Here is a 223,426-nt window from a genome sequence, read left to right as displayed (position 1 = left end):
GCAGTTTTTCCATCGGCCCGCGCGCGTCCTGGCCGGCAGCGGTGATGCTCACATGCCGGGGGCTGCGGTCGAGCAGGGCGACGCCGAGCCAGTCTTCCAGTTGTTGCACCTGCACGGTGAGTGCCGAAGGCGAAAGATGCAGCTCATGGGCGGCCTTGATAAAGCTGCCGGTGCGGGCCACCGCAAGGAACGCCTGAATGTGCTGGATCGAATTTTTCATTGTTGTTGTTCTCGAGCGTTTTGTTTTTACGAACATGACTGGCTGAACATTCCAATTTACAAAGAGTAACGCGCTTCCAATACTCCAGGGAAAACAATAACCGGCCACCAAGGCCGCTCTGGAGTAACCCATGCTCGCAACCCTGGGTGTCATTACCATCCTGTGCCTGCTCGCTGCCGTCATGAGCAAACGCCTTTCGCCACTGGTGGCTCTGATCGCCTTGCCGATCATCGCCGCGCTGCTCGGTGGATTCGGCCTGCAAACCAGCGCCTTCATCATTACCGGCATCAAGAACGTCGCCCCCGTGGTGGGCATGTTCGTGTTCGCGATCCTGTTTTTCGGGATCATGACCGATGCCGGTATGCTCGATCCCATCATTGATCGCATCCTGCGCACGGTAGGGACACGTCCTACACGGATTGTCGTTGGGACTGCGACCCTCGCCCTGTTGGTGCACCTGGACGGTTCCGGTGCCGTGACCTTTCTGGTGACGGTGCCGGCGATGCTGCCGTTATATACGCGGCTGGGCATCGACAAACGCATCCTCGCCTGTGTCTGCGCGATGGCCGCCGGGGTCAATTTCCTGCCGTGGACCGGCCCGGTGTTGCGCTCTTCGGCGGCCTTGCACGTGCCGGTGGCGGACCTGTTCCAGCCACTGATTCCGGTGCAGATCGTCGGCCTGATCTTCGTCTTCGCCTGCGCCTGGTGGCTCGGCCGGCGAGAAGAAAAACGCCTCGGCCTGGGCGCCGGCTCCAGCGTGGACGTCGTGCCGCAACGGGTGCTCAGCGACGACGACATCAAGCTGCGCCGCCCCCGCCTGTTCTGGGTCAACCTGATCCTGACCGTGCTGGTCATGGTGGTGATGATCGCCGGCTGGGTCGACCCGGTGGTGATGTTCATGCTCGGCACCGTGGTAGCGCTGTGCATCAACTACCCGAACGTGGACGCCCAACGCGCACGCATCGATGCCCATGCGAAAACCGCCCTGACTATGGCCAGTATCCTGCTCGCCGCCGGGGTGTTCACCGGCATCATGCAAGGCACCGGCATGCTCAAGGCCATCGCTGAAGTGGCGGTGGCGCAGATTCCGGCGGGCCACGGCAAGTTGATTCCGGCGGTGGTGGGCTTTTTGTCCATGCCGCTGAGCATGCTGTTCGACCCCGATTCCTATTATTTCGGCGTGATGCCGGTGATCGCCGAAGTCGGCAAGGCCCTGGGCGTCGACCCGCTGCAAGTGGCCCAGGCGTCGTTACTGGGCGTGCACACCACCGGTTTCCCGGTCAGCCCGCTGACCCCGGCGACCTTCCTGTTGGTGGGCCTGTGCAAGATCGAATTGGCCGATCACCAGCGCTTCACCATCCCTTTTCTGTTTGTCGCGTCGGTGTTGATGACCCTGACGGCGTTGCTCTTGGGAGTGATTTGAAATGAAAACCTTGCGCATCGGTTCCGGCGCCGGCTACTCCGGCGACCGCATCGAACCTGCCGTGGAACTGGCCGAGCTGGGCGACCTGGATTACCTGGTGTTCGAGTGCCTGGCCGAACGCACCATCGCTTTGGCGCAACAGGCGCGAATCAGTGACCCGCAGGGGGGGTATGACCCGCTGCTCAGCGAGCGCATGCGCCGGGTGTTGCCCTTTGTCGGCCAGCATGAGGGGCGCCGTCGCCTGCGGGTGATCACCAATATGGGCGCGGCCAACCCGGTGTCGGCGGCGCTCGAAGTGCGGCGGATTGCCCATGAGCTGGGCCTGGGCCTCAAGGTGGTGGCGGTGGTCGGCGATGACGTGCTGGACGTCTTGCGCCCCGAGCAGGTACTGGATAACGGCCGAACCCTGGGTTCACTGGGCGCGCGACTGATTTCCGCGAATGTCTACCTGGGCGTCGACGGCATTCTTGATGCCTTGCGCGCCGACGCCGATGTGGTGATCACCGGGCGGGTGGCCGACCCGTCGCTGTTCCTCGCCCCGCAGGTGTTTGAATTCGGCTGGGCGATGGGCGACTGGCAGCGCCTGGGGCGCGGCACGTTGGTCGGGCATCTGCTGGAGTGTGCCGGGCAGGTCAGCGGCGGCTATTTTGCCGATCCCGGTTTCAAGGATGTGGATGACCTCGCACGCCTGGGTTTCCCGTTGGCTGAAATCGATGCTGAGGGTGAGGCCGTGATCACCAAGGTTGCAGGCTCCGGTGGGCGGGTCAGTCGCGCCACCTGCACCGAGCAATTGATCTACGAAGTGCATGATCCTGCGGCGTATCTCACCCCGGACGTGACCGCCGATTTTTCCCAGGTGGGGTTTGACGAGGAGGGCGTTGATCGGGTGCGTGCCCACGGTGCTGCTGGCCGCGCACGGCCCGAGCAGTTGAAGGTGAGCGTCGGTTACCTGGATGGCTGGATTGGCGAAGGGCAGATGTCCTACGGCGGCCCCGGCGCGGTAGCACGGGCGCAGTTGGCGCGGGATGTCGTACTCAAACGTTTGCAACTGATGGGTGTGAAGATGCAGGACGTACGCGCCGAACTGATCGGCATGGACTCGCTGCACGGTCCGCGCAGCAGCGTAGAGCCCTGGGAAGTGCGCCTGCGCGTGGCGGCCCGCTGTGAAGACCGCAGTGAAGCGGTGCGGGTCGGCAATGAAGTGGAAACCCTCTACACCAACGGCCCGTCCGGCGGCGGCGGTGCCAGCAAGAGCGTACGGCAGGTGGTGGCGGTGGCGTCATTGCTGCTGCCCCGTGACGCGGTCAACCCGAGGATCGAAGCATGAAACTGCACACGCTGGCCCATTCCCGTACCGGCGATAAGGGCGACACCTCGAACATTTCGATCATTGCTTACCGAGCCGAGGATTATCTGCTGTTGTGTGAACAGCTTACCGCCGAGCGCGTGGCCGACTTTTTTGCCGGCCTGCTGGAGCCTTACGCTGCCCCGGTGCGGCGCTATGAACTGCCGAATGTGCAGGCGCTGAACTTCGTACTGCCGGGGATATTGCGCGGCGGCGTAACCCGCTCGCTGGCACTGGATGCCCATGGCAAGTGCCTCGGCTCGGCGTTGCTGGAGCTGGACCTGGATTTGCCAACACCGAACTGAATGTGGGGGGGCAAACTCCCTCCCACATTGGATCTCAGCAGGTCTGTCAGACCGCAGCGAAACGCTTGTCCAGGTAATCGATGATCACCTTGGAGTCATACATCCAGGTGGTCTGGCCATTCTCTTCGATACGCAGGCACGGCACTTTGATCTTGCCGCCTTGCTCCAGCAGGGTCTGGCGGTCCTGCTCGTTGTTCTTCGCATCCTTCAGCGCCACCGGCACATTCAGGCGGTGCAGGGTGCGGCGGGTCTTCACGCAGAACGGGCAGGCGTGGAATTGATACAGGGTCAGGTCCTTGGCCGCTGCGTTCACCTGTGCCTGTTGTTCGGCAGGGCGCTGCTTTTTACGCGGACGGGTAAGTAAGTCGCCGGCGATGATGACGTGGCCGAGGCCCACTCGAAGTGCTTTGACGAACATGGCTGAAACCTCTTGCCCATGAAGAAGGGGCCGCAGCTTACCTTAATTCTGCAGGCGAAAAAAAACCGGCGATGAACGCCGGTCTTTTCCTACGCAGCCTGTTACTTGATCAGGCTGAGGAATTCACTGCGGGTGGCCGCGTTTTCGCGGAACTCACCCAGCATCACCGACGTGATCATCGACGAATTCTGTTTCTCCACACCGCGCATCATCATGCACATGTGCTTGGCTTCGATCACCACGGCCACGCCCAAGGCGCCGGTCACTTGCATCACCGCGTCGGCGATCTGGCGGCTGAGGTTTTCCTGGATCTGCAGGCGGCGCGCATACATGTCGACAATCCGCGCGACCTTCGACAGGCCCAGCACCTTGCCGCTCGGGATATACGCCACATGCGCCTTGCCGATAAACGGCAGCAGGTGGTGTTCGCACAGCGAGTACAGCTCGATGTCCTTGACCAGCACCATTTCGCTGTTGTCGGAGCTGAACAAGGCACCGTTGGTGACTTCTTCGAGTGTCTGTTCATAGCCGCGGCAAAGGTACTGCATCGCCTTGGCGGCACGCTTGGGCGTGTCGAGCAGGCCCTCGCGGGAGACGTCCTCGCCGAGTTGGCCGAGGATCGCGGTGTAGTTTTGTTCCAATGTCACAGGACTGTTTCCGTATGGGTTTCAGAACGGTACGGTGTATGCCTGTACCAATGTGAAGCGCTGCCCGGCGCGCAACAGCGGCGGGTGATGTGGCGCACATAGTAGCGTAGGTGCGCCGACAGTTGTATTCCCGGACGATACCGATGTTAGAGTCGGCCTCCGTCGAGGAGGACGTGATGACCCCGCTGGAGCGAAGTATTTCTGAGCGCGCCCTGATCTTTGCCAAAGCAAATCGGACCCGCATTGCCCGTGAACTTGCCTGCCTGACTAAGTACCCAGGTGAAAATTATCCGGTTTCAGTGTTTATGGCGGGCTCGCCTGGCGCCGGCAAGACAGAAGTGTCCAAATCATTTATTCGCTTGATGGAGGAGGGGGGATCCAGTGCATTGCGAATCGACCCCGATGACTTCAGGGAATACTTTCCTGACTACACAGGCGCAAACTCCAGTCTTTTTCAACGTGGCGTAACTGCCATGGTGGAGAGGACTGTCGACCTCGTTTATCAGCAGCGCCAGTCTTTCCTGTTGGACGGAACGCTGGCCAACTTTGCCGTGGCTCGGAAAAATATCCAGCGCGCCCTTGATAAGGAAAACCGGTCTGCACAGGTTATCTACGTCTACCAGAAGCCTGAGCTGGCGTGAGTTTCTGGGGCGTCTTCAAGTCGATGTGCTCATCAAGGACACTGATGGCGGGGAGTCATACATCGGCATCGACCTGTCGGCTGAGGAAATTGACGAACTCGTTATACAGCCCTACCATCCTGATCAACTTGAGCAAATTTTGACCGGAGTAGCCTTATGAAAGGCGAAATTACGGAAGTTGTAGAAAAATATTCATCCACCACCATGTCAGACTTTTTTCGAAGTGGTTCGGTAGAAGAAAAACGTGCTGTTTACAGAAGCGCAGCCGATACTGCGATCACCATGCAAAAGGCAGTGATCTCGCTGGCGAAAGAGAAAAAAGCGAAAGAGCTTTTCGACAACTGACGTTACTGGCAATACCACAATAGCCCAGCTCAATTGCTGGGCTTTTTATTACTTACTCGTCGCGCCCTTCCATCATCGTGCGCTTGAGCATCACATACACCGCACCCGCGCCCCCATGACGGGCCTGGCACGAGGTAAAGCCGAGCACCTGGGCATGCTGGCGCAGCCAGGTGTTGACGTGGCTCTTGATCATCGGCCGCTTGCCGTCCAAGCGCACCGCCTTGCCATGGGTGACGCGCACGCAGCGAATTTCGAACTTGGTGGCTTCGGCGAGGAAGGCCCACAGGGTTTCCCGGGCTTTTTCCACGTTCATGCCGTGCAGGTCGAGGCTGCCTTCGAACGGGATCTGACCGGCCTTGAGCTTGCGCATCTGGCTTTCCTGTACGCCGTCGCGGGCCCACATCAGCTCGTCTTCGGGGCCGACGTCGATCACGAACTGGTCTGACAGGCCATCCACGGTGGTGGCATCGGTGCGCACGGTAGCAGCCTTGCGCAGCTTGGCGATCTGTGCGCGGTCGGCCTTGGGTTTGCCGGTGTCGGCGCGGTCGTGCTTGATCGGCTTGACGCCGCGCAGCTCGTTTTTGAACAGGGAAAAATCGTCGTCTTGCATGTCAGCCTCCGCGAAGGGCGGGCAGTTTACCTAAATCGCGGCGGCCGGGGCGCAGGAAACGCTATCCAAGCGCCATCAGTCGTGCTTTTTCATCAGGTGCGAGGCGATGTTCAGTGACAACGGCTGGCGCATCTTCCGACGGCTGCGGCGCCACAGCCACACGCCCAGCCACAGCACCAGCAGCCCGATCCCCAACAGAATCGCCGAGCCGCCAGGGCTGGCATTCAGTTCGCCAAGGGCCGGCGAGTGGCCAAACAAACCGGCGCCACCAGCGCCGGTCAACAGCAAACCTACTACCGCCAGCAGCGCGGCAATGCCGGCCACCAGGCGCAGACGCCAGTTGCTCGGGCCCTTGGGGCGCAAGCGACGAGCGTCAAAACCATCGGATATCTTCATTCCGACCTTTCCTCCAGGGTATCGGCCCTTCGACCGGAAGATACACAGGTTGTTCCTGTACCCGAGGTAAATGCGCCAAATGAGAGGGCTTTGCGGATGAGCGGGACCTTCAACAGGCCGCACCGCTCACCCGAAGGGCGATCAGATCAGGTCTTTAGTCAGTGCGAGAGTGGCAAAATTGTCAGCCATGATGGCCATCTCGGTCTGCTGCACATGCTCGGCGCTCAGGATGCCACCTTTGTAAGGCAGGTCGCGGGTGGCGCAGGCGTCTTCCACCAGGGTGCAGCGAAAGCCCAGGTTCTTCGCGGCACGCACGGTGGTGCTGACGCTGGAGTGGCTCATGAAGCCGCAGACGATCAGGTCCAGGGAACCGAGGTCCTGCAGGTGTTTTTCCAGGCCGGTGCCGTGGAAGGCGCTGGGCAGCAGCTTGCCGATGATGGTTTCGTCACCTTGAGGTTCGAGGCCGGGGATGAACTCACCGCGCTCGCCCTGGGGGTCAAACAGGCCGCCCACGGTACCCAGGTGGCGCACGTGCACGATCGGGCGCCCGGCGTTGCGCGCGGCGGCGACCAGTTGCTTGATATTGCCGACCGCCGCGTCCATGCCGGAGAGGGCGAGCGGGCCACTGAGGTATTCCTTTTGAGCGTCGATGATCACGAGGGTCGCATGGCCAAGGTTGGCAGCTGCGTAACCACGACCGCTGAGTTGAAACATCGTCTTTGGAACGGACATTCTGGGGCTCCTGTGAGGGGGGCTTTTGCGTCATTGTCCACTGGCTGAGCGGTTCTGTGAATCGCTACTATCGTAAGGTACGCCGTTGCTGGCGTGCAGCCATGTCAAGTGGCGGCGATGTTTAACCGAATGATGGCGATTTGGATGAAATCCGACGTATGGCAACAGCTTTTCGTACATCGTCGGTACAGGCGAAGGCTGTTAGAATCGCCAGTCGTTTTTTCCAGGAGTCTGCCCCCCGTGATCACATCTCGCCTGCGCACCTTGCGCGACCACATCCGTTGGGCCGTCAGCCGTTTCCATGGGGAAGACCTGTTTTTTGGCCATGGCACCGACAATGCCTGGGACGAAGCCCGGCAGTTGGTGCTCGGCGCTTTGCACCTGCCATGGGAAATTGCCGACAGCTACCTCGATTGCAACCTGGAAGAAGAGGAAATCTCTCACGTACAGCGTTTGTTGCATCGCCGTATTCATGAGCGGGTGCCCACGGCCTACCTGTTGAAAGAGGCGTGGTTCTGTGGCATGTCGTTTATCGTTGACGAGCGCGTGCTGATCCCGCGTTCACCCATCGGCGAGTTGATCGAAAACCGCTTCGAGCCTTGGTTGGCCCAACCGCCGGCGCGCATCCTCGACCTGTGCACCGGCTCCGGTTGCATCGGCATTGCCTGCGCCTACGAGTTCCAGGACGCCGAAGTGGTACTCGGCGACCTGTCCTTCGAAGCCCTGGAGGTGGCCAACCAGAATATCGAGCGCCATGGTGTCGACGAGCGCGTGTACACCGTGCAGGGCGACGGTTTCGACGGCCTGCCGGGCCAGCGCTTTGACCTGATCGTGTCGAACCCGCCGTATGTGGATGCCGAAGACTTTGCCGACATGCCGGACGAATACCAGCACGAGCCGGAGCTGGGCCTGGCCTGCGGCGACGATGGCCTGAACCTGGTGCGACGCATGCTGGCCGAGGCGGCGGACCACCTGACCGAGAAGGGTTTGCTGATTGTCGAGGTGGGCAACAGCCAAGTGCATGTTGACGCGCTGTACCCGGAAGTGGACTTCGCCTGGCTGGATTTCCAGCGGGGTGGGCATGGGGTGTTCATGCTCACGGCCGAACAGTGCCGGGAACACCAGGCAATCTTCGCCGCTCGGGTTTAACCAACCTTAGGGTAGAAAATGTGGGAGGGGGCAAGCCCTAATGCCAGTCAGTTAAGCGTACATCGCCTCCTGTAGGAGCGAGCTTGCTCGCGAAAAACGTCAACGATAACGCGTGCTTCCTGAATGAGCGCGGCGCCTGTGAGTTTTTCGCGAGCAAGCTCGCTCCTACAAAAAGCCTTAACTGACTGGCATTAGGGGCAAGCCCCTCCCGCATTTCGATGGCTTTCCAGCCGGCTAGCGGTGCGTGGCAATCCAGATCAACAGCCCCGCCTGAAACACGGTGAACGCCACCAGGCAGGTGATGGTAAAGCGCAACCCGCTGTCCTCACGCTTGAACTTGGTGACCTTTTCTTCTTCCTTGCGCAGTTTCACTTCCTGCTCCAACAGGTTGTGCTCGGCCTGTTGCAGCATCTGCGCGGCTTCAAGGATCTCCACGAACTGCACCTTCTCGGTGTTCCAACTGTCCAGTACATCGCTGACCTTGCCCGGCTGCACGTTGCCTTTGAGGTGCTGCACATCGGCGTAGGCCACATCGAAACCCTGGACGCGCAGGAAGTGATCGCGGCGCAGGCGTGTGGCTTCGTTGAGTGCGTCCTTGTTGGCCAGGTCCACGCCGTCGACGCGGTAGCTTGACCATTTTTTCTTCGCCCACGCGGCGCCCTGGGCCACCAGGAAGCGACCGATGCCGCGGTTGGCCGGTTCGATTTCCAGGCTGTTGCCCGGGCCGAAGTGCACGCGGTGTTTATCGTGATCCACCCAGATATCCAGATGGTTCTGCTCGCGGCGCACCCGCTGCCCCGGTAATTGGATCACCATGCGCAACAGGCTGTGGTGTTTGTCATGGCGCTCGGCATAGCCGAACTGTACGAACCGCAGCGGCCGCAGGCCGGTGGCGCGGTCGGTGGCCAGCGGTGCCAGGCGCAGCATCTTGAAATGCTCGGCCTGAACATCCGCCCACGGCAGGGGCGCCGCCGTGTCGATAGCCTCGGTTTTTTCAGCCGGGGTGTCGGCGGTCGGTTCCGGTGTTGCTTCAGTGGTTGTCATGCGGTGCGATCCTGTCCAAGCCCTGCCAGTCGACAGTCTTTTTGCTGTCGACTCTGGGCTTATCGGCCGCTTTTTGCAGGACTGGAGGCAAATTGTCGCTTAACGGGGTTGAAGTCCGTCGATAAAGCCTGCCAAGCGGGTGCCCAGCTCAGCGGCGAGCGGCAATTGCGGGTCGTTGTAGGAGGCCAATTGTTGCTTTACGTCGTTGGGCACGATGCGCATCACGTGGTTCATGCCTTCGATCACCGCCAGTTCGGCATCGGGCTTGGCCCTTTTGAGTTGCTCGGCGTCGCCCACACCGACCTGAATATCGTTGGTGCCCTGGATGATCAATGCCGGCATGCGCAGTTTTGCAAACGCCGCTGAAGGGTCGGCGCGAAACAGGCTGATCAGATACGGCTGCACGCTGGGTCGGAAAATGCCCTCCAGCGGGCCAGGCACATCGGCGTCCACCTGACCGGCCTTGAGGTGATCGAGGATTTCATTGCTGCGCAGCAGCAGGGCAGGGGGCAGGTGATCGGCCAGTTGCTGGCGGATCACCTGGTCGACCGGACGGGCGCTGCCGGACAGGGAAATCACCCCGGCCGGGTCGAGTTGCGGTGCGGCCAGTGCAGCCACCAGCGCGCCTTCGCTGTGACCCAGCACAATCAGCGGGCCCATGCGTGTGTCGGCCTTGAGCAATTTGCCCCAGGCCACCGCGTCGGCCACGTAGGCCTCCAGGGTCAGGTTGCGTTCGTCGGGCGTGGCGGCGAGGCTGGCGGCCACACCGCGCTTGTCGTAGCGCACGCTGGCGATGTTGTGCCGGGCCAGCACCCAGGCCAGGCGCTTGAGGCTGTCATTGCGAGCGCCGTCGGCGCTGTTGCCGTTGCGGTCGGTGGGGCCGGAGCCGGCGATGATCAACACCACCGGCACCGGTTTATCGGACTGCGGCAGCAGCAGCGAGCCAAACAGTTCGCCGCTGCCGGTGTCCAGGCTGATCGGGCGTTGCAGTACGACAGGGGAGGCGGCGTCGGCCACGGCGGTAAACAGGGTCAGGGTAAACAGAAGAACTCGCAGCATCATCGCGCCATCATGAGGAAGGTGCCGGTTGGACCAAGGTCTACCGGTAAGGTTTCGAGGATGAACTAGTCGGTTAGCCTGCGTATACTGGCCGCCTTAAGTTATTACGGTTGACTTGATTCAACTGATTTCACGGAGCGCCCTGCATGTCCGGCAATACCTTCGGCAAGCTGTTCACTGTCACCACCGCGGGCGAAAGCCATGGCCCGGCGTTGGTCGCCATTGTCGACGGCTGCCCGCCCGGCCTCGAGCTGTCCCTGGAAGACCTGCAGCGTGACCTCGACCGCCGCAAGCCCGGCACCAGCCGCCACACCACCCAGCGCCAGGAGCCCGATGAAGTCGAGATCCTTTCCGGGGTGTTCGAAGGCCGTACCACCGGGTGCGCCATCGGCCTGCTGATTCGCAACACCGACCAGAAGTCCAAGGACTACTCGGCGATCAAGGATCTGTTCCGCCCGGCCCATGCCGACTACACCTACCACCATAAATACGGCGAACGCGACTACCGTGGCGGCGGCCGCAGCTCGGCGCGCGAAACGGCCATGCGCGTGGCAGCCGGGGCCATCGCCAAGAAATACCTGGCGACCCAGGGCATCGTCATCCGTGGCTACATGAGCCAGTTGGGCCCGATTGAAATCCCGTTCAAGACCTGGGACAGCGTTGAAGACAACGCCTTTTTCTGCCCTGACCCGGACAAAGTGCCGGAGCTGGAAGCCTACATGGACCAGCTGCGCCGCGACCAGGATTCGGTCGGCGCCAAGATCACCGTGGTCGCCGAAGGCGTCAAGCCGGGCCTGGGCGAGCCGATTTTCGATCGCCTCGACGCCGAACTGGCCCATGCGCTGATGAGCATCAATGCGGTGAAAGGCGTGGAAATCGGCGCCGGGTTCGCCTGCGTGTCCCAGCGTGGCACCGAGCACCGCGATGAACTGACGCCGGAAGGTTTCCTCAGCAACAACGCGGGCGGCATCCTCGGCGGTATTTCCTCCGGCCAGCCGATTGTTGCGCACCTGGCACTCAAGGCCACCTCGAGCATCACCACCCCGGGCCGTTCGATCGATGTACACGGCAACCCGGTGGACGTGATCACCAAGGGCCGTCACGACCCGTGCGTGGGCATCCGGGCCACGCCGATTGCCGAAGCGATGATGGCCATCGTGTTGATGGACCATCTGTTGCGCAATCGCGGGCAAAATGCCGATGTGCGCGTGAGTACCCCGGTGCTGGGCCAGCTGTGACGGCGCGGCGGTGACAGCCCTCCCGTACTGGCGCCTCTCCAGCTTCTACCTGTTCTACTTCGCCCTGCTCGGGGCGACGGCGCCGTTCCTGGCGCTGTACTTCGACCACCTGGGGTTCTCCAGCGCGCGCATCGGCGAGCTGGTGGCCATCCCCATGCTGATGCGCTGCGTGGCGCCCAACCTGTGGGGCTGGCTGGGCGACTACAGCGGCCGACGCCTGGCTATCGTGCGCTTCGGCGCGGTGTGCACCCTGCTGAGTTTTTCCCTGATCTTCGTCAGTCACACCTACGCCTGGCTGGCCCTGGTGATGGCCCTGCATGCGTTCTTCTGGCACGCGGTGCTGCCGCAGTTTGAAGTGATCACCCTGGCCCACCTGCAAAAACAGACCGCGCGCTATAGCCAGGTGCGCCTGTGGGGCTCCATCGGTTTTATCCTCACCGTGGTGATCATGGGCCGCCTGTTCGACTGGCTGAGCCTGGATATCTACCCGGTGGTGGTCGTGGTGATCATGGCCGGCATCATCGGTGCCAGCCTGTGGGTGCCGAATGCGCAGCCCGCCAGCCACGGCAATCGCCTGGCCGCTGATGGTTTCCTCAAACAGCTGCGCAGCCCCGGCGTACTGGCGTTTTACGCCTGCGTGGCGCTGATGCAAATGAGCCATGGCCCGTATTACACCTTCCTGACCCTGCACCTGGAACACCTTGGCTACAGCCGTGGCATGATCGGCATGCTGTGGGCCCTGGGGGTGGTGGCGGAAGTGCTGATGTTCCTGGGCATGAGCCGCATCCTCACGCGTTTTTCGGTACGCCGGGTGCTGCTGGCCAGTTTCCTCCTGGCGGCCCTGCGCTGGCTGCTGCTGGGCTCGTTTGCCGAACTGCTGTGGGTACTGTTGCTGGCGCAGGTGATGCACGCTGCCACGTTCGGCAGTTTTCACGCGGCGGCGATTGCCTTTGTGCAGCGCAGTTTTGGCGATAAGCAACAAGGCCAGGGCCAGGCGCTGTACGCCGCCCTGGCCGGCACCGGCGGTGCGCTGGGTGCGCTGTATTCCGGCTACAGCTGGAACCTGCTGGGGCCGACCTTCACCTTTAGTATTGCCAGCGTCGCCGCCCTGGCCGCGGCCGCTATCATCGGTTTTCGATTGCAAGAGCAGAACCAAGGAACCCTTCAATGAGTTATGTCGCCGTCTACCCCGTCGCTTCACCGGATACCCCGAACAAGGTCCTGACCCATGTCGACGACATCGCCGCTACCCTGGCCGAGCACGGTGTGCGGTTCGAGCGCTGGCAGCCTGCCCTGATCGAGAGGGGCGCCAGCGACGCTGAGATGATTGCCGCCTATCAGCCGCAGATCGATGCCCTCGGCTACGGTGCGGTGGCGGTGCTCAGTGTCACCAGCGACCACCCGCAAAAAGCCGAATGGCGTGCCCGGTTCCTGGATGAACGCCGCTACAGCGAAGACGAAGTGCGTTTTTTCATCGCCGGCCAGGGCTTGTTCAACCTGCATGTTGGCGACTACGTGTATGCCGTGCGTTGTGAGAAAAACGACCTGCTGGTGATCCCGGCTGGCATGGCGCACTGGTTTGATATGGGCGAGAACCCCCACTTGGTCATGCTGCACTTGTTCAACACCGCGCAGGGGTGTGTACCGACGTTCACCGGCGACGATGTTGCCAGCCATTTCCCAGGTTTGGACGATTGAACTCAGGTAATTGGAATCTTCAACCCCGGCGAGTTGGAAGTTGTTGTGGGAATAAGCTTAGTTACGCGTAGGGTTTGGCTGTTTATCCAGGGCAATGCGCACTGAAACCATTCGTTATGTAACTCTCTGCGTCGCCAGTGTTTGTGCCACCTGTCAATAGGAGGAATCCGAATGGTGGTAGGGCATCAGCCAATAAAAGGAGAGATGTAATGAATGGCCCAGAGGAGTCGTGTCCGCCGCCGTGTGTCGTAACCAATGCTGTCAGGAGACGCCTGAGCCTGTCCGGTAAGCCCCTGACTCCAGCGGAATTGGAGATCTTACGCTGGGCCTCGGAGGGCAAGACTGTCTGGGAAATCAGCCAGATTCGTGCCACGTCCGAAGCCACCGTCAAATTCCACCTGCGCAATATCTACGGCAAGCTGGAAGTCACTAACCGCGTGCAGGCGATGAATGAGGCGGCTCGCCAAGGCCTGTGCTGACACACATCAATAAAAAGGCCGCGACGCTCAATAGCGTCGCGGCCTTTTCATGACTGCGGTATTTACGCCGAGTGGTAGGTCGGCAGGGCAAAGCGGTTCTGGCTTTGCAGCATGGAAATTTGCGGCAATTCACTGGCTTGTTCGGCCAAGTCGCGACGAATCGCGCTGATCACCCAGGTCAATTGATCGGCGGTGTGCAACTGCTGGTAAGAGATCGAACGCTTGACCTGCTTGCCGTCACTGTTGCGCAGGGTCAACAGGATGCCGCCGTCGGGACGTGGCTGGGTGGTGACATCGTAGTTGGAGAATACTGAAGCGAATTTATCTTGGATCAGGCTCATGTCTATCAGCTCCGTTGGCTCAAGTTGGCAAGCATGGAGTGATAGGTGCAGTGATTGTGCCAGCTCATGATTTATAAAAATATCGTTATAAATCAACAGATTGAAAATGTCTTGGATTTTCGATTTCGTGCAATTTGCATGAATGGCCATCATGCATCCTGCATTTTGCGCTACTCGATAGGGTGGGATGGGCGCGTCGATACTCGTAAAGACTGTTTCTGCGCAGCTAAATTCCTTTTTTGAGGGCATGCCGGTTGGGATACAAAACTTTTCAAATCCCGCGTGTACAGCCGAAGAACGGCTGACGTATTTTCCTGCAATGCATTCGGCCTTCCGCTTACGGAGGTATCGGTGCTTTTGGATCAGACGAAGAATAAGAAAAAGGACGTTCCTCCATGAGTCACCCGCACAACGACATGATCACCTGGGGCAAGCTGCTGAGTAAGGTGCCGGCCATCGTCCGTGCCTTGCCGCGCGTAGTGCGTGGCATGCGTGCCGCCAATGTCACCGACCCCGCGCAGCCTTGCGGGCTGGGCTGGCACTTTGAGCAAGCCACCCTGCGCAACCCCGACGGCAACGCGTTGCTGTACGGCGACCGTGTGCTCAGCTACACCGACGCCAACCAGCGTGCCAACTGTATTGCCCATCACCTGCAAGCCCAGGGCATCGGCAAGGGTGACGTGGTGGCGCTGTTTATCGAAAACCGCCCCGAATTACTCTTGAACGTGCTGGCCGTGGCCAAGCTGGGTGGCATCTGCGCGATGCTCAATACCGCGCAAACCCAGGCGACGCTGGTGCACAGCCTGACCCTGGTGAGCCCGGCAGCCATTATTGTCGGCGCGGAACTGGTGGCCCCCTATGACGTGGTGCGCGATCAGGTGGCCATCGCGGCTGATCGAACCTGGTTCGTCGCCGATCAACCGTCCAGCCTGGTACCGCAGGGTTATATCGACCTGGTGGCTGCGAGCGCCGAGTGCCCGGTGGACAACCCTGCCAGCACTGCGCAGATCTTCTTTAACGACCCTTGCTTCTATATCTACACCTCCGGCACCACCGGCCTGCCGAAGGCCGGCATCATGAAACATGGCCGCTGGACCAAAACTGCCGTCAGCTTCGGCAGCATCGCGCTGGACATGGGCCCTGACGACGTCCTGTATTGCACTTTGCCGCTGTACCACGCCACCGGCCTTTGCGTGTGTTGGGGCTCGGCGATTGTCGGGGCATCGGGCTTCGCCATTCGCCGCAAGTTCAGCGCCAGCCAGTTCTGGGACGATGCGCGCCGATTCAAGGCGACCACCCTCGGCTACGTCGGTGAGTTGTGTCGTTACCTGCTCGACCAGCCACCCGGTGAAAACGACCTTGATAACCGCGTGACCAAGATGGTTGGCAATGGCTTGCGCCCCGGCGTGTGGGCGCAGTTCAAGGCACGCTATGGCGTGGAGCATATCTGCGAGCTGTACGCGGCCAGTGACGGCAATATCGGTTTTACCAACGTGCTGAATTTCGACAACACCATCGGTTTCTGTCTCCAGCACTGGGCGCTGGTGGACTACGCCCATGACAACGGCGAGCCGCTGCGTGGCAGCGACGGTTTTATGCGTAAAGTCCCCACGGGCGGGCAGGGCCTGTTACTGGCCAGGATCGATGAAAAATCGCCCTTCGACGGCTACACCGACCCGGAAAAGAATCGCCGGGTGGTACTCACCGACGTGTTTGAAAAAGGTGATCGCTACTTCAATACCGGCGATTTGTTGCGCAGCATCGGCTTTGGCCATGCGCAATTTGTGGATCGCCTGGGGGATACCTATCGCTGGAAAGGTGAAAACGTGTCCACCACCGAGGTCGAGAACGTCCTGCTGCAACACCCGCAGATCGCCGAAGTGGTGGCTTATGGCGTCGAGATCGAAAACACCAATGGCCGTGCGGGCATGGTCGCCATCACCCCGAGTGAGTCCCTGGCCTCGCTGGACATGCGCGAGTTGCTGCAATTCGCCCACGGCCAGTTGCCGCACTATGCAGTGCCGCTCTTCCTGCGGATCAAGGTCAAGATGGAAACCACCGGTACCTTTAAGTACCAGAAGGTCAAGCTCAAGGAAGAGGCCTTTGATCCGGACAAGGCCGGCAATGACCCGGTGTATGCCTGGTTGCCGGGGTCGGACTGCTATGTGCCGGTCACCGGGCAACTGTTGGCACAGATCCAGGGTGGTCAGTTCCGCTATTGATTCTGTCTATGGCCGCTTTTGGTAAAAAGGGCATGACAGTGGGGAACTCCCTCGCGACACTGGCGGCCTATAAAGCACCAGACAAGGAGCCCCCACATGTCAGACCACGCCAAACAAATGACTGAAGACGAAGCCGCCGAATTTGCCGAGCAGGTCTTCGACGTCGCCCGCAAAGGCGACGCCGCCATGCTCGCCGCGCTCCTGGCCAAAGGCTTGCCGGCCAACTTTCGCAATCACAATGGCGATACCTTGCTGATGCTGTCTGCCTACCACGGCCATGCCGAAGCGGTAAAAGTGCTGCTGGAGTTCAAGGCCGACCCGCTGATCGCCAATGACAAGAACCAGCTGCCCATCGCCGGCGCGGCGTTCAAGGGCCACTTGCCGGTGGTCAAGGCGCTGATTGAAGGGGGCACGCCGATCGAGGCCGCCTCGTCCGACGGTCGTACTGCGTTGATGATGGCCGCCATGTTCAACCGCGTCGACATGGTCGACTACCTGCTCAGCCAAGGCGCCAACCCCAAGGCCACCGATGCCCAGGGCGCGACTGCGCTGGCGGCGGCGCAGACCATGGGGGCGAAGGACACGGCGGCGCAGCTGGAGAAACTGGTGTAGGCTGTGCGCCCTCAAAAACCAGCCCGCTACAGGATCACCCCATGAAAACCGCCCTCGTCGAACTTATCAGCAAAATCAGCGCCGGGGTCATGGGCGAGGATGAGGTGGCGCGCATCGCCGAAGAGGCCGCCCAGGCCTACGCCGACCCGGCGGCCTTCCTGGCCGCCAACCCGGATATCAACTACGACGACAGCTTTCCGATCCCGCTGGGGGAGTGGGTGGTGGTCGGCAGCCTGCCGGATACCGTGCTGTTCCAGGCCGATACCTATGGCGACCTGTTTGCGCAGATCGTCGCGTCGTTCGGCCCGGGTGTGGCGTTCAACCTCAAACCCAAGCAACTGGCCAAGACTGACGGCCTCACCGCCCTGAACCGTATCCAGATCCAGATGAGCGCCCTGAGCCCGGAAGACGGCGGTTATGTGCTGCTCAACTTCAGCCAGTTGCTGGACGACGAGATCCAGGCGGTGCTGGTGTTCGGCAATGACCTGCCGCGCGTGCTGGCGTTGTGCGCCGAAGTCGGCATCCAGGCCGAGCCGTCCCTGGAAGCGCTGAAGGTTGCCGTGCACGTCTGAAATAAAACGGAACCCCGGCCAGGGCTGGCTATCCTACAAGGGCATGCCCTCACTTAGGAGCGACACCATGGGTTCCACTTTCAACGGTCTGATCGGGCTGATCATCCTGGCGCTGGATATCTGGGCGATCATCAATGTGTTCAAAAGCGGCGCAAGCACCGGGGCCAAGGTGTTGTGGATCCTGTTGATCCTGCTGCTGCCGGTACTGGGCCTGATCATCTGGGCTATCGCCGGGCCGCGCGGCAACGTGCGGATCTGACCCCGCACCCTCCTTGTAGCAGCTGCCGAGCCTTGGCGAGGCTGCGTCAGCGGTGTATCAGACACACCGCACACGCAGCCTCGCCAAGGCTCGGCAGCTGCTACGGTACTTGCTCGTTTCTTCGCTGCATTTTGTGTATCGAAATATTCGCTGCACACAATTTTCACATCTTATCCAAGACAATCCGCCGGCTCTATCTTTCCCTGCCAAGGCCCTGCCTCAGGTGCTTTTAAAGGCGGCGCAGCGGTGCTCGTTCAGTAATTAATAGCCTTGATGCCGTTGATCGGGCACCATTCGCGCCACTGCACTACTTCGTCACTAAACTTCCAATGGGTCCTGAAACGACATGGCAAACCCGGACGCCCTGAGTCAGCAGCGAGCTTCTAATCGCCTGCTGCAACCGACCGTCAAATCCCATCTGGCGTACACGCTGCTCTGCGCACTGGTCATGATGGTGATGCTCTCCCTGCTGCGCCTGGCGCTGCTGGTCTACAACCGCGAGATGATCCTCGACACGCCGGCCTCGACCTTCCTTGAAGCGTTCGCCAACGGCCTGCGTTTTGACATCCGCCTGGTGGTCTACCTGCTGATCCCGCTGCTGCTGGCACTGTTCAGCGTACGGGCCATGGCCGCGCGTGGGTTCTTCCGCTTCTGGCTGACCCTTGCGTCCAGCATCGCCCTGTTCCTGGGCTTGATGGAGATGGACTTCTACCGCGAGTTCCACCAGCGCCTCAACGGCCTGGTCTTCCAGTATGTGAAGGAAGACCCGAAAACCGTGATGAGCATGCTCTGGTACGGTTTCCCGGTGGTGCGCTACCTGCTGGCCTGGGCCGTGGGCACGCTGATCCTGAGCATCGCGTTCAAAGGTGCCGACCGCGCCACGCGCCCACGTGGTCCGTTCAGTGGTGGCAGCATCGGCACGCGCCAGGTGGCGCCGTGGTACAGCCGCATCGCGGTGTTCGTGGTATGCCTGCTGATCGCCGTGGTTGCCGCCCGTGGCACCCTGCGCCAGGGCCCGCCGCTGCGTTGGGGTGATGTGTACACCACCGATTCGAACTTCGCCAACCAGTTGGGCCTCAATGGCACCTTGTCGCTGATCGCGGCGGCCAAGGCCCGGTTCGGTGAAGACCGCTCCAATGTCTGGAAGGCGACCCTGGACCAGCCGCTGGCCACCCAGACCGTGCGTGACATGCTGGTGCTGCCACAGGAAAAACTGGTCGATACCGACATCGCCGCCGTGCGCCGCGACTACACGCCGCCGGCCGAGAAGACCCTGCCGATCAAGAACGTGGTCGTGATCCTGATGGAAAGCTTCGCCGGTCACTCGGTAGGCGCCTTGGGGCGTCCCGGCAATATCACGCCGTACTTCGACAAACTCTCCAAGGAAGGCCTGCTGTTCGACCGTTTCTTCTCCAACGGCACCCATACCCACCAGGGTATGTTCGCCACCATGGCCTGCTTCCCGAACCTGCCAGGCTTTGAATACCTGATGCAGACCCCGGAAGGCAGCCACAAGCTGTCGGGCCTGCCGCAGTTGCTCAGCGCCCGTGATTTCAACGACGTGTATGTCTATAACGGCGACTTCGCCTGGGACAACCAGTCGGGCTTCTTCAGCAACCAGGGCATGACCAACTTCATCGGCCGCAACGACTTCGTCGACCCGGTGTTCTCCGACCCGACGTGGGGCGTGTCCGACCAGGACATGTTCAACCGTGGCCTGGAAGAGTTGAAGGCCCGTGAAGGCGGCAAGCCGTTCTACGCACTCCTGCAAACCCTGTCCAACCACACGCCGTACGCATTGCCGACGCCGTTGCCGGTGGAGAAAGTCACTGACCGTGGCAGTCTCAACGAGCATTTGACGGCCATGCGTTACTCCGACTGGGCCCTGGGCCAGTTCTTTGAAAAGGCCCGCAAGGAGCCGTACTTCAAGGAAACCCTGTTCGTGATCGTGGGCGACCATGGCTTCGGCAACGAACAGCAGATCACCGAGATGGACCTGGGTCGCTTCAACGTACCGATGCTGATGATTGCACCGGGCGTGCAGGAGAAGTTCGGCGAGCGTGACCACACCGTGGGCACCCAGATCGACATCGTGCCGACCATCATGGGCCGCCTGGGTGGCGACACCCTGCACCAATGCTGGGGCCGCGACCTGCTGAACCTGCCGGAAGGCGACAAGGGCTTTGGCGTGATCAAGCCATCGGGCAGCGACCAGACCGTGGCCTTGGTCACCGCAGACCGCATTCTGGTACTGCCCAAGGAAATGCCACCGAAGCTGTGGCAATACGAACTGGGCGCCAACCCGAGCGGTAAGGTGATTGCCGAATCGCCGGACGAGGCTGCACTCAAGCAGAAACTCGAAGCGTTCCTGCAAACCGCGACCAAGAGTTTGCTGGATAACACCGCAGGTGTTGTAAACGGTAAGCCGGACTAATTAACCGGCAATAAAAAAGAGGCCTTTTTCAAGGCCTCTTTTTTTTGCTTCGTTATTATCGCGGGGCGGTTATATCCGGCCCAGCAACAACAGGACCAGCAGCACCACCAGCACTACACCGAGGATACCCGACGGGCCATAACCCCAATTGCGCGAGTGCGGGAATACCGGCAGGCCGCCGACCAGCAGGAGGATCAAGATAATGATCAGAATGAGGCTCATGGTTTTTTCCTTATTGTCTTTCTGCAAAGACCGGTTGTTTAACGATAGGCCTGCAGAGTTAATTACAGACGCCTTAACTACTCCGACTCTGGTGCTTCGCAGAAAATTCCATGTTTTTTTAAAGCATTTCGATCAGTCGCTTATTTCTTTTAATTCGCGCTCATCCAGCACTTATTAGTTGAAAAACATTGAACTTAGGCGGACGGCAGGCATCCGACCCGGCCCACGGTTTGCCTGGGGCATTCATCACTCTGATGGTGCGTGGGTGCAGGAAAAACCTTCGCTACACTGCCGATCACTTCTTCTGTGAACCACAAGGCTACTTCCTATGCAAAATCGCATGATGATCACTGGCGCCGGGTCCGGCCTGGGTCGTGAAATCGCTCTGCGCTGGGCCCGTGAGGGTTGGCAGTTGGCCTTGTCGGACGTCAGCGAGCCAGGCTTGCAGGACACCCTGAAGGGAGTGCGTGAAGCCGGTGGCGATGGCTTTATCCAGCGCTGCGACGTGCGCGACTACAGCCAGCTCACGGCGTTTGCCCAGGCCTGCGAAGTGAAGCTGGGCGGCATCGATGTGATCGTCAACAACGCCGGCGTAGCCTCGGGCGGCTTCTTTGCCGAGCTATCGCTGGAGGACTGGGACTGGCAGATCGCAATCAACCTGATGGGCGTGGTCAAGGGCTGCAAGGCGTTCCTGCCGCTGCTGGAAAAGAGCAAGGGCCGCATCATCAACATCGCCTCGATGGCGGCCCTGATGCAGGGGCCGGCCATGAGCAACTACAACGTGGCCAAGGCCGGTGTGGTGGCGCTGTCGGAGAGTTTGCTGGTGGAACTCAAGCAGCAGGAAGTCGGCGTGCATGTGGTGTGCCCGTCGTTCTTCCAGACCAACCTGTTGGACTCGTTCCGTGGGCCCACACCGGCGATGAAGGCGCAGGTAGGCAAGCTGTTGGAGAGTTCGCCGATCTCGGCGGCGGACATTGCCGACTACATCTACCAGCGTGTGGCGCAGGGCGAATTCATGATCCTGCCCCATGAGCAGGGGCGGATGGCCTGGGCCCTGAAGCAGAAGAACCCGCAGTTGCTCTATGACGAAATGACCACCATGGCCGACAGGATGCGCGCCAAGGCACAGGCTGTTAAGGGCTGATCAGGCAGTAGTCTGTCAGGCAATTTACCTGCATAGGTAGGTATTGCCTGATTTTGCCGCGAGGCATTGCTGCGCCCACACCCAGCGCGCATGGTCGGGGTCCTGTCATTCAATAAGGACAACCGCCATGCTGGTCTTAAGCCGCGCCGTAGGCGAAATCATCGCCATCGGTGATGACATCACCGTGCGCATTCTCGAGCTGAACGGTAATCAGGTGAAATTTGGTGTTGTTGCGCCCGTCGGGGTGCATGTCCATCGCGCCGAGGTGTACCAAAAGATCCTCAAGCGTCAAACCCCGCAATCCCAGCCCGCCACCAACCCCTGAGTCAGTCGAACAGATGCTTGGGCACATCGTGCTTGAGCATCAACTGGCACTGCTCGCTGTCCGGGTCGAACACAATCAGCGCCTGGCCCTTGGTCAGCGCCTGGCGCACCCGCAGCACGCGGGTTTCCAGGGGCGTGTCGTCACCATTGTCGGTGCCGTCGCGGGTCACGAAGTCTTCGATAAGGCGGGTCAGGGTGTCGACTTCAAGTGCGTCGTAGGGAATCAGCATACAAGCCTCAGATGATGGATCCCGGCGATCCTACTGCGCCGGGACCGCAGTTGCCAGCGTCAGGACTTCTGGCCGACCAGGCTGTCCACCGATGGCACACGCGTGTCGCTCTCCATCTGCGTTTCGTGCTCGATCTGATGGCTGAACCGATCCAGTGAGCCCTGGGCCGGTTGTGCGTCACTGGCGAACACCGGCGGGCTGAGGATATACGCGCCCAACAGCCGGCTCAGTGCTGCCAGGCTGTCGATATGGGTGCGCTCATAACCATGGGTCGCATCGCAACCGAACGCCAGCAGCGCCGTGCGGATGTCGTGGCCGGCCGTCACCGCCGAGTGGGCATCGCTGAAGTAATAGCGGAACAGGTCGCGGCGCACGGGCAAGTCGTTATCCGAAGCCAGGCGCAGCAGGTGGCGGGAGAGGTGATAGTCATACGGCCCGCCGGAATCCTGCATGGCCACACTGACCGCGTGCTCGCTGGAGTGCTGGCCGGGAGCGACCGGGGCGATATCGATACCGACAAATTCACTCACATCCCAGGGCAGGGCCGCCGCAGCGCCGCTGCCGGTTTCCTCGGTGATGGTGAACAGCGGGTGGCAGTCGATCAGCAACGGTTCGCCGCTGTCGACGATGGCCTTGAGCGCAGCCAACAGCGCGGCGACGCCGGCTTTGTCGTCCAGGTGGCGGGCACTGATATGCCCGCTCTCGGTGAACTCGGGCAACGGGTCGAACGCCACATAGTCACCGATGCCGATCCCCAGGGAATCGCAATCGGCGCGGGTGGCGCAATAGGCGTCCAGGCGCAATTCCACGTGGTCCCAGCTCACCGGCATTTCATCCACGGCGGTGTTGAACGCGTGCCCGGAGGCCATCAACGGCAACACGCTGCCACGGATCACCCCGTTGTCGGTAAACAGACTGACGCGGCTGCCTTCGGCAAAGCGGCTTGACCAGCAGCCAACCGGGGCGAGGGTCAGGCGGCCATTGTCCTTGATCGCACGCACGGCGGCGCCAATGGTGTCCAGGTGCGCCGACACCGCGCGGTCGGGGCTGTTTTTCTGGCCCTTGAGGGTGGCGCGAATGGTCCCGCGCCGGGTCATTTCAAACGGGATGCCCAGCTCTTCCAGGCGCTCGGCGACGTAGCGCACGATGGTGTCGGTAAACCCGGTGGGGCTGGGAATGGCGAGCATTTCCAGCAGGACTTTTTGCAGGTAGTTGAGATCCGGTTCGGGGATGGTTCGGGTCATAAAGGTTTCCTTTAGTTGCAAGCTTTGAGCTGCAAGCTTCAAGTTAAAAGCGGTATCTGAGGCTTGCCGGCATTGCTCTAGGCTTGAGGCTTGCAGCTTGTAACTTGAGGCTATCCACTGTGGGGGAATAGCAGGTCCACAAACTTCTCCGCCGTCGGCTGCGGTTCATGGTTGGCCAGGCCGGCCCGTTCGTTGGCTTCGATAAACACGTACTCGGGCTGATCGGCAGCGGCCACCATCAGGTCCAGGCCGACCATGGGGATATCCAGGGCGCGTGCGGCGCGCACGGCGGCGTCCACCAGCGTGGGGTGGAGGATCGCCGTGACGTCTTCCAGGCAACCGCCGGTGTGCAGGTTGGCGGTACGGCGCACGGCCAGGGTCTGGCCCCGGGGCAGGATGCTGCTGTAGTCGTAGCCGGCGGCGTGCAGGGTGCGTTCGGTTTCTGCATCCACGGGGATTTTGCTTTCGCCGTCGGTGGCCGCCTGACGGCGTCGGCTCTGGGCTTCGATCAGCGCGCCGATGGAATGCTGGCCGTCACCGGTCACTTCGGCGGGGCGGCGGATCGCGGCGGCGACCACCTCGAAACCGATCACCAGGATGCGCAGGTCCAGGCCTTCGTGAAAGCTTTCGAGCAATACGCGGCTGTCGAACTGCCGCGCCGCTTCGATCGCCTGCTGCACCTCTTCGATGCTCTGCAGATCCACCGCCACGCCCTGGCCTTGCTCGCCATCGAGCGGCTTGACCACGACGCGCTGGTGTTCGTCGAGGAACTCCAGATTGTCATCGGCGCTGCCCGCCAGTTGTTGCGCAGGCAGTTTCAAGCCCGCCGCTTTCAACACCTTGTGGGTGAGGCTCTTGTCCTGGCACAGGGTCATGCTGATCGCGCTGGTCAGGTCGCTCAGCGACTCGCGGCAGCGCACGCGGCGGCCACCATGGCTGAGGGTGAACAAACCGGCATCGGCGTCATCCACCTGCACATCGATGCCGCGTCGATGGGCCTCTTCGACAATGATCCGCGCATACGGGTTGAACCCCGCCTGCGGGCCGGGGCCGAGGAACAGCGGTTGGTTGATACCGTTCTTGCGCTTGATCGCAAAGGTGGTCAGCGCACGGAAGCCGAGCTTGGCGTAGAGGTTCTTGGCCTGGCGATTATCGTGCAGCACAGACAGGTCGAGATAGCTCAGGCCACGGCTCATAAAGTGCTCCACCAAGTGGCGTACCAACACTTCGCCCACGCCGGGGCGTGTGCACAGCGGGTCGACCGCCAGGCACCACAGGCTGCAACCGTTTTCCGGGTCGTGGAAGGCTTTCTGGTGATTGAGGCCCATCACGCTGCCGATCACCGCGCCACTGTCTTCGTCCTCGGCCAGCCAGTACACCGGGCCGCCTTCATGGCGCGGTGTCAGGCGTTCGGCGTCGACCGGCAGCATGCCGCGGCCTTGATACAACTGGTTGACCGCCAGCCAATCGGCCTCGCTCTGCACCCGGCGAATGCGGAAACCGCGAAACACGCGGGTGGACGGGCGATAGTCGCTGAACCACAGGCGCAGGGTGTCGGATGGGTCGAGGAACAACTGCTGCGGATCAATCCCGAGGATCTGCTGGGGCGCGGCCACATACAGCGCGATATCGCGCTCGCCGGGCTGTTCGTTGAGCAGCTCCTGGGCCAGGCTGGCCGGGTCCGGGAAGGTATGGCCGATCAATAGCCGGCCCCAGCCGCAATGCACCGCAATCGGCTCGGCGGCCAGCGGGCTACCATCTTCGGCCAGGCGCGCTTGCAGGCGCTCGTAGGTGGGCGCCTGGCCCTTTAACAAGCGTTGGCTGTAAGCCGCTGCATGGGGTTTCATCAATCAGATTCCTTGTTCGCTGAGCCACAGGTTCAACGCGGCCAGTTGCCACAGCTTCGAGCCGCGCAACGGGGTCAATTGACCTTGCGGGTCGGTGAGCAGGCGGTCGAGCATGGCCGGGTTGAACAGGCCGCGATCCTGGCTTGGGTCCAGCAGCAGTTCGCGCACCCAATTCAGGGTGTCGCCCTGCAAATGCTTAAGGCCCGGCACCGGGAAGTAGCCTTTCTTGCGGTCGATGACTTCGCTCGGAATCACCCGGCGCGCGGCCTCTTTCAACACTTGCTTGCCACCGTCGGGCAATTTGAATTTACCCGGTACACGGGCCGACAGTTCCACCAGGCGGTAGTCGAGGAACGGCGTGCGCGCTTCCAGGCCCCAGGCCATGGTCATGTTGTCGACGCGTTTGACCGGGTCATCCACCAGCATCACCGTGCTGTCCAGGCGCAGGGCCTTGTCCACGGCGGCGTCCGCGCCGGGCATCGCAAAATGCTCGCGCACGAAGTCGCCGGCGGCGTCGTTGGCGGTCAGCCATTTCGGTGCGACGGTGGCGGCGTAGTCATCGTAGCTGCGGTCGAAGAACGCCTCGCGGTAGGCGGCATACGGGTCGCTGGCGCCATCCACCTGCGGGTACCAGTGGTAACCGGCGAACAGCTCATCGGCGCCCTGGCCGCTCTGCACCACCTTGCAATGCTTGGCCACTTCCCGCGACAGCAGGTAGAAGGCGATGCAGTCATGGCTGACCATCGGCTCGCTCATGGCGCGGAACGCCGCCGGCAGTTGTTCGATGATCTCGCTTTCGGCAATGCGCAGTTGGTGGTGACGGGTGCCGTAGTGCTTGGCGATCAGGTCCGAATACTGGAACTCGTCGCCGCGCTCGCCGCCGGCGTCTTCAAAGCCGATGGAGAAAGTCGACAGGTCCTGCACGCCGACTTCACGCAGCAGGCTGACGAGCATGCTCGAGTCGACGCCGCCGGAAAGCAGAACACCGACATCCACGGCCGCCCGTTGACGAATGGCCACGGCTTCGCGGGTGCTGTCCAACACGCGGTCGGTCCAGTCTTCCAGGCTCAGGTTTTTTTCATCTTCATGGGGGCCGTAGGGCAGCGTCCACCAGGTTTTCTGCTCGGTGTTGCCTTCGGCATCGATGCGCATCCAGGAGGCCGGCGGCAGTTTTTCAATGCCCGCCAGCAGCGTGCGCGGAGCGGGCACGACGGCATGGAAATTCAAGTAGTGATTGAGCGCCACCGGATCGAGGATCGGGTTGATATCACCGCCCTTGAGCAGCGCCGGCAGGGCCGAGGCAAAGCGCAGGCGCTGACCGGTGCGCGACAGGTACAACGGCTTCACGCCGAGACGGTCACGTGCGATGAACAGGCGCTGGGCATCGCGCTCCCAGACGGCAAAGGCAAACATGCCGTTGAGCTTGGGCAGCAGTGCTTCGCCCCAGGCGTGGTAACCCTTGAGCAGCACTTCGGTGTCGCCGCCGGAATAGAAGGCGTAACCCAGGGCTTCAAGCTCCTGGCGCAATTCCGGGAAGTTGTAGATCGCGCCGTTGAATGCCAGGGACAGGCCCAGTTGGGCGTCGACCATCGGTTGGGCGGAGCCGTCCGACAGGTCCATGATTTTCAGGCGTCGATGGCCCAGGGCAATCGGCCCTTGGGCATGGAAGCCCCACGCGTCAGGGCCGCGGGGTGCCAAGTGATGGGTAATTCGCTCCACCGCTGCGAGGTCCGCAGGTTGGTGATCGAAACGTAACTCGCCAGCTAATCCGCACATAGGTTCCTTACCGGTTTTTCCGTTGGGGAGGGATAGAAATGCACGCGCCGAAACGGCGGGTACCTAGGGACTGACCCGAGGCTATACGCGGAGTTTTAGATCAATAAGTTATATGGCAAACCGCCGCCCCCCATTCGGAACACCCCTGCAGCCTGTGCGGCGTGGGTGAAAGGGGCGGTAATTAAGTCGAGGCGAGATGCAAAAAATCGACGCTTGCGCGGGCTGAACCTGCAGCTATTTGAACCCTTTTGCGCGGTCGCAGCGCTTATCGTCTGGCGTCATTGTTCAACGCGATAAAGGAACATTGCGAATGACGCAAACCACTGATTTGACCCAGGCGCTCGAGCCGGTGCCCCACGACCAATTGATGGCGGCGCTGCTGAATATCACCGGCGACCTGGATAAAGCGCAGGTCTTGCATGACACGCTGCCGGCCTGGTTGGTCAAGGCTGACTCCCACATATTGCAGGCCATCGAGCAGGCGTATGCCGACAGCGAGCGCCCCCGTGAAACCCTGCACCGGGTGCTGAACCGTCTGCAACCGCTGGATAAATTCTGTGCCGAACGGCTCAAGGCTTTCCTGGACGGCAAGGGGCCTGGGGGCCTCGACATCGAAAACGACACCCTGGAAATCCCCCGGCGCTCGTTCAGCGGTGTCAGCCAGGACCTGGGCGGCCAGGTGGTCGAGACCGTTACCCTGGAGAAGCACAGCCTGCTGCAAGCGGCCATGCAGAATTTCTCCCAGGCGGCTGCCGAGCCTGGCGGCTCGCCGACCACTGCCGTGGTGCGCATCGGCCCCAGGCGCCGAATTGCGCAAACCCTCAGCGCCCAGGCCTTTATCGGCTACTGCCGCGAGCTGAACCTGGGAGAGGCCTATCAGACCCATGTGCGCGAAGTATTCAACCTGGTGGCGCCCGACCAGGACTTCAATCCTTCGGTGACGCAGGTCGGCCAATCCCGTTGCGTGGACATGCAGATCGACCTGCATCTGGCCCATGCCAAGGGCGATATCGATGCACCGACCCGCGCGTTGCTGCTGGGCCTGGTCAAGGCGGATATGCCCGCCGGTGACATCCGGCAATTGTGGTTCAACCAGCAGCCGCTGACCTGGCAAGGCCTGAACATCGACGGCGCCTGCCTGTGGGGGGTATTGGTGTTTTCCAGTGCATCGGCCGAAGGGTTCTCCAGCGGCCCGATCGTGGTGTATATGCCCAACGAGCCCGTGCGGCCGTGGTACCGCTATGAATCACTGGAGCATTTCAAGCTCTACCTCACCCTCAAGCTTCACGTCAGTACCTATCGTGATTTCTTCAAGGGTTACCTGGACGAGTCCGAGCGTTTCGGTTTTTTCGAGCGTTTTGACCAGGAGGCCATCGTCGTGCGGGTGGCGCCGCTCCCGGTCACAGACAAGTTGTCGACATTCTTTTTCAATGCCTGCGTTGGCAAGATCCAGCTGGATGCGCAGGTATTGGCGGTTCCCAATGCCCAGGCCGATGACGACGCGCGTCGCAAGCGTATCCAGGATTACCTGGATGTCGGCTTGACGGTGCTCAACGTCGCCGGGTTCGTGGTACCGGTGGTGGGCCAACTGATGACCGGTGTGGCCATTGGGCAATTGCTTGGCGAGATGTTCGAGGGGGTGGATGACTGGCTGCACCATGACAAGCTCGGCGCCCTCAGGCACCTGACGAACATCGCGGAAAACCTCGCTGCCATGGCGTTGTTCGCCGCGGGTACAAAAGTCGTGGGCCGGCTGTGGCGAACCACACCGTCGGCGGCGGGGTTCTACGACAGCCTCGAAGCCGTGCGGCTGCCCGACACGTCCACGCGCTTGTGGCGCAGTCGTACCGAGCCGTATCGTCACACCGTCTCGCTCGAAGGCACAGTGGCCAGCCCGCGTGGGGTCTATCAGCTCAATGGCCAGTCCTACGTGAATGTCGACGGGGCGCTGTATTCGATTGTCTTTGACGCCCGCACCGGGCGCTGGCGAGCCCGGCATCCGCAGCGGGATTCGGCCTATCGGCCACCCTTGACCCACAACTACCAGGGCGGCTGGCAGTTCTCGTTCGAGCAGGCGGATGAATGGCGCAGCCCTGACTATATCCTGAGGCGGCTGGACCCCAGTCTCAGCGCCTTACCGGCCGGACACCTGCAGGAGATCGCCGCTATCACCGGCTCGACCTTACCGCGCTTGCAGCAACTGGCCAGGCAGAACCTGCCGCTGCCGGAGCGGCTGCGCGACTGTGCGCTGCGGTTCAAGCTGAACCAGGGGGTTCGCGACCTGATCTGGCAAATGGAGCATCAAGCACCGCTCGATGCGGCCACCACCCGTGTGCAGATGCTGGCCCTGCCACTGATGGACGGGTGGCCCCGTGGGCGTTTTTTCGAACTGCTCGACGACGAGGGCTACCTGCTTGAGCGCCATCCAGACACCGCGCCGTTCGATTACGAGGACTTGAGCATCCACCTCACCACGCAACAACTGCGGAACGGACAGATCCTGCCTACCCTGCTGGCCGCACTCGATTCCGAAGAAACCGCGCAATTGCTCGGCGGCACCTTCCACGCCGATGAAGCGCAAGCGGTACTGGCGCGGCGTCTCACCGCCTCGCTCAAGACCACGCATCAGGCGGTCTATGAGCGGCTGCGCATGGATGCCGATTTCATCGATCAGACCGATCACGGCCAGCTCAAGCAGCGCTTGCCGCAATTGCCGATCCGGGTGGCCTGGGAGGTCATGACCCAGGCCTCCACGGCCGAGCGCTGGCACTTGCGCCATACCGGGCGTGTGCCGCTGCGGGTCAGCCAGTGGGCCCGGGAAGCCCTGGAAGCGTTGGAGGAAGACGACGCGCTGGCCGGCCTGTATTTGCCGGAGCTGGCCACCGATGTGACACGGCGCGTGGCCACCGGCTTGCTGCAACGGGTTCCAGGCTGGCCCGAGGATCTGTTCTTGCAGGTGCGCCGCGAAAGCGTACAGGGCGCTGTCCTGGGACAGGTGGGCGACCCAGGCGCTGATATCAGTCGTTTCGTGGTGCAGTCGGCCAAGGGCTTTCGCGCCTACGATGGGCAAGGTAAGGCCTTGGGCGCGCTGGCCGGCGGGCCGGAAGGTTTCTACGAGGCGTTGCTCAACAGTTTGTCTGCCGCCCAACTCGACGCGCTGCGCCTGACCGCGAGCGGCAGGGCCAGCCAGTTGCGGCATGCATTGATTGGCAAGGCCCAGGATGAACGCAATCGCATCGGCCGTTACTTATGGCCCGAGCGCGCGGTACCCGAGGAGCCGGCCCTGTCGTGTGTGCAAGGCTCGCCGCCTGCGCTGCCTCCACAGCCTGCGGGCCTGATGCGCAAAGCTCGCAAACTCTTCCCGTTATTCGATGACCGGCGCCTGTCGACCTTCCTGCAGGACTTGGGCACCGATCACCTGTCCCGGGCCAAAGCCGTGCGCACCCTTGAGCAGCACTATGAGGCACTGCAGCGGGCGCTGAGGCTGTGGGCCAAGGGCAAACCGGCGCAGCCACACTCGGACGTCGCGCTGCAAGACTACCGCCTGGCTCGACACCAGGCCGCACGGGCCATCGAGCGCAGTTGGCAATATGCGTCGCTGGCGCCGGATGAACACCATCGGCAAGTGCCGAGCCTGTCCCTGGACGGCATGGCCATCGGGGCGTTGCCGACCTTGCCGGCGCACGTGCAGTTCGAGCATGTCCGGCAATTGTCGTTGAAACGCATGGGGCTGAACGATGACGTCGCGTATTTCCTCAAGCACTTCAAGGGGCTGCGCAGCCTGGAGTTGAACGGTAATCGGCTGACGCGGCTGCCGGAAGTGCTCCAGCACATGCGGTGGCTCAGGCAGCTGTACATGGCCGATAACCACCTGCAACTGACCGAGTACACCCGCACCAAACTTGCGGACCTGAAGAGCCTGGTCGTGCTCGACCTGAGCAACAATCCCCTGGTGGACCCGCCGGTCGTCAACAAGATGTTCGAGTTGCGCAACCTGATGCTGCGCAACTGCCGGCTGACCAGTCTGCCCACCGGCTTTACCCGCGTTCCGTACCTGGAGCAACTCGACCTGCGGGACAATGACATCGCCAGTTTGCCGGCATGGTTGTTCAATGCGCCGCGCGAGCACACCGAAGTCATCAATGTGCGGCATAACCCTTTGGACGCCAGCACTCGTCAGGCCTTGAACCGTTACCCGGACACCATCGGCGTGGGCATGGGCTTCGTGGAGGATGACATTGCGCGACTCAACGAGCAGACCGCACGTGAGCTGTGGCTGGGCGATGAGCGCGCGACGCACTTCGCCGAAAAGGCCGAGACCTGGCTGGGGCTCAAGGATGAACCCGGCTCCGACGGCCTGTTCAAATTATTGGCCGGCCTGGGCGGAGCCGCCGACACCAGCCACGTGCGCGAGGACATGAACCGCCGCATCTGGCGCGTGCTGGATGCCGCCGCAGGCGATACCCGACTGCGTGCCGAGGTCTTCGAGCGCGCGGCCACGCCGTTGAACTGTGATGACGCCGCTGCCGTGAGCTTCAGTAGCCTGGAGGTGCTGGTTGAAATCCACGAGGCCCCGCAGCGGGTGGAGGGCGGCAGGGTCACGGCCAAGCCGCTGCTCAGGTTGGCCAGGGGCTTGTTTCGCCTCGACCGCCTGGAGTCCATGGCCAGCCGGCACAGCGCCGAGCATCCGACGCTCGATCCGCTGGAGGTCAGCCTGGCTTATCGCACCGGGCTGGTGGAGCGCTTTCATTTGCCCGGGCAGCCCCGGCATATGCGCTTCGCCAGCCTGGCTGGGGTAACCGAGCATATGCTGGAGGTTGCCGAAGCGCAGTTGAAGGAGGCCGAGCTTTCCCCGCAACTGCTGAACTATATGGTGAAGCTGCCATTCTGGAGCAGTTACCTGAGGCGCACCCATGGCGGTTCGTTCGACACCCTGACCCAGCCCTTTGGCGAGCGCATGGAAGCGGTGTGGGCGCAAAGGGAAAGCTTGGGTGACGCTGACTATCACACCCAGATGGGCGCGATCCAGCGCGCGCGGGAAAGCGCCGAGCTCGTCGAGCTCAAACGCCTGACCCAGGAGGCGTTGAGGTTCGATGCGCTGGGCACCTGCGAATTGTCCCCGGCGGGTTGAAGCGCCGCCTACGGGGTCGTTTTTGCAACGTTGCTGCGAATCAACCCGCGCACCGCAAAGCGATTCGGGTGACAGGCCTCGGCCACGCTGCGGGGCAGGGGCAGCGGTTCGTTGTCCAGCCATGCCGCCAGCAACTCGCCGGACAGCGGCGCGGTGATCAGGCCCCGGGAGCCGTGGCCGCTGTTGATGTACAGGCCGTCCAGCCACGGGCAAGTGGCCTGTGGCGTGTGGCGGGCATCTTTGCGCAGCACGTCGTAGGCCTGGGCGAATGCCAGGCTGTCGGCCAGCGGCCCGACAATCGGCAAGTAGTCCGGGCTGGTGCAGCGGAAGGCGGCGCGGCCCTCCAGGGTCTCTGCGGCAAGGTCGGCGGCGTGCAGGCGCTGGGCCAGGTCCGGGGAAATCTCTTGCAGCAGCTCAAGGTTACCGGCGTGCTCGGCGGCGGTAGGGGTGAGGTCATCGTTGTTGAAATCAAAGCTGGCCCCCAGGGTGTGTTCGCCCAGGCGAGCCGGCGCCACGTAGCCCTCGGCACACACCACCGTGGCCAGGGCCTGGCTGGCGGCGGTCTGGGGCAGGCGGGTGATCTGCCCGCGAATCCGCTTGAGGGGCAACTCGGCGCCGGCGGCAAATCGTTTGACCTCAGCGGCCCCGGCCAGCACCACCACGGGGGCGCTGGCCAGCAGCCGATCACCGTCCCAGGCCTGCCAGTGGCCGTCGACTTTGCGCAGGTCCAGCACCTCATGATGGGCCAGCACCTCGATACCTGGCTGGCGCGCCTGCCATTGGCACAGCGCGGGGGGATGCACCCAGCCGCCTTCGGGGAAAAACAGCCCGCCCTGTTCCAGGCCCACCCCGGCGCGAGCCTGGGCTTGAGCCTTATCCAGCAGATGCAGCAGCTGCGGGGCGAATGCCTGGGCCAGTTGCGCCTGGCGTTCGGCCTCCTTGGCATTGAAGGCCAGTTGCAGCACGCCGCAGCCGTCCCAATCCACCCCGCGTTGCAGGTGCTCCAGCAGGCGCCGGGTGTACCCGAACCCGCTGACGATCATCTGCGACAACGCCGTGCCGTGTGCCGACAGCTTGAGATAAAGCACCCCTTGCGGATTGCCGGAGGCCTCCTGGGCGAGGCCGCCATGGCGCTCCAACAGGCTGACCTGCCAGCCCCGCGCCGCCAGGCTGGCCGCGCTGGCGCAGCCGGCCAGGCCGCCGCCGATCACCAGGGCGTGGCGCTCGCCAGTGGGCATGGTCGGGCGGGCGAACCAGGGTTTGGCGGCGGCCGGTGCCGGCGTGTCGGTCGGCCAGCCGAGAAACTCCCCGCGCAGGATTTCCCACTTGTGGCCGATGCCCGGCGTACGCTTCATCTTGAAACCGGCGGCGTTGATCAGCCGGCGCACCCAGCCGGTGCTGGTGAAGGTGCTGATGGTCGAGCCCGGGGCCGCCAGGCGTGCCAGCTCGGCAAACAGTTCGGCGCTCCACATCTCGGGGTTTTTCGCCGGGGCGAAGCCGTCGAGAAACCACGCGTCGATCTGTGCATCCAGTTGCGGCAACTGTTCCAGGGCATCGCCGATCAGCAGCGTGAGGGTGACGCGGCCGTTGTCCAGCACCAGGCGCTGTAAGCCTTGGTGGATGGCGATGTAGTGCGCCAGCAGTTGCTCGGCGAACGGCGCCAGCTCGGGCCAGAGGGCGAGGGCGCGTTGCAGGTCGGCGTGGCTCAGGGGGTACTTTTCCACGCTGACAAAATGCAGGCGCGCACCGGCCACGGCGTGTTGCTCGAACAACTGCCAGGTACAGAGGAAATTCAGGCCGGTGCCGAAGCCGGTTTCGCCAATCACCAGACGCCCGCCCGCCGGCAGGGCGGCGAAGCGCTCCTGCAAGCGGTTCTGTTGCAGGAACACATAGCGGGTTTCGTCCAGGCCCGATTGGTCGGAGAAATACACGTCGTCGAACACCCGCGAGTGCGGGCGACCTTGATCATCCCAGTCGAGCTGGGCGTGGGTTACGGGGTTCATGGGCGGCTCGGTAAAGGCAAGGCGGCCATTCTAGCCGATCAACAGGCTTTGAATTGACCCACGGCAAGCCCCGGTGGAATTTCCTCCCGCGCGTTGTTGCCCAATCCGCTAGTCTTGCTCACTTCTGGAACGGAGCCGCCCATGTTCGAATCTGCCGAAATCGGTCACGCCATCGACAAAGACACCTTTGAGGCCGAAGTGCCCGCCCTGCGCGAGGCTTTGCTGGAGGTGCAGTACGAGTTGCAACAGCAAAAGCGCTTCCCGGTGATCATCCTGATCAACGGCATCGAAGGCGCCGGTAAAGGTGAGACGGTCAAACTGCTGAATGAATGGATGGACCCGCGCCTGATCGAGGTGCGCACCTTCGACCAGCAGACCGACGAAGAACTGGCCCGCCCCCCGGCCTGGCGCTACTGGCGCCAACTGCCTGCCAAAGGCCGCATGGGCATTTTTTTCGGCAACTGGTACAGCCAGATGCTGCAAGGCCGGGTGCACGGCGAGATCAAGGATGCGCGGCTCGACCAGGCCATCGCCGGCGCCGAGCGCCTGGAGAAGATGCTCTGCGATGAAGGCGCGCTGATCTTCAAGTTCTGGTTTCACCTGTCCAAGAAGCAAATGAAGGCACGGCTCAAGGCCCTGGCCGACGACCCGTTGCACAGTTGGCGCATCAGCCCGCTGGACTGGCAGCAATCCGAGACCTACGACAAGTTCGTGCATTTCGGCGAGCGCATCCTGCGCCGTACCAGCCGCGATTACGCGCCCTGGCATGTGATTGAAGGCGTCGACGCCAACTACCGCAGCCTCACCGTGGGCAAGATCCTGCTCGAAGGCCTGCAGAATGCCCTGAAGCTGCCCAAGGGCAAGGCCAGCGGGATGAACCCGGCGCCGTTGCCCTCGGCCATCGACCAGATGAGCCTGCTCAACAGCCTCGACATGACCCTGAGCCTGGACAAGGACGATTACGAAGAACAGCTGATTACCGAGCAGGCGCGCTTCTCCGGCCTGATGCGCGACAAACGCATGCGCAAGCACGCGCTGGTGACGGTCTTCGAAGGTAACGACGCGGCGGGCAAGGGCGGGGCGATCCGTCGGGTGGCGGCCGCGCTCGACCCGCGCCAGTACCACATCGTGCCGATTGCCGCGCCCACCGAGGATGAACGGGCCCAGCCGTACCTGTGGCGGTTCTGGCAGAAGATCCCGGCGCGGGGCAAATTCACCGTGTTCGACCGCTCGTGGTACGGCCGCGTGCTGGTGGAACGTATCGAGGGCTTCTGCACCACGGCCGACTGGATGCGCGCCTATGGCGAGATCAATGACTTCGAGGAGCAACTGCGCGACGCCGGTGTGATCGTGGTCAAGTTCTGGCTGGCCATCGACAAGCAGACCCAACTGGAACGCTTCCAGGCCCGTGAGGAAATCCCTTTCAAGCGCTTCAAGATCACCGAAGACGACTGGCGCAACCGCGACAAATGGGACGACTACCGCGCCGCCGTGGGCGATATGGTCGACCGCACCAGCACCGAGGTTTCGCCGTGGACGCTGGTGGAGGCCAACGACAAGCGCTGGGCGCGGGTCAAGGTGTTGCGCACCATCAACCTTGCCCTGGAGGAAGCGTTCGCCAAGTCCGACAAGCACGACAAGAAGAAAAAGAAATAACCACTGGCCTGGTGTTGTTCAGGATGCAGCCCTCTGTGGTGAGCGGGCGTGTTGTGGTGAGCGGGCCGGTTGTGGTGAGCAGGCTTGTTTTGGTGAATGGGCCTGTTGTGGTGAGTGGGCTTGTTGTGGTGAGCGGGCTTGCCCCGCGCTGGGCTGCGAAGCGGCCCCAAAACCAGCCAATAAGGTCTGCCTGAAATAACGCGGCGCCTTGGTCAGGGCCGCTTCGCAGCCCAGCGCGGGGCAAGCCCGCTCACCACAACAAGCCCGCTCACCAACAAGCCCGTTTGCCACTACAAGCCTGCTTGCCACGATAAGCCTGCTCACCACAACCGGCCCGCTTGCCACAACTAGCCGGCCAGCCACAGGTTTATGTCCGTCACCATGCTTTTGTATACGCCGGATGAATGATCGTCGCGGTGGGGCAGGCCTGGATCTATCCTCGATCCATCTCCCCACAACGACAAGATCGAGGTAGCCCATGCGTGAAGTAGTGATCGTCGACAGCGTGCGAACCGGCCTGGCCAAATCCTTTCGCGGCAAGTTCAACCAGACCCGCCCGGATGACATGGCGGCCCATTGCGTCAACGCACTGCTGACCCGCAACGGCATCGACCCGGCCAGCGTCGAGGATTGCATCGTCGGCGCGGGTTCCAACGAAGGCGCCCAGGGCTACAACATCGGGCGCAACGTGGCCGTGCTGTCGCAATTGGGCACAGGTACGGCGGGCATGACCCTCAACCGGTTCTGCTCGTCGGGCTTGCAGGCGATTGCGATTGCGGCCAACCAGATCGCGTCGGGTTGCAGCGACATCATCGTTGCCGGTGGTGTCGAGTCCATCAGCCTGACCATGAAAAGCGTCAATACCAATAACCTGATCAACCCGCTGCTCAAGGAGCAGGTGCCGGGCATTTACTTCCCCATGGGCCAGACCGCGGAAATCGTCGCCCGCCGCTATGACGTCAGCCGCGAAGAACAGGACCTCTACGCCCTGCAAAGCCAGCAGCGCACCGCCCAGGCCCAGGCAGAGGGCTTGTTTGATGATGAAATCGTGCCGATGGCGGTCAAGTACAAGGTCGAGGACAAGAACACTGGCGCTGTGCAGATCCTTGACGGCGTGGTTGACCGCGATGACTGCAACCGCCCGGACACCACGTTGGCCAGCCTCTCTGGGTTGAAGCCCGTATTTGCCGAAGACGGCTCGGTGACGGCGGGTAACTCCTCGCAGCTCTCCGACGGTGCCTCGATGACCCTGGTGATGAGCCTGGAGAAAGCCCTGGCACTGGGGCTCAAGCCCAAGGCGTTTTTCCGCGGTTTCACCGTGGCCGGTTGCGAGCCGGATGAGATGGGTATCGGCCCGGTGTTCTCGGTGCCCAAGCTGCTCAAGGCGCGGGGCTTGCAGGTGGCGGACATCGACCTGTGGGAACTCAACGAGGCCTTTGCGTCGCAGTGCCTGTATGCGCGCAATCGCCTGGGCATCGATAACGCCAGGTACAACGTCAACGGCGGCTCGATTTCCATCGGCCACCCGTTCGGCATGACCGGCTCGCGGCAGGTGGGGCACCTGGTGCGTGAGCTGCAACGGCGCAATGTGCGTTATGGCATCGTCACCATGTGCGTGGGTGGCGGCATGGGCGCCACGGGGCTGTTCGAAGCCGTGCGCTGATAAGTGTGGGAGGGGCAGTGCGACGATTCGACTTGCCCCTCCCACATTTTAACTGCGGCGTATCCCAATTCGCTCACTTCCCCCTAGAATGCCCGCTCCACTTCCTCTGGCTTCTGGGGCACTCATGCACATCTCTTCCGGCCGCTGGGTCTACGGTTTTCTCCTGACCCTGCTGACCGCGCTGCTCTGGGGCATCCTGCCGATCAAGCTCAAGCAAGTGTTGCAGGTGATGGACCCGATCACGGTCACCTGGTTTCGCCTGGTGGTGGCCGGCAGTTGCCTGTTCGTGTACCTCGCCGCGACCAGGCGCCTGCCCAGTCGTAAAGTACTCGGCCCCAGGGGCGGCTGGCTGGTGGCGATGGCGGTGTGCGGCCTGGTGGGCAACTACGTGTTGTACCTGGTGGGCCTGAAATTGCTCAGCCCCGGCACTGCGCAACTGGTGGTGCAGATGGGCCCGATCTTCCTGATGATCGCCAGCGTGTTTGTGTTCAAGGAACGTTTCAGCGTCGGGCAGTGCGTGGGCCTGGTGGTGCTGATCGTCGGCTTCGGTCTGTTCTTCAACCAACGCCTGGGAGAGTTGCTGACGTCCCTTGGCGCCTACACCGCCGGCGTGCTGACGATCCTGCTCGCGACTTCGGTCTGGGTGTTCTATGCCCTGGGCCAGAAGCAGTTGCTGAGCGTGTGGAATTCGCTGCAAGTGATGATGGTGATCTACCTGTCGTGCGCCGTGCTGCTGACGCCGTGGGCGCATCCGCTGGAGGCCCTGCAACTGAGCCCGCTGCAAGGCTGGCTGTTGCTGGCGTGCTGCATGAACACCCTGGTGGCCTACGGTGCATTTGCCGAAGCCCTGGCTCACTGGGAAGCCTCACGGGTGAGTGCGACCTTGGCCCTGACGCCGTTGGTGACCTTTGTCGCGGTGGCGTTGGCGGCGTGGCTGTGGCCGGACTATGTGCAGGCCGAAGAGATCAATGCCCTGGGCTATTTCGGCGCGCTGGTGGTGGTGCTGGGGTCGGCGGCGGTGGCGCTGGCGCCGTCGTTGCTCGCCGGGCTCAAGGCCCGGCGGCTACGCATGGCGTCCTAGGCACCCAGCATGTTTTCCGGGCGTACCCACTGGTCGAACTCTGCGTCGGTGAGGTAGCCCAGGTCCAACGCCGCTTCCCGAAGGGTCAAGCCTTCGGCGTAGGCCTTCTTGGCGATCTCTGCCGACTTGTCATAGCCGATGTGCGGGTTGAGCGCCGTGACCAGCATCAGCCCGCGCTCCAGGTGCTCGGCCATTTTCCCGGCGTCGGGTTCGAGGCCGGCGATGCAGTGCTCCTGGAAGTTATTGCAGCCATCGGCCAGCAGGCGGATCGATTCCAGCAGGTTGTGGATGATCACCGGCTTGTACACGTTCAACTGCAAATGCCCCTGGCTCGCTGCGATGCCGATGGTCACGTCATTGCCCAGCACCTGGCAGGCCAGCATCGACAGTGCCTCGCACTGGGTCGGGTTGACCTTGCCGGGCATGATCGAGCTGCCAGGCTCGTTGGCCGGCAGTTTCACCTCCGCAAGGCCGGCACGCGGGCCGGAGCCCAGCAGGCGCAGGTCGTTGGCGATTTTCATCAGGGCCACGGCCAGGGTTTTCAGGGCGCCGTGCAGGGTCACGATCGGTTCATGGCCGGCCAATGCGGCGAATTTGTTCGGCGCGGTGACGAAGGGCAGGCCCGACAAAGCCGCCAATTCCGAGGCGATCGCCTCGCTGAAGCCATGGGGCGCATTCAGCCCGGTGCCCACCGCCGTGCCACCTTGGGCCAGCTCGCATACCTGGGGCAGGGCGCTGCGGATCGCCCGTTCGGCGTAGTCGAGCTGGGCGATAAACGCCGAGAGTTCCTGGCCGAAGGTGATCGGCGTGGCATCCATCATGTGGGTGCGGCCCGTCTTTACCAGCTTTGCATGCCGCGCCGACAGTTCCGCGAGGCCGCCGGACAGTGTATTGATCGCCGGCAACAATTGCTGGTGCACCGCTTGCACCGCCGCAATGCTCATGGCGGTAGGGAAGCAGTCGTTGGAGCTTTGGGAGCGGTTCACATGATCGTTGGGGTGCACCGGGCTCTTGCCGCCACGGGGCTTGCCCGACAGCTCGTTGGCGCGGCCGGCGATGACCTCGTTGGCGTTCATGTTGCTCTGGGTGCCGCTGCCGGTTTGCCAGACGACCAGGGGGAACTGGTCATCATGTTGGCCATCGAGCACTTCGTCGGCGGCCTGTTCGATCAGGCGGGCAATGTCGGCGGGCAGGTCACCGTTGCGGTCGTTGACCCGGGCGGCGGCCTTCTTGATCAGGGCCAGTGCGTGCAGTACCGCGAGGGGCATGCGCTGCTCGCCGATGGCGAAATTCACCAGCGAGCGTTGGGTCTGGGCGCCCCAGTAAGCGTCTTCCGGGACTTCCACGTCTCCCAGGCTGTCGGTTTCGATACGGCTCATCGGGCACTCTCCTTCAGGTTCGTTTGCGCAGTTTAGGCCCTGATCGGCCTGGGGGGTTCCCTAAAAGACTTTTCATCGGATTCATTCACTGCAATCCGCGCCCGGTCAGGCCCGGGGTTGAGCCGCAGCGTTTTTTAGGCGCAGAATGGGCGCCCTTGGGGTCTTACCTCGCCTGCTAGAAAAGGAAACTCGATGACTCGTCTTCGTGCCATCTGTACCGCGGTTGCTCTGGTTTGCGCCAGCGGCCAGGTTTTTGCCGATACCGCCAGCCACAACGCCAGTGCCGAAGCCTTCCTTACCCTGGCCCATGCCGACAAGCTGGGTACCCCGGTGTACATGCAAGTGCAGCAAATGTTCGCCCAGCGTTTCGAACAGACCAAGGCGCCTGCCGCCAAGCAGTCCGTACTGGACAGCTACCAGGCCAAGGCCAACGCCGCCCTGGACCAGGCCATCGGCTGGCCGAAGCTGAAGCCGGACATGGTCAAGCTCTACACCACCAACTTCAGCGAATCCGAGCTCAAGGACCTGGTTGCCTTCTACCAGTCGCCACTGGGCAAGAAAGTCCTGGAAAAAATGCCGCAACTGACCCAGCAATCGGCCCAGATGACCCAGGCCAAGCTGGAAAGCGCCGTGCCGGTGGTGAACAAGCTGTTGGAAGACATGACCAACGAGCTCACGCCAAAAGCCGCCGCACCGGCCAAGAAGAAGTAAGCAGGAATGACCATGCAACAGCGTATCGAAACGGCGCTCGCCGCCCTGGCCCCGGAGCACTTGAGCGTGCTGGATGAAAGCCATATGCACAGCCGTGGGTTGCAGACCCACTTCAAGGCCGTGCTGGTCAGCCAGCAGTTCGAGGGGCTTAACCGCGTCAAGCGCCACCAGAAGGTCTACGCCACCCTGGGTGACCTGATGAGCGAATTTCATGCGCTGGCGCTGCATACCTACACGCCCGAAGAATGGGCGAAAATCGACGCAGCCCCGGCCTCGCCGACCTGCGCCGGCGGGCATAGCTGATACGCGGGTGTCTCTGACACCCTGCATTTGCTAGAATCCGCAGCGCGCCGCTCAGCCGGCGCGTTTTTTTTGCATCCGGTTCACCCCTTACGAGGGTAGCCACCTGGAGAGAACACCCATGACTCAACCGATTGTCGTGGCGGCACTGTATAAGTTCGTCACCCTCGAAGATTACGTCGCCCTGCGCGAGCCACTGCTGCAGGCGATGGTCGACAACGGCATCAAAGGCACCTTGCTGATCGCCGAAGAAGGCATCAACGGCACCGTTTCCGGCAGCCGCGAAGGCATTGATGGCCTGATGGCCTGGCTGAAGAACGACCCACGCATGGACGACATCGACCACAAAGAGTCGTACTGCGATGAGCAGCCGTTCTACCGCACCAAGGTCAAGCTCAAGAAAGAGATCGTGACCCTGGGCGTCGAAGGCGTCGACCCGAACAAGAAAGTCGGCACCTATGTCGACCCGCAGGACTGGAACGCGCTGATCAGCGACCCCGAAGTGCTGTTGATCGACACCCGCAACGACTACGAAGTGTCGATCGGCACCTTCGAAGGCGCAATCGACCCGAAAACCACCAGTTTTCGTGAATTTCCCGACTATATCAAAGCCAACTTCGACCCGGCCAAGCACAAGAAGGTCGCCATGTTCTGCACCGGCGGCATTCGTTGCGAGAAGGCGTCGAGCTACATGCTCAGCGAAGGTTTCGATGAGGTCTACCACCTCAAGGGTGGCATCCTGAAGTACCTCGAAGAGGTGCCGCAGGCAGAAACCAAATGGCAGGGCGACTGCTTTGTGTTCGACAATCGTGTCACTGTGCGCCACGACCTGAGCGAAGGCGACTACGATCAATGTCATGCCTGCCGCACACCGGTGAGCGCCTCCGACCGCGCATCCGAACACTATGTGGCTGGCATCAGTTGCCCCCATTGCTGGGATAAGCTGCCGGAGAAAACCCGTCGCAGCGCGATCGACCGGCAAAAGCAGATTGAGCTGGCCAAGGCCCGCAATATGCCGCACCCGATTGGCTTCAACTACAAGCAAACCCCTTCCGAGGCCTGACCCATGCCCGCGCGCCTGCTCTATGTGATGGACCCAATGTGTTCCTGGTGCTGGGGCTTTGCCCCGGTGGCGCAGGCGCTGATCGAGCAGGCCCAGGCGGCCGGCGTGGACGTGCACCTGGTGGTGGGCGGCTTGCGTACCGGCAGCGGCGCGGCACTGGAACCGACCACGCGGCGCTACATCCTCGAGCACTGGCAGGCGGTCACCGACGCCACCGGCCAGCCGTTCAAGCGCGATGGCGCGTTGCCCGACGGCTTTGTCTACGACACCGAGCCTGCGTGTCGCGCCATTGTTACCGCGCGTAGCCTGGCACCGGATTGCGCATGGACGTTGTTAGGGCTGATCCAGCGCGCGTTTTATGTCGAGGGCCGTGACGTGACCCTCGCCAGTGTGCTGGTGGAGCTGGCTGAAGAGGCGGGCATCCCGCGCATCGAGTTTGCCGGCGCATTCGACCGTGCCGAGCAGCATGCCGCGACGGCCGCTGACTTCACCTGGGTCCAGGACCTGGGGATCGCCGGGTTTCCGACCTTGCTTGCCGAGCGTAATGGCCAGTTGGCGTTGCTGACTAACGGCTACCAGCCGCTGTCCGAGCTGTCACCGTTGTTGGGGCGATGGCTGGAGCGAGCAACCTGTGCATGACCAGTCACCACGCACCGACCGACTGACCTGGGCGGAAATTCGCCGCCTGGCCCTGCGGCACAAGAAGTCCCTGTGGATCGCCAATGGCGTCGCCGTGCTGGCGACCCTGTGCAGTGTGCCGATTCCCCTGCTGTTGCCGTTGCTGGTGGATGAAGTGCTGTTGGGACACGGCGATGCCGCGCTCAAGGTCATGAACCACGCATTGCCCCTGGGGTGGCAGAAGGCGGCCGGCTATATCGGCCTGATGCTGCTGGTGACGCTGTTTCTGCGTTGTGGCGCGCTGCTGTTCAACGTGGTGCAGGCGCGGTTGTTTGCGCGCTTGGCCAAGGACATCGTGTACCGCATCCGCGTGCGCCTGATCGAGCGGCTCAAGCGCATCTCCCTGGGCGAATACGAAAGCCTGGGCAGCGGGACCGTCACCACCCACCTGGTCACCGACCTGGATACGCTGGACAAGTTTGTCGGTGAAACCCTCAGCCGTTTCCTGGTGGCCATGCTGACCCTGGTGGGTACCTCGGCGATCCTGGTGTGGATGCATTGGCAACTGGCGCTGCTGATCCTGCTGTTCAATCCGTTGGTGATCTACGCCACGGTGCAGTTGGGCAAGCGCGTCAAGCACCTGAAGAAGCTGGAAAACGACAGCACCTCGCGCTTTACCCAGGCCCTGACCGAAACCCTGGATGCCATCCAGGAAGTGCGCGCCGGCAACCGCCAGGGCTTTTTCCTCGGGCGCCTCGGCCAGCGGGCCCAGGAAGTGCGTGACTACGCCATTCACTCGCAATGGAAAACCGACGCTTCGAGCCGCGCCAGTGGGTTGCTGTTCCAGTTCGGTATCGACATCTTCCGTGCGGCGGCGATGCTCACCGTGCTGTTTTCCGACCTGTCCATCGGCCAGATGCTCGCGGTGTTCAGCTACCTGTGGTTCATGATCGGCCCGGTGGAGCAACTGCTTAACCTGCAATACGCCTACTACGCGGCAGGCGGGGCGCTGACGCGGATCAACGAACTGCTGGCGCGTGCCGATGAGCCGCAATATGCCGGCGGTGCTGATCCGTTCACCGGGCGCGACACCGTGGGCATCGAAGTGCGCGGCCTGGACTTCGGCTACGGCGAAGAACTGGTACTCGACCAGTTGAACCTGACCATCGCGCCCGGTGAGAAGGTGGCAATCGTCGGCGCCAGCGGCGGTGGCAAAAGCACCCTGGTGCAATTGTTGCTCGGGCTCTACACGCCCCAGGCGGGCAGTATCCGTTTTGGTGGTGCCACCCAGCAGGAGATTGGTCTGGAGACCCTTCGCGAGCACGTTGCGGTGGTGCTGCAACACCCGGCGCTGTTCAACGACACCGTGCGCGCCAACTTGACCATGGGCCGGGAGCGCAGCGACCAGGCCTGTTGGCAGGCACTGGAAATCGCCCAGTTGGATGCTACCGTCAAGGCACTGCCCTTGGGCCTGGACAGTGTGGTGGGGCGTTCCGGGGTGCGTTTTTCCGGTGGGCAGCGCCAGCGCCTGGCGATTGCGCGCATGGTCCTGGCCGAACCCAAGGTGGTGATACTCGACGAAGCAACCTCCGCCCTGGACGCCGCCACCGAGTACAACCTGCACCAGGCGCTGGCACGGTTCCTCAGCGGGCGTACTACACTGATCATCGCCCACCGTCTGTCGGCTGTTAAGCAAGCGGATCGAGTCTTGGTGTTCGACGGCGGTCACATTGCCGAGGATGGTGACCATCAGCAGCTGATTGCCGATGGCGGGCTGTACGCCAAACTGTATGGACACTTGCAACAGGTACGTTGATTTAGCCTAGGCTGAGCTATCGAAAGCGGGTTTTCGCGTGCGTATCCAGCAGTGCATGTGCAAGGGACTTCATGAAGCAAAAGCGGACTTTAGGAACGCCCCGGTTGTTGGGCATTGTCTGGCCATTTATCGCCGTGGTGCTGTTCCAGGCATTATTGGGCTGCGTCAGTCTCTACGTGCTTTCGGCCGTGCGTGGTTACGTGGCCGGCGAGAGCCTGTGGTCCAAGGGCCAGAAGGACGCCATCTATTACCTGACGCTCTACGCCGATAATCGCGACGCCGGCACGTACCTCAAGTACCAGCAGGCCATTGCCGTGCCCCAGGGCGGGCACGAACTGCGCATTGCCCTTGACCGTCCCGTGCCCGACCTTGCCGCAGCCCGCCTGGGTATCCTCAAAGGGGGCAACCATCCGGATGATGTCTCCAGCCTGATCTGGCTGTACCTCAACTTTCGCCATTTCAGCTACCTGGAAAAAGCCATCCAACTGTGGACCGTAGGCGATGGTTACCTGCTTCAACTGGATGACCTGGCCCGCGAGATGCACCAGGCGATCATTCACGACCAGATCGGCGCCAACGATGTGCGCCAGTGGAAGGCGCATATCATCGCCATCAACGAAGGCGTGACACCCGCCGCCAAGGCCTTCAGCGATGCTCTCGGCGAAGGTTCGCGCATGATTCTGCGGTTGCTGGTCATCACGAACCTGGCGACGGCCCTGGGCCTGATCGTATTGGCACTGTTGCGCACCCATAAGCTGCTGGCCCAGCGCCATGCCTTCGCCGATGCCTTGCAGGAAGAAAAGGAGCGGGCGCAGATCACCCTGGAGTCGATTGGCGACGGGGTGATCACCACCGACGTCGACGGTGCCATTACCTATATGAACCCGGCGGCCGAGGCGCTGACTCACTGGCACTCGGCGCAGGCCCAGGGCCAGCCCCTGGCAGCGTTGTTCAAGTTGCTGGAAGACCACGCACAGCCGGACGGCTTCACCTTGATCGAACACATCGTCAAGGGCCAGCTCAGCGGCGGCAGCGAGCATTCGAAGACGATCCAGCGCCTGGATGGCAGCACGGTCTCGGTCACCCTGGTGGGCGCGCCGATCCGCAGCGCCGGCAAGGTCTCGGGCGCGGTGCTGGTGCTGCATGACATGACCCAGGAGCGCCAGTACATCGCCAATCTGTCATGGCAGGCGACCCACGATGCGCTGACCGGCCTGGCCAACCGCCGCGAATTCGAGTATCGCCTGGAGCAGGTGCTGCACCCGGCAGGGCAGGCGCAGGCCGGGCGGCATGCGTTGATGTTCCTGGACCTGGACCAGTTCAAGCTGGTCAACGACACCTGCGGCCATGCGGCGGGCGACGAACTGTTGCGGCACATCTGCGCGCTGTTGCAGTCGGACCTGCGCGAAGGTGACACCCTGGCGCGCCTGGGCGGCGATGAATTCGGCATCCTGCTGGAGAACTGCCCGGTGGCGGTGGCGGAAAAAATCGCCGAAAGCCTGCGTCATACCGTGCAGAGTCTGCATTTCGTATGGAAGGGGCGGCCGTTCATGACCACCGTGAGTATCGGCCTGGTACACATTGCCAGCACCCCGACCACCCTGGAAGCCTCGCTGCGGGCCGCCGACATGGCGTGCTACATGGCTAAGGAAAAAGGCCGCAACCGCGTGCAGGTGTACCACGCCGACGACTCCGAACTGTCCCTGCGCTTTGGCGAAATGGCCTGGGTGCAGCGCCTGCACATGGCGCTTGAGGAGAACCGCTTTTGCCTGTACTCCCAGGAAATTTCCCCCCTCGGGCATACCGACGGCGGCAATGGGCATATCGAAATACTGCTGCGCCTGCACGATGAGGCGGGGCGTGTAATCCTGCCGGACAGCTTTATCCCGGCCGCCGAGCGCTATGGTTTGATGACGTCCCTGGACCGTTGGGTGGTGGAGAATGTATTTGAGATTATTGCCCGTTGCATTAACGAGCGTCCGGGCCGTCCCATGGCCCTGTGTGCGATCAATCTGTCAGGTATAACGATTGGCGATGATGACTTTCTCGGATTCCTACGAGAGAAATTTCATACTTACGCTATTCCGCCCAGCATGATCTGTTTTGAAATTACCGAAACCAGCGCCATCGCAAACTTGGGCAGTGCCATCCGCTTTATTAATGAACTCAAGGCCTTAGGTTGCCATTTTTCGCTGGATGACTTTTGCGCCGGAATGTCCTCATTCGCTTATCTCAAACATTTACCTGTAGACTTCCTGAAGATCGATGGAAGTTTCGTAAAGGATATGCTGGACGACCCGATTAACCGCGCGATGGTTGAAGTGATCAATCACATCGGCCATGTCATGGGTAAGCGCACAATTGCCGAGTTTGTTGAAACACCGCAAATCGAACAGGCCCTGCTCGATATTGGTGTGGATTACGCTCAGGGCTACCTGATTGAACGACCGCAATTGTTTACCTTCGATAGCTTGCAGTGTCGACCCGTGCGGCCGCAGCCTCTGTTATTCAGGGCGCCCGGCACATTCCGCTGAAACATTTGCCGGTCTGTAAATCACACTTAAAAAGGAGCCTTAATAGTGATCGACACATTCAGCAGAACCGGCCCGCTTATGGAAGCCTCAAGCTACCCCGCCTGGGCTCAGCAATTGATCCAGGACTGCAGCGAGAGCAAGCGCCGGGTTGTCGAACACGAACTGTACCAACGCATGCGTGACAACACGCTCAGCGCCAAGACCATGCGTCACTACCTGATCGGTGGCTGGCCCGTGGTGGAACAGTTTGCCTTGTACATGGCACAGAACCTCACCAAGACCAAGTTTGCCCGCCATCCGGGGGAAGACATGGCGCGCCGTTGGTTGATGCGCAATATCCGTGTGGAGCTGAACCACGCGGACTATTGGGTGCATTGGGCGCGTGCCCATGGCGTCAGCCTCGAAGAACTGCAGGCCCAGGACGTGCCGCCGGAGTTGCATGCGCTGAGCCACTGGTGCTGGCACACCAGCTCGGCCGATTCGTTGATCGTGGCCATTGCCGCGACCAACTATGCGATTGAGGGGGCGACGGGGGAATGGTCGGCGGTGGTGTGCTCCACCGGCGTGTATGCGGCAGCCTTTCCCGAGGAAGAGCGCAAGCGTGCGATGAAGTGGTTGAAGATGCACGCCCAGTACGACGACGCCCATCCTTGGGAAGCCCTGGAAATCATCTGCACACTGGCCGGGATGAACCCGACCAGGGAACTGCAGGCAGAGCTGTGCCAGGCCGTGTGCAAGAGCTACGACTATATGTACCTGTTCCTGGAAAGTTGCATGCGCCTGGAGAAAGAAAAACCGGCGAGCGCTGCTGTGCGCGAGCGCCCTTTGCGCGTCGCCAGCGAAGCGTGATGTAACGGGGATGGCGGGGTTTTACCCCGCCATTGCCAGGCGATTGCGGCCTTCGCGCTTGGCCACGTACAAGGCGCTGTCGGCGCGACGCAACAGGCTCTCGGCCGACTCGGCGGCCAGCAAGGTCGAACAACCGAGGCTCACCGTCAATTCGATCCGTCTTCCTTCCGCCCAATAATCCTGGGCCTGTGCCGCCTGGCGCAGGCGTTCACCGACCATGGCCGCCGCATCCCGGCCGGTGTTGGACAGCAGGATCAGAAACTCTTCCCCGCCAAACCGAAACACCATGTCCACGTTACGCAACTGGCTCTTGATCGCTCCGGCGACGGCGCGCAATACGTTATCGCCGGCCGCATGGCCGTGGGTGTCGTTGATGGTCTTGAAGTGGTCGATGTCCAGCATCAGCAGGGACAGCGGGTTCAGGTGCCGGCGCGCCATGTCGATTTCCCGTTGCAGGGTCTGGTCCATGGCAATGCGGTTGCCCGTTTCGGTCAACGGGTCGCGCAGGGCGCTGCGGGTGGCGACGCGGTAGAGCAGGGCGTTGCGCATCGGGTAGAGCAGGGTCGACAGCAGTGATTCGAGCTGGCCGAGTTCCTCTTCCAGCAGGCGCTGGTTGCGGCGAAAGACCAGCTCGCCGAGGTGCTCGCCTTCGTGGCTGAGGCTGTAGCTCACCGAGTGGTGGCCACGGTGGCCGAACTCCAGGCGCAGGTCACTGGTTTCGTGGCGATATTGCAGGGCATCCAGGGGGACCAGGCGCTGGATCTCACGGAAAAACACCGCGAGGATACGCTGCGGTTCCAGGCTGGTCTGCAATTGCATCCCCAGTTGCTGGCGAAGTTGTGCGACGGTCGTCGGGCGGTGAGGTACGAGTGATGGCTGACCAAAGCCCAGGCGTTGCAATTTTGCACTGTCGAAGTCAATTGCGTTGGTCTGGGTGGGGGTTTTCATAAGCAAACGGCCTCTAAGCACTTAGCTGTCTTACAGGCTGGATGAGAGTGGCAAATGCCAGGCGTCTTACTGTTCCTTCAGTTCCGTAAAACATTGGAAACAGTTTAGACCGCTTTACTGGGGGTTTATAACCCCTGGGCACTGCCGCACGTCTTGTCATCGCTTGACCTGCTTGGAAGGTGTTAGAGCGAGATTCGTGCCATTTCGTTTAAATAAATAAAAAACCTTACAAATCAAAGACCGTTTTTACAGTAAAAAAACGGCCGTTCAGCACTGACGTCAGTTATTTGGCTGATTGCACCAGCGTGTTGTGGTCAATCTGGTCGATGGACGTGACACCGGTCAACGTCATGGCCACGCGCATTTCCTTGGCGAAGATGTCCAGCAGGTTCTCTACCCCGTGTTGCCCGTCGGCGGCCAGTGCATAGGCGGTGGCGCGTCCGAGCAGGCACGCCTTGGCGCCGAGGGCGAGCATGCGCACCACGTCCAGCCCGGAACGGATGCCGGAGTCCACCAGCACCGTCAGGTCATCGCCCACGACATCGGCAATTGGTGGCAGAGCCTTGGCGGTGGACAGCACACCGTCCAGCTGACGGCCGCCATGGTTGGAAACCACGATGCCATCGGCGCCGAAACTCACTGCGTCCCTGGCGTCCTCAGGATCGAGGATGCCCTTGATAATCATCGGGCCTTTCCAGAAGTCGCGGATCCACTCCAGGTCTTTCCAACTGATGGAGGGGTCGAAGTTATTGGCCAGCCAGCCGATGTAATCTTCCAGGTGAGTGGGTTTGCCGAGGTACCTGGAGATATTGCCCAGGTCGTGGGGGCGGCCCATGAGCCCTACGTCGAACGCCCATTGCGGCTTGGTGACGGCTTGCAACATGCGCCGCTGCGCCGCGAACGGCCCGGACATGCCCGAGTGGGCATCGCGGTAGCGCGCACCGGGCGTGGGCATGTCCACGGTGAACACCAGGGTGGTGACCCCCGCCGCCTGGGCCCGCTCCAGGGCATTGCGCATAAAGCCCCGGTCCTTGAGCACATACAGCTGGAACCAGATTGACTGCGGGCTCTGCGACGCCACTTCTTCAATCGAACACACCGACACTGTCGACAGGCAGAAGGGGGTGCCCTTGTTCGCCGCCGCCTTTGCCGCCTGTACTTCGCCGCGCCGCGCATACATGCCGGTCAAGCCGACAGGGCTGAGGATGACCGGCATGTCCAGGGCCTGGCCGAACAGCGTGGTTTTGAGGCTGAGGTTATCGACATTGCGCAGCACGCGTTGGCGCAGGCTGATCTCGGCCAGGTCCGAACTGTTCGCGCGCATCGTGTGCTCGGCGTAGGCACCGCCGTCGATGTAGTCGAACAGGAAGCGCGGCAGCTTGCGTTTGGCCGCTGCGCGGTAGTCGGAGGCGGACGAGATGATCATTAAGCGTGTCTCCACAAGGCTGGGCGGGTCAGGATAGGCAAATATCTGTCATGATAAAAACAACTTTTATCGCTAGATACCAGTCGCTAAAGGAATACCCATGAACTTGAGAACGTTGCGCACGTTCGTCGAAGTGGTGCGCCAGGGCGGATTCTCCCAGGCCGCCGACGTGGTGGCCTTGACCCAATCCACGGTGAGCAAGGCAGTCAAGACCCTGGAGGAAGAACTCGGCATGCCGCTGCTCGATCGCCTGGGTCACCGCAACGAACTCACCGCTGCGGGTGAGATCGCCTACCGCCGCGCCCTGGTACTGCTCGCCGAACACCATGACCTGGTCGCCGAGATCAACGACCTGCGCGGCCTCAAGCGCGGCGTGTTGCGCATCGGCCTGCCACCGGTGGGGTGCGGGGTGTTGTTTGCGACGATGTTTGCCACCTATCGCAGTCGTTATCCGGACATCGACATCGAACTCACCGAATACGGTAGCAAGAGATTGCGCGAGTGCCTGGAAGCGGGGGAGGTCGACCTCGCTGCGTTGCTGCTGCCGGTGGATGCAGGTTTCGATTATCAGCCCGTGCGCAACGAACCGCTGATGGCCGTACTGCCCAAGGGCCACCCCCTGGCCCAGCGTCAACGCATCGACTTCGCCGACCTGGCGGACTCGCCGTTCATCCTGTTCGAAGCCGGCTTCGCCCTGAACGCCAAGATCCTCGCCGCCTGCGAGCGCAAAGGCGTGATACCCCGCGTGGCGGCGCGCAGCGGGCAGATCGACTTCATCGTCGACCTGGTCGCCGCCGGCCTCGGCGTCGCCTTCCTGCCCCGCATGCTGGCGCACAAGCATCAACACGCAGGCATCGCCCTGATCCCTCTCGACGAACCCCACACCGACTGGCACATCGCCCTGGCCTGGCGCGCCAGCGCCCACCTGCCACCCGCCGTGCGCGCCTGGCTGGACCTGGCCAAGGAGCAGCAGCTTTCAACCGGTCATCCGGATTAATCGTCCAGGCCGTCAGGGAAAGCTTGACTTCTCCTTTTCAATCAGTAACATACGGCGCATTCCGCGATAGCTCAGTTGGTAGAGCAAATGACTGTTAATCATTGGGTCCCTGGTTCGAGTCCAGGTCGTGGAGCCAGATAGGGAAAAGCCTGCAGCGATGCAGGCTTTTTTTTGCCTTGGATTTTCCGGGGTGATCAAAGCGCACAGCGTGACCTGCATGAAAGCATCTCAAATCCTACGATTCCGAGGTCAATATCATGAAAGTCACTGCGGTCGTTTCAACCAAAGGCGGGCCGGGTAAAACTGCGGTTGGCGTCAATCTGGGCGCGTTCTGCGCCGATGCAGGGATCCGTACCCTGCTCATCGATCTGGATAATCAGCCGTCGCTGTCGTCGTTCTATGCGCTATCGCACGAGGCGCGCGGTGGAACCTATCAACTGATCGCGAACAACGAGGCCCGGGCCGACCAGGTCATTTCGCACACCTGCATTCCTAATCTCTCACTGATCCATTCCAATGATTCGTTCAATCAGCTGGGAAATTTGTTGCTCCATGCTGCTGACGGGCGCCTTCGTCTCAAGAATCTGTTGCCGGCTTTCGAGCAGGACTTTGATCTGATTCTTATCGATACCCAAGGCGCTCGCTCCATCGTGCTGGAGATGGCTGAGAAGGAGAAGGCTGAGAAGGAGAAGGCCGAGAAGGAGAAAGCTGAGAAAGGGAATGAGATCGACATTGCTCCTATGGCCCAACGGGTTATGGATGTTCGAGCTAAGTTACCGTCCGATTTGCGGCGCAGCGGTAACGTAGCAGTTGCGGAAATAGATATTCCTGGAGTACCTAATCAGATGGCTGCACACAGTCAGATCTCGGTCGCTGACTCTGGCAAAGGGCTTATTGGCTCTGGCAGTGGGAATTTTGTGGCTGACTCGGTGCCTAACAAGGCAGGTGATATGGTTCGTCGAGACATTGATACAGAATACAAAATTCTAGACAATATAGCTGATCAGTTAGGGAGAAACACCTCAGCCAAAGGAACCGTAAATATCCTGACAGAGAAAGCGGCCTGTGCAAGCTGTCTAAATGTAGCCGAGCAGTTCAGGGCGAAGTATCCTAATATCACTGTGAATATTTTCGATAATCAGGGCGTCATGTTGCGTCCACCAAGGAAGACTCCGTGATGGAAGAAAGAGTGACTTACGCTGAAATCAGGGCTTGGTTTTTGGGCAGTTACTACAGCTACTGCAGAGTAAAGCTTAGGCATCGAAGCGCTTGGGTCGAAGGTGAAAGCGAAGTAGGCTTTGCCTATAGTGAACTTGAAAATTCCTTCGACCTGCCAGTTGAGAAGTTGATGCTTGAAGTTTTAGCCCTTGTTCTTTCTGCGGGTCGATCTTCCGAGAGTGTCAGGAAATATCATATGGATGCTGCCTTAAAGCTGATCGAGCAGATTGACCTTGCCTCTATGCTGAAAGAGCTGACTCCGGAAGAGGCAGCAGACCTTGTTGAGGATCTTCGATTATTAGGGATTTGTTAGGCTTTGTACGAACAGTAATTGCTGCATATTGCGCTTACAGGGGCGGTGCTTAGGCGATCTCAGCGATTACACTAAAGGACAATATTAATTTTCCAGAAACAGAGCCGGCCCCTAAGCAACCCCTACGAATCTATTGCCTCCATGCTGATTCTTTTTAAATCGCCATAGGTCAGCAAAGAAGGGGGAGATTTTTAAGTGGCTCCATTCACGCCAGCAGTTTTAGAGGCGATCGAAAAATTTGAGTGTTACGCAGAAGCTTTGTCTGGCCTCGTGTAGCCGACAGTAATTGTCTACTACGTGCTGACGCACGGGCAGTCGAGCAAATACTGATCGATTACCATGGCCTTGGTAAAGATGGCGACACGTTAATTAATATGATCAACTCTATATCGTCTGTCAAAAACCCGACTAAGTATGAGCAGGGTTTGATTCGCGGCGCCGAGCTGCTGAAAAAAGCTGGATATGAAGGATTTTAAATGGCTAAGAAGATACAACTGGGCGACATTTTGCAGGTGTTAACCTCGCAGGGTGTCGCATATGCGCAAGTTACTCATAAGCATCCGGACTTTGGTTTTTTAATTCGTGTTTTTCCCAGATTTCATAATTAACACCCAATAGATTTTTCGGTTGTTGTTGATGGTGAACCACAATTTTCCGCATTCTTAGTTGTTCAAAGTGCGGTAAATCAAGGGTTTCTATCCGTTGTGGCAAATGTTCCAGTTCCCGAAAGGTTACAAATGTTTCCTACGTTCCGCTCCAGGAATGGCGGGCCGGGAGGCTCTATTTGGCTTTGGAATGGAAGCGAAGCACTTCGGCTGGAGAGAAAGATTAGCTCGGAAGAGCTGAAGGATTCCACAAGAGGAATTATCAGCGCGCCATTGCTTGTTGAGCGTATTGAAAAGAATTACAGAGCCGAGACCCATGAAATTTGGTGAGTTGTAGAAGTTTCACTTGATCTGACACTTTCTACACCGGCCTTGCGCCGGTGTTTTTGCACCCTATTTGCATTAGGGTTATTGAGGTTAAGTTAGGGAGTGCGGACATAAGTATTCGTCAGTCCGAGATTTCCCCTCAAATAAAAAATGGGAATTCAATTTCTAGGGGAAAAGTGGCTGAAAGCTTTGGCCTGAAGTCGGGTGTGCCGTTAAAGGAGCAAGGGTATCCTAACGGAATTTCCATTGAGATTATGAATTTTTCCTGGTGCCAAATAATGAAAGAAAAAGATATTGTTTCCATCTTGAAGGAGCAGGGCTGGGTTTGTAATAAGGATGAAGTTGGTGATTATTTTTGCCTCGCCGATGTCGGAGAGGTTCAACTTCAGGTTATCCCATCTGTAGGTAAGCGCTCGGACCATTTTCGAGTTTCGCTTATGCCCTCCATTTCGTCTAGAGAATTTTCTGAGGCTGTTTCTTTTATACTTGGTGATGACAGTAGCAATGCTCTAATTATAGTTAGTAATGGAGCTCCGGAGAAATTTTCGAGTTTTTCTAGTGATGACATTATTAGGTTGTCTGATAAGGCTATCTCTTGGGCTCGCTCTCAAAATATTGACGAGGGGTTGAGGGTTTATAGAGCGCTGCCAACAGATGTTAAAGGTGCAATGCCAATCCGACATTTGGCTGCACTAGCAATGGCTGGTGATACTGGGCGTTTAGATGAGTATAAGAAGAGTTTTGAGATGGGTGATAGGATGGGATTTGTGCCTTACGTTACTTCCGAGATGATTGATCGAGCACTTATGGTCGCTCAGAAAAGTAAATAACCATCCGATTAAAAACGAGCTACCGAGCCGTGGAGCAATCGGGGTGAGAAATCGGGGGCAGACCACGTTTTTATAAAGCCCAGCAGAGTTACTCATTTAAAAATGAGAGTGTTGGTCTGGCCCCTATTTTCTCCTATTTGCTCATCCAAATCCTCACCATCATGTGCGAGATGTGGACAGGAATCAGAACGTTAAGGGCACGAGACCTGGCGTGCATCCTTATTATTAAGGAAGAAAATATGCGAGCACTTGAAAAAAGTTTTGAAGGCGTTGAAAACGCTTTTCATTATTTCTGATTTTGATTTTTATAATCTAAATCTTGTGTTGGGGCTCAGCGTGCAGCGTGAAAATGGCGGGCAAATAATTGATGCTTATAAAGTTGACCTTGAGATGCTTTATGAGTCTGAACAGTCGGCGTTTGAAGTTGTTTTAGGGTTTACGGGGGTTCACTGCTAAAAAATTCCTGAAGTGTGTGGGAGCTTTTACTTGAGCGAAATTGAAATGGATGATGTCTCGGCTGATCAACTTAAGGGTGTTAAATATAGTCTGAAAGACTATGGTGGTACGGGGTTTGAGGTGCTTGCTCAAGGTCTATCAGTTATAAAATGCAAGCCTCTTCAGTGACATTGGTCAATGGCGGTTGCACGAAGATTTTGTGCGTGGAATATATGGTTTTGGGTTTTGGGTTAGTGCTAGCGCTAGCGCAATAAATAATCCTGTCCGCTAGTCAACTAGAGTGGAGGTGTGGTGTTTTTAGTGAGTGGTGGGGTCAGGCAACGTTTTTACTATTTGGCTATCTCGTAGTTAAGTGTGTGCTGGTTCGCTGCCTACTGTGGTCAAAGTTAAAGAAAATAGTCATGGGTTTTTGAGTTGTAGCCGGTTTTAGTGGAGTCAAGATGAGGTTGGTGAGTCTTAAAGCCGACCTTATATCCATTGATGTAAGGAGTAAGATGAGTATTCAGTTTTTTTGGAAGAATCAACTGGGGTAGCAATACCTTGGTGTAGCACGGATGCGTTGGGGCCTGATGATGTAGATATTCTTGCTTGCCTATTGATCGACGATGGAGGGGGACCTTTTGTCGAAACTATTCTTTGGCTAGACGAGGGCCTGAATAGATTGATAGCAGTGAGGCGAGAGGATGAGGTCTCCACTGAATGGGCCCGCGATGCCTGGGCAACCCATATTTCGAAAAGTGGAGTTAAAATTTATTCACTTTATGATGAGGACTTCTCAATAACTATAAGTTTGGATGACTTCGAACGAGCTTTACGCGGTTGGAAGGACTTTCTTCTGTCATTGTAGGTAGGGAAGGCTGCTGGATAGGGCGTCAGCAAACGATGTCAGCTCACGATTCCATTCTTTGGTGGTTTAGTAATTTTAAATATAGTCTGTCCTTTAGTACTGTAGCTACGAATTGCCACAACTTTGGAGTAACGCCATCTGGCAGTCGAACCGCTCAGACACGCATTGGAGACGGCCCGTTAGCTGACTGCTGCCGCCTCCTTTTCCTACAAGTCATTGCTTTGCCACGCTTTGACAACCCAATCCAACACGACTAACTTTCGTGGCGTGCTGAGCTCATACAGCGCACGCTATGCAGTAACCCTATATATCCACCACGTTCTTCCGTGGCACCGTTGCGACTAACAGCTAGCAAATGACTGTTAATCATTGGGTCCCTGGTTCGAGTCCAGGTCGTGAGCCAGATAAGGAAAGCCTGCAGCGATGCAGGCTTTTTTTGCCTTGGATTTTTCCGGGGTGATCAAAGCGCACAGCGTGACCCGCATGAATGCACCTCAAATCCTACGATTCCGAGGTCAATATCATGAAAGTCACTGCGGTCGTTTCAACCAAAGGCGGGCCGGGTAAAACTGCGGTTGGCGTCAATCTGGGCGCGTTCTGCGCCGATGCAGGGATCCGTACCCTGCTCATCGATCTGGATAATCAGCCGTCGCTGTCGTCGTTCTATGCGCTATCGCACGAGGCGCCCGGTGGAACCTATCAACTGATCGCGAACAACGAGACCCGGGCCGACCAGGTCATTTCGCACACCTGCATTCCTAATCTCTCACTGATCCATTCCAATGATCCGTTCAATCAGCTGACGCCACCGCTTACATCCGGTGATGCTCCAGCAAGAAGTCTACGAACAGTCGCACCCGCGCCGGCATTGCCGAGCCGCCTACGAACACCGCATGAATCGGTTCCCGGTCGCCGGGGTTCCAGGCTTCCAGCAGCGGTATCAGGTCACCGCGCTGCAGATCCTCGCTCACGCTGAACTCGCCGATACGCGCAATGCCCGCACCTACTCGCGCAAGTTGTGCCAGCGCTTCACCACTGCTGCATTCGATGTTGCCGCAGACCTTCAGGGAGAACTCTCTTGCGTCGCGGATGAACGGCCAGTTGGGTTCGGCACGCCGGAAGTTGAAGCGCAGGCAGTTATGCCGTAGCAGGTCTTCCGGTTCGCGAGGGATGCCGTGGCGTTGCAGATACTCGGGCGATGCCACCACTACCTGGCCGGTGTCGCCGATCCTGCGCGCGGTCAGCGGGCTGTCGGGCAGATGGCCAAAACGTACCGCCACATCGGCCTGGCCGCCGAGAATATCGACCACTTCGTCGCCGAGGGTGAGGTCGACACAAGATGTTCGGATGGCGGGCGCTGAATGCCGCCACCAAGGGAACGATGGCCAGCCGCCCGTGGCCAAGGGCGGCACTGACCCGCAATCGGCCCCTGGGTACGCCCTGGTCGGCGATGGCTTCTTCCACCTCGGCCATATCGGCCAGGATACGCCGGGCGCCGCGCAGGAAAGCCTCGCCCTCGGCAGTGAAGCTGATCGCTCGGGTGGTGCGCAACAGCAGTCGGGTGCCAAGGCGCTGTTCGGTACGCGCGATGATCCGACTGACCGCCGAGGGTGTGAGCCCTAATGCACGCGCGGCAGCCGATAGGCTGCCTTCCTGCGCCACGGTGGCGAACACGAGCATGTCACCGGATCTGCCGTTGAAGTCCATTTGTGCCCCTTACGCATAGGTGATTGCCAAAAATGCTATCTACCGCCTTAAAACGCTGGATCGTAGCATTGGCGGCATAGATAAGGAGCCTTCCATGCGTATCAATCCACCACTTGTCGCACTTGCCATAGGTGCCTTTGGCATCGGTGTTACCGAGTTCGCCCCCATGGGCATGTTGCCGGGCATCGCTGCGGATCTCGGCGTTTCTATTCCCGCTGCGGGACTGTTGGTCAGTGCTTACGCCTTGGGTGTACTGCTCGGCGCGCCGCTGATGACCCTGACTACCGGCAGGATCCCCCGGCGCTATCTGCTGATCGGACTCATGGCGATTTTCACCCTGGGTAATCTGATGTCAGCCCTGGCGACCGATTACTACAGCCTCATGATCGCCAGGGTGGTGACCTCACTGAACCACGGTGCGTTCTTTGGCGTTGGCTCTATCGTTGCTGCCAGCGTGGTCGCCCCTGAGAAACGTGCCGGAGCGGTCGCGGCAATGTTTATGGGCCTCACCCTGGCGACCATTGGCGGTGTGCCGCTGGCCGCCTGGTTTGGCGAAATGTTCGGTTGGCGCACTGCATTCTGGGGCATTACCAGCCTCGGCGTGGTCGCCATGGCCGCGTTATGGTTCGCCCTGCCCAACCTGAAGGCGCCGCCAGGCGTCGGTGTAATGGCCGAAATTCGCGTACTGGGCCGTGGCCCGGTGCTGGGCGCGTTGGCCCTCACGGTAGTCGGCTCGGGCGCAATGTTTACCGTCTTCACCTACATCGCGCCGATCCTTAGCAGCGAGACCCACGCGTCCACCGCCTACATAACCGCCATGCTGGTTCTGTTCGGTGTGGGCCTGACACTGGGCAACATGTGGGGCGGCAAGGCCGCCGACCGCTCGATAGATCGCACACTGATCGTTTCGCTGAGCGTGCTGATTCTCGTGTTGCTGGCGTTTACGGTACTGATGCGTTGGCCGCTGCCGGCGGCCGTTGCCATCCTGATATGGGGTATCGCCAGTTTCGCCTTGGTGCCGCCGCTACAGATGCGCGTCATGGAAGCTGCCAAGGACGCGCCCAATCTGGCCTCGGCGGTGAACATCGGTGCGTTTAACTTCGGCAATGCGATTGGTGCGGCACTGGGCGGTGCGGTGATCAATGCAGGGCTAGGTTATCCGGCGATTTCCCTGGCTGGAGCGGCAGTGGCGGGGCTAGGGCTGCTGATGGTGCTGGGATTTGCCTGGCGTTCCAGAAAGATTGCAACTGCATTGGTGTGAGCTTGATGGGAGAGCCAGTCACTCAGTTGCTCCGTGACTTCCATTGTGATTTTGGCATGACCAAATTGGATGGCTGAATCGCCGAGTAACACACGCTTTGCTTGCCCGCGGGAGTACTTGGAGTGGAGCCCAATATAGCGTTTGAACAAGGAATCTAAGGTCAGCGCTTACACCCTCTATCTTCCTCCCATGACGCCTCATTAATGAACGTAGCCTGGCAGGCTGGAGATGTCTACGGTGCCGGGGCGATTCAGAATGCTTGAATGAATCCCCCTCACAGCGACGTGAGGGCCGGCTTCATAGAGGTGCTGAGCCGCGTTTACATTCGAGGCTTTCACCTAAGCCACGGATCATCTCCATCAATGCCTTCACCCGCAGCGGCAAGTTTCCGGCCGGGTATACCGCGTGCATCTGTGGGCTCTCACCGCTGCTGGAGGTGAGCTTGTACTCAGGACACACCCGGAGCAGGCGCCCAGTTTCCACTTCGGGTTCCGCCATCCAATCCGCCAGGCGGGCGATCCCGACGCCCGCCAGGGCTGCCTGGAATACTGCCAGGCCAGAGCTGAAACGAAATTTTGGATGAACCCGAAAGCTGATGGCCTGCTCCTCGCTGCGAAAATTCCACTCCTTGAGAATCCGCGGCGCCGTATGCAGGATCAGCGAATGCGACTCCAGTGTCTCGATGGAGTCGGGCATGCCGTTGCGCTCCAGGTAGCCGGGGCTGGCATACAGGTAACGTGAGTAACTCCAGAGCGCAAAGCCGATCAGGTCGCTGGATTGTGGAAACGCACCGCGAATCGAGAAGTCCAGCTTGCTCTTGGCCGGGTCGATGATCTCATCAGTGAAAATCACATCGATGTTAACGTCTGGATAACGCTCGCAGTATTGCGCGATCAACCGGGGCAATACCCCGTGTCCGAGCACCTCGGGGGCGGAAAAACGGATCCAGCCGGAGGCCAGGCCGCTGAGACCGGCCAGGTCTTCATCCACCTCACGTTGCAGATCGAGCATTTTGTACGCGTGGGGCAATAAGCATTCGCCCGCTTCGGTCAAGCTCACGGCATTGGACGAGCGATTGAACAACTTGAGCCCCACACTTTCCTCCAGGGCTTGAACGGCACGGGTCAGTGCGCTGGGGGAGCGCCCCAGCGTCCGTGCCGCGGCGACGAAGCTGCGCTTGCGAGCCACGGTCGCGAAGGCTTCAAGTTCCCCCAACATATTCAATGCCACTTTCCACCTCATTGCATTTTTCACAACGCGGCATTGCAACACAAAAAAGGCCCTTCCGTTAACCTTCCCGTTCAACCCACAAGGATGGTGCAAACAGGAGCGCAAGGACGTGTCGAAGCTGGATGAAGTAATCGGGAAAGCCGCAGCGTGTATTGATGAAGTCATTCATGAAAGGCTGGAAAAAAAATCAGTGACTTCGACCCGACGGGAGATACCGCAAATTCATCTGTCGCTGGAAGAACAACGCACACTTCAGGCCGGGCTGGCATCGCTGGACGTGACCGATAGCGCCTCGGGTATCCGCCGCATGCCGGTCCTGGGGCGGTTGCTGGAAAGTGTCCTGGGCACCGAGAAAATCCAGCAGCTGCGCAATTTTCCACAAGCCCGTGACGTGGCGATGATCGTCAGGGGGCTGCCGCTGGACCCGCAACTGCCTGCCACGCCCTATGACCTGGAGCCGGGTATCGAGAACCTGTCGATTCTGGCCGGGGCTATTTTGTCCGTGCTGCACACTCTGCAAACCCGTCCGTTGGCGTACGAGGGCGAAAGCACCGACACCGTGTTCCGTCACGTATCGCCCAAGCGCAAGCGAGAGACCGAAAAGAGCTCCTATGGCTCGCGCGCGGATCTGGACATGCATGTCGACAACCCTCACCTGCCTTTGACCTGCGAACCCGTCTCGCAGTTGTCGGCCTGTCCGGAGTACCTGTCCCTGACCGGCCTGCGCTGCGAGCTCGAGGTGCCGACGCGCATCGTCGCCATTGACGAGGTGCTGGCCATTCTGCCGGCCTACGTCGAAGAAGAACTGTCACGACCGAACTTCACCGTTCGCCGACCGGCCTCCTTCGGCAAGCAGGGGAATGTGCTGGAAAACGTCCCCTTGCTCTACAGAAGCGCAACCGATGGCTTGTATTGCCGCTATAACAAAGCGAGTGTCGAAGCGACCTGCGCCCCTGCGCAGTTTGCCCTCCAGCTGTTTGCCGCCGCCGCCAATCATCCCGATGTCGTGCACCACATCATGCTGCAACCAGGGGACATGCTGATCTTCAAGAACCAGCAAACCCTGCATGCCCGGGATGGTTTTACCCCCCGCTACGACGGCCGTGATCGCTGGATGTTGCGTGTCTTCGGGGTCAATGATCCGGCACGCGTGGTGCCGCTGGACCCTCATCAACCCTACATAGTCAGAGCCTGATTTCATGGTCGATATTGTCATCCTTTGCGTGTTCGCCTTCGCCGCCGGCCTGATCGATGCGGCGGTGGGCGGCGGCGGACTGATCCAGATTCCCGCGCTATTCAACGTGCTACCCACCGCTCAACCGGCGGCGCTGCTGGGTACCAATAAGGTCGCGGCCGCCTGCGGTACCGCATTCGCGGCCCGGTCCTTCGTGCGCAAGGTGGTGATCGACTGGGGACTTGTGATCCCCGCCGCCTGCGCGGCCTTTGTCATGGCCTTCTTCGGAGCCGCCACGGTGTCGTTCGTACCCCAGTCGATGATCCGGCCGGCGGTGCTGGTGTTGATTGTGCTGATGGCGATCTACACCTTCTGGAAAAAAGATTTCGGCGCCCTGCACAAACCCATGCGCATCGGTACCAAGGAAAAACTGCTGGCGATCGTCATCGGCGGCGCCATCGGTTTCTACGATGGTCTGTTCGGTCCCGGCACTGGCAGCTTCCTGATCTTCCTGTTTATCCGCTGCTTCGCCTTCGACTTTCTCCATGCCTCGGCATCGGCCAAGCTAGTGAACATCGCGACCAACGTAGCGGCACTGATATTCTTCATTCCGACGGGTAACGTGCTCTACCTGATCGCAATCCCCATGGCGGCATTCAACATCCTGGGCGCGCTCACCGGCACCTGGCTGGCGGTTCATAAAGGCGTGCCCTTTGTCCGGGCTCTATTCCTGGTGTTACTGGTGATTCTGATCAGCAAGCTGTCCTACGACCTGTTCCTGTAAACCAGAGGAAAACTCCATGCATCCCATGTTTGATCGCCTCGTGGCATTACTCGATGCCCGCTCAGCCTCTTACCGGGTGTTGATGCACGATGCCGAGGGCCAGTCGGCGCGCGTCGCCGAAATCCGTGGCACCGAGCCCGGCCAAGGCGCGAAGGCCATGCTTTGCGCCCTCAAGGGCCAGGCCGGCCCCTATGCGCTGGTGATACTGCCGGGCGACCAGAAGCTGGACATGAAGAAAGTCGGAGCGGCCCTGGGCGGGAAAAAAGCCGAGCTGGTGAAGGCCGAAACCGCCATGGAACTGACCGGGTGCCGGATCGGCGCCATCCCTCCTTTTGTTTTCGATGAGCGGATTCAATTGATCGTCGATCCGGCCTTGACCACAGGCTACGCCGAAATAGCCTTCAACGCGGGGCGGCTGGATGCGTCGATGGTGCTCGATACGCAGGACTATCTGGCGATCGCCATGCCTCGATTGCTGGATATCAGCCAGGCCTGAGCAGGCGTTTTCACAGACGCTGCAAAAAAACGGATAGCCGCCTTGGCCTGTTATGCACTGTAACTGGCCGTTCTTCAGGCTCGAACGACGGGTCGGTCACGTCATTTCCAGAGCACCCTCATCAGGCATGAACCGGTGCGCTCATTCCCTGGCGTAGATTTGCGGGAATTCCTCGGGACCAGGCCGTCCTTTAGTCCATCCACCGTGCAGGTATTGCAGTCTGTGTCTATGCTGCAGTATGGGCGTCGAGACCCGCTACGAACCTGTCTCGACGCCGCACTCTCGCTGTCCGCAGTCCGGATTTTCACCATTACAGCATCAAAACAGCACAGCGGAATGTGCGTGAGCATGAGCTTGAACGCCTGAGCGATTCAGCCACTTATCGAATAGGGAAATAGGCTTGATGTGTCGGTAAAAAAAATTCTTTGCGTGGTCGGAACGCGTCCCGAAGCGATCAAAATGACCCCGGTCATTCTGGCCTTGAAGCAGCAGGGCTGGGTCGATGTGCGTGTGGTCGCCACGGCACAGCATCGCGACATGCTGGATCAGGTCCTGGCGTTTTTCGGCATCGAGCCCGATATCGACTTGGACGTCATGCGACCCAATCAAACCTTGGCCACCCTGACCGGGCAGTTATTGCTCAAGCTGGATGTTGTCCTGCTCGAAGAACGGCCCGATGCGGTTCTGGTGCAAGGCGATACCACCACGGTGATGGCCTGTGCCCTGGCCTGTTTTTATCGGCGTATACCGGTGGGGCATATTGAGGCCGGCCTGCGCACGTGGGATCTGCAGCATCCGTTCCCCGAGGAAGCCAACCGGGTCATTGCCGGTAAATTAGCGCACTGGCACTTCGCGGCAACGCAAGGCACTCGGCAAAACCTGCTGAAAGAAGGCGTAGCCAGTGGGGACATTTTCGTCACGGGCAACACGGTGATCGATGCCCTGCTCATGACCGCGGCCAGTGAGGTGGAGATCGGCCTTGATCTTGATCCGAGCAAGCGCCTGGTGCTGGTGACGGCCCATCGCAGGGAGCATTTTGGCGCGCCGTTTCTCGACATCTGCCGAGCGCTGCGCACCCTTGCCGAGAACAACCCTGGGGTTCAGTTTCTCTACCCTGTGCACCCGAACCCGAATATCCAGGACGTCGCCCAGGCGTGCCTGGCAGGTATACCGAACTTCAGGCTGTGCGCGCCGCTGGGTTACGCGGCGTTCATCGCCGCCATGAAAGCGGCGTATTTCATCCTGACCGACTCGGGAGGCGTCCAGGAAGAGGCGCCGGCGCTGGGTAAGCCGGTGCTGGTCATGCGGGATGAAACCGAGCGCCCGGAAGCGGTGGAGCAGGGCAGCGTCAAGCTGGTGGGGGCCAACTATGAACGTATCATCGAGCAGGCGCAGCGCCTGCTTGACGATGAATCGGCCTACCGTGGCATGGTACGAGGTGTTTCGCCCTACGGCGATGGGCAGGCTGCCGGGCGTATCGTGAAGGTCCTGCGCGAGCACTTTTCTTGAAGCGCCTGGTATTTCTCTCGCCGTTGCCCTGGCACAGCTTCGCCCAGCGGCCGCACAAGTTTGTCAATTGGGTGCACAGCCGCACAGGGGCGTCGGTGCTCTGGGTCGATCCTTATCCCACGCGGCTGCCCAGATGGAGCGATCTCAAGGCGGCTGCGCCCTGCGCGCAAACGAGTCCATCCAGCGGTACGCCGCCATGGCTCACGTTGATCAAGCCTGGCGGTCTACCGATAGAACCTCTACCGGGCTCGGGCTGGGTGAACCGCTTTTGCTGGCGGCATGCATTGAGCAGGATCGATCAATTCACCCACGCCTCCCCAGCCTTGCTCGTGGTCGGCAAGCCCTCGGTCCTGGCACATCTGTTGTTGCAGCGGCTTCGTCACTGCGCGTCCTTGTATGACGCGATGGACGATTTCCCGGCGTTTTATACCGGCCTCTCGCGATCGGCCCTGGCGCGCCGTGAGCGGCTGATCGCCCAGCGCGTGGACGTCATCTGGACGTCGAGTTCCGTGCTCGACGCGCAGTGGCGGCGTTATCGCAACGAGGTGTGCCTGGTGCTGAACGGCCTGGACTTGGCGGCGATCTCTGCCGTAAAGCGGGCGTCGACGTCATCGAGTCGAAAGGTTTTTGGCTACGTGGGCACCCTGGCCACCTGGTTTGACTGGGCCTGGGTGGCGGCTTTGGCCGAAGCCAGGCCCAACGATGAAATTCGTTTGATGGGGCCGATCTTCGGCGCCGTGCCCGCGCACTTGCCTAGCAACGTAGTGGTGTTGCCTGCCGATAATCATGGCGCGGCGTTGGCCGCCATGGCCGAGTTCGACGTGGGCTTGATTCCTTTCAAAAAGACCCTGCTCACCGCGTCGGTCGATCCGATCAAGTACTACGAATACCGCGGCCTGGCATTGCCGGTGATCTCGACTGACTTCGGCGAGATGCATGGCCGTTCAGGGCTGCCGGGTGTTTTCATCAGTCACTCGCACAGCGATATTGCCGGGCTGGCCGAGGCCGCCTTGCAGTGTGAGCGCAATGCGGATCAAGCCCGTGCATTTGCACTGCAACACTCATGGGAAGCGCGTTTTGATGCCGCCACGCTTCATCCATGACTGCGACGTGATCGTCGTCAACTACAACGTCGGCACGCTGCTCGGCGAATGCGTGGCGTCGGCCTTCAGGGAAGGCGCGCGGCGGGTGATTGTGGTGGACAACGCCTCGAGTGACGGCAGCCTGGCGTACCTGGATGGGTGCCTGGCCGATACGCGCCTGAGCATCATCCGGAATCAGCGGAATATGGGCTTTGCCTCGGCCTGTAATACCGGTGTGAGGGTGTCGAGTGCCGGCGCATTGTTGTTCCTGAACCCGGATTGTGTCCTGCTGCCGGGCTCATTGCAGGGCATGATGGAAGCGCTGCACGCGGATGCCGCCACGGGCATGGTGGGGGGCTTTCTATGCAACCCCGATGGGTCCGAACAGCCGGGCGGGCGTCGGGTGTTTCCGACCCCCAGGAGAGCATTCGTCCGGGCTTTTGGCTTATCGCGCCTGGATGGAGTGTTTCCCACGCTGTGCGCCGACTTCCTGTTGCATCGTGAGCCGCTGCCCACCGAGCCCGCCGCGGTGGAAGCCATTTCCGGTGCCTGCATGCTGGTCAAGCGTGAAGCGTTGAAGTCTGTGGGCCTCTGGGACGAAGGCTATTTTCTGCATTGCGAGGATCTGGACTGGTGCATGCGCTTCAAGCTGAAACAGTGGCGCGTCGTGTTTGTGCCACAGGCGCGCGTCATGCACTGGCGGGGCGCCTGTAGCCGGAATCGACCGTTTTTTGTCGAGTGGCACAAACACCGAGGGATGGTGCGGTTCTACGCAAAGTTCTTCAGGGTCAACTACCCCAAGGGGTTGTGGTGGTGGGTGGTCCTGGGGGTGTGGCTGCGCTTCGGTTTGGTCTGCATCTACCATGGATTCAATTGGTTGCTGGGACGATCCCGGGGTGGGCATGCCTGAGGTCACGGTCGGTGTGCTGGGGGCCAGTAGCCTGGTAGGCCGCTGCCTGCTTGCGTTGCTTGTGCGCGAACAGTTCAAGGTCGTCGCTTTTTCCCGCCAGCCCCGGCACGGCAGCGACAGTGACACGGTCAGTTGGCAACGGCTTTCTGAGACGGGTGTAAGCGCGTATGCCGCGCCGATTCCCTACTGGATCTGCGTGGCACCGATTTGGACGCTGCCGCAGCATTTTGCGCTGCTGCAGGCCTGCGGAGCGCGCAAAGTCGTGGCCTTGTCTTCCACCAGTCGCTTTAGCAAAAGCCACTCCGTCGACTCCGCAGAGCGGCGCCTCGCCAACCTGTTGGGCGATGCCGAGGCGCGTGTTGAGCAGTGGGCGCAGGACCACGGGGTGCACTGGGGCATCCTGCGTCCGACCTTGATCTACGGCCAGGGCCGCGACAAAAACATCACCGAGATCGCAAGCTTTATTCGGCGCTTCGGCTTTTTCCCGCTGTTGGGGGGCGCGATGGGGCTGCGTCAACCCGTGCATGCCGAGGATGTGGCGAGCGCCTGTGTGCGTGCGTTGCAGGCACCCCAGGTGTGCCGCCATGCCTACAACCTCAGCGGCGCAGAAACATTGCCCTATCGGGAGATGGTCTCCCGCGTGTTCACCGCGCAGAAGCGCCGCCCGCGTTTTCTCACGGTGCCGCTCTGGGTGTTCCGGATGACGTTGTGGCTGTTGCGAGTACTGCCACGCTACCGCCATTGGTCGGCGGCGATGGCGCAGCGCATGAACCAGGACCTGGTGTTCGAGCATACCGAGGCTGCCCGGGATCTTGGCTTCGCGCCCAGGGGATTTTTATTGTCACAGGACGACCTGCGTTAGTTACTCATATTCATGGGGCTCCCACGGACCCCACTTGGCTTCATAGATCGCCTTGTTGCGCTCGAACAGGGCTTGGCGTTCATCCTGGTTCATGAGCGCGAACGATGCCGAAAGCTGGTGATGGATAAACACATCGCGGGCGCAGGCATTCACCAGGCCGGCGTGTTCGACACGTCGGCAGTAGTCGTCATCCTCGAAGAATCCACGGCCATACACTTCGTCGAGCGGGCCGATTCGCGTGTAGGTACTGCGCGGCATCATCACGCAGAAGAACGCCAGGGTCGGCAGCCGGACCACCTCGCCAAGGTGGCGGCAGGTAAAGCGCCGAGCCGCTTGTGGCATGTCTGCGAGGTTGGTGTAGTCGATGTCGATCCTGGCCTGGTTGCCGATGTTGTTGGTCACCGGGCCAATCAGGCCAAGCTCGGGATTGCGTTGTAAATGCCGGCGCAAGGTACTCGCCCAGCCGCTGGTAACCTGCGTGTCGTTATTGAGCAGCACCAGGTACTCACCGTTGGCGATCGCCAGGCCCTGGTTGTTCGCGGCGGCGAAACCGCGGTTGTCGGTGTTGAGTACGATCGTCTGGCCGCTGTCGGCCGCCCATTGCGAGAGAAATTCAGCGGTGCCGTCACTGGATGCGTTGTCCACCACGATGATTTCCAGTTCAGGCCCCTCGCTGTCGTGCTCGAGGCTGTCCAGGCACGCCCGCGTCAGCGCCAGGTTGTTGTAGGTCACGACGATCACGCTGATGCGTGCCGCGTGGTCGCGGCGTTCGGCCAGGGTGATGAGCGCATCGGCGCGGTGTGTCCAGGTTTGCCGGGCAGCGAACGCCTGACGCTGGGCAATCTGTTCGGTCGTCGCTGGCAGCAATGCCCGCGTGATTGCGGCAATGAACGCCGGGCCGTCGCGGCCAACCTGCACCAGGGAGCCGAATTGTTGCATTTCTGGCAGGTCGACCGAGACCACCGGTTTCCCGGCACTCAGGTACTCGTAGACCTTGACCGGGTTGGTAGCGAGCGTCAGTGCCGTGATGTGAAACGGCACGATGCCCACATCGAAGCCATGCAGGTAATAGGGCAGGGTGGCATAGGGCGCTTCGCCGGTGAATTCTACGTTCGCATAGCCACTCAATTGCGCCCGCGCGCCCACCGTATCGGCGCCGATCAGCAGCACCACATGCTGTGGAAACGCCTCGGCGATGCGGGCGACGAGTGCCTGGTCGAACCAGTGTGCAATGGCGCCGTAGTAGCCAATCACCTTACGTTGCAAGCGATCCCGGTAGATCGAGACAGGTGGGGTGCAGAACTGGGTGAAGTCGGCGGCATTGCGCAGGATGGCGCGAGTTTCATTGGCCTGGGCCGGCCATTGCTCGGCCAACCAATCGGAGGTGAACAGCCGAACGTCCGCGTTGCGCACCAGCCGTTGCTCCAGCTGCAGGATGCTTGGGCCGTTGTCGCCGAAGCCTTGATGATGGTCCATGCAATCGTAGATCAATCGGCTGTTGGGTAATTCACCGGCGATGTCGCACCAGAAAGGGTGCTGCACCAGTGAAATGACCCGGGCTGAGCCGGCCCAGAGGAGTACCTCGCCAATACTGCGGCACAGCTGCCGAACCAGTGCGGCGTCAGGCGCTGCGGCGTAGATAAACGGTGCACCACGGGCAAACAGCTTGACCTGGAACAACCGCTGGGTCTGGTCCAGCGACTCGAGTTCAAAGCCGGCCTGGGGGGCGTGTATCAACGAGGCCGATACGTAGATGACCCGCCGCCCGGTGGCGCCCAGTACCTGGGCCAGTTGCTGCGGGCGCTGGTGGCGCAAGTCCCAGTCGATAGCGCCCCAGATAATGTAATCCGCCAGTCCGGCCTGTTGTGGCTGAGGCGCAGGCTGAGACGACGGCGCTGGGTCGGCGAAGGTTTTCATCGGTTGCAGTACGCCGCGCAGTGCGCGCACAGCGGGCAGCAGTGCACGTCGGTAGATGACTGCCAGGAGTTTTTTCGCGCTGGCCGGCAACGGCAGCCGGTGATACACCGCGCGCCAGCGCTGCCGACCAGATGGGCGTCGCTCGATCAGCATGGGCGGGGCGACCTCATCCTGACGTTTTCGGCGATGCGGCGACCACCACAAAGTCGCTTTTCAGCGTGCCCGACTCGATCAGCCCGTCTTCGATGTCGAACAACATCTGCAGCACCCTGAGGGACTGCGGGTTGTCCGCGGTGAAGTTGCCGGCGATACCGTGCAGCAGAAACTGCAGCAGCGAACCGCCGCAGAGGTTCAGCGCACGCACATCAAAGTGCTCCTGCACCACCTGCAGAATATCTGCCGAACGCACGGCTTCCGACGGGTCGACTTTCACCACCTCGGCGGGGTCGGGCAGTGGCACGACCTGTTGAACCTGGCCGTATGAACCCTTCACGAATGAGCGGCGCAAATGCTCGGGAATCAAGCCGAACGCATGGCTGATGGCCGCCCTTTGCTGGGCATCAAAGGCAAAGTGATTGGCCCCGACATATTCATTGAAAAACAGCCAGCCGCCGGGTTTCAGGCTATGGCGAACCCGCTGGCAGACCACTTCCAGCTCGCGGATATGGTGCAGTGAGCCATTGAACCAGACTGCGTCGTAGTGATTGCCTGGCAGGTCAGTGCGTTCGATATCACACAGGGAGTACTGGATCGTCGACGCGCCCATCGCCAGCGCCTCGGCTCTGGCCACCTCGAGGGCGGCAGGCGCTATATCCACGCCGTCACAGTGCTCGAACGCCTTGAGCCTGTAGAGTTCGCGCTCCAGGGTGCCGGTGCCGCAGCCGATGCTCAGCATCCGTGTGCCTGGCGCCGGGTTGCCGAGAAACTCCTTCAGGCAGTACTGCAGCCAGCCCGGATGGCCGCTGCCCGCCGTTGCCTTGTGCTGATGGCGGCGTTGTACGGTCGGTACCGCCAGCCAATAGACATCCGCAGAAAAGGCGTCGGAGCCGGCCATGTTTTCTGACCAGTGATCCGCTGTGACTTGCTTGTCGGCGCCGATCCCTTCGCGCTTGCCGTTGAGCTTGTGCATGATTCGCTTGAACACGGTGTCTTCCTTTGGTTGGTCAAGGGTTACCCGATTTGCGCTGCGGTTCAGGGCGCGTCCATGTGCCCCATTTGCTTTCAAAGTACGCCTGGTTCTTGTCCCACAGCGCTTGATACTCGCCGCTGGCAATCAGCTTCTTGAAGGACGCCTGCCCGTAGTGGTGGATAAAGGCATCCTCGGCACACACGGTCCTGAGGCCGGCCGCCTGGATGCGCCGGCTGTAGTCATCGTCTTCGAACATGCCGATGCCGAACGCCTCATCCAGCCAACCGATGCGTTCCAGCACCTCGCGGCGCATGGCCACGCAGAACATGGCGAGCATGCTGATATCGAAGGTGCGACCGCGATGCCGCGCGACGTGTTGATCGGCGAAGGCCTCCATGTGTTCGAGGCCGACGTAGTCGACGAGCACTTTCGCTTCGTTGCCTACCGAGTTGGTCATCGGGCCGACCAGGCCAATCTGCGGGTCTTGCAGGTGGCGCAGCAACGGGTCGACCCAGCCCTTGGGCACCACGGTATCGTTGTTGAGCAGCACCAGGTATTCCCCGGCCGCCAGGCGCAGCCCCTGGTTATTCGCGGCGGCGAAGCCCAGGTTGCGGTCATTGAGCACCAGGGTGACGTTCGCGTGGGTGCGGCCCAGGTAACGCAGGTAGTTGCGCGTGTCGTCCGAGGACGCATTGTCGACAATGATCAGTTCGTAATCGGGGTACGTGGTGTTGCGCAACAGGCTTTGGATGCAGCCCTGGGTCAGTTCGACATTGTTATAGGTGACGATCACGATCGACACTTTCGGGTGCAAGGACTTCAGCGCACTGAGGTTGGCGTCGAAGCGGTGGCGCCATTCATTGGCGCTGGCGAGTGCCAGGCGCCGGCTGGCGGCCTGGGTATCGGTTTCGTTCAGGGCGCGCTCGATCTGCTCGATGAAGGCCTGCGGTTCGCTGGCGAAATACACGAAATCCGCGTAGATCTGCATTTCTTCCAGTGGCACCGACACCACCGGTTTGCCCGCGCTGATGAATTCGTAGAACTTCACCGGGTCGACCGCATGGGTCACGTTATACAGGCGAAACGGGATCAGGCAGACATTGAAGTGGTAGAGGTACAACGGCATCTGTGCATAGGGCTTCCTGCCGAGTAAATGCACATTGGGCAGGCGGTCCAGCCCGGCCAGGTCCTTGACGAAAATGTCGCCGATCAACACAAAGTTCCAGTCCGGCCGCAGCCGGGCGATGCCCGCGATCAAGGGCAAATCGACCCATTCGGCCAGGGCACCGTAGAAGCCGATCAGCGGCCGCTCGATCTCCGCCATCAAGGGGTTGGGCACACAATTGCGCTCGAAGAACTCGACATCCACGCCATTGCGCAGCAACAGGCAGTTGCGGCTCATCGCGGCCCATTTTTCCTGCAGCAGGGCAGCGGTGACCGTCACCAGGTCGGCGTCTCGGACCAGGGTGTGCTCTTCCTCCAGCAACGTCGCGCCGATCCCCGGAAAGCCCACCCAGTCATCCATGCAGTCGTACTGGATTTTCCAGCCGTGGGTGCCGCGCAACCGATGCGCGAGCGCAGACCAGAACGCCAGGTGCACCACGCTGACTGCGGTTTTTATGCGCCAATCCTTGGCCAGCGCATCGATTGCGTTGGCGTAGGTTTGCAGGTGTTTTTCCGACATGCGCTGGGTGTAGCAGTCTACGAACTCGTCGCGCTGCAATGTCACCTCGAATACCCCGGGTGCCACTTCCAAGGTGCTGTAGGCCTGGCCAGGCTCGGCGCTGCGGGAGGGCATGATGTAGAACACGCGGTGGCCGTGACGGGCGAACTGGCTCATCAACTGCTGGGGCCGCTGGAAGCGTGCGGCCCAGTCGATGTTGGCGAAGCAGAGGATGTCGAAGCGCGCCTCTGGTGATGCTGAATCAGCCGATGGCGACAGTGTTTTTTTCGATGCAGTGTGCAACGGCAGATATTGCCCGTGCAGGAAGTCGGGCGTGTCGGCTTCTGTGTGCGGCGCCCGATACCTCAACCAATGCAGCAGCGCCCGCAAGGGCTTGGTGATCCGCCACGAGCGGGTATTTTTCAACATGGCGATGTAGGCCAGCGCCGCGTCTCGCTCCCTGATGGCCGCATCGCGTTCCATGCGAACGCTTTCGCGCTCAAGGGTGGCCAGAGTGTCCTTATCCATGATGCCGTCCTTCATGAAAACCTTGTGTTGTGCTGTTCGCCGTAAGCGTGCAGAGGTGTCGGGTCGTTGTCCGGCCACATCGAGCTGGTAGAGCCGGGGCGGTAAAACGTCACCGTCACGCTGCGCCTGGAAGAACGACAACCCTCGACCACCCGTGAAACCGCATGCCAGGAGTTGTCGGCGCGCACCAGAATCGCCGAGTTGCCGACCTCGGGCGTCACTTGCGCGACGATATCGGTGGGCCTGGCAGAGCCGAGGATCTGCAGGCAGCCGCCATCGGCGGGGTCCCAGGTCTGATTGAAGTACAAAATGTGCGTGACCAGTTTGTCGTCCAGGTCCGGGTGCGGCCCGAGGTTGGCCCCGGGGCCGTAGTGGAACAGGTTGGCCTCCATGGGGACCTCGGTCACGTCCACCCCGGTCAGCGCGGAGAGGGCCTGGCGGTACTGCGGCGAACAGAGGCTGTGGGCCAGTGCCAGCCATTGCGGGCTCAAGGCTTGTGGATTGACCACTTCGTGGCTGCCCATGGCGATCAATTGCCGCGCCTCGTATTCGTAGTCCTTGGCCCCGCCGTAGCCGGAGACCGTCTTGAAGTGGTCGTGCGGGTAGGTTTCGGCCAGCGCCTTGGCATCGTCGGGGGTGTAGAGCGCACCGATTTGCGCCCAGGAAAAAGGCACGGTCTGCAGGCGTTGGGCCGTCAGTTTGCTCAGGTCAATCATGTCGAAGGGCTCCCAGCCATTTGTTCAGGGTTCGGCGCAGATGGCGCAACGGCGCCGTCAGCTTGAACGAGTTGGAGCGGTACAGCGTTTCCAGTGCCTGTTGATGTTGCTCGCGTTCGTGTTGTCGCTCGGCGGCCTGGCTTTCGAGGAGTGAGTGCAGGTCTTCGAGAACACCCGGCAAGGCTTGCCAGTAGCGGTTGAGCGCGGGCTGCGTGGGCCTGCGACCTTCGCGGATCAACTCGGCCACGCGGTCCCAATGTGCGTCGATCTGTACCATCGCGTCGGCGGTCACCTGGGACACCGGTTGCTTGCCCAGCTGTGCGCGAAACCACTGCGGATCAATCGGCTGGTCCCGGCGTAATTGGAATATTCGTCCATGGCTCGGCAGCGCAGTGTATTTGCCGGTGCCCAGGTCCGCCGAGCAGAAGATCGGCACACCAAAGGCCAATGCACTGATCGCCAGGTGGTAGCTGTGTCCGATTACTCCTTCGGCATGGGCGAGCAGTTCTGCCAGCAGCAGGGGCTCTGGCCAGAAGGGCAGGCAACGCGCGCGCGCAAGGCCGTCGCCCAGTACGGATTCGTGATCACCCAGTACTGGCCCTATGGGCAGCAGCAGCAGTTGCACGTCCTCGAACTGCCCGGCATGGGTTTGCCACAGCTGCAGGAAGCTGTTCAACCCCCACATCGCATGCACCACCAGATAGGGTTGGGTCAGGCCGGCGCTGCTGCACAGCTCCAGGAACGGGGCAGAAGGCGATTGAGGGTCGAGCAGGCGTGGCAGGCCAAAGGCCGTGTCGGGAAGCACCTCGACCTGGGCCGTCGGTGACAGTTGGGCCAGGGCCGATTGGGACAGCGCATCGCGTACCCTGATGTGCGGGCTGTGTTCGAGGGTCAGTTGCACCAGTGGTGCGGCCCACGGCGGGATGTCGTTGCAATGCATGCCCGGCGCATTCCAGATCAATGGGATGCCATGTTGCAGCGCGATCAGCGCGGGCGTCAGCCAGTAGCCGGTGGGGTGGTGAATGGCGGCATCCGGGGGGTAATAACCGCTTGCCACCAGCTTGTCGAAACGCACAATGAAACCACCGCCGATCAATACTCCATCCAACTGACCGGCGATGTCCGGCAAACGGCTCAGTGAGGTGACCTCGTACGGCCATTCGGACGGCGTTTTCCCGTGATAGGAAAACCGGTGCAGCGTTATCGTGCCCAGGCGCCGGGTCAATTCCGCCTCGGCGAGGATGGGAAACAGCAAGTCGCCATAATTGGCGACATCGAATGTGCCGAAGATCCCGACCTGCCACTCTCGGCTCATTGCAGCACCCCCGGTTCATTCGTGTGAGGGGCAGGACCGGCCTCTATTCCCAGATCGACGAAACCAAGGAATTCCCGGGGGCCCGGCAAGGTGTCGAACGCCAGCAGCGCGACCTGCTTCTCGATAAGCTGCGCGGTTTCTTCGAGGTGGCCATTCATCAGTTTCAGCGTGATGTGGTACTTGCCCGCCGCAAGGTTGGCGGGGAAGCGGACGTTGAGCGTCGCCTTGCGCCAGCCCTCGTGCGCTGCCTCCAGGTGAAGCGGCAGGTTGGCGCCGCCGATCACCAGCAGCCGGGCCTCCTGGATCGTCACGCTGAGGGTCGGCAGGTCGATGCTTTCGCGTACCCGGGTTTCGATACGCAGCTGGATGGTCTCGCCATACACAAAGCTTGAATACAGGCTGTCCGTGTTGGTAAAGCAGGCCGCAACGATATGCCCCTCATCGGTGCCAAAGGCGATGCCAGCCTGTTGGGCAAGAAACGCCTTGGGGGCGACCGCCACCGCGCCGCCGCTGGCCCAGCGACGCTGTTCGTCACGCATCTCCAGCAGGTAGAGTTCGGCCATTTCTTCGGGAGAGCCACTGGCGCGCACCTGGCCTTCGCGCAGGTAAATCACCCGATTGCAAAAGCGTTTGACCATGCCCATGTCATGGGACACGAACAGCAGCGTCGTGCCTTGCTGGGTGAGCGCTTCCAGCCGATTGAGGCACTTGAACTGGAAGGACGCGTCGCCCACTGCCAGGGCTTCATCGACGATCAGGATGTCGGGGTCCACGCACACCGCGACGGCGAAGGCCAGTCGCACCAGCATGCCGCTTGAGTAGGTCTTGGTGGGTTGGTCGATGAAGTCGCCAATATTGGCAAAGTCGGTGATCTGGGCAAAACGGGCGTCGATTTCCGCGTGACTGAGCCCCAATACCGCACCGTTCATATAGACGTTTTCACGCCCGGTGAAATCGTGATTGAAGCCCGAGCCCAGCTCCAGCAACGCCGCCACGCGGCCATGGCTCTCAATGCTGCCGGAGGTGGCACTGAGCGTGCCGCAGATCAGTTGCAGCAGCGTCGATTTGCCGCTGCCGTTGCGACCGATGATCCCTACCGTTTCACCTTTGCACAGTTGCAGCGACACGTCCCGCAGTGCCCAGAATTCTCGATAGAACTGCTTTTGCCCGCGAGACAACAGCTGCCACAGGCGATCCCTGGGCGTGTCGTAGATGTGATAGCTCTTACTCAGGTGGGCCGTTTGTACGGCGATGTCAGAGCACATCGGCAAATCCTTTGCGGGTTTTCTGGAACCAGGTGAACCCTAGCCAGGCGATACCCCCCGCCACCAGCAGGCCGCAGGCCCAGGTGAAAGGGTCCGGTATCACGCCCCAGAACAGCACGTCACGGGCCTGTTCGACCACCAGGGTGAGCGGGTTGAGGTGAAGGATGCCCTGGTAGGCCGGCGGAAATGCGCTGGTCGGGTAAAAAATCGCCGAGACAAACATCAATGCCGTGGTCAGCACGCCCACCACCTGGCCGACATCACGCAGGTAAACCCCCAGCGCTGCCAATAGCCAGGTGACTCCCAGTGTGAAGAGCGCCAGTGGCAATAACACCAGGGGCAGCAACACACTGGTCAGGGGCGGCCAGCCGAAAAACACCAGGTGGAAGACCAGCCAGATCACCAGGCTGGCCAGGGTGTGGAACAACACGGCGCCCAGCACCACCCACGGCAGGATCTCGAGGGGGAACACGACTTTCTTGACGTAGTTGGCATTGGCGATGATCAGGCCCGGCGCACGCCCCACGCATTCGGCGAACACGTTGAACACCAGCAGGCCGGCAAATACCAGCAGCGCAAACTCGGTGCGCGAACCGTCGCCCGCGGGCCAGCGCAGCTTGAACATCACGCTGAACACGAAGGTGTAGACCAGCAACATGAATAGCGGGTTAAGGAACGACCACAACAGCCCCATGATGGAGCCTCGATAACGCCCAATCACTTCCCGCTGGACCATGGAAAACAACAACTCCCTGTGTCGCCACGGGCTGGAAAACATCCCTGCCCGCGCGTTTGTTTCACTCATGCAGCGATTCCCATTGCCAGTGCAGTGCGCCCATGAGTCTAGTCAACAATTGTCGTTTCGCTATGTGGCGTTGAGTGATTGTTCGACCTAGGGGGATGCTCATTGCGTCAGCCTGTCTGCACGCAATCACAGCAGCGGATAAATTTTTTTGCTGGCGCTGCTTGAAATTTTTTCCCCTGAACCTACTTAGGTTTTACGCGATGCCGAATACGGGTCGCGTGTCAAATCACTTGGAGAAAACTCAGGAGATTTTGCAATGGCTACTACTCTTTCGTTGGCCCCACTGTTCCGTCATTCCGTCGGCTTTGACCGCTTCAATGACCTTTTTGAATCGGCGCTTCGCAGCGAGGCCGGTACCACCTACCCACCTCACAACGTCGAGAAGCACGGTGAAGATCACTACCGGATCGTCATCGCGGCGGCAGGCCTGGTGGAGGATGACCTGGAGATCCAGGTGGAAAAAGGCGTGTTGACCGTCGCCGGCGGCAAGCGCGAACACGATGAGGGCATCACCTACCTGCACCAGGGCATCGCCCAGCGCGCGTTCCGTTTGTCGTTCCGCCTGGTCGACCACATTGAAGTGCAGGGCGCACAACTCGCCAACGGGTTGCTGAGCATCGACCTGCTCAGGGTGGTACCGGAGGAAGCCAAGCCTAAGCGCATTGCGATTGGCGGTGCTGCCAAGGCCGAGGTGAAATCCATCAGCGAGCAGTAAGGCTGGAATGAATAAAGGCGCTCTTCGGAGCGCCTTTATTCGATGTGGCGAGGTCAAAATGTGGCGCCTTTGTAGTGAGCGGGCTTGCCCCAATGCCGGTCAGTTAAAGAGGAACACTGTACCTGTGGCGAGCGGGCTTGCCCCGCGTTGGGCTGCGCAGCAGCCCCAAAACCAGGCGAAGAGGAGTGCCTGATACACCGCATTCGTCTTCATCAGGGGCGCTTCGCACCCCAACGCGGGGCAAGCCCGCTCGCCACAGAAGCCCAGCAGCCACTTCATTCCATCTGCACATTTTGCGCTTTCTGCTGCCGCCCAGCCCGCCCCTCACGCCCCTCCCACTTGGCAATCACCAACGGCGCCAGCGCATTGCCCAGCACATTCAGCGCCGTGGTCGGCATCTCCATCAAGCGATACACCCCAGCGATAAACGCGATGCCTTCCAACGGCAAACCCGCGCTGGCCAGGGTGGCCGAGAGGATCACGAACATGAATCCCGGTACTCCGGCGGCCCCCTTGGAGGTGAGCACCATGGTCACCACCAGCAAGGCCTGATCGCCCATGCTCAGGTCGATGCCGTACAACTGCGCGACGAACAGGGTGCCGATGCCGAGGAACAGGGAAGCGCCGTCGAGGTTGAACGAGTAACCCACCGGCACCACAAAGCTCACCAGCGAAGGAGGTACGCCGTAGGTTTCGAGTTTTTTCATCAGTTGCGGCATCACCGCCGCCGAGCTGGCGGTGGAGAAGGCCAGCACCAGCTCATCCTTGATATGGCGCATCAGCGCGAACAGGTTGATCCCGCACACGCGCGCCACCAGGTTGAGCACCACCAGCACAAAGAACGCGATGGCCACATAGCTGACCATGATCAGCTTGGCCAACGGCAGCAATGAGCTGAAGCCGAAGTTGGCCACGGTCACGGCGATCATGCCGAACACGCCGATGGGCGAGTAGGCCATGATCATCGAGGTGACCTTGAACATCGCGTCGCTGACCCCGCGCAGCAGCGCGATCACCGGGTCCTTGCGCTCGGCGGGCAGGCGCGCCACGCCCAGGCCGAACATCACCGCAAAAAACAGCACCGACAACAGGCTGCCCTGGGCCATGGCGTTGACCACGTTGTCGGGGATGATGCCGACGATGATCTGCCCCAGGCTATGACCGGCGCCGTTGCTGGTGGGCAGGGTGATATTCGCCGCGTGCAGGCTGGACAGTTCAGTGCCGGCGCCGGGCTTGAGCAGGTTGCCCATGACCAGGCCGATGATGATCGCCAGGGTGGTGATGCAGAAAAAATAGCCCAGGGATTTGACCCCGATACGGCCCAGGGATTTGCCGTCACCGTGGCCGGCAATGCCCACCACCATGCAGGCAAACACGATAGGCACCACGATCATCTTCATCAGCTTGATAAAGATATCGCCCGCCGGTTGCAGGAGATTGTCCACCAGCCACGGTCGGGACTCGGGAAAGCGGTGCAGCAGGGCACCAATGGCGATACCGGCGAGCAAGCCGATCATGATTTGCCAGACCAGCGCGATACGGGGCGTGTGCATGGGAATGCCTCATTTGAGATCAATGATTTTTAAGTTGTTGTTCTAGGCAGTCAAAAGGCGACCGTCCGCTGGTCGCCGGGTGTTACGGGTGGCCGTCAGCGCAGGTCATGGCATGCGTCTTTGAGGCGACGGCACCCTTCTTCGATCACGTCCAGGGCGCTTGCGAACGACAGGCGCACATACGGCGACATGCCGTAGGCCGCGCCGCTGACCGTGGCCAGGCCGTAGTCGCGCAGCAGGTAGTCCACCAGTTGGGTGTCGCTGTCGAGGCGATCACCCTGGGGGGTGAGCTTGCCCATCAGGCCGCTGACGTTGGCGAACACATAAAACGCGCCATCGGGCGGGATGATGCCCAGGCCTGGAATACCCGCCAGTCGCTCCAGCATCAGGGCACGACGCTGCCGGTATTCCCCGCGCATCGCCGCAATAGGCGCCTGGTCACCGGCGAATGCAGCCACGGCGGCGGCCTGGCTCACTGAGCTGGGGCAGGTAGTGGTCTGCGACAGCAGCTTGGCGATGGCCGCGATCAGCCACGCCGGCCCGGCGCCAAAGCCCAGGCGCCAACCGGTCATCGCATAGCCCTTGGACGCGCCGTTGACGATCAGCGTGCGTGGCTTGAGGTCGGGCGCCAGGCGTGTCAGCGGCACATGTTGGGCGTCGCCGTAGACGAAGTGTTCGTAGATCTCATCGGCCATGACCAGCACATGGGGGTGGCGGCGCAGCACCTGCGCCAGGGCCAGCAGCTCGGCTTCGCTGTACACCGCGCCGCTGGGGTTGTTCGGGCTGTTGAGGATCACCCATTTGGTGAGTGGGGTGATCGCCTCTTCGAGGGCGGCGGGCGACAGCTTGAAACCCAGGCTTTCATCGCCCGGGATGATCACCGGCGTGGCATCGTTGAGCCGTGCGATGTCCGGGTACGAGACCCAATACGGCGTGTGCACGATGACTTCATCGCCGCGATTCAAGGTGGCGGCCAACGCGTGATAAATGATGTGCTTGCCGCCGCAACCGGCGACGACTTCGTCCAGGCCATACACCAGATCATTGTCGCGCTGCAGTTTCAGGCAGATGGCCTGGCGCAGCGCGAGGGTGCCGGTGGTGGCGGTGTAATGGGTGTCACCGCTGCGCATCGCCAGGCTGGCGGCCTCGAGAATGTGCGCCGGGGTGTCGAAGTCCGGCTCGCCCACGGTGAAGTTGACGATGTCGCGGCCCTGGGCGCGCAACTCGGTGACCAGGGCGTTGGCGGCGATGCTGGGGGAGGGTGCGATGCCCAGGACGCGGTCCGACAAAAATGCAGTGCTCATCTCGGACTCCTTCACGCCAGGCCGGCGTTGTTGAGGGCCTTGTCGATCCAGCTCTGGCGCACCGCACCGCTGGCGATCTCTGCCTTGACCGCTTCTTCATGTTCGGCATGTTGTGCGGCACGGCGCAGCACTTCGGCGGCGTCGGCCTGGGAGAACGCGACCAGGCCGTCTTCATCACCCACCAGCAGGTCGCCGGGGTTGACCACCATGCCGCCGATGGACACCGGCACGTTCACTTCGCCGGGGCCGGTCTTGTACGGGCCGGTATGCACCACGGCGCGGGCGTAGCAGGGGGTGTCCTCAAAGCTGGCGACATCGCGAATCGCGCCGTCGATCACAAACCCCACGCAACCGCGCTGTTGGGCATACAGCTTGATCAACTCGCCGATCACCGCGTTGTTGGTGTCGCCCTGGCCGTCCACCACCAGCACATGGCCGGGTTGCAGCAGGCTCATGGCCTTGTAGATCAGCAGGTTGTCGCCGGGGCGGGTCTTGACCGTGATCGCCGTACCCACCAGCTTGCCGCTGCGGTTGTAGCGGGTCAGGCCGCGGGCGCCGATATGGCGGCCGAGGTTGTCGCTGATATGCGGGGTGACGACATGGGCAAACGCCTCGACCAGTTCGGCCGGCGCCATGGGCGCGTTGGGAAGGATGCGTGAACCGGGCAAGGACATGGCAAATCTCCAGAATTGTTGGATAGCGATGGGCTATGGCCGGATCTTAGGAGTGATGACGGGAGAGTTTTAGCGATATTTTATGATGTGATAGCATCGCTTTTTTTCATGATTTGGTCGCCATGATCACCTTCAAGCAAATCGATGCGCTGTATTGGATCGCCGAACTCGGCAGCTTCGAAGCGGCGGCGAACAAGCTGAACATGTCTCAGTCGGCCATCTCCAAGCGCATCCAGGAGCTGGAAGACACCTTCGACGTCGAGATTTTCGACCGCAGCAAGCGCAACGCCCGGCTGACGGAGAAGGGCGGTGAGCTGCTCGACTATGCCCGCGACCTGCTCGACAGCCGCGACCAACTGCTCGAACGGGTCAGCGCCCGCGAGGTGCTGGTGCGCCGTTTTCGCCTCGGCGTCACCGAACTCACCGCCTTGACCTGGCTGCCGGCGCTGGTGGAAGCGTTGCGCCAGGCCTACCCCAAGGTGCAGATCGAACCGTCAGTGGAACTGAGCAGCGAACTGTTTCGCAAGCTGGAAAGCGACCAACTCGACCTGGTGATTGTGCCGGACGTCTACAGCGACCCGCGCTTCCACAGCACCGTCCTGCAAAGCGTGGAAAACGCCTGGATCTGCGCGCCTGGCCTGATCCCGCACCCCGACCCCGTCTGCCTGGAAGTGCTGGCCGATTACACCGTGCTGACCCAGGGTTCGCAGTCGGGCACCGGCCTGATCTACGAGCGTTGGCTGGCCGCGCACAATGTGCAGATGCCGCGCACCCTCACCAGCCACAACCTGCTGGTGCAGGTGGGGTTGGCGCTGTCGGGGATCGGCGTGAGTTATTTGCCCAAGGCGTGTTTGTCGCACCTGATCGAGCACGGTGCATTACGCGCGCTGGTCACGCAGCCGGAGTTGCCGAATATCCAGTATGTAGCGTTGCATCGCGTGGATCGACAGTTCGGCTTGAACCAGGACGTGGCGCGGATGGCGCAGGTGTGCTGCGATTTTTCGCGATTGTTGTTTTAGAGCAAGTGTGGCGCGATGCTAGTGTATTGGTGCGGTTGAACACCCTTTAAAGAGGCTCACAGGTATGGCATTCACCACCCTGATACTGGATGCACCCGGCCCGCCGTTGCTGTTCGAGGAAGTCGACCGATTCCTTGAGTTGGGCCTGGTCGTTACCCTGAATCTCTACTATTTCACCGATAAACACAGTATCCGCGAGCATTATGGCGAGCGCATCCGGTACACCGAGATCAATGGCCACGACAGGCACGCTTTCATCGACGCCGTGACCCAGGCCGGGGGGTATAGCGTGTTCAAGACGCGCCTGAATATTCCCATTGAGCGCGAGCTGATCCGCGCCGCTGCATCACCGGCCCTGCCAACGCCGCTGCGCGCCATCGCCCAGGCGGGTACAGGCGTTAACCATATCGACCGGCAAGAGGCTGAACGGTGGGGCGTGAGCGTACTCAACACACCGGGCTCCAACGCGGCGGCGGTGGCCGAATACGTCATCGCCCAGGCGTTGTTTTTATCCAGGGACCTGGACCACTACAACGCCCAAACGCATAACGGTCGCTGGGCCAAGGGCACCCTGGCGCCAGGCCGCGAATTCGGTGAACTCACGCTCGGGTTGGTCGGTACCGGCAGCATTGCCCAAGCCGTCGCACGCAAAGCGGGATCGCTCGGTATCAAGGTCATCGCCAGCGGTTCAGAGCGTTTTACGCAGCAGGTCGCGCACAGCCTTGGGCTTGAGCGACGGCAAACCCTCGAGCAATTGCTGGGGGAGGCCGACGTGGTGTCTATCCACGTACCGCTGACACCGCTGACCCAAGGCCTGTTCGGCCTTGCCCAGTTCAGGCAGATGCGCCAAGGCTCGATACTGATCAATACCGCTCGCGGCGGCATCGTCGACGAAGCCCAGTTGGCAAGCTTCATGACCGCGTTTCCCAGGCATATAAAAGCGGTTGCCATCGATACCTTTGTCCACGAAAAAGACCGCTTTGACTCGCCACTGGCAGGCATCGGCAACGCCCAACTGACACCGCATATCGCCGGCAGCACGACGACGGCGATCCGTAAGGCTTCACGGCAGATTGTCGACAAGATCCACGTGCTCAGCCTGGCTGCGGACCCAGGCTGAACATTGCCGAGCCGCTGCCGGTGCGCCTTACCAGCGATACGTCAACGAACTGACCAACTGTCGCTCATCGCCATAGCGGCAAATCGCGAATTCGCAGTAGGTGTAGCGCTTGTTGGTGACGTTATTGGCGTTCAGCGCGACTTCCCAATGCGGGTCGATCTCGTAGCTGGCGCGGGCGTCGTACAGGGTATAAGCGGGCATCGATGACGGCACGCCGGAGGCCTGGGTAGTGCCTTTGTAGCGGGCGCCGCCGCCGATGCGCAGTTGCGGGATGCCGAGCGCCGCCAGGCGGTAATCGGCCCAGAGGGCGGCCTGGTGGTAGGGGGTGTCTTCGCTGCGCTGGCCGATTTCGCTGGCGATATCGCTTTTGGTGATGCGTGCGTCGATGTAGGCGTAGGACGAGATCAGGCTGAGGTTGGGGGTGACTTCGGTCTTGGCTTCCAACTCGAAACCACGGGAGCGCACTTCGCCGACCTGTACCGAGAAATTGAGGTCGGTGCGGTCCTGGCTCAACACGTTGCGCTGTTCCAACTGGTACACCGCCGCACTCAGCAGCGTGGCGCTGCCTTCGGGTTGATAGCGGATACCGATCTCATATTGCTTGCCCTCGGTGGGCACAAAGCTTTGCTCTGCCTTGTTGGCGCCGGCCACCGGGAAGAACGATTCGCTGTAGCTGATGTAGGGCGCCAGGCCGTTGTCGGCCTTGTACACCAGGCCCGCGCGCCAGGTGGTGGCTTCATCGCTTTTGCCGCTGTCGGCGCCATTGCGGAACAGTTCGGTGTGCTGGTCCGCCCAATCATGACGGCCACCGAGCAGCAGTATCCAACGTTCGTCGAACTTGATCTGGTCCTGGAAGTAGATGCCTTTTTGCAGAGTATCGATCTGCGAGCCACGGTCGGTCGCGGGGTTTTTATTGACCACCACCGGCTGGCCGTAGTTGTAGGTCGCCAGGTTCAGCGACGGTGCGTTGCCACGGAAGTTGTGCGAATCGTAACTGGTGTCGTAGCCATCGAAACCCAGCAGGAAGGTGTGCTGCCAGTCGCCGAACTGCCATTTGCTCTCGATATTGGTGTCGCTGGCCAGGCCTCGCGAGCGTTCCTGGCGGTCGCTGTATTGGCGTCGCAGCAGGCCGGTGGTTTGTGCGGTGCCGATGTTGGTGCCGGCGATGTTGACTTGCAGGTAACGCCAGGTCACATCCGACTGGTAGTAACGCAGCTTGTTGCTGATGCGCGTGTGTTCATCGAAGCGATGTTCGAACTCATAGCCCAGCGCCGACATCTCGCCGTTCATTTCGTCGTAGTCCGGCTCGCCGATAAAGTCGTGGCGGCCGATCTGGAACCGGCCTTCGCCGACGCCTTTGGTCAACTGATAGGGCAGGGGCGCGGAGAAGCCGGTTTCGGTCTTCTGGTAGAACGACAGCAGGGTCAGCGAAGTGTCGTCGTCGGGCCGCCAGGTCAGGGCCGGGGCCACGTAGATCTTATCGTTGTTGATATGGTCGGCGGCGGTGTCGCTCTTGCGATCGAGCAGGGTCAGGCGGTAGCTCAAGGTGTCGCTGTCGCCCAACGGGCCGGTGAAGTCCGCGGACAGTTGCTTGCGGTCGTTCTGCCCGGCTTGCAGGTTGATCTCGTGGTAGGGCGTCTGGCTCGGGCGCTTGCTCACGGTATTGATCAGGCCGCCCGGCGACAGCTGGCCATACAGCACCGACGCCGCGCCGCGAATCACTTCCGCACGTTCCAGGCCATAGGGTTCCTGCACGCCGTCGTAGGAGTTGTTCTGCAAGCGCAGGCCGTCGCGCAGGGAGCCGCCGGTGGCCGATTCCACATCGAAGCCGCGAATGCGGAAGCGGTCCGAGGTGCGGTTGAAGCTGGTGGGTTGGCTGGTGAAGCCCGGGGTCAGGTCGAGGGTCTGCGACAGGGTTTCCGATTGGCGGTCGCGGATCTCGTCGCTGGTGACCACCGACAGCGATTGTGGGGTTTCGATGATCGGCGTGTCGGTCTTGGTGGCGCTGAGGTTGCGCGTGGCGACATAGCCCTGGACGTGATCGGTGCTGCTCTCTTCGATCCGTCCGGTGATCGACGTGGGCCCCAGTTCCAAGGAGCCTGTGGTGTCGATCGGCACCAGCACGTAGCCATTGGCGCCTTGCACCGCCCGCAAGCCGCTGCCGCGCAGCAACTGGGCAAAACCCTGGGCCACCGGGAAGTCGCCTTGCAGGCCGGTGGTGTTGAGGCCGGCGACAGTTGTGCTGTCGAACAACAGCGCCACATGGGCCTGCTGGGCGAACAGATTCAGCGCAGGTCCCAGGGGGCCGGCGGCAATGGCATAACGCGCCGCCTCCTGCGCCGCCACCGGGCTGCACACGCCTAAGCTCAGCGCAGCCAGGCTGGCCAGGTTGATCGCCAGGGCGAGGGGTATGGGAGAACGCTTGAGGTGGCGGGGCATGGAAGAAATTCCTGTTATTGAGGTGCTTTCTTCCTTGACGGGGCAGGCGTGAAAAGCGGAACCCGGCAGGCGAAACTATTTTTCCAGGCGTTCGACCTGCAACCACAACGGGCTGAATGCGCGGATACGCACCGGCAGGCCGTCGGCAATCAATTGCAGGGCGCGCCGCGGGTTATCCAGCGGCAACACCGCGGACACGCGCAGGTCGGCCAACTGCTGGCGATCGAACTGCACGTGGCCGCCGTACTGGCGCGCGAGTTCGTCGAGTACCTCCGGTAACGGCCGGTCCTGCACCACCAATTGATGGTGTTTCCAGGCGTCGTCCGTGGCGCGTGGGTCGATCTTGCCCAACAGCGTGACCGCGTCCGGGGTGATGCGTGCCTGTTCGCCGGCGCTGACCTGGACGGCGTCATGCCGGCTGGCGTCGGTGGCGGCGACGGTGGATTCGAGCATACCCAGCAGTGTGCCCGGTGCTTCGCGCTTGACCGTGAAGCGCGTGCCGAGGGCACGCATCTGGCCGTCGTCGGTCACCACCGTAAACGGCCGCGTCGCATCATGGGCCACTTGCACGAGGATTTCGCCGCGCAGCAAGCGCACCTGGCGCTGCTGGCCGTTGAAAGTCAGGTCGACGGCGCTGTTGCCGCCGAGGGTCAATTGCGAGCCATCTTCCAGGTCGACCCGCTGCCATTGCGCCGGGGCGGTGCGCTGGTCGGCCAGCCAGTAACCGGGCGGGTAGGTTCGCAGTGCCAGGGCCACCGGCAACGCCAGCAACAGGCCCAGCAGCACGCGGCCGGTCGGGTTGCGCCGACGTACCCGTGCCGCTTCCAGCGCGGCCTGCACCGGCGCCTGTTGCGGGCGCAACGCCTGCAAACGCCCGACAAAACCCTGCAAGCGCTCAAACGCCGCCACGTGCCGTGGGTCGGCGGCCTTCCAGCGTTCGAATTGCTGTTGCTCGCGCTCGCTGAGGTTGCCTTCATTCAGGCGAATCACCCAGTTGGCGGCCTGCTGGTCGAGGTCGCTGCTCATACGTCCAACGCGTGGTTGCAGTGCATCAGTGCGTTCATCAAATGCTTGCGCACCATGCGCTCGGAAATCCCCAGGCGGCTGGCGATGTCGCTTTGGCGCAGGCCTTCGAGGAAGTACAGCAGGAACGCCTGCCGCGCATTCAGGGCCAGGCCGTCGAGCACGAAGGCGATCTGCTCCAGCGCTTCCAGGGTGACGAGGATCTGTTCCGGCGACTGTTGGCATTGCTCCATCATCTCGACGGTCAGCGCCAGTTCCCGCAGGTAGGCCTCTTCCAACCGGCGGCGGCGTGCGCGGTCGATAATCAGGTGGCGCGCCGTTGTGGTGAGAAACGCCCGGGGCTCGCGCATGCCACCGAGGGCATCGCGGGAGGCGAGGATTCGCACAAACGTATCGTGGGAAAGATCCGCGGCGTTATGGGGGCAACCCAGCTTTTTGCGCAGCCAGCCGAACAGCCAGCCATGGTGCTCGGTGTAGAGCGCATGGACAGCCTGGTTCAAGGGAAGGTTGCTTGCCGACATGGAAGGATACGTCTGCGGATAAGAATTATTCGCAAGATTAGCGGTGTGCCATCAGCGAAAGCAAGCGTGGCCCGCAGGGAGCGCCGTATTTATATCGCCGGGGCTGAACATCCGCTGGGTTATCCCCCCATGGAGAGCGGTTATTTCGAAGGTGTGCTACGGGGAGGTACCGTTGACGCGGCAACATCCCAGCTCATCAGCAACTGGCTGATCGCCGCGTCGAGGGTGGCATGGGGCACGTTGTCCCGCGCCAAGATCGACACCCCCTGCAAAAAACTGTCAAACACACTCGCCATCACGGCGGGCTGGGTCTGTTGCGGCAACTGGCCCAACCGAACCGCGCGCTCCACGCACGCCACAATCCCCGCCCGCGTACGCAGGCGCGACTGGGTCAACCCGTCGGCCACCCGCGCATTTTCCGGGCTGGGCGCACTCATCACGCCCAGCGCCACCATGCAGCCTTTGGGGTGCCCGTCTTCGCATTGCATGCGCGCCGACTGGCGCAGCGCGGTTTCGACGGCCTGGCGCGGGGGCAGGGTGTCGTCCCACAGGCATTCGGTGACCTGGGCGTAGGTCGCCAGGTAGCGCTGCACACACTCGTCGAACAACGCCTCCTTGGAGCCGAACGCCGCGTAGAAACTCGGCGCGGAGATCCCGCCACCCAAGCCCGCCTTGAGTTGAGCCAGGGAAGTGGCGTCGTAGCCATGCTGCCAAAACAGGTGCATGGCCTGTTCCACGGCGTGTTCGCGGTCGAAGGTGCGGGGGCGGCCCATTTGTGCCATGTCAGGTCTCCGGTGGGAAAGCGAGATAAATACTAGTCGATACATAAGTCGTTGACAACGCGCACCAATCGCCCGCAACATTTATATCGATCAGTATCTAAGTCTTGCCCAAGGAGTTTCCCGTGACCCCCTCACTCACTTTATCGGCCGCCTCCGAGCGCCTGCCCATCGGTGCCTTGCTCGCCCTGGCGATGACGGGCTTCATCTGTATCGTCACCGAAACCCTGCCCGCCGGCCTGTTGCCGTTGATCAGCGATGGCCTGGCGATTTCGCCGTCGATGGCCGGGCAGATGGTCACCGCGTATGCGCTGGGCTCGGTGCTGGCGGTGATCCCCATGACCATCGCCACCCGTGGCTGGCGCCGGCGCAATGTGCTGCTGCTGACCATCGTCGGTTTCCTGCTGTTCAACTCGATCACTGCGTTGTCGTCCCACTATGGCGTGACGCTGGTGGCACGCTTCTTTGCCGGGGTGGCGGCGGGGTTGGCCTGGAGCCTGCTGGCCGGTTACGCCCGGCGCATGGTTGCGCCCCACCAACAGGGCAAGGCACTGGCGCTGGCGATGGTCGGCACGCCGATTGCGCTGTCGTTGGGAGTGCCGCTGGGCACCTGGCTCGGTGGCCTGGTGGGCTGGCGCACCACCTTCGGCCTGATGTCGGCGGTGAGCCTGATACTGATCGCCTGGGTGCTGGTAAAAGTCCCGGACTACGCGCCGCAGCCCGCCCATCAACGCCTGTCGCTGGGCAAGGTGCTGACCACGCCGGGCGTGCGCCCTGTGCTGGCGGTGGTGATCAGTTGGATGCTGGCGCACAACATTCTGTACACCTACATCGCACCGTTCGTGGCGCCGGCCGGTTTGGCCGAGCGCGTGGACCTGGTGTTGCTGGTCTTCGGGATCGCTGCGCTGGCGGGGATTTGGCTCACGGCCAGGCTGGTTGAGCCGTTATTGCGCAACACCGTGCTGGCAAGCCTGGCGAGCTTTGCGCTCATCAGCCTGGTGTTCGGCTTACTGGGAACGATGCCGCAGGTGATTTACCTCGGCGTGGCGGTCTGGGGCCTGAGCTTCGGCGGCGCCGCGACCTTGCTGCAAACCGCCCTGGCGGATGCGGCGGGAGAGGGCGCGGATGTGGCGCTGTCGCTGAACGTGGTGGCGTGGAACAGCGCGATTGCCGGCAGCGGCGTGGTCGGTGGCGTGCTGCTGGACACCTGGGGCGTGGGCGCATTTGCGTGGGCGATGCTGCTGTTGGTGGCCGTGTCGTTTGCCATTGCCTGGGTGGCCAGCGCCCATGGCTTCAAGCCGGGCGCGCGGGGTGCGGGAAAGCCGGCGTCGCTCGGGCACTAATCTGACATCTGCTAGTCCATAATCCTCGAAATATCATTCACTTGGCTCCGTACGCGGAGCCTGCCGCTTCACTTTCCTTCGAAGATTCAATCCATGTACCTACGCAACATTGCAGTTGGGCTATCGGCCTTTATCCTGTTTTCGGCCGGGGCACATGCCCGTGGTGCGATAGACCTTTATTCCACTCAGGAACGGCAGTTGTCGTTCGACAGCTGTGCCGATGTATTCCCTGGCGCGACGCCGATCAAAACCGCAACCATCCCCGCCAGCATGAAACCCCTGGCGCTGTGCTCCGACCATTTCGCCGTGCTGTATTCGCAAACCAGCAAGACGCCGCTGGTGGTGGTCGAGCGCCTCAACGCCCGCCAGCTCAAGGACGCCAAAGGCGAGGAACGGACCAACCATTTCTACGCGGACCCGCGCATTCCCAAGGGCGCGCGGGCCGAGTTGAGCGACTACCATGGCCAGCAACCGGCCATGGATCGCGGCCATCAATCCCCGGCCGCCGATGCCCCCGATGCCAAGGCCATGGCCCAGTCGTTTGCGCTGTCGAACATGGTGCCTCAGGACCCCACCAACAACCGCAAGATCTGGAGTAAGGTCGAGGCCGACGTGCGCAAGTTCGCGGTGCGCGCGGGCGGTGACGTGTATGTGTTCACCGGGCCGCTGTTCGACCCGGGCTACAGCACCATCGGCGCCAACAAGATCTGGGTGCCGACGCGCCTGTTCAAGCTGGTGTACGACGCCTCCAGCCAGCGCGCCTGGGCCTACGTGCTGCCCAACGCCGAAACGCGTATCCAGAAGCCGATGGACTACGACACCTTCGTGAAAAGCACCGGGCTCAAATTGCTGGGTAACCTTCCGGTATCGGGGTCGGTGGGGCGCTCCTGATCAAGCGGCTTACCTGGCTTTTTTCAACGCTTTCAAGCGTTGGGTTGCACGTTGCACGGCGGCCATTTTCTCGGGGCGTTTCATGCGTTTCCACTTGCGGATCTCGTCCTTGCTGCGGCCACAGCTGACGCACAGGTCGCCGCTGAGCTGGCAGGTGGAGACGCAGGGGTTTTCGATGTCTTTAGCCAAGGGGTCACCTGGGGGGGTAAAGGCTTACGCCGAACGAAACTCAATGGTGAGGTGGCTCACTTCATGCACCGCCTTGAGACGCTCGCGAAGGGTGTCGGCATCCGTGGTCGCCTGGCCGAGCACACTCACGATCGCTGCGTGGGCGTCGGGGCCCACGCGCCACACGTGCAGGTCGGTAATCCTGGCGTCGCCGGGTTGCTCGACCAACTCGCGGATCTCGGCGGCGACGTGCTCATCGGTTTGATCCAACAGCACACCGGCGGTCACCCCCATCAGGCTCCAGGCCCAGCGCGCGATCACGATGGCACCGACGATACCCATCACCGGGTCCAGCCACACCCAGCCCAGGTAACGCCCGGCCAGCAAGGCGGCGATGGCGAGGACCGAGGTCAGCGCATCGGCGAGCACATGCACATAGGCGGATTTGAGGTTGTTGTCGCTGCCGTGGTGGTGCTCGTGATCGTGCTCATGGCTGTGACCGTGGCCCAGCAACAGCGCACTGACGATATTCACCACCAGGCCCACGACGGCAATCAGGGTGGCGGTACCGAACTGCACCTCGGTGGGTTTCAGCAGGCGGATCACCGACTCGACGCCAATGCCCAGGGCCACCAGCGCCAGGATCAGCGCCGAGGCGAAGCCACCCAGGTCGCCCACCTTGCCGGTGCCGAAGCTGTAGCGCGGGCTGCGCGCATGGCGTTTGGCATAGGCATAGGCTGCGGCGGCAATGCCCAAGGCACCGGCATGGGTCGCCATATGAAAACCGTCGGCCAGCAGGGCCATGGAGCCGGTGAGGTAGCCGGCGGCAATTTCCGCCACCATCATCACCACCGTCAGCATCACCACCCACAGGGTGCGCCTGGCGTTCTCGTCGTGGGCGGCGCCGAGGAACACATGGTCGTGGGCGTGGTGGGTCGTGGGCGTCATTTGGCGTAGCGCCGGATGGCTTCGAGCAGTTCTTCGACGCCCTTGCTGCGTTCTTCCTCGCTGAGGGAGGGATCGGCCACGTGCGCCCTGGCGTGTTCTTCGATGATTTCTTCCATCAAGCCGTTGATGGCGCCGCGCGTAGCGGCCACCAGGTGCAGGGTCTTGGCGCAGTCGGCGTCCGACGCCAGGGCTTTTTCCACCGCCTGAATCTGCCCGGCGATGCGCTTGACCCGTTTTATCAGGCTGTCTTTCTTGGCTGCGATATGGCCCACGGTATACCCCCCCTACCTATAGTGCGGCGGAGTGTGTCATACCCCACCCCCCTATACAAGGTGACCGCAGCGAGAGGCTGTTGTGTAGCCAACTGGGACCCTGTAGTGAGCGGGCTTGTCCCGCGTTGGGCTGCGCAGCAGCCCCAAAACCAGGCGCGGAGGAGTACCTGATACACCGCATTCATCTTCATCAGGGGCGCTTCGCACCCCAACGCGGGACAAGCCCGCTCACCACAGGAATTCGGTCAGCCTGAAATTGTTTATGCAAGACTCAAGACTTTTTTGTTAAGTTTTAATCCTTAAAAATCAATTGGTTATTTTGATTTGATAAGAGTTATCGAGCCCTGGCGAGGCTGCGCTGACGGTGGCATCGCTTGCATCTACGTTGCCTGACACATCGCTATCGCAGCCTCGCTGAAGATCGACAACGCCCACAGGTTATACTCGCCCCTTCGCAATCACCCCTTCAAATCAAACCGAGATACCCCATGAGCACCTCTCTTTCCCTCACCCCTGCGCGCAAGCCTGTCGCGCCGCTGGTGGCCTTTTTCATCCTGGTGCTGGGCGCCCTGTTCCTGCAAAACAGCGTCGGTTCGCGCCAGGTGCTGTTGCTGGTGGTTGGCGCCGCGCTGGGCTTGACCCTTTACCACGCTGCCTTCGGCTTCACCTCTGCCTGGCGCGTGTTTATCAATGATCGCCGTGGCGCTGGCCTGCGGGCGCAGATGGTGATGCTCGCGCTGGCGGTGCTGCTGTTTTTCCCGGCGCTGGGGGCGGGCACGTTGTTCGGGCAACCGGTGGTCGGGCTGGTGGCGCCGGCCGGGGTGTCGGTGGTGTTCGGCGCGTTTATTTTCGGCATCGGCATGCAGTTGGGCGGCGGGTGTGCCTCGGGCACGCTGTTCACGGTGGGCGGCGGTAATGCGCGCATGCTGGTGACGCTGTTGTTCTTTATCTGCGGCTCGCTGATCGCCACCCACCATGTGGACTGGTGGTTTGCATTGCCGGCGTTCCCGGCGGTGTCCATCGTCAAGAGCTTCGGCGTAGTGCCCGCGTTGCTCGCCAGCCTGGCCATGTTTGCGCTCATCGCGGCCGTCACCGTGAGCCTGGAAAAGCGCCGCCACGGCCAGCTTGAAGAAGGCGTGACCAGCGAACACCAAGGCCTGCGCCGCTTCCTGCGTGGGCCATGGCCGTTGGTATGGGGCGCGATTGGTTTGGCGTTGCTCAACTACGCCACCCTGGCGCTGGCCGGGCGGCCGTGGGGGATTACCTCGGCCTTCGCGCTGTGGGGCGCCAAGGTGGCAAACGGGTTGGGTGTGGACGTGGCCAGCTGGGCGTTCTGGCAAATGCCGGGCAACGCCAAGGCCCTGGCTGCGCCGGTGTGGGAAGACATCACCAGCGTCATGGACATCGGTATCGTCCTCGGTGCGCTGTTGGCCGCCGGCCTGGCCGGACGCTTTGCCCCCAGCCTGAAGATCCCGGCCCGCTCGCTGCTGGCCGCAGTGATCGGCGGCCTGCTGCTCGGCTACGGCTCGCGCCTGGCCTACGGCTGCAACATCGGCGCGTACTTCAGCGGCATCGCCTCGGGCAGCCTGCATGGCTGGGTGTGGCTGGTGGCGGCGTTTATCGGCAACGGCGTGGGCGTGCGCCTGCGGCCGTTTTTCTTTGCCGGTGAGCGCCGGCCCGAAGCGCTGAGCGGTTGCTGAGTTAACCCTCGGGGGACATGTCTGGCGCCTGGGCGGCCTCAGCCGCCAGCTTTTCCCGCTCGGCCTTGCTGATGTACTTATCCTTGGATTTCGGTGCCAATTTGGCGCTGGCCTTTTTGGCTTTGGCCTTGAACAGCTGTTGCAGTTTTTTCTGGCGATTCATAGGTTGTACCCGGGTTGGACAGGCCGCGATGATACCAGCTTAAAAATGGCGACAGCTCCCCACGTAGCCGCCGCACAGGCCTAGCCAGGCTGGGCCGCCAGGCTATTACTGACGTTGCGCCCCAACACCAGCACGGTGACAAAACCGCAGCCCAGCAGCGCCGTGGCCAGGCTCAACAGCACCGAGCTGCCCAACTGGTCGACGATCCGCCCACCGAAGAACGAGCCCAAGGCAATGATTACTTGGAACAAGGCCACGAACAGCGGCATGCCGCGTTCGACATCCTTGGGCGCCACCACAAACATCCAGATACTGGCACAGGCCGGGAAGGCGCCGAAGGCGAAGCCCCACAGCCCGATCAGCATCGCTGCGCCGGTCATGCCGGTGGCGAAGTGGGGGAACAGCGCGGTGCTGGTGCCGATCATCAGCGCCACCAGCAACAGGGTGTGACGCACGCTGCGGTTGGCGGCGAAACCGGCAAAGATATTGCCGAACACCCCGGCCACGCCGAAGAGCAGCAACAGCGAACCAATCGTCGGCCCGTCGAAGCCGGAACTGTATTTGAAGAACGGCGCGACATAGGTATAGGCCGCAAAGTGCGCCAGGCCGATCAACAGCACCGCGATCAACCCGATCCGCGCCTGTGGGTTGATAAACAACGCCGGCAGGTCACTGATGCGAATGGCCTTCTCCGGGGTGAGCCGCGGCAGCAGGAACACCTGCGCCAGCAGCACCGGCACGCCCAGCAACGCAGTGACCAGGAACGTCATGCGCCAGCCCATCAGGCCGCTGAGCCAGGTACCGACGGGCACGCCGAGCACGGTGGCCAGGGTCACGCCCATCATGATGATCGAGGTGGCCTTCGCGACGCCCACGCCCTTGGGCGCCAACCGCCCACTGAGGGCAATGGCCGTGGCCCAGAACCCGCCGATGCTGATGCCCAGCAATACGCGGCCGAACAGCAGCAGGTTGAAGTCACTGGCAAAGGCCACGACCGAGTTGGCGATGATCATGATCAGCGTCAGGCCGATCAGCAGGTAACGACGGTCCATGGCACCAATGCTCACCGACAGGAACGGCGCGGCGAGGGCAGCCATGATGCCCGGCAGCGTCACCATCAGCCCGGCGCGACCGGCACTGATACCGAGGTCGGCGGCGACGTCGTTGAGTACACCCACCGGCAGGAATTCACTGGTCACCAGGGCGAAGGCGCCCACCGCGACCGAGAGAATCGCCAGCCACTGCTGTTTGACGCTTTGTTGATTATGTTCGGGACGGCCGCTGGGGGCCTGGAGGGCGCTTGGCATGATGCTGGGTTCCAAGGGGGGATGTCGCCTGAGGCCAGGCGAGGGTGAAAAATTAGAAGGTTATTATAGGAATCGGGCTCGGCAACGCTAGGCGAGAGGTTCGATAGTAATCATCAGTGCTATCGATGTGATGGGGGCAGCCTGCCTGGCAGGGTGTGGCTGGTGGTGGCGTTTTTCTTTGCCGGTGAGCGCCAGCCGGTCATCGGGCAGGCTCGATGCTCACCGCGTCAAAGGCTGACGGGGCCAGGCGCTTGCGCCGCAACCGGCCGGCGTTGGACAAACGTTGCCTTGACCCTTTTGGAGAACAGTATGTAGGGGACCCAGATCGAGGTGGACACCAATCCGCGGACGGTTTCCTTGGTCGTGTTGTAGTCGAATATGGGTTCATCCACCAGAACAAGCGAGCTGAACCATGCATCAAGTGGAACGTAAACAGCCGAGGCAATGAGCGTGACGATATAAACCTTGGGGAATAAATAATGTTCGCAGAAGAACAGGTAAACCAAATAACCAAAGGCCGCGATAAAGACTGCATTGACGAGGGTTTCTGAAATCAGGATCGCGCCCCACAGGGCGTTAGTCATCGTCGGGCCGGATGAGGTGAGGGTACTAAACGCGCCATCTGCGAATATCGGGTAATACACCGCGATAAGGGCATAACCCAGACGCGCCAAGGCTATAAACAGGCCCAACCCAACCACGATCAGCCAACCGCCCAGTCCCTTCAGTGGTTTACTTTCTTGCATGTTCGCTCCGCCGTTCAATAAAGTTAAAACGATAAATAGTCAGCCGTGCTGCTGAATCACCGCCCTATACCAAGCAAGCACAATCACGCCGGTTCAATACTCCTCGCCAGCCCTGTTGCCCATGCAGCGGTCATCTTTTCCCCAACAACATCAAACTCCGGATGGGTGCTTCGATACTCCGAAAGCTCCACCATTGCACGGCTCATACCGCTGTGGACTCTGGCGAGCAATTCATTGCAACGGGCTTCTGTCAAACTGCACGAACTGCGCCCGAACTGGACCAGCATCTTACGTTTTGGCCAAGCCTTTGAACCGCCGAGCAACAGACCCATAATGTCGTTGACTTGATACACCGTGGTCGTCACAAGGTCGTAAGCTGGCGCGAGCCAAATATCGGCGTCTTCTGCGCAGTTCTCATAGAGCAGGCCGAAATTCTTCAAGTGCCCGTCTCCATTTTGTATGCCGGCGCAGAGCGCCACCATCATAAAAAAGTCCTCAAGTGCCTTGGTCACAAGAGAAGGAGAGACGTAAGTCTTGATCAACTTCGCGCAACCCTGGTAGCTACCGTCGTACTTTTTATCTGTCCCCCATCCGGATAAAACGCACATATCTTCAAAACCAAGGTAGGCGCTTTCACCGATGTCGAACCGTTTGACCACCAGAAACTTACCCTGCTGACTCAACTGGCATTCAGGCACTTCAAGGCCTGTATGAAATGCCGCGCGCATGCAGAAAAACTCATTGGCGGCCAGTTGCGCGAAGTCTGAATCATTGAAGGCCTTCACCAAGTGCGTAGCGCCACGATGGGTGAGACGCGCAACGTCAGGATTCGTATCGTCAACGTTGCGCACCAGTACCTTCGGCTGAACGCCCGAAACGCCTGAGTAGGCTGCGTAGGTTTTCATCAGGTCGTCGAACAGATCTTTCGCCCCGTCATACACGAGCAGCTCGGAGAGTTTTATTTCAGGTAGTAATTCATCCGCAGTGGCTCGGGCGACGCTGATGCGGCCCAGTTGATGGGGGCCGACGATACCCAGCAATGTGAAGTCATCAAAGCCTCGCACTGACTTGCTGAAACGTCGCACAAGCTCCGCTTTCAGGTGGCCTTCGGGGAGATGCATCTCAAACAGGGGATGGATGCCATACGCCCAGATGTAGCTCTCCAGGCGCACCGGCATGGTCAGGGAAACCGCGTTCTTTTCGGTGACTGCCGGGTTATACGAAAACACCGAATCGCGCTGGTTTTCTTCGCCGCGCCCGAGTATTCCGGCAGGCACGCCGCTGGTGCCGATGTGCAGCCGATCGCTTGGTCTAGTCATGGACGTTTTCTGCTTTCAGTTCATCCAGCGTTTTGCGTCGACGCTTAGGTGTCGCGGTTAACTCGTACCCTAACCCTTCAAGGATCGCAGCCACCTTGCGAATTCCCACTTCGGGGATGGTGTTGTTCTCGATTCCGGAGATGGTTGCACGACTCATACCGTGCCGAAGTGCGAGCTGGCTTTGGGAAAGGCCAGCTGCCTTTCGCAGGTTTTTGATCAGGAAACCTAAATCGTCCACAGTGTTTGCATCCTATACAATGCATTTGTGAGGGTTAATACACTTCTGCATCGTATTTGATTCGTTTTTTCTTGAATAGCCTTTTCTTTAGTTAGGCGCTTTGCGCCCCAAAAACTCACTGATCAGCCCCACCACCTGCTGCTGAATCACCGCCCGTGGCCGAGCCCCCTCACCATCGCGGCAAATCATGCCGTCGCCTGGCGAACTCTCCTCAATCAACGCCATGCCGCCCGGCTTGCAGATCGACATAAAGCTGAAGTGGGTGGCGTCGCTGATCTCCACATACTTCGTCGTTGCTTCAGGCAGGCGCTTGACCATATCAGCGGACTCCAACTGCGGGTCCATATCTTCCGACGGCACACCCCCCGCAATCACCAGCGCCGGTACCGGCAGCGCAGCCAGGCTGGCGTCGGTGAAGCCGCGCGACAGGCCCAGGTCCAGGGACACGATGGCGGTGACGCGCTTGTCGCTCAAATCCGCCGCCAAGCGCGCTTTACCTTCTGGCGTGCCAGCGGGATTCATCTCCTGATAGCCGATGCAGCCGCCGAGCTTGGGGTGGGCGCTGCAGTCGCGGCTGAACAGCTCGGGGTCGAAGCGCGCCCCGGCGATTTCCAGCACGGTCCAGCCGCCAAGGGAATGGCCCACGGCGGCAATCTGGCCATTCGCGACCGCGCCAAATGGCTTCGGCTGGGCCAATACCGCGTCGATCACGCGGCTCAGGTCGGCCGGGCGTTGCCATAACTGCGCGGCGGTTTGCAGGTTGCGATCCTTGGTGGTGGTGCCGGGGTGGTTGACCGCCGCCACGATGTAGCCCTGATGCGCCAACGCACTGGCCAGCCACACCTGCTTGCCCCAGTTACCGCCATACCCGTGGGAGAGCACCACCAGCGGATGCTCACCGGCAGCCGGCGGGGCGTCGGGTACGGCGAGGGCACCGATGAACACCGCGTTGTCGGCGATCAGGGTGGGTTTGGCGGTGGTGGTGGCGGGGTACCAGACGACCAGTTCGAGTGGTCGGTTTTCTTGCGTATCGGGCAGGGTGACGGTCTTGAAGCCGACGGGGTTTTCGGCGGCGAAGGCGGGAGCGGTCAGGCACAGCAATAGCAGGGCGGCGAGGGCGCTTTTCACGGTTGTTATCGTCCTTGATATGAGCGACGCATCATGCACTGAATTCCCCGTTCAGTGCCATGAGCCCCGCGCCGTTTTTTTACCTGCCGTTAATGCCTAAGCATGGGGCAGCCCCGCCAACCGGTTAGTAGGGTTATCGGCAGGTTGGGTGGGGGCTGGAGGGGGAGGGTGGGGGATGCGACGGGTGGACGCGAGTGTAGGGAGGTTCCCCATTAATCACAGGCTACTATCTGCCGATTCTGTTGAAAAAGTCGGCCATGGTTTCCACGGCAGAAAAGTATGCGCTTGAGCTTGACATCTTTACTTTGAGCAAAGGGTTCCGGGCTCAGATTTCGCGTAGCTGCGTTCAAAAAAAGCATTTTCAGTAGTCAGTACATGCGCAGCCTGGAAGGACCGACTTTTTCAACACAATCTGCCAGAAGCGGACGGCCATCTTGATTCGCCATATGCAACTTATTAACAGGGATTTGGTATCAGGCTTGGTAGGGACAAGTCCACGGGCTCATACATTCCAGCCGAGGGGTAGCGCGCGAACGGGTAAATTTATCACGCAGGGCTATCGCTTTTCCCACGGTCATCGCAATAAACTGATTCACATAATTTACGCGAACGTCACAGGTTAAGGAAAACAAATGAGCTCTATATATGGAACGCTTCTATCTTCAATGCGATTCCGGCCATCGGAGGTTGAGGATCGTAACACCCTCCTGCTCGAGGCGGAAAGTGATAGAGGTCGACTTCTATTTTGTCCCGCCTTCCGACGCTTACAGCAAAAAGCGCAAGTGTTTTCCATGGAACCAAATGCGGCAGTCAGGAGTAGACTTACTCATTCTATTGAGGTTGCACAGACAGGTCGATATATAGCAGACCGAATCTCCTTAAAGCTCATAGAGGCGAATCTTGCTTCAAGAGATGAGTGTGCAGCTTTAACTGTATTTGTTGAAACTGCTTGCTTGATGCATGATATTGGAAATCCTCCTTTTGGACACTTCGGAGAATCTGCAATATCTGAATGGTTCAGAAAAAATGGGAAATTGTTGTTTGAGGAGGCAAACAAAGATAATGGCTTATATGTCAATGAGGCCCAAAGTGCAGCGGCCATTGCAGACTTTCTAGAGTTCGATGGAAATCCTCAAGGCATACGTGTGGTCACAAAGCTTCAAAGAAATATTGATGAATTTGGTTTGAATTTAACTAAAACGACGATCGCCGCTTACCTTAAATATATCCGCGGAAATAGGCAGAGTTACAAATCCATTGATTCTCCGTTCACCAAAAAGTGTGGTTACTTTTCGACTGAGGAGCAGATTGTCTTAGACGTCTGGAGTGAATTTAATTATAACTCACCACAGCGTTTTCCTTTGGCATATATCATGGAAGCTGCCGATGACATCGCTTATTGCATTAGCGACTTGGAGGATTCGATAGAAAAGGGGCTTTTAGTTAAATCAATAGCTTTTGAAGAGATTCGCGATGATTGGCTTGCCGAGGGGATGGAAGGCCAAGACTCGGACCGAATAGACAAAATATTGCGTTTCGCAGCTGCAGGTGAGAGAGACGATGGAAGGAAATTTACTTTCACTGATTTCAGAACCTCATTAAACAGGCTGCTTGTGGAGTTTGCCGCAAATCAGTACATCGAATTTCACGACAGTATTCTCAGTGGAAAGCTACCCTCATTAATTCCTTCCGATACTCCCGCTGGAAAGATTTTGGACGCTCTCAAAGGCTATTGCCGTAAGAAAGTTTACTGTCATGAAAGTGTTCAGAGAATAGAGCTAGCTGGTTATCGAGCGATATATGGTCTATTAGACCACTTCTCCTGTCTTCTAGTCTCAGGAACTGTGCGCTTCCGTGCGGCGTTGGACTATAAGACTAAAGATGCTAAGGGACGATCTATTATCATTGAAAATAAACTGCTTACGCTTTTTCCTAAGAATTATATTCAGGTTTATAAGGAGCAGCTGGAGAAAATTGAGAGTGTCGCTGGATATACTCTCGCGGATGAGTGGGTTTTACGCGCCCATCTTATAACTGATTTTATTTCTGGAATGACGGATGATTTTGCCACTACGTCATATCAAAATCTTTCCGGCATGAGGATATAGGGGTGTTAAGGTTAGAAGATCATCCTTACTGGCATGTGAGATCAGTCATTGCTGCTAACCAGTCGATGATCAAATCCGTGGAGCTTAGTTATTACACGTATGTGGCTCGATCTGTATTTGATGACAGACAGGTTTTTTCAATGAGCCCAGCGCATTTTTTAGATTTGGATAATATTGAGGATGTTTTTCGACGCTGTCCAAGAGAGATGGAGGTCGCAGTGCATTCTAAGCTAGTGATGATGAGCGGCGAAACTCTCCATATCCCCATGATCGATATGTCTACTGGTTCAGCTGCGCAGCTTTATAAATTGGAACCTATCATCGGACATAAATTTTTTGATTTCATATGGTATAAAAGCGGTCGATCTTATCATGGATATGGTAAGACCCTAATCAACGAAAGGACGTGGTGTGCATTTATGGGAGAGCTATTGTTGGCGAACCAGGTTGGAAGGCCGCACATGGTAGACCCGCGATGGATTGGTCATAGACTTATTTCTGGATATTCTGCGCTGAGATGGAGTAGGAACACGCAGCAATACTTAGATTTTCCTCGTAAGTTATATTAAATTAATTCGCCTAAATTTATTGACTCTAGTTAGAGTTTTTGACTGGCGTTTGACGCCCACCCCCGTAAAACGGGGTCAGACTATTTTATATAGTGGTCTACCCCCTATTTCTGTTGTTTTGTGGTTTGGTCTTGATTCACGTTTAGTTTCGTACGTAATAGGGGGGCAGATCACGTTTGCTTAGGTGGTGCTCTGACTGCTATTTAGATGAAATAGGTTTATCCCTTACTAAAATCTTGGTTGCCATTTTAGAGTTAAAGTCATGCTGCGCTCCCACCTCGAAAAATATAAATTTACTTGTCGGGGCGGAGCGCTCCGCAAATTTTGAGCAGCATTTTATTCAGTTAATGGCAGGTTGTCAGATTGTCTTGGAGCGATAAAGCCTTGATCTCTCCAGCGGGCCCTAACGTAGGTGTTGAAACTTAGGCCGTTTTGTAGTGGGAGATTGTCAGCATGGTCACTAACAATTACCTGCGGCATGACGCCAGTTTGCATTGCAGTATCAACACAGAAGCTTATCAATTGGTTAAAGATGTTTTTCACTGAAGCAAGATCGTCATCTAAACGATATGAACGTTTAGCATCTTGGGCTAATATTGTCGGATCAAAGCCGCTTTGGTTGTCATCAATTTCAGCAGGAAAATATACTTGTGTTGGCTGATCAAGAAAAAGAATTGGAGGGATTTTACATGTCGTATTAGCTCGAGAAAACTCCCGGTGGAGCGCTAGAAATAATGTGAGGTGAGAGTAAAGCCAGTTGGCGCCACTACCCATAGAACGCAAATATACTTTAGTGCTTTCATCTTTTTGATGCCAGAGGTCAAAGCTTTCTAAATCAAATTTTAATTTTATAGGCTTATATGTGTGTTCGAAATCAAAGTTTTCCCCTATTGATTCCATGCTTTTGTTTATTGAATGTGACAGTGACTTAAATTTTGCAGCGACATTAGACTTAAGTAATTGCGATTCTAGCTGAGCTACACGGATTTTCCATTGCTCATAAGAATCTGCGAGTTCACTTGGCGGGTTATCTATTATATGTTGTATCGCAAGTTCTAATTTTAGCTTGGCTTTAATTATGTTTTCGTCAGCTGGTCTTTGATTTCGTAGGCCTTCAAGTTGTGAGTCTAGAGGTTTTAGCTGGTTCTGAATATCTTTGATTTTTGAGCGAGTATCTTCGATTTCATTTTTAATTTTTCTGAGGTCGGAACTATAACTTTCTCTTGCGTATGCGGAAAGTTTTAGTTCTTCGTTAAGCCATTCTATTGCCTTCGTAAGTTTGTTTGATTCTTTTCTTACAGTTTGACTCTCGGTTAAGCAAAAAGGACATGCTGTCTCTTTCAATGAAATGGAAGTTGGTGTGACGATTTCTGCTTTTGTTTCTCCGAAATCTTTTACAGACTTCATCGACTTTTCAATAAGATAGCGTCGCGCGTTCGCATCGTTCAGCTCGAGCATTGCTTTACTTTTCTGACTAAGTAATGATTGTCGCTCTTTTTCATACTCGTCAGAAAGGCCATCTATTTTAGTAGTTTGAGTTTCTAACTCCTTAAGCGCTTTTTGGGGGTTGTTCCATATGGCATCCGTTGTCATTTCTAATAATATATGGCCCGAAAGGGCTTTGTATTCGCGCATGTAACGGGCGAACGCGGTCTGTGAAACAAGCTTTCGTTCATCCTGTTTAGGTATTAAGTATTCCAGTCGTCTTAATTCTATTCGCGCTTCTTCACACTCTTTTGATAGCTCGAAATATTCTTCTCCCACAAAGCCCATAAATATCTTAAAGTGTTCGATTGCTTGCTCTCGTTTATACTTTTCGTCGAATCTATAAAAGATTGCATGTTTGTTGGCAATAAGGTTTTGGTGTTGTAGCATAAAAGACATGAAACTTCTAACTGACGGTGTGGCGCCCTTTTTTCCTAGCTGCTCTTTTCTTGTTAGATCTTCGTCAACGTCCCCCATGGTGATTGCAAAGTGACGGCCAAGCTCTTTCAGAAAAACAGGTAAAGAAACAAAGTCTTTTTCTTTAAAGTATTCATCTGTTTTGGATAAGGAGTTTAATATTTCATTTGAATCAGACAGATTCATCTGTCGAAGAAAGGCTTTTTTTCGATTTTGTGTACGTGCAGCAATTAGCATATATGATTCGAATACCAAAGCTATAAAATATATTTTTGATCGCTCTGTAATTATTCCGTCTGGTATCGTGTCTTCGCTGCTTCCCATGCAGTAATCGAAGATTTCAATGATTGCACTTTTGCCCATTGAGGATTTACCGGTGATGATGTTTAATCCCGGCTGTAGTGTGACTTCATGAATTACATTGTCGTGATCAATAACACCAATATGTTTTAGATGGCATCTCATAGTTTTTTTAATCCTAATACTCTGTAGGTTTCTGCTACGTCTATGTCAGAAAGAATTTTTGCTAGTTTAGTCGCCGCAGTTAAATGGTCGCTATGTGCATGCTCTTCTTGTAGTTCGCCGTTTGCTGTTATTGTTAGGTTGTTTTCGATCTCTAGTCTGTCGGACGCAAAAAGAAGCATCATTGCGGCACTAGTTGCGGATTTTAATTCCTGTACTCTCGATTCTAGTCCGTAAAGTCTTTCAGCCTCAGAGCAGGCCGTCTTTATATTGCTAGTTGATCGTGCCGAGACTAAATATGAACACATTGGTTTATATAGTATGAGCGGTAAAAGTAAGTAGCTTAAGAGAAGGTTGTTCTCTTTTTTTGGGTATGTTAAGTAGAAAGAATGAATTATCGGCGCCAGCTTGAAAGCGGAGCGCCGAAGTGTATATATATGTTCAACTGCTGAAGAATTCATTTCCAAAGTCTCCACAGAAATTCTTTTGTTGGTTCCGTTTGAGGTTCGTCAGCCAGCATATGTTGAAGTCCATTTCTAAACACGGCAGGGGTCATTTCAAAACTACAAAACTGTTGTGGTGCTTCGCCACGACGCAGATGAAAAAATTTTTGTGACTTTTTTCTATGTGACGTCTCACAAAGGTCGCCGATTAAGTCAATGGATGCAGCTTTCCAATGGCTAATATGCAGATCTCGTTGAGTTTCTTTATAGTTGAGAATCTGATCTAGAGAGATTGAGTATGCTTCAATGAAGTTGTCAAGTAGATCGGCTGCTATCATTCGCTCACTAATCGCTTCTGAGATTTGCTCGTCAGCACCTATTTCTCTTATTTTTTTAACAAATAAGCGAGACTCGGAGTCTTCGTTTTTTGCTTTTTCGTTGTAAAGGCTACGATCTATTTTTGGAAACGTTAAAGTACCTTGCATATAGCGTTGCTTAAGTGTGCGCCATTGTTTATCAAACGCTTTGCAAGTTATCTCCCATCTGGATTGGGTGAATCTAGTGCTTGAAAGAAATCCAAGTAGTTCGTCAAGAAATGACTGTCTCTTTTCAATTATTATTTCTCTTAAAAACTGTCTCTTGAATGTCGCTATTCGCGTAGTTAGGTCAGGTTGTTCTGTCTCGATTGTAACCTTGTTTAAAATTTCGATTAGCTTTGTTCTTAGTTCTAGGCACATTACATGACGCTGTAGCTCTAAAGATTCTGGAACTGAACTCTTTCTTGGTTTTTGAGTGTTAGTGGATGCTTTATTGGTTTTTTTAGTTTGTTTGGATTCTGCGATAGAATATATTTCCTCCATAATCGACAACCTCTCGGCAGCAGTCGAGCTATTCCATACGGATATTTTAGAGCGTGCGCCAAATTTTTGTGTGGTTACTAGTAATAGTTTTTGATATTGTCCAACATCGAATCTAAGATCCAACCAATTTTTAATTGTGTTCCAAAAGTTTCCGTGATTGTCAGTTAGTGAGTCGCTGTAGAATTTAACTTCTATTTGGGTTTTACTGGAAACTGTGACATCCCCATATATCTCTATATAAAGTGCTTGATCTTCCTCGAGATCTAAGCATCTCTCTACGGCGACCATTAATTGATATTGCAATGCTTGGAATAGCGTTGTTGCGTCGAAGGGGAGTCTGTCAGTCATACCTGCTAGTCCCAAAAAGGCTTCATTAAAAGCTATCTTTCAGTCAGCAGGTGGGCCTTCCTGGCCGAGCGAAAAGACTGTTTATAAATACAGTGTTTATACTGATCTTATAGTAACAGAGTTGGTCTTGTGATCGCAAAGTGACACTACGCTAATTACCTAATAATTTAGCAATTGCGTCAGCTCCGCTTGGTAGTTTCGGAGGCACCAACGGTGTAGTGATAATTTTGCTAGGCGCTGGAGAGTGTCATAAGTAGGGGCGTGCCGGGCATGTCAGGAGCGTCGATTGTGGCCTTTTTGAGACGTCTCACAGGTGCAGAGTGGATGTCGGGGTCCTATGAATCGCCGAGTCCTTAAGTCCCCGGCGACCAATTGGCTTTCAAGTCGAAATGCTACCCTCAGCGACCGAGTGCTCCCCGCTCCATCAACTTATCCACCAACAAAACCCCCAATTCACTCAACTGGTAAATCGCCAACGCCACATCCCGCTGCTTCCCCGTCAGCTCATCCGACAGGTCCAGCAACAACGCAGTCACCGAAGAAAAAGTCTCATAGCTATTGGCAATCAGCACTTCACTGCTGACATCGTCCGCAACGCTGAACAGCGTATTCGAAGGTGGAGGAGGCGGCCCGGGCGGTTCGGCGCCCGCGTTGAGGTAGTGATCAATCGCACGATGCGCCGCCTGATTCAGTTTCAGGTTGGGACCGTTCGGAGGGTTAGGCGTGACTTTGTACATAACGGAATTTCCCTGTCAGGGCCGACACCGTTTCGCTACTAAACGAAAGGGTGGCAGCTGTACGCAGGTTAGTAGACCGGGGAATTCCGCAAAGCCGGCGCACCCGAAGGTGCCCTGCGCACAGCCGCCATCAAGCACAGACGGGAAGTCTGGTGGATGAAGCTTGTGCACTAAGCGAAATTCGACCACGGGCTACTAAACCCGATCACTGAGTTGTCAGCGACCGGGCCACCTTAGAGACGCTCACTCAAGCGCACAAGCCGGCGGATTCTGACTCAACTGTAGGCAACGGAGCAAGGTGGTGAAGCTTGCTGTAGGACCTGTCTACAGGTAGGCGTGAGCTTGTTCGCGAAGAGTCTTGGAGCGCTGCGTGAAACCGGAGTCGCGGCGTTATCGTTGACGTTTTTCGCGAGCGAGCTCGCTCCTACATAGGGTTGCGTCGATTACTGGAGGTTCTTGTCCAGGAACGCCCGTATAACCGGGATGATCGCCTTCCCATGGGTTTCCAGCGCAAAGTGCCCGGTGTCATAAAAACGAATATCCGCCTTGGGAATATCGCGCTTCCACGCCTCGGCGCCGGCCGGCAGGAAGAACGGGTCGTTCTTTCCCCATACCGCGAGCAGCGGTGGCTGGTACTGGCGGAAGTAGGACTGGAAGGCCGGGTACATCGCGACGTTGGAGGCGTAGTCCAGCACCAGGTCGAGCTGGATGTCGGCATTGCCTGGACGGGATATTTGCAGCCCTTCCAGCGTGTAGCCATCGGGTGACACCGAGCTTTTGTCGGCCACGCCTTCCAGGTACTGCCACTTGATCGAGGCGGGGGTTGGGAAGTCGCGCAGGGCTTCACGGTTTTGTTGGGTCGGGGCGTGCCAGTAGCGTTGGATAGGGGCCCAGCCGGCGCCCAGGCCTTCTTCGTAGGCGTTGCCGTTTTGGGAAATGATCGCGGTCACTCGCTCCGGATGGGCGACGGCCATGCGCCAGCCTACGGGGGCGCCGTAGTCGTGGACCATCAGTGCGTATTTATCGAGTTTGAGCTGTTCGGTGAACTGGCCGATGGTCTTCGCCAGTTGGCTGAAGGTGTAGGCGTATTCGCCGCGCGGCGGGGCTTCGGTGAAGCCAAATGCCGGCAGGTCCGGCGCGATGACGTGGTAGCGGTCGGCAAGCTCGGGCATGAGTTCGCGGAACATGAAGGATGAGGCGGCGAAGCCGTGCAGCAGCAACACGGTCGGCGCGCTGGGGTCGCCCGCCTCGCGCTAGAACACCTTTACGTCGCCGACCTGCTCGTAGCGGTAATGCACTGTGTTGTCTGCATGGGCCGCGCCGCTGATCAGCAAGGCGGCGGTGAGTCCGGCAGCGGCCGTGGCGTTGGACGTGGTCATGATGTGGCTTCCTGTGTAACCGTTAAAGTTGGTGTTTGAAGGTTATGTCTGGATTTGGTAACCTGTCAAACATATTTTATTGGTTACTGGCCGCCCATGAATCCGAACAGCACTGCCGCAGGCGCACTTTTTCTGGCCGACAACCTGGCCCTTGATTTCATCAACTCCGAGTACGGGGTGGGGGATCAGCGCCATGACTGCTTCACCGATGATCACAGCGTGATGAGCTGGCTGACCCAGGCGGGCCTGTTGCCCGAGCAGCTTGACCCGAAGGCGCCGAGTGGGCTGCTGGCCCTCGCTCGTACGCTTCGTGCGAGTTCAAGGGCGGTGGTGAATGCGGCAATGACAGGCGTTCCCGTCGATCTCGCGGTGATCAACCAGGTGCTTGAAGCGGGTCGCCCGGTGAGCAGGCTGGAATGGGCGCAGGAGAACAAGGCATTTCGGCTTGCCACGCGTCCTCGGGACAGCAGCCCGGCCAGCCTGCTTGGGCCGGTGGCCGAGTCGCTGGTGGGCTTGGTCACGAACGATAAGTTTGAATTCGTCCGCCAGTGCGAGGCCCACGACTGCGTGCTGCTGTTCCATGACCTGAGCAAATCACACCGCCGCCGCTGGTGCAGCATGGCGACCTGCGGTAACCGGATGAAGGTGGCGGCGTTTCGTTCCAGGAATAAACCTTGAGTCGATAGGGGGGCAGTTTTTCTTTGATTGAACTTGGTATTGCCCAGCATTGCCCCATAACTATCCCTGTCTCCATTAACCGCAAGGACAGACCATGACCAACCCAACCGAAACCGCCATCCTCGCCGGCGGCTGCTTCTGGGGCATGCAGGACCTGTTGCGACGCTACCCCGGCGTGCTGCACACGCGCGTCGGCTATACCGGTGGCGATGTGCCGAATGCCACCTACCGCAACCATGGCAACCATGCCGAAGCGATTGAGATCGTGTTTGACCCGGCGGTGATTTCCTACCGGCAGATCCTTGAGTTCTTTTTCCAGATCCATGACCCGAGCACGCCGAATCGGCAGGGCAATGATCTGGGACCAAGCTATCGTTCGGCGATTTACTACCTGAGCGAGCAGCAACGGGAGATTGCCGAAGATACTGCGGCTGACGTGGATGCCTCCAAGCTGTGGCCGGGACGTGTGGTCACGGAAATTGAACCCGCCAGGGAGTTTTGGCAGGCGGAGCCGGAGCATCAGGACTATCTGGAGCGGATACCCAACGGCTATACCTGCCACTTCATCCGGCCGAATTGGAAGTTGCCCACGCGGGCGTGAGCGTGAGTAGCGGCGGGGGGAAAGGTCGCGACAGGGGAGGTCGGCCTGCCCTCCGTTTCCTCATTGCGTTTCTTTTGCCTTGAATCCACTGCCCGCCTTCTAGAGAATCCCCGCCTTTGGCTCGAAAGGATGCGTGCGATGAAGTTCGAAGGGACGTTCCAATACATGGGCAATCACGGGATCGTGTTCAACGTTTCGCAGATCACCCTTACCGATAGTGAACGCGGACGCCTGCGCGAGCTGCATTTTGGCGAGGCGAAAAGTGCCCACTACGAGGTCAACAGCAAGGTCGTCGAGGTGTACGACAAGATGTTGGCCAAGAGCCTGCCGTGCGTGATGATGATCGGCATCTCCAAGCCACTGACGCGGCAACAGGGCGACGCCCTCAATGCCCAGCGCACCAGGATCGCTAACCTGGCCGCCAGTGCCTTCGCTGGCGCCACTTCTGCTGTGGCTTCCCCTTACGTGGGTGTTCCTGTTGGCGCGGGTGTGCGCATGTATGCCAATGAAATCCTGCCCACCTATCATGCCGGCGACGTACTGGTCAGCATCGAAGCGCAGGTCAACGGCGGCATCGGCCCGCAACGCAGCGCCTCGACACTGATCATCAAGACCTGACGGGAGAAGCATATGTCTGACATTACCCAGCTGGTCCTGGCCCTGGCGCTGTTTTTTCTGCTCGATCGGTTTGTTAAACCGTACCTGCTTCGCACGTGGCTGGGGGGGCTGCTGGTGGTGGCGGGGGTGGTTGGCTGCGTGGCGGCGAGCCAGGTCCGTCCATGGGGGGCTGACCTGGGGTTGCTGTCGATCTTTGCGGTGGCGTTGGGGGTGGGGTTGTTCCTGAAGCGGCGGCGGTTCGAGCGAGTTGGTTGAAGGGGGCCAGCTCATTAGCCATTACAGCTCTGCTTGTTGATTTCGAACCGCCCAACCTCTTTTACGTTTTTGCTGCCGAATATGTAAATGAAGGTGCCACCCAATGAAATGATGGACTGGTCCCTTGGCATTTGCGCGGCGCAGACAGCCTTGGTGATGCTTGATTTCATCACGCCCAAGTCAACGTCCTCGGGATGGGTATCGTAATCGACCAACGTGTAATAGAACTTGAGGGCGTGACTGTTGGCCGCTTCCGCGCGAACGAAGGTTAGATGCTCGTCGATCTTTCGATTCCCGGGCGTCGTTCGCGCGGTCACGATGATGAGGTCGCTGAGGAAGGTGGTTTTACTGGGCTGGGGTGTTTCCTGGAAGGCCTGTATGACTAAAACCCCGACCAGGCTCAAAAACAGTAGCCCCCATGCCGAATACACAAACGCCTTTTTGGTTTTTGCTGTTGCCATGTCCTGGTTTCCTTGCGTTTGAGGTCCGCAGTGGCGGCGCGACGGCCTCACAGAGTCAGTGGTGCGGGGCATGAACCTGCGAAATTGATCAGACGTGCGCCGTTGGTGGCGTGAGGTCGGTTTCTTGCGCTTCGGGCGCATCAGCAAGTTGCGTGGCCGACAGCGCTTTCAGCTTGAAATAGGGGCCTGTGAAGCGTGTGCCTCCATCCAGTGTGGTGAGCGTGATCCGCTCTGAATCGCACCGATGGAATGGGGTGAACATACGTTTCTTGGGGCAGTAAACGCCTTCCTGCGTCTCGGAATACTTCAAGGCAAGCATCGCGTTTTGCAGCGCCGCAGGGCTGACAGGGCTGGCCATGCACCACTCGGAAAGGGCGGCATCGTGGTACATCCTGTAGGTCGCCCCTATGCATGCACCCAGGGTGCCTCCATAGAGGACGTTGCTCTTGAATGTGTCGGTTAGGCCGACGCTTTGTGCAACGAACAGCATAAGGGCCGTCGTTACCAAACAGAGGAGGGTGCTTTCCAGCAATGCCAATGCCTTGTAAGGGTCTACGGCCAGCTGGTCTTTGAGCTTAAGTCGTGTGACGGCCGTGTCGGCGTGTTGTGACGCGTGGGTGTCAAGCGGTTTCAAGCGGTACCCCTCCTGGGTTGAGTTTTCCTGATCGAGAACGGCTCGCATTTTACGCAAAGTGAAGCGGCTGTGCAGGACGTTTTCTTTGGGCTTCATCTCTATCATTTGCCGCCTCAGTTTGCCGCCGATGGCGGAGTGTCAGCCACCGTGATAGCGGGCGAATGCGCAGGTGCTGAGGTGTGGTGAAGGTTAGACACAGGCGCTAATAGTATCGATCGGCTGCTTATGCGAGCGCTGGACTAGCATTTTTCTTCCGGAGTATTCCGGACTCAAAATTCACTGGTCTCGACAAGGAGTAGCCAGTAGGCTACAAATAATTCTGTGACCAATCTGATCGGCAGGACGCCGGAGTTCGATACATGGCTCGACGGCATGAGCGATATTTATGGAAAAACCGCTGTTCTCACACGGTTAGACCGAGCCGAGGAAAACAACTTCGGCGATTGTGCACCCGTAGGCGATGGGGTGAGTGAAATGCGTGTGTTTGTCGGGCTCGGCTACAGAATTTACTTTGTGCGTACGGGCATCACTGCTTACCTGATGCTCTGGGGCAGTGATAAAACCGACCAGAACAGAGGAATCAAACGGGCAAAAGAGATCCTTGATGCCCTGAGAGGTAGATGAAATGAGCGAATCGAAATTCAAACCAGAGGACATGCCGATCCTCGATCTTGATACCTCCGGTACCAGCGTCTATGAAGCGTCGCGCTTCCTCGATAGCCCGGAAACCATCAGCGCTTATCTGGCGCAGAGCATGAAATCTCAAGACCCGCAGGTGCTCATGAAAGCGCTTGCCGAGGTCGCCAAGGCCCAGGGCGTGAACAAGGTGGCGGAGTCTGCGGGGGTTAATCGCGAGAGCCTGTATAAGACGCTGAAAGGCGGTTCTAAAACGCGCTATGAGACGATTCAGAAGTTGATGCTGGCGTTAGGCGTGGAACTGACTGTGCAGCCGATTGCGGCGGTGGCAGTCAAGAAAACTGCAAGAGCAAAGCGGGCTTTGGCCGGTAAACCCTGACGCGCGGTTTAGCGAGCGACCACAACCCTTGTAAAACACCGAGGACCCATGTGGGAGGGGGCTTGCCCCGATGGCGGAGTGTCAGTCGATACATGTCTGGCTGACACACCGCAATCGGGAGCAAGCCCCCTCCCACATTGGATTGATGGTGTTCTGGAGACCGAGCCGCCCCCAGAACCCAGCGCTTCAGCGCACCAGGCAAGGCTGCTTGTTGTTATAACGCCACCCCGGAATCAGGAACTGCATCGCCACGCTGTCATCCCGTGCGCCGAGGCCCATGCCTTTGTACAGTTCGTGGGCCTTGGCCACGGCGTCCATGTCGATGTCCACGCCCAGGCCGGGCTTGGCCGGCACTTTCACATAGCCGCCTTCGATTTTCAGCGGTTCGCGGGTCAGGCGTTGGCCGTCCTGCCAGATCCAGTGGGTGTCGATGGCGGTGATGTCGCCCGGGGCGGCGGCGGCCACTTGGGTGAACATGGCCAGGGAAATATCAAAGTGGTTGTTGGAGTGCGAGCCCCAGGTCAGCCCCCACTCATGGCACATCTGCGCCACGCGCACCGAGCCTTGCAGGGTCCAGAAGTGCGGGTCGGCCAGGGGGATGTCCACCGATTGCAGTTGGATCGCGTGGCCCATTTCGCGCCAGTCGGTGGCGATCATGTTGGTGGCGGTTTTCAGGCCCGTGGCGCGGCGGAATTCGGCCATGACTTCGCGCCCCGAGTAACCGTTTTCGGCGCCGCATGGGTCTTCGGCGTAGGCGAGCACGTGGTGCTGGTCGCGGCACAGGCGGATGGCTTCTTTCAATGACCAGGCCCCGTTCGGGTCGAGGGTGATGCGCGCATCGGGGAAGCGTTCAGCCAGGGCGGTGACGGCTTCGATCTCTGCGTCGCCGCTCAATACGCCGCCCTTGAGCTTGAAGTCGTTGAAGCCGTATTTGGCGTTGGCGGCTTCGGCCAGGCGCACCACGGCCTCGCTGGTCAGGGCGGGTTCATGGCGCAGCCGGAACCACGCGTCGTCGCTGTCGGCTTCGTTGCGGTAAGCCAGGTCGGTGGCGCTGCGGTCGCCGACATAGAACAGGTAGCCGAGCATTTTCACTGCATCACGCTGTTGGCCTTCGCCGAGCAGGGCGGCCACCGGCACTTCGAGGAACTGGCCCAGCAGGTCGAGCAGGGCGGCTTCCATGGCGGTGACGGCATGGATGGTGATGCGCAGGTCAAAGGTTTGCAGGCCACGGCCCGCCGAATCCCGTGAGGCAAAGGCGCTGCGCATCTGGTTGAGGACGCGCTGGTACTGGCCGATGGGTTGGCCGATCACCAGGCTGCGCGCGTCTTCCAGGGTTTCGCGGATGCGTTCGCCGCCGGGCACTTCACCGACGCCGGTGTTGCCGCTGCTGTCCTTGAGAATCACGATATTGCGTGTGAAGTAAGGGCCGTGGGCGCCGCTGAGGTTGAGCAGCATGCTGTCGTGACCGGCCACCGGGATGACCTGGAAGTGGGTGATGACGGGAGTATTCATGGCTAATTCCTAAAGAGGCTCAGAGAGATTTGCTGATGGCAGCGCCGGTGGGCACGGCGCCCGGCGAGGCCAATACGGCAGCGGGCGAGGTCTTGGCGAAGAACACCAGGATAGCGGCGAGCACCGAGGTGCCGGCCAAGCCGTAGAGGCCGCCCTGGATCGAGCCGGTGGTCTGCTCCAGAAAGCCGAAGGTGGTCGGTGCAACGAAGCCACCCAGGTTGCCGATGGAGTTGATCAAGGCAATCACGGCTGCGGCGATGCGCACGTCCAGGTAGCCCTGTGGGATGGGCCAGAACAGCGAAGACGCCGACTTGAACCCAATGGCCGCAAAGCAGATCGCCACGAACGCGAAGATCGGCCCGCCGGTGGTGGACATGAACATGCCTGCTGCGGCAATCAACAGCGCAGCCGCAACCCAGGCCTGCTGGAACTTGAATTTGCCCGACAGCGTCGCGAAGGCGTACATGGCGATGATCGAGATCAGCCATGGGATCGAGTTGAAGAAACCCACCTGCACATCGCTCAGGTCACCCATCTTCTTGATGATGCTGGGCAGCCAGAACGTCGCCGCGTAGATCGTCAGTTGAATGCAGAAGTACAGGGCGCAGAACAGCAGGATCTGACGGTCCCTGAGCAGCTTGCCGAGGGTCGGCTTGACGCTGGTCAGGGCTTCACGCTCGCGCTGTTCCTGGTCGATGGCGTTGACCAGCGCATCCTGTTCTTCGCGGGTCATCCATTTGGCGTCGTGGGGCTTGGAATCGAGCCAGAACCACACAAAGAAACCGATCACTACCGAGGCCAGGCCTTCGATGGCGAACATCCATTGCCAGCCGTGGAAGCCAAACCCTTCGATCTGCAGCAGCGCGCCTGACAGCGGGCCGGAGATCAGCGAGGCCACCGCCGAACCGCTGAGGAAAATCGCAATGGCCTTACCGCGCTCAACCCCCGGCAACCAGCGCGTGAAGTAGTAGATCACCCCAGGGAAGAACCCGGCTTCGGCCACGCCCAGCAGGAAGCGCAGGATGTAGAAGTGGGTTTCGTTCTGGATGAACGCCATCAGCGTGGCGACGATGCCCCAGGTGAACATGATGCGGGTCAGCCAGATGCGCGCGCCAACCTTTTGCAGCAGCATGTTGGAGGGCACTTCAAAGAGCGCGTAGCCGATGAAAAACAGCCCGGCACCGAAGCCATAGGCCGCGGCGCCGATGCCCAGGTCATGTTCCATGTGCGTGCGCACAAAGCCGATATTGACCCGGTCGATGTAGTTGAGGATGAACATGATCACGAACAGTGGGAGCACATGGCCCTTCACTTTGCTCACGGCGCGCGCGAGGACCGGATCACTTTCTGGTGCGGCAGATGCATGGCTTGAATTGTTCACAATTCAAAACTCCCCCTGATTGTTTTTATGCGGGTTTGCGTGTTTTGTTGATAGACATCATACAAGTGAGTTTCTTAGATTCGCAATGCGGTGATGATGTTTTTGTGTTTGTAAGGGCCAGGTTTTAGTGATGATCTGGTTATTTTGCGGGTCTGCATGGGTTTTTAAGAAGGTTGAGGAGGCTTCTGGAAAGGGTGGGGCTGGCGGCCATAAATATTAGTTGTCATACAAGTTTGGCGCTTTTTTCACTCGCGCCCTAACCTGTAGGAGCGAGCTTGCTCGCGAAAAACGTCAACGATAATGCGGGCATCCTGGATAAACGCGGCGCCCTCAGGTTTTTCGCGAGCAAGCTCGCTCCTACAGTGGGGTTACGCCGTGGGGCGGGATGTTAAGCTCGCTCCTGCCCAACCCCGTGGATTCGTAACTATGCCCATTGAAAGCGGACCTCCCGTCCGTAGACGCTCCAACAACCTGGCCCAAGGCGTGCTCGACGCCCTGACCCAGCGCATCCTGCTTGGGCAGTTGAAGCCCGGTGAAAAACTGCCTTCCGAATCCACCATCGTGCTCGAGCATGGGGTGAGCCGTACCGTGGTGCGCGAGGCCCTGTCCAAGCTGCAAGCCTCGGGGCTGGTGGAGACGCGCCATGGCATCGGCACCTTTGTGCTGGCGCAACGGGCCCAGCAAGGCTTGCGCCTGCATGTGGACACCGTCGCCAGCGTGCGCAACATGCTCGAGCTGCGCCTGGGCCTGGAAGTGCAGGCGGTGGCGCTGGCCGCCGTGCGCAGGTCCGACACGCAGCTGGCCCACATGCGCGCCGCTCTCGACGACTATCAGGCCTCGCTGGCCAACAACGACAGCTGCGTGGAAGAGGACAAGCGTTTTCACCAGTTGATCGCCGAAGCCACCGGCAACACGTTCTTCACCGAGATCATGCAGCACCTGGGCAATGCGATGATTCCGCGTACCCAGGTGAAGGGTGACGAGCGCGGCGGGGCGGACTTTGCCAAGCTCGGGCAACTGGCGAACCTGGAGCATGAGGCGATCTTCAACGCGATCAAGCGCCAGGACCCGGATGCCGCAAGGGCGGCGATGGTGTTGCATCTGACCAACAGCCGCGATCGATTTTCCGGCGAATAAAAAGGAACACAGGTTGAACGAACACACCTTGTCCATGCGCCTGGAGCGCGTGGCCGCGCAGGTGCCGAGGGGCGCGCGGCTGGCCGATATCGGCTCGGACCACGCCTACCTGCCGGTGGCCTTGATGCGCCGTGGCGTGATTGAGGCGGCGGTGGCGGGCGAGGTGGCGAGCACGCCGTTCCACGCGGCGCAGCGCACCGTGCGCGACAATGGCCTGGAGCAGCACGTCACGGTGCGCCTGGCCGATGGGTTGGCGGCGATAGAGCCAGCGGACGCGATCACCGCGATCAGCGTGTGCGGCATGGGCGGCGAGACGATCCGCGACATCCTCGACAGCGGCAAGGCCCACCTCAGCGGCCGCGAACGTCTGATCCTGCAACCCAACGGCGGCGAACAGCCGTTGCGCTATTGGTTGATGAGCAATGGCTACCGCATCCTCAGTGAGGAGTTGCTGCACGAAAACCGCTTCTACTATGAAATCATCATGGCCGAGCGCGCCGAGCCCGTGGTGTACAGCGCTGAGGAGCTGTACTTCGGCCCCTTGCACCTGCAGGCCCGCAGCCCGGCGTTCCTCGCCAAGTGGCAGCGTGCGTTGCGCCTGAAAAAACGCACCCTGGCGGGCTTTGAGCAGGCTCGGCAGCGGGTACCGCAGGCGAAGGCGCAAGCCATCGCCCAGCAGGTCCAGTGGATTACCCGACTGCTGGCGTAAATAGGCCGCCGGACTCCCTTCAAGTTCTCCCCATGGGCGGCCGATAGGCTGTGGTGATTGAGGGCGTTTCAGCGCGCGCCTCGGGCAGTCGTCTCTGCGGGTGACAATGCCTGTGTCGCGACTGAGTGCTTTTGCCCCATTTTCGCGCACGCTTCGGGCCGCTTTGGCGCGTCGCGTGCCCTGTTTCAGGGCTGTGCAGCAGCGGCCCGTATCTTGCTAGTGCCAACCTAATCAATGACATGGCATTTTGCCGTTAGTCATTTCAAGGCTTCGCCTGCCGTCTAACGCGTGGGTTGTTTTTGGGAGTGGACATGCACAGCCTTTTATCACCCGGTATCCGCCTGCTCGGACGTTTCGGCTTCGCGCGTAAGTTCCAGATCCTGTTCTTCCTGTTCATGCTGCCCCTGGCGGGCAGCCTGTGGATGATCGGCCAGGACTATCGCGACAAATTAAGCGTGATTTCCGCTGAGCAGTCCGGCCTTCGTCAACTGTTGACCCTGGACGCGCTGGATGGCCAATTGACCGCCCAACGTAACCTGGCTGCGCGCTGGAAGGCGGCGGACATCCTGCATGCCCCGACGCCAGCGGCGAAGGCGGCGATGGATAAGGTGGATGCCAATTTCCCATTGATCCTGCAAAGCCTGCAGGCCCTCGGTGATGCCCTGAAAACCCAGAACGCCGGCGCTGACGTCCTGGCCCGCTTCGAGGCTTTGCAGGCCACGGTCAAGGGCATGGACTCGGCGTCCCTGCGCACCGTGGGTTGGTGGCCGGATGGCTACGACCGCTTCACCGCCGCGCTGACGGCGATGCAGGCCCTGCGCGAACAGATCACCCTCGACGCCGGCCTGATCCTCGATCCCTGGTTGGAAACCTACATGCTCATGCAGATGGGCACCCAGCAAACGCCCGACCTGATCGAGCGTATCGGGCGGATGGCCAGTGTGGGGCAGTCCTCGATTTCCTCGGGGCAGTTCACCTTGCAGAGCCGTTTGCAGATGCGCGACTTGCGCAGCCGCATCGGCGATGCGCGGGATCAACTGGTCAAGGCTGCGGCTTCGCTCAAGGCCAAGCAATACGCCGGGATGGAACCGTGGACAGCGCAATACGACACCAGCCTGCAGTTGTTGGATAACGAACTCAAAGTGCTCGACGACGGCGTGTTTGGCGGCAGCATCAAGCTGGATACAGCCGGTTTCGAGCGCAGTATCGACGCCATGCTCACCTCGCTTGGCGCGTTGCGTGTTCAGTCGCTGACGTCGATGGATGCGCGCCTGGACTACTACCACGAGCACGCGAACACGCAATTCATACCGATGGCGGCAACGTTCAGCCTGTTGGCGTTGGCGGCGCTGTACCTGTTCATGTGCCTGCAAGCGTCCATCCGTCGCAGCGCCAGCGGCATCACTACGCTGGCCGAGTCCCTGCGCGACGGCAACCTGTGCGTGGCCGTGACGGTAGAAGGGCGCGACGAACTCGCGGCGATCAGCACCGCGTTGAACGTCGCGGTGGTGCAATTGCGCACCAGCCTGCTCGGCGTCAATCACGAAACCCAGCAGCTTGGCTCGGCGGTGCTTACCCTGAATTCGCAATCGGGCAGCACCCTCAGCGAAGTCGAAGACCAGCAGCACCAGATCAGCCAGATCGCCGCCGCCGCCACGCAGTTGGCCGCCACGTCCATGGGCGTCGCGCGCAGCTGCGAACAGGCCTCCGGCAGTGCCCAGCAAACCCGGCGCATCGCCGAAGACAGCAGCCGCGACAGCCAGCGCACCACCGCCAGCATCCAGCAGCTCAACCAGCGCCTGACCGACACCTCGGACGCCTTGCAGCAGGTCAGCCAGCAAGGCCAGCAGATTCAATCGGTGGTCGACACCATTCGCGGCATTGCCGAGCAGACCAACCTGCTGGCCCTTAATGCCGCCATTGAAGCCGCACGCGCAGGCGAGCAAGGCCGGGGCTTTGCGGTGGTCGCCGATGAAGTGCGCAGCCTGTCGCAACGCACCCAGGCCTCGACGGCGCAGATCGCCGGCACCGTCGACAGTCTGCGCGCCACCGTGAGCCAGGCGGTGACGCTGATGGGCGCCGCGTGCGAGCAGGCCTTGACCGATGCCGAGTCCGTCACCGGCCTGGGCACGCGCCTGGGCGAGATTGCCGGCGCGGTGCAGAACGTCACCGACACCCTGGCGCAAATCGCCACGGCAGTGGAGGAGCAGGCAGCGACGGCGGATGAAGTGAGCGGCAATATCCAGCAAGTCGACCAGGCCGCCGGGCGCCTGCTGGACGGCGCCCGCGCGGTAAACCGTGCGGCAGACACCTTGAGCAAGGGCAGCCAGGCGTTGAGTGATAACACCGCACGGTTTCGCCTGAGCTGAGGCGTGCGGGCATACTCCCCCGTAGATACCCTTATCCAACACAGCTGCTACCGGTGAGACCGTGAGGTGGATTGGCATCCGTAGCAGCTGTCGAGCCCGGCGAGGCTGCGTTGGCCGCGACTCGGGCTTGAATCGGCAGCGCGCCTGACGCAGCCTCGCTTGCGCTCGACAGCTGCTACGGATTGGCGCGGTGTTGGATAAGACGCTATCTACGTAATTGCCCCCTTGAAAATGTGTGGAGGCCTACTCTGACTGGGTGCGCAGCACTTCAATCCACAGCGCCCCCTTGCCCGACGCCGCTTCCCCCACCCGCTTCAACGCACCGTTGGCGCTGACTGCATAGGTGCCGACCTTGTCGCTTTTCTCACCGGTCACCAGCAGCCAATGCCCGTTGGGGGAGAATGCGATATTGCGCGGCTGCTTCTCCTCGACCGGGTAGTTGTCGACAAAGCGCAGGCCGCCGGTGGCGGTATCCACCGCAAACGCCGACACCGAACTGCTGGTGCGCTCGCTCATCAGCAACAGCTTGCCGTCCGGCGACAGGCGCAGGTCGGCCGCCCAGATGCGCGGCGTCGGGTCGTCTTTCAGGTCATTGTTGCGCGCGTCACGCACTTCACCATGGGCCAGTTTCAAATGCTCGGGAATGCCATTGGCCACGCCAATCTGGGTCAGCGCACCGGTGCTGTCATCGATGGCAAACGCGGTGACGGTGCCGCTCATTTCACCGACCACATACAGGTACTTGCCGTTGGCCGAAAACGCCAGGTGCCGAGGCCCGGTGTTGGCTGGCACGCTCACGTAGCCGCTGCCGATCGGGGTGAGTGCGCCGGTGGCGGCGTCGAAGCGGTATTGCAGCACATGGTCCGTGCCCAGGTTGCCGGCGTAGGCAAAGCGATTGCTTGGGTCGGTGCGCAGCGAGTGGGCATGCAGGCCGGTCTTGTAGGTGTGGATAGGTTCAGGCTTGTCGATGGGCTGGACGCTGAGGGTGTCGGCACCGTAGGACGCCGCGAGCAAATAGCGCCCGGCGCGGTCAGTGGCCAGGTACGCCATGCTTTCGGCCAGTGGCGCCTTGGACTGCGGCGTCAGGCGGCCGGTAGTCGGGTCGATGCTGAAGCCCTGGACCTGAAACGGCTTGACCCGTAACGCCGCGAACAAGGTCTTGCCGTCGGGGCTGAGGGCCATGGGGTTGACCTGATCGCCGGCCGTCACTTGCTCGACCAGGCTCAGGGCGCCGTTACTTTCGTCGAGGCGGTACTGGGAAATCAGCCCGTCACCGGGGCTGGAGATATACGCAAACGTGGTGGCGTGGGCGTGGGCACTGAGGCCGCAGACAACGGCGGCGGCCAGGAGCAAAGGTTTGTTCACGGGTGATCCTTTATTGTTATGGATGTGATCAGTCATCGTATGACTGTAGGCGGGTCTCGGCAATGATTGTTTTATCGGTGGTCGGGGCGCTGTATCTCTGCCCGCGCCAAGGGCATGATGCGCGGCATGAATAACGACCCCGTAGCACTTTACTGGCGCTTCAAGGCCCCCGATCCCGGCATCGGCCCGCGCGAACAGGCGCCGATGCTCGCCGAGGAGCAGGCCTGGGCACGGGAGCATGCAGCCGGGCATCACTTCAGTTGGATCGAAGTGCTGCTGCCGCCGCTGTGCTTTGGTGTGTTCCTGCCCAGCCTGGTGTTCATGCTGGGCGTGTGGCTGTACGGGGCCGCGTTCGCGCCTGGCCTGGACGTGGACCGAGTTATCGGCAACACCTTTGCCTGGCAGGTGTTGGCGGCGGTGGTCTTTACGGCGGCCTGGGGGCTGCGCAACTACCTGCGTGATACCCGTGACCCCATCAAGCGCTACTGGCAGGCCATGCCGGACCAGGGGGTGGTCGAGCTGGAGCGCCACACGCTGGTGTCGGGCACCAGCCTGTGGGCCTCGGACTACGATCCCGACTGCAACGCCCTGATGCAATGGAAAAACGGCCAGCTCGAACGCACCCAGAGCAGCGGGGTGTCGCAGTGGATCGTCGCCAAGACCACGGCGGGCCACTGGCTGGTATTCAAGGACGAATACCCCGGCGACTTCACCTACAACCGCGTCGGGAGCATGCCGGCCCCGGACAAACAACTGCAACCCTGCCAGGACTTGGCCTTTACCTTTGCCCCCGGCACCAACCTGATGCTGGGCCGACGTTTCGACGGCGAATCGCTGCCCTTGCTGGACACCGGGTATTGGCTGGCGGCCGATGAGCTCAAGCGCCTTACTGCAATCGCCCATCACTGGGCGTTTTTCCCGCCGGACCGCTATGGCGTGGTCAATGCCCGGAACGCGCCGTGGGTGCAGCAACTGTTGGACAAGGCGCAAGCCGATGGCGAGGTGGCCGGGGGAACGGGTTTTACGCACGCTTAGTAGTGAGCGGACTTCTTGTGGTGAGCGGGCTTCTGTGGTGAGCGGGCTTGCCCCGCGCCGGACCGCGAAGCGGCCCCATCAAGAACACCGCGTTTTTCCAGGTAAATCCTGATAACAGCTTTTGGGGCCGCTTCGCCGCCCGGCGCGGGGCAAGCCCGCTCACCACAAAAGCCAGGTCACTCCAGGCTGGATACATTCAGTCACCCGATGACACTGGCTCGCCAGCTACGGCGCGCTAGTGTTAATGCTCTTCAGGACGGTCCCCAGGAGCATCGGAATGCGCCCCACACCCCAATCCCATCGCCTGCGTCACGGTCGTTACTCTGAATACGGACGCAGTTACCTCATTACCGTTGTCGTGCATCACCGTCAGCGCCTATTCACCGACCTTTATCTGGGTCGTCTGTTGGTGGCCGAATTCCGGCAGGTTCATGAGCTGGGATTGGTCGACTCTCTGGCCTGGGTCATCATGCCTGACCACATTCACTGGTTGTTTGATCTGAAGCAGAAGACGTTGCCCGACGTGGTGCGGCGTATGAAGTCGCGTAGCACGCTGACCATCAACCGGCGTCGTCAAAGCAAGGAGCGTGTCTGGCAACCCGGTTATCACGATAGGGCTGTCCGTGCGGAGGATGATGTTCGCAAGATGGCTCGCTACGTCATTGCCAACCCCTTGCGGGCCGGGTTGGTGGCGCAGGTAGGGGATTATTCGTTATGGGATGCTGCATGGCTCTGATTGAGTAATTGATGGTGTAGTGGTTGAAGCCCGCTCATCACAAAAAGGCGCCCGCTTGCCGCACAGGAACCTTCAGGCCTTGAGGGGCTCACTTGTTATGTCGCCCTGTTCCCCAGCCGAAAGGAATCCGCATGCATGCCACCTCATCAACGGTCCCCCTTCATCCCCCCGTCGAACGCGAACTGAGCCTGCGCGCGGTCATCACCGGCACGTTGCTCGGTATCCTGCTGACCCCTTCGAACGTGTACGCCGGGTTGAAGATCGGCTGGTCGTTCAACATGTCGATCATTGCCCTGCTGGTGGGGTATGCGATCTGGCAGGGCCTGGCGAAGCGGTCGTCGGAGCAGCTGCCGTGGACGCTGCATGAAAGCAATATCAACCAGACCGTCGCCTCGGCCGCTGCTTCGATCATTTCCGGTGGGCTGGTGGCGCCGATCCCGGCCTATACCCTGCTGACCGGCAACCAGTTGGACGCGCTGCCGATGATCGCCTGGGTGTTCTCGGTGAGTTTCCTGGGCATCTGGATCGCCTGGTACCTGCGGCCTTCGTTGCTCAATGACAAGGCGCTGAAATTTCCCGAAGGCATGGCCACCCTGGAAACCCTGCTGCATATCTACAACCATGGGCGCGAAGCGGCGACGCGTTTGAAGGTGCTGCTCAGCGCGGCGTTGCTGTCCGGGCTGGTGAAGTGGGTGGACACCTTTGTGTGGGCCTTCCCGCGTTGGTCGCCATCCGCCCAGCTGGAGCGCCTGACCTTCACCGCCGACCCCTCGCTGTTGCTGCTGGGGTTTGGCGGCATTATCGGCATTCGCGTCGGCCTGACCCTGCTGCTCGGCGCCTTGCTCGCCTGGGGCGGCCTGGGCCCGTGGTTGCTGGCGCAAGGCCTGGTGACCTTGCCGGCCGGCAGCCGCGGCCCGCAATTTGCGGCGTTGGTGGAGTGGTTGCTGTGGCCGGGAGTGAGCCTGATGGTGTGCTCAACCTTGGCGTCGCTGACGATTCGTCTGTGGGCGTTATACACCTCGACCAAGTCCGCCGGCGGGCAAGCCTGGAGCGTACCCAAACCCGGGCCGGCCGCTGGTTTTGTGCTGTCGATCGTATTGGTGGTGAGCCTGCAGGCGCTGTTGTTCGGCATCAACCTGTGGATGGCGTTGCTGACCATTCCCCTGGCGATCTGCCTGGCCGCCGTCGCCGCCCGCGTGGTGGGCGCCACCGGTATTCCGCCGATTGGCGCCATCGGGCAGTTGTCCCAGCTGAGCTTCGGCATCGTCGCGCCGGGGCAGGTGCCGATCAACCTGATGAGCGCCAACACCGCCGGCGGCTCGGCGGGGCAGTGCACCGACCTGATGAACGACTTCAAGGTCGGCAAGGCCATTGGTGCCACGCCGCACAAGCAAGTCATCGCCCAGATCCTGGGGATTTTCATTGGCAGCATCGTCGGGGTGTTTGCGTACCTGGCGCTGATTCCTGATCCGCAATCGATGCTGCTCACCGAGGAGTGGCCGGCGCCGGCGGTCGCAACCTGGAAAGCCGTGGCGCAAACCCTTACCCATGGGCTGGATTCATTGTCGGCGAGCATTCGCTGGGCGATCGGTATCGCAGGGCTGGCCGGGGTGTTGCTGGGCGTGCTCGACAGCCTGTTGCCCGCCCATCGCGCCCGCTACTTGCCCAGTGCCGCCGCGTTGGGGCTGGCGTTTGTGCTGCCAGCTTCGGTGTCGCTGATGATGGCCCTGGGTGCGGTGCTCACCTGGCTGGTGAGCTGCCGCTGGCCGAGCCTCACCGAGCGGTTTGCGATTACCGCAGCGGCGGGGTTGATTGCGGGGGAGAGCATCACCGGCGTGGGCGCTTCGCTGTGGCAGATGGCGGCGCCTTAGCCTCTGTCACGCGGTCGAGGGCAAGCTACTCACTTGGCAAACGCATACTCCCCACCCTGTTCCAGCGCCTGGCGGTAAGCCGGGCGAGCCTGGAACCGCTGTACCCACGCCGCCAGGTGCGGGTACGCCGCCAGCTTGCCCTGGGCCTTGGCGATTTCGCCGATAAAGCTCATCTGGATGTCCGCGCCGCTCACGTCATCCCCCAGCAGATACGGCGTATGTGCCAGCGCCTCGTTGAGGTAACCGAGGTAATTGGCCACTTCCGATTCGATACGCGGATGCAGCGGTGCACCGGCATCGCCCAGGCGCCCGACGTACAGGTTAAGCATCAGCGGCAGCATGGCCGAGCCTTCGGCGAAGTGCAGCCATTGCACGTACTGGTCGTAGGCGGCCGTGGCCGGGTCCGGCTGCAGGCGACCGTCGCCATGGCGGCGGATCAGGTAATCGACGATGGCGCCGGACTCGATCACCACGTTGGCGCCGTCTTCGATCACCGGGGATTTACCCAGCGCATTGATCGCCTTGAGCTCCGGCGGCGCAAGGTTGGTTTTCGGGTCGCGCTGGTAGCGCTTGATCTCGTACGGCAGGCCAAGCTCTTCCAGCAGCCACAGAATGCGCTGCGAACGTGAGTTGTTGAGGTGATGGACAATGATCATGGGAACTCCGCGGGGCATGGGGTGTGTAGGAACAGACTGCTGCGACAACGTAGAGTGCCCTGAATCAGCGGGATGTTTGCTTGGCAAACGCCCCTTCGATCAACGCACCACCTCGAACGCCGTGTATTCATACGCCGAGCGCATTTTGCTCGAGGTCGTTGCCAGCGTCAGGGCAATGCCCAGGTCTTCGATAAACGCGCGCGAGGTCTTGTAGTCGCCTTGCTCGCACTCCAGCTTGATGGCGTCGCCGGTCAACGAGGCAAACACCTGTCGGGCCGGGAAGCGCTGGCCGACCTTGCAGCTCACGGAGGTCTCGAGCGGGGTATCGGTCGGTTTGCCGGGCACGTTCGCCATGTGCAGGTTGGCGCTCAGCGTCTGGCCAGGCGTCCAACTGCTCGGAATACTCAGCTCGGCTTCGCGGGTCAGCAGCACCTGGCCGTCGCCCACGCCGTTCATCTTCGACTTCAACTGGATCAGGTCCGCCTGCACCAGGCGCTCGACATGGAAGGTGTCGCTGTAGATCTCGTTCTTGTTCAGCAAGCCACCCACCGCCGTGAAGGTCACCGAGGTGGGGGTGTCGTTGCTGCCATCGCTTTTTTTCGACAGGTACGTGTAGCTCAACGTCTTGAACTTCGGCTGCAGCAGGGCCGAGTCGAGGCGCTGGAGCACGCTGGCGGGGACGGCGACGTCGTTGATGCTTGGTTCTACGACGGTGCGCGGGTAGTCAACCGGTTGGATGTCCGGACGCGACCAGGCCAGCAGCGCCGCATCGACACCGCCCTGCAACGAACAACTGATGCGCGATTGCGTGCCGTCGCTGCCCTCCGGTTCTACCAGCAGCACGCGCTCGACTTCGCGTGTGCCCGGCGCGACGCCGGGCCGTGGCTTGATGGCCTGCCAGCGGTCGCCGACCTTGAGCTCGCTGCGGATGTAGGCGCCGTCGCCCTTTTGCAGGCGAGCAGGTTGGTCGAGCAGCGGGGCAAGGCGTTGGGCAACCTCGTCGATAGTGCCTTGCACAACAAAGCCCCAGTAATAGTAGAGCCCCAGGTTGCCGAGGTCGGTGGCCTCGTCGGCGTACGACAACAGCTTCAAGCCGGCGATGGGCGGCGTGCTGACCGGCACCGCGTTGGCCTTGCGGTCCGCGCGGTTGACTACCGCGATCCACGCGAAGTCTTTGTCCTGCTTGAGCGGTGCGTAGGGCTGCCAGGCGTCGCGGTGGCTGTTCAGGCGGCTGAAGAACGTCGCGTCGCAGCGGGTGAAGGCCTTGAGCGTGTCGGTCAGCGCGGCGTCGTCGGCGTGGGCGATGGAAGGCAGCAGCGCAGAGGCGAGGAGGAGGGCGGCGGTGGGCAACTTCATCGAGGGGATGTCCGTATCGGGAGCGGGAGCTGGGCATTATCCAGAAATTACCCGCTAAAGGCTCGGTTCAATGACGGAGAGTATCTACACACCTTTGACGGCTGCCACCGCTCACTACAAAAGCCTCACTCTGTAAGGCTATGGGTTCACCCGCGCCACTTTTCAGATCCACAGATCATTCATGGCCGTACGTTCACCGCCTTCATGGCCGGTATTCAAAATGCCCCGAGGCTCAATCATCATCAGCTTCGCCTCACCTTCGGCGGCGGTCCGATGTTCAACGCCACGCGGGACCACATACAGCTCGCCCGCCGCCACATACACCGGGCCTTCCGGTAGATCGATACGCAGCGTCCCTTCGAGCACCAGGAACGCTTCGTCGGTTTCCGGGTGCGAGTGCCAGATGAACTCCCCTTCGATGCGCACCACCTTGAACTGGTAGTCGTTCATTTCGGCGACGACCCTGGGGCTCCACTGCGCGTCGATGAGCGATGCCTTTTGCGCGAGGTTTACCGGTTGTGCCGAGTGCTGTGACGTAGCCATGATCCATCCTCTGGTAGGTAAGACGGCCAGACTATCGAGACCGCGGAGCGCCTGGCTTGTACGATCCTGCAGGTTGGTCGTCTAAAGCTCGGCCGATTTCCGTCGATAACCTGTATGAACCCGCCAATCATGGACCGATTAAATGGCTCTTTCCGTCAGCGCTGCCTATCTCCCGCCGGCCAACACCAGCCTTACACCTTCCGACCAGAAGCTCGTGGCCCAGCCTCTGACAGATGCCGCGAAGGAAGTGTTGGCAAACGCCGCCCCGGCGGCCGTCTACCATCCCAGTGGATCAGCAGGCACCACGGTGGAACCGCCGGAGGTGGTCGACGTCTGGGTCGGTCGGACCCAGTCGCCAGACCACCCTCGGCTCGTCGAAATTTCCACCGGCGCGCTCAATACGCTGAAGGCATCCTTCAAGGCATTCGAGTCAGCGCTGTCGACCACCGCTCCCGACTTGGCCGGCAAAAAATACGGCTTCACCGTCGAAGCCGATGGCCGCCTGAAAGTGCTGGATTCGGCCGGCCAGCTCAGCAGCTCGGATACCCAGCGGCTGACGGATTTGCTCAACCGATCCCTGGGCCTGAAAACCGCAGCCATTGCCTACCGCAATGCCGCCATCGACACGGTGGACGCCGATTCTGTCTGGTCGGGCTTGGGGTTTTACAGCCTGACTAACGAAAACTTCGCCAAGACCATTGATCTGGCGCCGCTCTTAAGAGACTTCGACCCGTCTGACTTCAAAGGGTCCAGGGATCGGATTTTTATTAATCAACTGGCCTCCAAAGGCGAACTGGCGACGCAACAGACGGAAGCGGCGATGTTTGAGCGGCGTGGAGTGCAGCGGTTCAGTACGCAGGCCTGACCTACTGTGTGGGGTAAAAATGAAGCCGTGCAGGCGGTTCAACCCCGCCTGCGCGATTCAATCCCCGCAAAAACCAGCATGCCCGTCACCATCGCCAGCGTGAACACCAGCACCTGCCATTGCCCCGTCAACAGCAATGCCACTGCCGGTCCGGGGCACAACCCCGCAATCGCCCACCCCATGCCGAACACCAGGCTGCCCAGCACGAGGCGGCGGTCGAGGGTGCGTTGCGTCGGCATCTGGATCGGTGCGCCCAGCAGCGAAACCTGACGATGCCTTACGACGTAAAAGGGCACGCTGCTCACCACCAGGGCGCCGAGCATGACCAGGGCCAATGAAGGGTCCCAATCGCCGGCGAGATCGAGGAACGCGAGCACCTTCTCCGGGTTGGTCATGCCGCTGAGATGCAGTCCCAGGCCGAAGATCAGACCGGCCATCAATGCCATGAATTTGCGCATGCTCAGGCTCCCAGCCCGTGGCGGATGAAGTAGACACCGGCAAACCCGCTGCCCATGAAACAACCGACCGCTACCAGCGAGCGCAGCGACCACCGCGAAAGCCCGCAGATGCCATGCCCACTGGTACAACCGGCGCCATAGCGCGTGCCGATGCCGACCAATAACCCGGCCAGCACCAGCGCGTAGCCACCGGCCTGGAACGATGACTCAGGCAGCTTGGCAAACAACGACCAGATCCAGGGCGAGACCAGCAGCCCGAGCACAAACAGCAGTTTCTCCCCACGTCCTTCGCCGCGCCTGGAGAGCAGGCTGCCGAGCAGGCCGCTGATCCCGGCGATGCGGCCGTTGAGCAGGATGAACAGGCCTGCGGACAAACCGATCAGGGCGCCGCCGAGCAGGGCGGTCCAGGGGGTGAACTGGGCGGAGAGGGTCATGGTGGGGCCTGGGTGTGTTGGACTACGTGCATCGATACCACAGTTTTATCCATGAACCCAACGAGTGACGATGCGCACTTACACCTTGGCCGTATGCACCTTGGCCAGGCGTACGCGCCAATCGCCGTCATGGCGCAGGCGGCATTCTTCGTCGGAGTCGAAGTGTACGCAGCGCTCCATGGGCGCGACGTGTACATCGGCGTCGTTGAGCGCGGCGGCGGTCAGCTCACGCATGCGTGTGTCTGCCCCTGTCGAGAGGGCGTGCTCCTTGTTGGCGCGGCTGTCGAACACCCAGATCACCCGCAGGCTTTGGGGGAAGACGCTGTAGTCGACGGTGTGGGTCAGCCAGTCGAAGCCGGGGATTTCGGCTTTGGCGGTTTCGCAGGCGTCGGTGAGGGCGGCGATGAGGCGACGTTCAAGCCGGGCGTTGTCGCGTGAGGTGGTTGGCATAAAGGGCTCCAGGTGGGTGTTCAGCGTGTGTATTAAACCAGCTACACCTGAACTCTTAGCGCATTGATGATAAACGCATGCAGGCTATTAACCGCCTTGGCCCCCCGAGAAGCTCGGCTACGCAGAATCGAAACCTCCATGGGCGCAATGCTTCCCAAGCCATGCTCGCTGCTCAACACCTGCAGTGATGGCTGCACGGTGCACTGCGTGATCGCGGCAATCGCCAGCCCACCTTCCACCGCGGCCACCTGGCCGGCGAGGCTGGAACTGTTGTAGACCACCTTGAATTGTCGCCCTTGCTGGGCCAGTGAATGCACCGCATAACGCCGCGCCAGGCTTTCACTTTCGTAGACGGCGATAGGCAGCGGGTCGCGCCGCCACAGTTCGAACTGGGGCGAGCCCACCCAGACCATGGGTTCCTTGAACAGAAAGGTGCCGCTGTGGGGCGAGTCCCTGGACACCAGCGCAAGATCAAGATCGCCGCTGCGCACACGCGGGATCAGCGTGGTTGACTGCTCGCAGGTCAGTTCTATTTCCACACCGGCGTAGCGCGGTGAAAAACGCTTCAGCAGCGGCGTGAGGTATTTCGCCGCATAGTCCTCCGCGACGCCCAGGCGGATTCGCCCGGTGATCGCTTCCCCGTTAAAGGCCGCCTGGGTTTCCGCGTGCAGTGCGAGCATGCGACGGGCATAGCCGAGCAGCGTCTGGCCGTCATCGGTGAGTTGCAGATGCCTTGGGCCACGGCTCAACAGCGGGCGTCCAAGGGCGGCTTCGAGCTTCTTCATCTGCATGCTGACGGCGGACTGCGAGCGATTGACCTCATGGGCCGCAGCCGACAGCGAACCGGCGTCTACCACCGCCACGAAGCACTTGAGCCAATCGATCTGCAAATCGCTGGAGGGCATGGCGGTTTCCTTTATTCGTTAATCGAATGGCTGCAACGTGAATAATGCGCTTTTCAGGACTTTTCTTCACTCGCAAGATACTGGCCTCAATACCCACCTGCTGGAGTGGATCATGCCCTTTGATACCTGGTTGCTCTACCTGATGACGTGCTTCGGCATCGCCGTGGTACCAGGGCCCAATGCATTACTGGTGCTGACCCATGGGGCCCTGCACGGCAGTCGCCGGACGCTGTTCACCATCAGCGGCGGCGTGCTCGGTTTTGCCCTGGTGCTGACGCTGTGCGCGCTGGGCCTGGGGGCACTGATCCAGGCATCGGCCAGTGGGTTCACCGCCTTGAAGGTGGCCGGCGGGCTCTACCTGATCTGGCTCGGTTTCGGCCTGTGGCGCGCGCCCCCCGTCAGCCTTGAGGCCAGCGGCACAATCAGCTTGCGGCGCTGGTCGCTGTTCCGCCAAGGGCTGGTCTCGGCGATTTCAAACCCCAAGGCACTGCTGCTGTTCACCGCGTTTATCCCACCGTTTCTGGACCCGCATAGAAGCATCATCGCGCAGACGGCTGCCATCGCGCTGACCTACGCCGTGGTGGAATTCGTCGTTGAGTACCTGGTGGCCAGCGCAGCCAACCGCATCCGGCCCTGGCTGGCCCGCACCGGGCGCCGATTCAATAAAGTCTGCGGTGGTTTTTTTGTACTGTTTGGGTTGGCCTTGCCGGTGCATAGTTGAAGGCAAGGCTGCCTTGGAGCTTGTCGCCCCAATTTGTACAAAATCCGGAATCCGCACCCGCCTTTGGCACGAAGCTTACCGGCGCTGAAGAGCAACTGGAGCCGCCAGCCACAAACTTCACGGCAGGGCGGGCCAGGTGGTGCTTGATTTCCTGAATCTCCATGGCGATGTAAACCTTCCTTTTGCAGGCATAAAGGCCGCAGGTTAGCAGTGTGCGCAAGCGGGTGGCAGTAGTCAGGGGGGGCGGGACCAGCGGCACACGGATATTTTCAACGCAGGCCCGTATTGCTAAAGTTTCCCACTCACCCGCCGACAGCTTTTGTTCCCACTTCACGGATGATTTTAATGTTCCGCTCTCTTTTTTCCGGCGTTGCATTGCTCGCCGTCGCCTGCACTGCCCAAGCCCGTACCGTCACCACGCCCGAACAACTGCTGACCGAGTTCTCTCGTTGCGATGCACATTTCTTCGAGAGCCTGCGCGATGCGCGCTTGCCAGCAGGGACCTTGCGCCTGAGTGACTACGGTTCGGTCAAGGCACCGACCATCATGAGTCCGCTGCAGGAAGGTGGCACTTACCAACACTTCGAAACGCCCCTGATCGTTAACGGCGTGCGTATGGTCGGCTATTACAACCAGGCCCAAACCATCAAGGACGTCGGCAATTTTCTGTTCTGGGGGTTTGTAACCGATGGCTCGCCGCAAGAGGTGGCCGCAAAGCTCAAGCCGCTGATCGTTGATAACGCACGTTTTGTCAGTCAGGGCAAAGCCATTACCCGCGCCGAAATCCGCCGTGTCGGTGACCCGATCGGCCAATGGCGCACCGAAGGGCTGACCGGTCCTGGTGTCGCCACGCCGTTTGGTTTCGTAGACCGCGTGCTGATGGTCGACGCGGGCGACACGTCACCGTCGCTCGTGGGACACACCACCGTGTTCTGCTCGCTGCAAGGCACCGTGACCGCGCCGCTCCTGCAGGTCTATCGCCCTGACCTCAACGCTCATCTGCTCGACTGACAAGGATGCTGATCATGAATACTCGCTGGCTCGCACTGATTGCCTGCTCCGCCCTCCTCACCGGTTGTGCAGGGATGCAGAACCCGCAAAAAGCCAACCTTGCCCACTGCGCTAATCAGTTAAAGGCGTCCAAAGCCGAAAACTACCCCTTGGTGCTGCAGGAAGGTGATCTATGCCTGCAGAAAGCTACGCTGCCTGCCTCGCTGCATAGTTTGATTTATGCGGTGCAGGCCGACGCCTACCTCAACCTCAAGCGCTTTCCCGAAGCCTTGGCCGCCAAGGAGAAATCCATGCAACTGGTGGTCAAGCCTGAGCCGCGCGCCTACCTGGACTTGAGCGCCATGTATCGCGCCGCTGGTAACCCGAAAAAAGCCCTTGAGCTCGTGCAGTTCAACCTTGACAACGGAATGGGAGAAGCAGGAAAGGGGGCCGGCTTCAATATGCCGACCTACTATCATCTGGGCCTCGCACTGACAGACCTGGGTCAGTACCGGGAGGCCGCCGAAGCATTCAGTACCGGCCTTCAGCGCCAGCCGGACTACGCCTGGGCCTATTATGCGCGCGGGATCGCGTACGACCATTTGGGCAACAGGGAAGACGCCAAGGCCGACTTCATGAAGTTCTCGCAGATCGTCGACAAGAAGTACCTGGAGCAGGAGAACAAGGCCAAGCTCGCCGAATACAGGATTTCCATGCCGTAATTGGAGCACCCGCTTAGGGGCGAATGTGCACGTTGTCTGGATAATTCGACGGATTCTGAGAAAGCACAGGCAGTGGAACAGGGTGGCCAGGCTCTGTTGTTCATCTGTGCTGCGAATGGTTGGGGGCTGCTGCGCAGCCCCACGGGAGCAAGCTCCCTCGCCACAAGGGGGAGCGTTTGCCTTGGTCAGTTCGCTGCTGCTGTCGCATGCTTCTAGCGCTCGTATTCAATTAAATCCACCCTGTTTTTTCAGGTATTAAAAGAGCGGTAGTGTTTACTAGTCTTATAGTTGGTGTTTTATGTTTTTTGTGTTTGGTGATCTAAGGTAGTTTATTGAATCGATTGTAGTTATTTGGTTGTCGCAAATGTCATTGCATAAGAGCATGAACCATTTAAGTAGTGAGTATTCTGATTCGTCTTCAGTGCTGTAGTACAGGCCGACAGCTTCTCTGGGGTCTGTTGTTAAACCAGAGTGTGAGTAGTAGGATATGATTCCCTTGTTTAAAATGCATGCCATGTTGGGCCAGAGATGCTTTTCTAATGACTTTAGTTCATTGGCTAGGTTGGTTGTAACTGTATCTAGCTTTGGGCTGTCTGAGCAGAATATGAAGGTCCATATTGAGTCGCAGTTGTTGTTTTTTGGTGAGATCAGTGAGTGATTGTTTTTGAAGTGGTATCCAAGGCGGGTTTTATTTTTGTTGTTTGCGGATCTGTCGAGTTGTCGTATTTTTGTTAGCTTGGTCAGTGCATCTTTTAATTCGATTTTGTCCATGAAGCTTTTGACTTCTCCAACAGCAACAACGGATTCGCATGGGTATACATATTTGTCACCTGCAATTTTAAATTTTGGCGCTACAAAACGGTCAAATATTATTATGTCAGACTGTTGGGAGATGGCCCCATTAATGTCCATTACAAAGCCTGTGCTGACCCCGAATCTCTCTGGAAGATATTTTTTTAGTAAGTTTTTTACAACTTCTTCGCGACCCTCGCCGCGCTCTCCGTAGTGGGGGATCTGGGAGGCAAGTTCTTCATATTCGACTTTGATTTGTTTTGATATCAGTCTGAATATTTCTTTAATATTTATGTTCTTTGTCTGGCTTGGCATGTGTCATTACATCCTGATGTGAAAGTGTGGGCGATAATTATTTTGGAGATAATGTTGGAGTTTGCTTTCGGTGTGCGGGCGATGGTCTATATCGTGTTCATAGTCAATCAGTAAAAGTGGTTTTTAAAGCCGTTGGGTATGTTGTTTTGGATTTGGATGGAACATCCGGTTCACACTACGTTTGAACGATGTTTAAGATGTGAGCTGACCCTGATGAGTTTCCGGTGAGGGAATTTGCCTTGGTCAGTTCGTTGTTGCTGCCGCATGCTTCTTGGCCCTCAGCGCCAGGCCGCGGTCGTATTCAGTTGTGAAGGCTTGGCTCGGTGTGTCGTTGGCGTGAGTCAAGCGCACCACTCGGATGATGCTCCGCATATCTTGGGCTTCCTGGCCTTTGAGGCCCCCGGCATGAACGCGAGCAGCAGCAGGCTGGCGGCGAGCAGTGTCTTGAATGGCGGCATTGCCTGTCCCTGGTCTTTGTTGGATTAAGTGTGCGGGCCCCGCGCGATGACGCGAGGCCGGGGTGATGCATGATAGCTAAATGACATGATTAAGGCATCTTGAGTTTGAAGGGGGGCATCAGGCTCACCCGGAAAACAGCCCCTTGCGGCGTATAACGGTCTACCATGCCACCCCCGGCAGTGGTTCCACGCGCTACCGATCTCTCTCTTTCAAGGTATCGCCCATGTCCATCGACCAAATCAGCCTTCCCAAGGGTGTAGGCCCTCACGCCATCAAGCTGCTTGACGCCATCACCGGCGCGTCCACCCCCGAAGAACTCAACCGTGCCGGCGGTAAGGCGGAAGGTTTTGTGTTGGGGCTGGAGTCCACCAAGGCCATCAAAAGCCAAATCGCCGAGTCGTTGTATGTGGCTTACGACGATGCGGCGGGTCATCGGGCGGGTGAGTTGAAAGGCTGATCATCAGCCGGAGCACGGCGCGGTGGCTGCGCGGCTCACACCGTAAGACTTAATAACCATCCCGCCGCGCCGCTTCCTACAACCACCAGCCACGGTGGCAGTTTCCACACCATCAGCGCCACCAGGCCAATCAGCGCCAGGGCGACGTCCTGGGCGGTGAAGATGGCGCTGGTCCACACCGGTTGGTACAGCGCCGCCAGCAACAGGCCGACCACCGCCGCGTTCACGCCCGCCAGCGCGGCTTGGGTGCGCGGGCTGCGGCGCAGGCTTTCCCAGAAGGGCAGTGCGCCCAGCACCAGTAAAAACGACGGTGCGAAGATCGCCAGCAGGCAGAGCAGGCCACCGAGCCAGCCGTTCGGCGCTTGGGTCATCGAGGCGCCGAGGAAGGCGGCGAAGGTGAACAGCGGGCCGGGCATGGCTTGGACGGCGCCGTAGCCGGCGAGGAACACGTCGTTGCTCACCCAGTGGCGGGGCACGACTTCGGCTTGCAGCAAGGGCAGCACCACGTGGCCGCCGCCGAATACCAGCGCGCCTGTGCGGTAGAAGGCGTCGGTCACGGCCAGGGTTGGGTTGGGCATCAACTGGGCGAGGATCGGCAGGCTGGCCAGCAACAGCACAAACAGCGACAGCCATAGCGCCCCGGCGCGACGGCTGATGGTCACGGGCAGGGCGTCGTGCGTGGTGGGCGGTGTGGGCTTGAACAGCAGCAGGCCGGCCATGCCCGCGATGAGGATCACGCCGACCTGGCCCCACGCCGATGTTTGCAGCAGGGCCACGCAGGCGGCGAGCAGCATCACGGCCACGCGCGGGGCGTCGGTGCACAGGTTGCGCGCCATGCCCCACACGGCCTGGGCGACCACGGCGACGGCCACCACTTTAAGGCCATGCAACGCGCCGGGCGGGATGGCGGTGCTGTGCCGGGTGATGCCCAAGGCCAACAGGATCAGCACAACGGCGGACGGCAGGGTAAACCCGAGCCACGCCGCCAATGCGCCGCCGTACCCCGCGCGCGACAGGCCGAGGGCGATGCCGACCTGGCTGCTGGCGGGGCCGGGCAGGAATTGGCACAGCGCGACCAAGTCCGCGTAACTGCGCTCGCTCAGCCAGCGTCGCCGGGTCACGAACGCGTCCCGGAAATAACCCAGGTGCGCAATCGGGCCGCCAAAGGAGGTAAGGCCCAGGCGCAGGAAAATCAGGAACACTGACCAGGGGCTTTCGCGTCGATTTGCTGGGGAGTCAGCCAAGGCGGGCGGTCTCGGTGAGGGCAGGGCATCGCGGCACCTTAGCGAATTTTGATGACGTGAAGAAGCGGCGCCAGCGCTCAATGTTGTACCGTTGCTCCCCAGGACCGTACCGATGATGAAGGAGCCTCCATGACATTGACCGTCGAAACCCTGCTCGAACTGGCCATGGCCAACCCCGTCAACGCCGAAATCACTGCGCGCCTGCCTGAGCTTGGCGTGGACCAGTGCATGCTCACGGCGGGCTGCTTGTTCCAGGCGGTGTGGAATCATCAGGCGAATCTGCCGGCTGATCAGGGCGTGAAGGATTACGACGTTTTTTACTTCGACACCGACCTGTCCTACGAGGCGGAAGACGCGGTGATTCGTGCGGCGGATGAGCTGTTCAAAGACTTGGGCGTGAATGTCGAGGTCAAGAACCAGGCGCGGGTGCACCTTTGGTACGGCAAACGCTTTGGTCGGCCTTACCCGCAGTTGCAGTCGGCGCGCGACGGGGTCGACCGTTATCTGGTGGCCGGTACGTGCATCGGCTTGGAGATTGCCACGGGCCAGGTGTATGCGCCGTATGGGTTGGAGGATGTGGAACTGGGGATTTTGCGGATTAATCCACTGCATCCGGAGCAGGCGTTGTTTGAGCAGAAGGCGCGCAGTTATCAGGCGCGGTGGCCTTGGCTGAGGATTGTCGGGGTGGAGATACCGGAATGAATTGGCGCTGAACTTTTAGGTAGGTGTCGCACGTCCAAGCTTCAAATCACTCCCGCCAAGGACAGACGATGACCTTCTTTATCTTCCTGCTTGCCTGCGCCGCCGCCGCCAGTACCGGCGTCATTTTCAAACCCGGCGCCTGGTATGAATCCCTCGTCAAACCCAGCTTCACCCCACCCAATTGGCTGTTTCCGGTGGCCTGGACGATCATCTACCTGCTGCTGGCCTGGGCCGGCTATCGCTTGAGCCTGATCCCCGGCAGTCAAATGGTGCTGGCGCTGTGGGCTGCGCAAATTGCCCTGAATACCCTGTGGACGCCGGTATTTTTCGGCGCGCATCGCCTGCTGGCCGGGATGGTGATCATCGTGTTGCTGTGGATCACCGTGGCGGCGATGGTGGTACTGGCCGTGCGCCTGGACCTGATCACCGGCCTGATCCTGTTCCCGTACCTGGCGTGGCTGTGTGTGGCGGCGGCGCTGAATTTCTCGATCCTGCGTAATAACCGCTGATGGCTCACCAACCGTGGCCCGCCAACGAGGCGGAACTGGCCCAGATGCGCCGCTTCAATCAGAAGCTCGCCTGGCTGCCGCGCTTCAAGATCCGCAATCGCGTTACGCCGCGCTTGATCCAGGCGCTGTTGCGCGTCAGTCAAACGCTCAAGCGCGCCACACCGGCTGAAAGCAGGATTGTCGACAACGTCCCGGTGCGCATCCTGCGGCCAAGCGGCAAGCCCAAGGGCGTAGTGCTGGATATCCACGGCGGCGGCTGGGTGATCGGCAATGCGCAGATGGATGACGACCTCAACCTGGGCATGCTGCAGGCGTGCGACGTGGCGGTGGTGTCGGTGGATTATCGGTTGGCGGTGGATACGCCGGTTGAAGGCTTGATGGAAGACTGCCTGAACGCCGCACGTTGGCTGCTCACGGATGATGAATTTGCCGGGCTGCCGGTGATCGTCGTCGGTGAGTCGGCCGGTGGGCATCTGGCGGCGGCGACGTTGCTGGCCCTCAAGCAATGGCCTGAACTGCTCAAGCGCATAAGCGGCGCGGTGTTGTATTACGGCGTTTACGACCTGACCGGCACACCGAGCGTACGCGCGGCCGGGCCTGAAACGTTGCTGCTGGACGGGACGGGGATGGTGGAAGCGTTGCGCATGCTCACGCCGGGGCTGAGTGATGATGAGCGCCGACAGCCGCCGTTGTCGCCGTTGTATGGCGACTTTGAAGGGCTGCCCCCGGCGTTGATGTTTGTGGGGGAGTTGGACCCGCTTAAGGATGACACGCTGCTGATTGCCGAGCGGTGGCCCCACGCTGAAGCACACCTGCTGCCGGAGTCGGCCCATGGGTTTATTCATTTTCCGGTGGCGATGGCGGATGGGGTGTTGGCCTATAGCCGACAGTGGATCACTCAGTGCATTGATGGCGAACAGGCATAACTGGATAGGCGCCTCTCTAAGGCTCACCCATTCCTCTGTGGTGAGCGAGCTTGCTCGCGTTGGGCTGCGAAGCAGCCCCAAAACCAGCCAGTGCAGAGTAAGCCCGCTTCCCACAGAAAGCACCGATTCACTACAATCGCCTTATCTTTTATCAGCAGGCCGGGTACCCTCTTTTCTCCAAACATTCCCCCCAAGCAAAGGAAAGCACGTGAAGATTCTCCAAGGAGCCATCGGTCTATCGGCGCTTTATCTGCTGGCAGGCTGTGGCCAGGTCACCGAAAAAACACTGACGTTCGATGTGCCCTATGGGATGTATGAAACCGTTCTGCGCCAGAACGTCACCGGAACAGGCCAGTTGACCTGCAAGGTCACCACCGACAACCAGGACCGCGGCGAAAAGTGGGTGCCGTCGGTGATTCTTGCGGCGGCCGAGGACGCTGCCGAGGACGACACCCTGTTTCTTTCCAGCTACACGCCAGCCGACAGTGACCAGCGCTTGTTCCAACTGCGCACCTTCAACAAAGCCAAGCCGGTCATCGACACCTTCTTCCATCGGGCCCCCGACCAACGCGGTGTGTATACGTTGCGCCTGACCTGGCAAGCGGACGGCGCCATTGGTTATCAGGTCGCCAGCGGTGGGGCCTGGGAAGAGAGGAAACTCGTGGACAAGCCCGGTTTTTCCGTGCGCCACGTGAGCGTACATGCCTCCGGTATGAAGGGCAGCGCTGTGTGTGAGTTGCGTGAGTGAACGCGCTGACGTTGAGGCCGGCGACGGTGACTGATCTGCCGTCGATCTATCGGGGAGAGCAGGACTACATCCGCCGCTGGGAGCCCGACCACGAAGCAGCCTGGCGGCTCCAGTTGGAGCGCCACCTTACACGCTGGGTCGATAACTTCGAACGCTTGACGATCGCGATGCTGGGCGGGCAGTTGGCCGGTTATTCGCTGTGGACTGCAGAGGAGGGGGTTGCCGAGCTTTGTACGATCAACGTCAGTGACGTTCACCGACGCCAGGGGATCGGTCGGACGTTGCTGGACGCTTACGCGGCGGCGGCTGGGCAGAATGACTTCTTGACGTTGCGATTGAGCGTACGTTCCGATAACCCTGCCCGGCTGATGTATGAGCGCGCCGGGTTTGTCTGTGTGGGCACAGATTCGAACGACTACCTTTGCTACGAGCGAGCCAGCCGCCCGTGAATATCACCGCAAGAATCGGATAGCCACCGCTGTCCAGGTGCTCGTCTCATGGGGCTCACCCTAAGAGGCGCCCACCATGAACTTCCGCATTACGGGCCTTGCTCCCGGTCCATTTCTCAGTGTGTTTGGTTTGCCCGACGATGAGCTTGCCGCGCGTGGGATCAAGCGTTACCGAGTCGACTGTCACCCAGGTTTTCCCGACCGCATAGAGATGAAAGACGTTCAGGTTGGGCAGAACGTGCTGTTGCTCAATCACGTCAGCCAGCCGGCGCATTCGCCGTACCGTGCGTCGCACGCGATTTTCATCCGCGAGGGGGCGACGCAGGCTTATGACGCGGTTAACCAGGTGCCTGAGGTGATGCGAATCCGGCTGCTGTCCCTGCGGGCATTTTCCGAGGAAGGCATGATGGTGAATGCAGATGTCGTGGAAGGGCAGGTGATTGAGCCGATGATCGAGAGGATGTTGGATAATCCTGAGGTTAGCTACATTCATGTTCACAATGCGAAACAAGGGTGTTATTCGGGGCGGATAGATAGAATCTAGGATTACTGTATCCAGGAGGGTAATATTTGAGCGTTGGCGCTAAAAATCGGCGTAACCCTAGTGCTCGGTCCCCCCAGTGAGCCTGCTACCCAAGGAGAACGAATGAGCAGAGGAATGTTCGCGTCAATCGCTGCAAGCGATGCCTATAAAAACGCTGATAAAGAGTGGTGTGTTGAACTTCAGACCTACCATAAGTACTGGTACGATTTGGTGGTGAATCCCAATGATGTTGCTGACTATTTCGATACAAGGAAGTTAATTGTTGAGTATTTGAGAGCTGTAAAGAAACATGTGGAGGAAAGTCTGGAGAAACGTTTTATCTATTTTATCTGTTCTCGGGAAAAGGTTAGGTTTGATACGAATAAAAAACCTTCATTCAATCCGATTACAAAAAAAACAAAAATATACATACGGGTTGGTAAGTATCAGAAAAAACGATCAATACATTGTAAGTTTTACGACGTGCACAGCGAAAAATTTTGCATGCCGGAAATCAGTCTTAGTGAAAAATATATAACCATTGCGGACTCCGAGGGAGATCTTGTCACTTCTTCCATACATGATTTTTTGGAGGAGGCGAATATCGCATTGGGTTTGGATAGTAAGGTTGAATATGTGGGGTATACGAAGAACCCCCATACACGCCCTACGAATGGGGCTCATACCGGCCTGAGTGATGCCCTGTATAAAGTGGCTGATGAAAACAGAGATTCACTGATTTACTTTAATCTTTTTAAAGTGATTACTCGCGCGGTGAATGGCGGAGCGATGCTGAATTTTGCTATGGCCAACGCGATGACTGATGAAGTTGACGTCGATTTGGAAGGTGAGTTGTTGGAAAAGTGTTTTATTTTTTATTTTGATTCGGTTAGCCAGAATAGGAATAAGGAAAAAGAGCTTTTGGAGCTTAAAGGTCATTTGTCTCGGGTGTCCAGTGAACATAAAATTTCCACTATTGATGTGGTCTATGAGTTTGAGCGCCCAAGCGAGTATGGACTGTTTTCATCGTCCAAAGTTTTACCAAAGCATCGCCACGCTTTTACAATCAGACAGGTGGGGGGCGACGTCGAGATAGCCAGGGAACCGAGTAGATTTGAAAAGCTAGTTTAGCCATTAAGTCCATGGGCGTGCGTGCAAACGCTTTGATTTCTGCAGATTAAGGTTGCACCGTTATGAGCAATCACATCACCATCCAGACCTTCAACGCGGCCGACATTCCTGAGGTGCTGATCTTCGTCCTGCAGGCCCGTGCCGAGCTTTTCCCAAAGCTCAGCGCAACTGGAATGCCGACGGATCTGGCGCGATTTGAAGCGACCTATATACATGGCGATGGCCAATTCCTCATTGCCCGTGCCGAGGGCCAGATCGTCGGAGCCATCGGCTATCTGCCCTATGACAGCCGCTTCCCTCAGCTGAATTACCAAGGCCGCAAGACCGTTGAAGTGGTGCGTCTGTTCGTCCTGCCAGCGTTCCGCCGCTTTGGTTTGGCGGGTGAGCTATATCGCACGCTGGAGGGTATGGCGCAGGCGAACGGGGTCGAGGTGGTGTACCTGCATACCCATCCGTTTCTACCAGGGGCGATTGATTTCTGGATTCGCCAGGGGTTTGATGTGGTGGATGTAGAGGCCGACCCGGTGTGGCAGACGACACATATGCACAGGCCTCTGTAGATCCAATGTGGGAGGGGGGGGGAGTGGGCATGTCCTGTTCAGTTAGACCGCAACCGCAGTATCTGCGCCCCATCGAACGGGTCCGTCAGGTAGTGCGCCTGCACCCCGAATGTCTCCCGCAAGCGCTCCGGCGTCAGCACCTCCAGCGGCTTGCCCAGCGCGACCAGGCGCCCACGGTCCAGCACGGCCAGGCGATCGCAGGTCAGCGCCTGGTTCAGGTCATGCAGGGCGATGAGGGTGGTCACCGGCAAACCTTGCACGCCTTTCAAAATCGCCAGTTGATGCTGGATATCCAGGTGATTGGTCGGCTCGTCCAGCAACAGGATCTGCGGCCGTTGCGCCAGGGCGCGGGCGATGTGCACGCGCTGGCGCTCGCCGCCGGAGAGGCTGCGCCAGGCGCGGTGGCTCAGGTGGGTGGCGTCCACATCATGCAGGGCCTGGCGCACGATGGCGTCGTCGTCGCCGGACCACGGGCTCAGCGCCGACAGCCACGGTGTACGGCCCAGTGCTACGGCGTCGAATACGCGGATGGCGTCGTCGGTGTCGGCCTGTTGTTCCACCACCGCCAGCTGTTGTGCGATGGCGCGGCGGGACAGGTCGCCCAGGCGTTGGCCGCCCAGGCGTACGTCGCCGCTGGCCGGCGTGCGCAAGCCAGCGAGCAGTTTGAGCAGGGTGGATTTGCCGGAGCCGTTGGGCCCGACGATCCCCAGGGTTTCACCCAACTGAACCTCCAGGTGGATATCGCGCAGCAACTCCGCCTCACGCACCTTGAAGCCCAGGCCGGTGCAACTCAGTACGCTCATCGCGCATTCCTCCGGCCAATCAGGATCAGCGCAAACACCGGCGCGCCCACCAGCGCCGTCACCACGCCGACCGGGATCACCTGGCCTTTGATCAAGGTGCGCGACAACACATCGGCCGCAATCAAAAATAACGCGCCGCCCAGCGCACTGGCGGGCAGCAGGCGCGAATGCCCGGTGCCGAGGAGCAGGCGCACCGCGTGGGGGATCACCAGGCCGACAAAGCCGATGGAGCCGACAATCGACACCATCACCGCCGTCACCAGCGCCGCGCAACCCACCAGCACAACCTGCACGCGGCGCACCGGGATGCCCAGGGACGCGGCCGAATCCGTGCCGAAGGTGAACGCATCCAACGCGCGACGATGCCACAGGCACACCACCAGGCCCGTGATCGCCACCGGCACTGCCAGCCACACCGACGGCCAGCGCACGCCGCTGAGGTTACCCAGCAGCCAGAACAGGATGCCGCGCGCCTGTTCGGAGCTGGCTGATTTGGTGATCAGGAACGCCGTGAGCGCATTGAACAACTGCGACCCGGCGATGCCGGCGAGGATGATCTGCCCGGTGCCGCTGGACGAACCGCTGGCCCGCGCCAGCAAAATCACCAGGGCAAACGCCGCCATCGCGCCGACAAAGGCGCCGGCCGACAATGAAATCAGCCCGCCGCCCACGCCCATCAACGCCACCAGCACCGCGCCGGTCGAAGCGCCGGCGCTGATGCCCAGCAGGTACGGATCGGCCAGCGGGTTGCGCAGCAACGACTGCAAAATCACCCCGCAGGTGGCCAGCCCGGCACCGCAGGCGGCGGCCACCAGGGCACGGGTGAGGCGGTAGTTCCACACCACGCCTTCATCGATCGGGTCCAGCACGTAACCGGCCGCCCACAGTTTGTTCGCGAGCACCTGCAGCACCACCTGGGGCGAGATGGCGGTTTCGCCGATGGCCACGCCGGCGAGCACGGCGATCAGCAATAGCGCCAGGGCGAGTAAGGTCCGGATCATTGCGGCAGTTCGTAGCCGTCGATGGCCGTGGCCAGGTGTTCAAGGCCGTCGAACATGCGGATGCTGGCCTGCAGCGCCAGGGCGTCGAGGATGATGATGCGGTTGTTTTTCACCGCGTCCATGTTGCGCGTGACCGGGTCGCTGCGCAGGAAGGCGAGTTTCTTTTCATGGTCGTCGGCGGGATAGCGGCGACGGTCCATGCGGGCGATCACCAGGAAGGTCGGGTTGGCCTTGGCGAGGGTTTCCCAGCCGACGGCGGGCCATTCTTCATCGGATTGCACCACGTTGTGCAGGCCGAGGGTTTCGAGCATGAACTCCGGAATGCCCTTGTGGCCGGCCACGTAGGGGTCGCTAGCCAGTTCTGCGCTGGAGAACCACACCAGCGCGCTGGCCTGCTTGAGGCCTTTGCTCTGCACGGTGGCCACGGATTGGGCCAGGCGCGCCTGGAGCTCATCGTTCAACTGTTGGCCGCGATCCTGCACATCGAAAATCTGCGCCAGCTGGCGGATGCTCTTGTAGATCGTCTCGATACGGAACGGCTCCAGCCGCGTGCCGTCGGCGCCCACCAGGTTGTCCTTGCCTTCGCAGTCGGAGGGCAGCAGGTAGGTGGGGATCTTCAGGTCGTGAAACTGCTCGCGGGTGCCGACTACGCCTTGCGGGCCCACCACCCATTCCAGCTCGGCGGCCACCAGTTGCGGGCGCTTGGCGATCACCGCTTCGAAGCTGGGCTCGTTGTTGGCCAGGCGCTCGATGCTGTCGTTCTGCGCCTTGAACTGCGGCAACACGCTGTTGAACCACAGCGAGGTGCCCACCACGCGGTCAGCCACGCCGAGGGCATAGAGCATTTCGGTGGCGGCCTGGCCGATGGTCACGCTGCGCGCGGGCGCCTGCGGGAAGGTGAGGGTGCTGCCGCAGTTTTCCAGGGTCAGCGGGTAGTGCGTGGGCGCGGCGTGGGCCAGGGCGCAGAAACCCAGGCCGCTGATCAGGGCGGTAACGCGTGGCAGCATGAGGCGATCTCCGTGTGGACCGTACGTGGAAACAGGCTAGGTACGGTTCGGAAATACGCCCTCGAACGCCGGCGAACGGGCAGGCAAGGATGTCCTTCCCGGACACCCCGCCGGTGAGTGATTGTGCTGGGCCGGCAGGTCTCCTGACTGATGCGTCGTCGCCACGCTCCGGCCTTCCCGGACGCGGTCCAGTGGCAGTGGGGAGCAGGCTCGGCACCTACAGTTGCGGGGGCAGTTCCGATTGACGCGGTGTACCGCGCTTCGGATTCCCTATTAGTCCCGTTCGGGAACCGGCGCGGTATGGTAGTTGATTAGGGCGAGGCGATACAGCCCGAAGGGCGCCCGGTCAGAGACGAATATCCTCGGGGCCGCGGATCAGCGCTTCAATTCGCGTGCCCGTAGCGCGCTCTTCGTTGCTGAAGCCGTCGTAGTCCGCCAGGTTGGCGAAGCGGATGCCGGTCAATTGTTCGATCTGGATCACGCTGCGCTGGTAGGTCCTGACCTGGCCGAACATCAGGTCGAGCTGACCCAGCTCGCGGCTTTGGTCGATCATGTAGGCGCTGGCGGAGGGCTTGCCGTCATCGCTGAGGTAGGCCACCACTTTCCAGAACGCCTTGGGGATTCTGATACCACGGTAAAGGCGGTCGTCGTCGGCGAACACCGGGCCGCTGAACACCGTTGCCCGGGCTTTCCAGCGCTGCGTGTTATTGAGGATGTAGTCTTCCAGTTCCAGCCAGGTCTTCTGGTTGAACCCGCTCATCTGCGGCGAGCAGTTGGTGAAGTGGAAGGTGTCGAGGTTGGCGGTGTTTGCCGCGTCGCCCCAGTTAGGATCCTGGCGCCGTACCAGGTGACCGCGATCCAGGCCATTGCTGGCATAGAGCTCTTCGCCCACCTGGGCGCTGATCGGCAGGCGCCCATCGTAGGCCCAGGTGTCGTTGCTGCGGATAATCTCCACATGCTGCCCGCCGTCGATATTGACGCCCACGTAGAGCGCCAGTCGTCGGGAACGGGACATCGTCACCGAGAAATGCGTGTAGTCCAGGCGCAGCGGTTGGACGTCGTCCGCCAATGCCTCATCGGCGGTGGGCCAGGGCACTGCGAAGCTGCTGAGAAAGTCCTCGGCGTAGCCCTGTCGGTCCTGTAGATCCTTGGCCGCGGTGACACGGGGCGTCGCCGCCCGGGCTTCCATCAGGGTGGGATTGGTCGCGATCAACGGGCGCAGATCGGCGAGTCGTGGGCGGTGCGCAAGATCGATTTTGGCTTTGCGGGCTGGCATGGGTAAGTCCTCCTTGGATAAACACGACTGCAACATAGATTGATGACAATTGATGACACGGGTTAACCCTGGGGGGCTATCCTCAAACGGTTACCGGAGCTACACCATATGCCAACAGGGAGCCAGCTAATGTGTGATCGCCACCACCGCAACCCGATTTTCTGCCTGATCCCGCCGTATATGCTCGACCAGATCGCGCGTCACGGTGATAAGGCCCAGCGCGACATCGCGCTGCGCACCCGCGCCAAGGACAGCACGTTCCGTTCGCTGCGCATGGTCGCAGTGCCCGCCAAGGGGCCGGCCCACATGGCCCTGGTCATGGGCGCCGGCAAACGGCGCTCGATCTACACCGCCGAAGGCACCGACAGCCTGCCGGGCAAGCTGGTCCGCAGTGAAGGCCAGCCCGCCAGTGGCGACGCCGCCGTGGACGAAGCCTATGACGGCTTGGGTGCCACGTTCGATTTTTTCGAAGAGGTGTTCGACCGCAACTCCATCGACGACGCCGGCATGGCCCTGGATGCCACCGTGCACTTTGGCCAGAACTATAACAATGCGTTCTGGAACTCGACCCAGATGGTGTTTGGCGATGGCGATGGGCAGTTGTTCAACCGCTTCACGGTGGCCCTCGACGTGATTGGCCATGAGTTGGCCCATGGTGTCACCGAGGATGAGGCCAAGCTGATGTATTTCAACCAGTCCGGCGCGCTGAACGAGTCACTCTCGGACGTGTTCGGCTCCCTGATCAAGCAGTATGCGTTGAAGCAAACGGCCGAGGACGCCGATTGGCTGATCGGCAAAGGGTTGTTCACCAAGAAGATCAAAGGCGTCGCCCTGCGTTCGATGAAGGCCCCCGGCACCGCGTTCGACGACAAGCTGCTGGGCAAGGACCCTCAGCCAGGGCATATGGATGATTTTGTCCAGACCTACGAGGACAATGGCGGGGTGCATATCAATTCCGGCATTCCCAACCATGCGTTCTATCAGGTGGCGACCCGGATTGGCGGGTTTGCCTGGGAGCGTGCAGGACGTATCTGGTATGACGCGCTGCGCGATGCGCGGTTGCGGCCGAACTCGGGGTTTTTACGTTTTGCGCGTATAACCTACGATATCGCCGGCCGTCTCTACGGCGCGAACAAGGATGAGCACAAGGCGGTCAAGGAGGGCTGGAAAGCGGTTGGCATTAACGTCTGACGTGAGGAACAGCCATGCAAATTTCGATCAAGGAAAACGGCGGGCCGGCGTTTTTTCCGGGTTTGACCAAGCCTCGTACTGTGGAGTTGAACACGTTGCCCGAGCCGGACCAACAAGAGTTGCGGCAGCTGATCGAGGCTTCAAACTTCTTTCAGTTGCCGCAGAGCACCACGCCAGAGCCCGGAAATCCGGGCCAGGTGCACTACACCCTGACCGTGAAGGAAGGCCAGCAGGAACATACGGTGTGCGTGCTCGCGCCGGTGAAGTCGCAGGCATTGGATGGGCTGGTGCAGTGTGTGCGCCGGCATATCCGCAGTTGAGGTCACCCCAGCAGTTCCTTCACCTTGGTAATGAGCTTGTTGATGTCGAACGGCTTATCCAGCACCGCATCGAACAGGTCCGAGCGCTGCATGCCGATATGGGCCTGCGCGCCGCTGATCAGGATAATTGGCAGGTGCTTGACGGCCGGCAGTGCACGGACCGCTTCGGCGAACTCCTCACCGTCCATCACCGGCATCATGAAATCGGTGATGATCAGCGACGGCCGTTCTCGCTCCAGCACCTCCAGCGCCTTTTTCCCATTGCCAGCTGTGACGACCATGAACCCCTCATCTTCCAGTGCGTAGGCAAGGATATCGGCGATCAAGTACTCGTCATCGACGACCAGGATGGTGGCCATGTCAATTCAACCTACCCAAAGACTTAAAAAGCTGAACCAGGCAGCGCTGAATTGGATGCAACTGAGGGGGCATTTGTTGAAACCTTTCTTAAGTCAACGGCTTGGTCACGGATCACCACCTCTAATAATGAGGGGTCATAAAAGCTGTCTCTGACCTTAAGAATGGAAAGCGTCCTTCTAAGTTCAGACTGAATCTCGAAGAAACGCATAAGCATGAGGTTGTCGGCAATGCTTGACAGTTCAGACGCGGGGGAAGTGACCTCCGAGCCGAACAGATCATGCATCTCCCACGTGGCGAAGACCGTGACGCCCCTGGCGCGCAGTTCGTTCATCAGTGCGCTGTAGAAGTCGGTGATCCGTGCCGGGTTGTTGGAGACGCGGGTCATGCCGCTCAAGCTGTCGATGAACAGGCGCTTGATGCCCTTTTCCTCGACAAGGCGCAGCAATCGCGCGCCAAGCCCGTCCAGCAGGCCTTCGGTGGTGGGCTGCCAGGCGATGGTCAGTGCGCCACTGTCTTCCATCTCCTGGATATCGATGCCCAGGGATTGGCCTTTGAGCCGCAGGCGCTGAGGGCTTTCGTAGAAGCCGAAGTGCAGGCCGGGAGCGTCTACCGTCGATTCCGAGAGAAACTTGAGGCCCAGGGTGGTCTTGCCAATGCCCGACGGCCCCATGACCAGGGTCACGCTGGAACTGTGCAGCCCGCCGCCGAGGATGCCGTCCAACGAGCCGATACCGCTGGCGATGCGCGTCAGGTCGGCGCTGTCGGGTGCGGACGGGCGGCCATAGAGGCTTTCCAGGCGTGGGTACACCACCAGGCCGTCGTCGTTGATTTCACACTCGTGCAGGCCGGTGAGCGCGCCGCTGCCGCGGGTCTTGCGCAACTGGATACGGCGCACGGAACGGGTGCCGAACAGTTCCTCACCCATTTCGATCACGCCATCGACCATGGTGTGCTCGGGACTGCCGTCATCCAGGCGTGAGCTGGTGAGGAACAACACCGTGCAACCGGCGAAGGCGGCATGCCCTTGCAGTTCTGAAATGAATTTTTTCGTGTCGATCGGCGAGTCGGCCTTGGAACGCGCGTTCAACAAGCCGTCCACCACCATGACGGTGGCCCTCTGCCTGCTGATCTCACGCCTGAGCAGCTTGACCACTTCGTCGAGGCCTTCGTTTTCCAGGGTGTCGAAGGCGCTGACAAACTGGATTTCGGCGCCGACACGGGAGGCGTCAAAAAAGCTCAGGGTAGAGAGGAACTGGAAAAGGCGGTCGTGGGATTCCGCCAACAGCGTGGCAACCAGGACTCGGCCGCCATTGCGCGCGTGATGAAACCCCAGCTGGTTGGCAAGGATGGTTTTACCTGAGCCGGGGCGGCCCTGAATGATGTAGGACGCCCCAGACACCAGCCCTCCCTTGAGCAGAGCGTCCAGCCCTTCGATTCCGCTTTGAAGGCGATTTAGCTTTTCCACAGTGCGATCCTGACCCTAAAAACATGCTGTTAAGCCGAGTGGACAGAATGCTAACGCCATTTGTTCACTGCTGCTACTTGCGATCCAGCCATACGGTCTGCGCATTGCAGAATTCGCGTAGGCCAAAATGCGACAACTCGCGCCCGAACCCGCTCTTCTTCACGCCGCCAAACGCCACCCGAGGGTCGGACACGCTGAACGCATTGATGAAGATCCCGCCGGTTTCCAGCTGGTTGGCGATGTCGCGGGCCTTGGCCGGGTCGGTGGTGAAGAGGCTGGCGGTGAGGCCGAACTCGCTGTCATTGGCCAGGGCCACGGCGTGGTCGGCATCGCGGGCGGTGATGATCGACGCCACGGGGCCAAACAGTTCCTGCTTGAACGAGGTCATCTGGTCGGTGACGTCGGCCAGTACGGTCGGCTCATAGTAGTTGGCGACACCGGCAACTTTGTGGCCGCCCAGCAGCAGGGTGGCGCCTTCTTCCAGGGTGGCCTGGACCTGGCCGTGCAACTCGTCGCGCAGGTCGAAGCGCGCCATCGGGCCGACGTAGGTGCTGGCCGAGGTCGGGTCGCCCATCACCAGCGCGCGGCTGGCTTCGACGAACTTGGCGGTGAAGGCGTCCACCACGCCGGCTTCGATGATCAGGCGCTTGGCGGCGGCGCAGACCTGGCCGCTGTTCTGGAAGCGGCCGATGACGGCGGCCTGCACGGCGGCGTCGAGGTCGGCGTCGTTGAGCACGATGAACGGGTCGGAGCCGCCCAGTTCCAGCACGCACTTCTTCAGCGCAGCGCCGGCCTGGGAGCCGATGGCCATGCCGGCGCGTACGCTGCCGGTGAGGGTGACGGCGGCGATGCGCGGGTCGGCGATGGCGGTGGATACGCCGTCCTGGGTCACGTTGATCACTTCGAACAGGCCTTCAGCGAATCCGGCCTTCTGCAACGCCGCTTTCATCATGTACGCGCTGCCCATCACGTTCGGCGCGTGTTTGAGCACGTAGGTATTGCCGGCGAGCAGGGTCGGCACGGCGCCACGCAGCACTTGCCATACCGGGAAGTTCCACGGCATCACGGCGAGGATCGGGCCCAGCGGGCGGTATTCGATGTGGGCGCTGCCGTTGTCCACCAGGGTGGGTTCCGGGGCTAGCATGGCCGGGCCGTGGGCGGCATACCACTCGCTGAGCTGGGCGCATTTTTCGATTTCGGCGCGGGCCTGGGTGATGGGCTTGCCCATTTCCAGGGTGATCATCTGCGCCATTTCTTCGGCTTGATCGCGCAGGGCGCCGGCCAGGGCCAGCAGCAATTCGGCACGCTGGCTGACCGGCTGGCGGCGCCAGGTGCGGAAGGCGGCGGTGGCACGGTCGAGGGCGGCGTCCAGTTGCGACGCGGTTTCGTAGGGGTAGCTGCCGACTGTTTCGCCGGTGGCGGGGTTGATCGACAGGGCGTGGGTCTGGTGAGAAATAGCGTTCATGGCACCGTCCGGCTGAATGAGTGGAATGGGTTCAGCCTACGGGGATGCATGTTTTCTGGAAACTGAATAATATTGAGCAATACGTTCACGATTGGAGAATGACTTGGATCTGGTGCAGCTGGAAATCTTCAAGGCCGTTGCCGAGCAAGGCAGCATCAGCGCCGCCGCGCAGTTGATTCATCGGGTGCCGTCGAACCTGACCACGCGCATCAAGCAACTGGAGCAGGATTTGGGCGTGGAGTTGTTTATCCGCGAGAAGAGTCGCCTGCGCCTGTCGCCCGCCGGATGGAATTTCCTCGGCTATGCGCGACGTATTCTCGACCTGGTGCAGGAAGCCCGCGCGACGGTGGCGGGGGAGGAACCCCAGGGCGCGTTTGCTCTCGGCTCCCTGGAAAGCACGGCGGCGGTGCGCATCCCGGCGCTGCTCGCGGCCTACAACCAGAAGCACACCAAGGTCGAATTGGACCTGAGCACCGGGCCTTCAGGCACGATGATCGAGGGCGTGTTGTCGGGACGGCTGGCGGCGGCGTTCGTCGATGGGCCGGTATTGCATGCCACCCTGGAAGGCGTGGCGGTGTTCGAGGAGGAGATGGTGGTGATTGCGCCGTTGCACCACGGGCCGATCACGCGAGGGCAGGATGTGAACGGGGAGAGCATCTACACCTTTCGCTCCAACTGTTCCTACCGGCACCATTTCGAGCGCTGGTTCGCACAGGACGGCGCGGTGCCGGGGAGGATCTTCGAGATGGAGTCCTACCACGGCATGCTCGCCTGCGTCAGCGCCGGGGCCGGCCTGGCGCTGATGCCACGCAGCATGCTGGAAAGCATGCCGGGGTTTACCACGGTGAGCGTGTGGCCGCTGACGGACAGTTTTCGCACCCTGCATACCTGGCTGATCTGGCGCCGTGGGACGGTGTCGCAGAGTTTGAACAGTTTTGTGAAGTTGCTGGAGGAACAAGGCTTGACGCTGGCGTAGATCGCCACCGCGCAAATCCTGTCGCTACCGCACCTCGCGTAGATACCTTCTTGTCCACCACCACGCAAACCCGTAGCAGCTGTCGAGCGCAAGCGAGGCAGAGGCCTTGATGTGATTGGCGTTCGTAGCAGCTGTCGAGCCTTGGCGAGGCTGCGTCGGTCGCGACTCGGTCCTGAATCGGCAGCGCGCCCGACGCAGCCTCGCTTGCGCTCGGCAGCTGCTACGGGGGTGAGGCCTTGGTGTGATTGGCGTTCGTAGCAGCTGTCGAGCCTTGGCGAGGCTGCGTCGGCCGCGGCTCGGTCCTGAGTCGGCAGCGCGCCCGACGCAGCCTCGCTTGCGCTCGGCAGCTGCTACGGATTGGATTTACGCGGTGTTGAAGAAGGCGGGATTTACGAGGGTGAGGCGAGATTCAGCCACCGAACTGGAAGGTGCCCATGGCCAATTTGGCCATGATCGCGGTCGCGCCCAACTGCACCAGCCACAACGCCAGGCCACCCAGGAACACACCCAACGCCACTTGCAGCACCAGGCTTTTCTGGCGCTTGGCTTGCGGCGCGCGCGGGGTGAAGTGCTCCTGGTCGTCGGGGTCGGCGTGCAGGTTCAGGTCGTCGTTTTTCATAGGGCTCTCACAACAAAAGGGCAATCGGTGCTCAGTCTAGGGGAGCAGGGTATTTTCCGACAGGCATTAAAAAAGGGAAGCCACGGCTTCCCTTCGTATAACGCCGTCAGGCTTATAGAACCTGAACAATCGCCTTTGTTACCGCAGCAATGTTCGACTGGTTCAACGCTGCCACGCAGATACGCCCGGTATCCAGCGCGTAGATACCAAACTCGCTGCGCAGGCGGGTGACTTGCTCAACGGTGAGGCCCGAGTAGGAGAACATCCCGCGTTGGCGACCGACGAAGCTGAAGTCGTGGCCCGGAGCAGCCTTGGCCAGCTCGGCAACCATCTGCTCACGCATGCCACGGATGCGCAGGCGCATCTCGGCCAGTTCGGCTTCCCACTGGGCGCGCAGCTCAGGGTTGTTGAGCACCGCGGCAACAATCGCTGCGCCATGGGTTGGCGGGTTGGAGTAGTTGGTGCGGATCACGCGCTTGACCTGGGACAGGATGCGCGCGCTTTCTTCCTTGGAGTCACCGACGATGGACAACGCGCCCACACGCTCGCCGTACAGGGAGAACGACTTGGAGAACGAGCTGGAGACAAAGAAGGTCAGGCCCGATTCGGCGAACAGGCGCACGGCGGCGGCGTCTTCGTGGATACCGTCGCCAAAGCCCTGGTAGGCCATGTCGAGGAACGGCACCAGGTTCCTGGCCTTGACCACGTCCAGCACGTTCTGCCAGTCGGCCGGGCTCAGGTCGACGCCGGTCGGGTTATGGCAGCAGGCGTGCAGCACCACGATGGACTGGGGCGGCAGGGCGTTGAGGTCTTCGAGCAGGCCGGCACGGTTCACGTCGTGGGTGGCGGCGTCGTAGTAGCGGTAGTTCTGCACCGGGAAACCGGCGGTTTCGAACAGGGCGCGGTGGTTTTCCCAGCTCGGGTCGCTGATCGCAACGACGGCGCCTGGCAGCAATTGCTTGAGGAAGTCTGCACCCAGCTTCAGGGCGCCGGTGCCGCCTACCGCTTGTACGGTGGTGACGCGGCCAGCGTTCAGCAGTGGCGATTCAGCGCCGAACAGCAGGGTCTGCACGGCCTTGTCGTAGGCGGCGATGCCGTCGATCGGCAAGTAGCCACGGGCGGCGTGTTGCGCCACGCGAATGGCTTCCGCTTCGGCAACGGCACGCAAGAGTGGAATCTTCCCCTCCTCGTTGCAGTAAACGCCCACGCCAAGGTTGACCTTGGTGGTTCGTGTATCGGCGTTGAATGCTTCGTTGAGGCCCAGGATTGGATCGCGTGGTGCCATTTCGACAGCGGAGAACAGGCTCATTTTGCGGCAGCTCTATGGGGGAAGGGAGGGACGTGTCGCGCTCCAGCCGAATGCACTAGAGCGGTGCACAAACGGGGAGCTAGTATAGAGGCCATCACCGCTGAGGGCGACAACCGAAACGGCTTTTCGGCCAAGTTTTTCGGTTTATTTGCCGACCGTTAGTCTTATTGCAACATTGATCAACCACGGCAGGCAGGACGATTGCCTTGAAACCCGTCACATTCGCCACCACTTCTACAGCTATCATAGTTTTTTCCTACGGTCCGCTCTGAAACTTCGCGGGTTGTGGTCTTTTTCGTCCCCGACGGGTTTACAGTCTGGGGTGACTTCAAGAGGTACGTTATGTCGGATTTCCAACTAGTCACCCGCTTTGAACCTGCCGGCGACCAGCCCGAGGCCATTCGCCAGATGGTCGAAGGCATCGAGGCCGGCCTGGCGCACCAGACGCTGCTCGGGGTGACCGGTTCGGGCAAGACCTTCAGCATCGCCAACGTGATTGCGCAGATCAACCGCCCCACGCTGGTGCTGGCCCCGAACAAGACCCTGGCCGCGCAGTTGTACGGCGAGTTCAAGGCGTTCTTCCCGAACAACGCGGTGGAGTACTTCGTTTCCTACTACGACTACTACCAGCCCGAAGCGTATGTGCCGTCCTCCGATACCTTTATCGAGAAGGATGCGTCGATCAACGACCACATCGAGCAAATGCGGCTGTCGGCGACCAAGGCGTTGCTGGAGCGCAAGGACGCGATCATCGTCACCACGGTGTCGTGCATCTATGGCCTGGGCAGCCCTGAAACCTATTTGAAGATGGTGCTGCACGTCGACCGCGGCGATAAACTCGACCAGCGCGAGCTGCTGCGCCGCTTGACCAGCCTGCAGTACACCCGCAACGACATGGATTTTGCCCGCGCCACCTTCCGCGTGCGTGGCGATGTGATCGACATCTACCCGGCCGAATCCGACCTGGAGGCGATCCGCATCGAGCTGTTTGACGATGAAGTCGAGAGCCTGTCGGCCTTCGATCCGTTGACCGGCGAAGTGATCCGCAAGCTGCCGCGCTTCACCTTCTATCCGAAAAGCCACTACGTGACCCCGCGCGAAACCCTGATGGGCGCCATCGAGGGTATCAAGGTCGAGCTGGCCGAGCGCCTGGAGTACCTGCGCGCCAACAACAAGCTGGTGGAAGCCCAGCGTTTGGAGCAACGCACGCGCTTTGACCTGGAGATGATCCTCGAGCTGGGCTACTGCAACGGCATCGAAAACTACTCGCGCTACCTCTCGGGCCGTGAGTCCGGCGCGCCGCCGCCGACCCTCTACGACTACCTGCCAGACGACGCACTGCTGGTGATCGACGAGTCCCACGTCAGCGTGCCGCAAGTGGGCGCGATGTATAAGGGCGACCGCTCGCGTAAGGAAACCCTGGTGGAGTACGGCTTCCGCCTGCCGTCGGCACTGGATAACCGGCCGATGCGCTTCGACGAGTGGGAAGCCATCAGCCCGCAGACCATCTTTGTGTCGGCCACGCCGGGCAACTATGAGGCCGAGCATGCCGGCCGTGTGATCGAGCAACTGGTGCGTCCCACCGGCCTGGTCGACCCGGAAATCGAAATCCGCCCGGCGCTGACCCAGGTGGATGACCTGTTGTCGGAGATCCATAAGCGTGTGGCCCTGGAAGAGCGGGTGCTGGTCACCACGCTGACCAAGCGCATGTCCGAAGACTTGACCGACTACCTCGCCGACCACGGCGTGCGCGTGCGTTACCTGCACTCGGACATCGACACCGTGGAGCGCGTGGAAATCATCCGCGACCTGCGCCTGGGCACCTTTGATGTGCTGGTGGGCATCAACCTGCTGCGCGAAGGCCTGGACATGCCGGAAGTGTCGCTGGTGGCAATCCTCGATGCAGACAAGGAGGGCTTCCTGCGCTCTGAACGCTCGCTGATCCAAACCATCGGTCGTGCGGCGCGTAACCTCAATGGCCGGGCGATTCTCTACGCGGATCGCATCACCGGTTCCATGGAGCGGGCGATTGGCGAGACGCAACGCCGTCGCGACAAGCAGATTGCCTTCAACCTGGAAAACGGCATTACGCCCAAGGGCGTGTTCAAGGACGTTGCCGACATCATGGAAGGAGCCACCGTGCCGGGCTCGCGCAGCAAGAAGCGCAAGGGCATGGCCAAGGCCGCCGAGGAAAGCGCCAAGTACGAAAACGAACTGCGCTCGCCGAGTGAGATCACCAAGCGGATTCGCCAGTTGGAAGAGAAAATGTACCAGTTGGCGCGGGACCTGGAGTTTGAAGCTGCGGCGCAGACTCGGGATGAGATTGGCAAGTTGCGTGAGCGGTTGCTGGCTGTCTGATCTGCGGTGACTAGACTGGCCTCATCGGGGCATAGGCATCTACACAACTCTTAAAGGCTGACACATAACTCTGTGGTGAGCGGGCTTGCCCCGCGCTGGGCTGCGAAGCAGCCCCAATAAGGTCACCGCAGAGTGCCAGAATCAATCGAGGTGAAGGTTTTGGGGCTGCTTCGCAACCCAGCGCGGGCATAGGTATCTACACAACTCTTAAAGGCTGACACATAACTCTGTGGTGAGCGGGCTTGCCCCGCGCTGGGCTGCGAAGCAGCCCCAGTAAAGAAGAACGCGGTGTATCAGGCACTCTGTAGAGGCTGGTTTTGGGGCTGCTTCGCAGCCCAGCGCGGGCGGTGCGACGATTCGACAAGCCCGCTCACCACAGAAGCCTAATTGCCATAGATTCCGTATTCACTGGAAGTTGTGTAGATACCCATGCTCATCGGGGGCTTGCCCCCGATGGTTGTGCCTCGGTTTTCCAGAAATCACCCAGGCTGTTACCATTCGCCCCTTGTTTCAATTTCAGTTATATCGCCCATTCGAGACCTGCCATGACCACCGTCCGCACGCGCATCGCGCCATCGCCTACTGGGGATCCCCACGTCGGCACTGCCTACATCGCCTTGTTCAACTACTGCTTTGCCAAGCAGCACGGCGGTGAATTCATCCTGCGGATCGAGGACACCGACCAACTGCGCTCCACCCGTGAGTCGGAACAGCAGATTTTCGATGCCCTGCGCTGGTTGGGCATTACCTGGGCCGAAGGCCCGGACGTAGGCGGCCCGCACGGTCCGTATCGCCAGAGCGAGCGCAGCGACATCTACAAGCAGTACACCCAGCAACTGGTCGACATGGGCCATGCGTTCCCATGCTTCTGCACCGCTGAAGAACTCGACCAGATGCGCGCGGAGCAACAGGCCCGTGGCGAAACCCCGCGCTACGATGGCCGCGCGTTGCTGCTGTCGAAAGAGGAGGTGGCTGCCCGCCTGGCCGCCGGTGAACCTCACGTTATCCGCATGAAGGTGCCGAGCGAAGGCGTGTGCGTGGTGCCGGACATGCTGCGCGGTGATGTCGAAATCCCGTGGGACCGCATGGACATGCAGGTGTTGATGAAGACCGACGGCCTGCCGACGTACTTCCTGGCCAACGTGGTCGACGACCACCTGATGGGCATCACCCACGTATTGCGGGGTGAAGAATGGCTGCCATCGGCGCCGAAGTTGATCCTTCTCTACGAATACTTCGGCTGGGAACAACCGCAGCTGTGCTACATGCCGCTGCTGCGTAACCCGGACAAGAGCAAGCTGTCCAAGCGCAAGAACCCGACCTCGGTGACGTTCTACGAGCGCATGGGCTTCATGCCTGAAGCGATGCTCAACTACCTGGGCCGCATGGGCTGGTCGATGCCGGACGAGCGTGAGAAGTTCTCGCTGCAGGAAATGGTCGATAACTTTGACCTGTCCCGCGTGTCGCTGGGCGGGCCGATCTTCGATATCGAGAAACTCTCGTGGCTCAATGGCCAGTGGCTGCGTGATCTGCCGGTGGAAGAATTCGCCAGCCGCGTGCAGCAATGGGCGCTGAACCCTGAATACATGATGAAGATCGCGCCACTGGTGCAGGGCAGGGTGGAGACGTTCAGCCAGGTTGCCCCGTTGGCCAGCTTCTTCTTTGCCGGTGGTGTGAACCCGGATACCAGGCTGTTCGAATCCAAGAAGCTCTCGGGCGATCAGGTGCGCCAGTTGATGCAACTGATCCTGTGGAAGCTGGAAAGCCTGCGCCAGTGGGAGAAGGATGCGATCACTGCGACGATCCAGGCGGTGGTGGAATCCCTTGAGTTGAAATTGCGCGATGCCATGCCGCTGATGTTTGCCGCGATCACCGGGCAGGCCAGTTCGGTGTCGGTGCTGGATGCGATGGAAATTCTCGGCCCGGACCTGACCCGTTTCCGCCTGCGCCAAGCCCTTGATTTGCTTGGTGGTGTATCGAAGAAAGAAAACAAAGAGTGGGAAAAGCTGTTGGGCGCTATCGCTTAAGCAGTCCATTGCAGCGACGAAACCCAGGTTTTCCGGGGTTTCGTCGGTAAGTGATTGTTATCCCGGCAAAAAATTTTGGAAAATGTTGAAAATAAATTTGACACCTTTCCAAACCGCCATTAAGATTCGCCCCGTCCTCACCGATGAGGGGCTATAGCTCAGCTGGGAGAGCGCTTGCATGGCATGCAAGAGGTCAACGGTTCGATCCCGTTTAGCTCCACCAATCTACAGGTTCAAGGTCTGGCCACACCGTCCTTGAATCGATCAGCTCTCAGCGCTGGTCAGTTGTACAGAAGGTTTTGTCCCCTTCGTCTAGTGGCCTAGGACACCGCCCTTTCACGGCGGTAACAGGGGTTCGAGTCCCCTAGGGGACGCCAGTTTCAACAAGCAGTTCGAAAGGTCTGCTGCGCCGCGAGGCGAAAAATCCGGGGCTATAGCTCAGCTGGGAGAGCGCTTGCATGGCATGCAAGAGGTCAACGGTTCGATCCCGTTTAGCTCCACCAATTTACAGGTTCAAGGTCTGGCCACACCGTCCTTGAATCAGATCAGTTCTCAGCGCTGATCAGGTGTATAGAAGGTTTGTGTCCCCTTCGTCTAGTGGCCTAGGACACCGCCCTTTCACGGCGGTAACAGGGGTTCGAGTCCCCTAGGGGACGCCACGATTACCCGCTCTGCGGGATTTTTAAGGGTCATTCAATTATTGAATGGCCCTTTTGTTTGTCTGGCGTTTGGCCAATTCTCTCCCCCCATTCCCTTTGCTTTGCTGACCAGTGGTCATGCTTGTCGCTTGCCAAATATTATTATGGTAATAATATTCAACCCATGAAAGTCGGAGGCAACGATGAGCGATAAAAAAGCGCAAACCCGCGAACGTATTCTGCAAGCCGCCAGCGCTGCATTGACCCAGCGTGGTCCGGTCGAGCCTAGTGTGGGCGAAGTCATGGGCGCGGCGGGGCTGACCGTCGGTGGTTTCTACGCACACTTTGAAAGCAAGGACGCCTTGATGCTGGAGGCGTTCACCCAGTTGTTGGCGCGGCGGCGTGCATCTATCGACGATATGGACGCACAGCTGACGGGAGAAGAGCGCAGGGGCCTGGTGGCGGCGTTTTATCTGTCACGCAAGCACCGCGATTCAACAGTCCAGGCATGCCCGATACCGGCCACAGTGGGCGAGATGGCGCGGCTGCCGGACGCCTTCCGCGAGGCGCTGAGCGAGCATGTGGAACTGATGGCGGCCCAGCTTGCCGCGAGTCCCGAAGACACTGACAAAGCCTTGGCTGATATGGCGTTGATGATCGGCGGGCTGGCCTTGGCGCGTGCCCTGGGGCCGGGCGAGTTGTCGGACCGAGTGTTACGCGCGGCCAAGTCGGCTGTGCGTTAGAAGAGGGTGCGAGGATGGGCGCGTTAACCTGGATTCGTCGCTTCAACGGCACCGTTGGACACCTGGCACCGCAAACCGTGGCCAACAAGATGCGGCGTGCCTTCATGACGCCACGCGACCTGCCGCCACGTGACTGGGAGCTGCCGCTGCTGGCGCAATCGGAGCGCATCACCTTGCGTTTCGGCCTGTCGGCCCTGCGCTGGGGCCAAGGCCCTGCGGTGTTGTTGATGCACGGCTGGGAAGGCCGGCCAACCCAGTTCGCCAGCTTGATCACCGCGTTGGTAGGCAACGGTTACTCCGTGATTGCCCTGGACGGTCCGGCCCATGGTCGTTCGCCGGGACGGGAAGCTCACGTGCTGCTGTTCGCCCGAGCCATGCTGGAGGCGGCTGCCGAACTGCCGCCGCTGCACGCCGTGATCGGGCATTCCATGGGCGGCGCCAGTGCGATGCTGGCAGTGCAGTTGGGGCTGCGTACCGAGGCGTTGGTGAGCATCGCCGCACCGTCGCGCTTCCTGGATGTGCTGCGCGGCTTTACCACGATGGTCGGTCTGCCGGCGCGGGCACGCTCGGCGTTTATCCAGGAGGTGGAGCTGACGTTCGGAATGCCGCTCAAGCACTTGGATGTGGCGCACTACCAAATGAACATCCCTGGCCTGATCGTGCACGCCGAAGACGATACCTTTGTTCCGGTCAAGGCGTCTCAAGCCATCCACGAAGCCTGGTTCGACAGCCGCCTGCTGCGCCTGGAGCAGGGCGGGCACCAGAAAGTGCTGGCCGATCCCCGGGTGATCGAGGGCGTACTGGCGCTGTTGGCCGGCCGTCGTCTACAGGACCGGCAAACCGCCTGATACACTGCTCCCGCCGACATCAATCGACTGGAGCAAGGCATGGGCTGGGATTTGGCAACGCCGTTTATCATCGATCTGCAGGTCGCCCCTGAAGACATCGACGGCCTGGGGCACGCCAATAACGCGGTGTACGTGTCCTGGCTCGAGCGCTGCGCCTGGCGCCATTCGCAGCGTCTGGGGCTGGACCTCACCGAGTACCGCCGCCTGGACCGTGCCATGGCCGTGGTGCGCCATGAAATCGATTACCTCGCGGCAGGCTACGAAGGCGACGAGTTACAGTTGGCCACCTGGATCGTCGATTGGGACCAGCGCCTGAAGATGACCCGTCGTTTCCAGCTGGTACGCCCGCGTGACGGTGCGACTTTGCTGCGGGCGCACACCACCTTTGTCTGCATCGAATTGTCCAGCGGCAGGCCCAAGCGCATGCCGGCCGAATTTCTCGACGGTTATGGTCCCGCCCTGACAGGGGGTTAACGGTTGCCGCGGGAAACCCAGTAAACTGCGCCACGATTTTTGTTGAGTGTTTTCCATGCAAATTGCTTTGGCGCCCATGGAGGGGTTGGTCGACAACATCCTGCGGGACGTGTTGACCCGCGTGGGCGGTATCGACTGGTGCGTGACCGAGTTCATCCGCGTCAACGACCGCTTGCTCACCCCGGCGTATTTCCACAAGCTCGCCCCGGAACTGCTGCACGGTGCCCACACCGCAGCCGGTGTGCCGTTGCGCGTGCAATTGCTCGGTTCCGACCCGGTATGCCTGGCGGAAAACGCCGCCCTGGCCTGCGAGCTGGGTTCCGAGGTGATCGATCTGAACTTCGGCTGCCCGGCCAAGACCGTCAATAAATCCCGCGGCGGTGCGGTGCTGCTCAAGGAGCCGGAGCTGCTCAACCAGATCGTCGAACACGTGCGTCGTGCCGTGCCTGCCCATATCCCGGTGACCGCCAAGATGCGCCTGGGCTTCGACAGCCCGGATGGCGCGCTGGTGTGTGCCACGGCACTGGCCGAAGGCGGTGCGGCGCATATCGTGGTGCATGCGCGCACCAAGACCGATGGCTACAAACCGCCCGCCCACTGGGAGTGGATTCCGCGTGTGCAGGAGGTGGTCAAGGTGCCGGTGTTCGCCAACGGCGATATCTGGAGCGTCGAAGACTGGCGGCGCTGTCGGGAGATCAGTGGTGTCGAAGACATCATGCTCGGTCGCGGCCTGGTGGCGCGCCCGGACCTGGCCCGGCAAATCGCCGCCGCGCGTGCAGGCGAAGACGTCGTGGAAATGACCTGGGCGCAAATGCAACCCATGCTCCAGGACTTCTGGACCCAGTCGGTCGCACAGTTGACCGAGCGCCAGGCCCCTGGCCGGTTGAAGCAGTGGCTGGCAATGCTGACGCGCAACTACCCCGAAGCTGTCGCGCTGTTTACCGCGTTGCGCCGCGAGACCGAACTGGAGCAGGTCAGCCGGTTGTTGGGGATGGATACTCCGGTCGCCGCCTGACCTTTCAACGCGCTGTGTCGAACGCCTGATATGTTTCACAGAAGGCTCCTTGTCGAAAGACAAGGAGCCTTCTGCGTTTCAAAGTCTTTGGATAATGACTGAATCATTCTGCATGTTCTGGTGACTGTTCCTGCGACGCTTTGGATGATTGCGGGTGGATGTTCTGTGCGTGTGAATTATCACAATTCAACTATTAGTGGTGTGTTCAGTTATGTCTCTTAATTGCATGTCCAGCACTTTATGAGTGGGTATGTCTGTTAGCACGGCGCCGGTGTGCGATGAATCAAGGTTTTATTGGAATGACCACGGGGTAAAGTCTGAAAGTTCGCGTTGGTTTCCTTATGTGAGGCGCGATTTCTGGAACTCGATAGTCTCACGCTCCACGAAGTAGGGACTGTAAGGCAGCGCTGTTGTTTTCCAGTACATATAAATCCTGTCGCCATTCCTGGCGTGTAACCGCCGGGCGGCGCCCACTAAGGAGCGTATTCATGTCCATCTCGATTAATGGTTCACCCTCTGTAATGGTTGAGACCCCGCGTCACCATTTGCTGCCATCGACACCTCTTAAAACCAATGAACCGCTGAGTTCTTCCAAGGCGGATCCAGTATGGATTTCGCCTGCGCTTCGGCATGACGTCGCCCGAGCGCCTCACGGTGAAATGATGATCAACGCCGGAGCATTTTCAAAATTGTTCGACATGCTTGAGCAAGTCTTCAAAACCATGCGTGAGATGGTGTCGGTGAGAAACATGACGCCTGCCCTGACCACACATTCCGATAAAACACCCAAGCACACGCCGGATATGACGACCCTGCTGAAAGCAAAGGCGGAACCAGCCAAGTTGCCGGGGACCACCCCGGACTTGGCGACCCAATTGAAAGTGAAGGGGGAACCAGGCACAACGCCCAGGGCTACATCGGATACGACGAATCAGCTGACAGTGAAAGTCGACAAAGGGACGCTTCAGTCGGTCCCGGTGCCCCGTGTCAACGTGAGCAACGACTCGAATGCGCAGGTCAAGGTGGAACTCAATATCGGCAATTGTCACTGTCCTGATACCCATGTGGAGCGCGACGGAGGACGGGTCAATCCTCCTTCGGTGCCCACCCCCGGGGTGACTCCACAACCCGATGCCAAGGTGCCGCCCATCAGGCCTGAGGTACGGCTTAATGCTCACCCGGTGCACAGGCTCGACGTGACTCCACGGCACGACACCAAGATGCCGGACAACAGGGCGACGGATACGAAGCTGCCGGACACCAAGTTGCCTGGTACCAAGGTGCCGGACACCAAGTTGCCTGGTACCAAGGTGCCGGACACCAAGGTGCCAGACGCCAAGGTGCCAGACGCCAAGGTGCCGGACACCAAGGTGCCAGACGCCAAGGTGCCGGACACCAAGGTGCCGGACGCCAAGGTGCCGGACGCCAAGGTGCCGGACGCCAAGGTGCCGGACACCAAGGTGCCGGACGCCAAGGTGCCGGACACCAAGGCTCCTGACGCCAAGGTGACACCACCCTCCAAAGCCAAGTCCTCAGGCATCCATCCTGGCGCGCTGCACCGGCTTGAATCGACGCCCCTGCCCGGGACGACGCCGCAATCTGACACAAAGGCCGTGACCTCGACCGATAACAAGCAGAAGGATATTCCCGATCAGCCAAAGCCCGAAGCGGACGTCACCAGTCCTGGCCCTGCTGAAAATGAGACTGACTTCAAGGGGTGGGCCTTTATCAACCGTCGTCGGTTAGGAAACTGATTCCTGCCATTACGTCGAAACTTCTTGGATAAATAAAACGGTGTTTCTCCGGGCGGCACAGCGCTTGGAGAAATACTCAGAAAGTGGAGTGAACACCATGTCGTATTGTTCGATTCATAATATTGCGCGCGTAGTGAATGTTCGTCTGGCGTATAACAGAAACTTGCCGGCGGCCGTCAACGAACCTGCACCTTCCTATCGATTTAAATCTATCGAGTTTGGCACAGGCGCTGCATCTGTTACCGCAGGCGGGCCACGCGGTCAGGCGGCGATAGGAGCCGATCCAGATCCGGCTGCCAGCGTTATTACGTTGTTTACTTCGTTTTTTACGCAGTTATTTAATCTTCTAACGAGTAAAACGGATAAGTTGGTTCCCGATAGTACGCCGCGCCCTCAGGTAAATCCGACCGTCGAGCCCGTCGTGCCGCCGGAGCCGCAACCCAAACAGTATGTGCCTATACCGAACCTGTCGGATAAACGTAATGGCGCAAAACCTGACAATATCTGGAGTGGGTTTCGTCAAGGCCCGGATGGTAACTGTGTCACGGTATCGGCCATCAAGGCAGCCATGTACAAGTTCGGCCAAAGTCCAACGGATATCTATAAAGAGGTGAGCAAGACAAGTGATGGTTACCGGGTGACGATGCGCGATGATTTTGTACTTAACTTGACGGATCAAGAGTTAAAAATTGGCGCCGCGGCTTCGCGTTTTATCGGCCGCGATAAAGGCATGCTCAAGGACGCGCAATTCCTGTTCGCCGTCAGTGCCAAGCGTGCACAGATGGAAAACAACGACGGCTGGGCGAGCCGCAGTTATCTCGCCGGAGTGAGAAGCTTGAACAATGGGGAGGATGAGTTTGGGCCAGGCGAGGGTTTCCTGCGTCTGGGCCTCAGGAAGCACATGAAGAGGGTGAGTGTGCGAGATCTCGCCAGGGGGCAACTGGGCATGTGCAATCGAGCCTTCCATTCCGTGGCGGTGATCAATGGCCGCGAAGAGATGTATGGGCGCCAGGGTTCCGCGCCGACCCGTGGGGATGCCATCGCATTGGTGTGATGTGCGCGTGCAAGAGGTGCGGCCAGTGCCCTGGCTGTACGTTTTCGTCCAGCCTTGAGTGAGCAGTCCGATGAACACTTTGATTGAGGGGCATCGCACGGTCATGGCAAAACGGCTGCCTGAGCATGGTTCAAGTATTGTCCGCTCCGGGGCCGGGATGAGCCTTGATGGGCCCGTGAATGCATTCGCAGCCGCCGAGCGTCGATTCGGCGAAAATAGGGACTGCAGTACTCACGTGGCGGTTATCAAACTGATGATGATGACCCTCGGCCCGCGTCCCTCCGATGTTTTCCAGCAGGTAACCCAAGCGGGTGAAGGTTATGCCGTCACCATGAAGGATCAATACAGGGTGCATGTGTCCCAGGCAGAGCTTGAGCAGGTCACCCGGGCGTCAAGGTTCACAGGGCAGGACCCTGATGCGCTGAAGCACGCCAACTTCATGTTGGCGGCCTTTGTAAAGCGCAAGCAGCAACTGGGCGGCTACGCGACGTTCGACGCCGCCCTGGCGAAGACCCTTGAGGGCGAGACAAGCAAGCGTTGCCTGGAGGGAATGGGCGTGTATGGGTTGTCGCGATGGGTTGCCGCTCGCGACATGGTCGGCAGGGATTTGGCCTGGGTCCGCCAGACCCATGACTTCGGAGCGGCGCTCGTGGTGGGCGGCGCCAATCACACGCACGGCGAAGGTTACGGTTATGTGCTGTTTGATGATCGTGAGACGCCACCGCAGCGTGACAGGGGCCTGGCTCAGGTATCGGAAAGTATCCGGCACGCCGATATCTGGAGCGGTTTTTATCAAGGTGTGGAGGGCAATTGCGTGACGGTGTCGGCGATCAAGGCGGCTATCACCCGTTTCCCCGAAGGCATCTACACGGCCATCTACAGAACGCCAGCCGGATGCGAAGTGACCATGCGTGATGGCTTCCGGTTGCGCTTGAGCCATGAGGAACTGAGGCAGGCTACCGCCGCGTCGAACTTCTATGGCAGCAACCCGGTATTGCTGGATTACGCCAACTTCCTCTATGCCTGCAGCGCCAAGCGGGCGCAGTTGGAGAACAACGATTTCCGTGCGGGGAGAAGCTTTACGGCGGCCCTGGAAACCCTCAACGATGGCGAATACCCCGGTGAGGCTCTCCAGCGCCTGGGCCTGTTCGGTTACATCCGTAACGGCACTGTCGAGGAGTTGGTCAACGGTGCAATCGGTACGATTGCAGACGGTTGGCATTCCGTGGTGGTCGTCAAAGGGATGCTGGACCTGTATGGGCAAAAGTACGCCTTGAACGAGTCGCCCTGGCGGCGCAAAACGCTCACTGCGTTGAAGCTGGTGTAAGGGCTAGCCCAACAACCGCCGAAATCCTTCGATCGGCAGTGGCCGACTGTGCAAATACCCCTGGAACAAATGGCAGCCCAGCTTTTGCAGGAATGCCAGTTGTTCCGGGGTTTCCACGCCTTCGGCAATCACTGTCAGGTTCAGGCTGCGGGCCATGGCCACGATGGCGCGGATGATTTCGGCGTCGTTGGGGTCATGGGTCGCGTCGCGTACGAAGGACTGGTCGATCTTCAGTGCATCCACCGGCAGGCGCTTGAGGTACGTCAGCGATGAGTAGCCGGTACCGAAGTCATCCATGGCAAAACTGACACCGAGCTTTTTCAGGCGGCGCATCTTCGCCACGGTGTCGTCCAGGTTCTGAATCACGATGCCTTCGGTGATTTCCAGTTTCAGCAGGTTGCAGGGCAGTTGATGCCGCTTGAGGCTGCGCTCCACCCGTTCGACAAAGTCGTTCTGGCGAAACTGCCGGGGGCTGATGTTCACGCACAGGCTGAAATTCAACGGGTCCACCAAGCCTTCGGCAATCAGCTGCGCAAAGGCGGCGCAGGCCTCATCGAGGATCCAGGTACCCACTTCGAGGATCAGGCCGCTGTCTTCCAGGACCTTGATGAATTCGGACGGCGACTGCGCGCCCAACTGCGGATGCTGCCAACGCACCAGGGCCTCGGCGCCGACGATCTTGTTGCCGCGCGCATCCACCTGGGGCTGGTAATGCACGCTGAACTCGCCGCGCGACAGGGCCAGGCGCAGGTCGGTTTCCATGCGCAGGCGCTCGCTGGCGGCCTTTTGCATGCTGTTGTGGAACATCTGCGTGGTGTTGCGCCCCGAATCCTTGGCCCGGTACAGGGCGATGTCGGCGCGCTTGAGCAGGTCCGCCGGGGTGGTGCCATGGTCGGGAATCAACGCCACGCCGATGCTTGGCGTGACCTGCAGGCGATGGCCATCGAGGAACATCGGCTCCGAAAGCAATTCGCGCAGGGTATCGGCCAGTTCCTGCACCTGGGTGCTGACTTGAGTGCGCGTACCATCCAGGCCGCTGAGCAGTACCACGAACTCATCGCCGCCCAGGCGCGCCACCGTGTCCTCCATGCGCACGCTGGCTTCCAGGCGCGCGGTGACGATTTTCAGCACGGTGTCGCCCACCGGGTGGCCGAGGGAATCGTTGATGTGCTTGAAATGGTCGAGGTCGAGAAACAGCAGGGCACCGCGCAGGTTATGGCGCTTGAGCAAGGCGATCTGTTGGCTCAGGCGATCCATCAGCAGCGCGCGGTTGGGCAGGTTGGTCAGCGGGTCGTGATAGGCCAGGTGACGGATCTGCGCCTGGGCGTTTTTCAGCAGGCTCACGTCCCGCGCGGTCAGCAGCAGGCACGGGGTTTCATTGAGGGTGATCGGCTCGACCGAGACTTCTACCGCCAATACGTCGCCGCGCTTGTTGTGCCAGAGCATTTCCAGGTGAGGGATGCGCCCTTTGATCTGCAATTCGGCCAACAAGGCGGAACGCTGGTTTTCATCGGCCCAGATGCCGATCTGGTACAGCGTCAGGCCGATGGCTTCTTCGGCACGGTAGCCGGTGAGGCGGCAGAAGCCATCGTTGACCTCCACATAACGGCCGGTGTCGCGCTCGGTGATGGAGATGGCGTCGGGGCTGGAATGGAAGGCCTTGGCGAATTTTTCCTCGCTGGCCTTCAGCGCGGCCTCCGAGCGTTGTTGCTGGGTGATGTCGCGCAAGGTGGTGACGATGCACGGCTGGTCGCCCACCTTGATCAGCCGGCTGGAAATCATGCAGGTCAGGGTTTGGCCGTTCTTGTGGTGCACCACGATGGCCACATTGCTCAACGCCTGGTCGCGAATCACCTGTTCGATACGCTGCAGGCGCTTGCTTGACTCGTCCCACAGGCCGATCTGCTCGGCGCTCTTGTCGATCACCTCGGCCGCCGTCCAGCCAAACGTCTGGGTGAAGGCGGGGTTGATCTCGATGAACCCGCCACTGTCCAGGCAGGTGACGCAGATGGGATCGGGGCTGGCCTGGAACAGGCTGGCGAACTTTTCTTCGGAGGCGGTCAGGCGTTGTTCGCGTTCCACCTGGTCGGTGATGTCCAGCAGGGTGCCGGCCATGCGCAGCGGCGCCCCTTGCTCGTCGCGGTAGAGGCGGGCGCGGCTTTCCAGGTAGCGCGAGCTGCCGTCTTCCACTGGCACGCGGTAAGTGAGTTGGTAATTGCCGGCCGGGCCTTCGCGCAGGGTGCGATAAGCGTTGCGCATGTTCTCGCGCTCTTGCCTGGGCATGCCCTCGAAAAACGCCTCGAAGGATTCATGGAAGGGCTCGGGTGGCAGGCCGTGCAGTTGAGCGGCGCGGGCCGAGCCGTAGAGCATGCCGGTGGGGATATGCCAGTCCCAGGTGCCCAGTTGCGCCGAGTCCAGGGCCAGGTCCAGGCGCTCCTGGCTGTCCTTGAGGGCATTTTCGGCGTTTTTGCGCTCGGTGGTGTCGAGAAAGGTGCTGAGCAAATAAGCCTCGCCCTCCAGTTCGACCTTTTGTGCACTGAGGGTGCCATCGTGGATCTGGCCTTTGCTGGCGCAGAACTGCACTTCCATGGTGATGGGTTCACCCTTGCGCTGGGTGGCCAGGACCAGCTGCGCACGTTGTTCGGGGTGCCTCCACAGGCCCAGGTCCAGGGTGGTGCGGCCGATGGCATCGGCCACCGGCCAGCCGAAGAGCATCTCGAAATACTGGTTGGCTTCGCTGATCAGTCCGTCGGACTGGCGGGTCAACAGCACCATGTTCGGGCACAGGTGAAACAGCGTGGCGAAGCGTTTTTCGGAATGGCTGAGGGCGTGCTCCCGCTCGCGCTGGCGAGTGGTTTCGCGGATCACGCCGATCATGCGGCGCCGACCGGCCTTGTCCGGTGCCAGGCTGCCATTGATCTCCAGCCAGTGATGAGTGCCGTCCGGCCATTGGATGTGATGGTGCATGGCCTGCTCGAAAGGCTCACCGGCCAGCACCGCATGAAAGGCTCGCACCACCCGGGATCGATCCGAGGGCGCCAGCAGGTCGAGGTAGTCCAGGTCCTTGGGCAGTGGTTGGCGCGGGTCGAAGCCGAACAGCGCCTGGGTGCCCCGTGACCAGCTGATACGGCCCGTGTCGATTTCCCAGCACCACGCGCCCAGCCGGGCAGCATTAAGGGCTGCCAGCAGTTGCGGGGCGCTGTCCCAGCTTTGTTCCGCCTGCTGGGGGTCCAGGGCGTAGATACGGGGCAGGGGAGGCAGAGGGTCGACAGGGTTGCGCATTATCAAAGGGCCTTGGCTCGATGGGCAAACAGCGCGGTTTTATTCACAACCTGGGGCCGCACGGCGTCATACCGGTATCACTGGCAGATCCACCTGTGCATCCAACAGGCTCATGAACGCCCGCGCAGCGTTCGACAGCGTCCTTTCGGTGTGCACGATATAGCCTAGCTGGCGACTGAGTTGTATGCCCGGCAAAGCGATACTCGCCACCTGATCATCGAGCATGGTGCGCGGCAAGACGCTCCAGGCCAGGCCGATGGAGACCATCATCTTGATGGTTTCCAGGTAGTTAGTACTCATCGCGATGTTCGGGGTAAGGCCCTGGGCCTCGAACAGTCGGCTGACAATATGGTGGGTAAAGGTATTACCGCCAGGGAAAACCGCCGGGTGGCCGGCAATATCGGCCAGGCTGACGTCGCGGTTGCCGGTGAGGCTGTGCTCCGGCGCCACCACGAAATCCAGCGGGTCGTCCCACACCGGGGTGGCGCGTACCAGGTGATGGGGGGCGGGCGCCAGGGTGATCACTGCCACTTCGGCGCGGCCGTGGAGGATTTCTTCGTAGGCCACTTCCGAATCGAGAAACTGAATATCCAGCGCCACATTCGGGTATTCCCGGGTGAAGGTACGCAGGATCGGAGGCAAACGATGCAGGCCGATGTGGTGGCTGGTGGCCAAAGTGAGGCGGCCGCTGACTTCTCCGGTGAGGTTGGTGAGGGCGCGGCGGGTGTCGTCCAGCACGTTGAGAATCTGATAAGCGCGCGGCAGCAAGGCCCGGCCGGCTTCGGTCAGGCCGACTTCACGGCCCAGGCGATCGAACAGTCGCACCTTCAATTGCTGTTCCAGGCCGGCGATGCGCTTGCTGATGGCCGGTTGGGTCAGGTGCAGGCGTTCACCGGCACCTGAGAAGCTGCCGGTCTCGGCGATGGCAATAAAGGCATTGAGGTTGGCCAGGTCCATGGGTGTATTCCAGTTGGTAATCCAAAGCATAAAAAATATGAATTTGAGTTATTTAATGTAGCGCCATACCATCAGCCTCACAAGCCAAAGGGTTATTGAAAAGCCCGGCGCATAGAAACACCGCTGATGAGGACCGACTGATGGCCGGCAAAACGCTTTACGACAAGCTTTGGGATTCCCATGAAGTGAAACGGCGCGACGATGGCTCGTCGCTGATCTATATCGACCGTCACATCATCCATGAAGTGACCTCGCCCCAAGCGTTCGAAGGCCTGCGGCTGGCCGGGCGCAAGCCCTGGCGCGTCGACTCGATCATCGCCACCCCGGACCACAACGTGCCGACCACCCCGGAGCGCAAGGGCGGGATCGATGCCATTGTCGACACCGTGTCGCGTTTGCAGGTCCAGACTCTCGACGACTACTGCGACGAATATGGCATCACCGAATTCAAGATGAATGACGTGCGTCAAGGGATCGTCCACGTGATCGGCCCGGAGCAGGGCGCCACCTTGCCGGGCATGACCGTGGTCTGCGGCGACTCCCACACCTCCACCCACGGTGCGTTTGGCGCCCTGGCCCACGGCATCGGCACCTCGGAGGTGGAGCATGTGTTCGCCACCCAGTGCCTGGTCGCCAAGAAAATGAAGAACATGCTGGTGCGTGTCGAAGGCACCTTGCCGTTCGGCGTGACCGCCAAGGACATCGTGCTCGCCGTGATCGGCAAGATCGGCACCGCCGGCGGTAACGGCCATGCCATCGAGTTTGCCGGCAGCGCCATTCGCGACCTGTCCATCGAAGGCCGCATGACCATTTGCAACATGTCCATCGAAGCCGGTGCTCGCGTGGGCATGGTGGCGGCGGACGAGAAAACCGTTGAATACGTGAAGGGGCGCCCATTTGCTCCGCAAGGCGCCGATTGGGACGCCGCGGTTGAAGCCTGGAAAGACCTGGTGTCAGACGCCGATGCGGTGTTCGACACCGTGGTTGAACTCGATGCTGCCCAGATCAAGCCGCAGGTCAGCTGGGGCACTTCGCCGGAAATGGTCCTGGCCGTCGACCAGAACGTGCCGGACCCGGCGCAGGAAGCCGACCTGGTCAAGCGCGGTTCCATCGAGCGCGCCTTGAAGTACATGGGCTTGAAGGCCAACCAGGCGATCACCGACATACAGTTGGATCGCGTGTTTATCGGCTCCTGCACCAACTCGCGGATCGAAGACCTGCGCGCTGCGGCGGTTATCGCCAAGGGCCGCAAAGTCGCTTCGACCATCAAGCAGGCCATCGTGGTGCCAGGCTCGGGCCTGGTTAAAGCCCAGGCTGAAGCCGAAGGCCTGGACAAGATCTTCCTCGAAGCCGGTTTCGAGTGGCGTGAGCCGGGCTGCTCGATGTGCCTGGCGATGAACCCGGACCGCCTGGAGTCGGGCGAGCATTGCGCGTCGACCTCCAACCGTAACTTCGAAGGGCGTCAGGGCGCCGGTGGCCGTACCCACCTGGTCAGCCCCGCCATGGCCGCCGCCGCTGCCGTCAACGGTCGTTTCATCGACGTTCGCGAATTGATCTGAGGAAAACCCGATGAGAGCTTTTACCCAACACACCGGTTTGGTCGCGCCGTTGGACCGTGCCAACGTCGACACCGACCAGATCATCCCCAAGCAGTTCTTGAAGTCCATCAAACGCACCGGTTTCGGCCCCAACCTGTTCGACGAATGGCGCTACCTGGACGTGGGCTACGCCTACCAGGACAACTCCAAGCGCCCGCTGAACAAAGACTTCGTGCTCAACGCCGAGCGCTACCAGGGCGCCAGCGTGTTGCTGGCCCGGGAAAACTTCGGTTGCGGCTCCAGTCGCGAGCACGCGCCGTGGGCCCTGGAAGAATATGGCTTTCGCAGCATCATCGCGCCGAGCTATGCCGACATCTTCTTCAACAACAGCTTCAAGAACGGCCTGTTGCCGATCATCTTGACCGACGAAGAAGTCGACGAACTGTTCAAGCAAGTGGAAGCCGATGTGGGCTACCAGCTGACCATCGACCTGGCTGCGCAAACCGTGACCCGTCCGGACGGCAAGGTGTACCACTTTGAGGTGGACGCCTTCCGCAAGCACTGCCTGATCAACGGCCTGGACGATATCGGCCTGACCTTGCAGGACGGCGATGCGATTGCCGCGTTCGAAGCCAGGCACCGGGTGAGCCAGCCCTGGTTGTTTCGTGACGCGTAAATTGATGTAGGCCGGTACCAGCAACACAACCCTTGAAGGATGCCACCATGACCAGCACCGCCCACACCCAAGTCGTGCAAAAACAATTCGGCGAACAGGCGTCTGCCTACCTGAGCAGTGCCGTGCACGCCCAAGGCACCGAATTCGCGCTGCTCCAGGCCGAACTGGCCGGGCAGGGCGGTGCACGACTGCTGGACCTGGGCTGCGGTGCCGGTCATGTGAGTTTCCATGTGGCGCCATTGGTCAAGGAAGTGGTGGCCTACGATCTGTCCCAGCAGATGCTCGATGTGGTGGCCGCCGCTGCGCAAGATCGCGGTCTCACCAATATCAGCACCGTAAACGGCGCCGCCGAGCGCCTGCCGTTTGCCGATGGCGAATTCGACTTCGTGTTCAGCCGTTATTCGGCGCACCATTGGAGCGACCTCGGCGTGGCCCTGCGCGAAGTGCGCCGCGTGCTCAAGCCGGGCGGCGTGGCGGCGTTTGTCGATGTCTTGTCACCGGGCAGCCCGTTGCTGGACACTTACCTGCAAACCGTCGAAGTGCTGCGCGACACCAGCCACGTGCGTGACTACTCCGCCGCCGAATGGATGCGCCAGCTCAGCGAAGCCGGTTTGCACGTACGCAACAGCAGCCGCCAGCGCCTGCGCCTGGAATACACCTCGTGGGTCGAACGCATGCGCACACCGCAAGTGTTGCGCGCCGCGATCCTGGAGCTGCAGCAGGCGATGGGCCAGGAAGTGCGCGATTACTACGAGATTCAGGCCGACGGCACCTTCAGCACCGACGTGCTGGTGGTCTGGGCCGAACGCTGATTAATTTTCCCGACCTGCCCACGGGCAGGTCGCTCGATGAAATGAGGAACCCATGAGCAAGCAGATTCTGATTCTCCCTGGCGACGGTATTGGTCCGGAAATCATGGCCGAAGCGGTCAAGGTCCTGGAGCTTGCCAACAGCAAGTACAGCCTGGGCTTCGAATTGAGCCACGACGTGATCGGCGGCGCTGCCATCGACAAGCACGGCGTGCCCCTGGCCGACGAAACCCTGGACCGCGCCCGCGCCGCCGATGCCGTGCTGCTGGGCGCCGTGGGTGGCCCGAAGTGGGACAAGATCGAGCGTGATATCCGCCCTGAGCGCGGCCTGCTGAAAATCCGCGCGCAACTTGGCCTGTTCGGCAACCTGCGCCCGGCGATCCTCTACCCGCAACTGGCCGATGCGTCGAGCCTGAAGCCGGAAGTGGTGGCGGGCCTGGACATCCTGATCGTGCGTGAACTGACCGGCGGTATCTACTTTGGCTCGCCACGGGGCGTGCGCGAGCTGGAGAATGGCGAGCGCCAGGCCTACGACACCCTGCCGTACAGCGAGAGCGAAATCCGCCGTATCGCCCGCGTCGGTTTCGACATGGCCCGTGTACGCGGCAAGAAGGTCTGCTCGGTGGACAAGGCCAACGTCCTGGCCTCCAGCCAGCTGTGGCGCGAAATCGTCGAAGAAGTGGCCAAGGATTACCCGGACGTCGAACTGAGCCACATGTACGTCGACAACGCCGCCATGCAATTGGTCCGTGCGCCGAAGCAGTTCGATGTGATCGTCACCGACAACCTGTTCGGCGACATCCTGTCCGACCAGGCCTCGATGCTCACCGGTTCCATCGGCATGCTGCCGTCGGCGTCCCTGGACACCAATAACAAGGGCATGTACGAGCCTTGCCACGGCTCGGCGCCGGACATCGCGGGCCAGGGCATTGCCAACCCGCTGGCGACCATCCTGTCGGTCTCGATGATGCTGCGTTACAGCTTCAACCTGAGCGACGCCGCGGATGCGATCGAGAAGGCCGTGAGCCTGGTGCTGGACCAGGGCTTGCGCACCGGCGACATCTGGTCGCAGGGTTGCACCAAGGTGGGTACGCAGGAAATGGGCGACGCAGTAGTCGCCGCGCTGCGGAATCTGTAATCTCTCGGGCCCGCTTGCAGTTGTTGCTGCAAGGCGGCCCACTTTTTAACAAGGTGTAGTTGCGATGAAACGTGTAGGTCTGATCGGTTGGCGCGGTATGGTCGGTTCCGTGCTCATGCAGCGGATGCTGGAAGAGCAGGATTTCGATCTTATTGAGCCGGTGTTTTTCACCACTTCGAACGTAGGTGGCCAAGGGCCGTCCGTGGGCAAGGATATTGCCCCGCTCAAGGACGCCTACAGCATTGAAGAGCTGAAGACCCTCGACGTGATCCTCACCTGCCAGGGTGGCGACTACACCAGCGAAGTCTTCCCCAAGCTGCGTGAAGCCGGCTGGCAGGGTTACTGGATCGACGCCGCCTCGAGCCTGCGCATGCAGGACGACGCCGTGATCATCCTCGACCCGGTCAACCGCAAGGTCATCGACCAGCAACTGGATGCCGGCACCAAGAATTATGTGGGCGGCAACTGCACCGTCAGTCTGATGCTGATGGGCCTGGGCGGTCTGTTCGAAGCCGGCCTGGTCGAGTGGATGAGCGCCATGACCTACCAGGCGGCGTCCGGCGCCGGCGCGCAGAACATGCGTGAGTTGATCAAGCAGATGGGCGCGACCCACGCCGCCGTCGCCGATCAACTGGCCGACCCGGCCAGCGCGATCCTCGACATCGACCGCCGTGTGGCCGAAGCCATGCGCAGCGATGCCTACCCGACCGAGAACTTCGGTGTGCCATTGGCCGGCAGCCTGATCCCGTGGATCGACAAAGAGCTGCCGAACGGCCAGAGCCGCGAAGAGTGGAAGGCCCAGGCCGAGACCAACAAGATCCTCGGCCGGTTCAAGAGCCCGATCCCGGTGGATGGCATCTGCGTGCGCATCGGCGCCATGCGCTGCCACAGCCAGGCGCTGACCATCAAGCTGAACAAAGACGTGCCGATCGCCGATATCGAAGGGCTGATCAGCCAGCACAACCCCTGGGTCAAGCTGGTGCCGAACAACCGCGACATCAGCATGCAGGAACTGAGCCCGACCAAGGTCACCGGCACCCTGAATGTACCGGTGGGCCGTCTGCGCAAGCTGAACATGGGCACCCAGTACCTGGGCGCATTCACCGTCGGCGACCAACTGCTGTGGGGCGCGGCCGAGCCGTTGCGTCGCATGTTGCGGATCTTGCTGGAGCGTTGATCGCTTGAAGCAATAATAGAAACCCGCGTTCTGGTGACAGGCGCGGGTTTTTTATTGTTCTTTCGGGCGCTATCGAGGGCAAGCCCCTCCCCACAGTGAACAGCATTTCAAGGTTGGAACTCGGTTGAATGTGGGAGGGGGCTTGCCCCCGATAGGGCCATCAGCCACTTCACCAGACCCAGGTTAATTGCCTCGCTCCCGGCCACCCGGTAAAGTGCCGCTCCCCCCCGCAATGCCCGAGGCAGCCCCCATGACCCAGACCTTTGAAATTGCCGTGATCGGTGCCACCGGCACCGTTGGTGAAACCCTGGTGCAGATTCTCGAAGAGCTGGAATTCCCGGTGGGCACCCTGTACCTGCTGGCGGGCAGTAACTCTGCTGGCGCCTCGGTACCGTTTCGCGGCAAGAACGTACGGGTCAAGGAGGTCGACGAATTCGATTTCAGCAAGGTGCAACTGGCCTTCTTCGCCGCAGGCCCGGAAGTCACCCTGAGCTTCGCGCCGCGAGCCACGGCGGCGGGTTGCTCGGTGATCGACTTGTCGGGAGCCTTGCCCGCCGAGCAGGCGCCCCAGGTGGTGCCGGAAGCCAATGCCCACGTCCTCGACGGCCTGGAAAAACCGTTCCAGCTCGGCAGCCCGAGCCCGTCGGCCACCAACCTGGCGGTGGTGCTGGCGCCGTTGCGCGGCTTGCTGGACATCCAGCGTGTCGCCGTCACTGCCAGCCTGGCAGTGTCTGCCCAGGGCCGCGAAGCCGTCAGCGAATTGGCACGTCAGACCGCCGAGCTCCTGAATGTGCGCCCTCTGGAACCTAAGTTCTTTGACCGGCAAATGGCCTTCAACCTGTTGGCACAAGTCGGCACGCCAGACGCCCAAGGGCATACCACCCTGGAAAAGCGCCTGGTTCACGAACTGCGCGCAGTCCTGGAATTACCTTTGCTAAAGATTTCCGCAACTTGCGTTCAAGCCCCGGTGTTTTTTGGCGATAGCCTGACTGTGTCATTGCAATTGGGTGCGGCGGTCGATCTTGCCGCCGTCAACCGCGCATTGGAGGCCGCGCCGGGTATCGAGCTGGTAGAAGAGGGGGATTACCCTACAGCCGTGGGCGACGCAGTGGGCCAGGATGTGGTCTATGTAGGCCGGGTGCGCGCGGGAGTGGATGACGCGGCTGAACTAAATCTGTGGCTGACGTCAGATAACGTACGCAAGGGCGCCGCCCTTAACGCCGTGCAACTGGCGCAGTTGTTGATAAAACGCCTTGCGTAAAAGATACTTGGCGGCAATTTGTAGATTGATTCTAACCAGGCGCTATGCTTGGCCCCAAGCAGGAACAATTGCGCGTCGGTGACCTATCGGCTCGCCATGCCTTATGGCAAGCGGTTACCAACCTTCTCGCAGGCCGGGGAGTGTTCAAACAAAGGATGAGGCTATGGTTCAAGTTCGCAAACTGGTGTTAGCAATAGCGGCCGCCTCGGCGCTGTCCTCCGGTATGGCGCAGGCGCTCCAGTTGGGGGAAATGACCCTCAAGTCGAAGTTGAACCAGCCGTTGTCGGTGGAAATCGAATTGCTCGATGTCGGTGGCCTCACGGCGTCCGAGATCACCCCGAGCCTGGCCTCATCCCAGGCGTTCGTGGACGCGGGCGTCGATCGCCAGGCGTTTCTCGATGACCTGACGTTTACCCCGGTCATCAATCCCAGCGGTCGCAGCGTGGTGCGCGTCACCTCCAGCAAGCCGCTGCCGGATTCCTACGTACGTTTCCTGCTGCAGGTGCAATGGCCCAATGGCCGCTTGATGCGCGACTACAGCGTGTTGCTCGACCCTGCCAAGTTCGACCAGTCGGCTTCGACCCCCGCAGCACCTGCACCGCGCGTGGGAACGCCCGCCCGCAGTGCGCCCGCTGTGAGCAAGCCGGCCCAGCACACCACCACGTCCCGCGACACCCTGTGGGAAATTGCGCAGAAGCACCGCAATGGCGGCTCGGTGCAGCAGACCATGCTGGCCATTCAGGCACTCAATCCCGACGCCTTTATCGACGGCAATATCAACCGCCTGAAAACCGGCCAGGTGCTGCGCCTGCCGGACACCGTACAAAGCACGGCGTTGCCGCAGCCTCAGGCAATCGCCGAAGTGAGGGTACAAAATGCCGCCTGGCGCCAGGGTCGGCGCGGGGCGACCAATCAGGCGGCCGGTAAGCAGCAACTGGACGCCACCAAGCGTGCCCAGGCCGGCAATGCGCCGTCGACCACCAATACCCAGGACAACCTGAGCCTGGTCTCGGCTGAAGCAGCCAGGAAGGGCGGCAAGGGCAAGGCCGGTGACAGCCAGGTCTTGAGTGACAAGCTGGCGATGACCCAGGAGCAACTGGACACCACCCGCCGCGATAACGAAGAACTCAAGAGCCGTGCGGCAGATCTGCAAAGCCAGTTGGATAAACTGCAAAAGTTGATTCAACTGAAAAACGATCAACTGGCCCGTTTGCAGGCAGACAAAGGTGCCCCGGCCGTAGCGGCGACGGCAGCGATGCCCGCACAGCTGGCAAGCGACCCGGCCGCCACGCCGGCCGCACCCGCTGCACAGGCCGCCGCGCCAACGCCAACCCCGGCGGCGCCGGCACCTGAGGCAGCTACGCCGGCCACGGCACCTGACACCACGGAAGGCAAGTTCAATGATCTGCTGACCAATCCGGTTGTCCTCGGTGTGATCGGCGGTGCGGCTGGCCTGGTGGTGTTGCTGCTCCTGCTGTTGTGGGCGCGCCATCGCAACGCCCGCCGTGAAGAGGAAAAGCACTTGCGCATGGCGCGGGCGCTGGCTGAAGAGCCGGAATTTACCTCAAGCATCGAACAGGACCTGCCGTCGGACAGTTTCGAAGGCCTCGAAGTGCCGCCGCCGAACGTCAAGCTGGCAGCCGCTCCGGCACCTGCTCCAGTGGTTGCGCCGGCGGTAGCGGTTCCGACGGTTGCCTCCGTGCTCGCGCCGCTGGCCGCTGCCGTGGCCCCGCAAAACGCCAACGATGCCCTGGCGCAAGCCCAGTCCCATATCGACCGTGGTCATCTGAACCAGGCCGCCGATGTGCTGGAGCAAGCGATCAAGCACGAGCCCAAGCGCAGCGACCTGCGGTTGAAGCTGATGGAGGTCTACGGCCTGCAAAGCGACAAGGACGGTTTCGTGACCCAGGAGCGTCAACTGGTGGCCAATGGTGAAAACCATGCCCAGGTCGAGCAGCTCAAGTCGCGCTTTCCTGCGATGGCGGTATTGGCGGCGGGCGTCAGTGCCGCGGTTGCCGCCGCGGCCCTTGACGCTCAGTACGTCAAGGACCTGCTGGAAGACAAACCGGCTGCCCCGGCCGCCGAGCCCAATGCACTCGACACCGATTTCGACCTGAGCCTGGATGAGCTGGAGGCGGCTTCGCCAGCCAGCCTGGACGACGAGCAGACGTTTGCAGCGCTCCTGGAGCAGCAATCGGCGCCCAAGGCCGGCGAGGAAGACCTGTCGGACTTCGACCTGGACCTGCAACTCAATGACCCGGCGTCCGAGCAATCCGACGACGACTTCCTTTCCGGTCTTGAGGATCAGATGAAGGATGCGTCGGCAGTCGAGCCGCCGACGCTGACCCCGTCCGCGCTGGATGACTTCGATTTGCCGGAGGATTTCGACCTGTCCCTGGCGGACGAACCAGACGCAGCGGCCAAGCCTGATGCCTTCGCTTCGGAGCTGGACGATGTCAACGCCGAGCTGGATCGCCTGTCCCAGAGCCTGGAAAGTCCGCCCATCGAACCTTCCTTTACCGCTGAGGACGCGGCGCTGGGCGATGATGAACCGGAGTTCGATTTCCTGTCCGGTACGAATGAAGTCGCCACCAAGCTAGACCTCGCCCAGGCCTATATCGACATGGGGGATGCCGACGGCGCGCGGGACATTCTCTCTGAAGTGCTCACCGAAGGTGATGAGGCGCAGCGCGGCGAGGCCAAGGAAATGCTCGGCAAAATCTGAAGGTTGATGCAGGTGCGGTGTGGGAAGGTCAATCCCCAACAAAAGCGCACGCCACGCAGCTGGCGCATTTATAATGGCCGCCTTCGCGCAACTCATCAGGCTCTCAGTTCTTGGCAAATATAGATAACCCGGCCGCCGAAATGGCGGCCGCTGGCTTTTACCGCATCGCCCTCGGCGTGGAATACAAAGGCTCGCGCTATCGCGGCTGGCAGCGCCAGGCGTCAGGCGTGCTGACGGTGCAGGAAACCCTGGAGAAGGCGCTGTCGAAAGTGGCTGACTCCCCGGTGTCGTTGATGTGTGCCGGGCGTACCGATGCCGGTGTGCATGCCTGCGGCCAGGTGGTGCACTTCGATACCCAGGCCGAACGCACGATGAAGGCCTGGGTGATGGGCGCCAATATCAATTTGCCCCATGACGTCAGCGTCAGTTGGGCCAAGGTCATGCCTGCGCACTTTCATGCGCGCTTCAAGGCGATTGCCCGGCGTTATCGCTATGTGATCTACAACGACCAGATCCGTCCCGCGCACCTCAACGAAGAAATCACCTGGAACCACCGTCCGCTGGATGCCGAACGCATGGCCGAGGCTGCGCAGCATCTGGTAGGGGTGCATGATTTCAGTGCGTTTCGTGCCGGCCAGTGCCAGGCCAAGTCGCCGATCAAGGAAGTCCACCACCTGCGGGTGACTCGCCACGGCAAGATGATCGTGCTGGACATCCGCGCCGGCGCCTTCCTGCACCATATGGTGCGTAACATTGCGGGCGTATTGATGACCATCGGCACCGGCGAGCGCCCGGTGGAATGGGCCAGGGAAGTGCTGGAAAGCCGCATTCGCCGCACGGGCGGCGTCACGGCGCATCCGTTTGGCCTGTATCTGGTGGACGTGGAGTACCGCGACGAGTTCGAGCTGCCGCAGCGTTTCATCGGGCCACACTTCCTCACAGGGTTCAGTGAACTTGGCGGCTGACGCCCGGAAAAGCTTTTGTTACCATCCGGGACTTTATCGGTCCAACCCCTGAGGTTTCTACGACATGCCTGCCGTTCGCAGCAAGATTTGCGGGATTACCCGCATAGAAGACGCGCTGGCGGCAGTCGAGGCGGGGGCGGATGCCATTGGCCTGGTGTTTTATGCCAGAAGCCCGCGGGCGGTGAATGTGTTGCAGGCGCGGGCGATCATTGCGGCGCTGCCGCCGTTCGTGACCACCGTGGGCTTGTTCGTCAACGCCAGCCGCTGCGAACTCAACGAAACCCTGGATGCCGTGCAGCTGGATATGCTGCAATTTCACGGCGACGAAACCCCGGATGAATGTGAAAGCTACCAACGCCCGTATATCAAGGCGTTGCGGGTCAAGGCGGGTGACGATATAGCGAGGGCCTGCGCGGCCTATTCCGGCGCGCGTGGCGTTCTGCTGGACACGTATGTCGAAGGCGTACCCGGTGGTACCGGTGAAGCGTTCGATTGGTCGCTGATCCCCGAAGGATTGAGCAAGCCGATCATCCTGGCCGGGGGGCTCAACCCAGCGAATGTCGGTGCGGCGATTCAACAGGTCCGGCCGTATGCCGTGGATGTCAGCGGTGGGGTAGAGCAAGGCAAGGGCATCAAGGATCACGACAGGATTCGCGCATTCATGCACGCGGTGCGCAACAGCTGTGGCGGGATGTGACGGCTGGCAGTCTGCCGCCGTCCATAACTACCACTGTGTAAAACAGCCCGGCGCCGCCTGAGGGCGGCCCGGAAATGAAGTGGCAACCTGCGCAGGCAGGCTGTCTGGAAGGCTGAGGATGCAGGCTGGAAATGGCAGGTCGAACGTCTGACCCCGTCCAGCCTGCGTCATCGCCACATATGAATTTAGCTCAAGGGCATACGCGGGGCTGTGTTCAAGCCACCGGTACTGGAGAAAGAAAGCATGAGCAACTGGTTAGTAGACAAACTGATCCCTTCGATCATGCGTTCCGAGGTGAAGAAAAGCTCGGTTCCTGAAGGTCTGTGGCACAAGTGCCCATCCTGCGACGCGGTGCTGTACCGCCCCGAGCTGGAAAAGACCCTGGATGTTTGCCCCAAGTGCAACCACCACATGCGTATCGGCGCCCGCGCCCGCATCGATATCTTCCTCGACGCCGACGGCCGTAACGAGCTGGGCGCCGACCTGGAGCCGGTCGACCGTCTGAAGTTCCGCGACGGCAAGAAGTACAAGGACCGCCTGACCGCTGCGCAAAAGCAGACCGGTGAGAAGGACGCGCTGATTTCCGTCAGCGGCAAGCTGCTGGGCATGCCGGTGGTGGTGTCGGCGTTCGAGTTCTCCTTCATGGGCGGCTCCATGGGGGCCATCGTCGGCGAGCGCTTCGTGCGCGCGGCCAACTACGCCCTGGAAAACCGTTGCCCGATGATCTGCTTCGCCGCCTCCGGTGGTGCGCGGATGCAGGAAGCGTTGATCTCCCTGATGCAAATGGCCAAGACCTCTGCGGTGCTGGCGCGTCTGCGCGAAGAAGGCATTCCGTTCATCTCCGTGCTGACCGACCCGGTCTACGGCGGTGTTTCCGCCAGCCTGGCGATGCTGGGCGACGTGATTGTCGGTGAGCCAAAAGCCCTGATCGGCTTTGCCGGCCCGCGCGTGATCGAGCAGACCGTGCGCGAAAAACTGCCGGAAGGCTTCCAGCGCAGCGAGTTCCTGCTGGAGCACGGCGCAATCGACCTGATCATTCCGCGCGGTGAGCTGCGTCCACGCCTGGGTAGCCTGCTGGCGCAGATGATGGGCCTGCCGACACCTGTTTACGTCGCGCCTAAAGTCGAGCCGATCGTTGTGCCGCCGGTGCCTGCGAACCTATGACCCAACGTACCCTGGGCGAATGGCTCGCCTACCTCGAGCAGTTGCATCCGTCCGCCATCGACATGGGCCTGGAGCGCTCGCAACAGGTAGCGGCCCGCCTTGGGTTGGGCCGGCCGGCGCCGCGTGTGATCACGGTGACCGGCACCAACGGCAAGGGTTCTACCTGTGCCTTTGTTGCCGCGCTGCTGCAGGCCCAGGGGCTGAAAGTCGGCGTGTACAGCTCGCCGCACTTGCTGCGTTACAACGAGCGGGTGCAACTCAATGGCGTCGAAGCCAGCGATGAGCAACTCTGCGAAGCCTTCGCCGCACTCGATGCCGGGCGCGGTGAGATTTCCCTGACTTACTTCGAAATGGGCACCCTGGCGGCGTTCTGGCTGTTCGAGCGTGCGCAGCTGGATGTGGTCGTGTTGGAAGTGGGCCTGGGGGGGCGCCTGGACACCGTCAACGTGGTGGATGCCGACCTGGCGCTGGTCACCAGTATTGGCGTGGACCATGCCGACTACCTGGGGGATACCCGCGAGTCCGTGGCCTATGAGAAGGCCGGGATTTTCCGCCCGGGCAAGCCTGCGCTGTGCGGTGACCTGGATCCGCCGCAGCCCTTGCTGGACAAGGTGCGTGAGCTGGGCTGCCCATTCTTCCTGCGTGGCCGCGAATTCAATCTTGAAATCGGTGACCGGCACTGGCAGTGGCGCGGCCGGGATGCCCATGGGCAGGCTGTGGAGCTGCGTGATCTGCCCTTGCTGAACCTGCCGATGGAGAACGCCGCACTCGCGCTGCAAGCCTATCTGTTGCTGGACCTGCCTTGGCAGGCTGAGCAGATTGCTGCGACGTTGCTGGCGACCCGCGTGGTCGGGCGCCTGGATCGCCGGGTGTTCGACTGGCACGGCAAGCGCCTGAACCTGTTGCTGGATGTGGGGCATAACCCCCATGCAGCGCAATACCTGGCCAAGCGCCTGGCACGCACGCCGCCGGTGGGGCGTCGCCTGGCTGTATTCGGTTTGCTCGCCGATAAGGACCTGGAGGGCGTAGTTGTGCCGTTGCTTGACAGCGTCCAGGCTTGGGCGGTAGCGCCGCTGGATACGCCCCGCAGCCGTCCGGCCCATGAGCTTGAGATCGCGTTACAGAACCTTGGTGCGCCCGTGGCGTCGTATGCAAGCGTGACTGCCGCCCTGGAGGCTCAGTGCGCGGTGGCGACGGCCGAGGACGAAATTCTGTTGTTCGGATCATTTTATTGTGTTGCCGAGGCGCTTGAGTGGTTGGCCCGGCGCTCCACGGAGGAAGCTGCAGATGGCATTACTGGATAGCGCATACAAGCAGCGAATGGTTGGAGCCCTGGTGCTGGTGGCATTGGCGGTGATTTTCCTGCCGATGCTGTTTTCCCGCCAGGACGAGCAGCGCCAGGTGGTCGTCGAGGCTCCGGCTGCGCCCCAGGCACCGGCAGTGCCCCAAGTGCAGGTGGAGCCGGTGGTGGTGCCTGAACCGCAGGCGTTGCCGGAAGAAGAACCGGTGCCGACCGATGATGAGGTGGCCGCGCAGCAGGCGCCGTCGATGCCGGTGCAGCCAAGCGTGCCGGTGGTCAAGCCGACACCTGCTCCGACGGTCGCCGCCAAGCCGGCGACACCTGCGCCTGCGCCCAAACCTGTAGCGCCACAGCCTGCTGCGCCGGGCAAGCCGGATGTGGGGCAGAGCCGTATCGACCCGAACGGCTTGCCGATCAGTTGGTCGATCCAGGTGGCCAGCCTGGGCAATCGTGAAGGCGCCGACGCCTTGCAGAAGAAGCTGCGTGCCCAGGGCTACAACGCCTACATCCGTAGCGCCGACGGCAAGAACCGGGTGTTTATCGGGCCGCTGATCGAGCGCGCCGAGGCCGACCGGCTGCGGGATTTGCTGGACCGTCAGCAGAACCTGAAAGGCTTCGTGACCCGCTTCCAGCCTGAGCGCGGCTGAGCCCGCATCGGTTTAAACCTGAAGTCCAATCAAATGTGGTGAGGTTGAAATGTGATCGGCCCGCCACAATCTATTGATTTGCAAAGCAGCCGCAATCACAGCTTACCGACAGCCCGACGCTCTGCTAAAATGCGCCGCCTTATCCGTCCGTAGGCTCAAACGTGCCATTTACCTGGGTTGACTGGGCGATCGTTGCAATCGTCGCCATCTCCGCTTTGATCAGTCTAAGCCGCGGCTTCGTAAAAGAAGCACTGTCGTTGCTGACCTGGATCATCGCAGGAGTCGTAGCCTGGATGTTCGGCGGTTCGTTGTCGGTCTACCTGGCCGGATACATCGAGACACCTTCGGCTCGCGTCATCGCGGGCTGCGCCATCATGTTCATCGCCACGCTGCTGGTGGGGGCAATGGTCAATTATCTTATTGGCGAGTTGATACGTGTCACCGGCCTCTCCGGGACCGATCGATTTCTCGGCATGGCCTTCGGTGCCGCGCGTGGTGCGTTGCTGGTGGTCGTGGCGGTCGGGCTGTTGAGCCTGGGGCCGGTACAGCAGGATTCGTGGTGGCAGGAGTCGGTACTCGTGCCAAAATTTCTATTGGTTGCAGATTGGTCCAAGAACCTCATATTGGGGTGGAGCAGTCAGTGGCTGGCCAGCGGAATCAGCGTACCCGCTGATCTTCCGTTCAAGGAACACCTCTTGCCGGCCAAAACGCCGCAGTAAGTTGTGTTCAGTCAAGATTCATTAAGTAGGGGTTGCGTCGCATGTGTGGCATCGTCGGTATCGTCGGTAAGTCGAACGTCAATCAGGCGCTGTATGACGCGCTAACCGTCCTCCAGCACCGCGGCCAGGACGCTGCCGGTATTGTGACCAGCCACGACGGCCGGTTATTCCTGCGCAAGGACAATGGCCTGGTACGTGACGTGTTCCATCAGCGTCACATGCAGCGCCTCGTCGGGCACATGGGCATTGGCCATGTGCGTTACCCGACCGCCGGTAGCTCGACGTCGGCCGAAGCTCAGCCGTTCTACGTCAACTCGCCTTACGGCATTACCCTGGCGCATAACGGTAACCTGACCAACGTTGAGCAACTGGCCAAGGAGATTTACGAATCTGACCTGCGCCACGTCAACACCAGCTCAGACTCGGAAGTGCTGCTCAACGTGTTCGCCCACGAGCTGGCCCAGCGCGGCAAGCTGCAGCCGACCGAAGAAGATGTGTTCGCCGCCGTGATCGACGTGCATAACCGTTGCGTCGGCGGTTATGCCGTCGTTGCGATGATCACCGGCTACGGCATCGTCGGCTTCCGTGACCCCCACGGTATTCGTCCGATCGTGTTCGGCCAGCGTCACACCGACGAAGGCGTCGAGTACATGATCGCGTCCGAAAGCGTGTCCCTGGACGTGCTGGGCTTCACTCTGATCCGCGACCTCGCGCCGGGCGAAGCGGTGTACATCACCGAAGACGGCAAACTGCACACCCGTCAGTGCGCTGTCGCGCCGAAACTCACCCCGTGCATCTTCGAACACGTCTACCTGGCGCGTCCGGATTCGATCATCGATGGTGTGTCGGTGTACAAGGCGCGCCTGCGCATGGGCGAGAAGCTGGCCGACAAGATCCTGCGCGAGCGTCCCGAGCACGACATCGACGTGGTGATCCCGATCCCGGACACCAGCCGTACTGCTGCGCTGGAATTGGCCAACCACCTGGGCGTCAAGTTCCGCGAAGGCTTCGTGAAGAACCGTTACATCGGTCGCACCTTCATCATGCCGGGCCAGGCGGCCCGCAAGAAGTCGGTGCGCCAGAAGCTCAACGCCATCGAACTGGAATTTCGCGGCAAGAACGTGATGCTGGTGGACGACTCCATCGTACGCGGCACCACCTGCAAGCAAATCATCCAGATGGCCCGTGAGGCCGGTGCGAAGAACGTGTACTTCTGTTCCGCAGCGCCTGCCGTGCGTTACCCGAACGTGTACGGTATCGACATGCCGAGCGCCCACGAACTGATCGCCCACAACCGCACGACCCAGGACGTGGCCGACCTGATCGGCGCCGATTGGCTGATCTACCAGGACCTGCCGGACCTGATCGAAGCGGTCGGCGGTGGCAAGATCAAGATCGAGCAGTTCGACTGCGCCGTGTTCGACGGCAAGTACGTGACCGGTGACGTCGACGAGGCCTACCTGAACAAGATCGAGCAGGCGCGTAACGACTCGTCGAAGATCAAGACCCAGGCGGTCAGCGCGATCATCGATCTGTACAACAACTGAGTAGACACCGGCCCTGAGGGGCCGGTTTTGTATCTTAAATAAAGAATTGAGTAAGGAGTCGCAGCATGAGTCAGGAATGGGATGCCGGTCGCTTGGACAGCGACCTCGATGGCGTAGCTTTCGATACCCTGGCTGTGCGCGCCGGCCAGCACCGTACCCCGGAAGGTGAGCACGGTGACCCGATGTTCTTCACCTCCAGCTACGTGTTCCGCACAGCGGCCGACGCCGCGGCGCGCTTTGCTGGCGAAGTGCCGGGTAACGTTTATTCCCGCTACACCAACCCGACTGTGCGCGCGTTCGAAGAGCGTATTGCGGCCCTGGAAGGCGCAGAGCAGGCGGTGGCAACGGCCACCGGCATGGCGGCGATCCTGGCGGTGGTGATGAGCCTGTGCAGTGCCGGCGACCACGTGCTGGTGTCGCGCAGCGTGTTCGGTTCGACCATCAGCCTGTTCGAGAAGTATTTCAAGCGCTTCGGTATCGAAGTGGACTACGTGCCCTTGGCGGATCTGTCCAGGTGGGGTGCGGCAATCAAGTCCAACACCAAGCTGCTGTTCGTCGAGTCGCCGTCCAATCCGTTGGCCGAGTTGGTGGATATCGCCGCGTTGTCCGAAGTGGCTCACGCCAAAGGCGCGATGCTGGTGGTCGACAACTGTTTCTGCACGCCTGCCTTGCAGCAGCCGCTGAAGCTGGGCGCGGACATTGTGGTGCACTCGGCCACCAAGTTTATCGATGGCCAGGGCCGTTGCATGGGCGGCGTGGTTGCCGGTCGCAGCGAGCAGATGAAGGAGGTGGTGGGCTTCCTGCGCACCGCCGGCCCGACCCTGAGCCCGTTCAACGCCTGGATCTTCCTCAAGGGCCTGGAAACCCTCAGCCTGCGCATGAAGGCCCATTGCGCCAACGCCCAGGCCCTGGCCGAGTGGCTGGAGCAGCAGGACGGTATCGAAAAAGTGCATTACGCCGGCCTCAAGAGCCACCCGCAGCACGCGTTGGCCCAGCGCCAGCAACGTGGTTTCGGCGCCGTGGTAAGTTTCGAAGTGAAGGGCGGCAAAGAGGGCGCCTGGCGCTTTATCGATGCGACGCGCCTGATCTCCATCACGGCCAACCTGGGCGACAGCAAGACCACCATTACCCATCCGAGCACCACGTCCCACGGACGCCTGGCGCCGCAGGAGCGTGAGGCGGCCGGTATCCGGGACAGCCTGATCCGCATCGCGGTCGGCCTGGAAGATGTCACGGATCTGCAGGCTGACCTGGCTCGCGGGCTGGCTGCCTTGTGATCGAGTGGTCCCTGGAGGCCGCGGCGGCCAGTAATGGGCGCGTCGCCCTGGTGACGGGCGCGGCGCGGGGTATTGGTCTCGGGATTGCGGCGTGGCTGATCAGCGAAGGCTGGCAGGTGGTCTTGACCGACCTCGACCGCGAGCGCGGTTCCAAGGTGTCCAAGGTGCTGGGCGAAAACGCCTGGTTTATCACCATGGACGTGGCTGACGAGAAACAGGTGGCCCAGGGGGTCGCCGAAGTCCTGGGGCAATTCGGTCGCCTGGACGCGTTGGTCTGTAACGCTGCGGTGGCCGACCCGCACAACATCACCCTGGAAAGCCTTGACCTGGCTTACTGGAATCGCGTGCTGGCCGTTAACCTCAGTGGGCCGATGTTGCTGGCCAAGCACTGTGCGCCTTACCTGCGTGCCCACGGCGGCGCCATCGTCAACCTGGCGTCGACCCGGGCTCGTCAGTCGGAGCCGGATACCGAGGCTTATGCGGCGAGCAAGGGTGGCCTGTTGGCCCTTACTCACGCCTTGGCGATCAGCCTCGGGCCGGAAGTGCGGGTGAATGCGGTCAGTCCTGGCTGGATTGATGCCCGTGATCCAGCTGCGCGGCGTGCCGAGCCTTTGACCGATGCCGATCATGCCCAGCATCCGGCGGGCAGGGTGGGTACGGTAGAGGACGTGGCAGCGATGGTGGCGTGGTTGCTGTCGCGCCAGGCCGGGTTTGTCACCGGGCAAGAGTTTGTGGTGGACGGTGGCATGAGCAAGAAGATGATTTACAGCGAGTAGGGCGGGTAGCCGTCTTGAAGCCATTTTGTCTTTTTCAGAAAAACTTCAAGCAGGCTATTGACTTAGGTCCGCTATCTGCGTAAATTTCGCGGCCTCAACGAAGCAAAGGGTGATTAGCTCAGCTGGGAGAGCATCTGCCTTACAAGCAGAGGGTCGGCGGTTCGATCCCGTCATCACCCACCACTTCTTGAGAGTTTTGCCTTCGGGCAGGACGCAACGTTAAAGGTTGCACCGACGCGCAGCGGTAGTTCAGTCGGTTAGAATACCGGCCTGTCACGCCGGGGGTCGCGGGTTCGAGTCCCGTCCGCTGCGCCATATTTTCCAGGTTCGATTTATCGGGCTTGAGGTTGAACAGCCAAGCTGATCAATCAGATGTTCAAAGACGGTTGAGGCGGTTTGCTCAGCCGGTCAAGCGATACGCAGCGGTAGTTCAGTCGGTTAGAATACCGGCCTGTCACGCCGGGGGTCGCGGGTTCGAGTCCCGTCCGCTGCGCCATATCTGCCTCAAGGCCCGCTGAACGCCTTGAAGCACAAAGAAAGCCACTGGCTACTTTGATCCGATAGCAAAGACCCTGGTCGAAAGACCGGGGTTTTTTGTGTCTGCAATTTGGCAATTTTTTTGCGGGAGCCGGCGAACCGGCCCCCATTGATTTGTCAGAAGCCCAGCTTATCCCGCAGCCCGTAGTACCAAGCTCCCAGTGCCGCAAACGGTGTGCGCAACAGTTGCCCGCCCGGGAATGGGTAGTGCGGCAGGTCGGCAAACGCATCGAAGCGCTCTGCCTGGCCTCTCAGCGCTTCCGCCAGCACCTTGCCCGCCAGGTGGGTGTACGTCACGCCATGGCCGCTGCAGCCTTGTGAGTAGTAGATGTTGTCGCCCAGGCGACCAACCTGCGGCAAGCGCGACAGGGTCAGCAGGAAGTTGCCGGTCCAGGCGTAGTCGATCTTCACATCCTTGAGTTGCGGGAAGGCCTTGAGCATCTTCGGGCGGATGATTGCTTCGATGTTCGCCGGGTCGCGCGCGCCATACACCACGCCGCCGCCGAAGATCAGGCGCTTGTCACTGGTGAGGCGATAGTAGTCGAGCAGGTAGTTGCAGTCCTCTACGCAGTAATCCTGCGGCAGGAGTGTCCTGGCCAGCTCATCCCCGAGTGGCGCCGTCGTGATCACCTGGGTGCCACAGGGCATCGACTTGGCCGCCAGCTCCGGCACCAGGTTGCCCAGGTAGGCATTGCCCGCGACGATGATGAACTTGGCCCTGACTTTACCTTCTGCCGTATGGATCACCGGGTTGGCGCCACGCTCGATGCGCACCGCCGCCGATTGTTCGTAGATCGTCCCGCCCAGAGACTCCACGGCGGCGGCTTCACCGAGTGCCAGGTTGAGTGGGTGGATATGGCCGCCACTCATGTCCAGCAGTCCGCCGACATAGTTGTCACAGGCCACGACCTCGCGAATGCGGCGCTCATCCAGCAACTCCAGCTGTGTATGGCCGTAGCGCTCCCACAAGCGCTTCTGCGACTCCAGATGGCCCATGTGCTTGCTGTTGAGTGCCGCGAACACGCCGCCGTCCTTCAGGTCGCACTGGATCTGGTATTTGGCCACACGCTCGCGAATGATCCTGCCACCCTCGAACGCCATCTGCCCCAGCAACTGCGCCTGTTGCGGGCCGACGCTGCGCTCGATCACATCAATGTCACGGCTGTAGCTGTTGACGATCTGTCCACCATTGCGGCCCGACGCACCAAAACCCACCTTGGCGGCTTCCAGTACCGTCACGCGAAAACCGTTCTCCAGCAGAAACAGCGCGCTGGATAGGCCGGTATAGCCGGCGCCAATCACGCACACATCGGTTTCGACGTCGCCTTGCAACATTGGGCGTGGCGGAACTGCATTTGCGGAAGCGGCGTAATACGACTGGGGGTAGGGGGTGTTCGCCATCCTGGAACCTCTGTTTTATATTTTTTACGAGTGCCCTGATCCTACCTGAGTTGAAAATTGCCTGCCAGCCACCCCAAAAAGTGCGGTGCGCCGGCTGCAAATAAATAATTCGCATATTCATAGGGTTAGCTGCAAAAAAGATGTTGACACCCCTCCGGAATTCCGTAGAATGCCGCCTCACAGCAGGCACGTAGCTCAGTTGGTTAGAGCACCACCTTGACATGGTGGGGGTCGTTGGTTCGAGTCCAATCGCGCCTACCAAACAAAATCCGCTCTGCTGGGCGGTCTAGAAGGGCTCACCGAAAGGTGGGCCCTTTTTTGTTCATGCGATTTATTACTACCCGAAAATCTTCCCACCCCCCGCCTAAAGTAATCGACACCCAGGCCGATAGAGATCGCAAATCTCTTACTCTCGGACACTTGGCATGCTTATCAACATCAGCACTACCGCCTCCGTAGCAAGCACTCCAAGCACTGTCAGCTCGACGGCTGCCGCGACCAAGGAAAGCACAAGCAGCGCAGGCGGCACGACCGTCAACATGCACGCTGATTCCAATGGTGCGGCAGGTGTAAGTGGCGGTGGCGGTGGCCAAGCCTCCTCGCTCTCGAAGGAGTCCGATACCGTCAAAGAGTTGAAGAAGCAGATCGAGCAGTTGCAAAAGCAGCTTCAAGCGCAGCAGCAAGCCTTGCAGAAAGCTCAGTCCAGCAACCAGAGTGCAGAAGCCAAAGCGGCGGCAGTAGCGGCGGCGCAGATGCAGATCGCCGGCACTGCGGCGGCGTTGCAGACAGTGACTTCCGCACTGTTGCAGGCAGTCACCGATGAGGGCAACAGCACGTCGGGTTCGATGGTTAGTACCACCGCCTGATACTGGCAACAGTGTGTTGAGTCGCAGCCTTCACTGTCGATTCAACACACTTTCTCCCGCTCCCACCGTCAAGCGATACACATCCACCAGCGCCCACGCTCCCAGCAGCGCCACGCCGACGAACGCCACGCGAAAATCCCCGACCTGTGCCTGCATCTCATGCCCCTGCAGGGTCATGGATGCTCGTAGCAGCAGCGCCGCCACCGTTACGCCCATCCCCATGGCCAGCTGGAATGACATGCTGAACAGTGCCGAGGCCTCACTCATGCGCGGTTTGGGCACATCCGCGAAGCCGATCGAGTTGTAGCAGGTGAACTGCATCGAGCGGGACAACCCTCCCACAAATAACACGGCCGCGATCAGCACAAATGGGGTCTGCACCGTGAAAAGCGCGCAAGCGGCTATCGACACCACGCCGATTATCCCGTTCACCAGCAAGACCCGGCGAAACCCATAGCGGCGCATGATGGCCGTGGTGAACGGCTTCATCGCCAGATTGCCAGCGAATACCGCCAGCACCAGCAAGCCTGCGTCCACCGGGGACAAGCCAAAGGCGACTTGAAACAGCAGCGGCAGCAGGAACGGCAGGGCGCTGATGGCCAGGCGAAACAGCGAGCCGCCATAGATGCTCACACGAAATGTATCGATGGACAGGGTCTCGAGCGGCAATAACGGGTCGCTGGCATGGCGGCAATGGTGCACGGCCCACACTGCCAGCGCGATGCCTGCCGCGACCAGCACGGCGCCTGGAATAAGGCGTTCACCGGTCTGGTTACCCAGCCATTCCAGCCCGCCCAGCAGGGCCACACAGGCGCCTGCCAGCAGTACAAAACCCTTGGCATCGAACTGGCGCACGCTGGCTTCACGGTCTTCCGGTACAAGCCATAGTGCGGCGGCCAATGCCAGCGCACCCAGCGGCAGATTCACGTAGAAGATCCATGGCCACGATGCATGCGTCACGATCAAGCCGCCGACCAGCGGCCCCAGAATCGGCGCGACCAGGCCGGGCCAGGTAATGATCGCGATCATTTTCACCAAGTCTTTCTTATCCGTATTACGCAGCACGGCCAGGCGCCCCACGGGCACCATCAATGCGCCGCCGATGCCCTGCAGGACGCGGGCGAACACGAACATCTCGATACTTTGGCTGAGCCCGCAGAGCAGCGAAGCGAGGGTGAACAGGGTGATTGCGCCAGCGAATACCCGGCGCGCACCAAAGCGGTCGGCGACCCAGCTGGACAGCGGTATGAAGATCGCCACGGCGAGGATATAGGCAGTGATGCCGATGTTCATGTCGACCGGTGTCACGCCAAAGGCCGATGCCATGGTTGGCAGCGCGGTGGCGATAACCGTGGCGTCGAGGTTCTCCATGAAGAAGGTCACGGCGACCACCAGGGCGATCAGACTGGTTTGTAGGCTGAGGCGGTTTTGCGCGGCGGAATCTGGAGTGGCTGAGCTCACCGGTGCTGCCCTTTTTCAGTGAACGGTTTGATGAAGAAGGCCGACCAACTGCCTGATGCGCCGCGCACGATAAACGGGCGGCGTTAAGATGAGCGAATCCTTCATGGTTTGTCCACGTCTTGTTACTTGTGGACTACTCAATTACCCACAAAATTTATTGGTTTGCAGCAACAATTTTTCTTGTTGGACACCTCCCGCTCCCAGGCAGCACAGTTGCCGCCACTGACGCTCGCCCTGACGGGCCAACAATAAAAAAACCGAGCCGACTGCACGCCACTTCCTGCTGTGAACCCTTTGTTCACATCCTGCTGTAATGGCGCCGCAGCGCGCACTTAAGGACCTCTCCGCCATGCAAACTGTTGTGAACTTATGGCCGTTGATCGGCGTACTTGTGATCGTGGTTGGCTTTGTTTTGCGTTTCAATCCGCTGTTGGTGGTCACCGCCGCAGCTATCGCCACCGGGCTCGCTGCCCACTTCCCGCTGGAGAAAATCCTCGCCACTATGGGGGATGGTTTCCTACAGACTCGCGCCCTGCAATTGATCCTGTTGTTGCCCCTCGCCGTCATCGGTTTGCTGGAGCGCCACGGCTTGCGCCTGCACGCGCAGAACTGGATTGCGCGGTTTGAGCGCGCCACGGTCGGACGCCTGCTGATCATCTATCTGTTTGTACGCGAATCCACTGCAGCCATGGGCTTGACCAGCCTCGGCGGACACCCGCAGATGGTGCGCCCGCTACTGGCCCCGATGGCCGAAGGCGCGGCGGAAAAGCGCTACGGCAAACTGCCGGACAAACTGCGTCACAAGGTGTTGGCCATGTGCGCCGCCACCGATAACGTCGGCCTGTTTTTTGGTGAGGACATCTTCGTCGCCTTTGGTGCGATTGCGTTGATGCATACCTTCCTGCTCGGTTCGGGGATTGATGTGGAGCCGCTGCACATTGCGGTGTGGGGTATTCCTACGGCGATTTGCGCCTTTATCATTCACGCGCTCCGACTTCATCGGTTTGACCGAAGACTGACCCGCGAGATGACGACCGCCGCGACCCCTGTGGAGGCCGCGCTATGATCATCTCTATCCAATACCTGTACTGGCTCGCCGGGGTCCTGCTGCTGATCACCGCCGGCATGATCCTGTTGGATCGAACCCATCCCAAGCGCTGGTCCAGCGCACTGTTCTGGCTGCTGTTCGCCATCCCGTTCCTGGTGGGGGAGCGCCTGCCCTCGGTGGTGGTCGGTGCGGGAGTGGTGGTGATGGCGCTGATCGCCGGCCTGGGCGGCGTCGGCCGTGGCACCCATGCTGAGTTGCATGACAAGGCTTCGCGCGCCAGTGCCGGCCGCCTCGGGCACAAGCTGTTTATCCCGGCGCTGGCGATCCCCCTGACCACCGTGATCGGTTCGGTCTTGCTCAAGCACACCCAGATTGGCGGGGTACCGCTGCTGGATCCGAAAAACACCACCTTCGTGTCCCTCGGCATCGGCTGCCTGATCGCCCTCGGCCTGGCGTGCTGGCTGACCCGTGATACCCCGGTGCAAGCCTTGCGCGAATCCCGGCGACTCACCGAGGCCCTGGGCTGGGCCATGGTGCTGCCGCAGATGCTGGCGATGCTTGGCCTGCTGTTCAATGAAGCCGGTGTCGGCACGGCTGTCGCCCATGTCACCACCACCTACATCAACCTGGATTTCAAGTTGGTGGCGGTCATGGTGTACGTGTTGGGCATGGCGCTGTTTACGGTGATCATGGGCAATGGCTTCGCGGCGTTCCCGGTGATGACCGGGGGCGTCGGCGTGCCGGTGCTGGTGGGTATCTACGGCGGTAACCCGGCGGTGATGGCCGCCATCGGTATGTTCTCCGGCTACTGCGGTACGCTGATGACGCCGATGGCGGCCAACTTCAATATCGTGCCGGCGGCGTTGCTGGAGTTGCCGGACAAGAACGCGGTGATCAAGGCGCAACTGCCGACCGCGTTGATGATGCTGGTGGTCAATATTGTCCTGCTTTATGTGTTGATGTGAGGCGACGATGCGAACTGTATTGCTGACGGGGTTCGAGCCCTTTGATCAAGACCTGGTGAATCCTTCCTGGGAAGCGGTGCGCCAGTTGGATGGCGTGCAACTCGACGATGATGTGCGCATTGTTGCGCGCCGATTGCCCTGTGCGTTTGCCACGGCGGGTGAATGCCTGCTCCAACTGATCAGTGAACTGCGTCCGGCGATGGTCATCGCCACTGGGTTGGCCCCCGGGCGCAGCGAAATATCCATCGAGCGGGTGGCGATCAACGTCAACGATGCACGCATCCCCGATAATCTGGGGGAGCAGCCCATCGACACGGCGGTGGTGGTCGGCGGCCCGGCGGCGTACTTTTCGACGCTGCCGATCAAGGCCATGGCCAGGGCGGTGCGCGAGGCAGGGATTGCGGTGTCGGTATCGCAGACGGCGGGCACATTCGTGTGCAACCAGGTGTTCTACCGCTTGCAGCACGAACTCGCGGGCACCGGTGTACGCAGTGGTTTTATCCACGTGCCGAACCAGCTGGGAGCGGGCCTGGTCGATGGGCTGCGCACCGCGGTGTCGACGGCGTGGAATACCCCGGTGGATGTGCTGGAAGTGGGCGGTCAGGTGAGTTGACTTCCCACGGGTGCGATAACCTCGACTACAGTTCAGCTACATTCCTGTGTTGGATAATCGCCATGATCAAGTGCCCGAAATTCGTGTCTGTTGCGCTTTCGCTTGTGTTGTTTGCCGCTGGCGGTATGGCCCTGGCTGATCCAGGCAATGGCAAGGGGCAAGGCAACGATAAAGGCAATGGTCACGGCGGACAGGGGTATGACAAGCCCAAGGGCAAGGGTGCAGCAGGCAGTCGCGGCCCCAGTGTAGACCGTGGCAGCGTGCTGAATGTGTTGGGCGGTTATCGCGACTACTGGAGCCCGGGGCCCGCCTTGCCGCCTGGCATCCAGAAGAACCTGGCCCGCGGCAAGCCGCTGCCGCCGGGCATTGCCAAGAAACTGGACGGGCGTTTGTTGGGCCGCTTGCCCCATTACGATGGGTACGAGTGGCAGCAGGCGGGCACCGACTTGATACTGGTGGCCATCGCGACGGGCATCATCTACGAAGTCCTCAATGGCGCCCTCGATTGAGCTGGCGGTGTCGCCCGCATGGCGCTCGACGCCGCCGTGTTATTGCCGGCGTCGTTGGCGTTTACAAGCCGCCAGGTGATCCGTAGATTGCATTGCGTCGATTATTCGTTTCAGCTCACGAGGAAACCCCGCAGTGTCCATCCGAGGTTCAGCCGTATTTACCCGCCCTTACCGCGCCTTTCTGTTCGATATGGATGGGACTCTGCTCAATTCGATTGCCGCCGCCGAGCGGGTATGGAGCATCTGGGCTGAACGCCATGGGCTGGAGGTGGCGACGTTCCTGGCCACCATCCATGGCGCCCGGGCGATCGACACCATCACGCGCCAGGCCTTGCCCGGCGTCGACCCGGAGGTTGAAGCGCAGTGGATTACCGAGGCTGAAATCAATGATGTGCAAGGTGTCGTTGCGATTGCCGGTGCCGTCGAGTTTCTGAACCGCTTGCCCGGCGATCAGTGGGCGCTGGTCACCTCTGCACCCAGGGAACTGGCGTTGCGTCGACTGCAAGCGGCAGGTATTACACCGCCAGCGGTGCTGGTCACGGCTGAAGACGTGGCTATCGGCAAGCCGAACCCTGCCTGTTATGTGCTCGGTGCGCAGCGCCTGGGGGTGTCGACGCAGGATTGCCTGGTGTTTGAGGATGCGACGGTGGGGATCCGTGCAGGGGAGGCGGCTGGCGCGGATGTGATGGTCGTGACCTCGACGCACCTCAAGCCCATGGCGACGGAGCATCCTTCGATCGATGGGTATGAACAGCTGCAGGTGCAACGCAGCGCTGATGGCTTGCTGTACTTGGCGCGCGCGACGGGCTGACGCAGCAAGGCCGAGCCGGCTACCGGACTCGGCCTGTTTCGCGGGTGGCTGGATCAGGCGACGCCTGCATTCGATCACTGCGCATGCCTTGGCGTGACAGCACCATCTCCCTGAGAATCTCGTTGGCGAGCCGGGCAATCGCTTCGGCACCGCGATAATGCGCGCGCACGATTCCGGTGATTGCGAAGTGGTCGGTCTCCGGACCGCTGAGCACGGCCGAGAGGGTGCCGTCGGCGTGCAGCGTACAGGTGACCGTGTAGCTGGGCAGGCGGGCTGCCAATTCAGATTCGATTTGGGTTTTAGTGAGCGTGTCCATCTGTACCGGCACCTTCTACTGACTGTGCAAACACACCCAAGGATAGGTCCTGCTGCGAGGCTGTAAATACCAGCGATCTGAAAGCGAATCGGGGGTGGGCGTCAGCGTACGGTTTTGCGCACGATGCGTTGGCACAACTTGCGCTGCACGGCCATCTGGATGGGCTTGAGGCAGAACATGAACAGGTAGCCACACAGCAGGAGTACCAGGTCCAGCCGCGAACGGGGCGCTTCGGCGCCCTCTATTTCAAGCTTCAGGCCATATTCCAAGCCGACAAAGACCAGCCCCGTCAGCAGGGCGATCATCCAGGATCTGGAGAAAAATGGCTGGGCATTGCCTGGCAGCATCGACGTGCTCCTAAGTGCACACGGATGGCGGGATATCAGTCAGAGGATTCGGTTGCAAAGGGTGTAATAAGTTCCAGGCGTGAAGATAGTTTCATCTTGATGCATGGATGGGCATGCGGCAAAAAGCGCTTCGCGCAACAGAGACAAAAGCAGAGCAAAGAGGTTTTCGCCAGCCGTTACAGTGAACGAAAGGGCTGGCTACTGAGGGCGCTTCAAGGCGTCTGGTTTTTGTCCGGAGCGGACAGACCGGCCTGGATGCGCTGGTAAATCTCCTCGCGATGCACGGCAACATCCTTGGGTGCGTTGATGCCGATTCGTACTTGCTGGCCGCTGACGCCCAGGATGGTGATCGTAATGTCATCACCGATGTTTATGCTTTCACCGACTTTGCGGGTGAGTATAAGCATGGACTTCTCCTTGATTACTTTTAAGGACACATGTTCAGACAGGGCAGGTGTCGTATGTGTGTAGCTTACTGCTAAGCGCGTCCCTGTGACTGCCTCTTTTAGGACGCATAGAGGCGACATTAATTCCCATGGCGGCATCATACAGGTCTGGGATACATCATTCGCATTGTTTAAGCCAACGTTTATGACGGCCAGAATAGACAGTGAATGATAAAGTCGCCTCTTTATCCGTTGAAGGAGCAGGGCAGTGCGTAAAGTAGCGATGGCAATTGCGGTGTTGGCATTGGCCGGTTGCGGTGAAGGCAAAAGCGTCGATGCCCCCAAGGCCAAGCCTGCCGTAACCGAAAGCCAGCCACAAACCGGCGCGATTGCTGCCCAGGAATGGGACCTGCGAGTAGGCCCGCCGGACCACAAGCTGCAGGCAATCACCGACCTGACCGCCTGGTTGCTCGAACACGGGTTCAGTTTTTACATCGTGAAGGTCGACGGCAAGGACGAAGTGCTGCTGGGGCCATTTGCAACCAGGGCCGAGGCCGAGGCCAAGCAGACGCTGCTCAACGAGAAGATGGCGCGGGCCAAGAAAACTGACACGGTGTCCGAGATCATCGAGCACAAGGCCGCGCAGTAACCGCTGATTGGGCGGCATTGCCGCCCCTGTTCAACCGCAGGCTTTCAGGTTAACCGGGCCGACAAACTCATTGCCGCGCCCCATCACGCACGCCACCGTTTGGTTCCGCTGGCGCTCCCAGGCTTGTACCGGATAGGTCTTGTTCCAGGCTTCGTACAACTGGCGATCCTGTTTCGACAGGCGCAAGCCGTACTGCTTGCTCATGTAGAAATACGTGCGTGCGATCATCCCGCGAATGGACGGGCGCGGCATGACCTTCTTGGCCTTGAAATCCACCTGGGTCAGGCACGAACCGTACTGCCCGCTTTGCACCGGCAGCCAGCCAAAACTGAAGTTACTTCGATCTCCATTGACCTCGCCGATGCTCGGCACCAGGTTGTGCAGATCCGCTTCGGCACGCTTGAATACGTCGTCATGGCGGGTGCAGTTCTTGCGTCCGCCGTCCTGCCAGCACTGGCGCTGATGTCCGATCTGCCAGGCCGGAACAATGTGCTCCCACTCGATGCGCGCGGCACGGTTGGCGTTTTTGCGTGGGATGTAGCCGCAGGCTTTCAGGTCAACGCGGTTGCCGGTGTATTTGCAGCCGCAATAGAACTCGGTGGATTGTGGCGCGTACAGCTTCCAGGCGACCTTTTTGGCTTCGCTGAAGGTTCGGGGCGCCTGGGCATGGGCAGTGACAGCAAAAAGCAGGCAGCACACTGCAATAAAACGGGCACTCATTGAATCAATCTTCCTTCGGCACAACCCAGAAAATCTGCACGCCGCCGTCATCCCGATAGGCGAGGGTGACGTTGTCGTTCTCCGCGATTTCCTCCAGCAAGCGCTGCCACTCGTCTTCTGGCTCGTCCGGCAAGCGGAAGATCAAGGCTGCCTTGGCTTTTTGGGCGTTGGTGGAGTTGATGATCTTTTGCACACGAATGGCCAGGCGTTCGTAGGCATCAGGTGGGGTTAGGGCTGCGGAAGAGGACTTTGCCACGGAGTGTTCCTTAATAAGCTGTACGTGCATACAGTATTTAACTGTAGGCAATTTCGCAACTGCTTAAAATTCAATAAGTTCGTCTGACGGCGATTTAGGCGAGTTGATGTAAGGCGGGGAGGTGTTGGTTGCGGGATTTACGCAGGAGGTAGAGGCGGGTAAACCCGCCCCTACAGAGATGTCAGCAGGAATCAATATTCCCAGAACATCCGTTGCAGTTCTTTGCTGTCCTGGGTCTTGGTCAGGGCGACCATTGCCAGAATCCGCGCTTTCTGCGGGTTCAGGTCGAGGGCGGCGACCCAGTCGTATTTGTCGTCCGGCTGTTCGGCATTACGCAGCACCATGCCCCCGGCATTTACGTGGGAGGAACGGATGATCTGCACACCTTGTTTGCGCAATTCCACCAGCGCAGGAACCACTTTGGATGACACCGAACCATTGCCGGTGCCGGCGTGGATGATGGCTTTGGCGCCAGCCTGGGCCAGTGCCTTGTAGGCGGTGTCGCTCACGTTGCCGTAGCCGTAGGCGATTTCAACATCGGGCAGGCTCTTGATGTTCTTGATGTCGAACTCCGAGTCCATGGTGTGACGCTTGGCCGGCAGGCGGAACCAGTAGGACTTGCCTTCAACGACCATGCCCAGCGGGCCCCATGGGCTCTTGAAGGCTTCGGTCTTGATATTGATCATCTTGCTGACGTCGCGACCCGATTGGATCTCGTCGTTCATGGTCACCAGTACGCCTTTGCCGCGTGCGTCCTTGCTGCCGGCCACGGCGACGGCGTTGTACAGGTTGAGCATGCCGTCGGCCGACATGGCGGTGCCTGGGCGCATGGAGCCGACCACCACGATAGGCTTGTCGGTTTTTTCCACCAGGTTCAAGAAGTAGGCGGTCTCTTCCAGGGTGTCGGTACCGTGGGTGATCACGATGCCGTCCACGTCCTTGCTGTCGGCCAGTTCGGCGACGCGGCGACCTAGTTGCAGCAGGTTCTCGTTGTTGATGCTTTCGGACGCAATTTGCATCACTTGCTCGCCACGCACATTGGCGATCTGGCTAAGCTCAGGAACACCGGCGATCAATTGCTCGATACCGACTTTGGCAGCCTGGTACGTCGCACTGTTGGCGGCGCTGGCGCCGGCGCCGGCAATGGTGCCGCCGGTGGCGAGGATCACCACGTTGGACAGTTTGGTCTTGGATTCAACCTCCTTTGCCTGGGCGGCAACGGGGAATAGCAGCAGAAGGGCCAACGCCCCCGGAACAAAGTTCTTCAATGCAGATTTCATTATTTTTCTCTCTGGTTTTTGATGAGTGCTGTAGCAGGTTCATCTAGAACACCTGGGCATTGCTGAATGCCTCCAGGCGCTGTGTAGGAGCAGGATCTGTACCATGCCGAATATGTTCGAGCATATAAATTAACTTGTTGATATATATAAATTTTTATTGATTGAGCGATGAGGTTTTGCTTGCTGGATGTCCGGCTTTCCGAACAACCTGAGGTGTGGCGTTCGGTTGTCCGAAAGTTATGACGAAAGAATCCTGAGTGCCGCGCCAAAACCTGTCGTTTCAGAGAACGACCGAACGTGGCAGATGTTTAAGAGCGGCCTTCGCAGGACGGGAGAGCCGGGGCTGGAGGTCTTGCATGAAAGGCCATGTTCTACCGTTGACAAATCTCGACAAGGTTCTCATAGTTTGGCTAACGCAAACGTTTGCGAGATGTTTCATGAGACCCTTGATTAGAGTCTCCTGTCAGCTCGTATCAGCCACCCGGGTGGGAGGGCCGCCGAAGCACACTTCGGTGCACGCGTTGCTCACAATAATCATAAGATCGGAGTGAACCCATGAAGCTGCCATTCGCTGGACGTCTTCTTGCTGTCGCTGTGCTTGCTGCCGCATCCGCCGCCTTACCTTTCTCCCCTGCATTCGCTGATGACGCTGCCGCCAAACCCAAGGTCGGCCTGGTGATGAAATCCCTCGCCAACGAATTTTTCGTGACCATGCAGGACGGTGCCAAGGCGTATCAGAAAGACCACGCCGCCGATTTCGACATGATCACCAACGGCATCAAGGACGAAACCGATACCAGCGCGCAAATCGGTATCGTCAAGCAGATGATCCTGGCCAAGGTCAATGCCATCGTTATCGCGCCTGCTGATTCCAAGGCACTGGTAAAAGTGCTGGAGGATGCCTCTAAAGCCGGGATCAAGATCGTCAACATCGATAACCGCCTGGACCCGGACGTGCTGAAAAGCAAAAACCTCGATATTCCCTTCGTCGGCCCCGACAACCGCAAAGGCGCCAAACTGGTGGGCGACTACCTGGCCAAGCAACTGGCTGCCGGCGACAAGGTCGGCATTATCGAAGGCGTACCGACCACCACCAACGCCCAGCAGCGCACCGCGGGCTTCAAGGATGCGATGGACGCTGCCGGTATGAAGATCGTTTCCACCCAATCCGGCAACTGGGAAATTGACCAGGGCCAGAAAGTGGCCTCGGCCATGCTGAGCGAACACCCGGACCTCAAGGCGCTGCTGGCCGGTAACGACAACATGGCCCTGGGCGCAGTCTCCGCCGTACGTGCTGCAGGCAAGGCCGGTAAGGTGCTGGTGGTGGGTTACGACAACATCGACGCCATCAAGCCGATGCTGCAGGACGGTCGTGTTCTGGCGACCGCCGACCAGGCGGCTGCGCAGCAAGCGGTGTTCGGTATCCAGAACGCCCTCAAGCTGGTCAAGGGTGAGAAAGTCGATGCCAAGGACGGCATGATCGAAACCCCGGTCGAACTCGTCCTCAAGAAGTAATCCTGGCAGCACCCAACAGCGTCCGCCCGTCCTGGGCGGACGCCTGGAGATTTTCCTATGTCATCTTCCGCTCCGAACGCTGTCCTCTCGGTCAGCGGTATCGGTAAGACCTATGCCCAACCGGTTCTGGCCGACATTACCCTCACGCTTAACCGTGGTGAAGTACTGGCGCTGACCGGTGAAAACGGCGCGGGCAAGAGTACCTTGTCGAAGATCGTCGGCGGGCTGGTCACCCCGACCACCGGGCACATGCAATTCCAGGGGCAGGATTACCGTCCGGCCAGCCGTACCCAGGCTGAAGCGTTGGGCGTGCGCATGGTCATGCAGGAACTCAATCTGCTGCCGACGCTGACCGTGGCCGAAAACCTGTTTCTGGATAACCTGCCCAGCCACTGTGGCTGGATCAGCCGCAAGCAATTGCGCAAAGCCGCGATCGAGGCCATGGCCCAGGTCGGCCTGGACGCCATCGACCCGGACACCCTGGTCGGCAGCCTCGGCATCGGCCATCAACAGATGGTCGAGATCGCCCGCAACCTGATCGGCGACTGCCATGTGCTGATCCTCGACGAGCCCACCGCGATGCTCACCGCCCGCGAAGTCGAGATGCTGTTTGAGCAAATCACCCGCCTGCAGGCCCGGGGCGTGGCGATCATTTATATTTCGCACCGGCTCGAAGAACTGGCCCGTGTCGCCCAGCGCATTGCGGTATTGCGCGACGGCAAGCTGGTCTGCGTCGAGCCGATGGCCAATTACAACAGCGAACAACTGGTCACCTTGATGGTGGGCCGGGAGCTGGGAGAACACATCGACCTGGGGCCGCGCAACATCGGCGGCCCAGCCCTGACCGTGAAGGGCCTGACCCGCTCGGACAAAGTCCGCGACGTATCCTTTGAAGTGCGTGCCGGTGAGATATATGGCATCTCCGGCCTGATCGGCGCCGGTCGTACAGAGTTAATGCGGCTTATCTTCGGTGCCGACCTTGCCGACAGCGGCACTGTGGCTTTGGGTTCGCCGGCCCAGGTGGTGAATATTCGCTCGCCGGTGGATGCCGTGGGTCATGGCATTGCCCTGATCACCGAGGACCGCAAGGGCGAAGGGCTGCTGCTGACCCAGTCGATCAGTGCGAATATCGCACTGGGCAACATGCCGGAAATTTCCGCTGGCGGCCTGGTCAATAGCCGCGATGAAACTGCCTTGGCCAAGCGCCAAATCGATGCCATGCGGATCCGCAGTTCCAGCCCGGCGCAATTGGTGTCCGAACTGTCCGGTGGCAACCAGCAGAAAGTGGTGATCGGCCGCTGGCTGGAGCGCGACTGCTCGGTGATGCTGTTCGACGAGCCCACCCGTGGCATTGATGTCGGTGCCAAGTTCGATATTTATGCCTTGCTGGGTGAATTGACTCGCCAGGGCAAGGCGCTGGTGGTGGTGTCCAGCGACCTGCGTGAACTCATGCTGATCTGCGACCGCATCGGCGTGCTGTCCGCCGGGCGCTTGATCGAGACCTTCGAGCGCGACAGCTGGACCCAGGACGAATTGCTCGCCGCCGCCTTTGCCGGCTATCAGAAACGTGATGCGCTGCTCAACGACGCAGTGCTTAGGGATACCCCATGAAACTAACAACTTCCCCCGGTAAAACCGGCGGCAACTTCTACGGCCTGGGCACCTACCTGGGGCTGGCCGGTGCATTGCTGGCGATGATCGCGCTGTTTTCGGTGCTCAGTGATCACTTCCTGTCCTATGACACGTTCAGCACCCTGGCCAACCAGATTCCTGACCTGATGGTGCTGGCGGTGGGCATGACCTTCATCCTGATCATCGGCGGTATCGACCTGTCGGTGGGCTCGGTATTGGCGTTGGCGGCATCGGCGGTCAGCGTGGCGATTCTCGGGTGGGGCTGGAGTGTCTTGCCGGCTGCCTTGCTCGGCATGGGCTGCGCCGCGTTGGCCGGCACTATTACCGGCTCGATCACGGTGGCCTGGCGCATTCCATCGTTTATCGTGTCCCTCGGCGTGTTGGAAATGGCCCGTGGCGTCGCGTACCAGATGACCGGCTCGCGTACGGCCTATATCGGCGATTCGTTTGCCTGGCTGTCCAACCCGATCGCCTTCGGCATTTCGCCGTCGTTTATCATCGCTTTGCTGGTGATCATTGCCGCCCAGCTGGTATTGACCCGCACCGTATTCGGTCGTTACCTGATCGGTATCGGCACCAACGAAGAAGCCGTACGCCTGGCCGGGATCAATCCCAAGCCGTACAAGATTCTGGTGTTCAGTCTTATGGGCCTGCTGGCCGGTGTGGCGGCGCTGTTCCAGATTTCGCGCCTGGAAGCGGCAGACCCGAATGCCGGTGCCGGCCTCGAGCTGCAAGTGATCGCCGCAGTGGTGATCGGCGGCACCAGCCTGATGGGCGGGCGTGGTTCGGTGATCAGTACCTTCTTCGGTGTGTTGATTATTTCGGTATTGGCCGCCGGCCTGGCGCAGATCGGTGCCACGGAGCCCACCAAGCGCATCATCACCGGTGCCGTGATCGTGATCGCCGTGGTCCTGGATACTTATCGCAGCCGTCGTGCCAGTCGGCGAGGCTGAACCATGGCAACGATCAAGGATGTGGCCGCGATTGCAGGTATTTCCTACACCACCGTGTCCCATGTGGTGAACAAGACGCGCCCGGTGAGCGAGCCGGTACGGATCAAGGTTGAAGCGGCGATCAAACAGCTCGACTACGTGCCCAGTGCCGTCGCGCGTTCGCTCAAGGCCAAGACCACGGCCACCATCGGATTGCTGGTGCCCAACAGCCTCAACCCGTATTTTGCCGAGCTGGCCCGGGGCATCGAGGATTATTGTGAGCGTAACGGCTACTGCGTGATTCTCTGCAACTCCGACGACAACGCGGAAAAACAACGCAGCTATTTGCGGGTTTTGCTGGAGAAGCGCGTCGATGGCTTGATCGTGACTTCGGTAGGCGGTGATGACAGCGGCCTCGCCGCAGGCTTGAGCGCCGTGCGCACGCCCATGGTGATTGTCGACCGGGCTCTGGATGGCATCGATGTCGACCTGGTACGCATCGACCACGAGGAGGGCGCCTACCTGGCGACCCGGCACTTGCTTGAGCTGGGGCATCGGGACATCGCCTGCATCGGCGGCCCGGCCCACACCCGCGTCGCGCAAATGCGCCTGGCGGGTTACCAGCGTGCGCTCCATGAAGCCGGTGTGGCGGTGGTGGCCGATCGCATCCAGGAAAGCGACTTCACCAGCACCGGCGGTTATGCTGCTGCCGTGCAATTGCTGGCGCAGAACCCGCCCAGCGCGATTTTTGCCAGCAACGACATGATCGGCTTCGGCGTGTTGCGCGCGGCGGCGGAGCGCAATATCCGCGTGCCCGGTGAACTGTCGGTGATCGGTTTCGATGACATTCAAATGGGCCGCTACGTGTACCCGGCGCTGACCACGGTCGGGCAGTCGATCCTGCAACTGGGCGAGACCGCGGCCGAGCTTTTACTGCGACGAATTGCAACCCCCCAACTGCCGATCGATCAACGCATCGTGACGCCGAGCATCGTGTTGCGTGAATCGACGGCGCCCGTCGCCGGTGTGTTCGCCCAATACCGCTGAACCGAATTGATGAGTACTGATGTATGCCAGCAAAAGTAGTGGTAATAGGCAGCTTGAACATGGACCTGGTCACCCGCGCGAGTCGGCTGCCCCGTGCCGGTGAGACCCTGGTCGGCCAGACGTTTTCCACGGTGCCTGGCGGCAAGGGCGCCAACCAGGCCGTGGCCTCGGCGCGACTGGGTGCGGATGTGGCAATGATCGGCTGTGTCGGTAGCGATGCCTATGGCACTGAACTGCGTGGCGCCTTGCTGGTGGAAGGTATCGATTGCCAGGCGGTGAGCACCGTGGACGGTTCCAGTGGCGTGGCCTTGATTGTGGTGGACGACAGCAGCCAGAACGCGATTGTGATCGTTGCCGGCAGCAACGGCGAGCTGACACCCGCCTCACTGCAGGCGTCCGATGCGGTGCTGCAGGCTGCCGATGTGATTATCTGCCAGCTGGAAGTGCCGATGGATACCGTGGGCTACACCCTCAAGCGCGGTCGTGAACTGGGCAAGACCGTGATCCTCAACCCGGCGCCGGCCAGCGGCCCGTTGCCCGCCGACTGGTACGCCTCGGTCGACTACCTGATTCCCAACGAAAGCGAAGCCAGCGCACTGAGCGGCGTGACAGTCGACTCCCTCGACAGTGCCAAGGTCGCGGCGACACGGTTGATCCAGGCGGGAGCTGGCAAAGTCATTATTACCCTGGGTGCCCAAGGTGCGTTGTTTGCCGATGGCCAGGGCTTTGAGCACCTGGTGGCGCCCAAGGTCAAGGCGGTGGATACCACCGCTGCCGGCGATACCTTTGTCGGTGGTTTTGCCGCAGCACTGGCCAGTGGCAAAAGTGAAGCCGAGGCCATCCGTTTCGGCCAAGTCGCGGCAGCCTTGTCAGTCACCCGTGCTGGTGCGCAACCCTCCATTCCTACGCTGCATGACGTTCAAGGTTTTGTGCTTTTATGAAAAAGACGCCTCTGCTCAATATCGCCTTGTCGCGGTTGATCGCATCCCTGGGCCATGGTGACATCCTGGTGATCGGCGACGCCGGCCTGCCAGTGCCGCCCGGGGTCGAGTTGATCGACCTGGCGCTGACCCAGGGCATTCCCGACTTCATCAGCACCTTGCGTATCGTGCTCAGTGAAATGCAGGTGGAAAGCCACGTACTGGCGGAAGAAATCCTGCTCAAGCAGCCACCCGCGCTGACGGAGCTGAACGCTTTGGCTGAACAGGCCGCCCTCGGCGAGCGACGTCTGCTCAGCCATGAACAATTCAAGCAACTGAGCCGTAGCGCGCGCGCTGTCGTGCGTACCGGCGAGTGCCAGCCTTACTGCAATATCGCGCTGGTCTCCGGCGTAACCTTCTAGAGTTTCCCAACGACAAGGAGTGTTTTATGCAACGTGGTCTGCCAACCCTGAAAAACCTGTTTCGGAGTGTCCTGCTTTTGTCCGCACTCACTGCTGCCAGCGCCCAAGCGGCGGAAAAAATCGACTTGATCATCGACACTGACCCAGGTGCCGACGACGTGGTGGCCTTGCTCTTCGCCATGGCTTCCCCGGACGAATTGAACATTCGTGCACTGACCACCGTCGCCGGCAACGTGCGCCTGGACAAGACCTCGCGTAACGCGCGCCTGGCCCGCGAGTGGGCCGGGCGTGAAGAAATCCCGGTGTACGCCGGCGCACCCAAGCCGCTGTTGCGCACACCGATCTATGCCGAGAACATCCATGGCAAAGAAGGTATTTCCGGCGTCACCGTCCATGAGCCTAAAAAGGGCCTGGCCGAAGGCAACGCCGTTGATTACCTGATCAAGACCCTGCGTGCGGCCAAGCCTCACAGCATCACCATTGCCATGCTCGGTCCGCAGACCAACCTGGCGCTGGCCTTGACCCAGGACCCGGAAATCACCCAAGGCATCAAGGAAGTGGTGGTGATGGGGGGCGCGCACTTCAACGGCGGCAATATCACCCCGGTTGCCGAGTTCAACCTGTTCGCCGATCCGATTGCAGCCGAGATTGTGCTCAAGAGTGGCGTCAAGCTGACCTACCTGCCGCTGGACGTGACCCACAAGGTGCTGACCAGCGAGGCGCGCCTGAAGAAGATCGCCGACATCAACAACAACGCGAGCAAGGTCGTCGGCGATATTCTCAATGAATACGTCAAGGGCGATATGGAATACTACGGCATCCCGGGCGGCCCGGTACATGATGCCACTGTCATCGCCTATCTGCTCAAGCCGTCCTTGTTCACAGGGCGTCAGGCCAATATGGTGGTGGACAGCCGCGAAGGCCCGACCTTCGGCCAGACCATCGTTGATTGGTACGACGGCCTGAAGCAGACAAAAAATGTGTTCTGGGTTGAGAACGGCGACGCCCAGGGCTTCTTCGATCTGCTCACCGAGCGCCTGGCACGCTTGAAGTAACCCGGTCGACGTTCGCCAGCCGGTTCTTATTCGCGCTCGGGGTCTGGTGCCCCCATGTGATCGGCCGGGTATTTTTCGAATACCTGGCCGATGAACGCCTGTGCCGCCTGGGTGCCGAGTTCCTTGACCAGCAGGTCGATACCGATGATTGCCAGTTCCTCCGGGCTTCCTGGGCTGTAGGAACTTTGTCCTTGGGGCCATTTGGCTTTGATGTCGGCTTGGAGCGTTACGGTGGTCATGGAAGTCTCACGGATTGAAATGCTGGGCAATGCGCTGGAACGCGGCTCTAACCGGCGCAGTTAATCATTTTGCGCGGGGTTTGGCACTGCTACTTAGGCATGAAGCAGGTGCTGTGCGACACTGTCCTCCTGTTTAATTGCCGGGGGACCCCGCGTGCAGATCGATTTGAATAACCCCGAGAACCTGACACTGACCGCCGTGCGTCAACTGATCGCCAGTGCCAGTGATGACGAGCATACCCAGTTGCGTGTAACCAGGGCCGGAATTGCCTACATATCTTCTGGGGTGGTGGGAGGCACTGACATCGATGGCCTGCTGTTCCGCCTGGAGACCTGGGCAAAGGGTTCCGGTTATGTCGGCAATGTCGCGGCCAGCGACGAGGTCTGGGTTACACAGATTTTCAATGCGCTGAAGCAGAACTGGCCGAAGCCGCCGTTTGATTACATCGACGTCTACTGATTGCGCTCATATTTGGTCACGATTGATCGGGCGAATGCCTGCTGATAGTCGGGCAGACTTACCTATCGGCGGTTTACGTTTTGAAACCTATCAGCCAGACCGCTGTCGCACGATCTCTGTTCATTTTTCAATAGGAGGCTTCATGCCTTGGAAGCTCGCATCATTCGGTACTTTGTTGGCAGCACTCGCGTTGGCGGGTTGCAGCACCCCGGGTGCCTCTGAGCCAGCCAAAGACGCCGCCGTGACCGATGCCGGTCATAGCCGCTGTGAGTCGAAGGCCGCCGAATTCAGCATTGGCCAGAAAGCCTCGCCGCAGTTGCTGGAGCAGGCCCGTACCCGTGCTGGCGCACAGAACGCGCGGATCCTCAAGCCCAACGATATGATCACGCTGGAATACCGCTCCGACCGGCTGAACCTGAACACCGATGACAACCTGGTGATCACACGCGTTAATTGCGGCTGATCGTTTCCAGGCTTTTGCAACGCCCATAAAAAACCCCGTCACATGGACGGGGTTTTTTTAGCTCAGCGGAGAATTACTCGCCGCGAACCTGTGCAGCTTGCATACCCTTTTGGCCTTTCTCAGCCACGAAGGAAACGGTTTGGCCTTCTTTCAGGCTTTTGAAACCGTCGCTTTCGATAGCTTTGAAGTGTACGAACAGGTCGTCACCGCCACCTTGAGGAGTGATGAAGCCGAAGCCTTTTTCATCGTTGAACCATTTAACGGTGCCGGTTTGGCGATTAGACATGGTGTATCTCCAAGAAACATATATTTTCAGTAGTGCTGTGCTGCTCAGGCCAACTGGGCACACTGGGCTATCATAGTCGAAATGTTCGGCTTGGGAGCCCCCCCAAGGCATTGTTTGCTAATCAATAGCGTTGCGTTTGCTACTTGTGTCGGCTGAAAGCCCCGATCTACGGGGCTTCGGCGCGAAATATCAGCTGGTAAAAAAAGCCGTAAAAGCTGCGTAATTTGTGCGAAATGGCAGTTTTCAGGCTGTTTTCCTGCCAAAACGGCCGTCTGATCAAGGCCCGATCTTACTTTTTCTTCACGACTTTGCAGGACGAAATAGCCGCGACTGCCTTGTTTTTAAGCTCCGGGCTGGCGTTCTGGTTAGTCATGAGCTCTTTGATTTCCGCAGTGCTCAATTCGGCGTTGATCTTGTCGGCGCCACATTCGCAGTGGGCTTTGGCAGTCTTGACGTCTACGTTCTGGCTGGCGGCCGCGCTGCAGTCGCTGACGAAACTGTCACGGGCACCGGCTGGCCAATTGGATGGAGCGGCAGCCTGCGCGCCGAGGGAAAGGAGGCTCAGGGTAGCGGCGAAAGCGAGGGTCGAGGTAAAACGCATCATGGGATGCTCCTTTGATTCGAGGACGAACGGCGATTCTCAGTGGGTTTGAGGTGTGGCGTACAGCTCAAGTTCACTTTTGCAGCTATAAAGGCTGGAATTTGTCTTTGCAGCGGATACTGCCGGCGCGATGACCGTTCATCTGTGCTAGCATCTTCGGCCTGGCTAATTCCGGGCGCGCCATTTGCCGCCTTGCCATGTTTCTTTTCAGCTCACTCCAGTCACTGTGGTTCGATTATCGGTTGGCCGAAAGGCTCCTGCCGCTGTAAGGCAGGCGTTCATCACTGAACGGCCTGGTGTTGGATCTTGTACTGGCTCATCCCAACCCACGTGACCTTTGGTAGGGGTCACCACTAGGAGAGGAGGCGCCATGCCAACTATTACTCTTCCCGACGGCAGTCAACGTTCATTCGATCATTCGGTTTCCGTAGCCGAGGTCGCCGCATCCATTGGTGCTGGCCTGGCCAAGGCCACCGTGGCCGGCAAGGTCGATGGCAAGCTGGTTGACGCCAGCGACCTGATCACCTCCGATGCCAGCCTGCAAATCATCACGCCCAAGGATCAAGAGGGGCTGGAGATCATTCGCCACTCCTGCGCGCACTTGATTGGCCATGCGGTCAAGCAGCTGTATCCGACTGCGAAGATGGTGATCGGCCCGGTCATCGACGAAGGCTTTTATTACGATATCGCCTACGAGCGTCCTTTCACCCCGGACGATCTGGCCGCTATCGAACAGCGCATGCACGCCCTGATCGAAAAAGATTACGACGTCATCAAGAAAGTCACTCCGCGCGCCGAAGTGATCGACGTGTTCACTGCGCGTGGCGAAGACTACAAGCTGCGCCTGGTGGAAGACATGCCGGACGAGCAGGCCATGGGCCTGTACTACCACGAAGAATACGTCGATATGTGCCGTGGTCCCCACGTGCCGAACACGCGCTTCCTCAAGTCCTTCAAGCTGACCAAGCTGTCCGGTGCCTACTGGCGCGGCGACGCGAAGAACGAGCAACTGCAACGCATCTACGGCACTGCCTGGGCTGACAAGAAGCAGCTGGCCGCCTATATCCAGCGCATTGAGGAGGCCGAAAAACGCGACCACCGCAAGATCGGCAAGCGCCTGAACCTGTTCCACCTCCAGGAAGAAGCGCCGGGCATGGTGTTCTGGCACCCGAACGGCTGGACCCTGTACCAAGTGCTCGAGCAGTACATGCGCAAGGTTCAGCGCGACAACGGTTACCTGGAGATCAAGACCCCACAGGTCGTTGATCGCAGCCTGTGGGAGAAATCCGGGCACTGGGCCAACTACGCCGACAATATGTTCACCACCCAGTCGGAAAACCGCGACTACGCCATCAAGCCGATGAACTGCCCATGCCACGTGCAGGTGTTCAATCAAGGCCTGAAGAGCTATCGCGAGTTGCCGATGCGCCTGGCCGAGTTCGGTGCCTGCCACCGTAACGAGCCATCGGGTGCGTTGCACGGCATCATGCGGGTACGCGGCTTCACCCAGGACGACGCCCACATCTTCTGTACCGAAGAGCAGATGCAGGCCGAATCCGCCGCGTTCATCAAGCTGACCATGGACGTTTATCGTGATTTCGGCTTTACCGAAGTCGAGATGAAGCTGTCCACTCGTCCGGAAAAACGCGTCGGTTCCGACGAACTGTGGGATCGCGCCGAAGCGGCCCTGGCCGCAGCGCTAGACAGTGCGGGCCTTGCGTACGATCTGCAGCCGGGTGAGGGGGCCTTCTACGGGCCGAAGATCGAGTTCTCGTTGAAAGATTGCCTTGGCCGTGTCTGGCAATGTGGTACCTTGCAGCTCGATTTTAACCTGCCGATCCGTTTGGGAGCCGAATACGTCTCCGAAGATAACAGTCGTAAACACCCGGTTATGCTGCACCGGGCGATCCTCGGCTCGTTCGAACGGTTCGTCGGTATCCTGATCGAGCACTACGAGGGTGCGTTCCCTGCGTGGCTGGCTCCGACTCAGGCAGTGATCATGAATATCACTGATAAACAGGCGGATTTTGCTGCTGAAGTTGAAAAAACTCTCAACGAAAGCGGATTTCGTGCCAAGTCCGACTTGAGAAATGAAAAGATCGGCTTTAAAATCCGCGAGCATACTTTGCTCAAGGTTCCCTATCTTTTGGTTATCGGAGATCGGGAAGTCGAGATGCAGACTGTCGCTGTGCGTACTCGTGAAGGTGCTGACCTGGGCTCGATGCCCGTCGCCCAGTTCGCTGAGTTCCTCGCGCAAGCGGTTTCCCGGCGTGGTCGCCCAGATTCGGAGTAATTATTATTAAGCGTGAAATGAGACAAGATAAACGAGCTGCACCGAAAGCCCCGATCAACGAGAATATCTCGGCACGCGAGGTTCGGTTAATTGGCGCTGACGGCGAGCAGATTGGCATCGTCTCGATTGATGAAGCGCTTCGTATTGCAGAAGAGTCCAAGTTGGACCTGGTGGAAATCTCCGCCGATGCAATCCCACCCGTTTGCCGGGTGATGGACTACGGCAAGTCGATCTTCGAAAAGAAGAAGCAGGTTGCCGCGGCGAAGAAGAACCAGAAGCAGATTCAAGTAAAAGAAATCAAGTTTCGTCCAGGGACGGAGGAAGGGGATTACCAGGTAAAACTGCGCAACCTGGTACGTTTCCTGAGTGATGGGGACAGGGCCAAGGTATCCTTGCGATTCCGCGGCCGTGAGATGGCCCACCAGGAGCTGGGGATGGAACTCCTCAAGCGGGTTGAAGCTGACCTGCTCGAGTACGGTTCGGTCGAACAGCATCCTAAGATGGAAGGACGCCAGCTGATCATGGTCATCGCCCCGAAAAAGAAGAAGTAATCAACAGGGCACGGCAGGCCTTCTGATTATGTTTATCAACTGAATGCGGAGTATCCGAACATGCCAAAGATGAAGACTAAAAGTGGTGCTGCTAAGCGGTTTCTGAAAACTGCTAACGGTATCAAGCACAAGCACGCTTTCAAGAGCCACATCCTGACCAAAATGTCGACCAAGCGTAAGCGTCAACTGCGCGGTAGCAGCTTGCTGCATCCGTCTGACGTGGCAAAAGTCGAGCGCATGCTGCGCCTTCGTTAATTTTGGATCAAGAATAGAGGAAGTAACTCATGGCTCGTGTAAAGCGTGGCGTCATTGCCCGTAAACGTCACAAAAAAATTCTGAAACTCGCTAAAGGCTACTACGGCGCGCGTTCACGCGTATTCCGTGTTGCCAAGCAAGCGGTAATCAAGGCAGGCCAATACGCCTACCGCGACCGTCGTCAGAAAAAACGTCAGTTCCGCGCTCTGTGGATCGCTCGTATCAACGCTGGTGCACGTGTTAACGGTCTGTCTTACAGCCGTTTCATCGCTGGCCTGAAAAAAGCGTCCATCGAAATCGACCGTAAGGTTCTGGCTGAACTGGCCGTGAACGAAAAAGCGGTGTTTGCTGCGATTGTCGAGAAAGCTAAAGCCACCTTGGCTTAAGTACCCCCGACAGTCACCCTGGGCTGCGCCTGTAGCCCAAGGTGGTAAACGTCATAAATAGGGGAAGAGCCTTCAAGCTCTTCCCCTATTTTGTATCTGGAGTCTGTACATGGAAAACCTGGACGCGCTCGTCGCTCAAGCTCTTGAGGCTGTGCAAAGCGCTGAAGATATCAATGCCCTGGAGCAAATCCGGGTTCACTACCTTGGCAAAAAGGGTGAATTGACTCAGGTGATGAAGACCCTGGGAAATTTGCCGGCTGAAGAGCGCCCGCAATTCGGCGCGCTGATCAACGTTGCCAAGGAGCGTGTCACAGAGGTGCTCAATGCGCGCAAGGCGACCATGGAGGAGGCCGATCTCGCAGCCAAACTCGCCGCCGAGTCCATTGATGTAACCCTGCCTGGTCGTGGCCAGGCCTCGGGCGGTCTGCATCCGATCACCCGGACTCTGGAACGTATCGAGCAGTTCTTCACCCATATCGGCTACGGCATTGCCGAAGGCCCTGAGGTCGAAGACGACTATCACAACTTCGAGGCGCTCAACATCCCAGGCCATCACCCGGCCCGGTCGATGCACGACACCTTCTATTTCAATGCAAACATGCTGTTGCGCACCCATACCTCCCCGGTACAGGTCCGCACCATGGAAGCGAACAAGCCGCCGATCCGCATTGTCTGCCCAGGCCGTGTGTACCGCAGCGACTCCGATATCACCCACTCGCCGATGTTCCACCAGGTCGAAGGCCTGCTGGTTGATCGCGACATCAACTTCGCCGACCTCAAGGGCACCATCGAAGAGTTCCTGCGAGTGTTCTTCGAGAAAGAGCTGGCGGTGCGTTTCCGTCCATCATTCTTCCCGTTCACCGAGCCATCCGCAGAAGTCGACATGGAATGCGTGATGTGCAGCGGTAAAGGCTGCCGCGTCTGCAAGCAGACTGGCTGGCTGGAAGTGATGGGCTGCGGCATGGTTCACCCCAATGTGCTGCGCATGTCCGGGATCGATCCGGAAGAGTTTTCGGGCTTTGCTTTCGGCATGGGCGTTGAGCGTCTGGCCATGCTGCGTTACGGCGTGAACGACTTGCGTCTGTTCTTCGACAACGACTTGCGGTTCCTCGCGCAATTTCGCTAGTCGTAACGAATCTTTAGGAGAGCAGGATGAAATTCAGTGAACAATGGCTGCGCGGCTGGGTAAGCCCGCAGGTAGATCGCGACGCGCTGGTTGCGCGTCTGTCGATGGCCGGTCTTGAGGTCGATAGCGTTACGCCGGCCGCCGGTGTTTTCAGTGGCGTAGTCGTGGGTGAGGTGCTGAGCACCGAGCAACACCCCGATGCCGACAAATTGCGTGTGTGCCAGGTCAGCAATGGCACGGAAACCTTCCAGGTCGTGTGCGGAGCGCCTAACGTGCGCCCCGGCCTGAAGATCCCGTTCGCCATGATCGGCGCCGAACTGCCGGGCGACTTCAAGATCAAGAAAGCCAAGCTACGCGGTGTCGAGTCCAACGGCATGCTGTGCTCCCAGGCGGAGTTGCAAGTAGGCGAGGGCAATGATGGCCTGATGGAGCTGCCGGCCGATGCACCTGTGGGCCAGGACATTCGTGTCTACCTGGAGCTGGAAGACGCCAGTATCGAGGTCGACCTGACCCCGAACCGTGGCGACTGCCTGTCCCTGGCCGGCCTGGCACGTGAAGTGGGCGCGTTGTACAACGCGCCAGTCACTCGTCCAGTGGTTGCCGCAGTGGCTGCGGTCCACGATGAAGTGCGTCCGATCGAAGTACTGGCACCAAACGCCTGCCCACGCTACCTGGGGCGCGTGATCCGCAACGTTGACCTGTCCAAGCCAACCCCGTTGTGGATGGTTGAGCGTCTGCGCCGCGCCGACGTGCGTAGCATCGACGCTGCCGTCGACATCACCAACTACGTGATGCTTGAGCTGGGCCAGCCGCTGCACGCTTTCGATCTCGCCGAAATCAATGGCGGCATCCGTGTGCGCATGGCCGAAGAAGGCGAGAAGCTTGTATTGCTCGACGGCCAGGAAGTCAGCCTGCGCGCCGACACCCTGGTGATCGCTGACCATTCCCGCGCCCTGGCGATTGCCGGTGTGATGGGGGGCGAGCACAGCGGTGTGTCCGCGACCACGCGCGATGTATTCCTTGAAAGCGCGTTCTTCGACCAGATTGCCATCGCTGGCAAGGCCCGCTCCTACGGCCTGCACACCGATGCCTCACATCGCTATGAGCGCGGGGTGGACTGGAAACTCGCCCGCGAAGCCATGGAGCGCGCCACTGGCCTGCTGCTGGAAATCACCGGTGGCGAAGCCGGCCCGATCACTGAGACTGTCAGTGAACAGTATCTGCCGTCCGTTGCGCCGATCACCCTGCGCGCCAAAAGTGTCGAGCAAATGCTTGGCCTGGTCATCGCTCCGGCTGAAATCGAGCAATTGTTGTCGGCCCTCGGGTTGAACATTTCTGCGGGTGGGGAAGGGCAGTGGCATGTTGACGTGCCAAGCCATCGCTTCGATATCAGCCTGGAAGTCGATCTGATCGAAGAGTTGGCTCGCCTGTACGGTTACAACCGCCTGCCGGTTCGTTACCCGCAAGCGCGCCTGGCACCGCAACCCAAGGCAGAAGCGCGTGCGCACCTGCCTGAGCTGCGCCGTCTGCTGGTTGCCCGTGGCTATCAGGAAGCGGTGACCTACAGCTTCATCGATCCGAAGCAGTTCGAACTGTTCAACCCGGGCGTCGAGCCGCTGTTGCTGGCCAATCCGATCTCCAACGACATGGCCGCCATGCGTTCATCCCTGTGGCCGGGCCTGGTGAAAGCCCTTTCCCATAACCTGAACCGTCAGCGAGACCGCGTGCGCATGTTCGAAAGCGGCCTGCGGTTTGTCGGGCAACTCGACGGCCTGAAGCAAGAGCCAATGCTGGCCGGCGTTGTTTGCGGCAGTCGCTTGCCGGAAGGCTGGGCGCAAGGCCGGGATGCCGTGGACTTCTTCGACGTTAAAGCGGACGTGGAAGCGGTACTGGGCTTTGCCGGTGCACTGGACGACTTCACATTTGTGCCAGGCAACCACCCGGCGTTGCACCCTGGTCAGACTGCGCGTATCGAGCGCGAAGGTCGTCTGGTGGGCTTCATCGGGGCCATCCACCCGGAACTGTCGAAAACCCTTGGGCTCGACCGCCCGGTCTTCGTCTTCGAGCTGGTCCTGGCCGAAGTGGCCTCGGGCAAGATGCCTAAATTCAGCGAGTTGTCGCGCTTCCCTGAAGTGCGTCGCGACCTGGCCCTGATCGCCGATCGTGAAGTCGCCGCTACTGCCGTTCTGGATGTAATCCGTGAAAATGCAGGGGAATGGCTGACAGACCTCAGGCTATTTGACGTCTATCAGGGTAAAGGCATTGATCCGCATAGAAAAAGCCTTGCAGTTGGCTTGACCTGGCAGCATCCATCGCGCACTCTTAATGACGATGAGGTGAATACCACGACACAAAATATCCTCACCTCGCTCGAACAAAGGTTAAACGCCACGTTAAGGAAGTGACGTATGGGGGCTTTGACGAAAGCTGAGATGGCGGAACGTCTGTACGAAGAGTTGGGTCTGAACAAGCGCGAGGCCAAGGAATTGGTCGAGCTGTTTTTTGAAGAGATCAGACACGCTCTGGAAGACAACGAACAGGTCAAATTGTCCGGTTTCGGCAATTTTGATCTGCGGGACAAACGCCAGCGGCCTGGCCGCAATCCAAAAACGGGAGAAGAAATCCCGATCACGGCTCGCCGTGTGGTCACCTTTCGTCCAGGGCAGAAGTTGAAGGCCCGAGTTGAGGCTTATGCTGGAACCAAGTCATAACGACGAGCTACCCGTCATCCCAGGCAAACGCTACTTCACCATTGGTGAAGTCAGCGAGCTCTGTGCGGTAAAACCGCACGTGCTGCGCTATTGGGAGCAGGAGTTTCCTCAACTCAACCCTGTCAAACGCACTGGGAACCGTCGGTATTATCAGCGCCAGGATGTGCTGATGATCCGACAGATCCGTGCGTTGCTGTATGACCAGGGGTTCACCATCAGCGGCGCGCGCCAGCGTATGTCCGGTGATGAAGCCAAAGACGACACCACCCAGTACAAGCAACTGATCCGCCAGATGATCTCCGAACTGGAAGATGTGCTGGTGGTTTTGAAAAAATGATTCAGGCTTTTAAAATACTTCCACATTTCAAAAGCTTGCGGTATATTCCTGATCGCTTCGTTGCGAAGCGAACCCAGTAACACGCCTAGTCGGGGCGTAGCGCAGTCCGGTAGCGCACTAGCATGGGGTGCTAGGGGTCGAGTGTTCGAATCACTCCGTCCCGACCATTATTCCTGATTTAAATCAGACACTTAAGCCGATCATATAGATCGGCTTTTTTGTGCCTGCGCAAAACCCGCGCAAAACTGGCGCAAAACTACCCGGTGATTTCGCTGATATTCAGGTCCGGAATCGCCTCGGACCAGATGATTTCCTCGTGGTCTCGCTGGTAGTTCTTGGTCATTCCCTCGCTCGCATGACCTGCAATCTTCTGCCCATCCTTCCCGGCTTTCTTGTACAGGTGCAGCGACAGCGCTCGTACCTCGTGGAAGCCCGGCATCTCTTCTTCCTTCCACCCCGCGTAGCAGTTCGCAGCCTCCCTGGCCTCCTTGAATGCTCGCGTCAAATACCGCTCCTCAACCTTCGTCCAGTGGTCCTTCGTCTGTGCCTGCTTCTGTTTCAGTCGATCCGGCTTGCGGTGCACCAGGTACGGCGACACAACATCGTCTCGGCATCGGCTAATGACAGCCTGCAGCTCGGGCGTAACCCTGAATCGAATCCAGGCCGCGTCGGTAGCCTTGGCCGTCTTCTTCTGCACGACGTAGAGAAAACCTTCCCTGACCCCATCAAAGCGCATGTCCAGGATGTCTGTGCGACGCTGGGCGGTGATCAGTGCCAGGTCAATTGCATTCTGTAGCCAGGCTGGCGACTTATCCCTGATTGCCTTCAACCCTTCGACGGTGTGCCGTTTACGCTGTTTCTTCTCGATCCTGTTGATGGTGCTGGCTGCTGGGTTGTCAGGGCAAAGACCTTTGGCGGCTGCGTGGTTGAAAATGTCGATCAGCAGTGCCCGAGATTGGTTCGCGGAGCGCGGCGTAATGACGTCCAGCATCTCCGCGATCATGCGGATAGTGATCTGGTCGACCGCTTTGCCCTCAAACTGCTTCCGGAAACGTCGGAAGTGCACGGCATAAAGGCCCAGGGTCCCTTTTGCAAGCTCGCGCGGGGGGAGTACGTCACGCTCGTAGGTATCGAGGAATGTGGCGAACGATTCCGACGACGCAGAGAGCACGGCGCCGACCAGGTCAGCGCCACGCATGAACTCCAGGTTCAGTTGTTTGGCGGCATCGATCGCTTTGATGCGATCGCCGCCGAACTGGAACCACTTCCCATCGGTCGGCCGACGGTAGCGGTATGTCGACCGTCTCGCATCGAAGTATAGGTTCTGCGGGAGGCTCTTATTCGCCTTGTTCCGCGGCCGGGGTGCCATCATGCAGCTCCTTTCAATACCATCGCCACCAGGTCGTTGCCGTCCGAGCGGGTGAAGGCGATCCAGTCAACGTACCAAAGCTTCCCGATCTGCTCGCCAGGCACCAGACCGTTGCGGATATGATTGCGAATTGCCTGGGAGCAGGGCGGGGTGCCGTTTTCACCCCAGCGCCGTCGCTGGAATTCGCTGATTTTGATGAGCTCTTTTCGCATATGTATTTCCTCGAGTGTCGCGACACGTTTTCGTTGTTCGCGAACCGTGTCGCGACATTTCCCTTACCCATCGTTTGAATTCCCGCGGAAGTGATCAGCCAGCACCCGCCGCGCGTCGATACCGCACGACGCCGACATTGCGTAGATCTGCCCGAAGGTGGTTTCTCGGCGCTGCAGGGCGTTGAACAGCTCGATCAGGCGCTGGCCCTTGGTACCGTTGCGGCGGTTCATAGCAGGAACCTCTCATCATTCTGAATATGCAGTGAGCTAGTCGCTGAGCCTGCGGCGGTTTGCTTCTCGATCACTGGAACGCAATCGGCTACATCAGGCGGATCTTCGGACACCACCAGAATCCTTACGAGCAGTACGACGATTAGCGTCAGCTGGATTGTCTGGAGCATGGCTCTACCTCTTGCCTGCGCTAGCCAGGCCAACGATCAGTAGTTGGGCGAAAAAAATCATGATCTTCATGCTGATATCCGGTGCGGCCGAAGCCGCAGAAGCAATTGAAGGAATGAATTACTGAAGGAATCTGCGGACAGGGCGCGCGAGCCGCTCGCTGAGCATGACGTTGTCGTTGAGCCAGCCATCTTCAAAGTCCATGAAGTAGGCGCCGTAGGCGGAGCGCTGCGTGCTGCTGATGTACCAGTCCTTCTCGAACGATTCAGGCAGGTACAGGTAGCCGTGATGCAGTTCGCCAGAGGAGGGCAGATAGAAATCGTTGTGCCCGTCGCGGGTGTAGGCAGATGCCGCGTCGGCGGCTGGGTGAGAACCTTCGCGATTGATCAGGATTGCGGTGTTCTCGCGCCCGTCGATGCCACTGGTAGCCTCGACGTTGGTGCCGTGCTCGCCATAGCTGTGCCGGCCCACATCCGTGACGGCGAAGATGACGTAGCACAGGCCTTCCGGGTACTCGCGGCGGCCACCGTAGATCCCGCCCTGGCCTGCCCAGTAGGAGCCGATCGCCGGCGGTACAAGACCGCTCGGTAGATCGCCTGAATTACTTGGATTTGAATTCACTCGGATCGGGGTGGTAACAGTATTGGCCAGCGTATCCAGCAGGATCTGCTGACGGTTCTGACCATCCAAATACTGTCGAGTAGCCTTCACGAAGACGCTGTTCATGCTGCGATCATCAGCCTGGGCTACGGCTTCAATCTCTGCGCGCAGCCCATCGGGCAGGCGGACCACAAACTTGTCGGCGGTGCGGGAATCGTATTGTGTTGAGGTCATTTCACTTTCTCCAGACCGAGGAGAGTTCGTGAAGATCACTCGCCGCATAAATGGCGGGCTCAATGGATTAGAAGATCGCCTTCAGCTTTGGGACAAGGCAAAAAAGGTGTTGGCATAGGAGGTCAGTGTCAGGTTGAGGAAGTTACAGTCGTAGCGCACGCAAATGCGAAGATTGGTCACTCAAAGTAAAAAGGCCAGCCACGGAGTGTGGATGGCCGCTAAACACTATTTCCCTTTCGGTGGAGCATTCCCTCTGCCGCCACCAGAAGGATTACCCGTGGTGCTTGGCAGATTAGGTACTGCAGGAGTTTTGGAACCACCTCCTGCACTGCCGCTACCCTTGCTTGATGATCCCAAACTGCTCTTACTGCCTGACGACTTCGACATAACGTTCTCCTGATTATGACCAGCGGGACTGCACAAGAGACTTTAGTCCAGCTGGTAGCATTGGCTGGAAAAACGAACGCTACCTCCGAAATGACTTAGCGGTTGGCAAGCAGTCAGTCAATTTTGAGCATCTGTGCGAGCAGCGGATCGTTCGAACCCAATATCGCCGCCTGTACGTCTACAAAGTACATCCCTCCCGTGATCTCACCGATGATCTCGCCCTCTTCAATCCATTTCTTCAGTTGCTGCAGGCTGGGCTTGTTCCCGACATACCGCAGCTTTCTATACTCACCGACCTCCATGAGCCTCGGCAATCTCACTGTTATCTGGGACAGCATTTTCATAATCCGAGCCTGCGTCGATCCGCCTCAATTCTTTCTATGAGAGTACCGCCGGTAGTTCTTCTCGCAAGCTTCTCGGGTTCAAGGTACTGCGAATTCGCCTCTAGGTAGTAATTACGGCCGTGCTTGATAGGTTGGGGGGTAATGCGGCCTTCGCGGGCCCATTTGCGCAGGGTATTCGGGCTAGGCGGCGTTTTAAAGTGGTCAGCAGCCCATTCTGCGAGAGTCAATTTGGTCATGAGTTCACCTGCCATAGTCTAATGTCGGCCGTTATTTTAGTCGGAGCTCAGGGCTTTTTTTCTGAGCCGGCTGACCTCCCAGGCGACTGATTACGACTTGGCTTAGCACTTTTGGGATGCCGTCACCTCCCACGACAAATCCGAATTGTTGCTCCTGTAACCATCTGACTTGAGCGCTCGGCTTTTGATAGCCAGTGAGCTCTGCCACCTCTTCCTTCGTTAAAAACATCGGGGTTCTCCAGGCGCGATATCTGACAAGGCTACATCTTTCCATTCTGCTTGATGCGCGCCAAGCCCTGTTTGATGTGCCCGGCGTTCTCGCCGAGCGCCCCATAGAACTGATCATTTCAGCGGATGTATGAGGGATGAGGAGGTATAACTGCTTCTATCGCAACACGGTCAACTTGCTTTGGCCACAAAACAGCGGCTCGAAGTGGTGTTGAGTCTCTGCTCCCATAACGAAGCCACACTCAAGCTTCACTTTTGCTCCATTCGGCAAGCTATCTCCTTCATCTAACGTGAACTGCACACGATCTGTAGTGACCAAATTTCCGATATCGGTTCTAACTGTTATCTGCTCATCAAGAACCAATGCGGTGTATCCAATTTTTGCAGGGGGTTTAATCTGTCCCAGTGGGTCGTTTGCTGCAAGAGTAAAAAAACGCCCGGTAAATTGCATGGGATTTGGTCCCGGCGGTGTAGGTGTCTCAGCTGCCGATACCGCAAATGAAAACAGCGCCGGAATTAGCAAAAAAAATTTCATGATTTTCCTTTCATAGGTCGAAGCCAGAGATTTTGTTAGATATATGGCTATGAGCCATCATTTGAGTCTATAGCATACACGGGAGATCGCTATGGGGACGGACACCCCTCCCGTAATTGAGCCCGCACTTTACCAATCGCGGCGTACAGCTACTATTGGCTGGGCATCAAGGCGGTAGAATGCCTTTTTATCCAGAGTATGAGAGATGGAACCTAACGAGGTTATTGACGCGCTTGCCGTTCAAGTCGAATCCGCGAAAAGCCGAGGTCTCAAAGACGTCTCCATCGAAAGCCTTGAGATGTACATGGTCGCGCTGCGTGAGCGCGTCGAAAAGCTTTCTCCGCTTACTGAAGCGAATAACGAGTTCCAGAGGCAGGCTAACGATCATGCTTTTCAGGACCGGCAGGCGATGTTCAGAACCGTTATTGACTCTGGTCAGGCAGCGCTTAAAGCCAGCCTGCTTGTGGGGGGAGGGGCAGCAGCGGCACTCCTCGCATTCGCCAGTTCTGCCTGGAAGTCGCTAAAGCCTGAAGGGCTGGAGCTATTGGGGCTGACTATTTTTGTATTAGCTATCGGTGTGCTTTTGGTGGTGCTTGCTAGCGGCGCAACATACCTGTCTCAGGGGCTCTATCACGACGGCTTGGGCAAGCCACATAATTGCAAAGAAGATCGTGCCGGAGACATTTTGAGGTACATATCACTGACATTGGTTGTCTCTTCGTACGGACTCTATGCGTTGGCGTGCTGGTTTATTTATAAAATGATGGGAAGCTTTTCCATTGTCGGCTTCATACCGGTAGGGTGATAGATACAAGAAGCCCGGCGCTGGGCCGGGCTGTTTTACGATCCAGATTTAACTGCGGGCGGCGAGGTCGCCGCCGGAGAGCTTTTGCTCTCTCCAAGAATAATCTTTTCGACAGTCGCTGTAGACTCACTTTTGCCTAACTGAAAGGCACTCAACATATTCGATGTGAGAGCCGTATTGAAGCCTGCCACGCCAAGCACGATCGCAATCACAGTCGAGACTGCCGCGACGATCAGCGTGGTTTTCATAGAACTGATGCCGGCCTTTGTCTCCCCGTTGTCCTTGCCAATTTGCGCGAGAACTCCGTCAAGGCGCTTATCCCGCTCAGCCTGAGCAGCCAGAAAACCTTCAATTTTCGCAGAAACAGACTCCACTCGAGCATCCATTTTGGCCTCTATGGTCTCGAGCTTTGCGTTGAATTCTTCGCGAGTAATGTCGTTCATGCTCTGAGTATGGACCGAATTATAAATCTCGTCATTAGCCCCCACCACCGGAGCCGCCGGTGGAGGAGCGATTCGATCAAATGTGAATATCGATTTTTTTAGTTTTGTGGGGCTTGTGTCAAGATCTGTCAAGCCGGATAAGGTCGCCCAATCCAAAGTATCTGGCCCTCTACCGAGCCCGGCAGTACCTCTGAATTCTTCTGAGCCAAGTGGGCCTAGATCTACTGACTTGAGCATTAGAACTCCTCAAGCGCGCCCGGGATGTCGTCATTTAGTAGGGAGTGCTGCCTCACAAATTTACATTTGGTGCAAATCATGACGAGTACTGGCAATCCTGTGGCGAACATGTCACCAGATCCAGTTCCCCACGGCACAGCATTGCCGCCGATTGATTCAGAATTTGGTGCTTGCCATACCGCATTTGAGCAAATTGGGCATTCAGCTGAAGCCCCAATAGACGTGAAGAACTCCTCAACCTTTTCAAGGTTGATCCTTCGCTTTTTCCGTATCCCGTCAGCGCTCATTTGAATTCAATCCTTGTGCCGCGCGCACCCAATGTCGCGCAAATTTTTACAGCATCCCGCCGCGCCAAACCAAGCGCTTACTCAGGCTTGCTTCGATTTAGCTGCCCCGCCTTCACCTCATCCGCATACCCACCAATCCCATCAGGGCTATGGCGTCGGCATCTCTGAGCTTTTCCGCAAGCTTCCCTGGTCGACACAGGACTGCTCAAGGTTGAACGCTATAGCCTTGAGGTCGTGGCTGTTACGGGCCGACCTACATTCCCAGTCGGAAAAGTTAGCACGACATCAATTCGTGTAAGAAGAACAGAATAGGCGATACCGGGAGGCTTCCGGGATGATCAATAGTTTAATCCCAGCGCTTGATAGACGGATCGTCGTCCTCATCGACCAAGGCGGACAGACGCTCAATGACACTGTCTCCTGTCAGAAGAGTTCGGCGCTCCATCCTCGGCATAGCTACCCAGCTACCATCCTCATCGGGGGTGAAGAAAATGTCGACGATATGCAAATTCTTTGCGAGTAGTCCGTAGTCTTGGCCTCGTTGGCAAGGATCTAGCCTGACTGCCTTACCGATAAATCTAATCACGAGACTGTCATAAGACGCATCCATATCGGTGCTGATTTTTTCACGTGTTATCGCTAGGTTTGGTATTCCGTCGAGAGCAGACTCCAGAGAGGCGTAAAGTGCTGGAAGGCGAGTTGCGAACAGCAGATGCTGCTCGCCAGCCAGCTGTGCCTCATTCATTTCCTCGACTACCTTATTTTTCAGCTTAGCTATTAAGTCTTCCTTGGCGCCCATTGACGATTCTCCGTAGGTAGTGATAGCTCGATGCTATCCCAACATACTTGGCATATCCAGAGGTACTACCCGGGGAGATATTCGGGAGAATTACGTACAGCTTAAAACTTGGGATTGGAAACAGGTGTGAATTCCACGCCAAGCTCCTACGACGTTGGAAACGTGGCGCGCCACAGATTAAAAACCTGCTGCATCATCGGCGAGCATGCGGTTCTCGATTGCCGATGCCGGGTCGGTAGCAACCTTGACATGGTGGTGGTCTATCCAGGGGAGGGGGCCGGGATTTTGCTCGGGAATTCATAGATAAACTTCATGAGCATCTCTGCAAAGGATATGAGATCTACAGCATCACCTCCGCTCATAAGTGCTATTTCGTGAGTTGCTTCGTTCCCTTTCTTCCGTATGTGGTCAACCCATCCACGTCCGTTTGGAGGAATAAACCCTGCATTCGCCAAATAATTCACGTATGAAATGAAAGGCTCGCCCTCTGGTGCGCCCTGGGCAACCCCAATATTCATCAGGAGCTTTCGGCAGAGAAGCACTGCCCCGGTAAAGGCGCCGGCTGCAGCACACTGCCTCGCTTCGTTATACAAGGCCTCAATACTCTCTGGCAGGTTTGCCACCGGACTGCCAGGAAGCAATCCCGGAAACTGGGGCGCA

At 60.0% G+C, this 223,426-nt stretch carries 222 protein-coding genes, 11 tRNA genes, 5 pseudogenes and 1 riboswitch (2 of these 239 running past the window's edge); of the genes and pseudogenes, 142 read left to right on the top strand and 96 right to left on the bottom strand.

Annotation, left to right across the window (positions count from 1 at the left end; translation table 11 throughout):
* Positions 1-220, bottom strand: partial view of a LysR family transcriptional regulator gene (locus BLW22_RS20520; protein WP_065948609.1) — the 5' portion only. The gene continues 677 nt to the left of window position 1, outside the view; only the first 220 of its 897 coding nucleotides appear in the window; it begins with the start codon at positions 218-220; its stop codon lies beyond the left edge, outside the window.
* A gap of 130 nt (positions 221-350) precedes the next feature.
* Here BLW22_RS20520 and BLW22_RS20515 point away from each other — a divergent pair, with 130 nt between their 5' ends.
* Genes BLW22_RS20515 through BLW22_RS20505 form a run of 3 tightly spaced genes read left to right on the top strand, consistent with a single transcriptional unit; the run spans position 351 to position 3,293 of the window.
* Complete coding sequence (locus BLW22_RS20515; protein WP_074847389.1) at positions 351-1,643, top strand: CitMHS family transporter; 1,293 nt, start codon at positions 351-353, stop codon at positions 1,641-1,643.
* Position 1,644: 1 nt separating this feature from the next.
* Complete coding sequence (locus tag BLW22_RS20510) at positions 1,645-2,970, top strand: acyclic terpene utilization AtuA family protein (protein ID WP_074847388.1); 1,326 nt, start codon at positions 1,645-1,647, stop codon at positions 2,968-2,970.
* Positions 2,967-3,293 (top strand): AtuA-related protein, encoded by a 327-nt coding sequence (locus BLW22_RS20505; RefSeq protein WP_065926613.1) that lies wholly within the window; start codon positions 2,967-2,969, stop codon positions 3,291-3,293. Before BLW22_RS20510 ends, BLW22_RS20505 begins: the two co-directional genes overlap by 4 nt.
* A gap of 46 nt (positions 3,294-3,339) precedes the next feature.
* Here the strand turns inward: BLW22_RS20505 and BLW22_RS20500 are convergent, their stop codons facing one another.
* Both BLW22_RS20500 and folE read right to left on the bottom strand, forming a co-directional pair.
* Positions 3,340-3,711 carry a glutathione S-transferase N-terminal domain-containing protein gene (locus BLW22_RS20500; RefSeq protein ID WP_065926614.1) on the bottom strand — a complete coding sequence of 124 codons (372 nt, stop codon included), beginning with the start codon at positions 3,709-3,711 and terminating at the stop codon, positions 3,340-3,342.
* 101 nt (positions 3,712-3,812) lie between these two features.
* A complete protein-coding gene (folE, locus tag BLW22_RS20495) occupies positions 3,813-4,358 on the bottom strand; it encodes a GTP cyclohydrolase I FolE (protein ID WP_019826593.1) in 546 nt (181 codons plus the stop codon).
* A gap of 176 nt (positions 4,359-4,534) precedes the next feature.
* On the opposite strand from folE, the gene BLW22_RS20490 reads away from it, so the two are divergent.
* Positions 4,535-4,999, top strand: coding sequence for a zeta toxin family protein (locus tag BLW22_RS20490; protein WP_235865604.1), 465 nt, complete (start codon positions 4,535-4,537; stop codon positions 4,997-4,999).
* 156 nt (positions 5,000-5,155) lie between these two features.
* Entirely contained in the window at positions 5,156-5,344 is a 189-nt protein-coding gene (locus BLW22_RS20485; RefSeq protein WP_065926615.1) for a hypothetical protein, read from the top strand.
* 52 nt (positions 5,345-5,396) lie between these two features.
* Here the strand turns inward: BLW22_RS20485 and BLW22_RS20480 are convergent, their stop codons facing one another.
* From BLW22_RS20480 to BLW22_RS20470, 3 genes are all read right to left on the bottom strand, one after another.
* Positions 5,397-5,954, bottom strand: a complete 558-nt coding sequence (locus tag BLW22_RS20480) for a Smr/MutS family protein (protein WP_074847387.1) — start codon at positions 5,952-5,954, stop codon at positions 5,397-5,399.
* Positions 5,955-6,029: 75 nt separating this feature from the next.
* The gene (locus BLW22_RS20475; protein WP_027603931.1) at positions 6,030-6,350 is read right to left on the bottom strand and encodes a hypothetical protein; all 321 of its coding nucleotides are present in this window, start codon (positions 6,348-6,350) and stop codon (positions 6,030-6,032) included.
* Between the two features lie 141 nt (positions 6,351-6,491).
* Positions 6,492-7,082, bottom strand: coding sequence for a cysteine hydrolase family protein (locus tag BLW22_RS20470; RefSeq protein ID WP_065926616.1), 591 nt, complete (start codon positions 7,080-7,082; stop codon positions 6,492-6,494).
* Between the two features lie 240 nt (positions 7,083-7,322).
* Between BLW22_RS20470 and prmB the strand changes: the two genes are divergently transcribed.
* Complete coding sequence (gene prmB, locus BLW22_RS20465; RefSeq protein WP_065926617.1) at positions 7,323-8,231, top strand: 50S ribosomal protein L3 N(5)-glutamine methyltransferase; 909 nt, start codon at positions 7,323-7,325, stop codon at positions 8,229-8,231.
* A 234-nt stretch (positions 8,232-8,465) separates the two neighbouring features.
* Here prmB and BLW22_RS20460 read toward each other — a convergent pair whose 3' ends face one another.
* Positions 8,466-9,275: a hypothetical protein gene (locus tag BLW22_RS20460; protein ID WP_027603934.1), complete on the bottom strand. Its 810-nt coding sequence runs from the start codon at positions 9,273-9,275 to the stop codon at positions 8,466-8,468.
* 99 nt (positions 9,276-9,374) lie between these two features.
* Complete coding sequence (locus tag BLW22_RS20455) at positions 9,375-10,337, bottom strand: alpha/beta hydrolase (protein ID WP_065948606.1); 963 nt, start codon at positions 10,335-10,337, stop codon at positions 9,375-9,377.
* Positions 10,338-10,480: 143 nt separating this feature from the next.
* Here BLW22_RS20455 and aroC point away from each other — a divergent pair, with 143 nt between their 5' ends.
* The 4 genes from aroC to BLW22_RS20435 all read left to right on the top strand — a co-directional run bounded on the left by aroC (position 10,481) and on the right by BLW22_RS20435 (position 13,749).
* Positions 10,481-11,572, top strand: coding sequence for a chorismate synthase (gene aroC, locus BLW22_RS20450; protein WP_027603936.1), 1,092 nt, complete (start codon positions 10,481-10,483; stop codon positions 11,570-11,572).
* Positions 11,573-11,582: 10 nt separating this feature from the next.
* The gene (locus BLW22_RS20445; RefSeq protein WP_074847386.1) at positions 11,583-12,743 is read left to right on the top strand and encodes an MFS transporter; all 1,161 of its coding nucleotides are present in this window, start codon (positions 11,583-11,585) and stop codon (positions 12,741-12,743) included.
* The gene (locus BLW22_RS20440) at positions 12,740-13,270 is read left to right on the top strand and encodes a 1,2-dihydroxy-3-keto-5-methylthiopentene dioxygenase (RefSeq protein WP_065926620.1); all 531 of its coding nucleotides are present in this window, start codon (positions 12,740-12,742) and stop codon (positions 13,268-13,270) included. The genes BLW22_RS20445 and BLW22_RS20440 overlap by 4 nt, the downstream gene beginning before the upstream one ends.
* A 209-nt stretch (positions 13,271-13,479) precedes the next feature.
* On the top strand, positions 13,480-13,749 hold the full coding sequence (locus tag BLW22_RS20435; protein ID WP_065926621.1) for a response regulator transcription factor: 270 nt from the start codon (positions 13,480-13,482) through the stop codon (positions 13,747-13,749).
* A 62-nt stretch (positions 13,750-13,811) separates the two neighbouring features.
* On the opposite strand, the gene BLW22_RS20430 is transcribed toward BLW22_RS20435, so the two are convergent.
* Positions 13,812-14,090, bottom strand: coding sequence for a DUF3509 domain-containing protein (locus BLW22_RS20430; RefSeq protein ID WP_027603943.1), 279 nt, complete (start codon positions 14,088-14,090; stop codon positions 13,812-13,814).
* Between the two features lie 395 nt (positions 14,091-14,485).
* On the opposite strand from BLW22_RS20430, the gene BLW22_RS20425 reads away from it, so the two are divergent.
* From BLW22_RS20425 to BLW22_RS20405, 5 genes are all read left to right on the top strand, one after another.
* On the top strand, positions 14,486-16,312 hold the full coding sequence (locus BLW22_RS20425; protein ID WP_074847385.1) for a long-chain-acyl-CoA synthetase: 1,827 nt from the start codon (positions 14,486-14,488) through the stop codon (positions 16,310-16,312).
* 96 nt (positions 16,313-16,408) lie between these two features.
* Complete coding sequence (locus tag BLW22_RS20420) at positions 16,409-16,924, top strand: ankyrin repeat domain-containing protein (protein WP_027603945.1); 516 nt, start codon at positions 16,409-16,411, stop codon at positions 16,922-16,924.
* Positions 16,925-16,965: 41 nt separating this feature from the next.
* Positions 16,966-17,496: a hypothetical protein gene (locus tag BLW22_RS20415; protein ID WP_065948604.1), complete on the top strand. Its 531-nt coding sequence runs from the start codon at positions 16,966-16,968 to the stop codon at positions 17,494-17,496.
* Positions 17,497-17,563: 67 nt separating this feature from the next.
* The gene (locus tag BLW22_RS20410) at positions 17,564-17,755 is read left to right on the top strand and encodes a PLDc N-terminal domain-containing protein (RefSeq protein WP_003172956.1); all 192 of its coding nucleotides are present in this window, start codon (positions 17,564-17,566) and stop codon (positions 17,753-17,755) included.
* A gap of 346 nt (positions 17,756-18,101) precedes the next feature.
* Complete coding sequence (locus tag BLW22_RS20405; RefSeq protein WP_065926624.1) at positions 18,102-20,189, top strand: LTA synthase family protein; 2,088 nt, start codon at positions 18,102-18,104, stop codon at positions 20,187-20,189.
* Positions 20,190-20,258: 69 nt separating this feature from the next.
* On the opposite strand, the gene BLW22_RS20400 is transcribed toward BLW22_RS20405, so the two are convergent.
* Entirely contained in the window at positions 20,259-20,411 is a 153-nt protein-coding gene (locus tag BLW22_RS20400) for a DUF3309 family protein (RefSeq protein WP_015885095.1), read from the bottom strand.
* A 328-nt stretch (positions 20,412-20,739) separates the two neighbouring features.
* On the opposite strand from BLW22_RS20400, the gene BLW22_RS20395 reads away from it, so the two are divergent.
* Both BLW22_RS20395 and csrA (BLW22_RS20390) read left to right on the top strand, forming a co-directional pair.
* Entirely contained in the window at positions 20,740-21,555 is an 816-nt protein-coding gene (locus BLW22_RS20395) for an SDR family oxidoreductase (RefSeq protein WP_065926625.1), read from the top strand.
* A 127-nt stretch (positions 21,556-21,682) separates the two neighbouring features.
* A complete protein-coding gene (gene csrA, locus BLW22_RS20390) occupies positions 21,683-21,880 on the top strand; it encodes a carbon storage regulator CsrA (RefSeq protein WP_065926626.1) in 198 nt (65 codons plus the stop codon).
* A gap of 1 nt (position 21,881) precedes the next feature.
* Here the strand turns inward: csrA (BLW22_RS20390) and BLW22_RS20385 are convergent, their stop codons facing one another.
* The 4 genes from BLW22_RS20385 to BLW22_RS20370 all read right to left on the bottom strand — a co-directional run bounded on the left by BLW22_RS20385 (position 21,882) and on the right by BLW22_RS20370 (position 26,976).
* The gene (locus BLW22_RS20385) at positions 21,882-22,109 is read right to left on the bottom strand and encodes a YheU family protein (protein WP_003236706.1); all 228 of its coding nucleotides are present in this window, start codon (positions 22,107-22,109) and stop codon (positions 21,882-21,884) included.
* Between the two features lie 59 nt (positions 22,110-22,168).
* A complete protein-coding gene (locus BLW22_RS20380; protein ID WP_065926627.1) occupies positions 22,169-23,353 on the bottom strand; it encodes an osmoprotectant NAGGN system M42 family peptidase in 1,185 nt (394 codons plus the stop codon).
* A 110-nt stretch (positions 23,354-23,463) separates the two neighbouring features.
* A complete protein-coding gene (gene ngg, locus BLW22_RS20375; protein ID WP_065926628.1) occupies positions 23,464-25,200 on the bottom strand; it encodes an N-acetylglutaminylglutamine synthetase in 1,737 nt (578 codons plus the stop codon).
* A gap of 3 nt (positions 25,201-25,203) precedes the next feature.
* Entirely contained in the window at positions 25,204-26,976 is a 1,773-nt protein-coding gene (locus BLW22_RS20370; protein ID WP_074847384.1) for an N-acetylglutaminylglutamine amidotransferase, read from the bottom strand.
* Between the two features lie 310 nt (positions 26,977-27,286).
* On the opposite strand from BLW22_RS20370, the gene BLW22_RS20365 reads away from it, so the two are divergent.
* Positions 27,287-32,107, top strand: coding sequence for an NEL-type E3 ubiquitin ligase domain-containing protein (locus BLW22_RS20365; RefSeq protein ID WP_074847383.1), 4,821 nt, complete (start codon positions 27,287-27,289; stop codon positions 32,105-32,107).
* Positions 32,108-32,115: 8 nt separating this feature from the next.
* On the opposite strand, the gene mnmC is transcribed toward BLW22_RS20365, so the two are convergent.
* A complete protein-coding gene (gene mnmC, locus BLW22_RS20360) occupies positions 32,116-34,110 on the bottom strand; it encodes a bifunctional tRNA (5-methylaminomethyl-2-thiouridine)(34)-methyltransferase MnmC2/FAD-dependent 5-carboxymethylaminomethyl-2-thiouridine(34) oxidoreductase MnmC1 (RefSeq protein ID WP_074847382.1) in 1,995 nt (664 codons plus the stop codon).
* A 141-nt stretch (positions 34,111-34,251) separates the two neighbouring features.
* Here mnmC and pap point away from each other — a divergent pair, with 141 nt between their 5' ends.
* From pap to BLW22_RS20345, 3 genes are all read left to right on the top strand, one after another.
* The gene (pap, locus tag BLW22_RS20355; RefSeq protein WP_065923921.1) at positions 34,252-35,766 is read left to right on the top strand and encodes a polyphosphate:AMP phosphotransferase; all 1,515 of its coding nucleotides are present in this window, start codon (positions 34,252-34,254) and stop codon (positions 35,764-35,766) included.
* A gap of 478 nt (positions 35,767-36,244) precedes the next feature.
* The gene (locus tag BLW22_RS20350; RefSeq protein ID WP_074847381.1) at positions 36,245-37,429 is read left to right on the top strand and encodes a thiolase family protein; all 1,185 of its coding nucleotides are present in this window, start codon (positions 36,245-36,247) and stop codon (positions 37,427-37,429) included.
* Positions 37,430-37,553: 124 nt separating this feature from the next.
* The gene (locus tag BLW22_RS20345; protein WP_074847380.1) at positions 37,554-38,510 is read left to right on the top strand and encodes a DMT family transporter; all 957 of its coding nucleotides are present in this window, start codon (positions 37,554-37,556) and stop codon (positions 38,508-38,510) included.
* Here BLW22_RS20345 and BLW22_RS20340 read toward each other — a convergent pair.
* Positions 38,507-39,889, bottom strand: coding sequence for a class II fumarate hydratase (locus BLW22_RS20340; protein WP_065948600.1), 1,383 nt, complete (start codon positions 39,887-39,889; stop codon positions 38,507-38,509). The genes BLW22_RS20345 and BLW22_RS20340 overlap by 4 nt on opposite strands.
* Positions 39,890-40,081: 192 nt before the next feature.
* Between BLW22_RS20340 and BLW22_RS20335 the strand changes: the two genes are divergently transcribed.
* The 7 genes from BLW22_RS20335 to BLW22_RS20305 all read left to right on the top strand — a co-directional run bounded on the left by BLW22_RS20335 (position 40,082) and on the right by BLW22_RS20305 (position 47,780).
* Positions 40,082-40,600, top strand: coding sequence for a DUF2059 domain-containing protein (locus BLW22_RS20335; protein WP_003236690.1), 519 nt, complete (start codon positions 40,082-40,084; stop codon positions 40,598-40,600).
* Between the two features lie 6 nt (positions 40,601-40,606).
* Positions 40,607-40,903: a BolA family protein gene (locus tag BLW22_RS20330; RefSeq protein WP_065923917.1), complete on the top strand. Its 297-nt coding sequence runs from the start codon at positions 40,607-40,609 to the stop codon at positions 40,901-40,903.
* A gap of 118 nt (positions 40,904-41,021) precedes the next feature.
* Positions 41,022-41,963 carry an oxygen-dependent tRNA uridine(34) hydroxylase TrhO gene (trhO, locus tag BLW22_RS20325; RefSeq protein ID WP_065923916.1) on the top strand — a complete coding sequence of 314 codons (942 nt, stop codon included), beginning with the start codon at positions 41,022-41,024 and terminating at the stop codon, positions 41,961-41,963.
* Positions 41,964-41,999: 36 nt separating this feature from the next.
* Positions 42,000-42,602: a DsbA family protein gene (locus BLW22_RS20320; RefSeq protein ID WP_174562747.1), complete on the top strand. Its 603-nt coding sequence runs from the start codon at positions 42,000-42,002 to the stop codon at positions 42,600-42,602.
* On the top strand, positions 42,595-44,397 hold the full coding sequence (locus tag BLW22_RS20315; RefSeq protein ID WP_074847378.1) for an ABC transporter ATP-binding protein: 1,803 nt from the start codon (positions 42,595-42,597) through the stop codon (positions 44,395-44,397). The genes BLW22_RS20320 and BLW22_RS20315 overlap by 8 nt, the downstream gene beginning before the upstream one ends.
* Before the next feature lie 71 nt (positions 44,398-44,468).
* Positions 44,469-46,931, top strand: a complete 2,463-nt coding sequence (locus tag BLW22_RS20310) for an EAL domain-containing protein (RefSeq protein ID WP_065948598.1) — start codon at positions 44,469-44,471, stop codon at positions 46,929-46,931.
* Positions 46,932-47,009: 78 nt separating this feature from the next.
* A complete protein-coding gene (locus BLW22_RS20305) occupies positions 47,010-47,780 on the top strand; it encodes an iron-containing redox enzyme family protein (protein WP_413038081.1) in 771 nt (256 codons plus the stop codon).
* 21 nt (positions 47,781-47,801) lie between these two features.
* On the opposite strand, the gene BLW22_RS20300 is transcribed toward BLW22_RS20305, so the two are convergent.
* Both BLW22_RS20300 and lldD read right to left on the bottom strand, forming a co-directional pair.
* Entirely contained in the window at positions 47,802-48,728 is a 927-nt protein-coding gene (locus BLW22_RS20300; RefSeq protein ID WP_074847376.1) for a GGDEF domain-containing protein, read from the bottom strand.
* Positions 48,729-49,011: 283 nt separating this feature from the next.
* Positions 49,012-50,154 (bottom strand): FMN-dependent L-lactate dehydrogenase LldD, encoded by a 1,143-nt coding sequence (gene lldD, locus BLW22_RS20295; RefSeq protein WP_074847375.1) that lies wholly within the window; start codon positions 50,152-50,154, stop codon positions 49,012-49,014.
* Positions 50,155-50,254: 100 nt separating this feature from the next.
* On the opposite strand from lldD, the gene BLW22_RS20290 reads away from it, so the two are divergent.
* The 9 genes and pseudogenes from BLW22_RS20290 to BLW22_RS20245 all read left to right on the top strand — a co-directional run.
* On the top strand, positions 50,255-51,151 hold the full coding sequence (locus BLW22_RS20290) for a LysR family transcriptional regulator (RefSeq protein WP_074847374.1): 897 nt from the start codon (positions 50,255-50,257) through the stop codon (positions 51,149-51,151).
* A 60-nt stretch (positions 51,152-51,211) separates the two neighbouring features.
* Positions 51,212-51,287, top strand: a tRNA-Asn gene (locus BLW22_RS20285).
* Positions 51,288-51,408: 121 nt separating this feature from the next.
* A complete protein-coding gene (locus BLW22_RS34145; RefSeq protein WP_083381381.1) occupies positions 51,409-52,329 on the top strand; it encodes a deaminase domain-containing protein in 921 nt (306 codons plus the stop codon).
* Positions 52,329-52,682, top strand: a complete 354-nt coding sequence (gene imm2, locus BLW22_RS20270) for an Imm2 family immunity protein (protein ID WP_074847373.1) — start codon at positions 52,329-52,331, stop codon at positions 52,680-52,682. The genes BLW22_RS34145 and imm2 overlap by 1 nt, the downstream gene beginning before the upstream one ends.
* Before the next feature lie 1,210 nt (positions 52,683-53,892).
* Positions 53,893-54,444, top strand: a complete 552-nt coding sequence (locus BLW22_RS20260) for a DUF6990 domain-containing protein (RefSeq protein WP_074848222.1) — start codon at positions 53,893-53,895, stop codon at positions 54,442-54,444.
* A gap of 249 nt (positions 54,445-54,693) precedes the next feature.
* Positions 54,694-54,900, top strand: a complete 207-nt coding sequence (locus BLW22_RS35455; protein WP_235865603.1) for a hypothetical protein — start codon at positions 54,694-54,696, stop codon at positions 54,898-54,900.
* 30 nt (positions 54,901-54,930) lie between these two features.
* Positions 54,931-55,068: a hypothetical protein gene (locus BLW22_RS35450; RefSeq protein WP_235865602.1), complete on the top strand. Its 138-nt coding sequence runs from the start codon at positions 54,931-54,933 to the stop codon at positions 55,066-55,068.
* A gap of 993 nt (positions 55,069-56,061) precedes the next feature.
* Positions 56,062-56,150, top strand: a tRNA-Ser gene (locus BLW22_RS34875).
* 120 nt (positions 56,151-56,270) lie between these two features.
* A pseudogene (locus BLW22_RS20245) lies at positions 56,271-56,549 on the top strand (ParA family protein); the annotation flags it as partial.
* Between the two features lie 10 nt (positions 56,550-56,559).
* Here the strand turns inward: BLW22_RS20245 and BLW22_RS20240 are convergent.
* Positions 56,560-57,454, bottom strand: a pseudogene (locus tag BLW22_RS20240) (LysR family transcriptional regulator).
* Between the two features lie 94 nt (positions 57,455-57,548).
* On the opposite strand from BLW22_RS20240, the gene BLW22_RS20235 reads away from it, so the two are divergent.
* Entirely contained in the window at positions 57,549-58,715 is a 1,167-nt protein-coding gene (locus tag BLW22_RS20235) for an MFS transporter (protein WP_074847371.1), read from the top strand.
* A gap of 297 nt (positions 58,716-59,012) precedes the next feature.
* Here the strand turns inward: BLW22_RS20235 and BLW22_RS20230 are convergent, their stop codons facing one another.
* Entirely contained in the window at positions 59,013-59,945 is a 933-nt protein-coding gene (locus tag BLW22_RS20230) for a LysR family transcriptional regulator (protein ID WP_065947611.1), read from the bottom strand.
* 190 nt (positions 59,946-60,135) lie between these two features.
* On the opposite strand from BLW22_RS20230, the gene BLW22_RS20225 reads away from it, so the two are divergent.
* From BLW22_RS20225 to BLW22_RS20195, 7 genes are all read left to right on the top strand, one after another.
* Complete coding sequence (locus BLW22_RS20225; RefSeq protein WP_235865601.1) at positions 60,136-61,140, top strand: TauD/TfdA family dioxygenase; 1,005 nt, start codon at positions 60,136-60,138, stop codon at positions 61,138-61,140.
* A 4-nt stretch (positions 61,141-61,144) separates the two neighbouring features.
* Complete coding sequence (locus tag BLW22_RS20220; RefSeq protein WP_027603982.1) at positions 61,145-61,903, top strand: sulfite exporter TauE/SafE family protein; 759 nt, start codon at positions 61,145-61,147, stop codon at positions 61,901-61,903.
* A 16-nt stretch (positions 61,904-61,919) separates the two neighbouring features.
* Complete coding sequence (locus tag BLW22_RS20215; protein WP_027603983.1) at positions 61,920-62,399, top strand: YbaK/prolyl-tRNA synthetase associated domain-containing protein; 480 nt, start codon at positions 61,920-61,922, stop codon at positions 62,397-62,399.
* Positions 62,400-62,804: 405 nt separating this feature from the next.
* Positions 62,805-63,908 (top strand): non-hydrolyzing UDP-N-acetylglucosamine 2-epimerase, encoded by a 1,104-nt coding sequence (gene wecB / locus BLW22_RS20210; protein ID WP_074847370.1) that lies wholly within the window; start codon positions 62,805-62,807, stop codon positions 63,906-63,908.
* Positions 63,905-65,011, top strand: coding sequence for a glycosyltransferase family protein (locus BLW22_RS20205; RefSeq protein WP_074847369.1), 1,107 nt, complete (start codon positions 63,905-63,907; stop codon positions 65,009-65,011). The genes wecB and BLW22_RS20205 overlap by 4 nt, the downstream gene beginning before the upstream one ends.
* Complete coding sequence (locus BLW22_RS20200; RefSeq protein ID WP_074847368.1) at positions 64,989-65,900, top strand: glycosyltransferase family 2 protein; 912 nt, start codon at positions 64,989-64,991, stop codon at positions 65,898-65,900. Before BLW22_RS20205 ends, BLW22_RS20200 begins: the two co-directional genes overlap by 23 nt.
* On the top strand, positions 65,893-66,762 hold the full coding sequence (locus BLW22_RS20195; protein ID WP_074847367.1) for an NAD(P)H-binding protein: 870 nt from the start codon (positions 65,893-65,895) through the stop codon (positions 66,760-66,762). The genes BLW22_RS20200 and BLW22_RS20195 overlap by 8 nt, the downstream gene beginning before the upstream one ends.
* On the opposite strand, the gene BLW22_RS20190 is transcribed toward BLW22_RS20195, so the two are convergent.
* From BLW22_RS20190 to BLW22_RS20160, 7 genes are read right to left on the bottom strand one after another with little or no spacing between them, the layout of a single operon-like run.
* Entirely contained in the window at positions 66,763-68,832 is a 2,070-nt protein-coding gene (locus tag BLW22_RS20190) for a glycosyltransferase (protein ID WP_074847366.1), read from the bottom strand.
* A gap of 13 nt (positions 68,833-68,845) precedes the next feature.
* Positions 68,846-69,823, bottom strand: a complete 978-nt coding sequence (locus tag BLW22_RS20185) for a class I SAM-dependent methyltransferase (protein WP_235865600.1) — start codon at positions 69,821-69,823, stop codon at positions 68,846-68,848.
* A 19-nt stretch (positions 69,824-69,842) separates the two neighbouring features.
* The gene (locus BLW22_RS20180) at positions 69,843-71,999 is read right to left on the bottom strand and encodes a glycosyltransferase (protein ID WP_074848218.1); all 2,157 of its coding nucleotides are present in this window, start codon (positions 71,997-71,999) and stop codon (positions 69,843-69,845) included.
* An 11-nt stretch (positions 72,000-72,010) separates the two neighbouring features.
* Positions 72,011-72,715: a 2OG-Fe(II) oxygenase family protein gene (locus BLW22_RS20175; protein WP_065947616.1), complete on the bottom strand. Its 705-nt coding sequence runs from the start codon at positions 72,713-72,715 to the stop codon at positions 72,011-72,013.
* The gene (locus BLW22_RS20170) at positions 72,708-74,030 is read right to left on the bottom strand and encodes a polysaccharide pyruvyl transferase family protein (RefSeq protein WP_065923899.1); all 1,323 of its coding nucleotides are present in this window, start codon (positions 74,028-74,030) and stop codon (positions 72,708-72,710) included. The genes BLW22_RS20175 and BLW22_RS20170 overlap by 8 nt, the downstream gene beginning before the upstream one ends.
* The gene (locus tag BLW22_RS20165; protein WP_074847365.1) at positions 74,027-75,295 is read right to left on the bottom strand and encodes an ABC transporter ATP-binding protein; all 1,269 of its coding nucleotides are present in this window, start codon (positions 75,293-75,295) and stop codon (positions 74,027-74,029) included. The genes BLW22_RS20170 and BLW22_RS20165 overlap by 4 nt, the downstream gene beginning before the upstream one ends.
* Entirely contained in the window at positions 75,285-76,100 is an 816-nt protein-coding gene (locus BLW22_RS20160) for an ABC transporter permease (RefSeq protein ID WP_074847364.1), read from the bottom strand. The genes BLW22_RS20165 and BLW22_RS20160 overlap by 11 nt, the downstream gene beginning before the upstream one ends.
* A gap of 256 nt (positions 76,101-76,356) precedes the next feature.
* Between BLW22_RS20160 and BLW22_RS20155 the strand changes: the two genes are divergently transcribed.
* Complete coding sequence (locus BLW22_RS20155) at positions 76,357-76,815, top strand: Hsp20 family protein (protein WP_027603994.1); 459 nt, start codon at positions 76,357-76,359, stop codon at positions 76,813-76,815.
* Between the two features lie 275 nt (positions 76,816-77,090).
* On the opposite strand, the gene BLW22_RS20150 is transcribed toward BLW22_RS20155, so the two are convergent.
* From BLW22_RS20150 to BLW22_RS20140, 3 genes are all read right to left on the bottom strand, one after another.
* Positions 77,091-78,368, bottom strand: coding sequence for a cation:dicarboxylate symporter family transporter (locus tag BLW22_RS20150; protein ID WP_074847363.1), 1,278 nt, complete (start codon positions 78,366-78,368; stop codon positions 77,091-77,093).
* A gap of 95 nt (positions 78,369-78,463) precedes the next feature.
* Positions 78,464-79,672 carry a pyridoxal phosphate-dependent aminotransferase gene (locus BLW22_RS20145; protein ID WP_074847362.1) on the bottom strand — a complete coding sequence of 403 codons (1,209 nt, stop codon included), beginning with the start codon at positions 79,670-79,672 and terminating at the stop codon, positions 78,464-78,466.
* An 11-nt stretch (positions 79,673-79,683) separates the two neighbouring features.
* Positions 79,684-80,346 carry an RraA family protein gene (locus tag BLW22_RS20140; RefSeq protein WP_065940452.1) on the bottom strand — a complete coding sequence of 221 codons (663 nt, stop codon included), beginning with the start codon at positions 80,344-80,346 and terminating at the stop codon, positions 79,684-79,686.
* 122 nt (positions 80,347-80,468) lie between these two features.
* Here BLW22_RS20140 and BLW22_RS20135 point away from each other — a divergent pair, with 122 nt between their 5' ends.
* Complete coding sequence (locus tag BLW22_RS20135; protein WP_074847361.1) at positions 80,469-81,365, top strand: LysR family transcriptional regulator; 897 nt, start codon at positions 80,469-80,471, stop codon at positions 81,363-81,365.
* 64 nt (positions 81,366-81,429) lie between these two features.
* On the top strand, positions 81,430-82,485 hold the full coding sequence (locus BLW22_RS20130) for an NAD(P)-dependent oxidoreductase (protein ID WP_074847360.1): 1,056 nt from the start codon (positions 81,430-81,432) through the stop codon (positions 82,483-82,485).
* 27 nt (positions 82,486-82,512) lie between these two features.
* Here BLW22_RS20130 and BLW22_RS20125 read toward each other — a convergent pair whose 3' ends face one another.
* The 4 genes from BLW22_RS20125 to BLW22_RS20110 all read right to left on the bottom strand — a co-directional run bounded on the left by BLW22_RS20125 (position 82,513) and on the right by BLW22_RS20110 (position 87,250).
* The gene (locus BLW22_RS20125) at positions 82,513-84,924 is read right to left on the bottom strand and encodes a TonB-dependent siderophore receptor (RefSeq protein WP_065923890.1); all 2,412 of its coding nucleotides are present in this window, start codon (positions 84,922-84,924) and stop codon (positions 82,513-82,515) included.
* 75 nt (positions 84,925-84,999) lie between these two features.
* The gene (locus BLW22_RS20120; RefSeq protein WP_074847359.1) at positions 85,000-85,950 is read right to left on the bottom strand and encodes a FecR family protein; all 951 of its coding nucleotides are present in this window, start codon (positions 85,948-85,950) and stop codon (positions 85,000-85,002) included.
* The gene (locus tag BLW22_RS20115) at positions 85,947-86,468 is read right to left on the bottom strand and encodes a sigma-70 family RNA polymerase sigma factor (protein WP_074847358.1); all 522 of its coding nucleotides are present in this window, start codon (positions 86,466-86,468) and stop codon (positions 85,947-85,949) included. Before BLW22_RS20115 ends, BLW22_RS20120 begins: the two co-directional genes overlap by 4 nt.
* Before the next feature lie 140 nt (positions 86,469-86,608).
* Entirely contained in the window at positions 86,609-87,250 is a 642-nt protein-coding gene (locus tag BLW22_RS20110) for a TetR/AcrR family transcriptional regulator (RefSeq protein WP_065947625.1), read from the bottom strand.
* A gap of 122 nt (positions 87,251-87,372) precedes the next feature.
* Here BLW22_RS20110 and BLW22_RS20105 point away from each other — a divergent pair, with 122 nt between their 5' ends.
* Complete coding sequence (locus tag BLW22_RS20105; protein ID WP_074847357.1) at positions 87,373-88,590, top strand: MFS transporter; 1,218 nt, start codon at positions 87,373-87,375, stop codon at positions 88,588-88,590.
* 93 nt (positions 88,591-88,683) lie between these two features.
* A complete protein-coding gene (locus tag BLW22_RS20100; protein ID WP_065947627.1) occupies positions 88,684-89,481 on the top strand; it encodes a DNA/RNA non-specific endonuclease in 798 nt (265 codons plus the stop codon).
* A gap of 9 nt (positions 89,482-89,490) precedes the next feature.
* Here the strand turns inward: BLW22_RS20100 and BLW22_RS20095 are convergent, their stop codons facing one another.
* From BLW22_RS20095 to BLW22_RS20085, 3 genes are read right to left on the bottom strand one after another with little or no spacing between them, the layout of a single operon-like run.
* On the bottom strand, positions 89,491-89,670 hold the full coding sequence (locus BLW22_RS20095; protein ID WP_027604002.1) for a DUF1289 domain-containing protein: 180 nt from the start codon (positions 89,668-89,670) through the stop codon (positions 89,491-89,493).
* Positions 89,671-89,694: 24 nt separating this feature from the next.
* Positions 89,695-90,597: a CDF family Co(II)/Ni(II) efflux transporter DmeF gene (gene dmeF, locus BLW22_RS20090; protein ID WP_065923884.1), complete on the bottom strand. Its 903-nt coding sequence runs from the start codon at positions 90,595-90,597 to the stop codon at positions 89,695-89,697.
* Positions 90,594-90,869, bottom strand: coding sequence for a metal/formaldehyde-sensitive transcriptional repressor (locus BLW22_RS20085; protein WP_074847356.1), 276 nt, complete (start codon positions 90,867-90,869; stop codon positions 90,594-90,596). Before BLW22_RS20085 ends, dmeF begins: the two co-directional genes overlap by 4 nt.
* Positions 90,870-91,357: 488 nt before the next feature.
* Here BLW22_RS20085 and BLW22_RS20080 point away from each other — a divergent pair, with 488 nt between their 5' ends.
* Positions 91,358-92,569 carry a YeeE/YedE family protein gene (locus tag BLW22_RS20080; protein WP_074847355.1) on the top strand — a complete coding sequence of 404 codons (1,212 nt, stop codon included), beginning with the start codon at positions 91,358-91,360 and terminating at the stop codon, positions 92,567-92,569.
* A gap of 1 nt (position 92,570) precedes the next feature.
* Here BLW22_RS20080 and BLW22_RS20075 read toward each other — a convergent pair whose 3' ends face one another.
* The 6 genes from BLW22_RS20075 to BLW22_RS20050 form a co-directional block, all read right to left on the bottom strand.
* Positions 92,571-92,732: a DUF2986 domain-containing protein gene (locus BLW22_RS20075; protein WP_065923882.1), complete on the bottom strand. Its 162-nt coding sequence runs from the start codon at positions 92,730-92,732 to the stop codon at positions 92,571-92,573.
* Between the two features lie 80 nt (positions 92,733-92,812).
* Entirely contained in the window at positions 92,813-94,039 is a 1,227-nt protein-coding gene (locus BLW22_RS20070) for an MFS transporter (protein ID WP_074847354.1), read from the bottom strand.
* Positions 94,040-94,266: 227 nt separating this feature from the next.
* Positions 94,267-94,785: a DUF2569 domain-containing protein gene (locus tag BLW22_RS20065; RefSeq protein ID WP_065923880.1), complete on the bottom strand. Its 519-nt coding sequence runs from the start codon at positions 94,783-94,785 to the stop codon at positions 94,267-94,269.
* A gap of 83 nt (positions 94,786-94,868) precedes the next feature.
* The gene (locus tag BLW22_RS20060; protein WP_065923879.1) at positions 94,869-96,104 is read right to left on the bottom strand and encodes a type II toxin-antitoxin system HipA family toxin; all 1,236 of its coding nucleotides are present in this window, start codon (positions 96,102-96,104) and stop codon (positions 94,869-94,871) included.
* A complete protein-coding gene (locus BLW22_RS20055; RefSeq protein WP_027604011.1) occupies positions 96,097-96,342 on the bottom strand; it encodes a helix-turn-helix domain-containing protein in 246 nt (81 codons plus the stop codon). Before BLW22_RS20055 ends, BLW22_RS20060 begins: the two co-directional genes overlap by 8 nt.
* 87 nt (positions 96,343-96,429) lie before the next feature.
* Complete coding sequence (locus BLW22_RS20050) at positions 96,430-97,470, bottom strand: alpha/beta hydrolase family protein (RefSeq protein WP_065923878.1); 1,041 nt, start codon at positions 97,468-97,470, stop codon at positions 96,430-96,432.
* Positions 97,471-98,102: 632 nt separating this feature from the next.
* Here BLW22_RS20050 and dgt point away from each other — a divergent pair.
* Complete coding sequence (dgt, locus tag BLW22_RS20045) at positions 98,103-99,578, top strand: dGTPase (RefSeq protein WP_074847353.1); 1,476 nt, start codon at positions 98,103-98,105, stop codon at positions 99,576-99,578.
* Positions 99,579-99,643: 65 nt separating this feature from the next.
* Positions 99,644-100,147: a primase 1D-like protein gene (locus tag BLW22_RS36160; RefSeq protein WP_419790265.1), complete on the top strand. Its 504-nt coding sequence runs from the start codon at positions 99,644-99,646 to the stop codon at positions 100,145-100,147.
* Between the two features lie 336 nt (positions 100,148-100,483).
* On the opposite strand, the gene BLW22_RS20035 is transcribed toward BLW22_RS36160, so the two are convergent.
* The 5 genes and pseudogenes from BLW22_RS20035 to BLW22_RS20015 form a co-directional block, all read right to left on the bottom strand.
* On the bottom strand, positions 100,484-102,514 hold the full coding sequence (locus tag BLW22_RS20035; RefSeq protein WP_074847351.1) for a DUF3732 domain-containing protein: 2,031 nt from the start codon (positions 102,512-102,514) through the stop codon (positions 100,484-100,486).
* Positions 102,511-102,972 carry a three component ABC system middle component gene (locus BLW22_RS34625; protein WP_074847350.1) on the bottom strand — a complete coding sequence of 154 codons (462 nt, stop codon included), beginning with the start codon at positions 102,970-102,972 and terminating at the stop codon, positions 102,511-102,513. The genes BLW22_RS20035 and BLW22_RS34625 overlap by 4 nt, the downstream gene beginning before the upstream one ends.
* Positions 102,969-104,162 (bottom strand): hypothetical protein, encoded by a 1,194-nt coding sequence (locus tag BLW22_RS34620; protein WP_074847349.1) that lies wholly within the window; start codon positions 104,160-104,162, stop codon positions 102,969-102,971. Before BLW22_RS34620 ends, BLW22_RS34625 begins: the two co-directional genes overlap by 4 nt.
* Before the next feature lie 398 nt (positions 104,163-104,560).
* Positions 104,561-104,899: a DUF6124 family protein gene (locus BLW22_RS20020; protein WP_074847348.1), complete on the bottom strand. Its 339-nt coding sequence runs from the start codon at positions 104,897-104,899 to the stop codon at positions 104,561-104,563.
* Between the two features lie 443 nt (positions 104,900-105,342).
* Positions 105,343-106,278 (bottom strand): annotated as a pseudogene (locus BLW22_RS20015) (alpha/beta fold hydrolase).
* A gap of 96 nt (positions 106,279-106,374) precedes the next feature.
* Here BLW22_RS20015 and BLW22_RS20010 point away from each other — a divergent pair.
* From BLW22_RS20010 to BLW22_RS19995, 4 genes are all read left to right on the top strand, one after another.
* Positions 106,375-106,956, top strand: coding sequence for a CGNR zinc finger domain-containing protein (locus tag BLW22_RS20010; RefSeq protein ID WP_065925042.1), 582 nt, complete (start codon positions 106,375-106,377; stop codon positions 106,954-106,956).
* Between the two features lie 94 nt (positions 106,957-107,050).
* Complete coding sequence (msrA, locus tag BLW22_RS20005; protein WP_074847347.1) at positions 107,051-107,557, top strand: peptide-methionine (S)-S-oxide reductase MsrA; 507 nt, start codon at positions 107,051-107,053, stop codon at positions 107,555-107,557.
* Positions 107,558-107,695: 138 nt separating this feature from the next.
* A complete protein-coding gene (locus BLW22_RS20000) occupies positions 107,696-108,175 on the top strand; it encodes a hypothetical protein (RefSeq protein WP_065925044.1) in 480 nt (159 codons plus the stop codon).
* A 12-nt stretch (positions 108,176-108,187) separates the two neighbouring features.
* A complete protein-coding gene (locus BLW22_RS19995) occupies positions 108,188-108,430 on the top strand; it encodes a hypothetical protein (protein WP_053132633.1) in 243 nt (80 codons plus the stop codon).
* Between the two features lie 14 nt (positions 108,431-108,444).
* Here the strand turns inward: BLW22_RS19995 and BLW22_RS35445 are convergent, their stop codons facing one another.
* A complete protein-coding gene (locus BLW22_RS35445) occupies positions 108,445-108,891 on the bottom strand; it encodes a hypothetical protein (protein WP_065925046.1) in 447 nt (148 codons plus the stop codon).
* 88 nt (positions 108,892-108,979) lie between these two features.
* Positions 108,980-109,630: a hypothetical protein gene (locus BLW22_RS19985; protein ID WP_074847346.1), complete on the bottom strand. Its 651-nt coding sequence runs from the start codon at positions 109,628-109,630 to the stop codon at positions 108,980-108,982.
* Between the two features lie 216 nt (positions 109,631-109,846).
* On the opposite strand from BLW22_RS19985, the gene BLW22_RS19980 reads away from it, so the two are divergent.
* Positions 109,847-110,149, top strand: a complete 303-nt coding sequence (locus tag BLW22_RS19980) for a type II toxin-antitoxin system RelE/ParE family toxin (protein ID WP_074847345.1) — start codon at positions 109,847-109,849, stop codon at positions 110,147-110,149.
* A gap of 1 nt (position 110,150) precedes the next feature.
* Positions 110,151-110,540, top strand: a complete 390-nt coding sequence (locus BLW22_RS19975; protein WP_065925048.1) for an addiction module antidote protein — start codon at positions 110,151-110,153, stop codon at positions 110,538-110,540.
* Between the two features lie 186 nt (positions 110,541-110,726).
* Here the strand turns inward: BLW22_RS19975 and gudD are convergent, their stop codons facing one another.
* Both gudD and BLW22_RS19965 read right to left on the bottom strand, forming a co-directional pair.
* Entirely contained in the window at positions 110,727-112,052 is a 1,326-nt protein-coding gene (gudD, locus tag BLW22_RS19970) for a glucarate dehydratase (protein WP_065947638.1), read from the bottom strand.
* Positions 112,053-112,071: 19 nt separating this feature from the next.
* Entirely contained in the window at positions 112,072-113,433 is a 1,362-nt protein-coding gene (locus BLW22_RS19965; protein ID WP_065925050.1) for an MFS transporter, read from the bottom strand.
* A gap of 275 nt (positions 113,434-113,708) precedes the next feature.
* Between BLW22_RS19965 and BLW22_RS35725 the strand changes: the two are divergent.
* The 4 genes and pseudogenes from BLW22_RS35725 to BLW22_RS19950 form a co-directional block, all read left to right on the top strand.
* Positions 113,709-113,798, top strand: a pseudogene (locus tag BLW22_RS35725) (outer membrane lipoprotein carrier protein LolA); the annotation flags it as partial.
* A 61-nt stretch (positions 113,799-113,859) separates the two neighbouring features.
* On the top strand, positions 113,860-114,570 hold the full coding sequence (locus tag BLW22_RS19960) for a FadR/GntR family transcriptional regulator (RefSeq protein ID WP_065925051.1): 711 nt from the start codon (positions 113,860-113,862) through the stop codon (positions 114,568-114,570).
* Between the two features lie 13 nt (positions 114,571-114,583).
* On the top strand, positions 114,584-115,279 hold the full coding sequence (locus tag BLW22_RS19955) for a tRNA (adenine(22)-N(1))-methyltransferase (protein WP_065925052.1): 696 nt from the start codon (positions 114,584-114,586) through the stop codon (positions 115,277-115,279).
* Between the two features lie 311 nt (positions 115,280-115,590).
* Positions 115,591-117,648, top strand: coding sequence for a methyl-accepting chemotaxis protein (locus BLW22_RS19950; RefSeq protein ID WP_074847344.1), 2,058 nt, complete (start codon positions 115,591-115,593; stop codon positions 117,646-117,648).
* A gap of 243 nt (positions 117,649-117,891) precedes the next feature.
* Here BLW22_RS19950 and BLW22_RS19945 read toward each other — a convergent pair whose 3' ends face one another.
* Positions 117,892-119,013, bottom strand: a complete 1,122-nt coding sequence (locus tag BLW22_RS19945; protein ID WP_065946534.1) for a lactonase family protein — start codon at positions 119,011-119,013, stop codon at positions 117,892-117,894.
* Between the two features lie 126 nt (positions 119,014-119,139).
* Here BLW22_RS19945 and BLW22_RS19940 point away from each other — a divergent pair, with 126 nt between their 5' ends.
* The 3 genes from BLW22_RS19940 (at position 119,140) to BLW22_RS19930 (ending at position 122,655) form a co-directional block, all read left to right on the top strand.
* Entirely contained in the window at positions 119,140-120,048 is a 909-nt protein-coding gene (locus BLW22_RS19940) for a hypothetical protein (RefSeq protein WP_065925055.1), read from the top strand.
* A 277-nt stretch (positions 120,049-120,325) separates the two neighbouring features.
* Entirely contained in the window at positions 120,326-120,784 is a 459-nt protein-coding gene (locus BLW22_RS19935; RefSeq protein WP_074847343.1) for an REP-associated tyrosine transposase, read from the top strand.
* Positions 120,785-120,915: 131 nt separating this feature from the next.
* The gene (locus BLW22_RS19930) at positions 120,916-122,655 is read left to right on the top strand and encodes an OPT family oligopeptide transporter (RefSeq protein ID WP_074847342.1); all 1,740 of its coding nucleotides are present in this window, start codon (positions 120,916-120,918) and stop codon (positions 122,653-122,655) included.
* Positions 122,656-122,684: 29 nt separating this feature from the next.
* Here the strand turns inward: BLW22_RS19930 and BLW22_RS19925 are convergent, their stop codons facing one another.
* From BLW22_RS19925 to BLW22_RS19915, 3 genes are all read right to left on the bottom strand, one after another.
* Positions 122,685-123,311 carry a glutathione S-transferase family protein gene (locus BLW22_RS19925; RefSeq protein WP_065925058.1) on the bottom strand — a complete coding sequence of 209 codons (627 nt, stop codon included), beginning with the start codon at positions 123,309-123,311 and terminating at the stop codon, positions 122,685-122,687.
* A 99-nt stretch (positions 123,312-123,410) separates the two neighbouring features.
* On the bottom strand, positions 123,411-124,667 hold the full coding sequence (locus tag BLW22_RS19920; protein WP_074847341.1) for a hypothetical protein: 1,257 nt from the start codon (positions 124,665-124,667) through the stop codon (positions 123,411-123,413).
* A gap of 162 nt (positions 124,668-124,829) precedes the next feature.
* The gene (locus BLW22_RS19915) at positions 124,830-125,210 is read right to left on the bottom strand and encodes a cupin domain-containing protein (RefSeq protein WP_065925060.1); all 381 of its coding nucleotides are present in this window, start codon (positions 125,208-125,210) and stop codon (positions 124,830-124,832) included.
* A gap of 142 nt (positions 125,211-125,352) precedes the next feature.
* Here BLW22_RS19915 and BLW22_RS19910 point away from each other — a divergent pair, with 142 nt between their 5' ends.
* Complete coding sequence (locus tag BLW22_RS19910; protein WP_074847340.1) at positions 125,353-126,075, top strand: hypothetical protein; 723 nt, start codon at positions 125,353-125,355, stop codon at positions 126,073-126,075.
* 38 nt (positions 126,076-126,113) lie between these two features.
* On the opposite strand, the gene BLW22_RS19905 is transcribed toward BLW22_RS19910, so the two are convergent.
* The 4 genes from BLW22_RS19905 to BLW22_RS19890 all read right to left on the bottom strand — a co-directional run bounded on the left by BLW22_RS19905 (position 126,114) and on the right by BLW22_RS19890 (position 128,322).
* The gene (locus BLW22_RS19905; RefSeq protein ID WP_065925062.1) at positions 126,114-126,533 is read right to left on the bottom strand and encodes a DUF6691 family protein; all 420 of its coding nucleotides are present in this window, start codon (positions 126,531-126,533) and stop codon (positions 126,114-126,116) included.
* Between the two features lie 2 nt (positions 126,534-126,535).
* A complete protein-coding gene (locus BLW22_RS19900; RefSeq protein ID WP_065925063.1) occupies positions 126,536-126,967 on the bottom strand; it encodes a YeeE/YedE family protein in 432 nt (143 codons plus the stop codon).
* Positions 126,968-127,045: 78 nt separating this feature from the next.
* Positions 127,046-127,417: a hypothetical protein gene (locus tag BLW22_RS19895; protein WP_074847339.1), complete on the bottom strand. Its 372-nt coding sequence runs from the start codon at positions 127,415-127,417 to the stop codon at positions 127,046-127,048.
* A 41-nt stretch (positions 127,418-127,458) separates the two neighbouring features.
* On the bottom strand, positions 127,459-128,322 hold the full coding sequence (locus BLW22_RS19890; protein WP_065925065.1) for a LysR family transcriptional regulator: 864 nt from the start codon (positions 128,320-128,322) through the stop codon (positions 127,459-127,461).
* A 112-nt stretch (positions 128,323-128,434) separates the two neighbouring features.
* Between BLW22_RS19890 and BLW22_RS19885 the strand changes: the two genes are divergently transcribed.
* The 3 genes from BLW22_RS19885 to BLW22_RS19875 all read left to right on the top strand — a co-directional run bounded on the left by BLW22_RS19885 (position 128,435) and on the right by BLW22_RS19875 (position 130,755).
* Positions 128,435-129,043, top strand: coding sequence for a LysE family translocator (locus BLW22_RS19885; protein WP_065925066.1), 609 nt, complete (start codon positions 128,435-128,437; stop codon positions 129,041-129,043).
* A 345-nt stretch (positions 129,044-129,388) separates the two neighbouring features.
* Positions 129,389-130,054, top strand: a complete 666-nt coding sequence (locus tag BLW22_RS19880) for a hypothetical protein (protein WP_083221118.1) — start codon at positions 129,389-129,391, stop codon at positions 130,052-130,054.
* A gap of 14 nt (positions 130,055-130,068) precedes the next feature.
* A complete protein-coding gene (locus tag BLW22_RS19875; protein ID WP_174562739.1) occupies positions 130,069-130,755 on the top strand; it encodes a tetratricopeptide repeat protein in 687 nt (228 codons plus the stop codon).
* A gap of 282 nt (positions 130,756-131,037) precedes the next feature.
* Here the strand turns inward: BLW22_RS19875 and BLW22_RS19870 are convergent, their stop codons facing one another.
* Positions 131,038-131,862 (bottom strand): DUF6602 domain-containing protein, encoded by an 825-nt coding sequence (locus BLW22_RS19870; protein ID WP_074847338.1) that lies wholly within the window; start codon positions 131,860-131,862, stop codon positions 131,038-131,040.
* A 682-nt stretch (positions 131,863-132,544) separates the two neighbouring features.
* Here BLW22_RS19870 and BLW22_RS19865 point away from each other — a divergent pair.
* The gene (locus BLW22_RS19865; protein WP_074847337.1) at positions 132,545-132,778 is read left to right on the top strand and encodes a hypothetical protein; all 234 of its coding nucleotides are present in this window, start codon (positions 132,545-132,547) and stop codon (positions 132,776-132,778) included.
* 35 nt (positions 132,779-132,813) lie between these two features.
* On the opposite strand, the gene chrA is transcribed toward BLW22_RS19865, so the two are convergent.
* Positions 132,814-134,022, bottom strand: coding sequence for a chromate efflux transporter (gene chrA / locus BLW22_RS19860; RefSeq protein WP_074847336.1), 1,209 nt, complete (start codon positions 134,020-134,022; stop codon positions 132,814-132,816).
* A 129-nt stretch (positions 134,023-134,151) separates the two neighbouring features.
* Between chrA and BLW22_RS19855 the strand changes: the two genes are divergently transcribed.
* From BLW22_RS19855 to BLW22_RS19820, 8 genes are all read left to right on the top strand, one after another.
* A complete protein-coding gene (locus BLW22_RS19855; RefSeq protein ID WP_074847335.1) occupies positions 134,152-134,724 on the top strand; it encodes a nucleotidyltransferase family protein in 573 nt (190 codons plus the stop codon).
* 68 nt (positions 134,725-134,792) lie between these two features.
* On the top strand, positions 134,793-135,233 hold the full coding sequence (gene tspO, locus BLW22_RS19850; RefSeq protein WP_065925072.1) for a tryptophan-rich sensory protein TspO: 441 nt from the start codon (positions 134,793-134,795) through the stop codon (positions 135,231-135,233).
* A complete protein-coding gene (locus BLW22_RS19845; protein WP_074847334.1) occupies positions 135,233-136,159 on the top strand; it encodes an alpha/beta hydrolase fold domain-containing protein in 927 nt (308 codons plus the stop codon). Before tspO ends, BLW22_RS19845 begins: the two co-directional genes overlap by 1 nt.
* A 208-nt stretch (positions 136,160-136,367) precedes the next feature.
* The gene (locus BLW22_RS19840) at positions 136,368-136,907 is read left to right on the top strand and encodes a hypothetical protein (protein WP_074847333.1); all 540 of its coding nucleotides are present in this window, start codon (positions 136,368-136,370) and stop codon (positions 136,905-136,907) included.
* Positions 136,904-137,356, top strand: a complete 453-nt coding sequence (locus tag BLW22_RS19835) for a GNAT family N-acetyltransferase (protein WP_162844271.1) — start codon at positions 136,904-136,906, stop codon at positions 137,354-137,356. Before BLW22_RS19840 ends, BLW22_RS19835 begins: the two co-directional genes overlap by 4 nt.
* 76 nt (positions 137,357-137,432) lie before the next feature.
* Positions 137,433-137,900 (top strand): DUF1203 domain-containing protein, encoded by a 468-nt coding sequence (locus BLW22_RS19830; RefSeq protein WP_074847332.1) that lies wholly within the window; start codon positions 137,433-137,435, stop codon positions 137,898-137,900.
* A gap of 102 nt (positions 137,901-138,002) precedes the next feature.
* The gene (locus BLW22_RS19825; RefSeq protein WP_074847331.1) at positions 138,003-139,010 is read left to right on the top strand and encodes a hypothetical protein; all 1,008 of its coding nucleotides are present in this window, start codon (positions 138,003-138,005) and stop codon (positions 139,008-139,010) included.
* Between the two features lie 62 nt (positions 139,011-139,072).
* The gene (locus tag BLW22_RS19820; protein ID WP_074847330.1) at positions 139,073-139,570 is read left to right on the top strand and encodes a GNAT family N-acetyltransferase; all 498 of its coding nucleotides are present in this window, start codon (positions 139,073-139,075) and stop codon (positions 139,568-139,570) included.
* 38 nt (positions 139,571-139,608) lie between these two features.
* Here BLW22_RS19820 and BLW22_RS19815 read toward each other — a convergent pair whose 3' ends face one another.
* The 4 genes from BLW22_RS19815 to BLW22_RS19800 form a co-directional block, all read right to left on the bottom strand.
* A complete protein-coding gene (locus tag BLW22_RS19815) occupies positions 139,609-140,373 on the bottom strand; it encodes an ABC transporter ATP-binding protein (protein ID WP_065925074.1) in 765 nt (254 codons plus the stop codon).
* Positions 140,370-141,374, bottom strand: coding sequence for a FecCD family ABC transporter permease (locus BLW22_RS19810; RefSeq protein ID WP_065925075.1), 1,005 nt, complete (start codon positions 141,372-141,374; stop codon positions 140,370-140,372). The genes BLW22_RS19815 and BLW22_RS19810 overlap by 4 nt, the downstream gene beginning before the upstream one ends.
* Positions 141,371-142,381: an ABC transporter substrate-binding protein gene (locus BLW22_RS19805; protein WP_065947085.1), complete on the bottom strand. Its 1,011-nt coding sequence runs from the start codon at positions 142,379-142,381 to the stop codon at positions 141,371-141,373. Before BLW22_RS19805 ends, BLW22_RS19810 begins: the two co-directional genes overlap by 4 nt.
* A gap of 116 nt (positions 142,382-142,497) precedes the next feature.
* Positions 142,498-142,691, bottom strand: a riboswitch (cobalamin riboswitch).
* Between the two features lie 36 nt (positions 142,692-142,727).
* Positions 142,728-143,657, bottom strand: coding sequence for a DNA/RNA non-specific endonuclease (locus BLW22_RS19800; protein ID WP_065925077.1), 930 nt, complete (start codon positions 143,655-143,657; stop codon positions 142,728-142,730).
* 129 nt (positions 143,658-143,786) lie between these two features.
* Between BLW22_RS19800 and BLW22_RS19795 the strand changes: the two genes are divergently transcribed.
* Both BLW22_RS19795 and BLW22_RS19790 read left to right on the top strand, forming a co-directional pair.
* The gene (locus BLW22_RS19795) at positions 143,787-144,848 is read left to right on the top strand and encodes a M4 family metallopeptidase (protein ID WP_074847329.1); all 1,062 of its coding nucleotides are present in this window, start codon (positions 143,787-143,789) and stop codon (positions 144,846-144,848) included.
* A 14-nt stretch (positions 144,849-144,862) separates the two neighbouring features.
* A complete protein-coding gene (locus BLW22_RS19790; protein ID WP_027604053.1) occupies positions 144,863-145,168 on the top strand; it encodes a protealysin inhibitor emfourin in 306 nt (101 codons plus the stop codon).
* 2 nt (positions 145,169-145,170) lie between these two features.
* Here the strand turns inward: BLW22_RS19790 and BLW22_RS19785 are convergent, their stop codons facing one another.
* The 3 genes from BLW22_RS19785 to BLW22_RS19775 all read right to left on the bottom strand — a co-directional run bounded on the left by BLW22_RS19785 (position 145,171) and on the right by BLW22_RS19775 (position 148,458).
* Complete coding sequence (locus tag BLW22_RS19785) at positions 145,171-145,527, bottom strand: response regulator (protein ID WP_027604054.1); 357 nt, start codon at positions 145,525-145,527, stop codon at positions 145,171-145,173.
* A 23-nt stretch (positions 145,528-145,550) separates the two neighbouring features.
* Positions 145,551-146,993, bottom strand: a complete 1,443-nt coding sequence (locus BLW22_RS19780) for an ATPase domain-containing protein (RefSeq protein ID WP_065925079.1) — start codon at positions 146,991-146,993, stop codon at positions 145,551-145,553.
* A 73-nt stretch (positions 146,994-147,066) separates the two neighbouring features.
* The gene (locus BLW22_RS19775) at positions 147,067-148,458 is read right to left on the bottom strand and encodes an aldehyde dehydrogenase family protein (RefSeq protein WP_065925080.1); all 1,392 of its coding nucleotides are present in this window, start codon (positions 148,456-148,458) and stop codon (positions 147,067-147,069) included.
* A gap of 103 nt (positions 148,459-148,561) precedes the next feature.
* Here BLW22_RS19775 and ptrR point away from each other — a divergent pair, with 103 nt between their 5' ends.
* Positions 148,562-149,434 (top strand): putrescine utilization regulator PtrR, encoded by an 873-nt coding sequence (ptrR, locus tag BLW22_RS19770; RefSeq protein ID WP_074847328.1) that lies wholly within the window; start codon positions 148,562-148,564, stop codon positions 149,432-149,434.
* 409 nt (positions 149,435-149,843) lie between these two features.
* On the opposite strand, the gene BLW22_RS19765 is transcribed toward ptrR, so the two are convergent.
* Both BLW22_RS19765 and BLW22_RS19760 read right to left on the bottom strand, forming a co-directional pair.
* The gene (locus tag BLW22_RS19765) at positions 149,844-150,053 is read right to left on the bottom strand and encodes a hypothetical protein (RefSeq protein ID WP_074847327.1); all 210 of its coding nucleotides are present in this window, start codon (positions 150,051-150,053) and stop codon (positions 149,844-149,846) included.
* Positions 150,054-150,165: 112 nt separating this feature from the next.
* Positions 150,166-151,362, bottom strand: coding sequence for an amino acid aminotransferase (locus BLW22_RS19760; RefSeq protein ID WP_027604058.1), 1,197 nt, complete (start codon positions 151,360-151,362; stop codon positions 150,166-150,168).
* Positions 151,363-151,704: 342 nt separating this feature from the next.
* On the opposite strand from BLW22_RS19760, the gene uvrB reads away from it, so the two are divergent.
* From uvrB to BLW22_RS19695, 13 genes are all read left to right on the top strand, one after another.
* On the top strand, positions 151,705-153,720 hold the full coding sequence (uvrB, locus tag BLW22_RS19755) for an excinuclease ABC subunit UvrB (protein ID WP_065925083.1): 2,016 nt from the start codon (positions 151,705-151,707) through the stop codon (positions 153,718-153,720).
* A gap of 545 nt (positions 153,721-154,265) precedes the next feature.
* Positions 154,266-155,747 (top strand): glutamate--tRNA ligase, encoded by a 1,482-nt coding sequence (gltX, locus tag BLW22_RS19750; protein WP_065925084.1) that lies wholly within the window; start codon positions 154,266-154,268, stop codon positions 155,745-155,747.
* A 147-nt stretch (positions 155,748-155,894) separates the two neighbouring features.
* A tRNA-Ala gene (locus BLW22_RS19745) sits at positions 155,895-155,970 on the top strand.
* Positions 155,971-156,048: 78 nt separating this feature from the next.
* A tRNA-Glu gene (locus tag BLW22_RS19740) sits at positions 156,049-156,124 on the top strand.
* A 50-nt stretch (positions 156,125-156,174) separates the two neighbouring features.
* Positions 156,175-156,250: transfer RNA gene (locus BLW22_RS19735), tRNA-Ala, on the top strand.
* Positions 156,251-156,330: 80 nt separating this feature from the next.
* A tRNA-Glu gene (locus BLW22_RS19730) sits at positions 156,331-156,406 on the top strand.
* 182 nt (positions 156,407-156,588) lie between these two features.
* Positions 156,589-157,128 carry a TetR/AcrR family transcriptional regulator gene (locus BLW22_RS19725; protein ID WP_074847326.1) on the top strand — a complete coding sequence of 180 codons (540 nt, stop codon included), beginning with the start codon at positions 156,589-156,591 and terminating at the stop codon, positions 157,126-157,128.
* Positions 157,129-157,142: 14 nt separating this feature from the next.
* Positions 157,143-157,976, top strand: coding sequence for an alpha/beta hydrolase (locus BLW22_RS19720; RefSeq protein WP_074847325.1), 834 nt, complete (start codon positions 157,143-157,145; stop codon positions 157,974-157,976).
* A gap of 39 nt (positions 157,977-158,015) precedes the next feature.
* Positions 158,016-158,450: an acyl-CoA thioesterase gene (locus tag BLW22_RS19715; RefSeq protein WP_027604062.1), complete on the top strand. Its 435-nt coding sequence runs from the start codon at positions 158,016-158,018 to the stop codon at positions 158,448-158,450.
* Between the two features lie 55 nt (positions 158,451-158,505).
* Entirely contained in the window at positions 158,506-159,465 is a 960-nt protein-coding gene (locus tag BLW22_RS19710) for a tRNA dihydrouridine synthase (protein ID WP_065925087.1), read from the top strand.
* A gap of 488 nt (positions 159,466-159,953) precedes the next feature.
* Positions 159,954-161,219, top strand: coding sequence for a YML083C domain-containing protein (locus BLW22_RS34610; RefSeq protein ID WP_143045154.1), 1,266 nt, complete (start codon positions 159,954-159,956; stop codon positions 161,217-161,219).
* 97 nt (positions 161,220-161,316) lie between these two features.
* Positions 161,317-162,273 (top strand): hypothetical protein, encoded by a 957-nt coding sequence (locus BLW22_RS19700; RefSeq protein ID WP_137212882.1) that lies wholly within the window; start codon positions 161,317-161,319, stop codon positions 162,271-162,273.
* A 70-nt stretch (positions 162,274-162,343) separates the two neighbouring features.
* Complete coding sequence (locus BLW22_RS19695; protein WP_065925089.1) at positions 162,344-163,600, top strand: hypothetical protein; 1,257 nt, start codon at positions 162,344-162,346, stop codon at positions 163,598-163,600.
* Between the two features lie 3 nt (positions 163,601-163,603).
* On the opposite strand, the gene BLW22_RS19690 is transcribed toward BLW22_RS19695, so the two are convergent.
* Positions 163,604-166,882 carry an EAL domain-containing protein gene (locus BLW22_RS19690; protein WP_074847323.1) on the bottom strand — a complete coding sequence of 1,093 codons (3,279 nt, stop codon included), beginning with the start codon at positions 166,880-166,882 and terminating at the stop codon, positions 163,604-163,606.
* Positions 166,883-166,948: 66 nt separating this feature from the next.
* A complete protein-coding gene (locus tag BLW22_RS19685) occupies positions 166,949-167,839 on the bottom strand; it encodes a LysR family transcriptional regulator (RefSeq protein WP_065925091.1) in 891 nt (296 codons plus the stop codon).
* 140 nt (positions 167,840-167,979) lie between these two features.
* Here BLW22_RS19685 and leuC point away from each other — a divergent pair, with 140 nt between their 5' ends.
* The 19 genes from leuC to BLW22_RS19590 all read left to right on the top strand — a co-directional run bounded on the left by leuC (position 167,980) and on the right by BLW22_RS19590 (position 186,751).
* Positions 167,980-169,398: a 3-isopropylmalate dehydratase large subunit gene (gene leuC / locus BLW22_RS19680; RefSeq protein ID WP_027604068.1), complete on the top strand. Its 1,419-nt coding sequence runs from the start codon at positions 167,980-167,982 to the stop codon at positions 169,396-169,398.
* Positions 169,399-169,408: 10 nt separating this feature from the next.
* A complete protein-coding gene (leuD, locus tag BLW22_RS19675; protein WP_065925092.1) occupies positions 169,409-170,053 on the top strand; it encodes a 3-isopropylmalate dehydratase small subunit in 645 nt (214 codons plus the stop codon).
* Positions 170,054-170,100: 47 nt separating this feature from the next.
* Positions 170,101-170,865, top strand: a complete 765-nt coding sequence (locus BLW22_RS19670) for a class I SAM-dependent methyltransferase (RefSeq protein ID WP_074847322.1) — start codon at positions 170,101-170,103, stop codon at positions 170,863-170,865.
* A 52-nt stretch (positions 170,866-170,917) separates the two neighbouring features.
* Positions 170,918-172,000 (top strand): 3-isopropylmalate dehydrogenase, encoded by a 1,083-nt coding sequence (gene leuB, locus BLW22_RS19665; protein ID WP_017530190.1) that lies wholly within the window; start codon positions 170,918-170,920, stop codon positions 171,998-172,000.
* Positions 172,001-172,064: 64 nt separating this feature from the next.
* Positions 172,065-173,177, top strand: a complete 1,113-nt coding sequence (gene asd, locus BLW22_RS19660) for an aspartate-semialdehyde dehydrogenase (protein WP_027604071.1) — start codon at positions 172,065-172,067, stop codon at positions 173,175-173,177.
* A 250-nt stretch (positions 173,178-173,427) separates the two neighbouring features.
* Complete coding sequence (locus BLW22_RS19655) at positions 173,428-174,438, top strand: aspartate-semialdehyde dehydrogenase (protein ID WP_065947094.1); 1,011 nt, start codon at positions 173,428-173,430, stop codon at positions 174,436-174,438.
* 163 nt (positions 174,439-174,601) lie between these two features.
* Positions 174,602-177,163 (top strand): motility hub landmark protein FimV, encoded by a 2,562-nt coding sequence (locus BLW22_RS19650; RefSeq protein WP_074847321.1) that lies wholly within the window; start codon positions 174,602-174,604, stop codon positions 177,161-177,163.
* A gap of 140 nt (positions 177,164-177,303) precedes the next feature.
* Complete coding sequence (gene truA, locus BLW22_RS19645; protein ID WP_027604074.1) at positions 177,304-178,128, top strand: tRNA pseudouridine(38-40) synthase TruA; 825 nt, start codon at positions 177,304-177,306, stop codon at positions 178,126-178,128.
* A gap of 64 nt (positions 178,129-178,192) precedes the next feature.
* Positions 178,193-178,825 carry a phosphoribosylanthranilate isomerase gene (locus tag BLW22_RS19640; protein ID WP_074847320.1) on the top strand — a complete coding sequence of 211 codons (633 nt, stop codon included), beginning with the start codon at positions 178,193-178,195 and terminating at the stop codon, positions 178,823-178,825.
* A 243-nt stretch (positions 178,826-179,068) separates the two neighbouring features.
* Positions 179,069-179,989, top strand: coding sequence for an acetyl-CoA carboxylase, carboxyltransferase subunit beta (gene accD, locus BLW22_RS19635; RefSeq protein WP_027604076.1), 921 nt, complete (start codon positions 179,069-179,071; stop codon positions 179,987-179,989).
* Entirely contained in the window at positions 179,986-181,293 is a 1,308-nt protein-coding gene (gene folC, locus BLW22_RS19630) for a bifunctional tetrahydrofolate synthase/dihydrofolate synthase (RefSeq protein ID WP_074847319.1), read from the top strand. The genes accD and folC overlap by 4 nt, the downstream gene beginning before the upstream one ends.
* On the top strand, positions 181,277-181,936 hold the full coding sequence (locus tag BLW22_RS19625; protein WP_065927245.1) for an SPOR domain-containing protein: 660 nt from the start codon (positions 181,277-181,279) through the stop codon (positions 181,934-181,936). The genes folC and BLW22_RS19625 overlap by 17 nt, the downstream gene beginning before the upstream one ends.
* Before the next feature lie 161 nt (positions 181,937-182,097).
* Positions 182,098-182,655 (top strand): CvpA family protein, encoded by a 558-nt coding sequence (locus BLW22_RS19620; protein WP_003192538.1) that lies wholly within the window; start codon positions 182,098-182,100, stop codon positions 182,653-182,655.
* A gap of 41 nt (positions 182,656-182,696) precedes the next feature.
* Positions 182,697-184,202, top strand: coding sequence for an amidophosphoribosyltransferase (gene purF / locus BLW22_RS19615; protein ID WP_027604079.1), 1,506 nt, complete (start codon positions 182,697-182,699; stop codon positions 184,200-184,202).
* 65 nt (positions 184,203-184,267) lie between these two features.
* Positions 184,268-185,479 (top strand): O-succinylhomoserine sulfhydrylase, encoded by a 1,212-nt coding sequence (locus tag BLW22_RS19610; protein WP_074847318.1) that lies wholly within the window; start codon positions 184,268-184,270, stop codon positions 185,477-185,479.
* A gap of 11 nt (positions 185,480-185,490) precedes the next feature.
* On the top strand, positions 185,491-186,255 hold the full coding sequence (locus BLW22_RS19605) for an SDR family oxidoreductase (protein WP_027604081.1): 765 nt from the start codon (positions 185,491-185,493) through the stop codon (positions 186,253-186,255).
* Between the two features lie 107 nt (positions 186,256-186,362).
* Positions 186,363-186,438 (top strand) — tRNA-Val (locus BLW22_RS19600).
* Positions 186,439-186,493: 55 nt separating this feature from the next.
* Positions 186,494-186,570: transfer RNA gene (locus tag BLW22_RS19595), tRNA-Asp, on the top strand.
* 104 nt (positions 186,571-186,674) lie between these two features.
* Positions 186,675-186,751: transfer RNA gene (locus BLW22_RS19590), tRNA-Asp, on the top strand.
* A gap of 158 nt (positions 186,752-186,909) precedes the next feature.
* On the opposite strand, the gene BLW22_RS19585 is transcribed toward BLW22_RS19590, so the two are convergent.
* Complete coding sequence (locus BLW22_RS19585) at positions 186,910-188,193, bottom strand: NAD(P)/FAD-dependent oxidoreductase (RefSeq protein ID WP_074847317.1); 1,284 nt, start codon at positions 188,191-188,193, stop codon at positions 186,910-186,912.
* 184 nt (positions 188,194-188,377) lie between these two features.
* On the opposite strand from BLW22_RS19585, the gene BLW22_RS19580 reads away from it, so the two are divergent.
* Both BLW22_RS19580 and BLW22_RS19575 read left to right on the top strand, forming a co-directional pair.
* Positions 188,378-188,454, top strand: a tRNA-Val gene (locus tag BLW22_RS19580).
* 164 nt (positions 188,455-188,618) lie between these two features.
* Positions 188,619-189,059, top strand: coding sequence for a hypothetical protein (locus BLW22_RS19575; protein WP_065948011.1), 441 nt, complete (start codon positions 188,619-188,621; stop codon positions 189,057-189,059).
* 30 nt (positions 189,060-189,089) lie between these two features.
* On the opposite strand, the gene BLW22_RS19570 is transcribed toward BLW22_RS19575, so the two are convergent.
* Positions 189,090-190,520, bottom strand: coding sequence for a DHA2 family efflux MFS transporter permease subunit (locus tag BLW22_RS19570; RefSeq protein ID WP_074847316.1), 1,431 nt, complete (start codon positions 190,518-190,520; stop codon positions 189,090-189,092).
* 349 nt (positions 190,521-190,869) lie between these two features.
* Here BLW22_RS19570 and BLW22_RS19565 point away from each other — a divergent pair, with 349 nt between their 5' ends.
* The 5 genes from BLW22_RS19565 to BLW22_RS19545 all read left to right on the top strand — a co-directional run bounded on the left by BLW22_RS19565 (position 190,870) and on the right by BLW22_RS19545 (position 194,466).
* Positions 190,870-191,586 (top strand): DUF969 domain-containing protein, encoded by a 717-nt coding sequence (locus BLW22_RS19565; protein WP_065927249.1) that lies wholly within the window; start codon positions 190,870-190,872, stop codon positions 191,584-191,586.
* Positions 191,583-192,533: a DUF979 domain-containing protein gene (locus BLW22_RS19560; RefSeq protein WP_065948012.1), complete on the top strand. Its 951-nt coding sequence runs from the start codon at positions 191,583-191,585 to the stop codon at positions 192,531-192,533. Before BLW22_RS19565 ends, BLW22_RS19560 begins: the two co-directional genes overlap by 4 nt.
* 7 nt (positions 192,534-192,540) lie before the next feature.
* Complete coding sequence (pcp, locus tag BLW22_RS19555) at positions 192,541-193,146, top strand: pyroglutamyl-peptidase I (protein ID WP_065927251.1); 606 nt, start codon at positions 192,541-192,543, stop codon at positions 193,144-193,146.
* Positions 193,147-193,208: 62 nt separating this feature from the next.
* Positions 193,209-193,655: an anti-virulence regulator CigR family protein gene (locus BLW22_RS19550; protein WP_074847315.1), complete on the top strand. Its 447-nt coding sequence runs from the start codon at positions 193,209-193,211 to the stop codon at positions 193,653-193,655.
* Between the two features lie 133 nt (positions 193,656-193,788).
* Positions 193,789-194,466: an HAD-IA family hydrolase gene (locus BLW22_RS19545; protein WP_065948013.1), complete on the top strand. Its 678-nt coding sequence runs from the start codon at positions 193,789-193,791 to the stop codon at positions 194,464-194,466.
* 19 nt (positions 194,467-194,485) lie between these two features.
* Here BLW22_RS19545 and BLW22_RS19540 read toward each other — a convergent pair whose 3' ends face one another.
* The 3 genes from BLW22_RS19540 to csrA (BLW22_RS19530) form a co-directional block, all read right to left on the bottom strand.
* On the bottom strand, positions 194,486-194,782 hold the full coding sequence (locus tag BLW22_RS19540; RefSeq protein ID WP_027604093.1) for a hypothetical protein: 297 nt from the start codon (positions 194,780-194,782) through the stop codon (positions 194,486-194,488).
* A gap of 101 nt (positions 194,783-194,883) precedes the next feature.
* On the bottom strand, positions 194,884-195,129 hold the full coding sequence (locus BLW22_RS19535) for a hypothetical protein (protein WP_027604094.1): 246 nt from the start codon (positions 195,127-195,129) through the stop codon (positions 194,884-194,886).
* Positions 195,130-195,341: 212 nt separating this feature from the next.
* Positions 195,342-195,536 carry a carbon storage regulator CsrA gene (gene csrA, locus BLW22_RS19530; protein ID WP_027604095.1) on the bottom strand — a complete coding sequence of 65 codons (195 nt, stop codon included), beginning with the start codon at positions 195,534-195,536 and terminating at the stop codon, positions 195,342-195,344.
* A gap of 262 nt (positions 195,537-195,798) precedes the next feature.
* Here csrA (BLW22_RS19530) and BLW22_RS19525 point away from each other — a divergent pair, with 262 nt between their 5' ends.
* Entirely contained in the window at positions 195,799-196,164 is a 366-nt protein-coding gene (locus tag BLW22_RS19525) for a penicillin-binding protein activator LpoB (RefSeq protein ID WP_065927254.1), read from the top strand.
* Positions 196,165-196,194: 30 nt separating this feature from the next.
* On the opposite strand, the gene BLW22_RS19520 is transcribed toward BLW22_RS19525, so the two are convergent.
* The 3 genes from BLW22_RS19520 to BLW22_RS19510 all read right to left on the bottom strand — a co-directional run bounded on the left by BLW22_RS19520 (position 196,195) and on the right by BLW22_RS19510 (position 198,420).
* A complete protein-coding gene (locus BLW22_RS19520; protein WP_027604097.1) occupies positions 196,195-196,884 on the bottom strand; it encodes an endonuclease in 690 nt (229 codons plus the stop codon).
* Positions 196,885-196,888: 4 nt separating this feature from the next.
* Positions 196,889-197,140 (bottom strand): DUF1654 domain-containing protein, encoded by a 252-nt coding sequence (locus BLW22_RS19515; protein ID WP_174562738.1) that lies wholly within the window; start codon positions 197,138-197,140, stop codon positions 196,889-196,891.
* 191 nt (positions 197,141-197,331) lie between these two features.
* Entirely contained in the window at positions 197,332-198,420 is a 1,089-nt protein-coding gene (locus tag BLW22_RS19510) for an asparaginase (RefSeq protein WP_010209102.1), read from the bottom strand.
* 555 nt (positions 198,421-198,975) lie between these two features.
* Between BLW22_RS19510 and BLW22_RS19505 the strand changes: the two genes are divergently transcribed.
* Genes BLW22_RS19505 through BLW22_RS19475 form a run of 7 tightly spaced genes read left to right on the top strand, consistent with a single transcriptional unit; the run spans position 198,976 to position 205,943 of the window.
* Complete coding sequence (locus BLW22_RS19505) at positions 198,976-199,935, top strand: sugar ABC transporter substrate-binding protein (RefSeq protein WP_027604099.1); 960 nt, start codon at positions 198,976-198,978, stop codon at positions 199,933-199,935.
* A gap of 57 nt (positions 199,936-199,992) precedes the next feature.
* Positions 199,993-201,546 carry a sugar ABC transporter ATP-binding protein gene (locus BLW22_RS19500; RefSeq protein WP_074847314.1) on the top strand — a complete coding sequence of 518 codons (1,554 nt, stop codon included), beginning with the start codon at positions 199,993-199,995 and terminating at the stop codon, positions 201,544-201,546.
* Positions 201,543-202,520 (top strand): ABC transporter permease, encoded by a 978-nt coding sequence (locus BLW22_RS19495; RefSeq protein WP_065927257.1) that lies wholly within the window; start codon positions 201,543-201,545, stop codon positions 202,518-202,520. Before BLW22_RS19500 ends, BLW22_RS19495 begins: the two co-directional genes overlap by 4 nt.
* A gap of 3 nt (positions 202,521-202,523) precedes the next feature.
* A complete protein-coding gene (locus BLW22_RS19490; RefSeq protein WP_065927258.1) occupies positions 202,524-203,546 on the top strand; it encodes a LacI family DNA-binding transcriptional regulator in 1,023 nt (340 codons plus the stop codon).
* A 23-nt stretch (positions 203,547-203,569) separates the two neighbouring features.
* Positions 203,570-204,487: a ribokinase gene (rbsK, locus tag BLW22_RS19485; protein WP_065927259.1), complete on the top strand. Its 918-nt coding sequence runs from the start codon at positions 203,570-203,572 to the stop codon at positions 204,485-204,487.
* Complete coding sequence (gene rbsD, locus BLW22_RS19480) at positions 204,484-204,888, top strand: D-ribose pyranase (protein ID WP_065927260.1); 405 nt, start codon at positions 204,484-204,486, stop codon at positions 204,886-204,888. Before rbsK ends, rbsD begins: the two co-directional genes overlap by 4 nt.
* 26 nt (positions 204,889-204,914) lie before the next feature.
* Positions 204,915-205,943 (top strand): nucleoside hydrolase, encoded by a 1,029-nt coding sequence (locus BLW22_RS19475; protein ID WP_074847313.1) that lies wholly within the window; start codon positions 204,915-204,917, stop codon positions 205,941-205,943.
* Between the two features lie 26 nt (positions 205,944-205,969).
* Here the strand turns inward: BLW22_RS19475 and BLW22_RS19470 are convergent, their stop codons facing one another.
* Entirely contained in the window at positions 205,970-206,182 is a 213-nt protein-coding gene (locus BLW22_RS19470) for a hypothetical protein (RefSeq protein ID WP_027604106.1), read from the bottom strand.
* Positions 206,183-206,336: 154 nt separating this feature from the next.
* Between BLW22_RS19470 and BLW22_RS19465 the strand changes: the two genes are divergently transcribed.
* Together BLW22_RS19465 and BLW22_RS19460 are read left to right on the top strand one after the other, a co-directional pair.
* Entirely contained in the window at positions 206,337-206,642 is a 306-nt protein-coding gene (locus BLW22_RS19465) for a hypothetical protein (protein WP_074847312.1), read from the top strand.
* 142 nt (positions 206,643-206,784) lie between these two features.
* Complete coding sequence (locus BLW22_RS19460; protein ID WP_027604108.1) at positions 206,785-207,105, top strand: I78 family peptidase inhibitor; 321 nt, start codon at positions 206,785-206,787, stop codon at positions 207,103-207,105.
* 73 nt (positions 207,106-207,178) lie between these two features.
* Here BLW22_RS19460 and BLW22_RS19455 read toward each other — a convergent pair whose 3' ends face one another.
* Positions 207,179-207,391, bottom strand: coding sequence for a cold-shock protein (locus BLW22_RS19455; RefSeq protein WP_003234260.1), 213 nt, complete (start codon positions 207,389-207,391; stop codon positions 207,179-207,181).
* Between the two features lie 289 nt (positions 207,392-207,680).
* Positions 207,681-207,995: a hypothetical protein gene (locus BLW22_RS19450; RefSeq protein ID WP_027604109.1), complete on the bottom strand. Its 315-nt coding sequence runs from the start codon at positions 207,993-207,995 to the stop codon at positions 207,681-207,683.
* 367 nt (positions 207,996-208,362) lie between these two features.
* Between BLW22_RS19450 and thrS the strand changes: the two genes are divergently transcribed.
* The 9 genes from thrS to BLW22_RS19405 all read left to right on the top strand — a co-directional run bounded on the left by thrS (position 208,363) and on the right by BLW22_RS19405 (position 215,818).
* Complete coding sequence (thrS, locus tag BLW22_RS19445) at positions 208,363-210,285, top strand: threonine--tRNA ligase (protein WP_048719014.1); 1,923 nt, start codon at positions 208,363-208,365, stop codon at positions 210,283-210,285.
* Complete coding sequence (gene infC / locus BLW22_RS19440) at positions 210,285-210,836, top strand: translation initiation factor IF-3 (RefSeq protein WP_015884933.1); 552 nt, start codon at positions 210,285-210,287, stop codon at positions 210,834-210,836. Before thrS ends, infC begins: the two co-directional genes overlap by 1 nt.
* A gap of 60 nt (positions 210,837-210,896) precedes the next feature.
* Complete coding sequence (rpmI, locus tag BLW22_RS19435) at positions 210,897-211,091, top strand: 50S ribosomal protein L35 (protein ID WP_002553160.1); 195 nt, start codon at positions 210,897-210,899, stop codon at positions 211,089-211,091.
* A gap of 29 nt (positions 211,092-211,120) precedes the next feature.
* Entirely contained in the window at positions 211,121-211,477 is a 357-nt protein-coding gene (gene rplT / locus BLW22_RS19430; RefSeq protein ID WP_003174975.1) for a 50S ribosomal protein L20, read from the top strand.
* A 109-nt stretch (positions 211,478-211,586) separates the two neighbouring features.
* Positions 211,587-212,603 carry a phenylalanine--tRNA ligase subunit alpha gene (gene pheS / locus BLW22_RS19425; protein WP_065927263.1) on the top strand — a complete coding sequence of 339 codons (1,017 nt, stop codon included), beginning with the start codon at positions 211,587-211,589 and terminating at the stop codon, positions 212,601-212,603.
* Between the two features lie 26 nt (positions 212,604-212,629).
* Positions 212,630-215,008 (top strand): phenylalanine--tRNA ligase subunit beta, encoded by a 2,379-nt coding sequence (gene pheT, locus BLW22_RS19420; RefSeq protein WP_074847311.1) that lies wholly within the window; start codon positions 212,630-212,632, stop codon positions 215,006-215,008.
* Positions 215,009-215,011: 3 nt separating this feature from the next.
* A complete protein-coding gene (ihfA, locus tag BLW22_RS19415) occupies positions 215,012-215,314 on the top strand; it encodes an integration host factor subunit alpha (RefSeq protein WP_002553164.1) in 303 nt (100 codons plus the stop codon).
* Positions 215,295-215,651 (top strand): MerR family transcriptional regulator, encoded by a 357-nt coding sequence (locus BLW22_RS19410; RefSeq protein WP_003174972.1) that lies wholly within the window; start codon positions 215,295-215,297, stop codon positions 215,649-215,651. Before ihfA ends, BLW22_RS19410 begins: the two co-directional genes overlap by 20 nt.
* 90 nt (positions 215,652-215,741) lie before the next feature.
* Positions 215,742-215,818 (top strand) — tRNA-Pro (locus tag BLW22_RS19405).
* Between the two features lie 89 nt (positions 215,819-215,907).
* On the opposite strand, the gene BLW22_RS19400 is transcribed toward BLW22_RS19405, so the two are convergent.
* The 4 genes from BLW22_RS19400 to BLW22_RS35720 form a co-directional block, all read right to left on the bottom strand.
* Positions 215,908-217,020, bottom strand: coding sequence for a phage integrase Arm DNA-binding domain-containing protein (locus tag BLW22_RS19400; protein WP_074847310.1), 1,113 nt, complete (start codon positions 217,018-217,020; stop codon positions 215,908-215,910).
* The gene (locus BLW22_RS19395) at positions 217,020-217,232 is read right to left on the bottom strand and encodes a hypothetical protein (protein WP_074847309.1); all 213 of its coding nucleotides are present in this window, start codon (positions 217,230-217,232) and stop codon (positions 217,020-217,022) included. Before BLW22_RS19395 ends, BLW22_RS19400 begins: the two co-directional genes overlap by 1 nt.
* Before the next feature lie 63 nt (positions 217,233-217,295).
* On the bottom strand, positions 217,296-217,463 hold the full coding sequence (locus BLW22_RS35030; RefSeq protein WP_162844270.1) for a hypothetical protein: 168 nt from the start codon (positions 217,461-217,463) through the stop codon (positions 217,296-217,298).
* Positions 217,464-217,751: 288 nt separating this feature from the next.
* Positions 217,752-218,465 (bottom strand): Arc family DNA-binding protein, encoded by a 714-nt coding sequence (locus BLW22_RS35720; protein ID WP_283164043.1) that lies wholly within the window; start codon positions 218,463-218,465, stop codon positions 217,752-217,754.
* A 13-nt stretch (positions 218,466-218,478) separates the two neighbouring features.
* Here BLW22_RS35720 and BLW22_RS35435 point away from each other — a divergent pair.
* A pseudogene (locus BLW22_RS35435) lies at positions 218,479-218,583 on the top strand (glycoside hydrolase family 19 protein); the annotation flags it as partial.
* A 382-nt stretch (positions 218,584-218,965) separates the two neighbouring features.
* Here BLW22_RS35435 and BLW22_RS19375 read toward each other — a convergent pair.
* The 4 genes from BLW22_RS19375 to BLW22_RS34605 all read right to left on the bottom strand — a co-directional run bounded on the left by BLW22_RS19375 (position 218,966) and on the right by BLW22_RS34605 (position 220,195).
* On the bottom strand, positions 218,966-219,196 hold the full coding sequence (locus tag BLW22_RS19375) for a hypothetical protein (protein WP_235865599.1): 231 nt from the start codon (positions 219,194-219,196) through the stop codon (positions 218,966-218,968).
* Positions 219,193-219,432, bottom strand: coding sequence for an excisionase (locus tag BLW22_RS19370; RefSeq protein WP_074847307.1), 240 nt, complete (start codon positions 219,430-219,432; stop codon positions 219,193-219,195). The genes BLW22_RS19375 and BLW22_RS19370 overlap by 4 nt, the downstream gene beginning before the upstream one ends.
* A gap of 31 nt (positions 219,433-219,463) precedes the next feature.
* Positions 219,464-219,661, bottom strand: coding sequence for a DUF4224 domain-containing protein (locus BLW22_RS19365; RefSeq protein ID WP_074847306.1), 198 nt, complete (start codon positions 219,659-219,661; stop codon positions 219,464-219,466).
* A 156-nt stretch (positions 219,662-219,817) separates the two neighbouring features.
* Entirely contained in the window at positions 219,818-220,195 is a 378-nt protein-coding gene (locus BLW22_RS34605) for a hypothetical protein (RefSeq protein ID WP_143045153.1), read from the bottom strand.
* Between the two features lie 205 nt (positions 220,196-220,400).
* On the opposite strand from BLW22_RS34605, the gene BLW22_RS19360 reads away from it, so the two are divergent.
* Positions 220,401-221,000, top strand: a complete 600-nt coding sequence (locus BLW22_RS19360) for a hypothetical protein (RefSeq protein ID WP_074847305.1) — start codon at positions 220,401-220,403, stop codon at positions 220,998-221,000.
* Between the two features lie 35 nt (positions 221,001-221,035).
* Here the strand turns inward: BLW22_RS19360 and BLW22_RS19355 are convergent, their stop codons facing one another.
* The 4 genes from BLW22_RS19355 to BLW22_RS19345 all read right to left on the bottom strand — a co-directional run.
* Positions 221,036-221,680 (bottom strand): hypothetical protein, encoded by a 645-nt coding sequence (locus tag BLW22_RS19355; RefSeq protein ID WP_074847304.1) that lies wholly within the window; start codon positions 221,678-221,680, stop codon positions 221,036-221,038.
* Positions 221,680-221,967 carry a hypothetical protein gene (locus BLW22_RS34600; RefSeq protein ID WP_143045152.1) on the bottom strand — a complete coding sequence of 96 codons (288 nt, stop codon included), beginning with the start codon at positions 221,965-221,967 and terminating at the stop codon, positions 221,680-221,682. Before BLW22_RS34600 ends, BLW22_RS19355 begins: the two co-directional genes overlap by 1 nt.
* A gap of 346 nt (positions 221,968-222,313) precedes the next feature.
* Entirely contained in the window at positions 222,314-222,766 is a 453-nt protein-coding gene (locus BLW22_RS19350) for a hypothetical protein (protein WP_074847303.1), read from the bottom strand.
* Between the two features lie 260 nt (positions 222,767-223,026).
* Positions 223,027-223,426 carry the 3' portion of a DUF4145 domain-containing protein gene (locus tag BLW22_RS19345; protein WP_074847302.1) on the bottom strand. 158 nt of this gene lie beyond the right edge of the window, so 400 of the gene's 558 nt are visible here — the last part of the coding sequence; its start codon lies beyond the right edge, outside the window — the gene reads right to left on this strand; its stop codon occupies positions 223,027-223,029.

Source organism: Pseudomonas marginalis (assembly GCF_900105325.1).
Taxonomy (GTDB): domain Bacteria; phylum Pseudomonadota; class Gammaproteobacteria; order Pseudomonadales; family Pseudomonadaceae; genus Aquipseudomonas; species Aquipseudomonas marginalis.
Note: the sequence above shows the minus strand (reverse complement) of the source record. Positions and strands in the feature narration are given on the sequence as shown.

What these genes read in the sequence shown, in the direction of transcription:
- BLW22_RS20150 (WP_074847363.1), bottom strand. Translation starts at nt 78,368, where the DNA reads ATGCACACGCCCCGTATCGCGCTGGTCTGGCAAATCATGATCGGCTTG.
- BLW22_RS19805 (WP_065947085.1), bottom strand. Translation starts at nt 142,381, where the DNA reads ATGCTGCCACGCGTTACCGCCCTGATCAGCGGCCTGGGTTTCTGCGCC.
- BLW22_RS19565 (WP_065927249.1), top strand. Translation starts at nt 190,870, where the DNA reads ATGCAAACTGTTGTGAACTTATGGCCGTTGATCGGCGTACTTGTGATC.
- BLW22_RS20100 (WP_065947627.1), top strand. Translation starts at nt 88,684, where the DNA reads ATGTACCTACGCAACATTGCAGTTGGGCTATCGGCCTTTATCCTGTTT.
- pheS (WP_065927263.1), top strand. Translation starts at nt 211,587, where the DNA reads ATGGAAAACCTGGACGCGCTCGTCGCTCAAGCTCTTGAGGCTGTGCAA.
- pcp (WP_065927251.1), top strand. Translation starts at nt 192,541, where the DNA reads ATGCGAACTGTATTGCTGACGGGGTTCGAGCCCTTTGATCAAGACCTG.
- BLW22_RS19710 (WP_065925087.1), top strand. Translation starts at nt 158,506, where the DNA reads ATGCAAATTGCTTTGGCGCCCATGGAGGGGTTGGTCGACAACATCCTG.
- BLW22_RS19395 (WP_074847309.1), bottom strand. Translation starts at nt 217,232, where the DNA reads ATGCGAAAAGAGCTCATCAAAATCAGCGAATTCCAGCGACGGCGCTGG.
- BLW22_RS20340 (WP_065948600.1), bottom strand. Translation starts at nt 39,889, where the DNA reads ATGAGCCGTATCGAAACCGACAGCCTGGGAGACGTGGAAGTCCCGGAA.
- BLW22_RS20110 (WP_065947625.1), bottom strand. Translation starts at nt 87,250, where the DNA reads ATGGCACAAATGGGCCGCCCCCGCACCTTCGACCGCGAACACGCCGTG.
- csrA (WP_027604095.1), bottom strand. Translation starts at nt 195,536, where the DNA reads ATGCTTATACTCACCCGCAAAGTCGGTGAAAGCATAAACATCGGTGAT.
- BLW22_RS19935 (WP_074847343.1), top strand. Translation starts at nt 120,326, where the DNA reads ATGCGCCCCACACCCCAATCCCATCGCCTGCGTCACGGTCGTTACTCT.
- imm2 (WP_074847373.1), top strand. Translation starts at nt 52,329, where the DNA reads ATGGAAGAAAGAGTGACTTACGCTGAAATCAGGGCTTGGTTTTTGGGC.
- BLW22_RS19690 (WP_074847323.1), bottom strand. Translation starts at nt 166,882, where the DNA reads ATGCGCAACCCTGTCGACCCTCTGCCTCCCCTGCCCCGTATCTACGCC.
- BLW22_RS19885 (WP_065925066.1), top strand. Translation starts at nt 128,435, where the DNA reads ATGCCCTTTGATACCTGGTTGCTCTACCTGATGACGTGCTTCGGCATC.
- BLW22_RS20305 (WP_413038081.1), top strand. Translation starts at nt 47,010, where the DNA reads ATGGAAGCCTCAAGCTACCCCGCCTGGGCTCAGCAATTGATCCAGGAC.
- BLW22_RS35030 (WP_162844270.1), bottom strand. Translation starts at nt 217,463, where the DNA reads ATGAACCGCCGCAACGGTACCAAGGGCCAGCGCCTGATCGAGCTGTTC.
- BLW22_RS19525 (WP_065927254.1), top strand. Translation starts at nt 195,799, where the DNA reads ATGGCAATTGCGGTGTTGGCATTGGCCGGTTGCGGTGAAGGCAAAAGC.
- BLW22_RS20335 (WP_003236690.1), top strand. Translation starts at nt 40,082, where the DNA reads ATGACTCGTCTTCGTGCCATCTGTACCGCGGTTGCTCTGGTTTGCGCC.
- BLW22_RS20365 (WP_074847383.1), top strand. Translation starts at nt 27,287, where the DNA reads ATGACGCAAACCACTGATTTGACCCAGGCGCTCGAGCCGGTGCCCCAC.
- BLW22_RS20475 (WP_027603931.1), bottom strand. Translation starts at nt 6,350, where the DNA reads ATGAAGATATCCGATGGTTTTGACGCTCGTCGCTTGCGCCCCAAGGGC.
- BLW22_RS19880 (WP_083221118.1), top strand. Translation starts at nt 129,389, where the DNA reads ATGTTCCGCTCTCTTTTTTCCGGCGTTGCATTGCTCGCCGTCGCCTGC.
- BLW22_RS19720 (WP_074847325.1), top strand. Translation starts at nt 157,143, where the DNA reads ATGGGCGCGTTAACCTGGATTCGTCGCTTCAACGGCACCGTTGGACAC.
- leuD (WP_065925092.1), top strand. Translation starts at nt 169,409, where the DNA reads ATGAGAGCTTTTACCCAACACACCGGTTTGGTCGCGCCGTTGGACCGT.
- BLW22_RS20075 (WP_065923882.1), bottom strand. Translation starts at nt 92,732, where the DNA reads ATGAATCGCCAGAAAAAACTGCAACAGCTGTTCAAGGCCAAAGCCAAA.
- BLW22_RS20460 (WP_027603934.1), bottom strand. Translation starts at nt 9,275, where the DNA reads ATGACAACCACTGAAGCAACACCGGAACCGACCGCCGACACCCCGGCT.
- dgt (WP_074847353.1), top strand. Translation starts at nt 98,103, where the DNA reads ATGAGCTCTATATATGGAACGCTTCTATCTTCAATGCGATTCCGGCCA.
- BLW22_RS19520 (WP_027604097.1), bottom strand. Translation starts at nt 196,884, where the DNA reads ATGAGTGCCCGTTTTATTGCAGTGTGCTGCCTGCTTTTTGCTGTCACT.
- BLW22_RS19550 (WP_074847315.1), top strand. Translation starts at nt 193,209, where the DNA reads ATGATCAAGTGCCCGAAATTCGTGTCTGTTGCGCTTTCGCTTGTGTTG.
- gudD (WP_065947638.1), bottom strand. Translation starts at nt 112,052, where the DNA reads ATGAATACTCCCGTCATCACCCACTTCCAGGTCATCCCGGTGGCCGGT.
- BLW22_RS19375 (WP_235865599.1), bottom strand. Translation starts at nt 219,196, where the DNA reads ATGAAAATGCTGTCCCAGATAACAGTGAGATTGCCGAGGCTCATGGAG.
- BLW22_RS20400 (WP_015885095.1), bottom strand. Translation starts at nt 20,411, where the DNA reads ATGAGCCTCATTCTGATCATTATCTTGATCCTCCTGCTGGTCGGCGGC.
- BLW22_RS19535 (WP_027604094.1), bottom strand. Translation starts at nt 195,129, where the DNA reads ATGCTGCCAGGCAATGCCCAGCCATTTTTCTCCAGATCCTGGATGATC.
- BLW22_RS19975 (WP_065925048.1), top strand. Translation starts at nt 110,151, where the DNA reads ATGAGCGAATCGAAATTCAAACCAGAGGACATGCCGATCCTCGATCTT.
- BLW22_RS20385 (WP_003236706.1), bottom strand. Translation starts at nt 22,109, where the DNA reads ATGCTGATTCCCTACGACGCACTTGAAGTCGACACCCTGACCCGCCTT.
- BLW22_RS19765 (WP_074847327.1), bottom strand. Translation starts at nt 150,053, where the DNA reads ATGAAAAACGACGACCTGAACCTGCACGCCGACCCCGACGACCAGGAG.
- BLW22_RS19560 (WP_065948012.1), top strand. Translation starts at nt 191,583, where the DNA reads ATGATCATCTCTATCCAATACCTGTACTGGCTCGCCGGGGTCCTGCTG.
- BLW22_RS19985 (WP_074847346.1), bottom strand. Translation starts at nt 109,630, where the DNA reads ATGATAGAGATGAAGCCCAAAGAAAACGTCCTGCACAGCCGCTTCACT.
- BLW22_RS19640 (WP_074847320.1), top strand. Translation starts at nt 178,193, where the DNA reads ATGCCTGCCGTTCGCAGCAAGATTTGCGGGATTACCCGCATAGAAGAC.
- BLW22_RS19625 (WP_065927245.1), top strand. Translation starts at nt 181,277, where the DNA reads ATGGCATTACTGGATAGCGCATACAAGCAGCGAATGGTTGGAGCCCTG.
- BLW22_RS19995 (WP_053132633.1), top strand. Translation starts at nt 108,188, where the DNA reads ATGTCTGACATTACCCAGCTGGTCCTGGCCCTGGCGCTGTTTTTTCTG.
- BLW22_RS20490 (WP_235865604.1), top strand. Translation starts at nt 4,535, where the DNA reads ATGACCCCGCTGGAGCGAAGTATTTCTGAGCGCGCCCTGATCTTTGCC.
- BLW22_RS19815 (WP_065925074.1), bottom strand. Translation starts at nt 140,373, where the DNA reads ATGAGCGTACTGAGTTGCACCGGCCTGGGCTTCAAGGTGCGTGAGGCG.
- BLW22_RS19810 (WP_065925075.1), bottom strand. Translation starts at nt 141,374, where the DNA reads ATGATCCGGACCTTACTCGCCCTGGCGCTATTGCTGATCGCCGTGCTC.
- rpmI (WP_002553160.1), top strand. Translation starts at nt 210,897, where the DNA reads ATGCCAAAGATGAAGACTAAAAGTGGTGCTGCTAAGCGGTTTCTGAAA.
- BLW22_RS20415 (WP_065948604.1), top strand. Translation starts at nt 16,966, where the DNA reads ATGAAAACCGCCCTCGTCGAACTTATCAGCAAAATCAGCGCCGGGGTC.
- BLW22_RS20405 (WP_065926624.1), top strand. Translation starts at nt 18,102, where the DNA reads ATGGCAAACCCGGACGCCCTGAGTCAGCAGCGAGCTTCTAATCGCCTG.
- BLW22_RS20430 (WP_027603943.1), bottom strand. Translation starts at nt 14,090, where the DNA reads ATGAGCCTGATCCAAGATAAATTCGCTTCAGTATTCTCCAACTACGAT.
- BLW22_RS20135 (WP_074847361.1), top strand. Translation starts at nt 80,469, where the DNA reads ATGATCACCTTCAAGCAAATCGATGCGCTGTATTGGATCGCCGAACTC.
- BLW22_RS19540 (WP_027604093.1), bottom strand. Translation starts at nt 194,782, where the DNA reads ATGGACACGCTCACTAAAACCCAAATCGAATCTGAATTGGCAGCCCGC.
- BLW22_RS20035 (WP_074847351.1), bottom strand. Translation starts at nt 102,514, where the DNA reads ATGAGATGCCATCTAAAACATATTGGTGTTATTGATCACGACAATGTA.
- BLW22_RS19930 (WP_074847342.1), top strand. Translation starts at nt 120,916, where the DNA reads ATGCATGCCACCTCATCAACGGTCCCCCTTCATCCCCCCGTCGAACGC.
- BLW22_RS19610 (WP_074847318.1), top strand. Translation starts at nt 184,268, where the DNA reads ATGAGTCAGGAATGGGATGCCGGTCGCTTGGACAGCGACCTCGATGGC.
- BLW22_RS19410 (WP_003174972.1), top strand. Translation starts at nt 215,295, where the DNA reads ATGCTGGAACCAAGTCATAACGACGAGCTACCCGTCATCCCAGGCAAA.
- BLW22_RS20190 (WP_074847366.1), bottom strand. Translation starts at nt 68,832, where the DNA reads ATGCTGATCGAGCGACGCCCATCTGGTCGGCAGCGCTGGCGCGCGGTG.
- BLW22_RS20320 (WP_174562747.1), top strand. Translation starts at nt 42,000, where the DNA reads ATGTGTTCCTGGTGCTGGGGCTTTGCCCCGGTGGCGCAGGCGCTGATC.
- BLW22_RS19715 (WP_027604062.1), top strand. Translation starts at nt 158,016, where the DNA reads ATGGGCTGGGATTTGGCAACGCCGTTTATCATCGATCTGCAGGTCGCC.
- BLW22_RS19725 (WP_074847326.1), top strand. Translation starts at nt 156,589, where the DNA reads ATGAGCGATAAAAAAGCGCAAACCCGCGAACGTATTCTGCAAGCCGCC.
- accD (WP_027604076.1), top strand. Translation starts at nt 179,069, where the DNA reads ATGAGCAACTGGTTAGTAGACAAACTGATCCCTTCGATCATGCGTTCC.
- BLW22_RS19940 (WP_065925055.1), top strand. Translation starts at nt 119,140, where the DNA reads ATGAATAACGACCCCGTAGCACTTTACTGGCGCTTCAAGGCCCCCGAT.
- BLW22_RS20515 (WP_074847389.1), top strand. Translation starts at nt 351, where the DNA reads ATGCTCGCAACCCTGGGTGTCATTACCATCCTGTGCCTGCTCGCTGCC.
- BLW22_RS19670 (WP_074847322.1), top strand. Translation starts at nt 170,101, where the DNA reads ATGACCAGCACCGCCCACACCCAAGTCGTGCAAAAACAATTCGGCGAA.
- BLW22_RS34605 (WP_143045153.1), bottom strand. Translation starts at nt 220,195, where the DNA reads ATGAAATTTTTTTTGCTAATTCCGGCGCTGTTTTCATTTGCGGTATCG.
- BLW22_RS20510 (WP_074847388.1), top strand. Translation starts at nt 1,645, where the DNA reads ATGAAAACCTTGCGCATCGGTTCCGGCGCCGGCTACTCCGGCGACCGC.
- BLW22_RS19845 (WP_074847334.1), top strand. Translation starts at nt 135,233, where the DNA reads ATGGCTCACCAACCGTGGCCCGCCAACGAGGCGGAACTGGCCCAGATG.
- BLW22_RS20140 (WP_065940452.1), bottom strand. Translation starts at nt 80,346, where the DNA reads ATGTCCTTGCCCGGTTCACGCATCCTTCCCAACGCGCCCATGGCGCCG.
- BLW22_RS20505 (WP_065926613.1), top strand. Translation starts at nt 2,967, where the DNA reads ATGAAACTGCACACGCTGGCCCATTCCCGTACCGGCGATAAGGGCGAC.
- BLW22_RS19700 (WP_137212882.1), top strand. Translation starts at nt 161,317, where the DNA reads ATGTCGTATTGTTCGATTCATAATATTGCGCGCGTAGTGAATGTTCGT.
- BLW22_RS20395 (WP_065926625.1), top strand. Translation starts at nt 20,740, where the DNA reads ATGCAAAATCGCATGATGATCACTGGCGCCGGGTCCGGCCTGGGTCGT.
- BLW22_RS19475 (WP_074847313.1), top strand. Translation starts at nt 204,915, where the DNA reads ATGCAACGTGGTCTGCCAACCCTGAAAAACCTGTTTCGGAGTGTCCTG.
- BLW22_RS20300 (WP_074847376.1), bottom strand. Translation starts at nt 48,728, where the DNA reads ATGAAAACCCCCACCCAGACCAACGCAATTGACTTCGACAGTGCAAAA.
- BLW22_RS20000 (WP_065925044.1), top strand. Translation starts at nt 107,696, where the DNA reads ATGAAGTTCGAAGGGACGTTCCAATACATGGGCAATCACGGGATCGTG.
- BLW22_RS20410 (WP_003172956.1), top strand. Translation starts at nt 17,564, where the DNA reads ATGGGTTCCACTTTCAACGGTCTGATCGGGCTGATCATCCTGGCGCTG.
- leuB (WP_017530190.1), top strand. Translation starts at nt 170,918, where the DNA reads ATGAGCAAGCAGATTCTGATTCTCCCTGGCGACGGTATTGGTCCGGAA.
- BLW22_RS19830 (WP_074847332.1), top strand. Translation starts at nt 137,433, where the DNA reads ATGAACTTCCGCATTACGGGCCTTGCTCCCGGTCCATTTCTCAGTGTG.
- mnmC (WP_074847382.1), bottom strand. Translation starts at nt 34,110, where the DNA reads ATGAACCCCGTAACCCACGCCCAGCTCGACTGGGATGATCAAGGTCGC.
- BLW22_RS20215 (WP_027603983.1), top strand. Translation starts at nt 61,920, where the DNA reads ATGCATCCCATGTTTGATCGCCTCGTGGCATTACTCGATGCCCGCTCA.
- BLW22_RS20130 (WP_074847360.1), top strand. Translation starts at nt 81,430, where the DNA reads ATGGCATTCACCACCCTGATACTGGATGCACCCGGCCCGCCGTTGCTG.
- ihfA (WP_002553164.1), top strand. Translation starts at nt 215,012, where the DNA reads ATGGGGGCTTTGACGAAAGCTGAGATGGCGGAACGTCTGTACGAAGAG.
- gltX (WP_065925084.1), top strand. Translation starts at nt 154,266, where the DNA reads ATGACCACCGTCCGCACGCGCATCGCGCCATCGCCTACTGGGGATCCC.
- BLW22_RS19760 (WP_027604058.1), bottom strand. Translation starts at nt 151,362, where the DNA reads ATGAGCCTGTTCTCCGCTGTCGAAATGGCACCACGCGATCCAATCCTG.
- BLW22_RS19820 (WP_074847330.1), top strand. Translation starts at nt 139,073, where the DNA reads ATGAGCAATCACATCACCATCCAGACCTTCAACGCGGCCGACATTCCT.
- BLW22_RS20380 (WP_065926627.1), bottom strand. Translation starts at nt 23,353, where the DNA reads ATGACCCGAACCATCCCCGAACCGGATCTCAACTACCTGCAAAAAGTC.
- BLW22_RS19875 (WP_174562739.1), top strand. Translation starts at nt 130,069, where the DNA reads ATGAATACTCGCTGGCTCGCACTGATTGCCTGCTCCGCCCTCCTCACC.
- BLW22_RS19400 (WP_074847310.1), bottom strand. Translation starts at nt 217,020, where the DNA reads ATGGCACCCCGGCCGCGGAACAAGGCGAATAAGAGCCTCCCGCAGAAC.
- BLW22_RS20455 (WP_065948606.1), bottom strand. Translation starts at nt 10,337, where the DNA reads ATGATGCTGCGAGTTCTTCTGTTTACCCTGACCCTGTTTACCGCCGTG.
- BLW22_RS19365 (WP_074847306.1), bottom strand. Translation starts at nt 219,661, where the DNA reads ATGTTTTTAACGAAGGAAGAGGTGGCAGAGCTCACTGGCTATCAAAAG.
- rbsK (WP_065927259.1), top strand. Translation starts at nt 203,570, where the DNA reads ATGCCAGCAAAAGTAGTGGTAATAGGCAGCTTGAACATGGACCTGGTC.
- BLW22_RS20420 (WP_027603945.1), top strand. Translation starts at nt 16,409, where the DNA reads ATGTCAGACCACGCCAAACAAATGACTGAAGACGAAGCCGCCGAATTT.
- BLW22_RS20060 (WP_065923879.1), bottom strand. Translation starts at nt 96,104, where the DNA reads ATGACTAGACCAAGCGATCGGCTGCACATCGGCACCAGCGGCGTGCCT.
- BLW22_RS20310 (WP_065948598.1), top strand. Translation starts at nt 44,469, where the DNA reads ATGAAGCAAAAGCGGACTTTAGGAACGCCCCGGTTGTTGGGCATTGTC.
- BLW22_RS19855 (WP_074847335.1), top strand. Translation starts at nt 134,152, where the DNA reads ATGACATTGACCGTCGAAACCCTGCTCGAACTGGCCATGGCCAACCCC.
- BLW22_RS20470 (WP_065926616.1), bottom strand. Translation starts at nt 7,082, where the DNA reads ATGTCCGTTCCAAAGACGATGTTTCAACTCAGCGGTCGTGGTTACGCA.
- BLW22_RS19960 (WP_065925051.1), top strand. Translation starts at nt 113,860, where the DNA reads ATGCCCATTGAAAGCGGACCTCCCGTCCGTAGACGCTCCAACAACCTG.
- BLW22_RS19450 (WP_027604109.1), bottom strand. Translation starts at nt 207,995, where the DNA reads ATGATGCGTTTTACCTCGACCCTCGCTTTCGCCGCTACCCTGAGCCTC.
- BLW22_RS19785 (WP_027604054.1), bottom strand. Translation starts at nt 145,527, where the DNA reads ATGGCCACCATCCTGGTCGTCGATGACGAGTACTTGATCGCCGATATC.
- BLW22_RS19650 (WP_074847321.1), top strand. Translation starts at nt 174,602, where the DNA reads ATGGTTCAAGTTCGCAAACTGGTGTTAGCAATAGCGGCCGCCTCGGCG.
- leuC (WP_027604068.1), top strand. Translation starts at nt 167,980, where the DNA reads ATGGCCGGCAAAACGCTTTACGACAAGCTTTGGGATTCCCATGAAGTG.
- truA (WP_027604074.1), top strand. Translation starts at nt 177,304, where the DNA reads ATGGCGGCCGCTGGCTTTTACCGCATCGCCCTCGGCGTGGAATACAAA.
- BLW22_RS34610 (WP_143045154.1), top strand. Translation starts at nt 159,954, where the DNA reads ATGTCCATCTCGATTAATGGTTCACCCTCTGTAATGGTTGAGACCCCG.
- BLW22_RS20440 (WP_065926620.1), top strand. Translation starts at nt 12,740, where the DNA reads ATGAGTTATGTCGCCGTCTACCCCGTCGCTTCACCGGATACCCCGAAC.
- BLW22_RS19470 (WP_027604106.1), bottom strand. Translation starts at nt 206,182, where the DNA reads ATGACCACCGTAACGCTCCAAGCCGACATCAAAGCCAAATGGCCCCAA.
- BLW22_RS20290 (WP_074847374.1), top strand. Translation starts at nt 50,255, where the DNA reads ATGAACTTGAGAACGTTGCGCACGTTCGTCGAAGTGGTGCGCCAGGGC.
- BLW22_RS20175 (WP_065947616.1), bottom strand. Translation starts at nt 72,715, where the DNA reads ATGATTGACCTGAGCAAACTGACGGCCCAACGCCTGCAGACCGTGCCT.
- BLW22_RS19790 (WP_027604053.1), top strand. Translation starts at nt 144,863, where the DNA reads ATGCAAATTTCGATCAAGGAAAACGGCGGGCCGGCGTTTTTTCCGGGT.
- BLW22_RS20235 (WP_074847371.1), top strand. Translation starts at nt 57,549, where the DNA reads ATGCGTATCAATCCACCACTTGTCGCACTTGCCATAGGTGCCTTTGGC.
- BLW22_RS20480 (WP_074847387.1), bottom strand. Translation starts at nt 5,954, where the DNA reads ATGCAAGACGACGATTTTTCCCTGTTCAAAAACGAGCTGCGCGGCGTC.
- BLW22_RS19905 (WP_065925062.1), bottom strand. Translation starts at nt 126,533, where the DNA reads ATGCGCAAATTCATGGCATTGATGGCCGGTCTGATCTTCGGCCTGGGA.
- BLW22_RS19505 (WP_027604099.1), top strand. Translation starts at nt 198,976, where the DNA reads ATGAAGCTGCCATTCGCTGGACGTCTTCTTGCTGTCGCTGTGCTTGCT.
- BLW22_RS20425 (WP_074847385.1), top strand. Translation starts at nt 14,486, where the DNA reads ATGAGTCACCCGCACAACGACATGATCACCTGGGGCAAGCTGCTGAGT.
- BLW22_RS19575 (WP_065948011.1), top strand. Translation starts at nt 188,619, where the DNA reads ATGCTTATCAACATCAGCACTACCGCCTCCGTAGCAAGCACTCCAAGC.
- pap (WP_065923921.1), top strand. Translation starts at nt 34,252, where the DNA reads ATGTTCGAATCTGCCGAAATCGGTCACGCCATCGACAAAGACACCTTT.
- thrS (WP_048719014.1), top strand. Translation starts at nt 208,363, where the DNA reads ATGCCAACTATTACTCTTCCCGACGGCAGTCAACGTTCATTCGATCAT.
- BLW22_RS20260 (WP_074848222.1), top strand. Translation starts at nt 53,893, where the DNA reads ATGAAAGAAAAAGATATTGTTTCCATCTTGAAGGAGCAGGGCTGGGTT.
- BLW22_RS34600 (WP_143045152.1), bottom strand. Translation starts at nt 221,967, where the DNA reads ATGAGCGCTGACGGGATACGGAAAAAGCGAAGGATCAACCTTGAAAAG.
- trhO (WP_065923916.1), top strand. Translation starts at nt 41,022, where the DNA reads ATGACTCAACCGATTGTCGTGGCGGCACTGTATAAGTTCGTCACCCTC.
- BLW22_RS19950 (WP_074847344.1), top strand. Translation starts at nt 115,591, where the DNA reads ATGCACAGCCTTTTATCACCCGGTATCCGCCTGCTCGGACGTTTCGGC.
- BLW22_RS19510 (WP_010209102.1), bottom strand. Translation starts at nt 198,420, where the DNA reads ATGAAATCTGCATTGAAGAACTTTGTTCCGGGGGCGTTGGCCCTTCTG.
- rplT (WP_003174975.1), top strand. Translation starts at nt 211,121, where the DNA reads ATGGCTCGTGTAAAGCGTGGCGTCATTGCCCGTAAACGTCACAAAAAA.
- BLW22_RS19890 (WP_065925065.1), bottom strand. Translation starts at nt 128,322, where the DNA reads ATGCCCTCCAGCGATTTGCAGATCGATTGGCTCAAGTGCTTCGTGGCG.
- purF (WP_027604079.1), top strand. Translation starts at nt 182,697, where the DNA reads ATGTGTGGCATCGTCGGTATCGTCGGTAAGTCGAACGTCAATCAGGCG.
- BLW22_RS20115 (WP_074847358.1), bottom strand. Translation starts at nt 86,468, where the DNA reads ATGTCGGCAAGCAACCTTCCCTTGAACCAGGCTGTCCATGCGCTCTAC.
- BLW22_RS19350 (WP_074847303.1), bottom strand. Translation starts at nt 222,766, where the DNA reads ATGGGCGCCAAGGAAGACTTAATAGCTAAGCTGAAAAATAAGGTAGTC.
- msrA (WP_074847347.1), top strand. Translation starts at nt 107,051, where the DNA reads ATGACCAACCCAACCGAAACCGCCATCCTCGCCGGCGGCTGCTTCTGG.
- BLW22_RS20080 (WP_074847355.1), top strand. Translation starts at nt 91,358, where the DNA reads ATGAGCACCTCTCTTTCCCTCACCCCTGCGCGCAAGCCTGTCGCGCCG.
- BLW22_RS20155 (WP_027603994.1), top strand. Translation starts at nt 76,357, where the DNA reads ATGGCTACTACTCTTTCGTTGGCCCCACTGTTCCGTCATTCCGTCGGC.
- BLW22_RS19865 (WP_074847337.1), top strand. Translation starts at nt 132,545, where the DNA reads ATGTCCATCGACCAAATCAGCCTTCCCAAGGGTGTAGGCCCTCACGCC.
- BLW22_RS20200 (WP_074847368.1), top strand. Translation starts at nt 64,989, where the DNA reads ATGCCGCCACGCTTCATCCATGACTGCGACGTGATCGTCGTCAACTAC.
- BLW22_RS19795 (WP_074847329.1), top strand. Translation starts at nt 143,787, where the DNA reads ATGTGTGATCGCCACCACCGCAACCCGATTTTCTGCCTGATCCCGCCG.
- BLW22_RS20500 (WP_065926614.1), bottom strand. Translation starts at nt 3,711, where the DNA reads ATGTTCGTCAAAGCACTTCGAGTGGGCCTCGGCCACGTCATCATCGCC.
- BLW22_RS19825 (WP_074847331.1), top strand. Translation starts at nt 138,003, where the DNA reads ATGAGCAGAGGAATGTTCGCGTCAATCGCTGCAAGCGATGCCTATAAA.
- folC (WP_074847319.1), top strand. Translation starts at nt 179,986, where the DNA reads ATGACCCAACGTACCCTGGGCGAATGGCTCGCCTACCTCGAGCAGTTG.
- BLW22_RS20120 (WP_074847359.1), bottom strand. Translation starts at nt 85,950, where the DNA reads ATGAGCAGCGACCTCGACCAGCAGGCCGCCAACTGGGTGATTCGCCTG.
- BLW22_RS34625 (WP_074847350.1), bottom strand. Translation starts at nt 102,972, where the DNA reads ATGAATTCTTCAGCAGTTGAACATATATATACACTTCGGCGCTCCGCT.
- rbsD (WP_065927260.1), top strand. Translation starts at nt 204,484, where the DNA reads ATGAAAAAGACGCCTCTGCTCAATATCGCCTTGTCGCGGTTGATCGCA.
- BLW22_RS20145 (WP_074847362.1), bottom strand. Translation starts at nt 79,672, where the DNA reads ATGAGCACTGCATTTTTGTCGGACCGCGTCCTGGGCATCGCACCCTCC.
- dmeF (WP_065923884.1), bottom strand. Translation starts at nt 90,597, where the DNA reads ATGACGCCCACGACCCACCACGCCCACGACCATGTGTTCCTCGGCGCC.
- BLW22_RS20180 (WP_074848218.1), bottom strand. Translation starts at nt 71,999, where the DNA reads ATGGATAAGGACACTCTGGCCACCCTTGAGCGCGAAAGCGTTCGCATG.
- tspO (WP_065925072.1), top strand. Translation starts at nt 134,793, where the DNA reads ATGACCTTCTTTATCTTCCTGCTTGCCTGCGCCGCCGCCGCCAGTACC.
- BLW22_RS20485 (WP_065926615.1), top strand. Translation starts at nt 5,156, where the DNA reads ATGAAAGGCGAAATTACGGAAGTTGTAGAAAAATATTCATCCACCACC.
- BLW22_RS19655 (WP_065947094.1), top strand. Translation starts at nt 173,428, where the DNA reads ATGACCCAGACCTTTGAAATTGCCGTGATCGGTGCCACCGGCACCGTT.
- BLW22_RS20010 (WP_065925042.1), top strand. Translation starts at nt 106,375, where the DNA reads ATGAATCCGAACAGCACTGCCGCAGGCGCACTTTTTCTGGCCGACAAC.
- csrA (WP_065926626.1), top strand. Translation starts at nt 21,683, where the DNA reads ATGCTGGTCTTAAGCCGCGCCGTAGGCGAAATCATCGCCATCGGTGAT.
- BLW22_RS20330 (WP_065923917.1), top strand. Translation starts at nt 40,607, where the DNA reads ATGACCATGCAACAGCGTATCGAAACGGCGCTCGCCGCCCTGGCCCCG.
- BLW22_RS36160 (WP_419790265.1), top strand. Translation starts at nt 99,644, where the DNA reads ATGATCAAATCCGTGGAGCTTAGTTATTACACGTATGTGGCTCGATCT.
- BLW22_RS20350 (WP_074847381.1), top strand. Translation starts at nt 36,245, where the DNA reads ATGCGTGAAGTAGTGATCGTCGACAGCGTGCGAACCGGCCTGGCCAAA.
- BLW22_RS19695 (WP_065925089.1), top strand. Translation starts at nt 162,344, where the DNA reads ATGAACACTTTGATTGAGGGGCATCGCACGGTCATGGCAAAACGGCTG.
- BLW22_RS19500 (WP_074847314.1), top strand. Translation starts at nt 199,993, where the DNA reads ATGTCATCTTCCGCTCCGAACGCTGTCCTCTCGGTCAGCGGTATCGGT.
- BLW22_RS19870 (WP_074847338.1), bottom strand. Translation starts at nt 131,862, where the DNA reads ATGCCAAGCCAGACAAAGAACATAAATATTAAAGAAATATTCAGACTG.
- BLW22_RS34620 (WP_074847349.1), bottom strand. Translation starts at nt 104,162, where the DNA reads ATGACTGACAGACTCCCCTTCGACGCAACAACGCTATTCCAAGCATTG.
- BLW22_RS19895 (WP_074847339.1), bottom strand. Translation starts at nt 127,417, where the DNA reads ATGCCAACCACCTCACGCGACAACGCCCGGCTTGAACGTCGCCTCATC.
- BLW22_RS20070 (WP_074847354.1), bottom strand. Translation starts at nt 94,039, where the DNA reads ATGCCAAGCGCCCTCCAGGCCCCCAGCGGCCGTCCCGAACATAATCAA.
- BLW22_RS20065 (WP_065923880.1), bottom strand. Translation starts at nt 94,785, where the DNA reads ATGCAAGAAAGTAAACCACTGAAGGGACTGGGCGGTTGGCTGATCGTG.
- BLW22_RS19490 (WP_065927258.1), top strand. Translation starts at nt 202,524, where the DNA reads ATGGCAACGATCAAGGATGTGGCCGCGATTGCAGGTATTTCCTACACC.
- BLW22_RS20435 (WP_065926621.1), top strand. Translation starts at nt 13,480, where the DNA reads ATGAATGGCCCAGAGGAGTCGTGTCCGCCGCCGTGTGTCGTAACCAAT.
- BLW22_RS19455 (WP_003234260.1), bottom strand. Translation starts at nt 207,391, where the DNA reads ATGTCTAATCGCCAAACCGGCACCGTTAAATGGTTCAACGATGAAAAA.
- BLW22_RS19685 (WP_065925091.1), bottom strand. Translation starts at nt 167,839, where the DNA reads ATGGACCTGGCCAACCTCAATGCCTTTATTGCCATCGCCGAGACCGGC.
- BLW22_RS19370 (WP_074847307.1), bottom strand. Translation starts at nt 219,432, where the DNA reads ATGACCAAATTGACTCTCGCAGAATGGGCTGCTGACCACTTTAAAACG.
- BLW22_RS19800 (WP_065925077.1), bottom strand. Translation starts at nt 143,657, where the DNA reads ATGCCAGCCCGCAAAGCCAAAATCGATCTTGCGCACCGCCCACGACTC.
- BLW22_RS19360 (WP_074847305.1), top strand. Translation starts at nt 220,401, where the DNA reads ATGGAACCTAACGAGGTTATTGACGCGCTTGCCGTTCAAGTCGAATCC.
- BLW22_RS19925 (WP_065925058.1), bottom strand. Translation starts at nt 123,311, where the DNA reads ATGATCATTGTCCATCACCTCAACAACTCACGTTCGCAGCGCATTCTG.
- BLW22_RS19460 (WP_027604108.1), top strand. Translation starts at nt 206,785, where the DNA reads ATGCCTTGGAAGCTCGCATCATTCGGTACTTTGTTGGCAGCACTCGCG.
- uvrB (WP_065925083.1), top strand. Translation starts at nt 151,705, where the DNA reads ATGTCGGATTTCCAACTAGTCACCCGCTTTGAACCTGCCGGCGACCAG.
- BLW22_RS20370 (WP_074847384.1), bottom strand. Translation starts at nt 26,976, where the DNA reads ATGTGCGGATTAGCTGGCGAGTTACGTTTCGATCACCAACCTGCGGAC.
- BLW22_RS34145 (WP_083381381.1), top strand. Translation starts at nt 51,409, where the DNA reads ATGAAAGTCACTGCGGTCGTTTCAACCAAAGGCGGGCCGGGTAAAACT.
- BLW22_RS20160 (WP_074847364.1), bottom strand. Translation starts at nt 76,100, where the DNA reads ATGAGTGAAACAAACGCGCGGGCAGGGATGTTTTCCAGCCCGTGGCGA.
- BLW22_RS19775 (WP_065925080.1), bottom strand. Translation starts at nt 148,458, where the DNA reads ATGAACGCTATTTCTCACCAGACCCACGCCCTGTCGATCAACCCCGCC.
- pheT (WP_074847311.1), top strand. Translation starts at nt 212,630, where the DNA reads ATGAAATTCAGTGAACAATGGCTGCGCGGCTGGGTAAGCCCGCAGGTA.
- BLW22_RS20345 (WP_074847380.1), top strand. Translation starts at nt 37,554, where the DNA reads ATGCACATCTCTTCCGGCCGCTGGGTCTACGGTTTTCTCCTGACCCTG.
- BLW22_RS19920 (WP_074847341.1), bottom strand. Translation starts at nt 124,667, where the DNA reads ATGAAGTTGCCCACCGCCGCCCTCCTCCTCGCCTCTGCGCTGCTGCCT.
- BLW22_RS20220 (WP_027603982.1), top strand. Translation starts at nt 61,145, where the DNA reads ATGGTCGATATTGTCATCCTTTGCGTGTTCGCCTTCGCCGCCGGCCTG.
- lldD (WP_074847375.1), bottom strand. Translation starts at nt 50,154, where the DNA reads ATGATCATCTCGTCCGCCTCCGACTACCGCGCAGCGGCCAAACGCAAG.
- aroC (WP_027603936.1), top strand. Translation starts at nt 10,481, where the DNA reads ATGTCCGGCAATACCTTCGGCAAGCTGTTCACTGTCACCACCGCGGGC.
- BLW22_RS20165 (WP_074847365.1), bottom strand. Translation starts at nt 75,295, where the DNA reads ATGTGCTCTGACATCGCCGTACAAACGGCCCACCTGAGTAAGAGCTAT.
- ngg (WP_065926628.1), bottom strand. Translation starts at nt 25,200, where the DNA reads ATGAAACCCCATGCAGCGGCTTACAGCCAACGCTTGTTAAAGGGCCAG.
- BLW22_RS20195 (WP_074847367.1), top strand. Translation starts at nt 65,893, where the DNA reads ATGCCTGAGGTCACGGTCGGTGTGCTGGGGGCCAGTAGCCTGGTAGGC.
- BLW22_RS20170 (WP_065923899.1), bottom strand. Translation starts at nt 74,030, where the DNA reads ATGAGCCGAGAGTGGCAGGTCGGGATCTTCGGCACATTCGATGTCGCC.
- asd (WP_027604071.1), top strand. Translation starts at nt 172,065, where the DNA reads ATGAAACGTGTAGGTCTGATCGGTTGGCGCGGTATGGTCGGTTCCGTG.
- BLW22_RS19355 (WP_074847304.1), bottom strand. Translation starts at nt 221,680, where the DNA reads ATGCTCAAGTCAGTAGATCTAGGCCCACTTGGCTCAGAAGAATTCAGA.
- BLW22_RS19900 (WP_065925063.1), bottom strand. Translation starts at nt 126,967, where the DNA reads ATGACCCTCTCCGCCCAGTTCACCCCCTGGACCGCCCTGCTCGGCGGC.
- BLW22_RS19495 (WP_065927257.1), top strand. Translation starts at nt 201,543, where the DNA reads ATGAAACTAACAACTTCCCCCGGTAAAACCGGCGGCAACTTCTACGGC.
- BLW22_RS35720 (WP_283164043.1), bottom strand. Translation starts at nt 218,465, where the DNA reads ATGACCTCAACACAATACGATTCCCGCACCGCCGACAAGTTTGTGGTC.
- BLW22_RS19585 (WP_074847317.1), bottom strand. Translation starts at nt 188,193, where the DNA reads ATGGCGAACACCCCCTACCCCCAGTCGTATTACGCCGCTTCCGCAAAT.
- BLW22_RS20125 (WP_065923890.1), bottom strand. Translation starts at nt 84,924, where the DNA reads ATGCCCCGCCACCTCAAGCGTTCTCCCATACCCCTCGCCCTGGCGATC.
- BLW22_RS20020 (WP_074847348.1), bottom strand. Translation starts at nt 104,899, where the DNA reads ATGTACAAAGTCACGCCTAACCCTCCGAACGGTCCCAACCTGAAACTG.
- BLW22_RS35445 (WP_065925046.1), bottom strand. Translation starts at nt 108,891, where the DNA reads ATGGCAACAGCAAAAACCAAAAAGGCGTTTGTGTATTCGGCATGGGGG.
- BLW22_RS19915 (WP_065925060.1), bottom strand. Translation starts at nt 125,210, where the DNA reads ATGGCTACGTCACAGCACTCGGCACAACCGGTAAACCTCGCGCAAAAG.
- BLW22_RS19910 (WP_074847340.1), top strand. Translation starts at nt 125,353, where the DNA reads ATGGCTCTTTCCGTCAGCGCTGCCTATCTCCCGCCGGCCAACACCAGC.